This is a genomic window from Streptococcus parasalivarius, from assembly GCF_054785155.1.
The window spans coordinates 39,390-224,515 of sequence record NZ_BAABOB010000004.1 but is presented as its reverse complement, the minus strand read 5'-3'; the positions used below and the strand labels follow the sequence as shown (position 1 = coordinate 224,515).

The 185,126-nt window shown below is 39.1% G+C and carries 140 protein-coding genes, 6 pseudogenes and 1 riboswitch; of the genes and pseudogenes, 35 read left to right on the top strand and 111 right to left on the bottom strand.

The features are described from left to right. Positions 1–206: 206 nt before the first annotated feature. The 4 genes and pseudogenes from ACYVQ1_RS05425 to ACYVQ1_RS05410 form a co-directional block, all read right to left on the bottom strand. Positions 207–2,039, bottom strand: coding sequence for a GmrSD restriction endonuclease domain-containing protein (locus ACYVQ1_RS05425; protein WP_461250090.1), 1,833 nt, complete (start codon positions 2,037–2,039; stop codon positions 207–209). Between the two features lie 4 nt (positions 2,040–2,043). Next, positions 2,044–3,393 carry a DUF262 domain-containing protein gene (locus tag ACYVQ1_RS05420; protein WP_014634652.1) on the bottom strand — a complete coding sequence of 450 codons (1,350 nt, stop codon included), beginning with the start codon at positions 3,391–3,393 and terminating at the stop codon, positions 2,044–2,046. Positions 3,394–3,587: 194 nt separating this feature from the next. Continuing rightward, positions 3,588–4,032 (bottom strand): annotated as a pseudogene (locus tag ACYVQ1_RS05415) (NUDIX domain-containing protein). A 60-nt stretch (positions 4,033–4,092) separates the two neighbouring features. Further along, entirely contained in the window at positions 4,093–4,614 is a 522-nt protein-coding gene (locus tag ACYVQ1_RS05410; RefSeq protein ID WP_461250089.1) for an RDD family protein, read from the bottom strand. Positions 4,615–4,828: 214 nt separating this feature from the next. Here ACYVQ1_RS05410 and ACYVQ1_RS05405 point away from each other — a divergent pair, with 214 nt between their 5' ends. From ACYVQ1_RS05405 to ACYVQ1_RS05390, 4 genes are all read left to right on the top strand, one after another. Next, positions 4,829–5,740, top strand: a complete 912-nt coding sequence (locus ACYVQ1_RS05405; RefSeq protein ID WP_461250088.1) for a helix-turn-helix domain-containing protein — start codon at positions 4,829–4,831, stop codon at positions 5,738–5,740. 85 nt (positions 5,741–5,825) lie between these two features. Next, positions 5,826–6,662: an ABC transporter ATP-binding protein gene (locus ACYVQ1_RS05400; protein ID WP_461250087.1), complete on the top strand. Its 837-nt coding sequence runs from the start codon at positions 5,826–5,828 to the stop codon at positions 6,660–6,662. After that, the gene (locus ACYVQ1_RS05395; RefSeq protein WP_461250086.1) at positions 6,655–7,374 is read left to right on the top strand and encodes an ABC transporter permease; all 720 of its coding nucleotides are present in this window, start codon (positions 6,655–6,657) and stop codon (positions 7,372–7,374) included. Before ACYVQ1_RS05400 ends, ACYVQ1_RS05395 begins: the two co-directional genes overlap by 8 nt. A 155-nt stretch (positions 7,375–7,529) precedes the next feature. Further along, positions 7,530–8,438 (top strand): helix-turn-helix domain-containing protein, encoded by a 909-nt coding sequence (locus tag ACYVQ1_RS05390; RefSeq protein WP_156246834.1) that lies wholly within the window; start codon positions 7,530–7,532, stop codon positions 8,436–8,438. Positions 8,439–8,548: 110 nt separating this feature from the next. Here the strand turns inward: ACYVQ1_RS05390 and ACYVQ1_RS05385 are convergent, their stop codons facing one another. The 22 genes and pseudogenes from ACYVQ1_RS05385 to ACYVQ1_RS05280 form a co-directional block, all read right to left on the bottom strand. Then, positions 8,549–9,439: a hypothetical protein gene (locus ACYVQ1_RS05385; protein ID WP_156246835.1), complete on the bottom strand. Its 891-nt coding sequence runs from the start codon at positions 9,437–9,439 to the stop codon at positions 8,549–8,551. Then, positions 9,417–10,322 carry a hypothetical protein gene (locus ACYVQ1_RS05380; protein ID WP_179969459.1) on the bottom strand — a complete coding sequence of 302 codons (906 nt, stop codon included), beginning with the start codon at positions 10,320–10,322 and terminating at the stop codon, positions 9,417–9,419. The genes ACYVQ1_RS05385 and ACYVQ1_RS05380 overlap by 23 nt, the downstream gene beginning before the upstream one ends. 65 nt (positions 10,323–10,387) lie before the next feature. Further along, on the bottom strand, positions 10,388–11,677 hold the full coding sequence (locus ACYVQ1_RS05375; RefSeq protein ID WP_461250085.1) for a hypothetical protein: 1,290 nt from the start codon (positions 11,675–11,677) through the stop codon (positions 10,388–10,390). 627 nt (positions 11,678–12,304) lie between these two features. Further along, complete coding sequence (locus ACYVQ1_RS05370; RefSeq protein WP_461250093.1) at positions 12,305–12,766, bottom strand: GNAT family N-acetyltransferase; 462 nt, start codon at positions 12,764–12,766, stop codon at positions 12,305–12,307. 38 nt (positions 12,767–12,804) lie between these two features. Further along, a pseudogene (locus tag ACYVQ1_RS05365) lies at positions 12,805–12,984 on the bottom strand (ABC-2 family transporter protein); the annotation flags it as partial. A 206-nt stretch (positions 12,985–13,190) separates the two neighbouring features. Next, entirely contained in the window at positions 13,191–13,709 is a 519-nt protein-coding gene (locus ACYVQ1_RS05360; protein ID WP_461250084.1) for a DUF3592 domain-containing protein, read from the bottom strand. 359 nt (positions 13,710–14,068) lie between these two features. Further along, positions 14,069–14,224, bottom strand: a complete 156-nt coding sequence (locus ACYVQ1_RS05355) for a hypothetical protein (protein WP_461250083.1) — start codon at positions 14,222–14,224, stop codon at positions 14,069–14,071. A 572-nt stretch (positions 14,225–14,796) separates the two neighbouring features. Beyond that, on the bottom strand, positions 14,797–15,933 hold the full coding sequence (locus tag ACYVQ1_RS05350; RefSeq protein WP_461250082.1) for a GIY-YIG nuclease family protein: 1,137 nt from the start codon (positions 15,931–15,933) through the stop codon (positions 14,797–14,799). After that, complete coding sequence (locus tag ACYVQ1_RS05345; protein WP_461250081.1) at positions 15,923–17,878, bottom strand: DEAD/DEAH box helicase; 1,956 nt, start codon at positions 17,876–17,878, stop codon at positions 15,923–15,925. The genes ACYVQ1_RS05350 and ACYVQ1_RS05345 overlap by 11 nt, the downstream gene beginning before the upstream one ends. Further along, a complete protein-coding gene (locus tag ACYVQ1_RS05340) occupies positions 17,871–20,618 on the bottom strand; it encodes a class I SAM-dependent DNA methyltransferase (protein ID WP_461250080.1) in 2,748 nt (915 codons plus the stop codon). Before ACYVQ1_RS05340 ends, ACYVQ1_RS05345 begins: the two co-directional genes overlap by 8 nt. Positions 20,619–21,184: 566 nt before the next feature. Continuing rightward, positions 21,185–21,487, bottom strand: a pseudogene (locus ACYVQ1_RS05335) (transposase); the annotation flags it as partial. 136 nt (positions 21,488–21,623) lie between these two features. After that, on the bottom strand, positions 21,624–22,226 hold the full coding sequence (locus ACYVQ1_RS05330; protein WP_461250079.1) for a response regulator: 603 nt from the start codon (positions 22,224–22,226) through the stop codon (positions 21,624–21,626). Beyond that, positions 22,223–23,317 carry a histidine kinase gene (locus ACYVQ1_RS05325; protein WP_461250078.1) on the bottom strand — a complete coding sequence of 365 codons (1,095 nt, stop codon included), beginning with the start codon at positions 23,315–23,317 and terminating at the stop codon, positions 22,223–22,225. The genes ACYVQ1_RS05330 and ACYVQ1_RS05325 overlap by 4 nt, the downstream gene beginning before the upstream one ends. After that, the gene (locus ACYVQ1_RS05320) at positions 23,310–24,047 is read right to left on the bottom strand and encodes an ABC transporter permease (protein WP_461250077.1); all 738 of its coding nucleotides are present in this window, start codon (positions 24,045–24,047) and stop codon (positions 23,310–23,312) included. Before ACYVQ1_RS05320 ends, ACYVQ1_RS05325 begins: the two co-directional genes overlap by 8 nt. Beyond that, a complete protein-coding gene (locus tag ACYVQ1_RS05315) occupies positions 24,047–24,925 on the bottom strand; it encodes an ABC transporter ATP-binding protein (protein WP_461250076.1) in 879 nt (292 codons plus the stop codon). The genes ACYVQ1_RS05320 and ACYVQ1_RS05315 overlap by 1 nt, the downstream gene beginning before the upstream one ends. Beyond that, positions 24,918–25,097, bottom strand: a complete 180-nt coding sequence (locus tag ACYVQ1_RS05310; RefSeq protein WP_270334161.1) for a hypothetical protein — start codon at positions 25,095–25,097, stop codon at positions 24,918–24,920. The genes ACYVQ1_RS05315 and ACYVQ1_RS05310 overlap by 8 nt, the downstream gene beginning before the upstream one ends. Positions 25,098–25,107: 10 nt before the next feature. After that, entirely contained in the window at positions 25,108–25,317 is a 210-nt protein-coding gene (locus ACYVQ1_RS05305; RefSeq protein ID WP_004182317.1) for a hypothetical protein, read from the bottom strand. A 221-nt stretch (positions 25,318–25,538) separates the two neighbouring features. After that, positions 25,539–26,483 carry a 3-oxoacyl-[acyl-carrier-protein] synthase III C-terminal domain-containing protein gene (locus ACYVQ1_RS05300; protein WP_008534924.1) on the bottom strand — a complete coding sequence of 315 codons (945 nt, stop codon included), beginning with the start codon at positions 26,481–26,483 and terminating at the stop codon, positions 25,539–25,541. Positions 26,484–26,497: 14 nt separating this feature from the next. Further along, on the bottom strand, positions 26,498–27,760 hold the full coding sequence (locus tag ACYVQ1_RS05295; protein ID WP_461250075.1) for a F390 synthetase-related protein: 1,263 nt from the start codon (positions 27,758–27,760) through the stop codon (positions 26,498–26,500). Next, a complete protein-coding gene (locus ACYVQ1_RS05290) occupies positions 27,738–28,553 on the bottom strand; it encodes an MBL fold metallo-hydrolase (protein ID WP_461250074.1) in 816 nt (271 codons plus the stop codon). Before ACYVQ1_RS05290 ends, ACYVQ1_RS05295 begins: the two co-directional genes overlap by 23 nt. Further along, entirely contained in the window at positions 28,528–29,508 is a 981-nt protein-coding gene (locus ACYVQ1_RS05285; RefSeq protein WP_461250073.1) for an NAD-dependent epimerase/dehydratase family protein, read from the bottom strand. Before ACYVQ1_RS05285 ends, ACYVQ1_RS05290 begins: the two co-directional genes overlap by 26 nt. Next, a complete protein-coding gene (locus ACYVQ1_RS05280) occupies positions 29,505–30,719 on the bottom strand; it encodes a glycosyltransferase (RefSeq protein WP_461250092.1) in 1,215 nt (404 codons plus the stop codon). The genes ACYVQ1_RS05285 and ACYVQ1_RS05280 overlap by 4 nt, the downstream gene beginning before the upstream one ends. A 321-nt stretch (positions 30,720–31,040) precedes the next feature. On the opposite strand from ACYVQ1_RS05280, the gene ACYVQ1_RS05275 reads away from it, so the two are divergent. From ACYVQ1_RS05275 to ACYVQ1_RS05260, 4 genes are read left to right on the top strand one after another with little or no spacing between them, the layout of a single operon-like run. Then, the gene (locus ACYVQ1_RS05275) at positions 31,041–31,817 is read left to right on the top strand and encodes an SDR family NAD(P)-dependent oxidoreductase (protein ID WP_461250072.1); all 777 of its coding nucleotides are present in this window, start codon (positions 31,041–31,043) and stop codon (positions 31,815–31,817) included. Next, entirely contained in the window at positions 31,814–32,956 is a 1,143-nt protein-coding gene (locus ACYVQ1_RS05270; protein ID WP_417163802.1) for a glycosyltransferase, read from the top strand. The genes ACYVQ1_RS05275 and ACYVQ1_RS05270 overlap by 4 nt, the downstream gene beginning before the upstream one ends. After that, the gene (locus ACYVQ1_RS05265) at positions 32,949–33,605 is read left to right on the top strand and encodes a hypothetical protein (RefSeq protein WP_461250071.1); all 657 of its coding nucleotides are present in this window, start codon (positions 32,949–32,951) and stop codon (positions 33,603–33,605) included. The genes ACYVQ1_RS05270 and ACYVQ1_RS05265 overlap by 8 nt, the downstream gene beginning before the upstream one ends. After that, complete coding sequence (locus tag ACYVQ1_RS05260) at positions 33,565–34,848, top strand: glycosyltransferase (protein WP_461250070.1); 1,284 nt, start codon at positions 33,565–33,567, stop codon at positions 34,846–34,848. Before ACYVQ1_RS05265 ends, ACYVQ1_RS05260 begins: the two co-directional genes overlap by 41 nt. A 90-nt stretch (positions 34,849–34,938) precedes the next feature. Here ACYVQ1_RS05260 and ACYVQ1_RS05255 read toward each other — a convergent pair whose 3' ends face one another. From ACYVQ1_RS05255 to ACYVQ1_RS05230, 6 genes and pseudogenes are all read right to left on the bottom strand, one after another. Beyond that, positions 34,939–35,424: a hypothetical protein gene (locus tag ACYVQ1_RS05255; RefSeq protein WP_461250069.1), complete on the bottom strand. Its 486-nt coding sequence runs from the start codon at positions 35,422–35,424 to the stop codon at positions 34,939–34,941. 3 nt (positions 35,425–35,427) lie between these two features. Continuing rightward, a complete protein-coding gene (locus ACYVQ1_RS05250; RefSeq protein ID WP_461250068.1) occupies positions 35,428–36,783 on the bottom strand; it encodes a J domain-containing protein in 1,356 nt (451 codons plus the stop codon). 10 nt (positions 36,784–36,793) lie between these two features. After that, the gene (locus ACYVQ1_RS05245) at positions 36,794–38,563 is read right to left on the bottom strand and encodes an Hsp70 family protein (RefSeq protein WP_461250067.1); all 1,770 of its coding nucleotides are present in this window, start codon (positions 38,561–38,563) and stop codon (positions 36,794–36,796) included. Positions 38,564–38,919: 356 nt separating this feature from the next. Beyond that, on the bottom strand, positions 38,920–39,858 hold the full coding sequence (locus ACYVQ1_RS05240; RefSeq protein ID WP_461250066.1) for a bile acid:sodium symporter family protein: 939 nt from the start codon (positions 39,856–39,858) through the stop codon (positions 38,920–38,922). A 142-nt stretch (positions 39,859–40,000) separates the two neighbouring features. Beyond that, positions 40,001–40,451, bottom strand: a pseudogene (locus ACYVQ1_RS05235) (cytidine deaminase family protein). Positions 40,452–40,574: 123 nt separating this feature from the next. Continuing rightward, the gene (locus ACYVQ1_RS05230; RefSeq protein WP_224103626.1) at positions 40,575–40,778 is read right to left on the bottom strand and encodes an ATP-binding cassette domain-containing protein; all 204 of its coding nucleotides are present in this window, start codon (positions 40,776–40,778) and stop codon (positions 40,575–40,577) included. Positions 40,779–41,256: 478 nt separating this feature from the next. Between ACYVQ1_RS05230 and ACYVQ1_RS05225 the strand changes: the two genes are divergently transcribed. Next, entirely contained in the window at positions 41,257–41,787 is a 531-nt protein-coding gene (locus tag ACYVQ1_RS05225; RefSeq protein WP_224103625.1) for a hypothetical protein, read from the top strand. Positions 41,788–41,790: 3 nt separating this feature from the next. After that, complete coding sequence (locus tag ACYVQ1_RS05220; protein ID WP_461250065.1) at positions 41,791–42,351, top strand: hypothetical protein; 561 nt, start codon at positions 41,791–41,793, stop codon at positions 42,349–42,351. Positions 42,352–42,985: 634 nt separating this feature from the next. Here ACYVQ1_RS05220 and ACYVQ1_RS05215 read toward each other — a convergent pair. The 17 genes and pseudogenes from ACYVQ1_RS05215 to ACYVQ1_RS05135 all read right to left on the bottom strand — a co-directional run bounded on the left by ACYVQ1_RS05215 (position 42,986) and on the right by ACYVQ1_RS05135 (position 58,732). Then, on the bottom strand, positions 42,986–43,432 hold the full coding sequence (locus tag ACYVQ1_RS05215) for a GNAT family N-acetyltransferase (RefSeq protein ID WP_173940411.1): 447 nt from the start codon (positions 43,430–43,432) through the stop codon (positions 42,986–42,988). A gap of 14 nt (positions 43,433–43,446) precedes the next feature. Continuing rightward, positions 43,447–44,175, bottom strand: a pseudogene (locus ACYVQ1_RS05210) (helicase-related protein); the annotation flags it as partial. Positions 44,176–44,269: 94 nt separating this feature from the next. After that, positions 44,270–44,710, bottom strand: a complete 441-nt coding sequence (locus tag ACYVQ1_RS05205; protein WP_461250064.1) for an ASCH domain-containing protein — start codon at positions 44,708–44,710, stop codon at positions 44,270–44,272. A gap of 650 nt (positions 44,711–45,360) precedes the next feature. Next, a complete protein-coding gene (locus ACYVQ1_RS05200; RefSeq protein WP_023909775.1) occupies positions 45,361–46,590 on the bottom strand; it encodes an MFS transporter in 1,230 nt (409 codons plus the stop codon). After that, a complete protein-coding gene (locus ACYVQ1_RS05195; protein WP_180477054.1) occupies positions 46,568–48,901 on the bottom strand; it encodes a ThiF family adenylyltransferase in 2,334 nt (777 codons plus the stop codon). Before ACYVQ1_RS05195 ends, ACYVQ1_RS05200 begins: the two co-directional genes overlap by 23 nt. Before the next feature lie 373 nt (positions 48,902–49,274). After that, positions 49,275–50,150: an Rgg/GadR/MutR family transcriptional regulator gene (locus ACYVQ1_RS05190; protein ID WP_011681339.1), complete on the bottom strand. Its 876-nt coding sequence runs from the start codon at positions 50,148–50,150 to the stop codon at positions 49,275–49,277. Between the two features lie 128 nt (positions 50,151–50,278). Further along, positions 50,279–50,683, bottom strand: a complete 405-nt coding sequence (locus ACYVQ1_RS05185) for an NUDIX hydrolase (protein WP_070655990.1) — start codon at positions 50,681–50,683, stop codon at positions 50,279–50,281. Further along, positions 50,683–50,967: a CYTH domain-containing protein gene (locus tag ACYVQ1_RS05180; RefSeq protein WP_011681341.1), complete on the bottom strand. Its 285-nt coding sequence runs from the start codon at positions 50,965–50,967 to the stop codon at positions 50,683–50,685. The genes ACYVQ1_RS05185 and ACYVQ1_RS05180 overlap by 1 nt, the downstream gene beginning before the upstream one ends. A gap of 139 nt (positions 50,968–51,106) precedes the next feature. Next, the gene (locus ACYVQ1_RS05175) at positions 51,107–51,766 is read right to left on the bottom strand and encodes a DUF6572 domain-containing protein (RefSeq protein ID WP_011681342.1); all 660 of its coding nucleotides are present in this window, start codon (positions 51,764–51,766) and stop codon (positions 51,107–51,109) included. A gap of 74 nt (positions 51,767–51,840) precedes the next feature. After that, positions 51,841–52,041, bottom strand: a pseudogene (locus ACYVQ1_RS05170) (ATP-binding cassette domain-containing protein); the annotation flags it as partial. Between the two features lie 70 nt (positions 52,042–52,111). Further along, positions 52,112–52,789, bottom strand: coding sequence for a hypothetical protein (locus tag ACYVQ1_RS05165; protein WP_461250063.1), 678 nt, complete (start codon positions 52,787–52,789; stop codon positions 52,112–52,114). Positions 52,790–52,925: 136 nt separating this feature from the next. Next, positions 52,926–53,591, bottom strand: a complete 666-nt coding sequence (locus ACYVQ1_RS05160) for a hypothetical protein (RefSeq protein ID WP_049553606.1) — start codon at positions 53,589–53,591, stop codon at positions 52,926–52,928. A gap of 12 nt (positions 53,592–53,603) precedes the next feature. After that, complete coding sequence (locus ACYVQ1_RS05155) at positions 53,604–54,098, bottom strand: YkgJ family cysteine cluster protein (RefSeq protein WP_002885314.1); 495 nt, start codon at positions 54,096–54,098, stop codon at positions 53,604–53,606. An 84-nt stretch (positions 54,099–54,182) separates the two neighbouring features. Next, a complete protein-coding gene (locus ACYVQ1_RS05150) occupies positions 54,183–56,183 on the bottom strand; it encodes an ABC transporter permease (protein ID WP_461250062.1) in 2,001 nt (666 codons plus the stop codon). Position 56,184: 1 nt separating this feature from the next. Further along, positions 56,185–56,943: an ABC transporter ATP-binding protein gene (locus ACYVQ1_RS05145; protein ID WP_002885325.1), complete on the bottom strand. Its 759-nt coding sequence runs from the start codon at positions 56,941–56,943 to the stop codon at positions 56,185–56,187. Between the two features lie 144 nt (positions 56,944–57,087). Then, positions 57,088–58,062, bottom strand: coding sequence for a sensor histidine kinase (locus ACYVQ1_RS05140; RefSeq protein ID WP_461250061.1), 975 nt, complete (start codon positions 58,060–58,062; stop codon positions 57,088–57,090). Further along, complete coding sequence (locus ACYVQ1_RS05135) at positions 58,052–58,732, bottom strand: response regulator transcription factor (RefSeq protein WP_461250060.1); 681 nt, start codon at positions 58,730–58,732, stop codon at positions 58,052–58,054. Before ACYVQ1_RS05135 ends, ACYVQ1_RS05140 begins: the two co-directional genes overlap by 11 nt. Before the next feature lie 206 nt (positions 58,733–58,938). Further along, positions 58,939–59,034: riboswitch (purine riboswitch) on the top strand. Positions 59,035–59,182: 148 nt separating this feature from the next. On the opposite strand from ACYVQ1_RS05135, the gene ACYVQ1_RS05130 reads away from it, so the two are divergent. The 3 genes from ACYVQ1_RS05130 to ACYVQ1_RS05120 all read left to right on the top strand — a co-directional run bounded on the left by ACYVQ1_RS05130 (position 59,183) and on the right by ACYVQ1_RS05120 (position 62,509). Then, positions 59,183–59,764: a xanthine phosphoribosyltransferase gene (locus tag ACYVQ1_RS05130; RefSeq protein WP_461250059.1), complete on the top strand. Its 582-nt coding sequence runs from the start codon at positions 59,183–59,185 to the stop codon at positions 59,762–59,764. Next, positions 59,764–61,032, top strand: coding sequence for a nucleobase:cation symporter-2 family protein (locus ACYVQ1_RS05125; protein ID WP_461250058.1), 1,269 nt, complete (start codon positions 59,764–59,766; stop codon positions 61,030–61,032). The genes ACYVQ1_RS05130 and ACYVQ1_RS05125 overlap by 1 nt, the downstream gene beginning before the upstream one ends. 127 nt (positions 61,033–61,159) lie before the next feature. Continuing rightward, entirely contained in the window at positions 61,160–62,509 is a 1,350-nt protein-coding gene (locus ACYVQ1_RS05120; RefSeq protein ID WP_461250057.1) for an MATE family efflux transporter, read from the top strand. A gap of 902 nt (positions 62,510–63,411) precedes the next feature. Here ACYVQ1_RS05120 and msrB read toward each other — a convergent pair. The 3 genes from msrB to manA form a co-directional block, all read right to left on the bottom strand. Beyond that, a complete protein-coding gene (gene msrB / locus ACYVQ1_RS05115; protein ID WP_461250056.1) occupies positions 63,412–64,362 on the bottom strand; it encodes a peptide-methionine (R)-S-oxide reductase MsrB in 951 nt (316 codons plus the stop codon). Positions 64,363–64,489: 127 nt separating this feature from the next. Then, positions 64,490–65,818, bottom strand: a complete 1,329-nt coding sequence (gene brnQ / locus ACYVQ1_RS05110; RefSeq protein WP_461250055.1) for a branched-chain amino acid transport system II carrier protein — start codon at positions 65,816–65,818, stop codon at positions 64,490–64,492. Between the two features lie 216 nt (positions 65,819–66,034). Beyond that, the gene (manA, locus tag ACYVQ1_RS05105; protein WP_461250054.1) at positions 66,035–66,976 is read right to left on the bottom strand and encodes a mannose-6-phosphate isomerase, class I; all 942 of its coding nucleotides are present in this window, start codon (positions 66,974–66,976) and stop codon (positions 66,035–66,037) included. A gap of 372 nt (positions 66,977–67,348) precedes the next feature. Here manA and ACYVQ1_RS05100 point away from each other — a divergent pair, with 372 nt between their 5' ends. The 3 genes from ACYVQ1_RS05100 (at position 67,349) to ACYVQ1_RS05090 (ending at position 68,694) form a co-directional block, all read left to right on the top strand. Continuing rightward, positions 67,349–67,801: a DUF3290 family protein gene (locus ACYVQ1_RS05100; protein WP_021145095.1), complete on the top strand. Its 453-nt coding sequence runs from the start codon at positions 67,349–67,351 to the stop codon at positions 67,799–67,801. Continuing rightward, on the top strand, positions 67,798–68,430 hold the full coding sequence (locus ACYVQ1_RS05095) for a DUF421 domain-containing protein (RefSeq protein WP_461250053.1): 633 nt from the start codon (positions 67,798–67,800) through the stop codon (positions 68,428–68,430). Before ACYVQ1_RS05100 ends, ACYVQ1_RS05095 begins: the two co-directional genes overlap by 4 nt. A gap of 66 nt (positions 68,431–68,496) precedes the next feature. After that, positions 68,497–68,694 carry a CsbD family protein gene (locus ACYVQ1_RS05090; protein ID WP_461250052.1) on the top strand — a complete coding sequence of 66 codons (198 nt, stop codon included), beginning with the start codon at positions 68,497–68,499 and terminating at the stop codon, positions 68,692–68,694. Between the two features lie 71 nt (positions 68,695–68,765). Here ACYVQ1_RS05090 and ACYVQ1_RS05085 read toward each other — a convergent pair whose 3' ends face one another. The 3 genes from ACYVQ1_RS05085 to ACYVQ1_RS05075 all read right to left on the bottom strand — a co-directional run bounded on the left by ACYVQ1_RS05085 (position 68,766) and on the right by ACYVQ1_RS05075 (position 73,503). Continuing rightward, a complete protein-coding gene (locus tag ACYVQ1_RS05085; RefSeq protein WP_461250051.1) occupies positions 68,766–71,480 on the bottom strand; it encodes a carbohydrate-binding domain-containing protein in 2,715 nt (904 codons plus the stop codon). Positions 71,481–71,600: 120 nt separating this feature from the next. Further along, the gene (locus ACYVQ1_RS05080; protein WP_461250050.1) at positions 71,601–72,044 is read right to left on the bottom strand and encodes an ASCH domain-containing protein; all 444 of its coding nucleotides are present in this window, start codon (positions 72,042–72,044) and stop codon (positions 71,601–71,603) included. Between the two features lie 73 nt (positions 72,045–72,117). Further along, positions 72,118–73,503, bottom strand: a complete 1,386-nt coding sequence (locus ACYVQ1_RS05075) for an amino acid permease (RefSeq protein WP_037602195.1) — start codon at positions 73,501–73,503, stop codon at positions 72,118–72,120. A 325-nt stretch (positions 73,504–73,828) separates the two neighbouring features. Here ACYVQ1_RS05075 and ACYVQ1_RS05070 point away from each other — a divergent pair, with 325 nt between their 5' ends. Continuing rightward, positions 73,829–76,975 (top strand): KxYKxGKxW signal peptide domain-containing protein, encoded by a 3,147-nt coding sequence (locus ACYVQ1_RS05070; protein WP_461250049.1) that lies wholly within the window; start codon positions 73,829–73,831, stop codon positions 76,973–76,975. 333 nt (positions 76,976–77,308) lie between these two features. Next, complete coding sequence (locus tag ACYVQ1_RS05065) at positions 77,309–78,454, top strand: hypothetical protein (protein WP_461250048.1); 1,146 nt, start codon at positions 77,309–77,311, stop codon at positions 78,452–78,454. A 70-nt stretch (positions 78,455–78,524) separates the two neighbouring features. On the opposite strand, the gene ACYVQ1_RS05060 is transcribed toward ACYVQ1_RS05065, so the two are convergent. The 5 genes from ACYVQ1_RS05060 to ACYVQ1_RS05040 all read right to left on the bottom strand — a co-directional run bounded on the left by ACYVQ1_RS05060 (position 78,525) and on the right by ACYVQ1_RS05040 (position 82,636). Beyond that, positions 78,525–79,289, bottom strand: coding sequence for an amino acid ABC transporter ATP-binding protein (locus ACYVQ1_RS05060; RefSeq protein ID WP_002885262.1), 765 nt, complete (start codon positions 79,287–79,289; stop codon positions 78,525–78,527). 11 nt (positions 79,290–79,300) lie between these two features. Next, complete coding sequence (locus ACYVQ1_RS05055; protein ID WP_104021142.1) at positions 79,301–79,987, bottom strand: amino acid ABC transporter permease; 687 nt, start codon at positions 79,985–79,987, stop codon at positions 79,301–79,303. Positions 79,988–79,990: 3 nt separating this feature from the next. After that, positions 79,991–80,683 (bottom strand): amino acid ABC transporter permease, encoded by a 693-nt coding sequence (locus tag ACYVQ1_RS05050; protein WP_461250047.1) that lies wholly within the window; start codon positions 80,681–80,683, stop codon positions 79,991–79,993. Positions 80,684–80,752: 69 nt separating this feature from the next. Further along, on the bottom strand, positions 80,753–81,619 hold the full coding sequence (locus ACYVQ1_RS05045; RefSeq protein ID WP_461250046.1) for a transporter substrate-binding domain-containing protein: 867 nt from the start codon (positions 81,617–81,619) through the stop codon (positions 80,753–80,755). Positions 81,620–81,637: 18 nt separating this feature from the next. After that, positions 81,638–82,636 carry a uroporphyrinogen decarboxylase family protein gene (locus ACYVQ1_RS05040; RefSeq protein WP_461250045.1) on the bottom strand — a complete coding sequence of 333 codons (999 nt, stop codon included), beginning with the start codon at positions 82,634–82,636 and terminating at the stop codon, positions 81,638–81,640. A 382-nt stretch (positions 82,637–83,018) separates the two neighbouring features. On the opposite strand from ACYVQ1_RS05040, the gene ACYVQ1_RS05035 reads away from it, so the two are divergent. After that, a complete protein-coding gene (locus tag ACYVQ1_RS05035; protein WP_461250044.1) occupies positions 83,019–83,501 on the top strand; it encodes a glutathione peroxidase in 483 nt (160 codons plus the stop codon). Between the two features lie 105 nt (positions 83,502–83,606). On the opposite strand, the gene ACYVQ1_RS05030 is transcribed toward ACYVQ1_RS05035, so the two are convergent. The 10 genes from ACYVQ1_RS05030 to ACYVQ1_RS04985 all read right to left on the bottom strand — a co-directional run bounded on the left by ACYVQ1_RS05030 (position 83,607) and on the right by ACYVQ1_RS04985 (position 92,362). Beyond that, complete coding sequence (locus ACYVQ1_RS05030) at positions 83,607–83,867, bottom strand: SemiSWEET family transporter (RefSeq protein WP_002888017.1); 261 nt, start codon at positions 83,865–83,867, stop codon at positions 83,607–83,609. Positions 83,868–84,182: 315 nt separating this feature from the next. Further along, entirely contained in the window at positions 84,183–85,328 is a 1,146-nt protein-coding gene (locus ACYVQ1_RS05025; RefSeq protein WP_461250043.1) for an FtsX-like permease family protein, read from the bottom strand. A 3-nt stretch (positions 85,329–85,331) separates the two neighbouring features. Then, entirely contained in the window at positions 85,332–86,012 is a 681-nt protein-coding gene (locus ACYVQ1_RS05020; RefSeq protein WP_461250042.1) for an ABC transporter ATP-binding protein, read from the bottom strand. Next, complete coding sequence (locus ACYVQ1_RS05015; protein WP_461250041.1) at positions 86,009–86,584, bottom strand: TetR/AcrR family transcriptional regulator; 576 nt, start codon at positions 86,582–86,584, stop codon at positions 86,009–86,011. The genes ACYVQ1_RS05020 and ACYVQ1_RS05015 overlap by 4 nt, the downstream gene beginning before the upstream one ends. A 148-nt stretch (positions 86,585–86,732) precedes the next feature. Beyond that, positions 86,733–87,656: an aldo/keto reductase gene (locus tag ACYVQ1_RS05010; RefSeq protein ID WP_461250091.1), complete on the bottom strand. Its 924-nt coding sequence runs from the start codon at positions 87,654–87,656 to the stop codon at positions 86,733–86,735. 206 nt (positions 87,657–87,862) lie between these two features. Next, entirely contained in the window at positions 87,863–88,465 is a 603-nt protein-coding gene (locus tag ACYVQ1_RS05005; RefSeq protein ID WP_461250040.1) for a nitroreductase family protein, read from the bottom strand. 129 nt (positions 88,466–88,594) lie between these two features. Then, positions 88,595–89,455: a VOC family protein gene (locus ACYVQ1_RS05000; RefSeq protein WP_461250039.1), complete on the bottom strand. Its 861-nt coding sequence runs from the start codon at positions 89,453–89,455 to the stop codon at positions 88,595–88,597. Positions 89,456–89,588: 133 nt separating this feature from the next. Beyond that, the gene (locus tag ACYVQ1_RS04995; protein WP_461250038.1) at positions 89,589–90,038 is read right to left on the bottom strand and encodes an Rrf2 family transcriptional regulator; all 450 of its coding nucleotides are present in this window, start codon (positions 90,036–90,038) and stop codon (positions 89,589–89,591) included. Between the two features lie 181 nt (positions 90,039–90,219). Then, positions 90,220–91,083: an alpha/beta hydrolase gene (locus ACYVQ1_RS04990; RefSeq protein ID WP_461250037.1), complete on the bottom strand. Its 864-nt coding sequence runs from the start codon at positions 91,081–91,083 to the stop codon at positions 90,220–90,222. Further along, complete coding sequence (locus tag ACYVQ1_RS04985; protein WP_195435337.1) at positions 91,070–92,362, bottom strand: PTS sugar transporter subunit IIC; 1,293 nt, start codon at positions 92,360–92,362, stop codon at positions 91,070–91,072. The genes ACYVQ1_RS04990 and ACYVQ1_RS04985 overlap by 14 nt, the downstream gene beginning before the upstream one ends. Positions 92,363–92,610: 248 nt before the next feature. On the opposite strand from ACYVQ1_RS04985, the gene ACYVQ1_RS04980 reads away from it, so the two are divergent. Both ACYVQ1_RS04980 and ACYVQ1_RS04975 read left to right on the top strand, forming a co-directional pair. Continuing rightward, complete coding sequence (locus ACYVQ1_RS04980; RefSeq protein ID WP_021151675.1) at positions 92,611–93,531, top strand: ABC transporter ATP-binding protein; 921 nt, start codon at positions 92,611–92,613, stop codon at positions 93,529–93,531. A gap of 4 nt (positions 93,532–93,535) precedes the next feature. Next, positions 93,536–94,291: an ABC transporter permease gene (locus ACYVQ1_RS04975; RefSeq protein ID WP_461250036.1), complete on the top strand. Its 756-nt coding sequence runs from the start codon at positions 93,536–93,538 to the stop codon at positions 94,289–94,291. 477 nt (positions 94,292–94,768) lie between these two features. Here ACYVQ1_RS04975 and ACYVQ1_RS04970 read toward each other — a convergent pair whose 3' ends face one another. From ACYVQ1_RS04970 to ACYVQ1_RS04935, 8 genes are all read right to left on the bottom strand, one after another. Continuing rightward, positions 94,769–95,647: a sensor histidine kinase gene (locus tag ACYVQ1_RS04970; protein ID WP_461250035.1), complete on the bottom strand. Its 879-nt coding sequence runs from the start codon at positions 95,645–95,647 to the stop codon at positions 94,769–94,771. Then, on the bottom strand, positions 95,647–96,330 hold the full coding sequence (locus ACYVQ1_RS04965) for a response regulator transcription factor (protein ID WP_461250034.1): 684 nt from the start codon (positions 96,328–96,330) through the stop codon (positions 95,647–95,649). Before ACYVQ1_RS04965 ends, ACYVQ1_RS04970 begins: the two co-directional genes overlap by 1 nt. Before the next feature lie 163 nt (positions 96,331–96,493). Then, on the bottom strand, positions 96,494–97,126 hold the full coding sequence (locus ACYVQ1_RS04960) for a nitroreductase family protein (RefSeq protein WP_195401229.1): 633 nt from the start codon (positions 97,124–97,126) through the stop codon (positions 96,494–96,496). A 90-nt stretch (positions 97,127–97,216) separates the two neighbouring features. Beyond that, entirely contained in the window at positions 97,217–97,903 is a 687-nt protein-coding gene (locus tag ACYVQ1_RS04955; RefSeq protein WP_195435342.1) for a YoaK family protein, read from the bottom strand. 103 nt (positions 97,904–98,006) lie between these two features. Beyond that, a complete protein-coding gene (locus ACYVQ1_RS04950) occupies positions 98,007–98,849 on the bottom strand; it encodes an aldo/keto reductase (RefSeq protein WP_461250033.1) in 843 nt (280 codons plus the stop codon). A gap of 130 nt (positions 98,850–98,979) precedes the next feature. Next, on the bottom strand, positions 98,980–99,981 hold the full coding sequence (gene galE / locus ACYVQ1_RS04945) for a UDP-glucose 4-epimerase GalE (protein WP_461250032.1): 1,002 nt from the start codon (positions 99,979–99,981) through the stop codon (positions 98,980–98,982). A gap of 43 nt (positions 99,982–100,024) precedes the next feature. Then, entirely contained in the window at positions 100,025–101,506 is a 1,482-nt protein-coding gene (gene galT / locus ACYVQ1_RS04940) for a UDP-glucose--hexose-1-phosphate uridylyltransferase (protein ID WP_461250031.1), read from the bottom strand. A gap of 18 nt (positions 101,507–101,524) precedes the next feature. Beyond that, a complete protein-coding gene (locus tag ACYVQ1_RS04935) occupies positions 101,525–102,691 on the bottom strand; it encodes a galactokinase (protein WP_461250030.1) in 1,167 nt (388 codons plus the stop codon). 145 nt (positions 102,692–102,836) lie between these two features. Here ACYVQ1_RS04935 and ACYVQ1_RS04930 point away from each other — a divergent pair, with 145 nt between their 5' ends. Continuing rightward, a complete protein-coding gene (locus ACYVQ1_RS04930) occupies positions 102,837–103,862 on the top strand; it encodes a LacI family DNA-binding transcriptional regulator (RefSeq protein ID WP_461250029.1) in 1,026 nt (341 codons plus the stop codon). A 56-nt stretch (positions 103,863–103,918) separates the two neighbouring features. On the opposite strand, the gene dexB (ACYVQ1_RS04925) is transcribed toward ACYVQ1_RS04930, so the two are convergent. The 8 genes from dexB (ACYVQ1_RS04925) to ACYVQ1_RS04890 form a co-directional block, all read right to left on the bottom strand. Then, on the bottom strand, positions 103,919–105,529 hold the full coding sequence (gene dexB, locus ACYVQ1_RS04925; protein WP_461250028.1) for a glucan 1,6-alpha-glucosidase DexB: 1,611 nt from the start codon (positions 105,527–105,529) through the stop codon (positions 103,919–103,921). Positions 105,530–105,749: 220 nt separating this feature from the next. Continuing rightward, positions 105,750–107,213, bottom strand: coding sequence for a sucrose phosphorylase (gene gtfA, locus ACYVQ1_RS04920; protein WP_461250027.1), 1,464 nt, complete (start codon positions 107,211–107,213; stop codon positions 105,750–105,752). Beyond that, complete coding sequence (locus tag ACYVQ1_RS04915) at positions 107,206–108,141, bottom strand: carbohydrate kinase family protein (protein WP_118185397.1); 936 nt, start codon at positions 108,139–108,141, stop codon at positions 107,206–107,208. The genes gtfA and ACYVQ1_RS04915 overlap by 8 nt, the downstream gene beginning before the upstream one ends. 106 nt (positions 108,142–108,247) lie before the next feature. Then, positions 108,248–109,381, bottom strand: coding sequence for an ABC transporter ATP-binding protein (locus tag ACYVQ1_RS04910; RefSeq protein ID WP_002885360.1), 1,134 nt, complete (start codon positions 109,379–109,381; stop codon positions 108,248–108,250). An 81-nt stretch (positions 109,382–109,462) separates the two neighbouring features. Continuing rightward, positions 109,463–110,296, bottom strand: coding sequence for a carbohydrate ABC transporter permease (locus tag ACYVQ1_RS04905; protein WP_002885335.1), 834 nt, complete (start codon positions 110,294–110,296; stop codon positions 109,463–109,465). A gap of 16 nt (positions 110,297–110,312) precedes the next feature. Beyond that, positions 110,313–111,179, bottom strand: coding sequence for a carbohydrate ABC transporter permease (locus tag ACYVQ1_RS04900; protein ID WP_201710820.1), 867 nt, complete (start codon positions 111,177–111,179; stop codon positions 110,313–110,315). A gap of 16 nt (positions 111,180–111,195) precedes the next feature. Next, positions 111,196–112,446 (bottom strand): extracellular solute-binding protein, encoded by a 1,251-nt coding sequence (locus ACYVQ1_RS04895; RefSeq protein WP_461250026.1) that lies wholly within the window; start codon positions 112,444–112,446, stop codon positions 111,196–111,198. Between the two features lie 15 nt (positions 112,447–112,461). Beyond that, positions 112,462–114,627, bottom strand: coding sequence for an alpha-galactosidase (locus tag ACYVQ1_RS04890; protein ID WP_461250025.1), 2,166 nt, complete (start codon positions 114,625–114,627; stop codon positions 112,462–112,464). A gap of 105 nt (positions 114,628–114,732) precedes the next feature. On the opposite strand from ACYVQ1_RS04890, the gene ACYVQ1_RS04885 reads away from it, so the two are divergent. After that, a complete protein-coding gene (locus tag ACYVQ1_RS04885) occupies positions 114,733–115,557 on the top strand; it encodes an AraC family transcriptional regulator (RefSeq protein ID WP_461250024.1) in 825 nt (274 codons plus the stop codon). 178 nt (positions 115,558–115,735) lie between these two features. Here the strand turns inward: ACYVQ1_RS04885 and dexB (ACYVQ1_RS04880) are convergent, their stop codons facing one another. From dexB (ACYVQ1_RS04880) to ACYVQ1_RS04855, 6 genes are all read right to left on the bottom strand, one after another. Beyond that, a complete protein-coding gene (gene dexB, locus ACYVQ1_RS04880) occupies positions 115,736–117,346 on the bottom strand; it encodes a glucan 1,6-alpha-glucosidase DexB (protein WP_461250023.1) in 1,611 nt (536 codons plus the stop codon). 228 nt (positions 117,347–117,574) lie between these two features. Beyond that, a complete protein-coding gene (locus ACYVQ1_RS04875; RefSeq protein ID WP_461250022.1) occupies positions 117,575–118,879 on the bottom strand; it encodes a sensor histidine kinase in 1,305 nt (434 codons plus the stop codon). Then, on the bottom strand, positions 118,876–119,529 hold the full coding sequence (locus ACYVQ1_RS04870) for a response regulator transcription factor (protein ID WP_461250021.1): 654 nt from the start codon (positions 119,527–119,529) through the stop codon (positions 118,876–118,878). The genes ACYVQ1_RS04875 and ACYVQ1_RS04870 overlap by 4 nt, the downstream gene beginning before the upstream one ends. Before the next feature lie 71 nt (positions 119,530–119,600). Further along, positions 119,601–120,977, bottom strand: coding sequence for an ABC transporter permease (locus ACYVQ1_RS04865; protein WP_461250020.1), 1,377 nt, complete (start codon positions 120,975–120,977; stop codon positions 119,601–119,603). A gap of 13 nt (positions 120,978–120,990) precedes the next feature. Then, the gene (locus ACYVQ1_RS04860) at positions 120,991–121,623 is read right to left on the bottom strand and encodes an ABC transporter ATP-binding protein (protein ID WP_461250019.1); all 633 of its coding nucleotides are present in this window, start codon (positions 121,621–121,623) and stop codon (positions 120,991–120,993) included. Between the two features lie 15 nt (positions 121,624–121,638). Continuing rightward, positions 121,639–122,898 carry an ABC transporter permease gene (locus ACYVQ1_RS04855; RefSeq protein ID WP_461250018.1) on the bottom strand — a complete coding sequence of 420 codons (1,260 nt, stop codon included), beginning with the start codon at positions 122,896–122,898 and terminating at the stop codon, positions 121,639–121,641. Between the two features lie 306 nt (positions 122,899–123,204). Here ACYVQ1_RS04855 and ACYVQ1_RS04850 point away from each other — a divergent pair, with 306 nt between their 5' ends. Beyond that, entirely contained in the window at positions 123,205–124,689 is a 1,485-nt protein-coding gene (locus tag ACYVQ1_RS04850) for a DUF1846 domain-containing protein (protein ID WP_268687985.1), read from the top strand. Positions 124,690–124,910: 221 nt separating this feature from the next. Here the strand turns inward: ACYVQ1_RS04850 and ACYVQ1_RS04845 are convergent, their stop codons facing one another. From ACYVQ1_RS04845 to dhaK, 6 genes are all read right to left on the bottom strand, one after another. Next, a complete protein-coding gene (locus ACYVQ1_RS04845; RefSeq protein ID WP_417164718.1) occupies positions 124,911–125,255 on the bottom strand; it encodes a hypothetical protein in 345 nt (114 codons plus the stop codon). Between the two features lie 302 nt (positions 125,256–125,557). Further along, positions 125,558–126,649, bottom strand: coding sequence for a glycerol dehydrogenase (locus ACYVQ1_RS04840; RefSeq protein WP_417164717.1), 1,092 nt, complete (start codon positions 126,647–126,649; stop codon positions 125,558–125,560). Positions 126,650–126,792: 143 nt separating this feature from the next. Further along, complete coding sequence (locus tag ACYVQ1_RS04835) at positions 126,793–127,776, bottom strand: Gfo/Idh/MocA family protein (RefSeq protein ID WP_461250017.1); 984 nt, start codon at positions 127,774–127,776, stop codon at positions 126,793–126,795. 14 nt (positions 127,777–127,790) lie between these two features. Beyond that, complete coding sequence (dhaM, locus tag ACYVQ1_RS04830; RefSeq protein ID WP_013990335.1) at positions 127,791–128,165, bottom strand: dihydroxyacetone kinase phosphoryl donor subunit DhaM; 375 nt, start codon at positions 128,163–128,165, stop codon at positions 127,791–127,793. Positions 128,166–128,168: 3 nt separating this feature from the next. Continuing rightward, positions 128,169–128,744: a dihydroxyacetone kinase subunit DhaL gene (gene dhaL, locus ACYVQ1_RS04825; RefSeq protein ID WP_461250016.1), complete on the bottom strand. Its 576-nt coding sequence runs from the start codon at positions 128,742–128,744 to the stop codon at positions 128,169–128,171. 31 nt (positions 128,745–128,775) lie between these two features. Beyond that, the gene (dhaK, locus tag ACYVQ1_RS04820) at positions 128,776–129,765 is read right to left on the bottom strand and encodes a dihydroxyacetone kinase subunit DhaK (RefSeq protein WP_461250015.1); all 990 of its coding nucleotides are present in this window, start codon (positions 129,763–129,765) and stop codon (positions 128,776–128,778) included. A 326-nt stretch (positions 129,766–130,091) separates the two neighbouring features. On the opposite strand from dhaK, the gene ACYVQ1_RS04815 reads away from it, so the two are divergent. Beyond that, complete coding sequence (locus tag ACYVQ1_RS04815) at positions 130,092–131,357, top strand: threonine/serine exporter family protein (protein WP_002891300.1); 1,266 nt, start codon at positions 130,092–130,094, stop codon at positions 131,355–131,357. Between the two features lie 366 nt (positions 131,358–131,723). Beyond that, the gene (locus tag ACYVQ1_RS04810; protein WP_270334280.1) at positions 131,724–135,227 is read left to right on the top strand and encodes a KxYKxGKxW signal peptide domain-containing protein; all 3,504 of its coding nucleotides are present in this window, start codon (positions 131,724–131,726) and stop codon (positions 135,225–135,227) included. Positions 135,228–135,368: 141 nt separating this feature from the next. Here ACYVQ1_RS04810 and ACYVQ1_RS04805 read toward each other — a convergent pair whose 3' ends face one another. From ACYVQ1_RS04805 to ACYVQ1_RS04760, 10 genes are all read right to left on the bottom strand, one after another. After that, a complete protein-coding gene (locus ACYVQ1_RS04805; RefSeq protein WP_461250014.1) occupies positions 135,369–136,202 on the bottom strand; it encodes a metallophosphoesterase family protein in 834 nt (277 codons plus the stop codon). A 50-nt stretch (positions 136,203–136,252) separates the two neighbouring features. After that, on the bottom strand, positions 136,253–136,576 hold the full coding sequence (locus ACYVQ1_RS04800; RefSeq protein WP_461250013.1) for a hypothetical protein: 324 nt from the start codon (positions 136,574–136,576) through the stop codon (positions 136,253–136,255). A gap of 133 nt (positions 136,577–136,709) precedes the next feature. Further along, positions 136,710–138,725, bottom strand: coding sequence for a M13 family metallopeptidase (locus ACYVQ1_RS04795; protein WP_461250012.1), 2,016 nt, complete (start codon positions 138,723–138,725; stop codon positions 136,710–136,712). Positions 138,726–138,896: 171 nt separating this feature from the next. Further along, positions 138,897–139,226: a bacteriocin immunity protein gene (locus tag ACYVQ1_RS04790; protein WP_461250011.1), complete on the bottom strand. Its 330-nt coding sequence runs from the start codon at positions 139,224–139,226 to the stop codon at positions 138,897–138,899. A 213-nt stretch (positions 139,227–139,439) separates the two neighbouring features. Next, positions 139,440–140,027 carry a DUF1648 domain-containing protein gene (locus ACYVQ1_RS04785; protein ID WP_461250010.1) on the bottom strand — a complete coding sequence of 196 codons (588 nt, stop codon included), beginning with the start codon at positions 140,025–140,027 and terminating at the stop codon, positions 139,440–139,442. Beyond that, on the bottom strand, positions 140,017–140,292 hold the full coding sequence (locus ACYVQ1_RS04780; protein ID WP_038676390.1) for an autorepressor SdpR family transcription factor: 276 nt from the start codon (positions 140,290–140,292) through the stop codon (positions 140,017–140,019). Before ACYVQ1_RS04780 ends, ACYVQ1_RS04785 begins: the two co-directional genes overlap by 11 nt. After that, a complete protein-coding gene (locus tag ACYVQ1_RS04775) occupies positions 140,279–141,016 on the bottom strand; it encodes a YhfC family glutamic-type intramembrane protease (protein ID WP_461250009.1) in 738 nt (245 codons plus the stop codon). Before ACYVQ1_RS04775 ends, ACYVQ1_RS04780 begins: the two co-directional genes overlap by 14 nt. 230 nt (positions 141,017–141,246) lie before the next feature. Then, on the bottom strand, positions 141,247–146,037 hold the full coding sequence (locus ACYVQ1_RS04770) for a glycoside hydrolase family 70 protein (protein ID WP_461250008.1): 4,791 nt from the start codon (positions 146,035–146,037) through the stop codon (positions 141,247–141,249). Positions 146,038–146,925: 888 nt separating this feature from the next. Then, a complete protein-coding gene (locus tag ACYVQ1_RS04765; protein ID WP_461250007.1) occupies positions 146,926–148,911 on the bottom strand; it encodes a KxYKxGKxW signal peptide domain-containing protein in 1,986 nt (661 codons plus the stop codon). A gap of 481 nt (positions 148,912–149,392) precedes the next feature. Then, positions 149,393–154,282: a glycoside hydrolase family 70 protein gene (locus ACYVQ1_RS04760; RefSeq protein ID WP_461250006.1), complete on the bottom strand. Its 4,890-nt coding sequence runs from the start codon at positions 154,280–154,282 to the stop codon at positions 149,393–149,395. A gap of 1,014 nt (positions 154,283–155,296) precedes the next feature. Between ACYVQ1_RS04760 and ACYVQ1_RS04755 the strand changes: the two genes are divergently transcribed. The 3 genes from ACYVQ1_RS04755 to ACYVQ1_RS04745 all read left to right on the top strand — a co-directional run bounded on the left by ACYVQ1_RS04755 (position 155,297) and on the right by ACYVQ1_RS04745 (position 163,698). Beyond that, the gene (locus ACYVQ1_RS04755) at positions 155,297–157,948 is read left to right on the top strand and encodes a KxYKxGKxW signal peptide domain-containing protein (protein ID WP_461250005.1); all 2,652 of its coding nucleotides are present in this window, start codon (positions 155,297–155,299) and stop codon (positions 157,946–157,948) included. A gap of 57 nt (positions 157,949–158,005) precedes the next feature. After that, entirely contained in the window at positions 158,006–160,540 is a 2,535-nt protein-coding gene (locus ACYVQ1_RS04750) for a KxYKxGKxW signal peptide domain-containing protein (protein WP_461250004.1), read from the top strand. Positions 160,541–161,256: 716 nt separating this feature from the next. Further along, the gene (locus tag ACYVQ1_RS04745) at positions 161,257–163,698 is read left to right on the top strand and encodes a glucosyl transferase (protein ID WP_461250003.1); all 2,442 of its coding nucleotides are present in this window, start codon (positions 161,257–161,259) and stop codon (positions 163,696–163,698) included. Between the two features lie 255 nt (positions 163,699–163,953). Here the strand turns inward: ACYVQ1_RS04745 and pdxT are convergent, their stop codons facing one another. Together pdxT and pdxS are read right to left on the bottom strand one after the other, a co-directional pair. Continuing rightward, entirely contained in the window at positions 163,954–164,547 is a 594-nt protein-coding gene (pdxT, locus tag ACYVQ1_RS04740; protein WP_461250001.1) for a pyridoxal 5'-phosphate synthase glutaminase subunit PdxT, read from the bottom strand. Beyond that, entirely contained in the window at positions 164,548–165,420 is an 873-nt protein-coding gene (pdxS, locus tag ACYVQ1_RS04735) for a pyridoxal 5'-phosphate synthase lyase subunit PdxS (RefSeq protein ID WP_461250000.1), read from the bottom strand. A gap of 329 nt (positions 165,421–165,749) precedes the next feature. Between pdxS and ACYVQ1_RS04730 the strand changes: the two genes are divergently transcribed. The 6 genes from ACYVQ1_RS04730 to ACYVQ1_RS04705 all read left to right on the top strand — a co-directional run bounded on the left by ACYVQ1_RS04730 (position 165,750) and on the right by ACYVQ1_RS04705 (position 183,974). Further along, a complete protein-coding gene (locus ACYVQ1_RS04730) occupies positions 165,750–169,019 on the top strand; it encodes a KxYKxGKxW signal peptide domain-containing protein (protein WP_461249999.1) in 3,270 nt (1,089 codons plus the stop codon). 315 nt (positions 169,020–169,334) lie between these two features. After that, positions 169,335–172,142, top strand: a complete 2,808-nt coding sequence (locus tag ACYVQ1_RS04725) for a KxYKxGKxW signal peptide domain-containing protein (RefSeq protein ID WP_461249998.1) — start codon at positions 169,335–169,337, stop codon at positions 172,140–172,142. A gap of 282 nt (positions 172,143–172,424) precedes the next feature. Next, the gene (locus ACYVQ1_RS04720) at positions 172,425–174,686 is read left to right on the top strand and encodes a glucosyl transferase (RefSeq protein WP_461249997.1); all 2,262 of its coding nucleotides are present in this window, start codon (positions 172,425–172,427) and stop codon (positions 174,684–174,686) included. A gap of 261 nt (positions 174,687–174,947) precedes the next feature. Further along, the gene (locus tag ACYVQ1_RS04715) at positions 174,948–177,824 is read left to right on the top strand and encodes a glucosyl transferase (protein ID WP_461249996.1); all 2,877 of its coding nucleotides are present in this window, start codon (positions 174,948–174,950) and stop codon (positions 177,822–177,824) included. Between the two features lie 365 nt (positions 177,825–178,189). Further along, positions 178,190–181,063, top strand: a complete 2,874-nt coding sequence (locus ACYVQ1_RS04710) for an N-acetylmuramoyl-L-alanine amidase family protein (protein ID WP_461249995.1) — start codon at positions 178,190–178,192, stop codon at positions 181,061–181,063. Between the two features lie 385 nt (positions 181,064–181,448). Next, positions 181,449–183,974, top strand: a complete 2,526-nt coding sequence (locus ACYVQ1_RS04705) for an N-acetylmuramoyl-L-alanine amidase family protein (protein WP_461249994.1) — start codon at positions 181,449–181,451, stop codon at positions 183,972–183,974. 262 nt (positions 183,975–184,236) lie between these two features. Here the strand turns inward: ACYVQ1_RS04705 and ACYVQ1_RS04700 are convergent. Next, positions 184,237–185,126 (bottom strand): mucin-binding protein (locus ACYVQ1_RS04700; protein ID WP_461258409.1); only part of this gene is annotated, 890 nt, incomplete at its 5' end.

The following is a 185,126-nucleotide window of genomic DNA, read 5'->3' as shown; positions in this document are numbered from 1 at the left end:
CGGTTTTAGAAACTTCATCAACTTTAAGAAACGTGTCTTCATCATTTTGAACATAAAAAAAGAGAAGACCTATCAGGTCCTCTCTAGATGTTAGCTTTTCGTCACCCACTACAGTTGACAAACATACGAAAAACTGCAATTTCTACTTTACAGTTTTCTTCTTTCCTATAATTTTTAGCTTTTCACTATTTTGAAAAGATCAACACTTATTTGTACTTTTCTATCTCCGTTTCTAATAGACTGAGCATGCTTGCATTGTGCTCTTTGACACTGTTATTATCCCATTTTCGATCATATTTCTTGAGCAGGTCACTCATCGCCTTCAACTTGGGACTTTGCTCTATTATATTTGGAAAATGCTCAACCTTCTCAATTGGAAACCGATTCGAAAACTTTGAATTGGCTGAAACAGTGATGAGAGCAAGATTCCCCAACAGATCTCTATTTTCAACAGTCACTGAATTATCAGCGTTAATAGGGTGCTGAGGGAAGAAATGTTCGATAGAATTTCTGAACTGGAATTGGAAATTGCTAAATTCAGATGCTCTATCCCTCGCCAACAGATAATCCAAATAAGTAAAGACAATCCGATCGATACCAAATCCACTTCGATTTCGATAATCTGAAGATTCAATTTTTTGGCAGCAATACTTTTCTAAGGTAGGGATAAGGAGTTTGCCATCTTGCTCTTTATTCACATTCGTCAAGACTCTAGCAATCCAGTGCATGGTCTTAGGGGAAGTATAGGTCACGCGCAGGCAAGATTCTAGGAGTCGTAATTGTTGATTATCCGTTCCTTCTTCTTGATCCATTGAGTCTAAAGTAGATTTATAGGATGGTTTTCTCCCCTTTTTATCCTCATACATGACGAGCTTTTGTAAAGACCATTTCCCTTCGACCTTGTATTCACCGATATATTCTCTTTTAATAATATAACGATCAAATAGATACCGATACTTCAAAAGAGCATAGATAAACTCCAAGGCCTTTTCTTTACTAGCCCATCTGTCCTTTAATAAGTCAAGGAATCGCTTATCATCTAATCCACTATCACGATCCGTCTCAGTCATCTCCATGGCTTCATTGACCTGCAAAAGAAAATTTGGAAAGTTAATGATAGACTCAAACCGTTCATTTTCTTCTTCCCTATCATCAATTTGATTAGACACAGTAGGATCCGGCGCTTGCAAGATAGTTTTTAAGGTAAATTGAGTCTCATCACTGTTATTTTCTGCATTAAAAATGTCACGAAGATCTGAGAAGTCAGCCACCCTCAGCATATCCCAATTTGCACTAAATAGTTTTTCACGTATTTTTACTGGGAGAACCATCTGAAGATAGTTGTCCATTTGTGCACAAGCATCCCAAATCGTAGCTGCAATTAGTTTATCTTTTTTGTCCTCTTCACTGAATCCATTTTCAGACTTGATAGCACCCAAAATCTTTGCTTTCACAATTTCATGGAGCTCCAATTGCTCTCCACGAGTATTCATGATCTCAAAATAGTGATTCAAATCGATATTTTGAGGAACCTGGGTTCGGATGATTGTTACAGTAGAAAACTTATCTCTAAACCGTTTTTTATAATCATCATTAGCGTTTTTGCTCTGGAAATATTTCTTAATTATTTCATATCCTTCTACTAACTCTTCTGAATAAAGAGAAGGCTCTTTACTATCCATTACAGTTTCGATCTCACCTAGAGTGATGTTCGATTTTTCTCTAGCTTCAAATTTCAAAGGATTTCTTTCTACAGAAGGATGATCCAGATAACGAAGAAGCAAAAACAAAGTAGTTAAGCGTTGCTGGCCATCGATTACTTCGTAAACTCGAGGTTGGACTTGATTGACCACTAAACTGCCAAGGTAATATTTACTTGAATTAGTTTCGTCAAGATCATCAATATCCATTAGCAATTGCTCAATTTCATCTTTTCTCCATGCGTAATTTCGTTGATAGATTGGGATGACATAGTTGACATTTTCAAAAACATTGTCCACATTCAATTCATCTGGTTGAATATACTTTTCACTTCTCATTAGACTAGTCCTCCTCTCCAAATACTTTATCATAGAGTTTTTGATAGCGTTTTTTATTCACGTTGGAATTCTGGAAAGCTTCCTTTGAGATAATATCTAAAACAATGGTATCCAACCCTATCGGATCCTGCATTTCAGAAATCAAAGCAAAGAGATTCAATCCCTTATTGATACGATCTGATTGTCCTTGTGCGTACTTATTTACCGATTCTCTATAGACTGCTTTCATGATCAATCTTAGAGAATAAGCCCATCTATGTAGAAAAGACAATCTTGCAGGTGTCAATTCCTTCATACTGAATTTATCGACAAAGAAGATCAAAATATTTATGAAGAGATTATAAACATAGAGATCACCAGTTCCGTTTTTTATGACCTCTTCTTCATTAAATCTACTATCGACCAAGTTCACAATCTCTCTATAGAGGTTGGCATAATGCAAAGTGTATGAAAAGAATCTTTTTCCAGCAATCAAGGGTTGGGTTAACTGGAATTGATTCAAAGGAATTCCAGTTGTTAGCTCATACACTTTGTCAGCATTAAAACGTTCCACATAAAGATGAGAGGCTTTAGCATAAGTCGCAAAATGATGGGGATTCGAAGGTTTAATTCCCTTAAAAGTTTGAATATCTTTAGTAGAATAATGAAGGCCATTTTTGTTCTTATACCATCTCACTAAGGGGAAGAGATTGTCTGCAAAGAGATCCTCCAGTTCGCTTTGATTTTTATTTTCCCAAGCTTGTATGATCTCAATCTTATCACTTTCAGATTCATCATTCATTTCTCTCAAATGATAAGATTTCAACAAATCATGTGGAGAGAGAGCCTTCCCCCGAGAATTCTGGGAGTCAAAGAATTGAAAAGCTTCCTGCTCATCATTCGTGATAATCTTTACCAAAGAACAGTTATCAAGAAGATAATCAGCATACTTTTTAACTTCTTGTCCGTCAAACTCTCTTAGCTTTCGCTTGATGATTTGGAAATTATGCACGATCGCTTCTCTAGATAGTTCATTATATTCCTCATTCAGCAAGGATGAAAGATTAGCATATGATGCCTCTTGAAGTATCTCATACACCACAAATAAAAGAATAGAAAGAGTTGTTAAGCGCTGCTGGCCATCGACAATATTAAGTTTAGAAGATGCGTCATTTATGTTTTCTCTGTGGAGTACAACAGACCCCATTCGATATTCTGGAATTCTATTCTTAAACGCCTCATAAGTATCTGTGATCAGTCTAAGTGCTGATTGTGTTCCCCAACGATACGGTCTCTGATAATTAGGAATCGCTAACCTTTCTACCATCATTTCTCTAACACTGACAATGCGCAAATTTTCATTCAAGTTTGACATTGAACAACTCCTCTATCTACTTCAATTTCTTTAAATACGGTTTTATATCACTCATTATAACACTTTAAGAAGTCAACTCAAGATTGATGACGAATTTTTATTTTTTTATTTATGACAAAGAAAAACAGCCAACCATTGGGTTAACTGCTAAAAAAAGTTATCAAGTTAATTATTAAAAGAATCAGTATCCAAATTCACTTTAAATCGTACTTCCAGTCTTCTCCATCTTGGTAGTAGAAAAATTCAGACAGGTCTTCTTCAAGAAAGATACGAAGCATATCCTCCATATCTAGAGAGAGGTCTAGATTTGGCAATTCTTTCAGGTCCTCCCACCAGACTTCCCCCCTCTTCAGAGGATATTAATTCTCCGTCAAACTTTTCTGTCTTATAAAAGAGAACTACATAACGAATGCCGTCTTCTACCCAATCTTTCATTCCACAAATCCGGGGAGAAGCAATCCTTAAGCCAGTTTCTTCCTTCACTTCACGGATTACTGCTTCCGTAAATGATTCTCCCCCTTCGACATGACCACCAGGAAAGGTTATGCCTGGCCAGTCCTTTTTTTTACGATCAATAACAAGAACTCTATCGCCGTCTCTTACCATACAAAGATTTGTAAACTCAACAGTCTCATTCATACAAATACTTCCTAACTATGTTTGTCTTTTTCTTTAAGGATAGGATAAACAATCTCTACCCTATTCTTCTTTTAGTTGCACTTGCGTATGGGCTAGCAGGTCGCCAAGATGCCTCTTATCTTTTCTAAACATCGTCATTGCCAGTAAGGAAACTGCGAGGAGAGTCGCCGAAATAGAGAGGATAATGGACAATACTTCAAAATTACTATAGAAACCATGAATCGTGCCCATATGACCTATTTGCCAAGGTAAAAATTTAATGGTATTTCTGATCAAGCTAGCCTGAACTGTTTTTTTCTGGTAGACCAGTTCAAGTCCCGCTTTTATCTTCCCAAAACTCCCATTTTTTGCATAATCCAAGTATGTGAAAAGGAGCGTAATTGGCAAAACAGAGGTGAAAAATACAAGCCACTGAGACTGAATTTCTGTAAACTCAGGGACGCCATTGAAAAGAATAATGTATATAAGCGTAGAACCTAAAAACAGAAGAACTAAATAAGCTAGAATGAAAAGATAATCAAAGAGAAATTCAATCATTCTTTTTTTAAACGGAATAGGGTTTATTGCTAAAATTTTCATCATCGACTCCCCCTTTCTCATCTTCTATTATAACATTTTTAATATTCTAAATAATATTTGAGAGAAAAAATTGAAGGCTATTGAGCTCACAAAATGCGTTTGTTTCATAATTGTAAACACCTGTAGATTCTATTATACACTAGATTCAAAGTCTTTTGGACTTTATTTCGATTTTACGTTATATTAGTATTAAAAATCTGAATCATAGGGGTAATGTATGTCTCAGTATATTAAAATAGAGATTGGAAAAAGAATTCGTGAAGAACGTGAGCGACAAGGGTTAACACGTGAGCAAGTCTGTGACACTGAAGAAGAATTAACCGTCAAACAACTGATGCGGATTGAGCTTGGTCGTTCATTGCCAACTATTGTCAAACTGCAATACATCAGTGATCAACTAAATGTTTCCCTGAATTATTTGTTGGGAGAAACTAATTTAGACATTCCTGAAGACTATTATCAGGCTAAATATAAACTCATGAAGTCTCCTGTCTATGGCGATTCTGAACGTATCAAGAAAAAACTACAGGATATTGAAGAACTTTATGAAAAATATATTGACATACTACCAGAGGACGAGCTGCTAACCATTGATATCATTGAAAGAACCCTGAATTTTATATCTGAAGAGAAGAAAGAAGATCTTGTTGAGATTGTATTTGAAGACTATTTGAATCAGGTATTAAAAAAAGAAGACTACACCTTGAATGACCTTTTGTTGATAAAATATTATGCTGTACAATGTCAAGGTTCTTCATATGATAAAGCTACAATTGAGCATTTTCGAATGAAGTTAATAAAACAAAGATTGCAAGGTGATGAATTATCCAATGTGGAACTATTGGGGGCTTTATCAGCTATAGCTGGGATATATGTTATGCACCATGAATACGAACATATGAAGTCTCTCGTCGATAAGATGTATGAAATCATACATTCCATTATGCAACACTCATATCAGCCAGGTATAACAATGCTTGAAGCAAAGTACTATCTCTTCTATGAGAACAATAAAGATAAAGCAACAGAGCTCTATCATACAGCCACCGTACTAGCCGAAGCCTTCGGCGACCAAGTCTTCATCAAAAATCTTAAAATGGAAATGGAAAAAGATTTAAATACGAAATAACAAATCTAAGTGACATAAATGTCCTTTTGATTCGTTATTTTTTTGTTTATACTCATTCATATAATCAAGTAGGAGAAATCAAGATATGACAAACCTTATCGTAGCAAAACAGTTAAGCAAACAATTTCAAAAATATAAAGCAATAGAAAATCTAAACTTCACAGTTGAAGAAGGTGAAATTTTAGGTTTCCTAGGTCCATCAGGCTCTGGTAAAACGACAACAATCAATATCTTAACAGGTCAACTCACTCCTAGTCAGGGAGAAACCTATATCTTAGACAAACCATCCCTTCAGTTAAAAGAAGAGGATTTGTCAAAAATTGGTTTAATCACTGAAAATAGTGGCTTTTATGAAAAATTGACTCTATATGATAACCTTCTATTTTTCGCAAAACTCTACAATGTTTCACCAGATTATATTGACGATTTGATGAAGCGTGTCGGACTTTATGACCATCGTAAAACCTTGGCAGAAAAACTCTCTACAGGGATGAAACAACGGATGCTTCTAGTTAGGGCTATCATTAACAAGCCCAAAGTTCTCTTTCTTGATGAACCGACTTCTGGTTTAGATCCATCAACATCTCAAACCATTCACGCTCTCATCAAAGAGCTTAAAGAACATGGGACAACCATTTTTCTGACGACACATGACATGCACGAGGCTACCATTTTATGCGATAACATTGTACTTCTAAATAAAGGGAAGATTGTTGAAGAAGGAAAACCTGCTGAGCTTATTCAGAAATATAATACAAATAAAATGGTAAGAGTGACCTACTGTTCAGGTCAAGAGAAAGTGATTCCCTTCTCTGAATTAAATCATATTACTGCAACTCAAGATATTCAAACCATCCATTCATGTGAACCAACTTTAGAAGACATCTTCATCCAACTTACAGGAGGAAAACTTAATGTTTAACCAATTGAAATCTTTACTATGGCTTAGAAAACGAGTTATCAAATCTAACAAAACCATTATCCTACAAATCCTCCTTCCTTTAGGATTTGCCTTTCTATATAAACATATCAATGAGATTCAAGGTACTCTAACAAACTCAATGAAAGTCAATCTATTAGGCCTGTGTTTAGCTTTATCTTTGAGTTTATCAGTTGGAAATCCAATCAGTACTATTGTTTCCGAAGAAAAAGAAAAAAATATTTTAAGAACTTTGTTTTTAAGTGGTGTTAACAGTACGAACTATATCCTTTCAGTTTTATTTTACCCAGTGCTTATTAGCTTAGTTATGACAACTGCTATTCCAAAAATACTAGAACTGAATATTGAAACTCATTATGGTCCTTATCTTATCGTTTCATTTGCTACATCTTTAGTAATGATGCTTATCAATCTTTTCATTGGATTAATCAGCAAAACTCAAGTATCTGCCCAAGTGATTAGTCTTCCAGTAATAATGATTAGTATGTTTATTCCAATGCTTTCAGAAATCAGTAAAGATTTTGATAATGTCACAAAGTACAGTTATATGGGATTGTTCACGAAATCTATAGGGCACCTTGAAACCTTTAAGTGGCAGGACCAAGTAGCAAGCTCACTATCCCTGCTAGTCTGGTTACTCCTATTTACTACACTGATCATTCTACAATCTAAGAGATTACGAAAAATATCTTAATTCAAAACCATAACCATCTAAACTGAGTGTTAGATGGTTGTTTTGTTTATTCCCCTATTTGCTCTAACTAGAAACACAGACAAGTTCCTAGAGTCTTTTCATTCACATGATTTTAAGGTATATTATTATATAATTAAAACTCAAGGGGAATACAGATGTCTGATGATATTAAAATCGAGATTGGAAAAAGAATTCGTGAAGAACGTGAACGACAAGAATTAACTCGTGAACAAGTCTGTGATACTGAAGATGAATTAACCGTCAAACAATTGATGAGAATCGAGCTCGGTCGCTCATTGCCAACTATTGTCAAACTGCAGTATATCAGTGATAAACTAGGTGTTTCTCTCAACTATTTGCTAGGTGAAACAAAACTAGACATTCCTGAAGAGTATTATAGGTCTAAATATAAACTCATGAAATCCCCTGTCTATGGGGACACCGGACGTATCAAGAAGAAGCTAAAAGATATTGAGGACCTATATGATAACTATATTGATGTTCTTCCTGAGGAGGAACTTCTAGCCATTGATATTATTGAAAGAACGTTAAAGTTTATGATTATGGAAGAGGAGGATCCTATTGAAGAGGTATTTGAAGATTATTTCACTCAAGTTTTGAGGAAGGATAAATATTCTTTAAATGACCTCTTATTAATTAAATACTATGGATTTCGATGTCAAATTGGTGACTATGATAAAGAAATTGTTGAAAGTTTTCGATGCAAATTAATTAATCAAGAATTACAAGGGGAAGAGCTAGTTAATGTTGAACTACTTGGGGCATTGTCAACTATAGCTGGAATCTATGTGATGCATCATGATTATAGAAATATGAAAACTATTGTCGATAAAATGCATACTGTTATTGATAAGACACTACAACATGCTTACAAACCCGCCGTACTCATTTTTGAAGCAAAATACTATTTATATTATGAAAATGACATCAATAAAGCAAGAGATCTCTATAATACGGCAACTGTTCTGGCTGAAGCTTTTGGCGACCAAGTTTTCATCAAAAATCTAAAAATGGAAATGGAAAAAGATTTAAATACAAAATAGAAAATATATCAGCAACATCTTTAATATGATTCATTCTAAATGCAATAACTACCGAAGAAGCATCTGAAGTCAAATTCAGATGCTTCTTTTATTATTTCAATTTTTTTCTTTCAGCTGATATTATGCTTCTTCAGATACTTCTTCCCATACCATTCTTCTGCTGACTTGCCTTCCCAATCTCGGTATTCTTCAGGATATTTCCATTTGTAGTAGCCTTGCATCATATAGGGGAACATGAGATAGATTTCGAAGGCAACAATCACAAGAGTGATAAGATACCACATCCCTAAAAACTGTAGAAAAATAAATCCCTCAGATCTAAACTCTCCAAATCGTGGCATAAAAAGTTTCATAAGCATATAAAGTGCAACAAGTATCCCACCATATTTCATAACAGCTTTTACAATTTTACCAATAAAGTCATTTTTAACAGTGTCATTATTATTTTCTCCATACATTAATTGTCTTAATGAGAAGAGACGATTTCGAAACATGAGAAAGATGACTAAGAAAATAGAACCAATAAAAATTGTCATTCCCCAAAACTCTAAACTTCCATATGTAAGTGTCATGAAAAACAAATTAACTTCGACTAATAACCAGAGAAAGTATGTAACTAATAGATGAAATTGTGTTCTATAAATTAATATAAATTGTTTGTTAAACCCTTTTCCAAGTATAATTAGAAAAAACCACATGAACAAACAAAGCCAAAATACCCAAGGGGGAAAGAAATTTATTTTTGAAATAGGAAATGTGAATTCCGATTTATCAGGTTCATAAAAGAAATAACTATTTACAGCTAAGAATCCCCAATTAAGCCCTATCACAAAAATTAGTGTTAAAATGATTTGCCAAACATACGACTTCAAGGTTCCTCTATATTTTTCTTTTTTTAAAGCATCTTGATAGAGATCCTCAACATATTTTCCCGAGATCTCATCATCCAATAGATTTAAAGATTCTTCAAAACTGGCTTTAAAGATTGATTTCTTTTTCATTATTAGCTTTCAACAACTCCTTATGCTTCTTCAAGTACTTCTTCCCATACCATTCTTCTACTGACTTGCCTTCCCAGTCACGGTATTCTTCAGGGTATTTCCATTTGTAGTAACCTTCTAAAAAGAAAGGGAACTCCATGAAGATAACCATTGCCAATAATCCAATATCTATGATTATCCATGTCAAGAACATACCTAACAAAGTCAAACTTTGTGAAACTGCTATGCCCGAATGCGATAAGATTATTTTGATAATTACTGCAAGTCCTAGCACTCCTGAACCATAGGTAGCCATTAGGCTTGCTATCCTATCAAGTAGCGTTTCTCCAATCTTCTCGCCAAATAAACAAGTGGTTAAACTTTTTTTCTCCATACGGAGGAATATTAGGGCAATGATAAACAAGAAAATATAAATAAACCAGATTCCAACTGAGGTTAGGGTCGGGAGGGCTACAGTTATGGCCAAGAGATTGAATTCAAGACAGAACCAAAATAAAAAGGTCTCCATATGGAAGCGATATCTGTATGGACGAATAAATGGTTTACGAACAAATTTTCCAATAAGTACAAGTAATAGCCATATGAAACAGCAAATCAGAAATAATTCTGGGGTCAACAGTGACGGCTTGTGAACAGGCAAGGTTAAATCTTTGGAATCTGCAACATCCAAAGAAGAGGCAAATAAGGCACAGAGAAAATTACATCCGAATACAAATAAGACGCTGTAGAGAATACTTTTTATTCTAAAACCAATACTTGGCTTTCCATTGTTTAAGCCTTTGCCCAGTTTTTCGTAATAGTCTTTCTTTATATACTGAAGTAAAGCATCATCTAATAGATTTAAAGATTCTTCAAAACTGGCTTTAAAAATTGATTTTTTCATTTCTTAACCATCACCTCTCTCTTACTGTAATCAAGTCTGCTATTTGCGTCCCTCTCCGGTTTAAGCTACTTTTCTATTTTGACTTTTCCCTGTTCATAGCCTGAATACCAACTGCTTTCAGGACTAACATAATCTAGTGGTTCATTATCTGAACCGTCACCCACAAGAAGTAGGGTACCATTGTTGAACAGACAATTATATGTCTCTGAATCTTTAGTGAATTCATCATTTTGGGAGTCATAGTGATAGGTTTGCTCTCCCTCCACATCCTTTAGAGTAATCTGCTCACCGTCTATTTTTATCCAAAAATTTTTATCAATTGTAGCTGTTTTTGTTGATCGATTTTTAACGATGAGATAGTAAATACCATCATCTGATTTTTCCTCATCAATAGTGGTATTAATAATCCCCAGAAGCATTAGAGCTGGTATAATCAATAGCAACCATAACCATTTTTTCTTGTTCTTTTTAGGTGTCTCAAGTTCTAGACTTGGCAAATCGACAGTTAGAGGCTCGATTTTCTCTAACCCCTGTTCTAAATTTTTGGTAACTCCTTCACCTTTATTGCCCAACCACTGTCTTGCCATTCGTACAAAGTACAGGCGCTCATCTTCTTGTGCAATCTCTTCAAACAAGTTTTGGGATTGAGTCTTATTTCCTTTTATTAGCTCATTTAAGGCTTTAAAATACTGAAGTTCAAGTCGTTCAAAGGCTTGTGGAGCAGTTGCTTGATTAAAGAAATCATTTGGTTTCCTCTCCACAAGGATATCGTACATAGCAAGAAATTCCATCTGTTCGACTTCTTTTGCTTTCTCGTCTTTAAAGTTTAGATAATGGAGTGATTTTAAGAGGTCATCTTTGCTGATTATTTTTGCAGAAAGCAAGGATGCTTTCAGTGAAATAATCCATAGAAAATTAAGGTAAGTTTTCCTAATACCTGCAAATTGTAATTCCTCTGCTTGGCTGATGACCGATGGGAAGTCGCCAATCATGTAAGCATAGGTAATAGATGCAATCCTAGCATTGATCTGATTCTTTTTACGACGAGACTTACCATACCGTTGAATCGAATCATACCAGAAATCTAAACCAATAGTTTCATTAAGGGCTTTGTGAGTTTCCCTTACCAATAAGCTATTTAAGTAAATTTTTAATAGAAGAACTAGACCAACGACGCTCATTGAAGCAACCAACTGTATTGTGGAATTTTCTAAAAATAACCATCGAAGGAAAAATAAAAAAATAATAATTAACACGGTACTGATACGTAAAATAAGGGTATATTTTTTCCAGATCCTCTTATAATCCATCAACTTATCTCCTATACTCATTTTTGAAATAGATTTACTTTTCATTATATCTGATTATTTAGCATTCGCAAGTTCACCGATAATATGAAAAAGAAAACACCCAAACAGGTGAATGATTCAACAAAAATAACTAGCAGGGGGGTCTCTTTCTTCTCCAAGATTTTCAAATATTTGCTTTTCTTAAATTGCCCTGATAATGCTAACAGAATAAATAAGTACCACATCAAAAAACTTAGGAATAATAGTAAAAAACTACCTAAAATAAGATATAAGAACGATAGCCCTAAAGTTAGACAGAAAAAATCTAACTTTTTGGAATCAGTACAGTTTTTCAGGCACTTCCAATTAATCTCTACTTCGAATGGTTAAATCATAAAGAGCGAGACAGACCTTTTTAGTTTTCTCAGCTAGTGTAGAGTCTGTGTTTAACTGAGCTCCCAGATCTTCTCTGGACAAATTAGAATCTATCAGCACGATTGAACGAATGAGATAACTTTCAAAAAGTTCTTATATTTCTGCTTTAATTCCGTCTGACTGATTGTTTCTCTAGCATCCTTTATGACAGCATCAAAATCTCCTGACCTAGACTTTACGAGTGCCTTGCTCTACCAACTGAGCTAAATTGGCTAACACTTTTATAGTGTAGCACTCTCAATTTTTTGTCAGGAAGTTTTAAACGATTTTCTTTATCAAAATCTGACAAGGATTTTGGGGATCCCATAGTTGAGGAAAAATCTCTAATTTTTTAAAACCAAGACTGCGATAAAAGACATTTGTTCGATCATAATCTTTATTAGAGCCTTCTGCTACTGTTTTTACCTGTAGGTAGTCTACTTGTTTGCCTGCTTCTCTTTCTAAAGTCGCAAGCAATTGACTCCCAATTCCTCTACCTTGATAAGCTTTTTTTACGCCGAGACAATCAATCTCTGCACACTCTTCACTAGAATAGGACAAGCTTACAAATCCAGTCAACTCACTCTCCTGGTAGGCTGCCCAAACTTGCAATTCCTTGGCTCCTTCGATGTATGCTTGCGTGCTTTCAGGTATTCCAAACCATTCTGGCAAATCCTTTAAAACCTCAGCGACAACTGCCATTTTTTGATCTTCATCCTTGACTTCTTCGATTGTAAACATCATAAGTTCCTTTCTTGATTTTAGTTTTACTTTCCCTCTTACGATCCAGCACTTTCATAGGCATCCAATCCCCTGTCCCATAGTTTCAAGGAAATGAAAAAGAAGACAAGAGAAATCAAAATCAAACCACCGATGTTAAAGAGCCCATCCTTGCCCTGCAAGAAATAACTGGCAGGATAGTAAGCCGTAAAAGCAACTGGTACGATAAAGCCTAGAAGCTGCTCCTAAACATTCAAACACGATTTCTCATCTCCTAAAATCTGCCTTCTTTATCACAGCAGAAGGCATCAGTATGACTCTATTATAAAGCAGTTAAAAAAGGAAACCAAGTGTTATTCTCGCAAAAGAGAAAAGAGTTTTGATACTTGAAAAAACAAAAAAATCTGTCTAAAAAGACAGACTCAGATTGTATGATATAAAGCATTTATCGGACTGCCATAGTCAAACAAATAATCGTGATGAAAACAAGCATCAAAACCAATAGCCAATAAGTATATTTATAAACTTTCACAGCTCCACAAAAACGTTCGACATAGGATTCTTTGGGATTATCTGGATTGTACCAAACCGTCAGAGTTGATCCCAATGGAAAAAAATCCTTGGCGGTATATGGCACTGATGAATTGGTGTATAGAACAAGTCTTTTAGCCAACAAGTCTGGATTAGAGGTGGCTTTGGAACTCTTCCAAGGAAGTGAAACTGTCGTGACCCACTCATACTCCAGACTTCTTCTAAAAGCTTTACCATTGACGACATACTCTACAATCGGAGCAATGGCATCAGTATAGTATCTATAGCCAACTACGCTACCTTTTATGCTCTCTGTAGACCTCTTTTTACGATTAAGTTCTTTGAGATACAAATAGCGAAAAAGAAATATTGTAAATGACAAAACGGCGAAGCTTATGGGCCAAGCTAAAAATATAATCTGTAACTTAGACATGATTTTCCACCTCAAAGATAATTTTTACCATTTGATTCTCCCACATTAGTCTTTGTATTTTGCTCACTGGAATAAGCACAACTCACTCCATTTTACCATGTCTGGGCTTGGCTTGCTTGTGAATGTTTAGATAGATTATAAGCCACAAAAAAGCCACCATAGGGTGACTTAAAGATAGAAACTCTAAAAATATTGAAAATAATTCCTTTTTTGAGTGCGGTGAGTATAAGTCATAACTTTACACCATGGTAAAAATTCCTTTGAACAATTGCTTCAAGTAGTTGTAAGTTTTAAAACTTAGCTTTACTACCAAGCTATGGAAAAGATGAACGTCTTCATCTAAAAACCGATATAATATTTCAAAGTTCATTTATCACATCTAACAATAACTCTTTGTCATTCTTCATAATGGCTAACAATGCATCTTCGTCATCCTCCAGAATGGCCATGTATATCTTTCTTCGAGCTTCTAACTTTTCGATTTCTTTTTCAAGTCGCTTAATTTTTAATTTCATACAAAAAGAATTCCATAAGCCATGAAGAAAGAACATGAAAAATAAATATTTCGCAGAGACTTACGCCAAAGAGCTGATCTCTATCATGATTTTCATACAGAGTTTGGATACCTAAAAAGTGCAGTCACTACCATGGTAAAAACTCTCTCAAAGGTCATCATCACGCTAAAAAACAAGGGTGTAACAACAGTAATAGTAAAACATCTATCCATCAATGACTGTCTCAAATTTCTAAACATCACTGTAAGTCAATCACCTTTGATTGTGATAAAGAAATTGCTAACTGTAAGTTTATTTCAAATGAGCATGACATTAATATTTTCTTTTATGATTAAGAATGACTTGAACATTGAAGACCAAATGAACACTATAACAGCTTATTAAGGCTATTCGAACTGTTGAAACAGATGGCTTTTAATATAATTTCTCAATTTGTTTTAATAAGTCTTTGAACTATCAAACATCCTATCACGTTTATCTGGGTTACTTGTGAAAGTCTAAAATAATTTGACCAATTTAGAAAAATATAAAAAGCACTATATCCAATTTAGGAGTACAGTACATTTTCATATTTATTTTTGTAATCCAGCGATTACTTCATTGATTTTTAATTCAATATCATTTAATGGAACCATGTACCACTCAGTCGCTTTTTTGAAATTTCCATCCTGAAAGATAACTTGTTTGTCCTGGAATACATGATGCAGGGTTCGTTCAAGCAGCTGAGCGTTCACATTTTGCACTTTAGCAGAAAGCATAATTTTTACAGGTGCATTTAAATATGTTACATCATTTTTCGCATTAGCAATTCTACTTTCAACATTATTTCGAGTAAAACCAATCTTGTACAGATTATTCCACTTGCTAATGTCAGGATCCGTACTTAGTGACTTCAAAACGTAGATATAGCCAGTTGTATATTCTTCGCCAAAACTTTCAGCTAACGTTTCTTCGTCTACTGGTTCTGTCACCATCCGTCCATGACGTTCAGTCGAATAGAGAGACGAAGCCAAAGATTGTAACAACAGATTCTTATTCTCTGTTCCATTCTCATAAACAACATGCATTCTAGCATTTGTCTTCCCATTATCAGCGATAAAGGTATCCTTTGAAATGGAAACGATATACATCATTACACCATTTTGGATGTAGAATCTATTTTCATGAATGTCATACTGTTCAAACGGGATGATTTTTCGTCTGCCAGATGCGATATCTGCATGAACTTGATCGAATAAGCCCCTATACTTCTCAAAATGACTTGCATGTTTTCTCCGACCGATTTTATCTGCCGCATTCACAGTTCTTCGATAGCGAGAAACGTCCAACAAGTCTGAAAAATCATCAATCATATCATCTGAACCTAAGATATCATCTAAATTCAACTCGACATTATTTTCACCTGAATCATCAAGAAATTCTCCATCTAGTTCGAAGTCTTTCGCCAATAAGCCGAGAGTGTCATAGCTCTTAACCTTCTCAGCTCTTTCAGGTTTTCCTCGAAAGCCACTAAGACGAGCCCACAACGCACGTTCACTAGACCATTCAGATGTTTTTTCCGGCTCTCGTCCATTTTCATTCACAAAGTCTATAATCTCCTGAAATTTAGCAACTTCTGGATCTTGTTTTACAACTTTCTTTTTTTCAACTTGTTTTGTTAAATCATCAAAAGCGTCATCTTCAAAGATGCTGTCTAAACTATTCGCCATCTTCTTCCGCTGCCTCTCTTTCACGTTTTATCTCAGCAAGTCGTAGCAAAGCAAAGGCCAAGTATTTTTCACCATCATCTTTACTATTTCGATCAGGATTTCGACCATTTTCTGCACGGAACTTCTTAGCAGCTTGATAGGCAGCAACCAATTGTTCATCAGTAAAATCATACTTATTTGATGAAAGATAATCTTGGATAAAACGAAGCGTCGGTGCGTCGATATCGCGACTAATCACTTCATACGCACGCTGGAACGGATTCACTTGATCGATTAAATCAATATTCAATTCATCAATATTAATGAAGCGGTCGGCCATCTTGATAATTTCACGACTACCATCTTCTGAAGTTGTTGTTTGGCCAGCTGCGATATTAATATCAGCAACCATATGTTGGCGAACGGTTTCTAACTCCTCATTCGTCAAATCAGGATAACGTTCAATGATGACCCGTGGAATCAACGTTTTATTAATCATTTTTGCTTCCGCACCTGATACAATCGCGTTTTGAATATCTTGGCTCTGTAAAATACTAGATTTCAAATCTTCCATATCATTTTCGATGATCTTTTTCGTACGTTCCGTAGTATCAGCAGGTTTCAATCCTCTAATTGAAAGGTTACCTGGTTTGTCTGGCTTATCATCTTTTGGTTTAAACTTGTAGACTGGCGCCAACACTTGTTCCATTAGTAACGAAGCAGAAATGGCCTTCATGATACTGTTAACTGCGAATAATACTTCATCATCCTGTGCATCTGGCTGAGCAATAAGATTTGTAAACTGTGCATGTGTCTTATTGGGACTGTCACGAGTTACGCGACCGATGATCTGAATCACTTCAGTTAATGAATTACGATAACCGATTGTCAATGCGTATTCCGCAAACGGCCAATCGAATCCTTCTTTTGCCATTCCCAGTGCAATGATGATATCAAGCTTATCAAGGTCTCTAATGTCATCTGTAATACTTGCTAAATATGCTGAGACTTTTTCACGTCCATCTTCATTTACGAGGTCGGCTACTAATAATTCTATACCATCGGGACGTTCGATTTCATAAATGCCATCCTCGTTCTGTGTGATATTACCACCGTCCGTCAGTAAATCAAGTATTTCGTCAACTTCTGCGTACTTGTCTTTAGTCGATTCACCAGAGTTAACGTTAGGAATATGGATAATGGATTTCTTATTGACATCAATTACTTTATCCAACGCATCCGTATATTTTCCACGATAGAAACTATAACCCATTGCAAATGATTTCAGATATTTATATCCTTCCAGTTGCTCATAATAAGTGTATGTGACCTTATCAAATTTATCTTCATCAGCTGGTTCCAGAATCTGAACGGAGTCGCCACGGAAATATGAACCAGTCATTGCTAAGATGTGCGCATTGGAGTTTAACATGATGCTACGCAAGGCATTGCCTAACACAGAATTATCGTCGCGGCTGACATGATGGAACTCATCGATTGCTAAAAGCGTATTGTCAAACAGTGAATCATCCAACTCTTCAAAAGCAAATCGCAACGTAGCATGTGTAGCAATCAGGATATTATCACTAGGATCTGTCGAGTTCATGAATTTAACAAAATGTTGAACCTTCGATTTTTCGCCGCCGCCAATAGTTAAATTATTACTTGGTTTTACTTCCCAATCCCAATAAAAACCAAACTTCGATAATTCCGTATCTTTGAATGATTTACCGATTGAACGTTCAGGAACCGCAATAACCACTTTTTTAATTCCTTGATTGTGGAGTTTATCCAAACCAACAAACATCAGCGCACGTGATTTCCCCGAAGCTGGTGGGGATTTCACGAGTAAGTATTGCGACGCACGTTTCTCATAAACACGTTCTTGCATTTCACGCATACCGAGGTCGTTTGTTGTTTTCGATTGATTTTTATCAAAATTAATTTCAAATAAATTACTAGTCATTCGTTGTCATCTCCTGATAGAGTTTTAGTAGTGTTCCAAGTCGATCTTCGTCAGATTCAAACGGATGTTGCTGATAAGCTCTATCAACAATCCCATCCAGTTCCTCGTGCTTCTTGCGTAATGATTCTGGCATGGTATCTTTGTTATATAAATCCGCTAATGTACCGCCTTCGTATTCGCGTAAATCCAAAATTTCGGTCATTACCCTAGTCATTTCATTTTTTCGCTGTGTTGAAAGACTAGGAATAGGAAAGGTATTATAAACAACATTAGAAGAATATCGGTAATCCGTTTTAAGCCTTCCACCGACTGCTCTTACCCATGTCATATGAATTCTGGATTCAATTAACGCCAAAAGCCAAATCGGAGCCCCAAAAATGACATTTGCAGAGTCTGAAACAATAGTTTCTCCACCCACATATCCAAAAGGAATGTATTCACGATTGCTCGAAGAAACCCTAGGCGCGATAATACTTGATTTGATACCCGCTTTATCTGCATTTACTTGGTTTCCTTTTTGCTTAAACGCATAAGCGTAGTCGGCTGCCTCACGAGTGCTTTCCGCGTCACTCTCTAGCCTAAATTCTTTTACTTTTTGAATTCGCTCTTTAATTAGCGGAATATTTTTGTATTCATCATATTCTTCTTTCGTTGGTAACCAAATGGCATACCTAAGTTCATCATTTATATATTCTTTTGATCCTAAATATGGGCGAATTATTGTTTTTAATTCAGGGTATTCGTCTATTATTTCATGATAATCATCTTCCTCAACAATAAAGTTTCCACCATCTTTAGGCATACTTCCTAGGTCCATTTTGGGAATACTAGATATTGGACGGCTTTGCTTCTTCACAAAAACATTTTCTCCAGAAGTTAAATACGGACTAATATTGTCAACCATTCTCACCGTTCCGTCTTCAGAATAGATTTTCGGTGATACATTGAGTGTTGTCTTTTTATCTGACAACCCTACAATTTCTACGATTACTGCAGCCTGCCCTTTAGCTGAATTACTCCATTTAAAAGAAGGATAAGCAAAATCAATTCTTAATTGTTCAAGCAACAATGGCCACAACATCGATACTTGTTCACCTTGATTAATTGAATTGGTTGATACAAAAGCCATTCTTGAGACTGAATTCTTAATATATTCAGCCCCTAAATAGAACCACCCAGATATATAGTCCATATTCTTCCAACCTGAAACTTTTGTTTCAAATAGAAGTTTGTTATCTTCTTTCTGCTCTTTCTTCATTTTCTTTCCGCCAATATATGGGGGATTTCCCATAAGATAAACTTCGTCATCTGGTTTATGAGGTAGGACATCATTCCAGTTAATCCTTAGGGAATTAGCACATACTATATTCCCAGCATCTTTAAGCGGTAACAACTCAGCAATGGTACCTGGGATTGCTTCCTCAAGTTCTTTGTTCATTTGGTGCTCAGCAATCCATAAAGAAAGTCTTGCTACCTCATGCGCAAAGTCATCCAATTCAATTCCGTTAAAATTCCCGAGATGAATAACTGATAGTGGCATTGAATCATTATCTTGTAAATCACCCAATAACTGTAAAATTTTGATTTCAAGTCGACGGATTTCTTTATAAGCAATGATTAAGAAATTTCCGGATCCACTAGCTGGATCTAAAAATTTAATCTTGGAAATTCTTGTCAATAAAGAACCGAGTTCGTTAATGATTGATTTCCTATTATCGTTACGAGTTTTTTCTGTAATATCTTTCAACTCGTTTTCTTCACTCCGAATTTTTAACGCTTCAAAAGCGTCCATCAAATCATCTAAGAATAAAGGTTTGATGACTTTCATGATATTCGGCACACTTGTATAGTGCATACCAGCAACATGACGGTCTTCGGCTGATGCAACCGATTGAATCATTGCGCCAAGGATATCGGGATTGATTTCATTCCAATTCAATAGTTCCCCAGCCTCAATAAGCAGTTCTCTTGAAACTTTTGAAAAGTTCAAATCTACATGTGGTTCACCGAATAATTTTCCATTAACATATGGAAACTCGAGTAACCATTCATCTTTGCCGCTGCGGGCTAACTCATTAATATCCAAAATCGCAAATAGCTCTTTTATGACTTCATTAAAATTCGAACCATCCTCAAGTGTTCTTGTCTTTAGAACATTTGTGAAAGAACCCTTATTCATAATTCCTGTGTCCTCTGCGAATAACAAGAACAGCACGCGAATCAGGAACAGGTTAAATGCATGTTCATTAGCATCTGGATTATCTTTTGCCACCACATCATACAATTTTGCAAAACGTTCAGCTGCTTTACGGTCTGCTGGGTTTTCAGCTTGATAATCAGCCTTCTCAATTCCATTCCAAGCTAAGAAAAAGTCAGCATTTGCTGGCAGTTCTTCAATTGAAATGTTTAGCGTTTCATGTGTTTTCGTATCAATTGCAGCAATATCAGAATAATCGTTTACCAAGATGTATCGTGGTTTTGACTTTTGTTCTTTGATTGACTGAGCAATCGCATCAATAGCAATGACAACATCACCTTCAATTTCTTCATAGTGAAGTTTATTCTTAATTATAAATGGTCCACCTTTATCGAATTTTGATTTTGCACGTGTGATTGATGTTTTAGGAATATCATACAAAGCCAAAAATTGGGTGATAAAATCATCCCCGTTATTTTTCGAAAGTAATCTTTTTACACCATCTTCAATTTCAGTAATGCTTAAAACTTTATTTTTTGCCATTTATTTAACATCCTTCACGTTTATAACATATGAACTAATTATTTCATTGACATCAACATTCAAAGTCGACATAATTTTCAATAATGATTCCTTGGCCACTAACTTATTTTTTCCGAGTTATTCAATTACATTAGGTCCGACACCTGATATTTCGCAGAGTTGAGTTTTGCTCATATTCAAAGCAATCAATAACTTCCATAACTTGTTATAAGAAATTGACATACTTCACCTCTGTACAACTGTTGATTTTAATTATATCATTTATTAACTATCAAGATTACACTAAGCATGAAATATTTCCTCGAATGCAAATTTTTTTCAAAAAAAATCTTTAGCATAGTTCTACTAAAGGTGGGGTAATAAATATTAGATTCACTTTATTTAACCGAGATACTTAACTGACGTGACTATTTTTCAATCTTAATTCTGACGTTTTTCTTATAAAAACTTGCATAAACCTATAGACCTTAAGTAATATTTTTCGGATTAGACTATCATTATATTTTGGTGGTTTACGTCCTAAAATCATAGTAAACGGTAGTAGATCACCAATAATTAATTTCTGCATCATCCAGAGATAAGCCAAGAAACCAACGGTAAGCTGTATTTACTTCAATGTTCTTGATGGTTTGGCGCATAGAACGAATGCCATAAAAACATTGAATCAACGGAATCTTAACTAATAAAACAGGGTCTAGACTAGGGCGACCATTATCCGAGGAATAACTATCTTCGACAAGATCATAAATAAAAGAAAAATCAATTGTTTCCTCGACTTTTCTTAGAAAATGGTCTTTAGGTACAAGTTCATCAAGCGTATAGAATCCTACTTGTCGTCGATTGTATTCAGGATTTTCTTTGTGAAACATGTGGGCACCTCATCAAATACCTTTTCTTTTATTATACTCCTTCGAAGCAAGAAAAGACCTCATAAGTATAACTTCTGAGGTCTTTTCTTCAATCTGAAGCCACCATATGGTGACTTCATTCTTATAAACTCTCTCCTCACCCCAACCAGTCTTTTTCTTTGGCAATGCGGACGGCTTCTGTTCGATTGCCTGCATCGAGTTTGGTCAGGATGGCTGTCATGTAATTTCGTACGGTTCCATTTGAGAGAAAGAGGCTTTCTGCGATTTCTTGGTTGGTTGACCCTTGAGCCACCATGGCCAAGACTTCTTGTTCGCGTTGGCTGAGTGGATTATTGTCAAAGGCAACACCTTCAACTAGCTCTGGCGAGTACTCCTTTTGTCCTGCTAGGACGGTATGGATGGTCGCCATGAGGTCACTGATGGAACGTTCTTTGAGCACGTAGGCATCCACCTGGGCTGCGAGGGCTCGTTTGAAATAGCCTTTTCGTTTGAAGGTGGTCACAATAACAACCTTCGTTTCACTTTGATTGGCACGGATCCACTCAAGGACATCAAGTCCTGTCTTTATTGGCATTTCAATGTCTAAAATGGCTACGTCGACCTCTTCTTTTTCCAAGAGAGTAATGGCTTCTTGGCCATCACTGGCCGCATGGACCTCTTGGACATCATCCTCCAGCATGAGGAGTTGGCAGAGGGCATCCCTCAACATTGACTGGTCTTCGGCGACTAATATTTTCATGCTTTTCCTCCCTTTTTCAAATGCACACGAATGATTGTTGGATTCGACTGAGACAGGATTTCCAAATCTCCATCTACCAAACTGAGACGCTCTCTGATACTGTGTAGTTCTTGTCCAGTGACTTCCTTAAACCCACAACCATCATCCTCAAACTCTAAAACAATCCCATAATGACGGCTTAGACGAATCTGACAGCTATCAGCCTGACTATGTTTAATGACATTATTGGCCAGTTCACGAAGCACCATAGATAAGGTAGACTGGCTAACAGGTGACAGGCTGTCTAAGTCAAGGCTACTATCCACGGTCAAGACGATATCCGATAGGTCAAAGAGCCGCTCAAGTTCTAGCAACTCCTCGGCTACCGTTCGGTACTTGAGCTGATTGACAATCTCACGCACCTCGTACATGGAGTCACGGCTAATTTGGTTCAATTCTTCCAGATTCTTTCTAGCAGCATCATACTGCTCCTTGTCCATCTGTTTTAGAGCCAACTCGGTTTTGAGACTCATCATGGCAAAGGTGTGTCCTAAGGTATCGTGCAAATCACGACCAATACGATTGCGTTCATTTTCAGCGGACAGGATATTGATGGTACGATTCTTCTCCGCAAGGGCTTCTTCCATCTTTCTCTCCTGACGCATACGGTTTTGAAAATAGTACATTCCCAAAGAAAAGAGGGGAATAACCATAGACATGAGGTGGGTGCTCAAATCGTCTGTCAATAGGAAGGATGATGACGTCAAAATCAAGAGTGTCGCTAGAAAGGATAAGAATCGATAAGATGATATGCTATCCTCAAAGCGCCAAACGAGAAGATTGACGTTGAAAAAAACAAACCACATCATACCCCCCTGGAAGGTTATGGACATAAAGATAATGTAAGCTAGAGTGTAAAACCACAGAAAGGGAATCCACTTGATATAGGCTTTTTTCAAATACACCATAAGGAGATAAGCAATGGTAAACAGTCCTGTCAAAACTAGAGTCCAAACTGGAAAATAGCCACTAAAGACTCCCAATACTGGGAAGACTAGGAAAATCAGACTAACAAAATAAGCGAAATCATTTTTCTGGTAAGTTCTAAACATGGTCACTTTCTCTGTAAGATTTGATAAAAAGGGCTAAGCCTGTAGCTATTGTAGCATAGACCAAGATAAAAATGAGTGATTTCCATGAAAATTCCCCTTTTTTTGCGAAATTGACTACCAACTGATTAATATGATAGATGGGTGTCCACTCCGAAATGTGCTGAACCCATTTTGGAAACATGGTAACTGGCATCCAAGAACCACCGATAATAGCAAGTCCAAGAAAGACGATATTTCCGACGATAGCCATGATTTGTTGAGATTTAATTTGGGCTAGGAGTAAGCCAAAGGATAGGAAGACTAGGCTTGATAAGAGTAAGAGAGCACCTGAACCGAGCCAATGTGAGAATGGCATCTCAACATCACGCACAAAAGCTCCCACACAGAAAGTTACGATGATAGCAACCATAAAGTTCATAAGAACTCGGAAAATTTTAGAGAGGTAATAAGCCTGAATACTGATTTTTGAATGTTCGATATAGGTTAACCAATGCTCCGTTTGGTCCTCTCTAAGCATGTAGGGAAAGGTAAAGAAACCAAAGCTGGACATTGAGAATCCTGTCATGGTCAACATATAGGACAAGATAAAAGCTTTTTGTGACTCTGGATCAGGACTCATCTCCATACCTGAATACAAGAGGAAAAATCCGACGGGCATTCCGATAGACATGATAAAGACAGGCCAACTGCGCCATGTTTTTATCCATTCAATTTTAAGTAGTGCTTGCATTACTTGTCCTCCCTAGTGCTATCAAATAGGCTATCTAAAAGTGTCTTATTTTGAATTTCAATGTCAGAAATGCGACATCCTTGAGCTTGTAAACTGCTCCAAATACTTTCAATATCTTTAGTCATAAAGGTTACAACATCACGTTTTTCAGTTACTTCATAAATTGCTGCCAGTTTATCAAGACTTGGTGCAAAGCGACTTGGTAAAGTGACTTGTTTTTCCTTTTCCTCGCTACGCATGGCATGTGGCGTAGTATCTCTGATAAGTTTCCCCTGATGAAGGACCAAGATACGATCAGCTGTGTGTTCAACTTCTTCAATATAGTGGGACGAATAGAGGATAGTGACACCTGACTTTTTCAGATCATTGATGATTTCCCAAAAGCGTTGGCGTGTCGTAGTATCCATCCCTGCTGTCGGCTCATCTAAAAAGAGAATGTCAGGCTTGCCAATTAGACAGAGGACAAAGGCAAGAAGGCGTTTTTGTCCCCCTGAGAGTTTGTCCGCAAACTGCTGATACTGGTCATCTTTGAATTGTAAGAGTTCTTGAATCTCTTCTTTAGATAATCCATTTTCAGAAATATCTTGGAAAAAAGCAATCAGTTCCTTGACTTTTAATTGTGAGGGAATGGTATTTTCTTGGAGGAGAACCGCAATTTGATCTTGCGCTTTCCCCTTTTTGCCCTTAATAAAGACTTGACCGCTACTGGCTTTCTTATCACCAAGAATGCAGGACATCAAGGTCGTCTTACCCGCACCGTTGGGCCCAATTAAGGCAAGACAGTCTCCTTGACCCACCTTAAAGCTGATATGGTCTAAAATCGTTTTACCTTTGATTTTTTTGACAAGATTTGTAACTTGAAGGACTGCTTCACTCATGTTTGTGATTTCCTTTCTTTTGGTAGAAGGCTAAAAAGACATAACAAGCTGCAACAGACACGCCCATAACACTGTAGAGAATATCACTGCCGCCATTAAGTAGGACACAGATAAAGAGGATGGTCCAAATTGTCGCTAGGAGCATGATGCTCAGTATTTTCAATAGTTTCATGCTGGATCTCCTAGTTTTTCAATTCATTAATGACAAGGTCGATAAAACTTTTAGCCATAGTGATGAGAATGTAGGCTGAGATAGACAAGCCAATAATCATGCCAAGGTTTGAGAAGATAGCTTCAAAGTTGCCTTTTTCAAAGATATCAGTAAACATGCTAAGTCCAGCAAAGACAGTTCCGATAACAGCGTAGATAAGGTAAGATGTTTTGATTTTCATGAGATGACCTCTTTCGTTTTTTTATTATTTCTAAGTTATGACTAAAGTATATCTTTTTAGTCACTCTCTTTTTAGCACCAGATGTCATGACATGACATGACATTTGTCATGTGACGTAAAGGCAAGAAAAAAGAGCTGACCTTTACGTCAACTCTAACTTAAGTTATAAGCAAAAGGAAGTTCTTCCGTCATTTTGACACTACTCGTTTCTAGCCAAGAAATTATAATTTCAAGGCCAACATGTTAACCGTCATACCTGCTGCTGTTCCCAAAAGGTAGACGACATCTCCTTCTTTAACTAATCCATGATCTAATGAGTAAGCCAAGCCAAATGGAACAGATACAGAAACCATATTACCATAGTCGGTAACTATGTTAAGATATTGATCTTCAGCAATACCAAGTTTATCCATTACCAAAGATAAGGCACGACTAGCTTGATGGGGAATGATGTAGTCCACATCCGCAAGAGCCAAGTGAGTTTTCTCTTGGAATTCTTGGAACATATCAGGAAGCTTATGCGCTGATAAAAGGAGAATCTTCTTGCCCTTCATATCAAACATAAAGTCCGTTTTTGTCTTTTCTGAATATTTTTTAGGATGGTAAGAAGTCAAACCTCCACGGATTTCAGTATCATGAGCACCTTCTGACCAGGTATGTTGTAGACTTGCAATAACCCCTTTGTCTTGAGAACTTGCTTGGAAAATAAAGGCTGCTGCTCCATCACTAAAGAGTTCAAAACTTTCTTTTTGTTTCGGATTGAGACCCAGACTTCCGACCTCACTAGATACAATCAGGACACGATGGTATTCACCAGCTTCAATCAAGTAGGACATTGTTGATAAAGCTGAGATAAAACTTGTACAAGTCGTATTGATATCCATGGCTGGGATGGCAAGTCCTTTTGCCACACGCTCATGAATCAAGGCTGCAGTACAAGGAATAGGCTGCACACCAACTGCACTGGCTGAGACAAGACAATCAATGTCCTCAATTTTCAAATTGGCATTTTCAAGAGCTCGTTGGATAGCCACTTCGGCCAAATCCAACTGTGTTTCTTCATCTTCTACAACACGATAACGTGTTTGATTTTTGAATTGTACGGTTTGTTTTGGAAGACAAACTCCATAACCTGCGATTTCAACATGTCTTTTTACTTCTGTCATTGTCATTCATCCTTTCATAAACACTGAATACGTTTGAGTTTTCGACTGGTATCCCAATGATAATCGGAAAAATGGATTTCTGGAACCTTAAACTGCTTTTGCTGCGCCAAGAGTTGAAACTGAGCTGTGATAGCTTCTTCTACTTGCTCGTCTCGTTGGCTTAGACAGACTTCAACAATTTTCTCTGAATGTTGCTTGACTTGATAGTCTCCAACACTTTCCACAAAGAGAATACAACGCCTGATAAAATCAGGATAGATTGTCACCTGTCCTCCATCCTGACCTTCAAAGTAGAAGATATCATCGGAGCGACCTTCGACCTTGTCAATCCTTGTATAATGAGAACCACATGGACAAGGTTCTGGATTTTCAACCAAGATATCATTAAGTTTGTAGCGGTAAACAGGTTGACTGCTTCGTTTGAAATCCGTTATCACTGGATAAAATCGACGCTCGTCCAGATACTCTTTCTCAACAAAAATGATATCCTCATTGAGGTGAAGATTGCCTGCAGAGCAAGTACAGGCTAAAAAACCTTCCGTCGCTTGATAAACCTGGTCAATAATGGGTAGCTTAAAGGCACTCGAGATGCGAATTCTATCACTATCCTCTAAAATTTCTGCTACAGAGACAATTTTTTGCGGTGAGATAGACAAGTCTCCAGCCTTAAGACGCTTGCTCAACTCTATTAACATGGAAGCTGGTGCCACAACAATAGTCGGTTGATAATGATTAAGACGTTCAATATGTTCATCAGTATTTTTGAAAATATCGAAGTATTCTAATCGTATCACTGCCGTATTGATAGTCTGATAGAGTTCATTATCTGCTCTCAGGAAAAAGGCAATTCGGTGGCCAAAAAGATGACTCTTTGGCAACATCTTAGCTAAAATAGCTGCTGCCCACATGCTTCGCTCTTTCTCAGTCGTGATGAAGAGGCCACGATGTCCCGATGTTCCTGAAGATAAACCAACAGCTACTTCACCTTTAAGTTCCGTGAAGTCACGAGTCTTTTCACTCTCAATAGCCAAGGCTAGAGCTTCATCGCGATCGATGCCTTGAGTATTTAACTCGTTAAAATGCGTCATCATAAAGGTCTTATCCATATGGTCGAAGTCAGTAGGAACACCATTTTTGAAATAAGGAGACTCCCGTTTTAGAAAATCCATATAGTTAGATAATTGCTTTTTCTGATAAGCTTCTAAAGCTGCTCTCGTTTTGAAGTTGTGAAGCCATCTGGTTTGGATAAAGGTTTTAAGAAAGGTTATTTTTTTCATACAAGATACGCTCTATCCTTTCTACAGGGTCATGGCTAACTAGTACTTCCGTCCCATCATTTAGGATATCCTCCAGTAACTCAGTCCCCTTGATATAATCCGCCATGTTATCCTGAACCAAGGACGGAATGAGGTGCATTTGTTTCGTATAAGGTAGCAAATCGACACCCCAGCACAAGTCCGCTGCGATAAAAAGATTATAATCTGGAATATAGAGACAAGCCTGACCCTTGGCATGGCCATCAACAGAGGCTACCAAGATACTTCCATCTCCAAATAAATCACAGGTCGGACGATAAGGAAAAGTTGAGTTTTGCTGATCAGCCTTGATTACTTTTACCTGTTTCTCAAAAGACGCTGGCAAAAATTCCTTAAAAATCAAATCCTTCAACTTAGGCTTCTGATAAACCTCATAAACCTCCTGAGTCAGAAGGAAGCTCGCATTAGGAAAGAAGCCAGCCCCTCCCAAATGATCAGGATGCAGGTGGGAAAGCATAACATAAGTAATGTCATCAGGCCTAATCCCCTTCGCCTTCAACAAGTTTGAAATTTGATCCTTTTCTGTCATCTGCACCGGCGTTCCTAAACGATACAAGACATAGCGAAGCTGGGTCTTAATATCGTAGTGATAACCTGTATCATAAAGCAGATAGCCTTTATCTCTGTGTTTGATTAGAAAGACACCGGCTGGAAAGGTCATCTTTTTATTCTTGACTTTCTTGAACAAAAGACCAGTATAGCTAGTACAATATCCCGCAGGAAAATAATCAATGCTTTCGATAATCTTGGACATATTGTTCAATCCCTTCTGAAATCGTTATTTTAGGCCGATAGCCCAAGTCACGCTCTGCCTTGCTAATATCTAAAGTCTGACTATAGCGCAGCAAGTAATAGGTATAGCGTGTTAGGGCTGGCTCTCCCTTGAGCTTTAGTCTCTTATAAATACACTCCAAACTACTTGAAATAACAGACACAAGTGGAGCTGGAATTTTGCGATAGCGGATGGGATAGCCCAAACCTCTCAAGGTTTCTTCAATCAAGTCCCTAAGTGTTCTAGGTTCTCCATTAGTAATATTATAAACCTCTCCAGCTGCTTGAGGAGTTTCCAAAGCCAGACGAATAGCCAAAGCAACATTTTCCACACAGGTCATATCCATCAGTTGGCGACCATCACCAATCAAAGGAATACCGATCTTCTGACTAAGATTAAGAACACGTGGCAAAATGCTGGTGTCTCCAATCCCAAAAAGTCCTCGAGGTCGCAATATGACACTAGACACATCAGGATAATCTTTAAATAGTTTTTCTGATGCCAATTTACTTCGAATGTAATTGTTAAGCCTATTTTCCTGAGGGGCATCGCTTTCTTTGATATCCAGCTGGTCTCTAGGCGCTGCATAGATACTTGGAGACGACACATATACCAAGCGCTCGATTTTAGCCTTACGGCAAGCTTCAAGGACGTATTTAGTTCCTAAGACATTCGTTTGGTAAAAGTCTTCCCAAGGACCCCAGACTGTTGACAAAGCGCCGGCATGAACGACCATATCCATTTCCTGACAAGCCTTAGTCAAATCCTCTTGGTTTGTCAAATCTCCTTGAATAAAGGTCAAAGAGGCATTTACCAGAGACTGGCCAATTGCACGATTACGACCAAAAGCTCTGACTTGATAACCGTGCTTAACCAGTTCTTCCACGACATACTTGCCTAAAAAACCTGTAGCACCCGTTACTAAAACTTTCTTCATTGTTTTTTCTCCTTGTCTGCCAGCAGGCGAGCAATTTCACCCTCCACTACTTCTGTAGGGTGGTATGACTTGGCAGCATGACTTAAAGCCTCTAGCTCAGACCAATCTTTCTTAGCCAACAATGCCTCAAAAGCTTGCCCAATTGCCTTGTCATCCTCTCTTTTGGCAGTCAAAGCCACACCTGCCTCGAGTCCACGAATAGCATAGTCATACTGGTCATAATCGTGAGGAAGTATTAAGGATGGCTTTTTATTTATAATACATTGGAAAAAAATACCTGAACCACCGTGGTGAATGACATAATCCATCTGAGGAATGTATTCATTGTAGGGAAGATAAGAAACCACTGAAACATTATCCATTAATTTTTGGCATTGGAATTCTTGCCCTCCAAGACCTAAAGTTATAAAAAACTGGCACTCTGGATGAGACTTAGCTAACAGCTTCGTTTGGTAAATTAAATTGTCCTTTGCCCAATCCAATTGGGTTCCACAAGTCACAAAGACAATTTTACGATTTGCAAATGGCGACAAATCAAGAGGATAATCCTCACATCGCTCAACTGAACCTCCAGTAGGACCCACCCAGTGGTAATGTTCTGGGATCCCTTTCTTTATCTCCAACTCTTTCATTCCTATTCCTAAAATAGAATACGGTGAATAGATACTCTCTTGTCCCTTATGGTTGTACATTTTAAAACCATAACGCTTTAAACGATTTCGTAATAAAAAAGTGGCGGAATACTTCAAGAAACGAGTCAGTTTTCTGCCTAGCCATTGTTGAATCAATTGATTGCGATTCTTCGGACTTCCCATTCCTCCGAAGAAACAAGGAGGACCATCCGTCGTTTCAATAGCAAATTGTGTGGCCATTGTCGTTATCCACGGAATCCCCATTTGCTCTACAACAAGTCCACCCGACAAACTGACATAATCGGCAATGACTAAATCAGGTCGGCTTACTTTCCATTCCGATAGTAATTGATCGGAAACAAGATTAATAATATCAAGACTAGCTGATAGTTGACGATAAGCAGAAAAAAGGCCCAATTGCTCCTTATTATTAGCCACCCTTTCAAAGTCCATTTCATGACCTTCAAGAATAGTAACAACCTTAAAGCCTGCTGCCTCAGCTACTGCACGTTTCTGCTGTCCTGTGAATAAACGAATATCATAGCGAGGATCTTTTAATAAAGGCATTAGCAGATTCATGGTTGGATAAAGGTGCCCACTTAATAGAACGATGACCACGTCAATTTTTAGTTTTCACATAACACTAGCATAGCAAATTTTTTTTGAAAGAACTACTCAAAACCAAATACTATCTAAACTCATTTTCTCTGAATAGATACACTTCTTCAGTAAGATTTTTCATCCATTAATCAATCAAAGCTTGCCACAAATACTTTAACATAAAACATTTCAATATTTTTTAGCAAGAATCCCCTAACTTACCTCCATCATAACAAATATTCTTTCCAAAGGAATTGAGAGGTAGTTTTCTGTCTCAGTAAAATCTGATAAACTAGAGTTATGCAAACAACAGACTCATTTAGTAAGGCAATTATTTTGGGAGCTACAGGAGGAATTGGACGTCACCTAGCAACTGAACTGGCAAAACATCTTGATTTTCTGGTTCTAATAGGCCGAAATCCAGACAAATTAGTCCAACTGCAAAATGAATTAGCTGGAAGCAAGGCACAACTTTCAATTAAGGTTTTAAATCTGTGTGATAAGGAAGCACTGGAGAATTTTGGAAAGGCATTAGATGCTGACCTTCTGGTCAATTGTGCAGGACTAGCTAGCTTCTCCATAGGAAGTGATTTAGCCACAGAAAAGGAACAAGAGCTCTGGCAGGTAAACTACCATGCTCCAGTCCAGCTAATAAAATTGCTAGTGCAGAAAAATCGGAAAATCCGGCTAGTCCAACTTTCTTCACTGGCAGCTCTTTTTCCCCATCCCTATTTGGCCGCATACAGTGCCAGTAAGGCTGCTCTGCAAACTTACGTTCTAGCCCTCCATGAGGAACTAAAAAATGCAGATTCTCAGGTCCGAATTGCACTTTACCTTCTTGGACCAGTCCAAACAGGTATTTTTCCTCCTAAACTAGTAGAAGCATTGGGAGGCAGTCGCTTGCAGATGAAGCCTGAGAAAGTCGCTCAGCAGTTGATTCGATTCATAGAAAGGGGTACTTCCTATGCTGTTATCGGCCTTCGCTATCGCTTGCTAGTTTTGCTAGGTCGTCTGCTTCCCCAAAGATGGATTATTCGTCTCCTTGCAAGGTATTTACGAAAGGGACTTAATAGATGAAATTTATATTTATATTTTTAGGCCTTGCTTATCTTCTCTTATTTCTCATCCGTTGGTTGCTGTCCTTCATTTATTATAAAAAAGGCCAGTCTCATATTGCGGACTTCCCAGAAGAGCTTTTTACAGTGGTCCAACCCATCCTCTCTGGGGATCCTCGTTTAGCGAATGATTTGCGGGCTAATCTCCAGCAAACAGAATCAGTGGAGTTCTACTGGTTGATCGACCAGTCTGATACAGAAGCCCAGCGAGTAGCAGATCAGATTTGCCAAGATGAGTCATTTGCCCAACGCATTCGAATCTTTCTTATTGAAGACGTCCCTCAGGGGATTAATCCAAAGAGTTATAAGATTGAGCAAGTTGTAGAGGAGTTGACCCGGCCTTATCTAATTGTTTTGGACGATGATAGTGTGATTGATTTTTCTAAAATGGGTGAGCTGACTACCTATCTAGGTCAAGAGGTCATTCTGACAGGTATTCCCTATAACCAAGAAAGAAGTAATTTCTGGTCCAAGCTGGTTGCAGCATTCGTTAATGGCAATTCTTTTATTACCTATTTTACCATGGCAGAAGTTGAGGCAAATCACTCCATCAACGGGATGTTTTATATCCTACCGGTAGAACTTGCAAAAGATCAGGGGCTCTTCACAGCGATTAAGGACTATCTATGTGATGATTTAGCTGTGGCCGATTTTTTAAGGAGTAAAGGAGTATCCATTATCCAAACGCGGGTTACCTGTAATGTTCGAACCACTATAAAAAACGCTAAGCAATACCTGCTCCAGATGAAGCGGTGGCTTCTCTTTAGCTCTATCTATCTCAAAGAACACCTAGACTGGAAGGTCTTTTGCCTCATAGGTTTACCGAGTTTTCTACCTCTTCCAGGTTTGATCTTAAGTCTTATTTTAGGTTGGCCTTATCTTCTTCTAGCCTTAAGCTTACTGGTATTCAAGGCAGTTTGGATGCTCCTCTATCGACAAAGCATTCTAACCAATCGCTTACACTTGGATGAAGTCACCTACGAAGTGCTGAATGATTTCCTGCTTCCTTGGCTGTTTGTCTATGTTCTAATAACACCTCCTGTGATTAATTGGCGGGGGCGGAAGATTCGAGTGACGGATGGAAAGATTCGTTATGAGTAAGATGAAGTCCTATCTAGACCGTTTGTCTGCTTTGTCTCCTGATCAGACCATGCTAGACTCTGATCGCTTGGTTCTCTTTCTTAGTGGGAGCAGTGATATTACTTGTGCCGGGCTGACAGCTGGGCAACTAGACCTCCTCCATGCAATTTGTCCATCTGGCTATTCAGTGGTAGCCAGTAATTTTCCCTTCAATCAAGATTTTGAACATATAAAGTCTCCACAAGTATCCCTCTTGTCAGCTTCTGCATCCAATATCATCTACTATTGGCATACGATTTTGAACCTTCGTTTCCAAAAGTTGTTACAGGAGCACTTGTCTCCCTTGTTGGAAGCGCAGGAAGTAGTTCTTGTTTGTAAGAGTTCAGGTGTCAATATGCTGACCCAGTGGTTCAGAAGTTTAGGGAATCAGGTCACCCTTCCAAGATTGCGCGTGATAGCGCTTGGCCCGGTTTCCCATCTTCTCTTAAATCAAAAAGAACTAGAGCTACTGGTCATCAAAGGAAAGAAAGATCCTTATTCACGTATTCTGGATCGCCACTCAGCGGATATTCAAGTGGATACGGATCATTATAGCTATGAGTACAGAGAAGATGTGAAAGGAATCATCTATGACTGGATTAGAAAAAGTGATAAAAATCGATGTGATTAGCGTCCCCTTTAGTGGCCATTTGTTTCCAACCTTGACCCTGGTGAAACCCTTGCTGGAGGATCCGCGTTTTCAGATCCGTGTTATTACAGGTTTTCAGAAAAAGGCATTGGTTGAGCAGATTGGTTTTGACTGCCTTGCCTTGTTTCCTGATCGTCCGACGGTGATGGAAGATATAGCCAATACATCAAAGCAAGCAAATCTATTTATCATGTATCAACAATTAATGGCCAATAGCAGACTGGTCCCTGAAGTTTTCGACGAAATAAATCGAATTTGGGACTCTGAGGGGAGCCCTGACTTGGTTATTGCAGATTTTGTAGCAGCTCCTGCTGGTATGTTAGCAGATCATTTGGGAATCCCCTGGATTACGACCATTCCAAGTCCAGTAGCTATTGAGAGTCGCACGACCACTCCTGCTTATTTAGGAGGGTGGAAACCACATCAGGGAATCTTCTACAATTGGCGGGATGCACTGGGCAGGCAAGTTATCCGTCTGGCAAAGAAAGTTGGACTTTCGCTGGTCAAGAAGAATCTCGTTACCCTAGCGAATTTCAAATTGTACCGTGAAGACGGGACAGAAGCTATCTATTCTCCCTATTCAATCTTAGCTCTGGGCATGAATGAGTTGGAGTTTCGAGACGATTTTCCACCCCAGCTCAAATGGGTTGGTTATCGCTGTCTATCTTTTGATCGACTTCCTCAAGAACAGAAGCAGTATCTTACTAGCTCTAAAAAGCGTGTCTTCGTCACTTGCGGGACTCATTTAAAATGGGAAAAAGAGCGGATGGTGGAATTGACGAAGATTTTGAGCGAAAGACATCCTGACTATGTCTTTTACGTAACCTTAGGCGACTCTAGTGGTTTGGAGCATCCACCAAGGATCTTGTCGGAGAATCTTCTGATCTTTGATTACCTCCCTTATTCAGATGTTCTGGATCAAATGGACTTTGCCATTCATCATGCAGGTGCAGGAATCCTGATGGGCTGTATCGAGCAGGGCATTCCAAGTCTAATTTTGCCCCAGGACTATGACCAGTTTGACAATGCGGTTCGGGCTGAGTTATTCCAAATTGGTTTAGTCTCTCGTAAAAAGACAGAATCCGAAGTCTTGCGCTTATTTAATGAATTGGTTTCTCGAGAAGATTGGTCGCACCTAAAAGCTCTGGCTCAGAAAAACAAAGCCTATCAACCGACAGAAATACTTTATCAAGAGATTGAAAGACTCTTAAACATAGATAAATAATCTTATTAACAAAAACTTAGGTCCTCTCCTAAGTTTTTTTGTAAATTTTAGTCAGTATAAAAAGCCAACCCAAGGTCAGCTTTTTACAGTCTAATATCTCTCAGCAAGTTCATAATAAGTGCGGACAACACGTCCTTTGTAATGCACTCTGACTTTTCGTAGCCAAAGGGTATCACCTTTATCAAGTGTATTGAAATCACTTGAGCTGACGAAAAAATTACGCTTGGTCTCACCAACCTTAACCACTAGGAAATGATTAGCCCTTGTTCTTGGTGCTTTGGCAATTCTCTTTCCAATGATGACGCCAACAACCTTAGACCAATCCTCGCTATAATAACCCATCTTGGTTAAGACAAAGAGGAAAAATCTATCTGTTAATATCCAGATAATAGCGATAAGCCCAAGCAAAAAAACGATAAAGATTCCCGTCACCAAGCCTAGACTACCACTTTCACGCCCACTTTCAAACCAGAGATGTAAGCCTTTCTGATTTCCAAAATACAAGAGAGCTAGGAAAATACCTGTAAGGAGGAGAGCGAGGACTCTTTCACTATTTCTTAAAATAAAATCATTCATGTCCTACTCCTTCTCTACCGTAGTGTAGCTTCCATTTTCACTCTTGATAGCAATATCTGATGACATGGCAACTGATAAAGTAATTGGACCACGGACCTGGCCGTCACTATCTCTAAGTTCCCAATTGCTACCGTCAGTTGTTGTTGCAATCCCCTTGGTCTCTTGACCATTCTCATAAACCGGCAAAACATAAACTTCTGTCACACCTGGTAGTTCTTGACGCTGTCCTGTCGTGCTATCTTCAATCACAAAGGTTGAACTGGCCTGGTCGTAGACTACCTTTTTAGTGTCAGAAATGGGCTTGTCTGACTTTTTAGCCAAATCAGAAATAGCAGATGCTGCTTTATCTACCGTCCCCTGTGATACCAGTTCATTTCCTGTAAGCCCTGTAATGACTTGTATCTTCTTAGGTTGCGATTTCAGCATTTCTCGGGTGAAAAAGCCATTGGCGAGGAAAAAGATACCACAGACCATAATGAGAAAATAGACGACAATAATCTTTTGCCCTGTTCGGGTGGGCTCGGTCACTTCCGTCACTTGACGTATCGGACGTCCCTGCCAAACATCTTGCTTGTATTTCTTATCCAAGAGGTCACAAAGGTAGGCCTCCAACAATGTGAAATCAAACTCCTTGGCTAACGTTTCAAGCCCTTCCAAGGTCTCATATTTCAGGCCGCCTCTTTCGAGTATAGCTCCTATAGTCTTAGTCAAACGGTAGGCAAAATCCTGATCACCCAACCAACCCAAATCAGAGCACTGATTGATATAACCTTTGAGTTTAGAAATAGTCAGAGGATTGCAAAGAAAATACTCCTCAACAACTTGAAGAAAACTATCCTGATCTTTGATAGCTAAATCTTCTCTAAGAACAGAGTCCTCGCTAGTCCTTGAATAAGGCTCACTCTGATTGAACCTTTCATGAATATCAGATAAGACTAACTCATCCAGTTGCTTTTGCTCTTCTTCAGTATCTACCTGCTGAACCTCATATTCAGTCACTTGCTCGTCATTGACTTCTTCAGTCGCAGAAGCCGTAAGCTCAAGTTCTTCAATACTATCTTGATTTTGACTAGACTTGCTAGCATCTGCAACTTGTTTAAAGGAAGCTTCTAGCTGAGAGGCAGATACCAGACCAGCCACACTGCCATCAGCCTGTTTATGGCCTATGACGGCATTCATATCCTCATTTTCAGAATGCGATTTTTGCCAGGCAAGGGCCTCTTGATAAGCCTTTTGCAGGCGTTGGAAATTTTCAGGATCATCCTCTGGGTGGTAAACCTTACTCTGTTTGGCATAGGCTCTCTTGATGTCTTTTAGATTATTGGTTGGTTGAATGCCCAAAATCGACCAAAAATTCATGCGTCACCTCCTATCTCCAGAAATTAGGGTCATCAGACCTATCAAAGGGTTCACCAGTCTCCTCATGGTCAGCTTCTTCTTGACGGAAAATATCCAAATCATCTAGTGACATGATATTTTCAATGCTATCAAGATAAGCTTGGTAGCGTTTCACGATTTCTTTTCGCTTCTTGATATTGTTAATAGCCAACTGATAGCCTTTTTCAAAATCTTCCATTTGCCACAAAAAATGTAATTGCATCTTATAAGGCATTTCCATGACTAAACGATAGGCCCGCTCAGACTGCGTTTTAAAATCGGCCTCAAAGGACAATTGATCAGAGACAAGCTTAATATTTTCCAGATGCTCACTCTTATCGACCTCTTCGATTTTACTTTGACTACCGATACGATACGTTTTAGTCTCGCCTGTTGACCCCAGTTTAACCTCTATATAGAGCATGGAATTAATATCGTAAGTAAAGGTGGTCTCAAAAAATTCTGTCTTAGTCGCAGTTCCAGGAACATCGATAATAAACTCATCCAAAAAGAGATTTGCCTCAGGGTCGAGTGATTCTCCCTGATAAATCATAAAGCGACACTGTTTCTGTCCCCGACTGGCATAATAATATTTACTTGCAGAGGTCGGAAGGACAGACAGCTTATTAATGACCTTTGAAAAGATATTTTTATCAAAGTCAGAGTCATAGGCACTGATTCCCAATGAGAAAGGACAAATATCTGTAATCACCAAATCTTTGACCTTCTCCTGACGCTCTTTGACCGCCAAGTAAGTCCCCAAACCACGCGCAACCAACTCATCCATATCCTTCAGACGCTTAATAGGAAGATTGAGCAGATTCGTGATATAAGATTGAACCAAAGGCATCATGCTAGACCCACCGACCAAGATAAAAGCATCCAGCTCATGTGCCTTGTAACCACTATCACTCACCGCCCTACCAATAACTTTCTTAACACGGTCAAGAACCGGTTGAATGATGGTCTTAAGCTCTGCCTGATTGTATTGTTTCATGTAATATTGGTCATCATAGGTCAAGGATACCGCAGCCACTTTTTCCTTTTGCAGCTTGAGTTTACACCGTTCTGCGGACAAGAGGAGGCTAGATTTTTGCTTCCTATCTAATTTCTCCAAATCAATCCCTTGCGACTGACAAAAATCTTCAGCAATTGCCTTATCAAAGTCACTACCACCCAAAAAATTATCACCTGCAATGGAAACAATTGAAATTACATTGTCAAAACAATCAACCACAGAGACATCAAGCGTCCCACCTCCAAAGTCGAAGACAATGAAAGACTCGTCCTTACCAATCTTGTGACAAGCAATGGCCGCCGCAGAAGGTTCGTTAATCAAACGTTCCACCTTAATGCCCAAACGTTGTCCAATAGCCTTGGTAGCTGAACGTTGCTTTTCATTAAAATAAGCTGGCACACTAATGAGTACCTCATCTACCCTTTCACCTAAGTAGTTTTCAGCATCTGCCACCAACTGCTTAACCACTAGGGTTGACAAATCCGTTGCCGAAAAAGCTTCCCCATCGAGGTAAAACATTTCATTAGTCCCCATGGAACGTTTAAAGAGTTGGGCTGTGTTATCAGGATCAGTCACTAAGCGTTCCTTGGCAATTTTTCCAACCGTCAAGACATGGTCAGACACATGGACCACGCTGGGCGTCAAATATTCGCCAAAACCATTTGGAATCAGCTCAACCTCTCCCTCACGATAGGTAACCGCTAGACTATTAGTCGTTCCCAAATCAATACCAATTGTTGCCATAACATTCTCCTAAACTGCTTTTGTCTTTCTATTATAACATAGTCAAAAATGTCCTTTTCAAAAGGTTAATAAACTCTTTCAAATACGCCATGAACTAAGAGAGTCTGCAAAGAATGACATAACATTCTTTTTTAGGAAAGACGTGAGTATAACTGGTACTTTCCGCTGTGATTAAAACCCCTGAAACCTAAGTTCATCAGGGGTTGAGAAGTTTCGAGACCTTAGACTAGAGACTCGAAACTTAAGTATGGAACTTCTTTGATGTTTGCTGATGTCCGTCATCACCTAGGGAAAGTCTCAAAAAAGATTCTTTATCAAAAAATAAAAGCCAACCTAAGGTCAGCTTTTCATTTATCCTAATGACTATTTTTTGAATGGTTCTTCCACCATGATGAAAGGATAGAACCTGAGATATTGTGCCAAATACTAAAGATAGTTGATGGGATAGCAGCTTGTGGCACAAAATATTTCATGGCAAGCGTTGCCCCCAAACTTGAGTCTTGCATACCCACTTCGAAGGTAATGGCTTTTTGTTGAGGTTCTTCCAAACCAAGGAGTTTTGAAAATCCAAAACCAAGGGCATAACCACAAAGATTGTGGAGCATGACAACTGGAATGACAAGAGCTGTCGCTGCTGTGAAAATATTGGCATGGTTGGCAGAAACAACTGCCCCAACAATCAAGAGGATGGCAGCCTGTGAAATCAAAGGCATAATCTTAATGATGGCATTGATTTTCTTACCAAAAATAGAGTGGATAACCACACCCAAGATAATAGGAACAACAACGATACGCAAGGTACTAAGGAAAAGGTTTTGTGCAGGCACACTGACATAATGACCAGCCAAGAAGGACAAGAGCGTTGGAATCATGAGTGGTGCCAAAAGAGTTGAAAGGGTTTCGATAGAAACATCCAAGGCAACATCCCCACCTGAAAGAAAGGCCATGACACTAGATGAAGTTCCGCTCGGACAAGACCCAACTAGGATAACACCTGCTGCTGTCGCACCCTTAAGATGGAAAATCATACAGAGCAGCCAAGCCAAACCAGGCATGATGACATAGTGAGCAACAGTCCCTAGGATAACTGGGATTGGACGCTTAGCAATACGCTTGAAATCCTCAGTGGTCAAAGTAAGCCCCATACCAAAGAGAATCAAACCAAGCAAGTAGGCCGTATTGGGAATGACCCAACTACTTGTTGCTGGAAAGGCGTAATTAAAGACAGCCCAGAGAATAACAGCTACAGTAAACCATTTGCTGAGCCATTTACTAAAAGATACTAGTGATTCCATAATGAAACCTTCTTTCTATTTTCACGATATAGTATAGCACTTTCATTTTGAATTTCAAGGTGTGTTTGGAATTTTCTGAAATTTACTTCAAAAAATAAACCCTCGCAATTGAATTGCGAGAGTTTAGAGATTTCTATCACACTTAAGCCTTGCCTTCCGACTCCTCTTCAAATTTCTGAGCCCGTTCTTCTCCCCACCATAAAGGCAATAATTCACCCAGAGTGATGGTTTGACGTGTCTCGTAATCAACCATAAACTCTAAGTTACGATTATCGGGATGGAGCTCCATTAGGAATTCCCGGCAGGCTCCACAAGGCATACCAGACGGTCCACCATGAGGTGGCTGGTCACGAAAGGCGATAATACGCTTTACCTTGGTCTGACCAGTCTCTTGATACATATTGAAGAGGGCCCGCCCTTTCGGCACAAAGATGGAAAACACCACAAGTTCCTTCCATACAAAAGCCAGTGAAGATTTGTCCATCTTCAGCCTCCACCGCAGCCACGACATGCTTAGCATAGACAAAGTCTGAGACTTCCTGTGGCTGATACAAGGCTTGAGCCTGTTCATACATTTTTTGCCAAATATCCATTTTTTCTCCTTTAAACACGATCACTTTCTCTGCTTATAGTTTTCTTCAACCATGCGACTAGGGCTAGACTGGCTAATAGTGTCATTGAACATGTCAAGTTGAATTTTTAAGAGTGTCATCGTTTTATAAGTCTACAAACCCATTCAAATCTATTATTTCATCAAATTGTTGGATAATTCTATCGGTGTCTACATGTGTGATGTAAATAATTAATTTACTCGTTTGTAAAAGTCGATTCTCTATTTTTGATAACGTTTCAAGGTCAATACCAGAAGAAAATTCGTCTAAAAATAAGATATCCGTCTTCATCAATAAGGCTCTTGCCAAAGCAACTCTCTTGGCTTCTCCACCTAAAAGTTATATAGTATCATTTGAAAGCATTAACTCTAAAGACTCTCTATTAGCCCACTTAGATAATTCTACAAATTTCAATACCTGAAACAGATATTTTTACTGATATGGATGCCATTATTTTAGCTAGACATCCTGACTACAAAGATTTAACCCTCGATGAGCGTATCTTAAAGTATTATGGACAGGAAGATTTAGATAGTAAACGCAAAGAGCTTTTATAGAAGTTTATGGGAAAAATCAAGGAAAAGACAAGGGAGAAGCGCAACTAGCCTCCTTTATGGAGATTGTCTCAGCTTTTCTAACAGTAGGTGGGGTAGGCGCCTTATTTTACTATGTCTTTAAAGGGAAAAATAAGGATATTGGGAAGAACATTCATAAACTTGATACGGTTCTTTATGATGGGAACATTGACAAATTTCTAAAACATCCACTAAAGACAACTGCTTCCTCAGTGGCTAAAACTGTTAACAAAAAAGTCATTAAACCTGTAGTTAACAAAGTTCAAAAATTAAATAATAAATTTATCAAACCTGTGATACAGTCTGTAAAGAAGATATCCACAAAAGTTTGGAATGCTACTAAAACTTTTGTCACTAAAACAGTACCTATAACTATTAATAAAAAAATCATTAAACCTGTAGTTAACACAGCTAAGAAAATAAACAATAAATTTATCAAACCTGTGGTACAGTCTATCAAGAAAACGACCACAAAAGCTTGGAATGCCACTAAAACCTTTGTCACTAAAACAGTACCTAAAACTGTTAAAAAAGCAACTAAGAAAATTGCCACTGCCACAAAAAAAGTGGTTACAGCAGTTAAGAAAGTCATTCCTAAACCAGTCAAGAAGGCTGTCAAAAAAATTGTGAAACCTGTAAAAAAGGTTATCAAGCGAACCGTTCCGATTATCAAAAAAACTGTAAAAACAATAAAAAAAGCAATTACTCCAAAGAAAAAATCAATAAAGAAACGTAGGAGATAGTCTATGCATCACAAATCTATCATCAAGCTATTCATTGCCAGTTTGGGAATAATCATCATCCTTTTTTTAGGAGGGATGATTTACATCAATAATAACTTATCAACCTATTTTATTTATTATGTAAAGCATTTACCACACGCCAAAAATACTAATCCTGAAATGGTGATGATTTTGGATAATCTAGATTCAATAGATGACCCAAACATTAAAGGATTAAGGTATGATACAGATGGTAATAATTCAATTATAAATGGAGAAGGGACCATTCTAACTCAGGCTCCTGATAGCAATTCTATTCAGTATGCACTTATTCCTAAAGGAACTCCTCAAGAAAATTATCGAACTTATTATTTTAGTGATAATGGTAAATTTTATACTTACTATTATCAAAGACCTGACGAGGGAAAAGATATTTACGATGATAGTGAAGAAAGACAGAGGGAAGCCCAACACTATATTGAAGAAATAATTACTCCCATAGTGAATAAATTAGAGGATAAGCCTCGTGTTGATTTACAATGGTTTTTCAATAAAAAATATCAAGAACGTTTTTCGAGGGACTAATCTTTTATTACTCAACTGTCAACTTTAACCTTGTTAGGGAGATCATATAAACCTTGAAATGGTTTCCCCTCCTTACGATTTTTCTCATTTTGATCTTCTGTTGTCTGACCTTCTTTTGTCTCTTAGTCTCTCGTTCCATTTACACCTCCTTCTTCTGTTTTCTATCTGTATAATCAAAAGCAGAATGCCCAGTCCTAAGAAAAAGAAAAATAGATAACTTACAATAGGAGCCCAGACATAGGCTGGATCCATAGAAATTAGAGGAGGGTAATTCGTTGTCTTACGACGACTTAGCCAATTCAGTCCTACCAAGAGATGTAAGGGAAAAAGAGGACCATTTAAACCAATAAATATCCATGAAAAGTAACGCCATTTCTGAAGTTTATCACTTCTAAAACGAAAGGCAAGGCAATAGGTTGAGAAGATCAGAAAGAAAAGATTGATCCATAAGGGGAAAAGATAGTTTAAGTTTGGGAATGGATAACCAATGAAAGAGACGGCAAAAAATGAGAAATACATAGATACAAATAACACACTCGTATCCAAGAGTTGACCAATCTTTCGGTGTCTTTCCATCCAAAGATAAAAGCTCTTAGTCCAAGAAGACTTTTCTCTTGTCTTGTACTTCATTTGTCTACTCATCTTCATTTTCATCTACTCCTTTTAAAGTAAAACCTATTTTTTGATAGAAAGCAATGGCTCGCTTATTATCTTTCAATACCCATAAGAAAATTTCAGAAAAATAATCAAGAGCTGTTAAAGCCGCTTTCATTAACTTTTGTGCTATTCCTTTTCCGTAATAGTCTTTTAAAAAATATAAAGCAATAATTTCACCAGCTTGAATAGTCCCACCACGAAAGTTACCATAACTGATAAAAACAACTACCTTCAGGCCATCTATCGCAATCAATGTATTTTCTGGATACTTTTGACTAAAGAATCGACATCTTTCTAATGTCATTGTCTCCTGAAATTCTGCAAGCAAAAGGTCATCATAAGCCTCTCTCCACGTTTGCCAGTGAACGAGGGATTTACCTTCTATCTCTTCAGGAGTTTCCATTGATTTGATAATAATCGTCATTAGTTTTCTCATATTTAATCCAAAGCCTTGACTTCCAGCATCATATCACGGATCTGAGCTGCTAGTTCAAAGTCAAGCACTTCGACGGCTTCTTGCATTTGTTTTTCGAGTTTTTTGACGAGTTCTTTGCGTTCTTGTTTGTTGAGGCTATTGATGTCGACATCTTTGTCCTCTTCCTTAGCAACTACCTTGGTTACAGAGATTAGGTCACGGATTTCTTTCTTGATTGTCTGAGGTACAATACCATGTTCTTCATTATAAGCCATCTGGATTTTACGACGGCGAGCTGTTTCATCGATGGCACGTTGCATAGACTGGGTCATAGTGTCCGCATACATGATGACATGTCACTCGCTATTACGGGCAGCACGACCAATGGTCTGAATGAGTCCACGCTCATTACGAAGGAAGCCTTCTTTATCGGCATCGAGAATAGCAACTAGACTAACTTCTGGAACGTCAATTCCTTCACGAAGGAGGTTAATCCCAACCAAGACATCAAAGACTCCTAAACGCAGGTCACGGATAATCTCTGTTCGCTCTAAAGTCTTGATATCCGAGTGCATATATTTGACCTTGATTCCCATTTCTTTGAAATAGTCGGTCAAGTCTTCAGCCATTTTCTTGGTCAAGGTTGTAATAAAGGTGCGTTCATTCTTTTCAACACGGGCATTGATTTCACCCAAAAGGTCATCAATCTGTCCCATAGTTGGACGGACTTCAACTTCTGGATCCAAAAGCCCATCTCACGGAGCATCTCAATATCGTACTCTGGCGGAGGTGGGACGACGAAATCGAATTCTTACGAATTACCGATTTCTGTCCCACTCTCATGTTCTATAATGGATAAACCTTGAGAAATTCTTCTAAAACAACCTTGCTGTTAGGTGTAAAAGTCATTCCTGCCTCTCTCAGCCACTCGTCGAAACAGTCCTCATGAACCTGACGCCAATAGGCTAAGGATTTGTCACCTTCCCCTTCCTTGAAGGCATGGTCAGCTGACACTTGATGAAAAGGCTGAACAGAAACCTTTGTTATTTCGACAATGCAGACAGCCTGATCTTGGCTATCTAAAATGATATCAAAGGTCCCTTCTTGTGGAAGGGCTTCATCCGCTAGAGCGTAAAGATCGTAAGCTGAAGCAGTTGCCGTCTTTTCACCTTTTAAAACCAAGTCTGCCAAGAGATCAGCTTCCACTCCAAAAGCCCAGGCATCTATTTCATCTCCGATAGAGGGGTTGATTTTCTTGTATTGATTCCACATTTCTTGCGGTGTCATGAGTGCTCCTTTCAGCTAAATTTGCCTTTACAATTTAACTTTAACATAATTTCCATGTAATAATTTAGTGTCTCTGAAATCTCTTTTCTAGAAACGAAATCCTGTATAATTTCAGTTTGACCTGTACTGATATCTAAAACATCATAGTTGTCATTAACAAAAGCTTGTAACTTCATCTTATCAATAAAGTAATTGAAATCTCTATTAAACAGTCTTAACCAAACCGCTGTCTCTTCACCTTGATAGGCAGCTATCATCGGGGGGGGGGGGGGGGCTCTTGTCCTCTAAAATAACATTTTAAGACAAAAAGTAGATAATCAATCCTATCTAAATATTTAGTGTAGCGATAAGTATTAATCGTTGGCGCCTTGTGTTTAGGCTACAAAAAATGAAGGTTTAAATTAGAACGAACAAGCTCATAATCTTTTCTCCACTTTTCATAATCATTGTTATGAAAATCGGCAATCTGCTTTCTACCACAAATAATGTCGGCCGCAAGTCGAATCTTTCATCCTTCAATCATGATGGGAGATTTTAACATGATAAATTGCAAGAATAAGTGCAACAGCTAGAGCAAAGGCAGTCCAATCTTCTGGTAATATCTACTACTTGGAAATGGAGCCCAAATATCAAAATGGTAAGGAGTAAATCTATTCTTTCTCATTGGTCAATTTAAGTGTTAATAATAAAACTATAAAAGCGCAGATTGAGTATAAAAGCCAAGCTGATTGAATAGCAAACAAACTAAAAATAGTAAAAATGATATTTCCAATTGGCATAGCCAACATGAAAAGCAAAGATAACAATGCACCACTTCTTGCTAAAAGCTCGCTAGGAAGTGAAGACATCAAGAGACTATTTATTTTGGGATTAATTTTACCGCTCAAGTAAAATAAAAACGCTAGTCCAAACATAGATAAAACTTGGGGCCCACCAAGACTATTATTCAGAGATATAGCAAAAATGATAATTGAATCTAAAAATATTATTGAAATGAGACGTAATTTTGAAAAATAATCATGAGGACTTATGGTTCCTATAATACTAAAAAGTATCATTATAATCTGTAATATAAATACTGACTGACTAAATGTTAATCCAAAAAGAGGTACTTTTAAAAAAGATATATTATATATAGCTGAAAAACCACTACCTAAAGCATTAATAAGTAAAATAGATAGTAACATTAATGTGAAATTTGTCTTTTCAGACTTTTGAAAAACTTCTTTTAAACCTAAATAAGTTTCTTTAATTTTTAAAACAAATGATTTTTGATATATCTCCACATTAGTATGCAATAAAAACTTTTTGTATTTAATTAGTATAAATGACGATGCAAAGAACGATAAAGCATTAAAAACTGCGACAAGGCCAAAATTATCATTTGAAATTGTCAACACATATACGCCTAAGGCTTGACCAGAAAAATTACAAACATATGAAATAAATTGATTTACAGAATGTGCTTCTATTAGATTTTCTTGTTTAACTGTATGTTGAAAAATAGGGAGCTCTAGCCCACCTCTATAGTCACTAATAATATCTGAGACTATATTAATTAAACATATTATAGAAAATGCCAACCAAGTTGTAGTCTGAGTCAATAATCCAACTAATATGAACAAAATAGATTGAACGAATCCCAGTAAAATCAACCACCTCCTTTTTAATTTTGTCTCATCAGCCTTTATTCCTATATATAATGTAAAAAATACAGGAATTAAGACAATAATATTAGCAATACCTACAGCTAATTTGTTATTAGGCATAGTAGCAGCAAAAGATACAAAAACTAGATTATACATAGATGAACCCAATTTATTAAAAAATGCAGATATAGCTAAAGCTCTAAAAGATTTATTTTCCCTTAAAATATTCATCTTTCATTTCCTCCAAAAAATAATTATTTAAAAAATTATTTATTTCAGATACATAGGATTCTATTAAACTCTCAATTTCTATATTAAATTCGTTTTTTATTGAGTCAATAGTAAATGTTGAAATGGACGCTATAATAGAAATTATTTCTCCAAATGAATAATTAAGTTTTTTAGAATATTTATAAATACCTAAAGCAATAATATCTGAAAACACTGCATCATAAGCATAAAAATGCTTTGAATACAGCATGCTATAGTCAATGAAGTTGTACTGTGTGTATTCTAGTAATTCTGGAAGTAAACCAATTGAGTTAAAAAACTCTGACTTAATCTTCAAAATATCCTCTATAGAAGAATTTTTACTTAAATTCAAAACATTATAATCAATTTGACAAAATACATATTGGTAAAAAGATTTTCTAAAAAATACAGATAATTTTTCCTGACTATCGGCAACAAATAACTCACCTAATTTTGCAAAAATTTCCCAAAAGCTTTTAGGAATTTTATATAATTCATTTAAATGTAATCGTTCCTTAAACAGATCATAAGAATATGCATGCATCAGCTCATGGGATAATCTCATTACCCCCATAAAATTTTCTTGATATGTCATTATTATTTTCGATGTCTTTGTATATGGGTTATAGAGAGTAAAATTCTTATGAGTTTTACCTGCTCTTTTTTCACAATCGATAAATCCATTGTTACGATAATTTTCAACAAAATTGAAAAATTCTTTATCGTCTATAGCTCTTAAAATCATCTCGAAAGCATCAGTAGCTACTATCTTTTCCGATTCTAAAAATTCAAATTCCAAAAAATCATATTTATCAAGATTCTTAGTATTAATAGAAACTCTAAGATTTTTAGAAATCAACTCAATAAAGTCGAAGCCATATCGTGTTTTTAATTGCCGTGATATATTTTCTATAAATTTTTTTCTCTTATTTAAGAGACTGTTATATACATCTTTGAATTTAGGAGAGAAGACAAAATTTTTATAATCCAATAAAATATCATCGAATATAGGGATATTACGTCTAAACTTAGAGTAATTTACAATTGGAATCCCATTTTTCTTATAGTAATCAGCCTTTAATGTTTCTAGTTGCAAAATTTCCGATCTAAAGTGGTCTTCAATAGAATCTCCATAAATTCTATTAAAAAGAAAATCTAGATGGTTATTGAGATATTTATAATTTTGATTAGTAATATCTGTACAGAAAGTCAGATATGTATAGTAATTAAACTCGAAGACTTTTTTTATTATTTCTTCTTTATCGAAATCTGTTGTATGCTGTAAAATAAACTCTATCTTCAATATTTCTTGTTCTATATTCCTAAATATATATCTTTTTTCAAATTCATTAAGATTTAAATATCTCAAATTTTGAGTATAGATAGTGTTCAATCTAAAATTAAAAAATAATATGTCATCAACTTTAAGATAAAAACTTTTAATGAGGGTATTAAAGGCTAAAGATGCACTCATGAGCCCTTTTGCTATCGTTCCTGTATTATGGGATATAAACTGTGTTTTCAAGAGATAAGGTTGTTCATTAAAATAATTCAAAAAGACTTGTTGATTCTCTTTAGTCATATGATATACAATTAATTCTTCTTGAGAATATCCTGTCAAAAACAGAGTATAATTATATTTAGACATTTTAGAGATTAATAATTTTATTAAATTACCAGTTGAATCATCAGCACAACAAAATATAATATCTGGTTTTATATCATACAGATTCTTTTCAATATTATCAACCGAAAGATAATCATCGATCGTTTCTTTTATACTACTGATTTTTTCTCGAAGTGTCTTAGTTTTTAATTGTCCAACATCAGATATAGAATACCCTAGTTGTGCAGTAATATTTTTTAATTCAACACTATCGCCATCAATAACTACAATATTTTTAAAACCAAATTTATCTAATTCATAAACAAGAGGTGCCCCGACAGTTCCAAGACCAATTATTAATATTTTCTTATCAATTATAGATTTATACTGTAAATTAGGTTCAATATCGTTATGTAATGATAAAAATTGTATATTCCTAGATAATCGTTGATAATCATCCCATTCATCTTCATTAATTTCAAAAACAAGAGAATTTTCTTTCAGAAGGTTATATATATCAATGTTATTATATGAAAAATTTTTATCTAAATATTTCATTTCCTCCCACAGTTCTTTTATACAAGGAGAATGAATCACTTTCTCTCCCCCTTTACATGCAGGATACATAATTATATCTTTTTCTCTCTTGACAAAACCTCTTCCGGATTTTAGTATATATTTCATTTTAAATCTACTGAACACATATGCAAAAATTAAGAAAAAGTGGTAATAGCTATATACCACTTTTTCTTGTTCTTAGATTAACAAGCAATAAAGCAACCGCCATTACATACTTGTTCTTCTACTTCGATATCTTCGATAAACATATGCCTGTTCTCCTTTCGTTATGATATCCCAATTATAACTTATTTATGTCACAAAATTAAAAAATTGAAGATATGAAATTTTTTAATAAATTTATTTCATATCTTCAATTTTGCTGAATTGATAAATTTTATGTTAGTATAACAGTCAAACTATTGATTAGGAGGATACAGCATGAAAAAAGTAATAGCCATTTTTCTCTTTATACAAACTGTTGTGGTAATAGATATTATTATCTTTCCCCCTTTTGGTTAGTTCTTAGATATTGGGATAGTCTCTGTTCTAATATCTTAGAGAGACCTAATTGTTCTATTTCAGAAACTTTTAAAATATATTGCTCAACTTCTTCAAGATTAACACTATTTTCTATTAAGTAGGAGTATACTAGGACTAAAAAATTTAATAAAATTATTTCAAACGTATCAAATACATCAAGAATCATTCTTAACTGATTGACAAAAAAGTTGAAATGAGTTGTTAATCTCCGTTCTACTAACTCAGAAATTAAATTTAAATATGTATACTTTAAAGCCTTTCTAAAATCTAACAAGGGACTATAAATTTCTGAGCGTGATACCAGTTCTTTTCCTAAAAATAACAAATCTGTGTCAGATAGGAAAGGCATAGTATTCCCAAAAAGATGGATTTCATAAGCAGTCCAATCTTCAATATCAAATAAATAATTCGATAAAAATTTGCTATCATCTAGAGATAAAGTGAAATCTCTATCAATTAGATGAATAGCATTTTTTATCACCAAAGTATTTAATTTATCATATAACAATTGACTTTCTTTGTATTTGTCAAGTAGCTTAAGCAATGATTGTTTATCGTTTTCTGCTGATAGCTTCGAAATTTTATTCATAAGTAACTGATGTTGAGTAGGTTTATAATCTCTAAGAGCAAATCCAAATTCTGAAAATGTTAAATTAATACCTTCAATTACTTCTAACATCTTATCAGCAGAAAGCATAGTTTGGCCAGATTCAAATTTTGATAATTGAGAAACTGATAATTTATTTTTTGCAACATCCTTTTGTTTAACTTTTCTAGCAATTCTCAACTCTTTATAGAATTCACCTAATTTTAATAATTCATTAGAATCCATGTCATTATTCCTCCTTAGCAAACTCCATCTCACAAAATATTATTATCATTCCTAAAAAGTCTATTATTAGTGATCATACCATTTATTCATTGCTTTAATTACTTTCAATTTTTTTCGTTTCTAAATGACTATTTCATAATATCATATAAGTATGGTACTATACTTTCCCCGTCTAAATCAGCTAAATTTTTTATCCACTTATACTCCACATGTTCTTCTGGATCTAATTTAATATTGATATTTTCATTTTGAAGTAAGTTGGCACTATAGACAAGTCTTGTAAATATCTTATTATTATCTATATTACTATCTTCATGAATAATGTTTTCTAATGAAATAACTAGGCCAACTTCCTCTTGACACTCTCTGATTGCAGCTTGTCTAGGAAGCTCCCCATCTTCTACACTCCCACCTGGAATATCCCAATAAGAGGGATAATAATTTTTTTCTCCTCGTTTAATATCACTACGTTTTATTACAAGATATTTATTTTTAAACATTATCAAACTATGTGCTATTAATTTATTTTCCATTAATTTTCTTTCCTTTCTCTTGTTCTGTAATTGATACTTCTTAATAATCGTTTTTTCTTTCCATAATTAGACTTTTTATCTTTTAATTGTAAAGTGTCTATTACATCTATAGCATATGGTAGAGTATTTGTTGTAAACTCTATTTCAATTTCATAGTCAATTTGTCCGTTATAATAATTTTTATCCAAATAAATGATAATCCCTTTTATAATTATTGAATACCGTTCTGTAACTAATAATCCAATTTTCTCAAATAATAAGCCATTATATTTTTTTTGGAACATTATCAAATTGTTTGATTAGAAAGCTATTTTTTATGTGCATAGGAAGAAAATTTATTTTTTTGACATTTCGATACTTGAAACATACATAGAATTCCCACTCTGTTTTATTTTAAAAAGAAAGCGTCTTTCGCTCTCTTTATCACTCCGGCAATTCTAGCTTCAAACTCATATCCGTTGGTTGCAATACCTTCTGAACAGCAGCTAAAAAAGCTAAACCATTATCAGACGGAGAGTACTGGAATGTAATATGGATGACTTTTTTGTCAAAGCTATCGCCATATCGCTCCACATACTGCTTGCTTTCGAGGAAGTGAATATAATTGTTAATTTTTTCTTGCAGAATTTCAAGATGGACGGCTTCTATTTCTTCCTCCCAGTCGACTGAATCCACCAGAAGAAGCTCCAAATGATTATCAACTGTACCAATAGCGTCAAGTTCAGTTGGCTTAAGTTCTGAAGAGATGGCTTGGGTGACAATTTGTCTAAATTCCTCTGCTGTAAAAAGACAACGGCTATTTTCAGGATTTTTCAAAATAAAGGAAGGATGATCTTCGATGAAGAGCTTATCGGATTCATCTTGTGTATACTCTTTTTTAGATTTCCAAAAACCATATTGCGCATAATTCATCAACTCTTTACCAGTATGTTCTCCCGACATATAGCTGTCAGCAGCTTCTTTGGGAATTTCTCTAATCACTTCTGGGCAGGTAATATTAAAAGTTGGATAACGCAAGAAATACTTATCCCCATCTTGACAGATTTCCAACATGTCTTTTTGACTTACATAAATTGATTCCATTCTTATATCCTTTGTCTTCTACCAAATATCTTAGAATTCTCCCAAAATGTGTCCAAAATATTGACAGAATTCCACTTGCCTTCGATGAGGACTTGCCCACTACTGTGTTTTTTATCGCCAAGAATACAGGACATCAAGACAGTCTTACCCGCCCCATTAGGTCCAATCAAGGCGACACAATCCCCCTGGTTAATCTCAAAACTAATATCCTCTAAAATGGTCTTTCCCTTGATGCGTTTTCCAAGGGATGTGACTTGAATAACCGTTTCACTCATACCTGTGATTTCCTTTCTTTTGTATAGGAACCATGCTAATTGACAAAAGAGCTGATATCATTGGACTCCCTTAATACTCCACTTCCAACTCCGTACAGAGGAGACTTCCGCTCAGATGAAGTTTCGTTTCAACTTGCTCTAAATCAGATTCAAAACGATCCACCTTTACAGATGATAGGGGATGTGAGATTCCAGTGGTGTCCATGACACAACCATGAGGAAGTCGAATATGAACTTCACCAAACTTAGCATCAAGATGAACTGCTACCTGACTTGATGCAAAGCTGGCTTGACTCAAATCCAGCCACAGCTCACCGAAAGCCATATTCATATCAACCGTTTCGACTTCTTGAGAATAGATGCGATACCTATCCTCAGCCATATATGTCTTAACAGAAATATGTGGTCCTTCTTGGTCGTTCTTATTGACCTTATAGTCTTTAGTGAGACCTTTCTTTTGACTACGGCCATATAGCAACTCTAAAGCTAAACCTATTAGAAAGATACCGCTAAAGAGATTCCACTGTGCAAAATCGAGGTTTAACAAGTCATGGACATAGGGTGATAAGAAGGCCAAACCAAGAAAAATAAGGAGAGGTCGCCTATTCAAGATACCAAAACAAAAGAAGGCCACGAAGAAGACCAGATTATAGTTGACCATGATCCAAAAATCTGGAATAAAGGCACTAGCGATAAAACAAGCTGCTAGTAAAAGCAACAAGAAGGACCGAAGATTAAATCGTTCCATAAGAAAACTCCTTTCTAAAGAAATGATTGCAATTTTCCAATTATTTTCACTATCAGTATAGCACTATTTGTAAACGTATTCAATGTTATATTAAAAGGATTTGCAAGAAAAAAGAGCTTTCGCTCTTTCATCATTTTCAATGTTTGACAGTTACTTGTCCAAAGGATACTGAGCCTGTTAGAGAAACTGTAGTGCTTGATAACTCTCGCTCTCCTAGACTATCGTAGCCTTTCACTCCTGCTAGGCTTGTATGAAGCCCGTGTGTATCCACTTGCCAATCCTTGGGCACTCGAATGATAACCTGAGAAAAATTTGCCTGAACCACAATCTGAGGTCGGTCCGTCATAAACTGAGCCTGACGCAAATCCAAGGTCAAACGCCCGAAATCAGCATTGGCATAGACAGTTTCGAGGTTTTGAGAAGTCACCACTTGCACAGACTCTGAAAAAAGAGTCTTAGCAAAAATTTCTCTCTCATGTTCTTTAGACACCTTGTAAGAGAATTTTTTCTTATAACTTGGCTTGCTCAAACGGTCCACTGCAATCCCCAAGATAAGAATTCCTACAAAGAGTGTCCATTCCGAATAGTCCAATCTAAAGAGGTCATGGATATAGGTCGATAGAAAAGCCATCCCCAAGAAAAAGAGAAATTTCCCCTTAGATTGCCAGCTCAAAAGCACAAAAAGCAAGGCTAAAATCAACTTATAATTAAAAGCCAAATACAAATCTGGAATAAAAGCTGTTGCGATAAAATAGGCAGCAATGATAAGTAAGGTAATAACACCTGAATTAAAGCGTTTCATAACAAGTCCTCCCTAAATCCTGTCCTTGAGTTTTTCCACAAAAAGGTAGGCTGCTGGACAGAAAAGCGTATTTTTGATAGTCAGATGATTGATCTGATAGATTTTCTTACGATCCGTGTGAGGAAAGGCTGCACAAGCCTTAGGACGGACATCATAAATATCACAGAGATTATCAGGCCCTAAGAAGGGACAAGGCATAGACTTGAAGACCTTGTCGCCATCCTCATCTACCTGCAGGTACATCTCCTCGAAGGCAGGTAATTTCATGCGAAAATGCTTGGCAATGCGAGTAATGTCCTGCTCTGTGAAGTCGGGACCAAGCGTCTTACAACAATTAGCACACTGGGTACAATCAATTTCTTGAAAGACTTCATTGTGTACCTGCTGAACAATCTTATCTAAATTTTTAGGAGCCTTCTTCTTGAGTTGTGCTAGAAACTTTCGGTGCTCCCCTTGCTTTTGACGTGCCAATTCCTCATAACGTTTGACATCAATAGTCTGTGACATGTGTTTTCTCCGATAATTTATAATTCTGTCATCTATTATAGCATAAAAGAAATAGAGCCTAGCTTGAACTAGACTCTATGTAAGTTACATTGATACGATTCTACGATAAGAACGCGACGTTAGGACGAAAACCAAGATATAAGCTAGGAAGAAAACACCACAAACAATGATAGTGACCACTAACATAAGACTTGGGTTGAAAACTCCAATAATACGCACAATCAAACTGATCATATGATAGGCAAAGGCCAAGTGAGTAATGGCAAAAATCAAAGGAAGGAAGAAGACGGTAAGAACTTGTTTACGAATGGTTTTCTTGACTTGTTGATCATCCAACCCAATCTTTTGAAGAATAACAAAACGCTCACGATCCTCATAACCTTCAGAAATCTGTTTATAGTAAATCACGAGAACTGTTCCAAGCATGAAGATGATGGATAGGAAGATACCGATAAAGAAGGTTCCACCAACAAAGCCATTTAGCATCCCTTCTGTATCATATCGGCTATTTGCAGTGAGGTAAGACTCAGGGACACCTGTAGTTTGTCCAGCTAACTGTTGTGTTACTTTATCCGTCATTTGATCCAGCAAATCTGAATTTTTCTTGGCATCATGTGAAGGGTCTTTAACGTTAACACCAATATAGGTAGCTTGAGTGGTTGCTGTTCCTTCGATACTTTCTTGAAAATCACCCATATCAGGAACGACAAGGTAGTTATAATCAGAAACTATAATTGTAAAGATATTGGGTACTTTACCTTTAATAAAGTCATTAAGAGCATCCTGAATCTGGTAGGTTTGACCGTTTACAGACAAACTCTTTTGACCCTTTAATGTTTTATTTTTAGTAAATAAGCCAACTTGGTTTGAAGCCAAATTTAGGTTTTTACCTGTTAATTGTTTATAAGTTGCTTGTGAGAAGACAAGAAAAATTGATTTTGGCAGAACCTTTCTTTCATTCTCAGAAAAGATGGTTAACTTGTTTTTTTCTTGTTCTTTGATACCAAAGTAGAGGTAATTTACTTCCACTTTTCTATTTACCTGATTTCCCGACTGTGCTAAGAAATCACTCATAACCTTCTGTGTGTTTGTTAAATCCACATTAGTCCCTGTAACCGAGTAATCATGTGGAGCAGCACTCACCAAATAGTCTTTTTTCCCAGCATAGATACTTGCAGCCCCTACAAGCGTCACCAAAACCATACTTGAGAGGATGGCAATGGTCGCCAGCCCAACTGCATTTTTCTTCATCCGAAAGACAAGGTTGGAAATGGAAATCATATTATTGGGCTTGTAATAGTAGCTTTTCTTCTTTTTCAAGAGTTGCAGAACTACTGTTGTGCCGGCATTAAAGAGAAGATAAGTTCCTAGAATAACTAGTAAAACAGCCAAGAAAAAACTCATAATAGCCGTTACTGGATCCTTAACAGAGAGAGCAAGGTAGTAACCATACCCCATAGCCCCAAGCCCCAAAAAGGTCTGAATAACTAGGAAACGTCCCTTTTTTTCACCCTTAAGGCCATCTTTAGTTAATTGTAAAGGATTAAGCCGTAGCAATCGGAAACCATTTACCAAAACCAACAAACTAAAAATACAAGCAAAGATGACAAGAACAATAGGAATTGTCATTACCTGAAAGGTTGAAACTAAACCATTACTTTCACCGATAAGCCTTTGAAGAAAAGCATAGATGAGTTTATCGAATAGCGCTCCTACACCTATACCTAGAAGCAGAGTCACAAAACCTAAAATCACCGTTTCTTTTAACATCATACTAAAGAGGTGAGGCTTCTCTAAACCTAACACACTATAGAGACCAAGCTCCTTTGAACGGTTTTTCATGACAAAGCTGTTGGCATAAAGAACAATGATTCCTGAGGATAGGGCGACAATTCCAAGTCCCATCCCCAGAACCATCTTGATAGCATCTGCCCCAGTTAAGTTATCCAGATGCGGATTAAGCGTTAAAGATGTAAAAATATAGGTAATGGCAATAGCCAGAATAGTTGCCAAAGCAAAAGGATAATAAAGCTTACGATTTTTTATGAGATTGGACAAAGCCAGTCTATTGGTTAGACGAAACATATTAGTTCACCTCACTTGCCATTGCAGTTAGTGTATCGGAAATTTCTTGGAACATTTGATGTTCAGACTTATCCCCTTTGAAGATTTGATTATAAAGAATACCATCCTTGATAAACAAAACACGCTTCGCTCGACTGGCGGCCGCTGTCGAGTGAGTTACCATGAGAATGGTCTGACCGCTAGCATTAATAGCATCAAAGACATCCAAGAGCGCCGCTGAAGATTTGGAATCCAAGGCACCTGTTGGCTCATCTGCTAAAAGGATTTCTGGTTTAGTAATGATTGCACGCGCAACTGCAACCCTTTGCTTTTGGCCACCTGAAATTTCATAAGGATACTTCTCCAGTAAGGAATGAATTCCCAGTTGACGACTGATTGCATCTACTTGTGTCATCATTTGCTTAAGTGGACGACGAGAAAGAACCAAAGGTAGCAGGATATTATCTTTAACTGATAGGGTATCTAAAAGATTGAAATCTTGGAAAACAAACCCTAATCTTTCACGACGGAAGCTGGAAGCATCCTTGTTTTTGATGGTTGCTGTGTCCATACCATTCAGATAGACACGCCCTGCTGTTGGTTTATCAAGCATGGCAAGGATATTAAGCAAGGTTGATTTTCCTGACCCGGACTCACCCATGATTGCAACGTAGTCACCTTTATCAACCGTAAAATGGATATCTTTAAGGGCTTCAACCTGATTTCCTTTGAAACGTGTTTTATAGATTTTTTTAACATGTTGAACATCTAGTAATGTCATAATAAGCTCCTTTATTTAATAGATTTGGAAGAGATTTTAGGAACCTCTTACTTAACTTCTGATACCATTTTATAGAAAAAGCAAGGTCTCAACCATAACCCTTGCTTTCATTTCTAGCCTTATTTCTTACACTTTTGTAAGTTATTAATCAATAGCCAACTTCTGCTTTTGAAAATGAATGGAAACTGTGGTTCCTTGACCTACTTGAGAGCTAATACTAATATCATGTCCAAGCTGATCAGCAATTTTCTTTGAAAGATAGAGACCTAACCCAGACGACTGCTGAGTCAATCGGCCATTGTAACCTGAAAAACCACGCTCAAAGACACGTAAAATATCACTATCCTTGATACCAATCCCAGAATCTTTAAGATAAAGCCTATTATCTTTGAAGTAAATGTCAATACCGCCAGTCTTTGTGTACTTCAAACTGTTTGACAAGACCTGCTCTACGATAACCAAGAGCCATTTTTCATCTGTAACGACCTCAACATCCAAGTCGTGTAGATTAATAGTTAATCCTTTTTGAATAAAGAAAAGACTATGCTTTCGAATAACTTCTTTAACCAAGTTTTCTAATTCAACCTGTTTCAATTGCAAATCATCATGAAAGTTTTCCAAACGTAAATACTGCAAGACCAGATTGGTGTAGGCATCAATCTTGAAGACCTCTTGCTCCAAGAGAGCCCTCGTTTTACTATCTGTAACATCCCCTAACAATAATTGACTGGCTGCTATTGGCGTTTTGATTTGATGCACCCAAAGGGTATAGTAGTCCATCAAATCTGTATAGCGCTTGCGCTCCTCCTCAGTCTGAACCATTTGACTCTCCTTAGCATTTTCCAAGGCCTGAGCTAGATAAAACTCTAAAGGACTTGATGGTGTCATTTTCTCATAAAGATAAGCTAACTTATAAGACTGATAAGAGCTAACCAAGTCCCAAATAACTATGATGATAGCCACAAATGTCAGTAAGGTCAAGGCATAATGAAGAATATCTGCCACCTCTTCAAATAAAAAGGCAAACAAAAGCAAGATAATTCCGTTAAAGATAAACAATAAATAGAAAGGCAGACGAGACCTAATATGGTATTTGATAAATTGACGCTTACCCATCATGACGCAACCCGTAGCCGACACCTTTCTTGGTTTCTATAAAATCCTTCAAACCGACCGCCTCTAACTTCTTACGTAAACGTGCCACATTGACAGAGAGTGTATTATCATCAATAAAGAAGTCACTGTTCCATAGCTCCTTCATGAGGTCTTCCCGACTAACGATATTTCCAGCATGGTCGAAGAGAACTTGTAAAATCTGAAACTCGTTCTTGGTCAAAGAAACGACTTCTCCCTGATAAACCAGATCCATGGCCTTAAGGTTCAGAATCACACCCATATATTCCAAAAGACTCTGATCCTTTCCAAACTCATAAGATCGGCGCAAAAGCCCTTGAATTTTTGCCAAGAGAACATTTTGGTCAAAGGGTTTAGTCACAAAGTCGTCCCCACCCATATTGATTGCCATAACGATATCCATGGCCTGATCTCTGGAAGACAAGAACATAATAGGCACCTTGGAGACCTTCCGAATTTCCTGACACCAGTGATAACCGTTAAATAGAGGTAAACCAATATCCATAAGAACCAAGTGGGGTTCTTCTTTTACAAAAATAGATAATACTTCCATAAAATCTTCAACAATAACAACTTCGTAACCCCATTGTTCTAGTATTTTTTTGACTTGTTGACGGATAACCTCGTCGTCCTCCACTAATAAAATCTTATGCATAACTCAACCTCTTTCATTTCCCACTATTATAACAATAAATACCCCAAGAAACGACCATTCTCAGCAAATCTTACAATAATGTTAGATTGAATTTTCCAATTTTTAAAATAGTGCGTTTTCATAGGAAAAATCCTTTGAGTCTTCAAAGAAAATATAGTATTATAATAGAGTTGATGTTGGTTTATCACCAACCAACGACAGCTTCATCGAATAATGAGAACATTACTTATTTATGTCACGAATTGGCGTGACGTTTCTACAAGGTGCCGTAACACCTAACAATAAGTAAGTCATAAAGTCATCAAAAGATTTTACCGTCTTTTTATGATTTTAAAGGCTTGCTTGGCAGGCCTTTTTCTGTTATTCGATTGGTTTGATCTTTGCCAGATTCTCAATGGAATCTGAGAAAATCAAAATATACTTTAGTTTTATTTTTTTATAGGAGGTAATATGAAATTACTGGAAGACCGCATTCTCAAAGATGGGAATGTCCTTGGGGAGAACATCCTCAAAGTTGACTCTTTCCTTACTCACCAAGTGGACTTTGATCTCATGCGTGAGATTGGAAAGGTCTTTGCTGAAAAGTTCAAGGATGCAGGCATCACCAAGGTGGTGACTATCGAGGCATCTGGTATTGCTCCAGCCCTCTATGCTGCTGAGGCTTTGGATGTCCCTATGATCTTTGCTAAGAAGGCTAAAAATATCACCATGAATGAAGGAATCCTCACTGCTGAGGTCTACTCCTTCACTAAGCAGGTGACTAGTACTGTCTCTATCGCAAGCAAGTTCCTCACTCCAGAAGATAAGGTTCTCATCGTTGATGACTTCCTAGCTAACGGCCAAGCTGCCAAAGGCTTGATTCAAATCATCGAAGAAGCTGGCGCACACGTCGAAGCTGTCGGAATCGTTATCGAGAAATCCTTCCAAGATGGTCGTGCTCTTTTGGAAGAAGCCGGCTACCCAGTGGTTTCACTTGCTCGTTTGGATCGTTTTAAAAATGGTCAGGTTGTATTTAAGGAGGCAGACATCTAATGCAAAACAAAGAGAAACACTCGCAGGCGGCGGTCCTAGGACTGCAACACCTTCTTGCCATGTACTCGGGATCAATCCTGGTGCCAATCATGATTGCTGGTGCTTTGGGGTATTCAGCTCATGAATTAACCTACTTGATTTCCACCGACATTTTCATGTGTGGTGTAGCAACCTTCCTCCAACTTCAACTTAATAAATACTTCGGTATCGGTCTTCCAGTTGTTCTTGGGGTTGCCTTCCAGTCAGTAGCACCACTTATTATGATTGGTGAGAAACACGGTAGTGGTGCTATGTTTGGTGCCCTTATCGTTTCAGGGATTTATGTTATCCTCGTTTCTGGCGTCTTTTCAAAAGTGGCCAATCTCTTCCCTTCTATCGTTACGGGATCTGTCATCACTACTATTGGTTTGACCCTCATCCCTGTTGCTATCGGAAATATGGGAAATAATGCTGATAAGCCTACTGGTCAAAGCCTCTTCCTTGCAGCTATCACCATTCTCATCATCCTTTTGATTAATATTTTCACTAAAGGATTTATCAAATCTATCTCAATCTTGATTGGTTTGATTGTCGGTACTGCTATCGCAGCAAGCATGGGCTTGGTTGACTTCTCACCAGTGGCTGCGGCACCTATTGTCCACGTGCCAACACCATTCTACTTCGGAATGCCTAAGTTTGAGTTGTCATCAATCATCATGATGTGTATTATCGCTACAGTGTCTATGGTTGAATCAACTGGAGTTTACTTGGCCCTCTCTGATATTACCAAAGAACCACTCGATAGCGCTCGCCTTCGTAACGGTTACCGCGCTGAAGGTTTGGCTGTTCTCCTTGGTGGACTCTTCAACACCTTCCCATACACCGGTTTCTCTCAAAACGTTGGTCTTGTGAAGTTGTCAGGTATTAAGACTCGCTTGCCAATCTACTATGCAGCTGGTTTCCTTGTTCTTCTTGGACTCCTTCCTAAGTTTGGTGCCTTGGCTCAAATCATCCCAAGCCCAGTCCTTGGTGGCGCTATGCTTGTTATGTTCGGTTTTGTTTCTATCCAAGGGATGCAAATCTTGGCACGTGTTGATTTCGCCAACAACGAGCACAACTTCTTGATTGCTGCGGTATCAATCGCTGCAGGGGTTGGTCTTAACGGCAGCAACCTCTTCAACAGCCTACCAAATGCTTTCCAAATGTTCTTCTCAAACGGTATCGTCGTTGCAAGCTTGCTTGCCATCGTCCTCAATGCCATTTTGAACCATAACAAAAAAGAAAAATAACACAAGAACACCTGAGTCACTTGACTTAGGTGTTTTGTCATGCAATAAAACAGATTGAATCCAAGTCATATCTATAGTACAATGAAAATATAAATGTTTGAAAAATTAATTTAGAAAGGAAAACAGAATGCACGAAACATATTCTCTCCGTGAGCGATTCCTTGTTTTCTTCAAGATTTTTGTGCCCATACTGATTTATCAGTTTGCCAACTTCTCGGCAGCCTTTGTGGACACTACCATGACTGGTCAATACGATACCCTACACTTGGCGGGGGTAGCCATGGCAACGAGTTTATGGAGTCCTTTTTTCACCTTTTTAACAGGTATCGTCTCTGCCTTGGTTCCTATTATCGGACACCATCTAGGGGCAGGTCGCAAGGACCGAGTGGCTCCAGATTTTTACCAATTTCTCTATATGGCTTTAGGTCTATCACTGATCCTCTTTGCCCTCGCTTTTCTGGGGGCACCCTTAGTTCTGGGCCACTTAGGTTTGGAACCTGTGGTTAGAAAGGTGGCCCTTGGTTACCTACGCTTTTTGAGCCTTGGGATTATTCCCCTTCTGCTCTTTAGCGTGGTTCGCTCCTTCCTTGATGCGCTTGGACTCACGCGCCTTTCCATGTACCTCATGCTTTTGCTTCTACCACTAAATGGTTTCTTCAATTTCCTCCTCATCTATGGCATCGCTGGTCTACCAGAGCTGGGAGGAGCCGGAGCTGGTCTTGGAACTTCATTGGCTTACTGGGTCCTACTCCTTATTTCCATCGCAGTTATCAGAAAGCATAAGAAGGTTAAACCATACCACATCGAAAAGATTCAACCTCTTGATAAAAGGGCTCTGCTTGACGCACTGAAACTAGGTTTCCCCATTGGTGGTACGGTCTTTGCGGAGGTTGCCATCTTTTCAGGTGTTGGTCTAGTTATGGCCAAGTATCCATCCCTAGTCATTGCCAGTCATCAAGCAGCCATGAATTTCTCAAACCTCATGTATGCCTTTCCTCTCAGTGTTTCCAGTGCAATGGCTATCATTATTTCTTACGAATTTGGAGCTAAACGCATGGATGCGGTCAAGAGCTATAGCAAGCTAGGACGTCTAACTGCCTTAGGTTTTGCTGGTTTTACCTTGTTCTTTCTCTATTTCTTGCGCTATGATTTAGCTGAACTCTATGGACATGAACCTGAGTTTTTGAGAATGACGGCCGTTTTCATGACCTATAGCCTCTTCTTTCAAGTGGCGGATGTCTTTGCAGCTCCACTTCAAGGAATTCTGCGTGGCTATAAGGACACCAAGGTCCCTTTCTATCTCGGTGTCTTGTCATACTGGGGCATGACCTTCCCTGTTGGTTACCTTCTTGAAAAAGTTGCTGGACTGGGTCCATATAGTTACTGGATTGGCCTGATTGCCAGTCTTATCGTCAGTGGTCTTTGTTACCAATGGCGCTTAAATAAAATCGTCAAACGATACGAATCACAACAGTAACACACCTGAAGCAGTCTTTTCCGACTGCTTTTTCTATGTCCAAATCTCGATAATGCAGAAAAAAACTCCTGCATATTGAAAACAGATAAACTGTTATCAATACACAGAAAGCTTCTTTTGATGAGTGATTAATTAAATTCAGATTTTCCTGACCTATTACCAAACTGGATTCATTAATGAAAACATAGATGTTTAATATTGAAAAAAGTATCACAGAGACCAGCTGGATCAACTAGGGCAACATAAATCATGACTAAACCACATAGAGCTAGGAAATGATAAACATAAACTACTTTCTCCCCTGTTTTAGGAAGTAAAAGAAAAGACCAGAACCACAAGACACAAATGGCTATTAATATGATTAGTTTATTCATCCATTCCATAATAATCTCCGTCAAAAAGGTTTAGCACAATAACATAGTCCTTAGGACTATCTGAATGTTATCACAAAATCTAACAAGCGCTGTCATTACTTCTTAAGGAAATATCTTAGTATTCTCTTGCTAGTCTTGTTTTGGTAAGTTAAGACATATAAAATCATATTGGGAGGTTGGGAAGACTCATTATTATGTAAAGTACAATAATGTTTACAGACGCCAAAACCAGCAGACGCCAAAACCAGCAAAAGCCAAGGAGAAGGACACATTTACACTTGTCAGATTTCTCACTACTATAGTCTACTACTTTTTTGGTTTGATACGTAAAACAAATTCGATAAAATTGTAAAAAAATGTAATGAAAGGTCACTTTTTTGTCCTGAACGGTTAGGTAACATGTTATGTTAGCTTTAAAGGGCTTTCAATAAATTCTTTTACAGGCAAAAGAGACTGGTAACGTGGGGCACCAACCTCTTTATTTATGACATGATTCTACTAAAAAGATTTCTTAAAGCGAGTGACTAATCATTCCACTTGGTCAAGTAAGTAGGCATAGCCTTCTTTTGCCATATCGGCTTTAGGCACAAATCGTGTTGCGGCACCATTGATACAATAGCGTAGACCACCCTTATCGCTTGGACCATCTGGAAAGACATGCCCTAAATGGGAGTCCCCCGCACGACTACGGACCTCGATACGTTCCATATTGTGAGAATGATCTTCCTTGTAGTTGGCTACCTCAGGACTAATAGGGCGAGAGAAACTTGGCCAGCCACAGGCTGAATCAAACTTATCCTTGGATGAAAAGAGAGGTTCACCAGTCACTACATCAACATAAATCCCTGGTTCAAAATGATTCCAAAGCGGACTTGTAAAGGCCCGTTCCGTTCCATTTTCCTGGGTCACAGCATAGGCTTCTGAACTCAAACTTCCCTTAAGCTCCTCCTGACTTGGCTTGTGATAAGTACTTGAATCAATAATAGGATTAACGGCTTGATTAACATTAATATGGCAATAGCCATTAGGATTCTTCTTGAGATAATCTTGATGGTAATCCTCGGCAGGAATAAAGTGCTTCAGAGGCAACAATTCAACTGCCAAAGGCTGACCGTATTGCTCAGTCATTTCTTGGAAAACTTGCTCGATAATTGGCAAGTCATTTTCATCGGTATAGTAAACACCCGTACGGTACTGAGTTCCCATATCATTGCCTTGCTTATTTTTACTAAGGGGATTGATAATACGGAAGAAATGTAGCAAAATCTCTCGCAATGACACTTGGCTGGCATCATAAGTCACCTGAACAGTCTCAGCATGACCCGTCTGACCGATGAGCTCATAGCGAGTCGTCTCACTACGCCCATTAGCATAACCCGAAACCGCATCAAGCACACCTGACACACGAGAGAAATACTCCTCAACACCCCAGAAACAACCACCAGCAAGATAGATTATATGATTATTTAGATTTGACATTTTTAACACTCCCTTCAATAGATACTTGCATTTCCACGCCTTAAGTGTAACGCTTTTGAGAAGATTTCGCACTTATAGTGACTTGGAGACACAAAAAATCCCATCACATTGTGATAGGATGGGATTTTTATTCCATTTCGAAGCTTTCGCTCTTGATTTTATCTGGTAAAACGAGAGACAGGAGGATGAACAAGATGGCTGGTATCAACCATGGCAGTGATGCTCCTGATAATGGAAGGAAGTTAATGAGGGCATTGAGTCCCGCAAGTTTAAACTGGCTTCCAATTACACTAAGCAAGGCAATCAGCGTGACTACGGCAACTGTCATTTGCATACCAGGTTTTGACAGAGCCACGAACTTGTTGGCAATTACAATCATGACAATCGTAATCGTGATTGGGTAGAGAATCAAAAGCACTGGCACTGAGAAAGCAATGATATTGTTAAGTCCCAAGTTGGCAATCGCAAACCCAATCAAGGTAAAGATAATGGCGTAAGCCTTGTAAGATACTTTCGGAAATGCCTTATGGAAGAATTCCCCAGTCGCAACGATAAGTCCTGCGGTTGTTGTGAAGCAAGTCACTGTCACCATGATAGCTAGGAAAATCTGAGCTGCTGGTCCAAAGATGGCTTGTGTAGCTTGTGACAAGACACTTGCACCAATATTGGCATCTTTTGGTAATCCCGTCACTTGGAGTGGGAAATGATTCCCCAAAAAGGCTAATCCCAAATACAGAGCACCGAAGAGAATAGTCACTACGAAACCAACGACCCAAATCGTTGAGATATACTCTTTTTTAGACTTGAAGCCTAATTGGTTGAGTGTGACTACTGCTACTACACTGAAGGCCACAGAAGCCAAGGCATCCAAGGTGTTGTAGCCTTCCAAGAATCCTTTACCAAAAGCAGAAGCCTGATAGGCTTGACTTGCATCCTGAGGATTGTGACCACCATATTTAAATACTCCTGCCACGATAACGATAACAATCATGATGGCAAAGATAGGCGTCAATATACGTCCAATACTATCTAGAATTTTAGATGGATTCATGGCAATCCAAAGTGCTAGAACAAAGTAGATTACGGTAAAGACAAAGAGCCAAAGGCTAGTATGTCCACTTCCAATCAAAGGCGAGAAGCCAATTGAAAAGGCGGTGGCCGCCGTTCTAGGAATGGCAAAGAAAGGACCAATGGACAGATAAAGTACTGCTAAATAGACTAGGGCAAACTTAGGTGAGATTTTTTGAGAAATCTCGTGAATATATCCCTTCGGATTTAGAGTCCCAATAATAAGTGTTAGAATTGCAATTCCGACACCAGATAGGACAAAACCGGCAATGGCTGGCCAGAAATGACCTCCAGATTCAAAGCCTAGCTGAGGGGGGAAGGTTAGGTTGCCCGCTCCAAAGAACATACCAAACAACAATAAAGCTGTAAGGCTTCCCTTTTTTAACATAAGTTTCTCCAATCTAAAACAAACAAGACATAACCTCCCAAAAGGAAAGGGCTTGTTTATTAATATTTTTAGTCAACTTAACTAGTATGACATGGTTAATTTGAAAGTTCAAGCAATTGAAACTTATTTACAAAGGTTTTTAAAATTGCAAATTTTCTGTATCCTTGTACGAAAAAACTAGACAAGATTCTCATCTCGTCTAGTTTGATATTTTGATTATGGGTGACTGACAATTAATTCAAGCTCTCCCTTAATTTGCCATGTTTCAACATCGCTAGGAAGAATAAAGTGGCTGCCTTTTGCAATGTCATAATCTTGTCCATCTACTTTAAGGCTTCCTTGACCGTCAAGTACACTAAACAAACTGTAATCAGCAGTCTTTTCAAAATCAGCCTTACCTGAGATTTCCCATTTATAAACGGCGAAGAAATCACTTGCTACTAAGAGCGTTGATTTGAGGTCATCTACTTTTGTTGTGACTGGTCGACTGTTGGCTGGCTCACCGATATTAAGGACATCGATAGATTTTTCAAGATGGAGTTCACGCAGGTTACCCTGATCATCTTTACGATCAAAATCATAAACACGGTAGGTCGTATCACTAGATTGTTGCGTTTCAAGAACCATGATACCTGCACCAATAGCATGCATGGTACCACTTGGCACATAGAAGAAATCACCTGCTTTAACTGGAACCTTAGTCAAAAGATTTTCCCAATCCTTACTTTCAATTTGCTGACGCAGTTCTTCTTTTGATTTGGCATTGTGGCCATAAATAATTTCAGCGCCTGGCTCAGCAGCAATGATATACCAACACTCTGTTTTACCAAGCTCACCTTCATGTTCAAGTCCATAAGCATCATCTGGATGGACTTGCACACTGAGCCAATCATTGGCATCCAAAATCTTAGTCAAAAGTGGGAAGACAGGTTCCTTGCGATTGCCGAACAATTCACGGTGCTCTGCATAAAGAACATCTAAAGTTTGACCGGCATAACGACCATTCTTAATAGTAGAAACACCATTTGGGTGAGCAGAAATAGCCCAGTACTCTCCGACATGGTCACTTGGAATGTCGTAGCCAAAGACATCACGCAAATGCGTGCCACCCCAAATCTTCTCCTGCATGACAGATTGTAAAAATAATGGTTCAGACATAATTACTCCTTTTTCTAGGAACGAGAGGCCTTAACATTTTTTGGAATTCAAGAAAAGGTGTTGACTCTCTTAGAGATTAACAGTGAAGTCTTACATAAAATAACCAATCTCTTTAAGTTACCAGACTTCTGATTCTCGAAAAATTTAGGCAAGTTCTGATTGTTGATTACCTCAATTATAAGCATAATTTGTGAAAATATCAACAAAGTCCTTAAAGAAATCATAAGATTTTGGCTTAATGGCTGCAAGTCATTTCAATAGCAAATTTCCTTTAAGAATCCTACTCATTCCTTCATTTTTCGGATAGATTAATTGAATTTAAAGACTTTTTAATCTATAATGTTAGTGATACTATGAAAGGAAATCTTCTCAATGAAATTCTATTCCTACGACTATGTGCTAAGTCAGATTAGCCAACAAAACTGGGTTATGGTTGCCATTACTGCAGGACTTATTTTAGTGACCGGCGTATTTGCTTTTAAGGCCTTTAAAGAACGCCATGATACTAAGTTTCGTGAACTCTCTATTATTTCTATTTTAACCTTAGTTGCCGTGGTTCTAATTGCTATCAGTAATTTCCAAAGCAATCAATCAAACGATAACCAATTTAGAGCATCTCTTCACTTTATCGAGGTTGTCTCTAAAAATCTCGACGTTGATAAGAGCAAGGTTTATGTTAATACTTCTACCACTACAGATGGTGCTATTCTCAAAGTTGGAAACAAGTACTATCGTGCCATCTCAGGTTCAGAACCTGACAGCTACTTGCTAGAACAAATAAAACTTTACAAGTCTGATGTTGAACTCGTGGAGGTTAAAAAATGACATCTTTTTATCTTGCTGTTGCAATTAAACTAGCTTTGGGGCTTATTTCACTCGTCTTTGTTATCAACGTAACAGGTAAAGGAAACCTAGCACCTAGCTCAGCTGCTGACCAAGTACAGAACTTTGTTCTTGGTGGAATCATCGGTGGTACAATTTATAGTAGTACCGTTTCCATCCTTCAGTACATTGTTATCCTGATTATTTGGACTATTTTGATCTTACTTCTTAAATGGCTCATCACCAATATTCACTTTATCAAACATTTGATTGACGGTAAACCAACCGTCATCATCAAACAGGGTCAACTAGATCCTGAAGCTTGTCGCTCTATAGGACTTTCAGCTTCTGATGTCGCTTTAAAATTACGTTCTCAAGGAATTTTTCAACTCAAAGAGGTTAAACGTGCAGTTATTGAACAGAACGGCCAATTGATTGTGGTCCGTTCTGGCGATGAAAATCCAAAATATCCAATCATTACTGATGGGGTCATTCAAACAGAAATTCTTGATACTATTGGTAAAACGGAAGATTGGTTAAATGAAGAGCTTCAAAAATTAGGACATGAAAACGTTTCGGATATCTTTATAGCTGAATACGATAAAGGAAACATTAATGTCGTTACTTATTAAACAAATCACTTGCATTATGAACTAAGATTTTCTACAATGGTGTCATCATAAAAAGGAGGTACTATTATGGGTATCGAAGATAAATTGAATCAAGCTAAAGGTGCTCTTAAAGAGGGTGTTGGTAAACTTACTGGCGACAAAAAGACTGAAATTGAAGGTGCAGTTGAAAAAGTTGTAGCAAAAGCAAAAGACGGTATCGAAGATGTTAAAGAAGGCGTTGAAGGTGCTGTTGAAGGCCTTAAAAATGCTTTTTCTAAAAAATAATAATAAATAAACAGAAGCTCTTTTCCTTTTTTGAAGAGGGCTTCTGTTTTTCTTTATGTTCTTAACTAGAATTACTTACGAGAATGCTTGCTTCCTTTAAGTGCAAATGATGTTGTCATAAGTACAGCCCCTAATGCACCTAGTCCCAAGCTGCTCACATCACCAGTATTTGGTAGACTTGATTTACTTGTTTGATTGCTTTGAGCACTTTTATCAGACTGGTTAGCCTTAGAGCTTGTATGTTGTTTTTGAGCAAGATTAGTTTTTACAACTGAGCTAACATTTTCCTTTTGACTCAAGACTGACTGACCTTTTGATGCTTCAGAAGTTTGATTTTGAGTAGGAATCTTATTCAACTTCTCAGCAGTCTCTTGATTTTGTTGTTGGGTGCTACTTGTCTTATCTGTCCTTGCCTGTGCGGGATGTACTTCTGCTGACTGATTTGCAACTGCTACTTCAGACATCAATGATGTTACTTCAGGGTCTGAAGCATTAGTCCTTGATGAGCCTTGACCTGATGGGCTTGTGCTTCTTGCTGTCGTTGCCGGAGTAGTTGCATCTGACTTGTTAGCATTAGTTGCTACTGAATTGCTAGCAGTCGCAGAGGCTGAGGCATTCGCAGTTGGAGACATTGTGACACTAGCAGTCGTAGAAGTTGTGGTACTCACATTTGGAGACGTTGAGCTACTTGTTTGACTAGCAAAGTTTGGTGGGGTTGGACGACCTGTATTAGGCGTCTGACTTGTTGAACTTATACTACTTGTGCTTGTCGTATTTTCAGAACTTGTCGAAGCAGATTGGCCCCATGGTGTGTTAACGCTTCCGGTATTGGTAGAGCTTCCGCCATAGCTAGTCGGTCCACCGTAGCCTCCGAAGTTATCAGACATTGAGCTATTGCCAAAGCCACCACCTGGGAACCCACCTATTCCACCAACACCAGGACCGTTGTTTGTGCCTTCTTCAGTAGCTGTTGCAGTGGCACTTGAACCACTTGAGGTCGTGATGGTATAAGTTTCACCCGAAGTTAGGCTCTCAGTACTAAAGACCACATTTCCGAATGAAGACGTTGCCGTGGTTGTTGCAACAACATTTCCAGAGCTATCAGTGACTGTGATGGTATCCCCTGCACTTCCTGAGATGTTAGCCATAATGTAAGATTGGCTTGAACCTGTTGTAAAGGCTTGAGCCATTCCTTGGTTACCAATAGCCCATACAGTACCGCCAGAGATAATACCTGTTCCATCGTAGTCGATCGCGGCATTATCTGCACTCGTCTGAGCGACGTAGAGAGAACCACTTTTCACTGTCACATTGCCGTTACTGTCGATACCATCACCATCTGCCAAGATAGTTACCGTTGCACCGTCAATATTGATGCCCACTTCATTTTCCAAGTCAGAAGTCGAATTGGTTAAGCTTGAAGTATCAGCGCTGTCCTTGGTCGTCCACTCAGTGGCGTTAATACCATCATCACCAGCAGTGATATCAACGGTTCCACCTGTCAAATTGATATAACGCCCTTCAAGGCCTTCGTCACCTGCTACGACTGTTACTTTAGAATTGCCTTCGACAGTCAATTCATCCGTAACCGTAATACCTTTGTCAGTTGCATTAATGGTTACCGTTGAGTCGGTAATCGTCAAATCACCACTATTAACATCAGTTTCGTCTTCGACCTGAATACCGTCATCTGTCGCTGTGATGTTGACTGTGGCATTTTTAATAGTTACAGCTGTCGTCGCATTGATGCCGTCTTTAGCTTCAGAAGTCAAATCAAGCGTTACTGAATCAACAGTCACACTATCAGCCTTGATGGCATGCTTTTCAGTACTTGAAAGGGTCAGAGTACTTCCAGTACCACTTGTGATCGTCAAAGCCCCAGTCGCTTCAATTGCGTTATCAGAGGTTGATGAAATGGAACTATCTGAAAGAACATTCACTGTCAGCTCCGCAGAAGAATTTGAAGTGATTGATGAATTGGTTAAAGTCACACCATCCAAGTAGATAGTAACCGGATCAGTCACACTACCAGCTACGATGATTGTATAACTTGAACCATTACCGGAAAGTGTGTAGGTACCAGATTGGTTGATTGTAATTGTTGTTCCCTCAATCGTTACCGCTGTACTATCACTAGTCACAGCAGTTGTCCCATTGAAAGTAATTGTAGTTGTTGAACTATCTGAATCAGTACTGCTAGACTCAGTTGTTGTTTCAGTAGCTGCGTCTGAGGCACTGTTAGTTAAAACTGAAGCTGTTTCGGAAGCAGTGGTTTCAGTGGTGCTTGAGCTTGTATTAGTGCTAGTGTTTTCATCTGCATTGTTCGTTTCAGATGCTGACGTTTCACTAGTTGTGCTCTCAGCCGTTTCTGAAGAACTTGCTTCTGAAGTTGAGGATGTGCTTGAATGATTAGATGTTTCACTGCTTGTTGATGTAGCAATCGTGTCCTCTGTCGTACTTGTTGTACTTATTGTTGACGAATCAGTGTCTGAAGTTGAAGCCGCAGTTGAAGTACTTGTAGCCGATTCTGTGCTTGTTTCAGTAGTAGCTGATGTATTGTCGGTCTGTGTACTTTCTTCAATTAAATCCGCAGTGGTTTCGCCTGTCGTAACGGTTGAGAGTGTTGATTCGGTGTTTGCCTCGTCAGCTGAAACCTTGCTGTCATTTAGGACGACTGAGCTACCAAAAATTAAGCTAGCTACTAGGACTGACCCCGCTGTTTTCCATTTTGATGATTTCTTAATGGCATAACGTTCTTGTGTTTGTTTGCTATGTTTGTATGTCATATGTTTTACCTCTTACTTACTTTTGTGATGACTCTATTAAACACGAGAAAGCTAAGACAAGGCTTAAAGAAAAGTTAATCTTTCCTTAAAGTAAAAAAATCCCCAAGATATTGGGAACTTTCAATCTATAGGATAGACCACTCTAAATTCTTCCAAAACAACCAGACTTTCCTGACTAAAATGTAATCCAACCTCTTCCAACCAATTGCTAAAGAGATTCTCATGAAGTTCTTGCCAATAGGTTAGCCCACGGTCTCCTTCACCTTCCTTGTAGGCATGGTCTTTAGAAACCTCTTTAAATGGGATGACCTCAACTTTCGTCGTTTCAATAATACAAATAGCATTCTCCTTACTATCAAGAATGACGCTCAGTTCATTTTCCTTGGGCAATGGTTCATTCCCCACTGCATACAAGTCAAAAGCTGAACTGGTTGCTGTCTTTTGCCCCATCAATACGAGTTCTGCCAAATAATCTGCTTCCACGCCAAAGGCCCAGGCATCAATCTTATCTCCGATTGTCTGATTTAAAATCTTATAGGCCTGCCACATCTGGTCTGATTTCATCAATCTACTCCTGCTTTTACTTTCCTTCCATTATATCAAAAAACGCTAGATCATCAGACCTAACGTTTTCATCTTAATACTTAGAATGTTTGTAACCGTAAAAGGCATAGATAGCTGACCCAATTAGCACTGCCAAACCAAAGGCTAACCATGTCTGCCAACTGTACTGACTCATAAAGGAGAGGCAGACGATAATTGAGATAATGGGCAAGACAGGAACAAATGGAACCTTAAACTCATCCTTCTGTGGCAACCCCTTGTCCTTACGAAGAATAATGAGGGCAATAGCCAAGAGGACCAAGTAAGCCAAGGTCGCAATGTTAACCAAGGACGCCATATTGGCCAAAGAGAAGATACCTGCTGAGATAGCTGACAAAACGCCTGTCAAAAGCGTCGCATGATGTGGAACCTTATTAGTCTTTGAAACCTTTTGGAAGGTTTGAGGAAGGAAACCATCACGCGCCAGGCTATAAACCATACGGCTAAGGGCATAGGCCATTGAAATACATACCGTAATCAAGGTCATAATAGCAACCACAGAGACATAGTTGGCCGCCCAAGAAATACCGATATAGCGAAGGGCATAAGCCACAGCATCATCAACATTCAACTTGGTATAGTGAACCACTCCTGTCAAGACCAGCGAAACCACGGCATAAAGTGAAGCCACGATAATCAAGGCAAGAACGATACCTCGAGGAACGTTCTTTTGCGGCTCTTTAATCTCGTCTACTGTCATAGAGATAGACTCGAAACCAAGGAAACCAAAGAACATGAGGGAAGCACCCGCCATAATTCCTGTCTTTCCTCCATAAATTTGCCCAAAGCCAAATGGTGCAAAATCTGCCCAGTTGCTAGGATTCAAATGGAAGAGACCCACTAAGATAAAGACTGCTAAGGCTGAAAATTTGAGCACTACCAAGAGGGAGTTCAAACGTAAAGCCTGTTTAGAATTCATGAGAAGAAGAGCCGTCACCAAGACCAAGACCAAGACTGGCAAGAGGTCAATGTAAGTGCCTTGACTGGGATTGAAAGGTCCACTGATGGCTTGAGGCAACTTAAGACCAAAGCTAGCCAGTAGCCCCTTGAGGTAGGCACCCCAACCAGAGGCCACACTGGATACAGCATTCATAAAGACAATCATGGTCAACCAGCCACCCATCCAGGCAGGATACTCCCCCCAGACAGCATAGAGATAACCATAAACACCACCAGCCGATGGGTAACGTGAGGCAAACTCAGCAAAGAAAATAGCTGACATCCCAACACACACGGCTGAAATCAAGACCGAAATAATCAGGGCAGGACCAGCTAGAGTCGATGCCGCGGTACCAGTAATCGTAAAGATTCCTGTCCCAACCATGGCACCGATTCCCAGAAGGACTACATCTCTAAGGGTCAGATGTCGTTTCATCTCAGTCTGAGCGAGACCAACATCCTTTTTACGAAAAATACTCATTTTTATACTCCATTATTTGCGAAATACTCAACTATTATACCATATTTCTTGGCCTAAAAGGAGCTCTTTCTGTATTTTTATACTTTTATTGTTGAATGCTATGCCAAAAATGGGGACTCCCAGTGGTTGCTTTTTAATTTTACATACATCTCTATCAAAAGAAACTTGCTAAAGTGGCTCTTTAGCATTCATTTTTGTTTCTAAAATCCTTATCTCGAAAGAATTTTCAATTTTTAGAAAAAATATGAAAATCTTATAAATGCGTTTGATTCTTCTAATGAAAGATGTTAGAATGGGGTCATTAAAAAGGAAAAGGGGAACTTTTATGGAAAATAAAGTTCATTTTAAACTTCATAAAGTGAAAAAACAATGGGTTACCATTGCCGTATCTGGTTTGGCACTTGGTGCCTCATTGATTGGAGTTGGTGTCTCTGCCGACGAAGAAGCTGCGAATCAAGTCACCTCAGCAAGCACACCTGAGAGCGTTAGCCAAGATCCTGATCTTGTCGTCACAGAAACAACTATAGCTACGACAAAAGCTGATCAAGTCGCAACCAATAATGCAGCTGATACAACTGCTAATGTTACAACGGAAAAGCAGCCAGTCCTTAAAGAAGACCAAGCAAGTAGCACTTACAATTTGGCTAGTGGCGAAACGAGAACTGCTACTTCAACTTCAGAAGCAGCTATCACAGCCACTGACGTAAACAGTCAAACACCAGAAACTGTTGAAACATCTGTCGTTTCTGGCGGTCAATTCAAGAGCGATGCTGAGGGCAACTGGTACTACCTTAAAGACGGGAAAAATCTGACAGGTGCCCAAAACATTGACCATTTCGACCTTTATTTCCACGAGGATGGAAAGCAAGCCAAAGGTGAGATTATCACTGAAAATGGACAATCTTTCTACTATGACAAAGCCAATGGACGTAAGGTAACCAATACCTCTATCAACATCGATGGTCAAGCCTACAATGCTGATGCCCAAGGTCGTTTGACAGCAGTTCTCCCTGAAACGAACAAACGCAACCAGTTTATCGAAGATAATAACCACAACTGGTATTACCTCGGCAAAGATGGCAAACCCGTCACTGGTGCTCAGACCATTGATGGCTTTAACCTCTACTTCCACGAAGATGGTCGACAAGCTAAAAACGAAATCGTTACTATTAATGGTGATAGCTACTATTTCGATAAAGACAATGGTCGTCGTGTGACAGGTCGCCAATATCTTGATTATGCAAACCATAAATACTTTGGTTACTACTACTTCGATAAAGATGGCAAGATGGTAAAAGATGACTTTGTTACCGAGAATGGTAATCTTTACTACTTTGATGCTACTGGTAATCAACCTGATTCTCTCTTTGTCTCAGATAAATCGGGTAACTGGTACTACTTCGACAATTACAAGGCAACTAAAGGCTTCTCAGCCCCATTTGGTTTCCAAACCGAATTCCTAGACCGTAGCCAATCCGACTATAAGACAAGCGTTCAAAACCTAAACGGACAACAGTATTACTTTGATCCTAAGACTGGTATTATGGTAACCAATCGTTATGTTTCTGATGATAAAGGGAATTGGTATTACTTTGGTAAAGATGGTAAAGCGCTTCACGGTTTTCAAACGGTGGACGGCAACCTTCACTACTTCAATAATAGTGGACAACAAGTCAAAGGGGACTTCCTTTACTACGATAACGATATCTACTATCTAGATAAAGATAATGGAAATCCAGTAACTAACCAATTCGTTAATAGAGATAACTCTTGGTACTACTTCGGATCTGATGGTAAAGCCGTGTCTGGTTTCCAAACCATTAACGGTCAGAACCTTTATTTCCACGAATATGGTGTCCAAGCCAAGGGACAACTGGTTACCATTGACGGCAAAACCTACTACTTCGATCCAAATACAGGTGACAAGTGGGTTAATCGCTCACTTACCTTAAACGGTACGGTATATAACTTTGATAGCAATGGTGTGGCGACTCTTAAAACTGCTCAAACCTCAAATCGAAACCAATTTGTTCAAGGTAGCGATCAAGAATGGTACTACTATGATGCTAATGGTAAAAAGGTCACTGGTTTCCAAACCATTAACAAGGACCTCTACTACTTTAACGATAAGGGCCAACAAGTCCGAGGTGCTTTCTTTACCCTAGGTGATAACCAGTATTTCGCTAACAGCGAAACTGGTGCTGTTCTTCGCAACGCCTTTTATCATGATACATCCACTGACCATTACGGTGACTTCTCTGAAACTATCTACTACGCAGGAAGTGATGGTGCCTTCAAGACAGGTTGGTTTGAAGTTGATGGCAACCGTTACTATGGTAGCGACTATTCTGATAATGATGCCTTTAAAGGAGGTCTCTACACAGGAGTCGTCAACTCTCAGCTCTTTAGCCCAGATGGAAAACTCTTGACAAACGGTCTCTATCCTGAATTCAAGCGTACTGGTGAAAATGATTATGAACTTAAAGGCGTCTATATCACAGATGCTGATGGTAAAATCAAAGAAGGTCCTTATCAGTATGATGGCAAGATTCTTGGATCAAAATATAGTAGCGTTCGCCAATCACAATGGTCAACTTTTGACGAATGGGACATTCTTAACGGACACCTCTACCATTTCGACTCTACACCAATGACCTTCACAGCACCAAATGGTCAAAAAGTGACCACAAACGTTGCCATTGCAACAACTAACAAGGCCCTTACCTATCGTGGTGTAACCTTTAATTTTGATGCCAAGGGTATTGACGAGACAAAAGAAAAAGCCATCCACTTTGACCAATTGCAGACAGATCCTAGCGGCACAAGTTATCTCTATGAAAATGGCCAAAAGGTCACTGGCTTGAAGACCTTTGATGGCGTTAGTTACTATTTCTATGAAGATGGCCGTCAAGCCAAAGGTACAGAGGTTACAATCAACGGTAAAACTTACCAATTTGACCAATTGACTGGTATCATGACACGCAACGCCTTTTCAAAATCATACAATTATGAAGGTTCCCCACGCTATCCATACTACCCAACTCGCTACTATGGCAACGATGGAGCTGCGCTTACCGGTTGGCAAACCATCGACGGCAAAGACTACTACTTCCGAGCTAGTGGAAACCTTGAAACAGGACGTTTTGTCATAGGAGACAGAGCCTACAATGCTGATGACAATGGCGTAGTTGCTGACCGCAAGGGTGAACCTGCCTATCGCAATCGTATTGTCTACGATAAAGGTGACAACTATTACTACAATGACAAAGGTGAGAAAGTTACCGGCTTCCAAGAAGTTGACGGCAAAGTCCTTTACTTCGACGCTGATGGCAAACAAGTCCTTGGGCGCTTTGTCACAGTTGATAACTACACCTACTATTTCGATCCTAGAACAGGGGAAAGATACACGAACCGCTCTGTCCTCATCGACGGTAAACTCTATACCTTCGATAAAGATGGACATGTGGTGTGATAAGATAATATGAGATGAAACCGAGACATACGTCTCGGTTTTTTTGATACTAAAATTATAGGCTAGGAGGACTCTAGCATCCTTTCTTATTTATTAATGTTTTCTGATTATAATATTTTTATTAAATAAAAATATTACTTTTATGAATCTCTACAAAATCATAAGTAGACCTAATTTTTAAATATAATAGTACATTAATACTCGTAATATACTATTGTTATCATGTTTTTAAATTATTTTAAGTATCAAACAAAATATTTTCATTTGCGTTCTTTAATTTTTTTGACTTTTATAATAACCTCTGTTATAATCATGATATATCAAGGAGGATTAATGAATATGAATAAGAAATTATATGCCACTATTGGTCTTAGTGCTGCAATTTTAGCACTTGGGCTATCATCTACTGCGCTTGCAGATGAACAAGAAGTATCAGTAAGTCTTCCCGCTACAGAGGCTCTTGATAACACTTCTTTTGAAAACCTAGTTGTTGAAAACATCCCTGCTTCAGCCCTTGATGTCAATCTGGCTAACGAATCCGCAAGCACAGCTAATCCTGCAACTGAGGTTAACTCAGCGAGCACTGCTGTTCTTAGTGAGGAAGTAACTGCACCTAAACCAGCAATTGAAAATACAACTCCTGTAAATCTTGAAGAATCAAATTCAGTTGTAAACACACCAACAGTTGATGAACGCGTGTCAGAAGTTCGTATTCATCACATCCGTCGAACAACTGAAGCAAGTTACTCACAATTCAGCTCTCAAAAAGATGTGCTTTACGCAACGATTAAAACTCCTGCTTTCACTGAATACGACACAGCTGCTTTTGCGCCAGCAACGGTTACCGATGAAAACGGAAAAACATGGTATTTTGCTAAATACGACGACATGGTGCTTAACAATAAGAGTAATTACGGCGCACCTAAAAAAGGGATTGCTTCAAGTCCTATTATTGATGTTACCTACTTCTATGATGATGTTGATCTTGCGCCCACTGTCGAGCAACAAGCTCGTTTTGTCGATGATAAGGGACAGGAAATTGCTCCAATCCAAGTCAACATGGTTAGACGTGATATTGATTTAGCTTACTACGCCTATTTCCCTACTGCTCCTAAAACAATCCAGGCAAATGGTAAAACATATGAGCTACAATTAATTGATGACCAAGAAATTAAGTCACACAAAATTCGTATCTCAAATACTGTGACAATCACTTATGTTTACAAGGAAGTAAGTGAAGGAACAGCTGAAAAACCTGTAACACCAGTTACACCAGTTACACCAACAAGTGCTAAAAAACTTCGTCTTCCTAAAGGGAATAACGGTGTGAAAACACGTATCCCTGTTAACTACAAACACCAAACAAATTCTTCAAACCAAGGAACTACAAAATTACGTCTCCCTAAAGGGAATAATGGTGTTAAAACTCGTGTACCGGCTAAAAAGAACACTCCTATTCTTGCAGTAGACTACCTATAAGCAATAAAAAAACAAAGACTAACTAAACTCGTCTTTGTTTTTTTCATTCCTATTTAACTCAGTAGATTTTTTAAATCATATATTCCAAATCATAACTAGCATCAGAAAGAATACGTGCCAAAAATTGTTGTGTACGTTTTTCTTTTGGTCTGTAAAAAATGTCTTTTGGACTCCCCTCTTCAATGACATGCCCTCCATCCATGAAAACGACATGGTTAGCTACATCTCTTGCAAACCCCATTTCATGAGTCACAACTACCATTGTTGTTCCTTCATGAGCAAGTTGTTTCATGACATCCAGAACATCCCCAACTAGTTCTGGATCAAGGGCTGATGTTGGTTCATCTAATAAGATAACCTCCGGCTTAACTGCTATAGCCCTGGCTAAACCAATACGTTGTTGTTGTCCACCTGAAAGTTGTGATGGGTAGTAATCTTTAAAATCCAGAAGACCAACTTTTTTAAGTGCTTCTTCAGCAATCTGTTGCGCTTCACTTTTAGGAACTTTCCTAGCAATCACTAAACCTTCCAAGATATTCTCGATAGCAGTCTTGTTTGCAAATAAATTGTAGTGTTGGAATACAAAAGCTGTCTTCTTTCGGATATCTAAAATATCTTTCTTTGATAACTTATCCAAAGAGTAGTCCTTACCCGAAATTGTTAATTGACCTCCATCTGCTTTCTCCAAATGATTAAGGCAACGTAAGAAAGTTGTTTTTCCTGAACCTGATGGTCCCAAGATGACAACCACATCTCCCTGTTTCACTTGTAGATTAACATCAACAAGAACCTGACGATCTCCAAATGTTTTTGATATATGTTTAGCTTCTAGCATAGTGACTCCCTCTATGTAAATTGCAATTTTCTTTCTCCAAGGTTAAAGAGAACTTGAATGATACCACAAATGATTAAATATAAAATGAAGATGACAAAATAAGATTCAAAATATTGATATCCATATGCTGCTTCAACTCGTGCAATTGCGGTAATATCTTTTATCGTCATAACAAAGACAAGTGACGTTCCTTTCACAATATTGATAACTAAGTTACACAAATTGGGAAGAGCAGACTTAAGTGCCTGAGGAAAAACGATTCTCAGATAAGCTTGTCTTGTTGTTAAACCTATGGCTTGTGCAGCTTCTAGTTGACCTTTATCAACAGTTTGTAATGCTGATCGAATGATTTCCGATAAACTTCCTGTCGTCATCAAGCTATAGATAATAAAAGCATAGTAAAGCGGATTAACTTTGAAGACATCTATGTGACTCCCAATTCCCTTAAAAAATTGATTTAACAAACTAGGGAATAAACTATAAAAAAATAAAATTAACAGAATTGGAGGTGTTGCACGAATAAATGCAAGATAAACAATTGAAAAAGTCTTGACACCTCTCAACTTATAAATCTGCCCTAAAGCGAGAAATAAAGCAGGTAGAAAACTCAATAAAATTGCCACAACCATGATTCCCAGAGTTACCGGAACACCATATAAAGCCTTGATAAAGGTATCTATTATAAAAGTAATATTCATTATTTACCTCTCTTTTATACTCAATTGTTGTTCTGTTATCCTAGAAATCAACGATAGAATTAACGCTATTCCCCAATAAACAAGGGCAACAGCTGTATAAGTCTCCAAAGAATAATTTCCTAAATGGCGACTAATCAAAAGATTCCCTTTGCCCATAACATCAATAAAACCAATTGTATAAGCCAAAGCTGCATCGCGCATAAGATTAAGTATAGCTGTTGTAATATTTGGTAAAGCAACCTTAAATGCTTGAGGGGCAATAATTCTTACAAAGGTTTGTTCAGAAGTAAGCCCAATACTAAGCCCAGCTTCTAATTGTCCTTTAGGAATTGCTTGATAAGCCGCTTTAAACACTTCTGATATCATTGCTGAGAATAGGAGAACCATGGTCACAAGAACGAATATCAATTTGGACCAATTATTAATATCTAATCCCAACCACCAATTAAGAAATTCTGGAACTCCGTAAAATACCAAGAATAATAGCACAATAGGTGGGGTACAGCGTAAGATAAAAACATATCCCTTAGCTAAATTCTCCAAAGCTTTATCCTTGGAAAGGCTTGCCCAAGCAATTAATCCTCCTAATAACGACCCAAGTAAAGTCGTTAATATGATAACCAATAATGTCATTGGTAAGCCCTTTATGACTTCAGGTAATGCTCCAAAAACTTTTGAAATGTCATAATTGACCATATTTTCTCCTAACTAAACTCACTTCAGAAGCTTATCAAAACATCATACTTTTACGACGTTACAATTTACTTATTTGTCTACGTATGAGAAGACATCCTCACCAAAGTATTTTTTAGATAACTTTTCAAGTGTACCGTCTTCTTTTAGTTCCTTGATAGCCTTAGTATATTCTTTTGAAAACTCTTCGTTCTTACTATCTCGATGGAAGAGTGGATAGGTTGGAATTCCTTTATAAGGGAACCAAGTCAATTTATCTGCATATTGATGATACGCACCATCTTTATCAGTTACAGCCTTTTCAAAAGATAATTTAATATCAAAGTAAGCATCATAACGATTTTCCAAAACCCATGCATAGGCATCTGAAACTTGGAAAGATTCCGCAGATGTTAACTCGATTGGTTGATCTTTATGCTCATCGTTGTAGTCTTTGATAACATTCCACTGAGCATTTTGTGGTGAGATTGGCACCAAGCGACCATTTTGTTTTGCAAAATCAGAGATATTTTTATATTTATCTTTATCATCCTTACGAATGGTAAATCCAATAATACTTGCTCCAATTGGATCTTTAGGAATAATAAATTTTTTAGCACGTTCATCTGTGTACCACGCACCCTTAGTACCAATGTCATATTTACCTGACTCTAAACCAATCAAAAGATCATCATCACTTGTTCCAGTATATTCAAATTTGTACTGTGGAAGCTTTTTATCAATTGCCTTTAATACAGCTACCTCATAGCCATCAGAATTACCATCCTTATCAACAAAATCATAAGGAACATAGTTTTGAGTATGGGCAACTTTTAATGTTGTTACCTTTCCAGAATCTAATTTTGCTTTTTTATCTCCTGTTAAGCTACGTCCAATAACTGTAGCCCCAATAAGTGCTACAACAACAGCTCCACCAATAATCCATGTCTTTTTACTCATATTAATCTCTCCTTTTTCTTACAAAATTGCTGCTTCACGTACCCATTCAATACGCTCATGGTTAATATCACTTGGAATCGTGCAATCAGCACCAATGATTAACCCATGGGTTCCAGTATCAGCAATAATCTCCCTAACCTTTTCTTGAATAGCTTTTTTAGTTCCAGTATATAGAAGACCGTCTTTTCCATTTTCAAATCCTCCAAGAACTGTGCGACCTCTAAAAATGTTGAGACCTTTTGCCAAACTAATTCCTTCAGGACCGACCGCCCAATTAACTACCTGAGCAGGATAATCTTTAAAGAGTTCGATGTTATTACGGGCTCCTTCGTATCCGCAAATATGTAGAATATTATGTCCTTTAGCTCCATTAGCTGCTTCTAAAACCTTTAATTCACTTGGAGCAATAATTTCTTTATAAATTTCAGTGCTAACTCGCTCATCTTGAATACTTTGAACACTTAGGTAAATACCATCAGCACCTGCTTCTTCAATCACCCTCTGACTAAGACTCGCAATGTCTTCGCCAATAACATCTAAAACATGCTTCAAAACTTTTCGGTTTTCCACAATGTAATCTGCGATAAGATCATCGCCACCTGAAACTTTTCCAACTAACCATTTTAAATAAGTGACCGGAGCGAAGATATTGTAAATTGCAACAATATCTTCAGGAAAATCAGCAATCAGACTTTTAACAAGTTCGACTTGTGCAGAAATCCAAGGATGATTTGCACCTAAAGGTTCAATCGTTTGCAAATCACTAATTGTCTTAAAATCTTTAAAAGCAGGCTGTGGGTATGCAAAGAAACCATCACTCATCAATTTAACAAAATCAGGTTTGACTTCTGCAATAAATTTTTTATGACCAGCCTTATTCTTATCAATAATTCCTGGATTTTCAAAACCATGTAACCACTCGTCTTCAGTCGTAAAATGATGCCAAAATCCTACTGGAACACGATCGACACTTTCTCCACGAAATGCTTTCAAAACTAACTCTCTTTTTTCTGACATAAGAATCTCCTTTTCTTTTATCCTAAAATCAACAACTCAATGAATTCACCTAAAATACTATAATCTCTTATTATCATTGGTTGCTTCAAAACTGAATGACATTATCTTATCAGAGATTATCACATCCGAAAAATAAAGAAATGTTATCCCTAGCCATAAATAAAATTTATGATATAGTAATCTAAATTACGTTAAATCCTATTGTTACTTCTTTTAAGCATATATGCCTACATAGTATTATTACCATCAGCTATAAGTAATTCTTAACACCAAGATAGAGAATTACTATCACAAACATAATTTAGTCTCTAGTCTTCCTGGAGAATCACTTCTCTGACTAACTTTGCTATAATAGTCTCAAACAAATAAAAGGAGATTTTCTATGACATCCTTATACGATTTTACAGTTTCAGATCAAGCTGACCAACCCGTGTCTCTCCAGGACTATAAGGGCAAGGTCGTCTTAATCGTCAATACAGCAACAGGATATGGTTTGACGCCACAATATCAGGGCTTGCAGGAACTTTATGACAAATACAAAGACCAAGGTTTCGAGATTCTTGATTTTCCTTGTAATCAGTTTATGGGACAGGCACCTGGTAGTGCTGAAGAAATCAATAGCTTTTGCACCCTTAATTACCATACGACCTTCCCTCGTTTTGCCAAAATCAAGGTCAATGGTAAGGAAGCAGAGCCACTTTTTGATTGGCTTAAAAAAGAAAAATCCAGACCCCTTGGGGCTAGAATTGAATGGAACTTTGCTAAGTTTCTGATTAACCGTGAAGGTAAAGTCGTAGAACGCTTTTCTTCCAAAACTGATCCACTAAAAATGGAAGATGCTATCAAAGTTCTTCTTAATAACTAAAAATAAAACGAGAGTAAAACTAGAACGACAATCTCTGACTGTCGCTAGTTCTGCTCTCGTTTTCTGCGTTAAGAAAAATAGTATAGAAAGAAATTTCGCTTTATTTTAGAACAAAGCTGTCAATGCTGTAATCAATCCAAAGATGATACCTGGCGCATTTGCAGCAGCAAGGGGAAGGTCACGTTCTTTTTTAAAGAGACCATAGTAAACCCAAAGGCTACAGTTGATAGCCGCTACCAAAGGTTGGATAAAGTTTCCTTTATGACCAGACAAATTGTCCATGATTTGTGGTACGTAAGATACGTACATCATTACTGACATAAAGGTTGCTACCCAACCAAGGGTTTTCATTTGTTTATCTGACATTCGAGACTCCTCTTTTATAAAATTCTTTTGCCTTGAACCTGATGATAAGATTCTCAAGACATGTTTTAATGCACTAGAATTAAAACAGTGTCTATCTTACGCTTTTACAATAGAGAATTCAAGAATTTTGGGGCAATGTTAATAAGATGTAAACTATCACAAGATTGTGATTGGTCACAAGATTGTGATAGTGAATTTAGTCTCTTATGTAGCGTTTTCATAAGAAAAAAAAGACCTTTTTAAGAGGTCAATTTTTCATAATATTATCTTTTGATCCTTAGAATAATAGACTCTTTATGATTGATTATAACGAAATCATTCAGCTAAGAGTACTTCTTTGATGGTTTGTTTTTGGAGTTTTCTGTTGGATAGATAAAAGAGGCTTTCATAAACCACCCCAAAACCAATCAAAGTCCAAAAGCACACATTCCAGTCAAAGTTGTGCTCAATCTTTTCAGGTACCGTGTCTTTGATCACACCAATCAAGATTTCCATGATGCCATATTGATAAACCGTTCCAAGAATGAATCCTAGATAAGCCCAGAAACGATAGGGAGCGAGAATATGACTTTGGCATTCACGATCGGTGTAGCCAAAAGCCTTCATCAAGGCTAAGGTTTCGCGACTTTCTGAGACCACAATCCCCAATGACAAAAAGAGAATCGAGAAAGAAAGAATCAGGCCAATCATAATCATCATGGTTTGGATGATGTCATCTGTGTAGTCCCTTAGGCCAAAGGACAATTGAACCATGGCTGCAAAACACATGGAGCCAAAGACCACAAAAAACAAGATCGATTTTCTCCCCAAAATCAGCGACGAAGACAGCTCTTTTAGGAAGGATTTCTCTTTCTTAGGAGCCCTCTTTCTCCTTTTGACCTTAATCGGTGTTGGAGATTTTTTCAATAAGCGAAGGGCCGGCGTTTGTAGTTGTCTTCTAGCATAGCCAATCGCAAGGACCATAAAGAAGGTCGTTGGCAGCATCACCAAAGCGAACAAGAGCTGCCAGTGAAAATGAATGGTAATGTCTGGCAGAATCCCCTTCTCATTGCGAAAGTCATAAAAATGACCCATCATTAGAAAAGACGCGAAATAGCCAAGAAGTGCTCCAACTCCAAAACTGAGTCCAAAAGCCCAAAATCGTTTCGCCAACTGGCCATTGCTATAGCCTAAAGCCTTTAAAATCCCTAATTGTTCCTTGTGGTCATCGACAAATTGTTTGATATAAAAACACATGAGAAGGATCGATGTCAAGGACAAGACAACCCCACTGACCATGGCCACCATCCAAGATAGCGAAACCTGGGCATCATAATAGGTCGTAATCATCGGATTGGTTTTAGAAATCTCCAACGGCTCGATATCAAGGTAAAAATTCAAGAAAAGATTGGCTACAAAGACGGCACAAGTCCCAATAATACTGACGACAACTAATTTTCGAATATCTTTTACTGAAAACATGGCTTACCATCCAATCTCATAGGCAGTCTGAGGCTGATCGTTGATCACAACTTGGGTAATCTTGCCACTATTGACCCGAATGATTGTTCTGGCCATATCCGCAATATTTTGGTTATGAGTCACCATAATTAAGGTAAAGCCCAACTTTTCCTTCAACTTCCAGATATAGTCGAGAATCTTGCGCCCTGTTTCTTCATCCAAGGCCCCCGTTGGCTCATCTAAGAAAAGAATATCTGGCTTTTTGGCCAAGGCACGAGCAATGGACACTCTCTGCTGTTCTCCACCAGATAATTCACTTGGATACTTGTCCAGCTTATCGCCAAGCCCCAAATCCTCGATGATCTGCAAAAAATCATGATTGCTTGCCAGATCAGCTCCCATCTTAACATTCTGTCTGACCGTGAGATTCGGTAATAAATAATACTGCTGAAAAATAAAGGCAATCTTCTCACGTCTGAAAGCTGTCAATTGAGCATCCGTGAGTTGAGACAAATCCTGCCCTTGAATGAGGATATGCCCCTCGTCTAACTTTTCTAATCCTGATAATACGTTTAAGAGAGTGGACTTTCCTGATCCAGAAGGACCTAGGATAACCACATCATCTTGGTCTTGAATCTGGAGATCAATCCCTTTTAAAACCTTTGTTTGGCCGTAACTTTTGTGAACATTTTCTAGTTGAATCATTTCTTTCCTACCATTTCTTTGATGAGAGATTGACAAACTTCTGTCAATAAACCAATCACTTCTTCCATGCTGAACTGATAAATACCAGAAGCAACCATAGAGGCCATTCCGTGTGAGTAGATAAATAAATGCTGGTACAAGCGACTAGCCTCCTCTAACGTCAACGGATAGTCTGCGACAATCGATTCCAGAACCAATTGGTAGCTATGATCCTTCATGGGAAGAAAATCTTGAAAGCGACGAATCGGATCTTTGCTAGGATTTTGGAAAAGCAACTGAAAGAGTTGGGGCTCTTTTGAAGCGAACAGGATATAAGCAATCCCGACAGAACGGAAGGGCTTCTCATCTTCTAAAGCCTTTCGTATATACTCCACCACTACCATTTCCGCAGCACCTATAACCTCTGCTTGTAACTCAGCCATATTAGCAAATTGCCCAAAAATGACCCTTGGCGTGGCTCCCAGTTTCTCCGCTAATGCTCGAGCTGTCAAACTAGCCAGGCCCTCTTCTCTCACCAATTGTAAAGCTGTCCCAATCATAGTCTCTTTACTAAATTTAACCTTTGGTGGCATAAGACTCCTTTCGCGCAACAGTTGTTACGCAACATATGTTGCATAAAGAATACCATAACAAATTAAGACTTGTCAAGAAAAATTCGTAAAGTATAAAACAAAAGACCAGCCCACTAATACAAGTGAGGGTGGTCTACTAATAACTATTCTAAGGCAAATCATTTCCCGCCGCCAAGTAGATTTGGTACCATTCCTTGCGCGTTAGGCTGACTGTTGCTGCTTTCCCTGCTTCAAGGACATGCTGGGGTTTGGTCGTTCCGATGACTGCCTGCATCTTACCCGGATAGCGGAGGACCCAAGCAAGGGCGATGGCTGTCGGAGTGACCTGATATTTCTTTGCTAAGTCATTGAGGACATGATTGAGGGCCGCAAACTCTTCCTTGCCGACAAAATTCCCCTTGAAATAGCCATGCTGGAGGACAGACCAGGCTTGAATCACCGTATTGGTTAAGCGACAATATTCAAAGACACTACCATCTCGCACAGCTGCTTTTGGCCCTTCCATGTTGACATGAAAACCAGCTTCAAAGCTTGGTGTAAAGGCGGCACTCAACTGCAACTGGTTGACCTTGAGTGGTTGTTTGACAGCTGTTTTGAGCAATTCCATCATCATAGGATTTTGATTGGACACCCCAAAATGACGGACCTTGCCCGCTTGCTCCAAGTGATCAAAAGCTGCCGCCACTTCTTCCGGCTCCATGAGGGCAGCCGGTCGGTGAAGGAGGAGACTATCTAAGCGCTCGATCTGCAGACGCTCGAGGATGCCATCGACGGAGTCCAAAATATAGTCCTTAGAAAAATCAAAATAGGTAAAGCCGTCTTTGCGAATCCCACACTTGGACTGGATCCACATCTGATCCCGAAGATCTGGACGGCGCTTGAGAACCTTCCCCAGCAGGACCTCACACTGGCCATCGCCATAGATATCTGCCAGATCAAAAGTGTTAATCCCAATCGACAAGGTTGCCTCCACCAAGGCCTCCACCTCATCTTCACTCATCTGACTGATCCGCATCATCCCAAGGACAATCGTGGACAGACGCTCATTTTCAGCAAACTCAATATACTTCATCTCTGCCTCCTTTTCTGTATCTCTATTGTAGTGAAAAGGGTTGCAAACCACAAGTTTTAGCTTTCATTTACAATTTATCTACGAACTGGTCTTAAAATCGAAAAATAACAGGATTTCTCAACCCTGCTACTTTTTTGTCTTATCATTATGATTTTGTTCAGCCAGTAAGTAGCCTACTTGCAAGCCGACTGACTAAATTAAAGTGATTATTTGTCGCCAAAAACTTTGAAACGACCTTCTGTTTGGATGTCTTTATCTCCTGCTGGTGCAACGATTTGACCAAATGGTGCTTGAGCACGGAGCTTCCAGTTAGCTGGAATGTCATATTTTTCAGCTAATTGTGCATCAACAAGTGGGTTGTAGTGTTGTACATTCATGCCGATATTCTTCTCAGCCAAAGCCAACCATGTCGCATAAAGGGCGATTCCATGACCTTGCTCTGACCAAATTGGGAAGTTTTCAGCGTAAAGTGGGAATTGCTCTTGAAGGCCTTTCACTACATCTTGATCTTCGTAGAAGAGGATTGTTCCCTTAGCTTGAGCAAAACCTGCCAAACGTTCTTTTGTTGCCTCAAAAGCTTCTGCTGGCGTTACTTTTTCAAGCTCTGAATAAGCGATTTCATTCCAGAAAACATCTGACTCTTCATCCAGCAAGATCACCACACGTGATGTTTGTGAGTTAAAGGCTGTCGGTGTGTTAAGAACAGCTCCTTGAATGGTTTCAATCAATTCTTGGTTAGAGAGCCCAAGGTCTTTTCCTAATGCGTAGATAGAACGGCGTTTTGTTTGTAAGTCTGTAAAGTAGGTCATAGTTATTCCCTCTTTCTTTGTGATGAATGTTAATTGTTAAAATTGTTAAGTTTATTTGTAATAACTTTGATTACAATAACTATTATATAGATTCTTAATGTAATGTCAATAGTTACGACTAAAAAATCACTAATTATCAATATTTTTTCTCACTCGTGTCGAAATTCCATCTTTATCCTCAACTGTCACCTCATTAGAAGATAACCATTTGACCTCTGCTCCACGATTGTTAGCACGTTCTGCTATGCCAATCAAGTCGTCCTTGTTTGCCACTTCAACGACGTAGTAAGCAAGACCCGGCATATCTTTGCCTCGTTTGGACAAGTTTTTTCCGCCCCATTCGTTGACTGCTAGGTGATGGTGGTAATCACCTGAAGCAATCCAACTAGCACTTGGAATGGTAAACTTATCTACCAGCTCCAAAACATCCTGATAGAAAATCGTTGCTAGCTGACTATCTTTGACCGATAAATGAATATGCCCCATACGAGTATCCTTAGCTATCACAAATGGATCAACCTTGCGTCCCATCTCGTAAATTTCTTGAGCTGATAGTTCTTCTGTTACACCAACGATGCGACCATCCTCACGAATATCCCATTCAGCAACAGGCTTGTCTCTATAGAGCTCAATACCATTGCCTTCAAGGTCTTCCAAATAAAGGGCTTCACTATAACCGTGGTCAGCTGCACCGACAAATGGATAATCTAGCTCAGCAATATGTTTGAAAACATCTGCCAAATCTTCACGAGACGGCAACAAAATCGCCATATGGTAGAGACCATAACTTGACTTGACCGCTTGCTCATGAATGGTTTGAATCAAGTGGACCAAGGGCTTGTTTCCCGCTCCTAAAACAACTTCTGTTTCCGTTTGGCTTAGGATTTCAAGTCCAATAATCTGTGTATAAAAGGCTGTCTGACGTGCCAAGTCCTTCACATTGAGTACCGTCTCTGCGAGGTAAATCTTACTATTGTAGTCGTATGTCATATGTTTTTCTCCTTTGTTGTAATCATTTATATGACATTATTATACTCAGTTTCATTGTAATGTCAATCATTACAACATAGAGTTAAAAAGAAACCGAAAAACTTTCGATTTCTTATAGTTTAAAATCTAAAAATCAAGCTCCAGCTTCTTTCCAGTTGGCCTTAGCATCCTTTAAAATACCAGCCAAAGTTTTCTTTTCGAGTTCTTTTTCCATTGCCAGTTGAACGTCTTCTAGGCTCTGATCCAAAATCCCATGGATATTACGTCCTACTGGACACGCTGGATTAGGATTGTCATGAAAACTAAAGAGTTTGCCACTTGGACCGATGCTATCCACCGCACGATAAACCTGCAAAAGGTTAATCTCCTCTGGTGCTTTGGCTAATGTGGCTCCTCCACTTCCCCTTTGAACTGAAATCAAGTCTGCTTTCTTCAGTTGCGACAGGGTTTTGCGGATAATAACTGGATTAACCCCCACACTACCTGCCATTAAATCACTGGTTAGCTTAGTTTCATTTCCCTTATTTTGTGCTATAAGGGTCAAAATATGAACAGCAATGGTAAAGCGACTTGGAATTTGCATATCAAGAACCTCTCATTAATCTTTTTCTTTTCAATCAATTATAACAAAATCAACGTTGTAAAACAAGGAGTTACAACAAGATAAAGTGTTAGTCTTACACTAAAAAAATAGAGCCATCGTAGACTCTATTCTTTTGTATTTGATAATAACTAACTAGACTAATAATACATAGTATTCTAGCCTATTGAGGTTCTAGATTGGTCTTTTGCTTCTTACGAACACCTTGTCCTTCGATATGTTGTTTGATTAGTTCCACTACTTCATCATTGGTTGGTAAATCCGAGTGTTGGGCATCTTCACCTGTAACAGTGATTTCAGTATAACTTTTTGCCTGATTCTGATAGATATATTTCCCAGCGGACACACTAGCATCAGGAACCAGCTCGTCCGAATCATAGGTGATGGTTCCCGCTACCGAATAGACATGTAGCGTAGACGGAATATTCTCCTTAGCAGCTATAAAGTCTGCTAGCATGACCGATTTATTTTTAATATTGGTTTCAGTGAAATTATAGGGCGTTCCGATAGTCATCAAAGAATTTATCTTGACATCGTAGTCGCGAAGATAATTTTCGATAAATGCCGTATAAATTAAGCCTCCATTTGAATGTGCCAACCCTTTAAAATTATTGAAATTGTATTTATTCTGCAGAGCTTCAAATGCCTGATTCATCATCTTGGTTTGTTTCTTGATATTGTTATAGCCATCTTTGTTATTCTCAAATCCAATAACAATGACTGGCTCGTTATCCTTATCCTTGATTTTACCCTCAAAGGTGATACGCCCATTGTTCCAAACCTTAACCTTGAGGAGGCTATGCTTGACACCACGACGGTCTTGATTGAGCTTACGTACTAGGCCATCAAATCTATTTTCCGTAGCGGAGCTCCCCGGAATCATGATAATGGGAGACAATTTTGAATTATAGAAAGTCTCTATTTCCTTGACATTTTTCCTAGTCCAACTATAGGATGGGACGGCTAGCCCAATGAGAAAAAAAGAAACAAGGATAAAGACCAACTTAGTTTTTTTATTTAGTTTCAATGCTCTCTCCTTCCTCTTTTAGACCGTGTTGTACTTTATTAGACAGACGCACAAATGGAATAAAGATAACAATGTCGACTGCAAAACAGAGCAGACTAACAGCAAGAGCTCGTAAACTACCCCCAGTTCCGATAAAGGCGAAAAGAAGACTTGGTGTACCATCTGGAACCGGATAAACCGCAGCTGGCATAAGATGAATAGTCAAGGCCACCGCAGCAATGCCCATATTGATCATAGGTGCCAGTAGGAAAGGAACCAGATAAACTAAATTAAGCAAGACTGGTATCCCCACCATAAATGGAGCCCCATTGTTAAAGAGACTAGGAAAGACACTTAGAAGACTCACCTTCTTATCCTTATAACTGGTTGATGCTAAAAGCAGAGCCACCAAGAGGGCTAGCCCTGAGCCAATGCCAGCAACCAAGCCATAACTATGATAAAGATTTGTTAGTGTGTAAAGGTGGGGAAGCCCAGTCGTCGTATGATGGGAAACAGCATAGGTCAAATTTTCCAAGGCAAAACTATCATCGGCAATTGAATTTAGGGCAAAAGCCTGACTATTTCCAATCCAAGCAGAAAAAGTGTTCAAAAGTCCCATCATAAAGGTTGAGAACAGGTGATTATCAGTTACAGTAAAGGTAGAGGTAACCTGCCTAATCGTCAGAAAAACATTATCTTGCTCTCCAATCACAAAGAGAATGTTAAGTCCAATAGCTAAAATGAGTGACAAAAAAATGGGACGGACGGTCTTTGGTTGATAAATATAGTCCTTGTCCACAATCTGATCATCACTAGCTCTTGAAAAGCGAAAAATCTGGCCAACCAGATAGCCCACAAAGATAGCCAACATAATGTTGATTGAAGCCGGTAAATTGATGCGAGTCAAAACACCATCATTTAGCGGTGACAGCAACAGCTCCTGCGATCCTATAATTAAGCTAACCAAAAGGGAAGTCACACCAGCTGTACCAGTACTTCTACCATAGTGACCAGCTGTGTATTTTCCTGCAAAGTAAGTTGATAAGGGCCCGGCTAAGCCACCAAGAAAGTTGGAAAGATTAATGAGCACCTGCCCAGTTATCTTAAAGGCCGGTAACCAGTCAGAAACTGAAAACAATTGGTTAATATAACCAAGCTCCGAAAAGACAGATAGTGAAATCACCCGAATAATTCCTGAAAATAGGAAAAAGGGAAAGAGCGAAACCAAGGTTTTTTGCGTAATTTGGACGAAGCCTCGCTCACGAAACCAGAGAAACCTCTGGACTAAATAGTTTGTCATAAAAGACTCCTAGTAAAAGGCAAAATAAACTTTACATTCAACGTTTTTCTTCATTATAACACAAAGAGAGAGGCCTTACCTTAATCGTGGGTTAAAGCACACACTATCAGAATCTAGTCACCACCATTTTCATGATTTCTTGAAAAATTTAAGAAATATTTGAGAATTTCTTGATGTTTATTTAATGACTTTATACTACAATAAAGATGAAAAGAAAGCGGTATCAAATAAGCGAAAGGAGACTTATCATGAAAAAGGTACTTGAGGTCAGACATCTGACTAAACGTTACGGCCAACACCTAGCACTCGACAATGTAAACCTGACCTTAGAAAAGGGTGAGGTCTATGGCCTTATCGGAAGAAACGGGGCAGGTAAGACAACACTGATTAAAGTCATCACTAAACTCATCCGCCCTAGCCAAGGCAGTGTTTCCCTCTTCCACTCTACCTCCAAATCAGAGTGGACTCACGCACTGAAACGTGTTGGTTCTGTGATTGAAACACCAGTTGCCCTGAATCATCTCAATGCACGTCAAAACCTACGTTACTACTGCAAGATTCATCACGTTCCAAATCCTGACAAGGTCATTGATGAAATCCTTGATACAGTTGGACTTGGACACACTGGCAAGAAAAAATTTCGTAGTTTCTCACTGGGTATGAAGCAACGTCTAGGTATCGCTATTGCACTGATTGCAAAACCAGACCTACTTATTTTAGATGAACCGATTAATGGTCTCGACCCAGTTGCTATCAAAGAATTCCGCCAAATGATTAAAAAATTGAGCGAAGAGCAAGGTATGACAGTTCTCATCTCTAGCCATATCTTGTCTGAACTCTATCAAGTTTCAACCCGCTTTGGCATTATTGATCACGGTCACATCATCCGTGAAATCACTAAGGACGAATTCGAACATCTCAGCGAAGACTATATCGTTCTTAAAACTAACCAATTAGCCCTGGCTAGTCGCATTCTCCAAGACCAACTCCATCAACACTTCAAAGTGGTTAACAGCGACAATGAAATTCATATTTTTGACAAATCCCATGTTATAAAGGCAATTGTCAAAGAGCTGGTTAAACAAGAAGTTGACATCGATGAAATTTACTACAAACGTCAAGACTTAGAAAACTACTTCACACAACTAGTAGATTCAGAAAGGAGGTAGAGCCATGTTACACACTATTCACGCCGATTTCTATCGACTCTTCCGTTCTAAAGGATTTTGGATTTCTGAAATTCTCCTAGCCCTAAACATTATTTCTGGTGTCCTATTGGGAGTCACAGGGCATGTAGGCGTAGAAACTGGGGCAAAACAAGCCGTTAAAAGCGCCTCTTCGTGGACTGGTGTCGGATCACTGATTAATTACTCTAGTAGTATCTCCATAACAGTCCTCTTCACTTTAATTGTGGTCTCTATCATTTTGGGTGTTGATTTAGCACAAAAATTGTACAAGAATAATCTCACCTCTGGCATTTCACGGAGCGGGTTCTTCTTCGCCAAGGCAACCGTCATTGTAGCTATCACTTTAGGACAACTCCTCCTGTCTTACGGCCTTGCCTTTGTTCTAGGTACTCTTTGCCACGGTCTTGGAACTGTACCTGATCACTTTGTTAGAAACTTTGCCTTAACTTTCCTTCTCCAATTCTTGTGTAATCTAGCTTGGGTAAGTCTGACCACGGTTGCCCTCTACCTCACACATTCTATCGTGACAACCTTTGTGACTTACACCCTTGGTTTAGTAGCTTTAACCGTACCAGCAGCAATCTTCCCTAAAATAGAAATTTTGAAATACTTGTCACTCAACTTTAATTACAGCATGACTGCAGATAAAACTATCATTCAAAATACTGCAATCGTGGCAGTAGGATTCATCCTAGCATTCACAGCTTTGGGCTTGATTACCTTTGAAAAACAAGACTTATGAGAACAAAAATAACATCGTGCACGCGCGCGATGTTATTTTGATTCTGTGACTTCAAATCCGTTTCTCTCCGGAGGTGCGAAACAATTCATATTTTTGATGTAGAAGTGTTTGTTTACTTTGAAGATATCTATTTTATTTACGAGAGTTTGTATAAATTCATGGATTCTTTCAAAATCTAAAATATAAAAAAAGTCACCAACAAAAGTTGACGACAACTAAAAAAGAGGACCAATGTCAGTAAGGGTTCTTTACAGCCTGAAGCTGAAGGTAGCACCGCACCCGTACCAGAAGTTGGTACCTTTAAACGCTCTGTTACCAGTCATCCTACGATATCCTCTCAATATTTTTATTCTATCACTGAAAGCAAATAGAATCAAGAAAAGCAGTATGAATAATGTTACTTTCTATATTTTAAAAGAATTCTAGAATCAAAGATTTTTTGCTAAATCAAATCGGTGGTTGAGTTGTTTTCCGAAATTATTTTAACCTCACTGTTAAATAAAACCATTCATTCTCATAGGCCAAATGTAACTCACCCGATAAGACTTGGACTAAGTGTTCGGTGATATAAAGTCCTAGTCCAGAGGAATCTTCGGTGTCTGACAGGTTTTCAGAATAAAAGCGGGTCGTTAGTTGATCAAGATGCTGGATCGGCTGTTGTACCATATTACTAACTGACAAATAAATACCATCATCCTTTTTCTGCAATGTTAGTTGAGCTTGAGTCTTACCATGTTTTAGAACGTTACTGACAATATTCTGAAATAGCCGTTCAAAAATATCTGGATCCATTTCGCATTGGATATCAGGGGTTACTTGAATATTTAGTGTAATCCCTGTCTCTTGAAACATGTCATAGTAAGGCAGGATAGACTTAACCACAAGTTGAGAAAAGTCCACATCTTGAAATTGTGGTTGGATGGCCCCCTCTGTTAATCGTCGATATTCCAACAAGGCTTCCAAACGCTTTGAAACAGTCAGTAGATTTTTAGAAATCTTCTCCATAGCCATGTCATCTTCACTACTACTTCGAAGACTTTGCTGAGCATAGCCGCTCGCTACTGTCAGTGGTGTTCGTATATCATGGGCAATATTACTGATAGCCATGTCCATGGTTTTCTTTTCTTGGAGAGCGACAAGCTTAGTCTTTTCAATTTGGGTAAAAAGAGACTCAATCCGATTCGTTAGGGTAACCAATGATTTTGGCTGGTTTTTCAAAGTAATTCGTCGATGGCTTTCTTCAACTAGCTTTTCTTCAATCTGCTTTGAGAGAGATTTTACAGCCAAATAGTAACGAACTAGACAGGTAGTCGCTCCCAGAAGAAGTCCTATCAATACAATAAGCAGTCCTTCCATCAGTCTTCTCCTTTAAGTCGCACACCTAAGCCCCAAATAGTTTCGATATACTCCGTACCCGCATCCACTTGGGCTAGTTTCTTACGTAGATTACTCAACTGTGCATTCAATGTATTATCACATGACAAATAAGGGGCTTCCCAAACCGTCTCATAAAGGTCCTCTTTAGTAAAAATTTTCTTTGGATTTTGAAGGAGTGTGTGGAAAATTTGAAACTCTTTCTTACCCAAACGAATGACTTTTCCCTGACAGGAGACTTCAAAACTGTCTGGGTTTATCGTGATATTTTTGACTTGATAGATGTTATCAGGCTTACTACTTCCCTTGCTGTGTTCACGTAGTTGAACCGAGACACGCGCATAAACTTCTTCAAGATCAAAGGGCTTAACGATATAATCATTTGCACCATCAAGTAAGTACTGGCTAATCAAGTGCTTGTCACCCAAGGCTGTCAGCATAATGACAGGAATAGAGCTTCTTTGCCTGATAAACTTAAGCACTTCTTCGCCACCCTTACCCGGTAACATGATATCTAGGAGAACCAAATCAATCTCTTGACTTTGAAACAAAAGCTCTCCTTCGGTCCCAGAGTAAGCTTGGATAATATCATGTTCTTCAGAAAACAAGTTAAAAAGAATATTCTGGATATCCTCATTGTCTTCAATCTGTAAAATACGTGCCATGTCTTAATCCTCCAATGATACTACCAATTGTATACGCTCACTTTTTCTTTCATCTTAACAAAAAGCCAAATTAATGACAAGGCGCATTATGAGTTATTGATAGCATAAAAGGAAAAATAAAAACCGTAAGCCTCCACTTCCGAGACTTACGGTCAATTATTTATTAAGCAAAAGTCGTTACATCAGAGGCATCCAGACGAACAGACTCAAAGCCTTCTTCATTGGCTTTCCCAAGAGCAATGAGCAAAACTGGTACATGACGGTCTTCATCAAGTCCAAAGGCTTTGGCGAGACCTTCTTTTTTATAGCCACCAATGGCATTAGTATCGTAACCATAAGAACGAGCGACCAACATCAACTGCATAGCAGCAAGGCTAGCATCAATGTGGACAATTTCATTCATCATTTCTCGAGGAGCATTTTCATACATTGGTACAATGCTTGACAGTTGTTTTTCTTTGACTTCTTCAGGCATTTTTCCTTGAGCAACAGCCTTACCGTAGATATCTTCAGCTCTTTCTTGGCTCTTCAAATCGGCAAAAATAAGGACCATGGCTGAGGATGTTTCATTTTGCACACCATTGTAGCTGACGAAAGGTGTCAATTTTTCCTTGCCCTCTTCGCTATCAACGACGACAAAACGCCAAGGTTGCATGTTGACTGATGATGGTGCTGTAACAGTCTTATCTAGGATTTCCAACAGTTCTTCTCGCGGAATCTTAACAGATGGATCAAAATTACGAATGGAACGACGGTTATATACGATATCTGAAAAATCATTGCTCACTACAGGCATCTTATGTCTCCTTTTTTTGATTAAATGAAAATAATATAATCAAAATTATAACACAAGACAATTGTTATCAAAAATATTTGCTACAGACGACTAAAGATTAGTTTCCTTGAGTCCCAGACGTTTCACTTCAGATGAATAGTAAACCATAATCGTAATCAAGCTAATAGTGATTAGCCAGATTGACTTAAGGTGCACAAAATGCATCAGAACCGCTGAGACGATAGCACCAACGACAAAGCTTCCTACGATAAAGCTATAATTGACAGCCTGACGACGATATTCTCTCTGATCACCACTTCCCTGAATGGCATAATAGAGGGCCGTTAACATCCTTCGATAATTTCCTGATGTCATAAATATCACGAAGGGATGATTCTCAATCTGACTGCCAGTAAAAGTCTTCATCATGATACCTGCAGAAAAAGCGATAATCGGGAGCTCAATCAAGGCATTTGAAGGTAGAAAAGGCAGGATAGCTGTCATCACACAAAGTGGAAGAAGACCATAAACACGCCAGTAAGCATTCTTACGCTGGTCTTTAAACCACATGCCAAAAAGAAAGCCTAAAGAAAAGAATAGGATTGAAAAGCAACGCAACAAGTTATAGTACATACTACTGTTCTGCCAGTCAGCGACCAAGAGAAGGATATTCCCAGTCTGTGTAGCAACCAAACTATGATAGTACATATGACAAAAGACATCCAAAGCCCCTCCCGAGAAACTCAACAAATTAGCCATCAGACGCGTATTTTGAGGAAGAAGGTTCCGAGATTCCATAGCATAACTTCCCTTCTAATAGTAATTGATATGATAGTCTTATTATAGCAAATTCGGGCACACACATTATAAAAAACAACCCTCATGAGTTGCTTCTATCCTATTAAAAATTAACTGTATCAGGATCATCCTGAGTTTTAATCCCTTGAATCTTATCCAAGACTGCCATATCTTCCTCTGACAAATCAAAGTCAAAGATATCCAAGTTGGCTTCAATATTTTTTGGTGTCACTGACTTAGGTAGTGGCAAGAAACCTTTTTGAAGGCTCCAACGTAGGGCAACTTGAGCAACAGATTTTCCGTTACGTTCAGCCACTGCTTCAACGTCTTCATTTCCAAAAATGCTACCAGTACCTAGTGGACTGTAGGCTTCAAGAAGAATGTCACGCTCTTGGCAATAGGCAACCAAATCTTCTTGGGAACAACCTGGAGCCAAGAGAATTTGATTGACATGTGGCACAATTTCAGCCGTTTCAAGGAGAGCATCAAGGTGATGCTGCATAAAGTTAGACACACCGATAGCACGCACCTTACCATCTTTGTAGGCTTCTTCCATTGCCTTCCAAGCACCTGCATTGCCAACCTTCCAAGCATCATTCTCACGAAGAGCCTTTGGATTAGGCCAGTGGATGAGCAAAAGATCCAAATAATCCACACCTAGTCTTTCAAGAGACTCGTCGATAGAGGCCTTAGCCAATTCGTAATCGTGCTTGTCATTCCAGAGTTTAGTCGTTAGGAAAATATCCTCACGAGCCACATCACTATCAGCAATCGCCTTACCTACAGAGACCTCGTTACCGTAGATTTGTGCTGTATCGATATGTGTGTAACCCGCCTTAAGTGCGAAACTAACGCTATTGTAGGCTTCTTCCCCTTCTGGAATCTGCCAAGTCCCAAAACCAATTTTAGGAATCGTAACGCCATTTGAAAGTGTATATGTTTCCATCCTGTTCTCCTTTTCAAGTTGTAACAGAATTATCTTAAAAGATATCAGATAAAAATGCAAAGATTTGCTATGGCTATGGAAAAACTCCAAATGGTAGTTTATGACCAGATGGAGCTCCTATTCCTGATGATTAATCTCTATCGTCATAGCCTTTTGGATGGCTAGAATGCCATGCCCAGGCACTTTCGATGATTTTTTCGATATTGTCAAATTGTGGTTTCCAGCCAAGTACTGTACGAGCCTTTTCAGAGGATGCAATCAATGTATCTGGATCACCAGGACGACGATCAGCTTTCTCAGCTGGAATTTCTTTACCAGTAACCTTACGAGCTGCTTCAAGGATTTGGAGATTTGAGAATCCTGTTGAAGAGCCTAAGTTGAAGGCTGTTGACTCATTGCCCTTGCGGAGATATTCCACTGCCAAGAGGTGAGCATCCGCTAAGTCGAATGGATGCACATAGTCACGAACATTAGTACCATCTGGAGTATTGTAGTCGTCCCCAAAAATCATGATTTTCTCACGAACACCTTGAGCCACTTGGAGAATAATTGGCAAGAGGTGGGTTTCAGGACCATGATCTTCACCAATCGAACCATCAGGTTTGGCTCCCGCCACATTAAAGTAACGAAGAGGAACATACTTGATACCGTAGGCTTGGTCTGACCACTTCATGATGGTTTCCATCATAAGCTTGCTTTCACCATAAGGATTGATTGGGTTTTGTGGTGTGGTTTCAAGGATTGGAATTTCCTCAGGAATACCATAAGTCGCAGCTGTTGATGAGAAGACAATGTATTTGACACCACATTCGTTCATGACCTCAAGCAACTTCACCATACCAGCAGTGTTATTATCAAAATACTTAAGTGGCTTTTCCATAGACTCAGCCACAAGTGAGTAGGCCGCAAAATGAATAACCGCATCGACATCAGGATTTTCCTTAAAGACTTTACGCATAAAGTCCTGATCTGCCAAATCCCCCTCGTAGAATACAGCATTTGGATGGACAGCAGCACGGTGACCCGTCACCAAGTTATCCACGACAACGACTTTTTCTTGACCTTTTTCAACTAAGCGATCAACCATGTGAGAACCGATATAACCAGCCCCACCTAAAACTAAGATTGCCATAAAATTTACCTTTTTCTTATTTTTCTATTATTATAACATAATTCTAGTCTACAAGACCAACTTCATTAAGGAAGCGTTTAAAGGCTTGACGTCCAGCATTATCAGTCTTATAAACGCCTGCATCTTCCAATACACGGGCAAAGATATCTGCTACCGATTGACGAACGAGTGCTTCTGCGGTTTCAGCTGTCACCTCTGGATGGTTTTCTTTGAGTTGTTCTGCCCATTCTTGGTGAATAGGTGCAACAGCTTCACATTTGTCTAAAAGAAAGTCTTCAACTTCTTTTAATTCGCTCTTAAGTCGTGGAGGTAAAATGGCTAAGCCCATGACCTCAATCAAGCCAATATTTTCCTTCTTGATATGTTGCACATCAGCATGCGGATGATATACACCATCTGGATGTTCCTCTGAAGTTTGGTTGTCACGAAGCACAAGATCCAACTCATACTGTCCATCACGCTTACGCGCAATAGGAGTAATCGTATGATGCGGTGTGCCATCTGATTCAGCTAGAACTCCCACCTCTGGATCTGAGTAAGTACGCCATGCTGCTAAAATCTTAGAAGACAAAGCTAATAGCGACTCTTTTTGTCTACTCTTGATACGAATAACAGACATTGGCCAATTAACAATACCTGCTTCAACCTCAGGAAATCCTTCAAAGCTAAACATCTCTTCGACTTCAGCAATCTCCATAGGGAAAGTATGACGACCTCCTTGATAATGTTCATGTGTCAAAATTGAACCACCAACGATTGGAAGGTCAGCATTTGATCCTGCAAAATAACCTGGAAATTCCTCAACTATGGATAGAAGTCGTTCAAAAGTCAAGTCACTGATTTTCATAGGTTCATGTTGACCATAAAAGAAAATAGAGTGTTCATTAAAGTAAGCATAAGGCGAGTATTGGAAGCCCCACTCCTCGTCTTCCATTTGGAAACGAATAACACGGTGATTGCTACGGGCCGGGTGATTAATGCGACCCAAATAACCTTCATTTTCCATACAAAGCTGACACTTAGGATAATCGGAAGCTACCGCATTCTTAGCAGCTGCAATAGCCTTAGGATCTTTTTCAGGTTTCGAAAGGTTGATAGTGATTTCTAAATCACCATACTTTGTTGGAGCCTTATAAGCGATATTTTGAGCAATCGCCTTTACCTTAACATAATCATTGCGTTTACTGAGATCATAAAAATCAGCGATAGCTTGCTCTGGATTACATTTATATGTATCCCAGAAGTTACGATTTACAACACTAGGACTTGGTGTAATCAGGTCCATTAGTTGAGCTCCGATGATATCTTGCTCTTCATTAAGTTCACCTACGGAACCAGCTTTCACACCTGCTTGAAGCAATTGGTCTTTAAGATCAATCAATTCAGAACTATCTGTTTCAACTTCATTGACAGCTTCACCAACTAATGCGAAAACACGGTTTGTCAGATAAATACGATCTAATTCTTCATAGTCACTGTTAGCAATGACTGCTGTTACAAAAGCATCTACTAAATGTTTCATCATTTTGAAATCTCACTCTCATTAATCAAGTACTCGTGAACCGCCAGCTACTTCAGCGATATAGAAGCTTGGTGCATAACCAACGACTTCTTCATAACGTTGACCAACTGCTTTTTTGAAATCTTCAACTTTATCTTTATTTACAAGTGCGATGGCACATCCACCAAATCCCGCTCCTGTCATACGAGCTCCAAGAACACCTTCTTGTTCCCATGCTGTGTGTGCCAAAGTATCAAGTTCAAGACCTGTAACTTCGTAATCATGTTCCAATGACACATGAGAAGCATTCATAAGGCGTCCAAAGCCTTCCAAATCTCCTGCTTCAAGAGCTTTACGAGCTTGAAGTGTACGTTGATTTTCAAGAACTGCATGGCGAGCACGTTTGATACGGTTTTCGTCTTTAATCAAGTAGCTGTATGCATCAAATGTCCAGAGGTCCAATTCACCAAGAGTTTGGATATCCAATTTCTCTTGAAGTTCAGATACTGCTGTTTCACATTCGGCACGACGTTCATTGTATTTAGAATCAGCCAATTCACGACGTTTATTAGTGTTCATGATGACTACGACATTGTCTTTAAGGTCAAGGGGTACCAAGTCATACTCTAGAGTATTTGTATCCAAGTAAATTGCACGTTGATCAGCTCCCATACCAATAGCGAATTGGTCCATGATCCCAGAGTTAACACCGATAAAATCATTTTCAGTTTGCTTACCGATTTTAACCAAGTCAAGTCGTTCCAATTTAAGGTCATAAAGTTTTTCAGCAATAACACCAATCAATAATTCCAAAGATGATGATGATGACAAACCTGATCCATTTGGAATGTTACCATAGATGTAAATATCCATACCTGAATCAATCGTATGACCAGCCTCTTGCAAGAAATGAAGAACACCTTTTGGATAGTTTGTCCAGTTGTGCTCTTTTTCAAAACGAAGATTTTCAAGCGGTACTTCAATAATACCTTTATCCTCAAAGTTACCTGAGAAGAAACGCAAAACTTTGTCATCACGCTTGCGGGCTGCTCCGTAAGTACCTAGGGTAATAGCTGCTGGGAACACATGTCCACCGTTGTAGTCAGTGTGTTCACCAATCAAATTAATACGACCTGGTGAAAAGAAAGTATGATCTGCTTCGACTCCGAAAACTTCTTTAAATTTTTCTCTCAATTGTTCTGGTTTCATTTATGTTTCCTCGTTAAACTTATTTTTTATAGTTATAGTGTAACCCCTTGCAACTTTTATATCAATAATTTTACTAAAATTTTACTAAAACTAAGTAAAATGGATTAACCTATGCTATACTAGAGCTATCTAAAGGAGACTATATATGGCTACATTAAAAGACATTGCTTCATTGGCAAAGGTCTCAATCGCGACCGTTTCCCGTGTGTTAAATCAAGACGAATCCCTCTCTGTTACCGAAGAAACTAGACACCGTATCTTAACTGCTGCGGATGAGTTGGGATACACTAGACACCAAAAAAGCGGAAATTTTAAAAAAGAGAAACACCAGATTGCCATTATCCAATGGGTCAGTGAAGAAGACGAATTAGATGACATCTACTATTATAATATTCGACTTGGCATTGAAAAAAGGGCTCAGGAACTCGACTACGAGGTTCTACGATATTTTAACGATATCCCCTTTAACCTGGCTGAGGAAGTTATCGGTGTAATCTGTATCGGAAAATTCAGTAAATCTCAAATTTCTGATTTTGAAGCACTGGGCAGACCCCTTGTATTTGTGGATAGCGATACCTTAACCCAGGGACACCCTTGTATCACGACCGATTTTGAAAATGCTGTTCAGACTGCCCTCCAATATTTAAAAAACCAAGGGTGTCAATCAATCGGACTTTTAACAGGTGAGGAGAAGACAACCGACTTGCAAGAAATTATTCCTGATTCACGTCAGCGTGCCTATCGCAATTTTTGTATCGAAGAGGGAATTTACGATGCTAACCTCATATTAAAAGGAAACTTTAGTGCACTATCTGGTTATGAACTTATCAAAGCTAGACTAGAGACACAGGCGAAACTTCCAGATGCCTTTTTTGCCGCAAGTGATAGCCTAGCTATTGGAGCACTCAGAGCTTTTCAAGAAGCTAACCTCATTGTTCCAGATCAGATTCAAATCATTTCCTTTAACGACACAATCATGGCAAAACAGGTATTTCCACCCTTATCCTGTATCACTGTCTACACCGAAGAAATGGGGCGAACTGCCATGGATGTCCTCAATAAGCAAGTCTTGTCCCCACGGGAAATTCCAACTCTTACCATGTTGGGTACGAAATTAACCTTGAGGGGTAGTACGAAGGAAAAGACAATCCAACTTCCAACTAATCCATGATTACTCAATAGATTAAAAAGTGGTTGTCAACCTACGGTTGACAACCACTTTTCTTATTATTTCACCTTCACACAAATAGCATCCCAAGCTTGGAGTTTGCCTTGGTCTGTAATTGGCTCTAATTCGGTATTTGCAATGACAACTTCTGCCCTGTCGAAATCATAACAGAAGTCTTGTTCTTGATCAGATAGGTTGGCTACAACCAGATAACTGCTATCTTTAGTTTTACGAATGTAAGCAAAGACTTTGTCTGTTGTCTCCAAGAGTTCAAAGTCAGCATCAACCAACCAATCTTGAGTTTTACGAAGCTCTACGAGCTGCTGATATGTATAGAAAATCGATTCTGGATTTGCAAGGGCAGATTCAACATTTATGTCCTTATAGTTTGGATTAACAGGTAACCAAGTCTTATCCGATATGCTAAATCCAGCATTTTTAGACGTATCCCATTGCATTGGTGTTCGAGCATTGTCACGACCCACCTGACGGATTTGGTCCATGATAACTTCTAGTGACGCCCCTTTTTCGAGAGCTTCTTTGGCATAGTTGAGAGATTCAATATCATTCAATTCTTCCAAAGTTCTAAAAGGATAATTGGTCATGCCGATTTCTTCACCTTGATAAATGTAAGGTGTTCCTCTCATCAGATGAAGGAGGATAGCCAAGGCCTTGGCTGACTTCTCACGATAGACACCAGTATCCCCCCACATTGAGAGAATACGAGGCAGATCATGATTATTCCAAAAAAGTGAGTTCCACCCTTGTCCCAACTCTAACTCGGTTTGCCATTTATTAAAAATAGCCTTAAGTGCTGAAGCATCCAACTCCTTCTCATACTCCCATTTAGGGCTATCTGGCTTATGCTGAAGTCCAATATGTTCAAACTGGAAAACCATGGAAAGTTCTTGATTATCTGGATTTGAATACTGTTTAGCAATTTCAGGTGTTGCTCCCCAGGTTTCACCAACGGTTAGAAGGTCGTGCTTTCCAAAGCTCGCCTGGTTCATCTCCTTGATGTAATCATGAAGTTTTGGACCGTTTGTATCAATCAGTTGATCTGGGATCTTACCAATCATATCAATCACATCCATGCGGAAACCACCGATTCCCTTATCAATCCAGAAATTCATCATGTCATAAACTTTCTGGCGCAACTGTGGATTTTCCCAATTGAGGTCTGGCTGTTTCTTACTAAAGAAATGCAGATAATATTGACCTGAGGTCTCATCATATTCCCAAGCGGAGCCACTAAAGATAGACACTAACTCATTAGGTTTGTCTCGCCAGATGTAGAAATCTCGTTCAAGACTTTCTGGATTGTCACGCGCTTCGATGAACCATGCATGCTCATCAGACGTATGGTTAACCACCAAGTCCATAACAATTTGAATATCACGCTTCTTGGCTTCTGCCAAAAGTTCATCCATGTCACTCATGTCTCCAAAAATATCTGCAATTGCCTCATAGTTAGCGATATCATAGCCATTGTCATCCATTGGGCTATCATAGACAGGAGAAAGCCAAAGAGCTGTAATTCCGAGTTTTTGAAGATAATCTAATTTACTTGTAATCCCTTTGAGGTCACCAATGCCATCACCGTTGGAATCCATGAACGACTTGGGGTAAATTTGATAAATCGTAGCTTTATGCCACCAATATTTTTGCATACTTGCCTCCCTTTCGAAACCTATTCTTAGTTATTTTGTCTGCTTACTATCCAGATTAACTTTCTTGATTAAGCTAAGCATTTTTCATTGCTAGTTTTATTTTACGCTTCTTATCTATTTGTGCAAGCGTTTTCGTGTTTTATTTTGAAAAAGTTCTCCTGGAGATAGGGGAGAACTTTCATATATCTGTTATCAATTATCGATAACAAGGATAACATACTTATATTGTGAAAACTTTTTCCTGACCGTCTTCTGTGTAGGCCACATGCCCAGTTTTAGCTTTCAAGTCAATGGTTAAACTTGCACATTCAGCATCATTTTTCCAAGAGAGCACCAATTCGGTCGGACTTGGAGCTTGAGCAGTGAAATCTCCTTCGAAAGATGGGTGTTGATTTCGGAAGCGGATAAGGTTAACTAAACGTTGAACCACTTCAGTTTCTGCCGCTGCCGCGATTTCTTTTTCATCAAAATTATGACGGTTGATTTCACGACCATCACCTCGTGCTTCAACTGCTTCAATATCGTTCTTACCTGCAAGTAAACCAACGTAGTAGATTTGTGGAATACCTGGTGTGAAGACTTGTAGAGCGCGTGCAGCGAGATAAGTATCATCATCTTCATCAAAGAGAGAATAAATCGTTGAGCGAATTTGATGGACATCAAAGCCATCCTCATCCTTATGCTCATCCGATACGATAAGACTGAGGTTAGCACCACGATCCAATGCCAAGTCAACCAACTTACGGGCCTCTTTACTATCGATAAGTCCATCTAAGTCTGGTTTAACCGGAAGGCCATCATGGCAATCAAGCATCGTGAATTGACCATGTGGACGTGTTTGGAGATAATCAACAAGGAACTTAGATTCTTCATTACTAAGAGCCTCAAAAATACGGTACGGCAAGATAAAGTCATAAATCCAGCAACCATGCTCTGCCAATTTGTATTGAATAGAATAATGGGCGTGCACCTCCGGCAAGAGAGCAATATCGTAAGATTTCGCCACACCAAGAATCCAGTCAAGGAAATCATAGATATCAGGCTCTACAAAGAAACATGATGTTCCAAGTTTTTTCAAAACATAGCCGACAGCATCTAGTCGAATAATCTTAACCCCATTGTCATGGAAATGTTTGAAAATATCGACAAACAGTTGTTTTACTTGCTCTGAGTGTACATCCAAATCAATTTGTTCAGATGGGGTTGTTTTACCAAAAGTTGTCCAAACTTTTTCTACTTCACCAGTTTTTTCAATAATGAACTCTGAATACGGTACTTTGCGACGCAAGAACATTTGATCGATATCAGATTGAACTGGCACACCATCTTCCCAGATTTTTTCAAGCGTCAAGAAATAATCAGCATATTGTGAATCACGGCCATTCTTCAAGAAATCTTGGAAATATGGAGATTTTTGAGAAATGTGGTTAACCATGATATCAAGAAGAATATCGTAATCCTCTGCTAGATTTCTCACATCCTCCCAGTCGCCAAACTGTGGATCAATTTCAAAATAGGTTAGCGGTGCGAAACCACGGTCCCCTGAAGAAGGGTAGGGAGGCAAAATGTGGATTCCACCTTCAAAAAGATTAGGAAAGTAAGTATCTAGATTTGATTTGAGTGCTTTTAAATTTCCACCAAGTGAGTCTGGATAGGTAATGAGTTGTACCTTATTTTTAACCATTAAATGCTTCCTCCAATTTTTCCAATGTTGGCAATTCAACGACTGCTCCAACATACTGTAATTTATAGGCTGAAGTACGACTGCCGTCGTCCACAGCTTCTAGAATTGTTTTTCCTTTACAAAGCCCTGTGTAGAAGCCTGACCAGAAAGCATCTCCTGCACCTGTCGCATCAACAACTTTTGTAGCTTTGGTTTTTCTATGAACCGTTTGCTCTTTATTTGCAACAACTAAACCATCTTTGCCAAGTGTCATGACGACCAGTTTAGCACCCAAATCCAGGAATTTCTTAATTTGATTGTCAACAGTGTCTGGTCCAAAAATACGTTCGGCGTCATCTTCAGAAGGTTTGATAATATCTACATGTTTAATCAACTGCTTTATGTAGTCAATGCCGTCATGTCCTTCTTGCCAGAGGGCAGGATGATAGTTAGGGTCAAAGGAAATCAAGGTTCCTTCTGCTTTGGCTTGTTCAATCAAGTTCTCAATGGTTTGACGAGAGTGCTCTTGAGAAATTGGCCAAGATGAGAAATGAAGAATCTTGCTTTCAGAAGCCAGTTCTTTTAGTTCGTTAGTGTAATCCAGCTGGTAATCTGCACCACGATAAAAGATAGGAATCGGTGTCCCAGTAGTTTTATTGACCAAAACCATACTGGTAGAAGCCTTGTTTTCCTGAATAATGCCATCTGTTAGACCACGCTGTTTGATAGTCTCTTTCAAAAACTCGCCCATACGGTCTTTACCCACAGCAGCTACCAAAGCTGAGCGTCCACCTAAGGCTTTGACGTTCATGGCAATATTAGCAGGGGAGCCTCCAAAGAAAGGATGATAACTCCCTTCAAGATCAATCATGTCCACTAAAACCTCGCCCACTGTAAGCACATCAATTGCTTTTTCTCCCAAAGGTAAAGGCTTTTCTAAATCATACATACTTGTCTCCTTATATCAGTTTTCAAAGAAAATTGCCACCTGATAGTTTGCCTTGGACAATCGTCAAGACATTTTTGCTCTATCAGAGGACAATTTTCAAATAGTTTTAACGAATAGCTTTTTCAGTAGTCACATCGAAGAAGTGTCCTTTAGCAACATTGAATGTCAAGGTAACTTTTTCGCCTGGATTGTGGAAGTCACGGGCATCAACACGGGCTGCAAACTCATCGTGACCGATTTTGACGTAAAGCATAGTTTCAGCTCCGAGGAGTTCAGCGACATTTACTTCTGCTTCTACAGTAGCATTTGGATAAGCTTCACGAGCAACAAGTTCACTTGTAACATCCTCTGGACGGATACCAAAGATGACTTTCTTACCAAGGTAACCTTTGTCTTTTAAAATTTTAAGTTGACCAAGTGGTACTTCAAGCTCAACCCCACTATCACTCACAATCTTGTCGTCGTGAACAGTAACTTCAAAGAAGTTCATAGCAGGGCTACCGATGAAGCCAGCTACAAATTTATTGGCTGGAGTGTTATAAAGTTCTTGAGGTGTACCGATTTGTTCCACACGTCCAATTGTTCCTGAACCATCAGGATTTTTTGTTGAACTCATGATGACGATACGATCAGCCAAGGTCATAGCTTCAGTTTGGTCGTGAGTAACATAGATTGTTGTTGAACCGATACGTTGGTGGATTTTAGCGATTTCAGCACGCATTGACACACGAAGCTTAGCATCCAAGTTTGAGAGAGGTTCGTCCATGAGGAAGACTTTGGCGTCACGAACGATGGCACGTCCCATAGCTACACGTTGGCGTTGCCCACCTGAAAGGTCAGCTGGTTTACGTTCCAAAAATTCTTTCAGCCCAAGAATATCTGCTGCTTCACGAACACGTTTATCAATTTCTTCCTTGCTGTATTTACGTAATTTAAGACCAAACGCCATGTTATCGTAAACCGTCATATGAGGGTAAAGAGCGTAGTTTTGGAAAACCATAGCGATGTCACGATCTTTAGGTGATTTGTCGTTAACGACTTCTCCATCGATTTTCAATTGACCTTCAGTGATGTCTTCAAGTCCTGCTACCATGCGAAGTGTTGTTGATTTACCACACCCTGATGGTCCGACAAAGACGATGAACTCTTTATCTTTGATATTGAGGTTAAAATCTTCAACTGCATAATGTGTAGCATTTGGGTATTTTTTGTGAATGTGGTTAAGGTTTAATTCGACCATTGTTTTCTCCCTTTATCTGAGTGATTCTTTCTTTGATTGTTACCGTAATATTTTATTGAGTTTGGCTAGTGTCTAAATAGCTTATTTTACTGCACCGTTACTCATTCCTGAAATGATATTCTTTTGGAAAATGAGGTAAACGATTGTGATGGTAATGATTCCTACGATGTATGATGCGAAACTTGGTCCATAATCGTTGAAGTATTGCCCTTGATAGTTGTATTGGAAGAGTGGAAGCGTCCACATTTTTGAATCTTTGTTCAATACCAACAATGGAAGCATAAAGTCATTCCAGAACCAAAGGGCATTGATGATTAGGGTTGTCGCATGCATTGGTTTAAGCATTGGGAAGATGATTTGACGGTAGGTTGTGAACTTATCCGCACCATCAATTTCTGCTGCTTCATCTAAACTATCTGGCACACTAATTTTGATGTAACCTACATAAAGGAAGAGGGTTTGTGGAATAGCATATGTTAGATACAGAATTACCAAGCCGTACATATTAGCAAGACCAAGTTTACTCATCATGACTGTGATTGGGATCATGATAACTTGGAAAGGTACAAAGATTCCCAAAATCAACAGTGAATACATGATGTTGAAAGCTTTACGTTTTGACATGTTACGAGCAATTGAATAGGCTGCTGCTGGGATGAATATTGCTACCACAATAAGTGAGAGGATTGTAATAACTGCTGAATTCCAGAAGTAACCACCAATACCGTCCGCAATCAAACGCTGGTAGTTGCTTAGCGTAAATGGGTTAGGCAAGCTAAAGAAATGATTCATAATGTCCTTGGTAGTCTTAAAGGAACTAAAGACTGTTACCAAGAGTGGTACTAGAATGAGGATACCACCGACAACGAGGAGGGCGTATTTCCAAAAATTCGTTACTTTTTCTTCTTTTTTCATTTGTGATACTCCTCCATTAAATTTCAAATTTCTTAGATAGTTTGATTTGTAGGACTGATACGACGCCGATAATCAAGAAGAGGATAATGGCAATCGCATTGGCATAACCGTATTGGTTGCTCTTGAAGGCATAGTTATAAACTAAGAGTCCCAGAGATGTTGTGGCGTTGTTTGGTCCACCACCTGTAAGTGCAAAGATTTGGTCAAAGGCTGTTAACCCTGATTTAAGTGCTAGGATGAAGACCATTGAAACTGTAGGAAGTAAGTATGGTAACTCAATCTTCCAGAATGTTTGTTTAGCAGTAGCCCCGTCAATAGCTGCAGCTTCAAGAATATCATCTGGGATACTTTGAAGACCCGCAAGAAATAGGATGATTGGCATTGCCACCCCTTGCCAAAGGAGTACAAAGATTGTTGCAATGACTGCTCCAAAGCTAGTTCCGAGCAAGCTTTCTTGCAAGAAACCGATACCCAAAACTTTACCGATTGTTGGAAGACCATAGTTAAAGAACTGTTTGAAAATCAAGGAAACGGTCAAACCTGAAAGTACAGCTGGGAAGAAGAACCAAGCACGGAAGAAGGTTTGTCCCTTAATTTTTGAATTGAGCGCACGAGCCACAACCATTCCGATGAAGATTTCTCCAATAATCAAAGCCAAGGTTAAGATGATGGTAAAGATGATAGCTTGGAAGAATTTTCCATCGATCAAGAGGAGTTTGTAGTTATTGAGGCCGACAAACTTATAATTGTAAGTCAAACCAGTCCAGTTTGTGAGACTATAGAAGGCTCCTTGTACCATAGGGAAGTAAAAGAAGACAGCTTGTAAGATGATTGGTACGATGAGGAAGGTCCATCCCCAATATTTATTCAAAAATTTTCGCATTTTGTTATTACTCCTCCTAGTCAAGATCGGCCTTCATAGGGTTGAAGAAGGCATTGAGGTTATTTGCCATGTTATCGATATTTTGATCCATCAAGTAACTTGCACTCAAGTTAAAGAAATCTTCTTCAGAGTTCCAGTGTTGTCCCAACCAAACATAGTGTTTATCTGTGAAGGCTAGTTGTGAAATATTAGCAAGTGGTGACTTTGGATCCTGTTTCACCCCTTCTACAGAAACTGGTGAACCATCAACATCATAATACTTTTGCATTGCCTTAGCTGAGGTCATGTATTCGATGAATTTCTCAGTTTCCTTAGGATGTTTTGTTTTAGCTGATATTGAGAGGGCTAAGTCTCCTGCTCCCACTGTAGCCTCATGTCCTGCTTTATCTCCAGGAAAGGCGAACATACCAATTTCAAACTTAGGATCTTGTTGGTTAACTGCCGCTAAAGCCCATGATCCTTGAGGCATCATCAAGGCTTTACCATTGGCAAAGGAAACAACAGCATCGTTATAGGAAGCGCCACGCCAACCATTTTGTGCATTTTCAGCTAGAAGATCCATTTTCTTAGCATCTTCTTTTAGAATTGGGTCAGTCGCTTTAATAGCATTTGGTTTTGAGAAACGAAGGTAATCATTTGCTTTATCACCACTACCAGTTGTTGTAATCAATGACAATTGGTGGTATCCGTTAAGTGTCCAACCTTCTGTTCCTGCAACTGCAAATGGTGATGTACCACTATCCTTAATTTTCTTAGTAATCTCTTGGAATTCTTCGAAAGTTTTTGGTTCTTCAAGGCCAAGTTCTTTGAACTTAGTCTTGTTATAGTAGATACCAGAAACATTGGCATTCAATGGGACATTGTAAATTTTGCCATTTATAGCATACTTTTCAGCATAATTATTTTTGATTCTTTTCAAATAATCCTTACCAGTCATATCTTGGAAATAACCAGCTTTTGCCCATTCTTGGAAGTCCATATTCTGTGGGTAGATATGGATAATATCAGGCACATCTCCAGACAGGATACGTGTCTTCAAGACGATACCGGCTGATGGAACTGTTGTTAATTTGACATGGATATTTGGGTTTTCTTTTTCAAAATCCTTTACCATTTCTTGAAGAGTATCAGTCATTTCTGTCTTTTGGTTAAAGTATTCAATTGTTACTTTACCATCAGCTGACTGATCCTTCTTTTGACAGGCTGCAAGCCCCACAACAGCTAATGTTGCTAGCCCAGCCAGAGCAAGTTTTTTGTACCACTTCATTGCTTAGTCTCCTTATTAATCTTCTTTGACAAAATAAAATTGTTTACTGAGGAAGTCTCCCTGTGGAAGAACGACTGTGATTCCAGCATACATCAGTTCAGCACCAGAATAAACTTGGCCTGTTCCTTGTAAAATGTAGTCGGCATCTTGGTCGAGATTTTTTAGTTTGAGAGTCGTTTCAACCGTCTCAACTGTTGAAAGGACTCGGACATAGGTTGCTAGAACCTTATTTTCGTAGTTAAATTGGACAGCTGCTTCATTGCTTTCCGCTTCAGGATTAATGAGACGGTATTGCTGACCAAACTGAACCACTGGACGAATGTCCTTATAATGAGTGATTTGTGCAGCAATGCCATCTTTTTCTTCCTGAGTCAGGCTCGTCAAATCAAGTTCGTAGCCCAAATTACCCATCATAGCTACATCACCACGCGTTTCCAGAGGTGTCGTCCGTCCCATTTGGTGATTAGGGACAGCTGACACATGGGCTCCCATAGAAATGGTTGGGTAAAGATAGCTTGAACCATATTGAATTGGTAAACGTGCAATAGCATCAGTATTATCACTCGCCCAAACTTGCGGGAAGTAACGCATCATACCAAGGTCATTTCGACCCCCTCCACCAGAACATGATTCAAAGAGAATATTCTCATGCTTGCTTGTCAGGAATTCTACCAAGTCATATAGTCCCAACATGTATTGATGGCTCTGCATCTGGCTTTCAAGGTAGTTTGCTCCATTTCCGATGTTGGTCATGTTACGGTTATAATCCCATTTAACATAATCAATAGCATTATCTGTAAGAATCTTATCTAAGACATCTTTCAAGTAAGCCACCACATCTGGATTAGCTAAGTTAAGCACGAGTTGGTTACGTGAGTAAGTATGACCATAATTAGGCACTTGGATAGCCCAGTCTGGATGTTTATGATAAAGATCGCTATCCACCGAAATCATTTCAGGCTCAAACCAAAGACCAAACTTAAGCCCCTTGGCATGAACTTTTTCGATCAAGTCTTGAAGCGGTCCACCAAGTTTTTCTTCATTTACAAACCAATCTCCTAGAGCACGGTTGTCGTCAAAACGATTTCCAAACCAACCATCATCCAAGACAAAGAGTTCAACACCTACTTGTTTAGCATCTTCGGCTAACTCAAGAAGTTTTTCTTTCTCAAAATCAAAGTAGGTTGCCTCCCAGTTATTTAGAAGAATCGGACGTTCTTCATGGGCAAACTGCTTAGGAATGACGTAGTCTGTAACAAAGGCTTGACTTTCTTGACTAAGCCCAGTCAAACCTTGGTGAGAGTAAGTAATGAGAGCAACTGGTGTTTCAAAACTTTCGTTTGAAGCAAGTTCCCAGGCAAAGTTCTCATCCTCAATTCCGATAGCTACACGCACCTCATTGATTTGACTCTTTTGGACAAATGTTTGGAAATTACCGCTATACATGAGTTGGAAGCCCAAGGCTTCGCCTGCCCCCTCGCTCGCTTCGTGATCACAAAGAATTAAAGCTGGTGTCTGAGCATGACCTGAGGCACCACGGTTAGAAGCGACTTTAAAGATACCTTGTTCAACTCTTTGGCGACGAACCGTTTTCTCACGAGCGTAAGCACCTTGGAGAGTGACCACATCATAGTCACGGGCAGGTAGATCAGCCATAGTACTGAGTGCTCGATGGATTACCACGGCTTGTTCAGAACGGTTGATGACTTCGCTATAAGTTACAATTGTGTTGTTATCTTCAACTACTGTATAGTAGAGTTTCAATTCCAAGTTAGCGACTTTATCGACTAAGGTGAAAATCAGCGTTTCTGCTTTTTCCAAAGAATGGGGATATGGCAGTTTGCTTTCCAGTGACATTCCTTCGACCACTTCTGCTTTTGAAAATTCAAAACGTGTCACATCTGAGACCCCATGCTGGATTTTCAAAGACGGTTGACGAAAATCTCCCAAACCATGCAAGCCTACCACTTGACGTTGTGTATCATAACTATACGTTCTAACGTCTGGATTGAGCTGACCCGAGAATGCATGATCACGTTCATGGACTGCATTTGATCCATGGTAGCGATTTACCTTTCGACCTAAGTGTCTTAGCAAAAGATCCCCGTCATGTTCTTCAATAATGAGCGACAAATCTTTGCTGGTGATGTAATAATAATTTTTGTTAACAACAATGCTCATAGTGTTCTCCTTATTTACAGGTTTAATTATAAACAATGTATGCGCTTTCTAAAATGGAATTTTGTTGCTGGAATATGGTAAAATGTTAGGTAAGGAGGATAAACAATGCTTATTTTTTCAGAACTTGAAACAGGGACCTTAGATTTACGTCTTGATTTTTACGGCTATGAGGATTGTTTACCAGATCAGTTCTTTGGTCCTGCCATTCGAGAAAACTACGTTCTTCATTACATCACTGAAGGCATAGGCTTCCTTGAATACAAGGACCAAAAAATCCCCCTTCAAAAGGGAGATATTTTTCTACTTATACCCGGAGAAGTCACCTATTATTTTGCGGATAATCAGACTCCTTGGTCCTACTATTGGCTAGGGATAAGTGGTATCAAAGCCCAGGAATATTTTAACCTTTCAAGCATCCATGACACGGCTTATTTAAGGTCACCCCATACCAAAGCACTAGGCAACTTCATAGGGACTATTGTCAAAGATGCTGAACGGCTAGATGAAAGTAAGGCATCTCAACTGCACGTTATCAGCCAACTCTTTGAGCTCATGCATCAGTTGAATGCACTCTCACCTAACCTTGATCAAGAAACCATCTCACCCAGTCAAAAACTCTATCGTGAGGCCAAACATCTAATCGATATTGGTTACAACTCTCAAGACATTAGTATCCAATATATAGCTGATAAACTTGGTGTGCACCGCTCCTACTTATCCTCCATCTTCAAAGATTTTCATAAGATTTCCCCAAAAGAATACCTACTCGAGGTACGCATGAATCGAGCCAAGGAACTTTTGAAAACCACCGATCAACCTATAAAAATTATCGCCTATTCTGTAGGCTATCTGGACCCTTTGCATTTTTCAAAAGCCTTCAGACAGTATTATGATTGCTCGCCAAGTCAATGTCGGACCTTGAAACAATAATAATTATCTCGATATTTCTACATGAGTATTCTGTAATGATGAATATATAAGGATTTAAAATTACAAAAAAGCCTATTCTCCTAAAAAACACTATTCTGGCATAAAATTAAATACAAATAAACCTTTCAAATAGAAAATGCAGTTACCATTTCTTCGTGATAACTGCATTTTATTCTTTCTATTTCACCTTCACACAAAGGGCATCCCAGGCTTGGAGTTTGCCTTGGTCAGCGATTGGTTTCAGTTCGGTATTTGCGATGACGACTTCTGCGACTTCAAAATCATAATCAAAGTCTTGTTCTTGGTCTGATAGATTAACTGCAATTAGATAGCTGCTATCCTGAGTCTTACGGATATAGGCAAAGACCTTATCGGCAGTTTCCAAGAGTTCAAAGTCAGCATCAATCAACCAACCCTGTGTTTTGCGAAGCTCAACCAGTTTCTGATAAGTATAAAAAATCGAATCTGGATTGGCAAGAGCTGAGGCAACATTGATATCCTTATAGTTAGGGTTAACAGCTAGCCATGTTTTATCTGCTGAACTAAAACCTGCATTTTTAGATGCATCCCACTGCATTGGTGTTCGGGCATTATCACGTCCCACATGGCGAATCTGGTCCATAATCACTTCCAGTGCTGTCCCTTTTTCAAGGGCTTCTTTGGCATTGTTAAGCGATGCAATATCATTAACCTGATCTAGCGTTTGGAAAGGATAATTGGTCATACCGATTTCTTCGCCCTGATAAATGTAAGGTGTCCCACGCATAAGATGTAGGAGAATAGCCAAGGCCTTGGCTGACTTCTCACGATAGGCACCAGTATCTCCCCACATTGAGAGAACACGAGGTAAGTCGTGGTTGTTCCAGAACAGTGAGTTCCAGCCCTGTCCCAATTCCAACTCAGTCTGCCATTTGTTGAAAATCGCTTTGAGAGCTGGCACATCAAGTTCCTCTGCGTACTCCCATTGAGAGGCGTCAGGTTTATGTTGAAGGCTAATATGTTCAAACTGGAAGACCATAGAAAGCTCTTTATTGTCAGGATTCGAGTATTGTTTGGCAATCTCAGGTGTCGCTCCCCAAGTCTCACCAACCGTTAAGAAATTAGGATCAGTCAGGCTTGCTTGATGCATTTCCTTGAGGTAGTCGTGGAGTTTTGGACCATTATTGAAAATCTCTTGATCTGGAATCTTACCGATGATGTCAATCGCATCCATACGGAAACCACCAATTCCCTTGTCAATCCAGAAGTCCATCATGTCATAAATTTTCTGGCGGAGCTGTGGATTTTCCCAGTTAAGGTCTGGCTGTCTCTTACTAAAGATATGAAGGTAGTATTGACCTGAAGGTTCATCATATTCCCAAGCTGACCCACTGAAGATAGAAGTTAACTCATTTGGCTCATTGCGCCAGATGTAGAAATCACGTTCAGGACTTTCTGGATTGTCACGCGCTTCGATGAACCATGCATGTTCATCAGAGGTATGGTTAACCACCAAGTCCATGACAATTCGAATCTCACGCTTCTTAGCTTCCACCAAAAGCTCATCCATGTCATTCATATCCCCAAAAATGTCCGCAATAGCCTCGTAGTTAGTAATATCATAACCATTGTCATCCATCGGGCTATCATAAACAGGCGAGAGCCAAAGGGCTGTAATTCCGAGTTTTTGAAGATAATCTAGCTTACTAGTAATTCCCTTGAGGTCACCAATGCCATCACCGTTTTTGTCCATAAAAGATTTAGGGTAAATTTGATAAATTGTAGCCTTGTGCCACCAGTATTTTTGCATGATTCTACTCCTCGTTTTTATTATCATCGTGAGTCTGATAGTTCTATTTTACGTTTTTATCGGGGTTATGCAAGCGTTTTCTCTTTTATTTAAAACATTGCATGACCTATACTCCAGACTTCTTAAACTTTTGGTAATGTTGAGAAATAATAAAATTGAAATGTAAGGTTAGCCTTTACTAATCTTAACAATATAAAAAATGACAGTTAATGCCTTAACCGTCACTTTTTACTTTTTGGGCAAGACCATCACAAAGCGCCTTCCCGTGAGACTTTCTTCAAATCTATAGCTAAGTTCCTCATGCTCTAGAAGGTATTTGACCACAAAAAGGCCTAATCCTCCTTCTTTCTTAGACTGAGCTTTAGTTGAAGTATTTTCTTTAGATATAATCGTATTTTCAATGACAAAATCGGTTCCTTCATTTTCTAAACCTATTCGAATCACTCCACCCTTATCAGAATGCTTGACGGCATTACTGATGATATTTGAGAGAACCAATTTCAAAATAGGTAAATTCATGAAAATACTAGTTGTCGGAAGATAATTGTCAATTGATAGAAAGCGATTCTCAACCAACACTTGATTTTGAGTGAGTATGCGATTTACCACATCATCTAACTGAATCCACTCCTTATCACCACCTAATTCTTGAACAGAAGATAAAGACAGGATCTCTAGGACAATCTGGTTCATCTCATCGACAATGTCAAGAGAAACTGATAGGTAGCAGTCCCGATCCTTGTAGCGACCAATTTTATCTCGCATATTTTCTAGGATAATTTTCAAGCTAGCTAGAGGCGTCTTGAGCTCATGCGAAGCTCCTCGTAGAAATTCTACTTTCATCTGCTCCAACTTCAGATTCTCTTGTTTTTGCTGCTCTAAATTATCAATCACTTCTAAGAGATGGTGATAGAGGTCGTTGATCTGTCGCTTTAAAACACCAATCTCATCTTGTGAATGAATAGGGAGACTTGCTGTCCTATCCAGGCGCATCATCCGCTTGGTCATCTGCTTGATTTCAAGGATTGGAGCAGAAATCATGCGGGCATAGAGATAGGATGCGATCAGCGACAGAATAAAGGAAGCAAGGAGTGTATAGGGAAGAAAACCCAGACTGATGTCCCGCGCTTCCTTTTGCGAATCGACGGTCGCTAAGAATTGCAAGGTCAAGTCCTTCCCTTCCTTGGTCTGAATCTTTCGCTCTTCAATGACCAGGGAATTATTCTGGCTGTCAGGGTTCACGAGTAGGTCATCCTTGACCTCTATGGCATTTTGTTTTTCCTTGCCCTTGATCGAGACCTTGATATCATTGGTCTTGGAATAAAGGTCGATGACCGACTCAATGGTCCCTTCCTCCTGACCCTGGAAACTCTTGGCCAAGACTTGCGATTTCTTCAAAATCGTCTGACGTTGCGACTCGATATAGGTCGATGGAAAAATAAAGTAGACGGATGCGTGTAACAGGATAACTAAGCCACTAAAGAGGGCGAAGGTTATCAGAAAGATCTTTACAAAGATACTCCGTTTGGTCATGGTCTCTCCAATTTATAGCCGACATTGCGTACCGTTACGATACAGTCCAGTTCTAGTTTTTTTCGTAGTTCCTTGATATAGACGTCAATTACTCGGTCAAAAGGAATCTCCTCGGTTTCCTTCCAGACGGCATCGAGGATCTGAGAGCGGGTCCGAGCCTTGCCTTCATGCTGGAGCAAGTATTCCAAGATTTCCAACTCCTTAGCATTCATGGAAATGGCTTGCCCAGCGAGGCTGGCTGTATAACTCTCAAAATCCACCCGTGCCTCTCCATAGGTAAAGACCCTTGAAGGTTGAAGCTTTTTAAAAATAGCTTCGATGCGGACTTTCAAGAGGGACAAGGAGAAAGGTTTTTCCAGATAGCCATCTGCTAACTCTCCAAAAGCTGTCAACTTATACTCTTCGTCATGGAAGGCCGTTAGCATCAGGACTGGGACTGAGCTGGTCTTACGGATTTCCTTCAGTACTTCCAAGCCATTAAGGATGGGGAGCTGGATGTCCAACAAGACCAGATCCGGCGCTTCTCTCCAAAAGAGGTTCAGGGCCTCCTTCCCATCGCCTGCTTCGAAGATGTCATAGCCACATTCCATGAGATAGTCGCTCATCCCTTCTCGAATAAGGACTTCATCTTCTACGATTAGTATTTTCATGCATTATCCTTTTCATCTATATATAGTCGCTTTCTTTCATTATACCGTTTTTTATAGGTGCAGCAAACTTATCATTCAACATCAACTAAGAGGTCTTTGGGTTTCTTGTGAAGAAGCCAGCGAGAAGAAATCAAGGATACCAAACTTAAGATAAAGCCACCGACTAGAATGACTACCAAAAGTTGCTTAGGTTGGACTGTCATATGAATCTGAGTCAGAGTCTTACTGAAGCTCTCTGCCTCAGCCCCTCCACCAAGATTTGCAGCTAGAGATTCTTTTGTCATTTGCTTATTGATACCTTCCGTAACATTGGAAAGGACTGTTTTACCAACTTTTTCGGCAAAGAAACTCGCTAAACCATATGATAAAAGAAAGGCTGGTAAGGCAATCATCAGCAATTCCACTAAAAATTGACCCGCAACCTGTGTCTTTTTAAGTCCCAAGGCCAAAAAGATACCAACTTCTCTACGACGAGCATTTAACCATAAAATCAACAGAAGGGTTAACAATAAACTTGTAAAAATGAGACTTCCAATAAACATACGATTTGCCACACGATACATCCCAAGAATAGATTCCTGTAAAGCAGGGTAGTTTGATGAACTCTTAACAAGATCGTAGAGGGTCCAGTTAATGTCCAACTTTTGAATCTTTGCTATTAAGGAATCAAGATTTTGATCACCTTTAGCAAAGAAAGTGGCATCCTCATAAGTGGCAGTTTCTACGGTATTACCATAGAGTTTTGCAGCTGTGTCTAGATCAGTGATGAGGGTGTTTTCATACAACTCCTGAGCATAGGTAACGGCTGCTTGATTTTGACCAGAAAATAAACCTTTGATAGTCACTTCTACTGTTTCATCAGCCCTTTTTTCGTTATCAGCATCATAGAGATTAGATTTAAGCTTTACTTTATCTCCTACATTAAGACCATTCTTTTTAGCTAAACCTTCGTGCATCAAGATTTGATTATGGTCCTTATCTGTTAGATGTTCTCCTTCAACTAGTTTATAAGCACCTGAAACAAATTTATCTTCTTTTGATGAGTCATTGACTCCTGTCAACATCAAGGTAGACTTAAAATTTTTAGCACGTTCTGGCGACTGATTTTGTAGCGTTTGCTCTGTTTCGATAATCTCATAATCTAGTAAATCAGCAATACCATTGATCCGTTTAATCGTCGAAACAATCCCTTTAGTCTCGCTAATCTTTTTAATATCTTCTCCCTTAAGATTTCCAGCCCCTCGAGGAGTTCCAGGATTCGTGTTACGATTAATCTGCATTGAAAAACTATTGGTAATTGACCCTAGACTCTTGGAGGCTGCTTCTTGGGTTGCACTTCGCATAGCAAGTCCTAACAGACTAAGAGTACTCATCAAAAGAATAATGGTTAACAGTAATAGTGACTTTGACCATTTTCGTGTAATATATGCAAAAGCGTTTCGAAACATAAGAGTCCTCTCTTTATTTTTTCTTTTCTATGAGTTGTTGCTTCTTCAACTCTAAAACCACATCAGATGCCTGAGCAACTTCCTTACTGTGCGTGACAACTATGACACATTTTTGGCGATCTAAAGCCATTCTTTTAAGGATAGTAATAATATCCTTGGCAGTTTCCTCGTCTAGATTCCCTGTCGGTTCATCTGCTAAGATAATTGGGGCCTCTGAAACCAAAGCCCGTGCAATAGCTACACGTTGTTGTTGCCCACCTGAAAGTTGCAGGACATTTCGATTAATTTGCTTTTCATCTAATCCCAATTCAGAAAGTATCTTCTCATCGGCATTTTTATTTACAAGTCGTACATTTTCTAAAGGTGTAAGATAATCAATAAGATTGTAATTTTGAAAAACAAGCGCAACATGGTGTCTACGGTGATAACTGTAGCCTTTTTTCTTGATATTTTCTCCGTTAAACAAGACCTGCCCCTTCTTGGGATAATCAAGACCTGCCAAAAGGGAAAGTAAGGTCGATTTTCCCGCTCCAGATTGCCCAATAATACTATAAAACTTACCTTTCTCGAAACGATAATTCACCTTCGAGAGGATAGCTTCACTTTTATTTTGATAACTATACGCAACATCTTTGAGTTCTAACATAGTGTTCCTTTCTCCTTAACTCATATTAGATAAGATTTCTTTTGGTGTTTTGCGCCAAATGAGACCTGTTGTCACACCGAGCGATGATATTACCAAGACTAGAAGACAGAGATAAGATAGCCCTAAAGGTAGTCCCTGAGGAATTTGATCTAATAACTGAAGAGCCTGCTGCTGTCCTTGCTGTCCTAAAAATTCTTGCAAAAACAGTCGACTTAGTAGCCGTCCAATAGCAATGGCCGGTAGCAAAGACATAAGGGACACCAACAATATCTCAACAAGAAATTGAACAAAAATGCGTCCCTTGCTCTTCCCAATTGCTAAAAGAATACCTATCTCATGATTTCGCTCACGCGTCCATAGTGCCATTAAAAACGAGAGGATACCTGCTCCTGTAACAATTAAACTAATCATCATCGTTCTGACGATTCCTTGTAGCGCTTGAGACGATTCCTTCAAGGAGTCAAAAGCCTTACGGTCCTCGTCCAAACGTAGACGATACCAATCGATATCTAATTGTTCCACTTGTTTAATGACTTGGTCGATTCTATCTGGATTTTTAATACCAAAGGATAATTTTGTCACTAACTTATCAGTCAAATTAAGCAGTTGGCTAGCGTCCTCATAATGGAGGAAGACTTGATTTTCACTTAAATCTGAGGACATTCCAGTAAATGTCTCCTCCTTCTTGCCAGAAAAAATACCAACGATATCAAAGGTCATTTCCTTAGTTCCACCTTCAATCATCTGAAAATTTGACAAGGTCAGCTTGTCTCCGACGCTTAGCTTATTTTTCCTAGCAAGCGATTCATGAATCATAATTTGCCCTTTAGCAGATAAGTGCTTCCCTTTAAGGAGTTGAAAAGCACCACTCCGAAAATCAACACTTTGGCCTGTTTCCTTAGTGAAAGTCGCTCCCAAGGCTTGATTAGCCTCATTATCAAGGTCATCACGTTCCACCGTTTGTTTTCCTGTAACGACCTTCTTATCGATTAGTCGTACTGGGCTTATATATTGAGGTATCGTTGAAGTCACATCAGATAGATGACTAATCTTTTCCCCCTCTTTCCAGGAAAATGCACTACCTCTTTCTTTACTTACCAGAGCAAAACTTGCCCCACTTGACTTCCTGATTTGTGCTTTCATTCCTTCACCAACTTGCATAAGAGAGAAACAAAAATACAAGCAAGATAATATCAAAAACAAAATGAGAAAAAGGATAATATTCCGCGTTTTTTTGCGAAAAATATAAGCAACTGCCTGTTGTAAGAGAACCATCTTCCACCTCCATTTAAGACATTAGCCCTCAGCTACACCAAAGATAGGTGAGGGCGCTTTCATTTTCTTATCCTAATTATAGACGACAAATGTGAAACCTTTATGAAATTAAATATTCTAAAATGATTGTTGTCTAAAAATCTAACTGCTGAAATGCAGAATCTCAATTAAATAATAACTCTAAAGGATTATAAAAAAATTCGTTTCAGGATTGACTTTAAACTCTTTTTCTCCAACAAATCGACTTTCGCTAATAGCATTTACCTTCGGCATTTGATATAATTTTCCTCAGAGGTATTTTTATTTATGAAGAAACAAGCTTTTAGTTCTGAACAGTATTTGAATCTGCAACGCGACCATATTTTGGAGCGTATTAACCAGTTTGACGGCAAGCTCTACTTGGAGTTTGGTGGTAAGATGTTGGAAGATTTCCACGCTGCCCGCGTCCTTCCTGGTTATGAACCTGACAATAAAATCAAGCTCCTTCAAGAGCTTAAAGAGCAAGTCGAAGTGGTTATCGCCATCAATGCTAGCAATATCGAGCACTCTAAAGCTCGTGGTGACCTTGGTATTTCCTATGACCAAGAGGTCCTTCGTCTGATTGATAAATTCAACGAGCTCAATATCTATGTGGGTTCTGTTGTTATTACGCAGTATTCTGGTCAACCTGCGGCTGATGCTTTCCGTAACCAATTGGAAAAAAATGGCATCACGTCTTACATCCACTACCCTATCAAGGGCTATCCAACGGATATGAACCATATCATTTCTCCTGAAGGTATGGGAAAAAATGACTATATCAAGACTAGCCGTAACCTTATCGTCGTTACTGCTCCTGGTCCTGGTTCTGGTAAATTGGCGACATGTATGTCTAACATGTACCACGACCAAATCAATGGCATCAAATCAGGTTATGCAAAATTTGAAACCTTCCCAGTTTGGAATTTGCCACTTCATCACCCAGTCAACTTGGCCTATGAAGCTGCCACTGCGGACCTTGATGATGTCAATATGATTGACCCCTTCCACTTGGAAACTTATGGCAAAACTACGGTAAACTACAACCGTGACATCGAGATTTTCCCAGTCCTCAAACGTATGCTTGAGCGCATCCTTGGTGAGTCACCTTACGCTTCACCTACGGATATGGGTGTTAACATGGTTGGTTTTGCCATTACGGATGATGAGGCAGCCAAAGAAGCTTCTAAACAAGAGATTATCCGTCGCTACTATCAAACCGTCCTTGATTTCAAAAATGAACGTGTTCCTGAGACTGCTGTCAAGAAGATTGAGTTGCTCATGAATGATCTTGGTATTACTCCTGAAGATCGCCAAGTGGTTGTTGCAGCACGCGCTAAGGCTGAAGAAACAGGTGGTTCTGCTCTTGCCCTCGAATTGCCAAATGGTCAAATCGTCACTGGTAAGAATTCAGAACTCTTTGGTCCAACTGCAGCTGCTTTGATTAATGCTATCAAGACTTCTGCAGGTATTGATAAGGATACTAAACTTATCGAGCCTGAAGTGGTTAAACCTATCCAAGGTCTGAAAATTGACCATCTGGGTAGCCGTAATCCTCGTCTCCACTCCAACGAAATCCTTATCGCCTTAGCCATTACAGCTGCCAACAATGCGGATGCGGCGCGTGCCATGGAGGAACTTGGTAACCTCAAAGGTTCTGAAGCTCACTCAACAATCATTCTTACCGATGAAGACAAAAATGTTCTTCGTAAGCTCGGTATCAATGTGACCTTCGATCCTTACTATCAATACGACAAATTGTACCGTAAGTAATTCATGATTTAAAACAAGAAAGACCTCAGTTTTACCAACTGGGGTCTTTTCGAAATCACTTTAGCTGGAGAAAGAAAAAAGGGAAACTCTATCGAGTTCCCTTTTTGATAACCCACTTTTTCGTCTCGACCCGTTCCCAATGAAAAGGGAGTGGCCTAGCATTATTATGAAAAAGTGAGTTAAAGGTATCAAACAGAGGGCTAAGCCACTCCCGATTCTAATCAGCCTACGATTTCTAACTTGAGAAAAGGTAAGCTAAAAAGCAAAATTATAGTAGATAGGACAGCAACAAGTGGGAGATAACGACCTCCAAAAAGGTAGAGAAACAATGGAGCTAACGCTATGAAACGATTTAGAAAATTACTAGTAACCCGAACGGTTTGTCCGTCCTCCACAGTAATAGTATTAGACTTGTAACCCAATTTACCAATACTCAAACGAGCTTTTGCTGACGGCAGAGAAACAGTCACTGCTTCCACACCAGAAACTGTTCCAACAAGACTAGTGTCTACTCGAATGGGACTCTTTCTAGCCACCTTGCTCGCTTCAATTGTAATACTAGCCACTGGGCATCTCCTTTTCCTATCTTATTACTTACATTATACACCTTTCGAAACGCTTTCACAAGCTAATTGGCTATTAAATCAAGGTTTCTTGAAAATGTTTTATGTTTTCAAAAGTTCTTAAACCGCTTTGATTAACTTTGAAAATATTGAATTTTAAATAGTAAAAAGGGCCCAGTCCTATCCGATACAGAACTGAACCCTTTCCTATAACAATTTGTCTATCATGTAGGAATAAGTGCTTGAGGGGGATAGTATTCCTATACGGGAATGGAGGCACTTTCCTTACAAAAGACCTCATTTACTTAGTCCAATCCATTAACATAAGCATCTACTGCTACGATTGCTTGGGCAATATCAGAGGCTTTCACTTCAAATGGCATTTGATGGATAGTTTCTCCTTCAATAGTCGCTTGTTGACCAACCTTGAGAAGATCTTCGTAGCTTGCATTTTCAAGATGCATTTCTTTAAGAGTAGTTGGCATGCCAATTTTTTGATAGAAGCGAATGTATTTATCCAAAACTTCTTTTGGACGATTTTCTAAGAACAATTGCACAAGAGTTCCGTAGGCTACTTTTTCACCATGAGTCAAATGGTGAATATCGCCAGTGAGGGCTGTGAAACCGTTATGGATGGCATGGGCAGCAGCCAAACCACCACTTTCAAATCCAATACCACTAAGAAGGGTATTAGCTTCAATAATATTTTCCAGGGCAGGCGTTACCACTTCAGCTTCACAAGCGGCCATGGCTTGTAGACCATCTGCAAAAAGAATCTCTTCACAGCGTTCAGCAATGGCAACCCCTGCTAGAGTTTGGTGTTTACCTAGCATAGTTTTTCCGTTAGCTTGCATAACTGCTCGAGCTTCTACCCAAGTTGCTAAGCCATCTGCAATACCAGATGCTAACAAACGTTTTGGTGCTTGAGAGATCACTTTACTATCCACCAAAACCAACTCTGGGTTCTTAGAATAGAAGATATAGCGCTCAAAGGCACCCTCGTCAGTATAGATAACAGACAAAGCTGAAACTGGAGCATCTGTAGATGCGATAGTTGGGGCAATAACAACTGACGATTGTATAAGGTCTGCAATAGCTTTAGCACTATCGATAGTCTTACCACCACCGAGTCCAATAACTAAATCACAACCTTCTTCTTTGGCTAGGCTGACCACACGATTAATTTCATTATCCGATGCTTCTCCATTAAAGAAGACTGGTACAACTGTGAGTCCATTTTGAACAAGGTATTCTTCGAAACGTTTACCTACAATATCATAAACTACTGAGTCACATAGTAAAACAGGATGAGTTCCCAATTCTGAAATGGCTTTTGCATTTTCAAATAAGGCATTTTCACCTTGAATGTAACGTGACGGACTTGCAAAATTTCTCATGTCTTTCTCCTTTGACATAAATGTATTTATATAGAATCGGTTAAATGGACCTATTCCTATCTTATGCAGGGCTAAATCCTTTTAAGAGACTGTCTATCTTTTGTAGTCAGTACATTATACTGGTCTTGTTTATCATCTAATCGCTACTCTTCTTCTGGGTAGACCAAGCCCCAATCTTTGCGGAGTTGAGTCATGAGCTCCATGACATCTCGGCTGTAATTGAGGTAGGTATGATCATCCTCGCCTGCAACAGCTGCTTCCATGTCTAGGACCTCATACTGGAGGGCTTTGGCAGTTTCTCCTGACTCGATGACTTCTTGTGAGCCATCTTCCGTATAGGTGATGACCGCCTTTTGCCCACGTGGGTACTCGTAAAGTTCGATATAGCCCTTGTCATAAGCGATGGTGCCACGCTTAGGTTGTTTGGCATGAAGACTCAATGTCACCGTCGCCATTTCCCCTTCTGCATTGGTAAGAAGAATACCCGCTTGCTCATCAACGCCAGTCGGAGCTAATTTGACCTGTGAAACCATCTCTGTCGGTTGTGAGGTCATAAACCAACGCACGAAAGATAGGGCATAGACACCGATATCAAGTAGGGCACCACCAGCCAGATTACGGTTGAAAAAGCGGTTGGTCATGTCATATTCTTTATAAGAACCGAAGTTCATCTGAATAATCTTAAGGGGACCTAGCTTACCACTTTCCACGATTTCAGATAGTTTTCGATAGATAGGCATATGGAAAATGGTCATGGCTTCTGCCAGTTTGACATGATTTTCTTCGGCCAGTTGGATAGCTTCTGCCAATTCCTCACTATTTAAGGTGATAGATTTTTCACAGAGGACGTGTTTACCTGCTGCGAGTGCCTTGCGAAGAAAATTGATATGCGTATTGTGAGGCGTTGAAATGTAGATAATATCCACTTCAGGATCTTTAAACACTTCGTCAATCTCTTTATAAACCTTTTCAATGCCATATTTCTCAGCAAAGGCCACTCCCTTATCATAGGTACGATTGGCAACGGAATAGAGTTTACCACCTAGAGCTTCTAAAGCCTGTGCCAACTCATTGGCAATAACACCCGTCCCAAGACTAGCCCATTTATACTTAATTTGATTTGTCATAGTTTTCCTTTATTCTATTTTTGAATGGTTAATTCATTTATCTGTGATAAGATTTCAACTTCACTCGCTCCTGCCTGAAGCAAGGCTGATGCCGCATAGGCCCCCTCAATGAGAGGTACCTGCTGAATAAGGATTTCCTTGTCTGAAAATTCTTCAACCATCTCCAAATTCATGCGAGCACTGCCCAGATCATAAAAGGCCAAGAGACGGTTAGCAGGCTGACTATCCACAGCTACTTGCACATGGTCAAAACTAGATCCCAGTCCACCATCTTCAAGACCGCCTGTAGCCGTTAAAGGAATATCTGGTGCAACTTCACGAATCAGACTCACCAAACCTTTAGCGATATCAGCAGAGTGGGATACAATCACAATTCCAAGTTCTGGCATGTCCTATTCCTCCGCTTCTAGTAAGGCTTTGAAGAGTAAGCCAGATGAATACGAGCCTGGGTCAATGTGACCGATAGAACGCTCTCCTACATAAGAGGCACGTCCCTTGGTAGCCGCAACATCCTTGGTTGAAAGAACAGCTTTGTCAATGACATCATTGGTTAGTTGACCTTGTTTGACAGCTTCAACAACCGGATGCCAAACATCCACCATGGTTTTTTCGCCAACTTGTGCATGGCCTCGTTTTTTAATCATCTCGAGACCTGCCTCAAGCACTCCTGCCAAATCCTGTCCAGCTTGTTCAGCCTTCATCATCCCCATAAAGGCAGAGCCATAGAGCGGACCAGAAGCCCCACCAACCTTGCTAATCAAGGCCATTGAGACTGCCTTAAACACTTCTGCTGCACTTTGTGGTTCCGTGCTCTTAATAGCCTCAATGGCTGCCGCCATACCACGCGCCAAGTTAGCACCATGATCACCATCTCCAATAGGACCGTCTAATTCAGACAAGTGGTCTTTTTCTGCTTCAACTTTTTGGTCAAAGCCTTGCATCCATTTTACTGCAACTGTTTTATCCATAATATACCTAATTTCTAGTTCTCACGTCAGACTACCAAGCAATAGTCTTAACTGGACTCTCCAAAGCCTCAAGCCAAGCCTCATCTTCAATCTTCATGAGTGTCAATGACAGACCAGCCATGTCGATAGAAGTCATGTAGTTCCCTAGTTTTCTATAGGTCACTTCTAGCCCCGCATCTCCAAGAAGGCTTGCAACATCATTGGCAAAGACATACTGCTCCATGAGAGGTGTCGCACCCATACCATTGATGAGAAGGGCATAGCGTTCACCTGACTTAGCCTCAAAGGCTTCAAGGAGCTTCCCTGTCAATTCTTCAGCTAACTGTCGAGAAGCTTGCATAGACTCCTTGCGATATCCTGGTTCACCGTGGATACCAATACCATACTCTATTTCATCCTCTGCTAGGACAAAACCAGGTTTACCGACCTCAGGAACCGTCGCACCACTAAGGGCCAAACCAATGGTGTGGATATTAGGAACAATCTTGTCAGCCAAGTCTTTGATTTCAGCCAGAGACTTACCTTCGCGAGCCGCATGACCTAGGATCTTATGCACGAAAATGGTACCTGCAACCCCACGACGGCCTTGAGTATAGAGGCTATTTTCCACAGCAATATCGTCGTCCACAACGACACTGGCAACCTCGATACCTTCCATCTCAGCCAATTCTTGAGCCATCTCAAAATTCATGATGTCACCAGAATAATTTTTAACAACCATGAAGACACCAGCTCCTTGGTCCGCTTCCTTGATGGCTTCCAAAATTTGATCAGGCGTTGGTGACGTAAATACTGCACCTGCGATGGCTGCAGAAAGCATACCATCACCTACAAAACCAGCGTGTGCTGGCTCATGACCACTTCCACCACCAGAAATGAGACCAACTTGACCAGCAGCCTGCTCATTTCTTACAATGATGTCAAAGCCGTCAACACGATGCACCAAATCACTGTGAACATAAGCCAAACCATCTAGCATCTCTGTCACAACATTTTCAGGTTTATTGATAATTTTTTTCATGGAATTGTCTCCTTTTCAAAGGTATCATCTATTTGCACTTACATTTGTTCCCTTCTCTAATTGCTAAGACCCCTATAAATAAAGGAATTAAACGCTTTTTAAGAAAGGTAGCGTAAAATATGTAAACGCATACATTTTATAATTTAATTGTAGCATTTGCCTCTACCAATGGCAAGGCAAAAGGCAAGCCCTCCATTTTCCTGCCCCCCTATCATTAAGTAGGAGAAAAATCTCATAGAAAGTCCTATTTTAGTCGTCAAAGCTATTGAAAAACCACCATTCAAGCCTTATAATGGAATGACGAATTAAGCGATAAGGAGGTTCAAATGACCATCGATTTTCCAAGAGAAACAGAAATAGAAACCAAAAATGAAATGGATGCCGTCCTTCAGGCAGGCCGTGTCCTGATGGAGAGCGGTGCTGAGATTTACCGTATCGAGGACACCATGGGACACATGGCCAAGTCTCTTGGTATCAGAGACTTCTCCACTTATGTGGTCAATCGAGGAGTCATGATTTCTGGACTCAACCGCTCAGGTCTTAAAGAGTCTCGTGTCCTAGCTACCTCAGTCCCGTCTATCCATCTAGGTAAACTAGAGGAAGTAAACCGCCTGTCTCGTGAACTGGCAGAACAGCCAAATCAGCCTGTTTCTAGCATTTTCCAAAAGCTGAAAACCATTGAGCAGAAGACTTTCTATCGTCCTTTAGAGGATATTATAGCCTGTGTCATTGGTGCTGGGAGCTTCTCGCTAGCTCTAGGAAGTAGCTGGATTGATGGGACTGCTGCGGCTATATCGGGAGTTTTTGTAGGGATTGGCATGCAACTCTTTTCCCGTTTTATTCATACCAGTTTCTTGCAGATTATCCTTTCTAGTGCCATTGCCGCTTTATCAGCTAACATTCTCTATTATTTGGGTATCGGGCAACATCGTAGCGTGATTATTCTGGGCACCTTGATGATTTTGATTCCTGGGGCTTACTTTGTAAATGCCATTCGAGAATTCACCCAGAACAACTACTATAGCGGTCTAGCCCTGATGTTGTCAGGGGTCTCCACTTGTCTATCTATCTCTGTCGGTGTTCTTGCCATGATTTCCATCCTCCCCTTTGCGGAACAGTTATCAGGCATATTCTCAACACCGTCAACCTCATGGCTGGGGGTCTTGATTCAGACCTTCATGGCAGGACTTGGGACAGCAGCCTTCTCCGTGCTTTACCGAGTGCCTAAGAAATACTTCTTAGACCTTGGGACCCTAGGTGCCGGCTCATGGCTCCTCTACCTCTTGATTTGGAATAATACCCATCACGAGGTCCTCGCCATCCTCTTCCCAGCCCTATTAGTCACTATCACCTCACGCTTTTTGGCCCACTACCGTAGATGTCCAGCTACAGTCTTCCTAGCCTCAAGCATGTTCCCACTCATCCCTGGGATGAGCTTCTACCGTGCGGTCTACTTCCTCTTAATCGGAAATGCAGACCTAGGCCTCAGCTTCCTACGAGCTTGTTTCCTGGCCTCCTTTACCATCGCCATCGCCGTCAGTTTGACACAACAAATCCCTAGCCGCTATTTTGTACTAGGGAAGAAAAAATAAATTGTTGAAAGCCACTGGTTTTATATGCCAGTGGCTTTTTTGGTGGCGTTCTAAAATCAGTGGATAGCATATTATGAATATCAAAAATACCCTACTCAAGGATCTATCCGCTGCTAACTTAAAGCAAATACATCATTAACTCTCTTTAATGAAAGTTTATCATTCATATACTATCAGTTTTGTTTAGAGTAGAGTTGGAAAGAGTTTATACAAAAAATAAAAACGCTTACACAATTCTTTGATTTTATTAAAATGTGATGATAAACTTGATATGTAAGCAATAGAACTATAATATTAACTTAATTTTACTCATGAGTTAACCATATCCTTGCTAACATTGTTCAGTTTAATGAAAGGAGCATTATCATGGAAAAGAAAGTATACTTTAAACTTCACAAAGTAAAAAAGCAATGGGTAACCATTGCAGTAACTGGTCTAGCTCTAGGACTTAGTTTTGCAAACTTGGGCTATGTGTCCGCAGCTGAACAGACTCACCCCACCTCAGAACCAACTGTTGAAAACAGCATCCAAGAAAACGCAATTGATGTCGTAAGCTCGTCAACTAATGAAGTTATTACTAAACCAGAAGAAAACAAATCTTTCGACGCCCCCAATACAAGAGAAAACATCACTGAAGCTACTTCTACTGAATCTGACCTAAGTACCACTGAAGCAACTGTTCCAGAAACAAGTACTTCTGAAATTAACTCTCAACAAGCTTTTCGTTCGGAAGTCTCTACTGTTACTAGCAGTGAAGTCGTAAGCTCTGAAACATCACATTCTGAAACAAATACAGCCCATGAAGTAGAAGAAAGTCCTGTAATATCCGGCGGTCATTACACTAGCGATGATCAGGGCAGCTGGTACTATATTAAGGATGGGAAAGCACTTACTGGTATGCAAAATATTGATAATGTGAATGTCTACTTCGATGCCGATGGTAAGCAAGTCAAAGGAGACACCCGTCACGTTAATGGATCAACATATCACTTTGAGAAAGATAGTGGACAACTTACCCGTAATGCTTTTGCATCTGATAAGAATGGAAATTGGTACTATTTAGGCCACGATGGGAAAGCACTTACTGGTAGCCAAGTTATTGACAATATTCCACTCTACTTTTACCCTAATGGTGTTCAAGCTAAAGATGCCTTTGTCATCCTAGATGGAAATTCCTATTATTTTCAAAAAGATACTGGCCAATTGGTTCGTGACCGTTTTTGGTCGGATGACGACGGCAACTGGTACTATAGTGATAAAGAAGGGAAACTTCTAACAGGCGAACAGACTATAGATGGCTTCGACATGTATTTCTACCCAGACGGTGTTCAGGCCAAGGGTGAAATCGTTACAATAGGTATCGAACCCTATTACTTTGACAAGGATAGTGGTCATAAGGTTATAAATACCGACATCACTATTAATGGAAAAACTTACCACGCAGAAGCTAATGGACTTTTGATTGAAACTGAACAGAAACTTCCTCAACGTCCACTTGTTTCTGGTGGCCATTTCGAAGAGGATTCCTCAGGCAACTGGTATTATTACACCGCAACAGGAGAAAAACTAAGAGGATGGCAAAATGTAGATGGAGTAACTCTTTACTTTGATGAAGAAGGTCGTCAAGCGAAAAATGGCGAAAGAATCATAGACGGCTTCCATTACTATTTTAGTCACTATTCAGGTGCTGTAAAAACCAACTATTGGCATACTTGGTCTATTGAAATCAGAAGACAGGAACCATTTGCTAAAACGTATAACGTCTATTATGGTTCTGATGGTCGACGTTACTATGGATGGCATCGAGTTGGCGATCAACTTTATTATTTTGATTATAAGGGTCGAGTTGAAAATGATCTTACTATCTTCAAAGGACAAAACTACCTCTTTGATAATCATGGAAAATTGGTAAAAGATGCCTTTTATATTCAGTCATTACGTGTCTTTGTTGGAACTTTAAATACTAGCTATCGCTCCAATAAATTTGGCCAAGTACTAACCGGAGAACATCATATTAATGGTGATGACTACTATTTTTCAAATTCTGGTTCACCAGTCACTGGTATAGTCAATAAAGGAGGCAAGGACTATTACTATTTTGAAGGCAAACTTCTAAAAAACTATCTCGGACCTTTACTCGGACGTCAGGAACTGGATTATGATGCATACTACTCTGGCATCGTAGGTACAGATAAGGATGGGGTTTTACTTACTGGTGTTAGCACTGCAAATAATGGTAAACTCTATTATTTTGAAAATATCTATTTTGATAATAGCAATATCCCCAAAATGTTTACAGTTACAACACCTACTTGGAAAACGATTGATGATAAGCTATACCACTTAGAGCCTAGCATAAACAGAACTTACAAGAATGGTGGAAGAAGTTATACCCATACCGTCAGGGAAGAAGTAGACATTATTGACCACGGAGTACGAACAAAGACCGATAAGATTAAACGTATTATTCGTGATAATTATAGTAATCTATACTATCTTGATGAAAACAATGATTTCTACATCGGACATCTACTTCCAGAAAACACAGATTTAACTAAGATTGAAGAAACTGTAATTCAAAGTGATAATAAATTCTATGCTTTCAATAGAACAAGTTCGCTTTCCGAAACTTCCCCTCTCACAGTTTCCAAGACCTTAGTTTACAATAAAAAAGCCTACCTCATTGATGATAAAGGAGTAGCGACCGAAACTAAACTAACAAATCGTTTCGAACACGATGATGCATGGAATTGGTACTACTTTGATAACGAGGGAAAAGCTGTCACAGGACTCCATTCAATAGATAATGTCACTCTATACTTTGATAAAGAGGGCAAACAAGCTAAGGGAAGACTTGTCGAAATTGACGGTCAAACACATTATTTCGATAGAGACAGCGGAGCTATGTGGACTAACCGAACACTTGAACTTAATGGTATTCGTTATGTCATTGACCAAAATGGTTATGTAACTATGAATAAACCTGGACAATTTATTCAAGATAGAGATGGTGATTGGGCTTATATTAAAGAGAATGGACAGTTAGCCACTGGACTTCAAATTATTAATCATCAAAAATACTACTTTGATCCAACTGGAAAACAAGCCAAAGGAAAACGACTTCTGCTTGATGGAAAGTACTATTTCTTCGATAACGATACTGGTGCTATGTTCGTAAATAAATTCCATGAAACAGGCGATTACTTTTCTAAAAAATATACTTATTTTGGCGAGGATGGAAGCCAGATATTTGGTTGGGCAACTATTGACGGTAAACGTGTTTATTTTAAAGAAGATGGCTACCAAGTTCGAAATGATAGACACAAGATAGGTGATTTCGATTATTTCTTCAAAAAAGACGGTAGTATGCTTTCTGATGATATTGACGGCGACTACAAATACTATTATGCTGATAAGGACGGTCATCTACAGTTCGGATGGGTTACTCATAATAATGAAACCTACTATATTAGCCCACCATGGGGAGCTGAAAACCGAACATATCTAGAAAATATCAATGAAAAGACCTATCTTTTGGGCCCTAAAGGACGACTTCTAAGGAATACAGCTACAGACACCTCGACCTCTTGGAATGGTTTCTGTATCTCTGATGAGAATGGAGTTGTAAAAACAGGTGTCATTCGGTTAGAAGATAATAGGCTCTATTATTTCAATCCTAAAATTTATATGACTACTCCTTTTAGTGGCGAATGGGCAGAGTTTGATGGTAAACTTTATCATTTTGAAAAGCCGATATCAGTTAGTCCAGAGTCAAAAGGTTCTCCAATTACCACTAACACTACGCTTAAAAAAGATGGAAAAACCTATATTATTGACGAAAATGGCGTAGCTACAGAGAAAAAGGATTAATATCAAACTAACAACTGTAAGCATTTGAAAAATACCTCATTTTTGCCAAAATGTATTCAAAAACACCAGAAATCATTTTTTCTGGTGTTTTCTTTTTGTCTAAAACCTAGTAAAGCTACCGGCAAAATCTCTATCATCAATCTACTTCAAATCAAAATATTCCTTGACATCCTTAGCATAGCCATACTGTTGATTCAAAGTCTCTAACAAGTCTTTGTTATGACCTGGATAAGTGTCATTTCTTCGTAACTCTTGATAAAGCTCGATATAGGGCAACTGTTTATCTTTGGCTAACTGCAGCTCTGCTTCATAATCATAGGCAATCTTTCGAAATTGGAGATTAGTAAGACCATCTTCTTCGACATCTATAATAGCATACTGGGCCCTGTGATTTTGTAGAGGTGACCAATCAAAATAGGGCATCCCAATCGTACCAGGATTGAGAATTTGTTGCCCCATACTACCATAGCGAAGCAGTTGCTTATGCACATGACCGTAAATCGCCATATCTGTTTGATTATCTAGCAACTGATCAAAATGACTGGTATCATTAGCTGGACGTAACTCACCTCCGTAGTTCTTCTCCGGTAAGTGATGCGTCAAAGAAAAACGAATCCCATTGATTTTCTTCTTCACAACCAGAGGCAGAGAACGTATCCAATCAACATATTTAGAATCTAGTTCTTCCATCAAGTAATGGGTAAGTCGCAGGAGCTGAATTTCTTGAGGGTCCTCCAGACCATATTCCTCATCTAAAGCCTCCAAAACGCAATCATCCCAATTTCCTCGAACGGTGGCTGTTATCGGAATTGAAGACAGAAGCTCAAAGAGTTCATTTCTTCCTGGGCCAGGTAACAAAATATCCCCCATCAACCAATATTCTGTTGCACCCAACTCTTGTGCATCCTTAATAACTGCTTCAAGAGCTGTTGTATTCCCATGAATATCTGACAAAATTGCAATACGATGTTTCATCTATACTCCTTTACTGATGGTCCACTAGGTTGAAACCATTACAACATCAACTATTCTTCCTTGACTTCACCCTCATACAAACTTGCTACCAAGCGTTCAAAGGGCTCTATATACTCCCAGTACTCAAAAGGGAGATTTGAGATTCTACTTAGATCATTATCATCAAAATGATACACGAGATGGCGTAGTATTTGATTTTCAATATAATGAATATCTCTCAACTGCTCTAGGCTGATTGTATCTAGTTCTATGATGTAGTGACACAAATCATCAAGTGCTTTTACGTCAAATTTTTTCTCCTCGTGTAGGAAGTAGAGAAAGCTCTGATTCTCACCCCTTTTATTATCTTCTATCAGATTCCTTTTATGCTTCATTCTTGAATCCTTTCCTTAATAGCAACATTATAACACTAGAAAATGATTCCCCAAAGCGACAACATAAAAAGAGAATCTGGAATGTTTCCATTCCAAATTCTCTTCTTCTTGATTTCCAAAATAGCAAGACTTTTTACCACAAACTAATGCGTTTGCTTGGTGCTAGGTACATGTCGTCGCCTTGTTTGATTTGAGGGTAGGCCTCATAAAACTCAGGAAGGTTTTTAAGTTGTTGGTTAACACGCAACTCATTTGGTGCGTGGACGTCTTGCACCATGGTATATTTATTGTACTGTAGGCTGGCCTTTTGTTTCCAGATATTTGCGTAATTCTCAAAGTAATCCTTGAGGTTAGGTTTTGTCATATCTGTTTTGAGCACTTGGAGTGTGGATGAGAGACCACCAGCATCTGCGACATTCTCAGTGACTGTGAGTTTTCCATTTACCTTAGTCCCGTAAATTTCCAAACCATTCCACTGGTCTTCAAAGGCTTTGATCCTCTTGTCGAAAGCTTTACTATCTGCTTTTGTCCACCAGTTATGCATGTCGCCGTTCTCATCATAGTCGGCACCATTGGAGTCAAAGGCATGCGTAATTTCATGTCCAATCACGACACCGATACCACCATAGTTCTTTTCAGTACTTTGGTTCTTGTCATAAAATGGAGCTTGCAAAATGCCAGCTGGGAAGTTGATGCTATTGCTTTCTGGGTTGTAATAGGCATTGATATCAAAAGCAGAACCAGACCATTTATTCTTATCAATAGGCTCATCAAAATGGTCAATGGTATAACGTTTTCCGAACTGGGCAATGTCTTCTGACAACTCAAAGAAGGACTTGTTAGGGTCAAGATGTAATTCTTTGGTTCCAGGATCCACATCTTCCTGATAACCTACAAAAACCTTCATTTTATCCAACTTTTCGATGGCCTTGTTACGTGTTTCTTCCGTCAACCAATCATTCTGTTGGAGACGGCCACGATAGACATTTTTGATTTTATCAATCATGCCTGTCACATCAGTCTTGGCTTCCTCACCAAAGTATTTACGTCCATAATAGACACTCATGACATCGCTAAACAGATTGACACTCATCTCGTAAACCGTATCTTCCTTAGAAATTGGCTTCTGTGTGCCCATAATAGCCATGCTAATCGATTGAAAATTTAAGCGGTAATCTTCTGTTAGAGAATTTGACGCTGCCATAGCTTCTTGCACCAACATCCATGATTTTATTTTAGAAAAATTGTCCTGATTAACGACCTTACTATAATTCTCAAAATACTTGGTATTAGGGACATTGATGGTTTCTAAATCACGTCCCATAATGCCTTTGATGACATCATATAATTTGAAGGAACCTGAGTAGGCATTAATCTCTTCTGCAGTTTTAGGATGAACCAAATTCTTACTCTCAGACATCTCTTCATTACTGAGACTGTACTTAGCAATGATTTCGTCGAACTCCAGTGCTTCTTTGACAATGCGTTTACTATTTTTTTCACTATATCCAAGCATTTCCAAAGCTTTTTGCGTGGCTGTCTCGATTGGAGTCAAATATTGTTTTTTGCTCGACTCATCTTTATAAATAGACACATCTGGCAATAAGATGCTTGGAGGGCTCAATTGGATTTGTTTCTGGCTGGTATTCTCTGCGTTAGTTCCTACGTCATAACCAAATGGAATAGGAATCCCTTTATCAGTTAAGCTAGCAGATTTATTGGCCAAATCATTTAGATCCTTGATATCCTCAATTTCTTTTAGATAAGGTTTGAGAGGTTCTAGTCCATCTTTCTCACGCTGCTTGTAATCACTAGCAGCCTTGTAGAAAGTGATAAACTCAGACATCCCCGTAATGTCTGAAGATTCCTTTCCTTCCCCTAAATTTTTGATATCCTTCTTTAGCTTCCCTTTGACATCTTCATCTAATGTATAAAAACTATCAATGCTTGGAGAATCAACAGGAATTTTTGCTTTTAGGAGCCACTCCTTGTTGACAGCCTGATAAAAATTTGAGGCTACCGTAGCATTCTTGTCAATCGGCGTCTCTTGTGGGACAAAGGTTTTATAGGCCCAAAAACCACCTCCTGCAAGAGCCAAGGCCAAGGCTCCCGTTATGGAACTAAGAATAATTTTCTTACGCTTTTTCATAGATACTCCTTAGAAAATTAGATTAATATACTTGTATTATATCATTAGAACATTGATTTTAGCAAGATGTTTTTGGGAGACAAAAAGAAGTAATTAGTCGATTACTTCTCTGTATTTTCTTACACTGCTAAAATTAAATATTATGACACTCAAGATAAGTATTTTCAAAGATCATCTAAACAACATGACGAGTGATGATGACAATCCTCTTGCTAGATTAATGTTACGCTCTGATTTTTCTTGGAATTCTGTGAGCGTCTTACTCAAGTCACTCACTCCAGAACTCAGAGAAATCCCTTTAGAAAGATTGCGGACTGCTAGAGCCTGAATAGCTCTACATAATTCTGCAAGAAGTTCATCATTATCCTTCTTTCCAACTTCGATTTCATTTTTAAACGTTACGAGCAACTTTCTCTCTTTTTCAGTTGTTTCTGGATTTACAATCAGATTATAGATATTGTTTAAGATATCCGTAATTTGCGTGTTATTGCTTTTTGTCATCTAGATTACCTCCTATAACCTGTAGCAAGATTAGGTCGAGCAAGTGAATTAAATTGGTTATTTGTTTGTGTTGTCATGAGCAACGACCTCTTTTAATAGTTCGCTGTGACATCATTATACACATCTAGCATATCAAATTCAAGAACAAAAATATCCTTCTGCCATATATGGTCCAATCTATGACACAGACGGACAAAAAAAGTAATCAGACGATTACTTTCTTAAACTGCGAAAATTGGGTAACAAGATACTCAAGATTAGAACTACAAAAACACCTAAAATAATAATTGTAGTATAGGGGTTAAAGCATAGGCTGATTAACAAGGTAAGACTCATTGCAACCATTAGGTAACCTAACTTTCTCGCTACTGAGTTACTGCTCTCACTGTGATTTTTAGTAGCTAGACCAATACTTTTAGGAAGATAATTTCCGATTACTAGAAAAATGAGTGCCACTAACCAAATGACAGTCAATCGAACTTGGACATGTCCGCCCATGGCAACAGTCAATACGAGACCTTGAATGATAACTGCAGAAATCGGAATAAGCCATAACATAAACTCTTTTAAGAATGAAATGGTTATTTGTTTAAAATATGAAAATAAGAGATTATAAATGGCAAGAGCAATAAAAGGAAGGACAACTATTGCTAAATTGCGATTCATAAAACCATTGGCTTGCTCTTCGACATTAAAGTGGATAGCAATCTGATTTGGTAGTTGTTTGTAAAAGACTAGTCCGACAATAACCGGTGTGAGTATCACAATATTACCAATAACTCTTTGCATATTATTTTTCATCTTCTGTTCCTCCAAGTGACTGAATCCACGTTAAAATTTCTTCAAAAACGGTTAAGTTCAAACTATAGTAAATAAAATTCTTCTGCTTTTCTTCTTCAATAAGTCCTGCTTTTCTCAAGGTAGACAAATGATGAGAAACTGTTGCGGGAGCCAAGTCAAACTGTTGGCTGATTTCTCCAGCTGACTTGGGCCCAGACTTTAGATAGTCTAAAATTTCTCTCCTCACAGGGGCAGAGATGGCTTTTAAGGTTTCAGATAAGCCCATGAGTTTCCTCCTTTTTCCAAATTTGGCGTGTCACAAGTCCGACACCTAGCACATAAATAGCTAACATGACTTCAATTAATAAGATATTTCTGACTATCCCTTGTTGATAAGCACCTGCCAAAAAATCGATGGTAGCATGAAGTAATATCGCCCCTAAATAGAATGAAAGCTTATGCTTAGTGACTGCTAGAAAATCCCAAGCTGTAAGCAAGACTTGTAATACCAAAGCAACTAGTCTTTCAAAGAGAGACATGATCACAACAAAGCCAGTTAATTGGTTAACCTGACTCACAAGAAGTGAAGGTAACTGACTGACCTGACCTGAATGGACGGCCTGTAAAACAATAATGTTAATGAGTAAGCCCATCACTCCAAGCAAGATAAATTCACTAAGACCATGTCCAAAACCGTAGGCTACAATATCAGACGTCATCAACCTTCTTTTCTTTGCAAGGACCTTAAACACCACATAGCGTGTTGTTTCTTCGACAAGGCCAGCCATAAGTCCTCCATAAATAATGGTCAACCATTTAGAAGAGTGAGCAAGACCAGAAAGAGCCACAGCATTGATAGGTCCTTCAATCATCATGACAGGTAAGGCAAAACCAATCAGACCTACTAAAAAGAGCTTGATTGAAAATTGCCATTTTTTCTTCAGAATGATAAAACTTATGATGGCGATAACTAACATGGCAAGAATTGTCATAAAAAGGAGTGTTTCCATTTGATTTATCCTTTCCTTGAGACGGAGCATCAATACGACTTGAGTCAGAATATCTATTTCTATATTTTTCGAAATAGATTATACGCTTTTCCTAAAGCACTGTCAAGACTATTTCGAAGAAAATCGAAATAGGAGCACAAAAAAAGACCGTTTTCACGATCTTTCTTCTTGAGAATTTTCCCTCATTCTCGTCTGTGTGTTCTCCGGGCAGTCACCGGAGCTACTACTGCTTATCTTCCTGGGATATATTCGCCAGTGTTTGCATCGTAGTAACGGCGTTGGCCGTTGACTGTGACGTAGGCACCTTTAACTTGGCGACCTGATTGGTCAAAGTAAAGGTGTTGGCCATTGATGACTTGTTCCCCTGTCACGGCATAGCCATCAGCTCCGAAATAAGCCCAGACGTTAGGCTCGATTTGAGCGAAGCGGTTGGTTACAGGTTGGCCATCGTTTTCGTCATAGTACTTGTAACGACTGCCGACCTTAACGGCCTTGCCCTTGTACTGGATACCATTTTGGTCAAAGTAGTATTCCTTGCCATTGATAGTCCAATTGCCTTTAAGGGCTTGGCCTTCAGTATTGAAGTAAGACCATTGGTTTGGTGCAATTTCAGCAAAGCTGCTTGTTACAAGAGCTCCACTCTGGGCATCATAGTAATAAGTCTTACCATCTTCGACAACCGTTTTCCCCTTGACTTGGATACCATTTTCATCAAAGTACTTAAGGTAGCCATGATCAGCACGAACTTGGCCGATAGCCATTGAACCGTCGTGTTTGAAGTACATCCACTGGTTATCACCTACTTGGAGGTAGCGTCCGCTAGCGAGAATTCCTGTTTCTGGCTCATAGTAATACTTAATGCCATTTTCTACGATAATTTCACCCTTAGCTTGGCTACCATCTTCCTTGAAGTAATAGAGGTGACCATCAATGTATTGACGTCCAGTGACACGGTTCCCCTCTTTATCAAAGTAGTTCCAAGCCTTAGTCGCTGGATTGTAGACAAAGATGCTACGTCCGATTTCACCTGCTGGTGTGATGTAACGGGCCTTACCATTTTCAAAGATAATAGAATCAGCTCGGTTGCTGTAGGCCGTACCGACACTACCATCTTGGTTAAAGTAATAAGTCTTACCGTCAATGACACGTGAACCAGTCACAGTGTTACCATCAGCGTCAAAGTAATAACGTTTACCTGTGCTGCTATCAGTCGCAAAGACATTGCGTCCCATGTCACCAGTTTCTGCAACATAGTAATGCAATTTGCCATCATCTGTACGGACAATACGATCCTTGGCCTGAATACCAGTTTCACGGTCAAAGTAGAAATGGTGGCCACTCCAATGAAGGTTACCCACTACCATGGTTCCTTGAGTCGTAAAGGCACGCACCTGCTTACGCTTGTCGTCAAAATCAACAAAGGCATTCTTAACCATAGCACCGTCTAAACCGTAGTAGTAAGTATAACCGTTGTTAGCACGACGAAGGGCATTACGCAATTGGATACCATTGTCAAAGAAATAGTAATCCTTTTTATTGATGGTTTGAGCACCCTTGGTCATCTTACCGTCAGCACCGAAGTAATACCAGTTGCCGTTACCGTCTTGAACAAATTCATTCTTAACGGCTTGGTTATCACGAAGGAAGTAAACATCTTGTCCACGACGTTGGAAGACTTGAGTGCTTGTGATGGCACCTGTGTCACGAAGTGGTGTTGGCAAGAGTTGGCCGTTGGCTGAAGTATTAAAGTACTGGTTGGTCTTATCATCACGAAGGACAAAGTTGATTCCTCGTCCAAGGATGTTAGTTCCGTTGAAGTACTTGGCAGACCATTTGGTAATCTTTTCATTCGTAGGCAATTGCTTACCATTTGAGATTTGCACACGGTTGAAAATAGATGGGTACTTAGCTTTAAGCTCATCAAGGAAGGCACCACCGTACTTGCCTTGATAGTCTGTACCATCTGTGCGGGTATTTGCCACATAGGCTTGGTCCACAATTTGATAACCTTGTTGGTGATAACCGTAGCCGTTAACACGTGTGGCATTAACTACTTCTTTTCCTGGAAGGTTATAGATTTGGTCTGGCACCCAGTCAGCAATGGCTTGAATACCGTCTTTGTGCAGAGCTCGAAGGACGTTAAGGAGATCCTCAAGTGAGCCGTACTTGTTATTTTGACTCAAGGCCATATCATAACGGTCATCAAAGGCATAACCATTGTCAATTGTTGAATCAAGGAAGGTACCATCCTTACTTGAAACGTACTGTGGTGGAAGTCCAACAGACGTAACACCCCAAGCTTTGAGCAAGTCAGTGTGCTTAGCCAAGACACGGTTCATGTAGAGTTCTGGCTGATCGTCCGCAAAAGCTTGGAAGTTTGAGAAGGCTTCATACATGACTTGCGAATCAAGAGCTGCTGAAGACTTGTAAACTTGACCGTCGCTATTGGCACGGTTACTTGGCTGTGTACGTGCGTCTTGGTTAGCCTTAGCCCCGACTGGTACCCAGACACCGAGGTAACCTGATACTTGCACATTTTCCACACCAAAAATATCATTGGCATTGAAGGTCAAGTTTCCGTTTCGGTCTGTTCTCTTAAGAAGGTTTGAAGGGACATCAGAATCATTTAGATAGGTCTTGATACCATCTTTGGTTGTCAAAAGCAATGGACGGTAAAGCTGATTACGGTGGGCTCTACCCATGTTCATCGTTACAGTTTCATTGCTACCCAAACGGAAATCATAGTTGTTGGTCATGATGACACCCATCCCTTGCGTACGGGTTTCAGAAGTTCCCCAATCAGTTCTGTTATTGGCACCTTTACCATAACGAACTGATGTCAAGAGGCCGTCATTTCCGACTTTCTTCACTTCCATGTCTTGACCACCAGCTACATACTTGATACGGGCACGCAAGAGGGTGTCGATAGCATCAAAGTAAGGCGTCTTTTTAGCCATGTAGTGACCATCCTCACGGTAGAGGTCACCGTAATAAACACGTGTTACAGAGTCCTTATTGGTCAACATGAGGGCATAGACAGATGGCAAGTTGTAAGACGCATATGTCTTATGAGCCTTATCAATATCCTCATTGTAGATCTCGAAGGCTTTCTTGATTTCCTCACGGGTGAAATTGTAACCAAACAAATTTGGGTTAATACGATCACGGATGATACGTTGGATAATGGTTTGCGCTTCAGTATCGTGGGCACGGGTGAAAATATAGTTGGCCATGCGCTCACCGTTCTTATCGTTAGCACCACGTGGATTCAAACTACTGTTGATGAAGGCCGTCATGTCCCCAAGCTGCATACGTGTATTTTTATCACGCATCAAAAGGTTGGTAAGGGCATTACGAAGGGCATTATCAATCGGCAGTTGTGCCCCTTTAGTATCCTTGTTGTAGTATGGGTCGTTAGCAGACCAAGCTTCCAAGTATGATAAGTGCTTAATTGCATTAGCTTCAGACTTGTCAACACCATAGGCTGCTTTGAAGTAATCAGAAGCGATTTGGAGAAGGTCAGCATCCACATTGTCCAAGGCATCGACACGCAAACCGTCAAAGTTGGCTGTTGGGTCATTGGCCATGATGCTTCCGATATTCATCATGAAGTGAAGCCAGTTAAGTTGCTCCGCTTGAACAGCAGGGTTTGAGTTGTCAATATCGTTGGCAAGCAAGAACTCAAGACCACCGATAGAATTGTCCTTGAAATACTTACGTGTGCCAGTCTGGTTAGTCGGTGTGCGGTTAAGCAAACGATAATCAGAGTTAGCGTGGCTAGTACGGTTGCCAGTATCACCCTTACTGTTGTTAAAGAGCAACTGTCCACCTTGCAAGTGGTCATATGAACTATTTTCAGTGCTACTATTCCAACCTGGCTGAGTCTTGATAAACTGATTAATACTTGTACGCAACCAGTTGGTATTGCCTTCACGCGCGATACGTTCTTCAATCTTAGTCTGAACCGCTTTAGCAGCTAGATTTAGACTTTCCTGGCTAGAGTTGGTTGAAAATGATCCCGCACCAAGACCTTGATTTTGCATGTAGTTAAGGTAGTTAACCTGAGTTGATTTGTCAGGCCACCAAACCATCAAGAGTGGACGTTTGTCAGCCTCGGTTGAAGCTGTCCAAGTCTTACCATCCTTGAGAATGCTCTTTGGGCGGTACCACGCATCCGCTGTGATGAAGGTGTCCAGTTGGTCCAAAGATTTGTCATCGTTTTTGTAGAGCTGGTTTCCAGATGAAAAATCCACAGTCGCCTTGATAGGTTCTGTTGAAAATTCATCCTGTGACTTGGTCGCAAGAGCCCCTGTTTCAGCATCAAAGTAATAAGACTTACCGTCTTGCTCAAAGACGAAGTTCTTACGCACACTACCGTCACTATTGACATAGTATTGTTTACCGTTGATCCATTGGATACCAGTCGCTGTGTTGGTGTTGGCTTCTCGAGTTTCTGCCAAGGCACGACGACTACGTGTACGAGCTTCAGTATTTGCCGTATCAGTTGTTGCCGCACGGTCTGTAGTAGCTGTTGCAGTCGCATTATTTGTATCAGTTGTTGCCGCACGGTCTGTAGTAGCTGTTGCAGTCGCATTATTTGTATCTGTAGGTGTAGCACTCGTATCAGCTGCAGCTGCTTGCACATTTGTACTTGGTGCTGCTTGACCTGAGTTAGTATCAACTGTCGCTGTGTTTGCAGCAGGTGCCGCTGCCCTATCTGTGGCAGCTGTTGTCGTGCTAGTCGCATCTGCGACAGGAAGGGCCACGCTCGCAGTATTAGCATCAGCTGAGATAGTTGGTGCTACTGTAGTTGCTGCATCATTAGTTGTAGCAGGCGTTTCTTGAAGCAAATCCTGACTGCTATCACCCGACTGATTTGCAGGATTTTGCTCGTCGGCCTGAACCTGTTGATCCGCCAACAAAGTTCCACCAGCAACGGTGACCATTGAGAGTGCTGTCACCCCAATAGTCACCCAGTTCTTCTTCACTTTATGCATTTTAAAGCGTACTTTTTGTTCCATAATAGTTACCTTTTTCCCTTATATTATCTCTATCATAAGCTATTTGACAAGGGAATACAATTACACAACTGTAATATCCGTTTAATGTATCTAGCTTCGTTTTCTCAGAAAAGGTCCTTTAATAATTGGCCTAATATATGCCTATTGTGAATAAATGCACTAAGAATAAGATAAAAACAACTATAATCGTTAGGAGCTAGACTTTTGTAGACGGTAGAATCATCCTACAATATTAATTTATTTTTAAATAAAAAAACCTTCATTTCTAAGATGAAAGAGAAGGTTTGGTTACGGGGACTAGCAAAATCCTGCGAAAGTATGCGTGGTTTATGGGTTAGGAGGTTGCGATGCTTTCCATATTTAGTAGTCCACAAAACTCTTGATTGCTATTTTTTACTCATTTTCCATCTACTACCACCTAGTGAAAAAGGCACCTATGGTTTCAATAATGGCATAGAGTAATGGGTATTTTCGTTTTCTGAAGTCTGTTTTATAAAAGTAATAATTCGAAATGAAGATAAATAATATGACAGTAACACTCATAGCTAAGATAAGCATGATTTCTCTCCTTTAGAAAGTCAATTACACCTCGAGTTTAATGAAAATAGTTCCCCATAACTACCTCTAACTCTATTTTCTACATACAAATATAATACCCATTATAACACGGCTATGGCTTCTTCTTGTGAATATGAGAGGGACAAAATTATTAGGATTTAAGCATGAAAAAGCATCTGGGTGTACACTGACAGTTTCTCTAAAACAACTCAAAAACCAGCTAATGCTGGCTTTTTCGTCTATTTAATCATCTAGAGTTATGATAGGAAAATAATAATAATTTAGATAGGAAAAGGAAAAATTCGCTCTAGATTTTAAAGTACATATTAATTAACGACGCTGTCTCAATTCACCAGTTTTGGCATCGCAGAAGAGGCGTTTACCACCAACATAAACATAACGTCCTTTAACTTGACGACCTGAACCGTCAAAGTAAAGCTGTTTGCCATTGATAACCTGTTTTCCAGTCACTGCTTGACCTGCTGCGTTGAAGTAATACCAGCAACCACGTCCAGCTTCGACAAAGCGGTTTACCACTTGCTCACCAGTGTGGGCATCAAAGTAACATTTCTTACCTTGGACAGTGAGCAATTTACCTTTGACTTGAGCACCATTGCTACCAAAGTAGTAAACTTTATTGTTAATATTTTGAAGACCTGTCACTTTGTGACCATCTTGGTTAAGGTACGCCCATTGGTTAGCCGCAATTTGAATGAATTGGTTGATGACTGCTTGACCAGTGACGGCATCATAGTAACGTCCTTCAGCCCAGCCACCTTTTAGCTGGCTATGGTCTTTGTTGAAGTAATAGAGTTTACCATCAATCACTTTGGCACCTTGAACGAGGCAACCAAAAGCATCCGCATAATACCAGTTGTTGTTTTCAAAGATAAAGCGTGACACAGCCATTTCACCTGTTTGGGCAGAAATGTAGTATTGCTTGTTACCTTGTTGCATCATCTGACCTTTGATTTGACGGCCTTCAGAGTCAAAGCAGTATTCTTTACCATTGATGATACGTTTTCCTGTCACAACGTAACCATGTTCATCAAGGTAGTACCAAGCTTGGTTTTCTTTATTTTGAACAAAGGTATTTACAGCCATATTACCAGTATCAGGGATGAAGTAACGGATACGGCCATCTGAGAAGCGAATAAATTTGTCTTTAGCTTGGATACCTGTTTGTGTATCAAAGTAGAAGGTTGTGCTACCCATTTCAAGGAGACCAGTAGCCATGTGACCATAACAATCGAAATAGCGTACATCCTTACGATAACCTGCAAAATCATAGAAGCCGTTGATAGCTTTCACACCATTTTTATCATAGTAATAGGTGTAACCATCGCTACCTTTAACAAGTGAGTCACGAGCTTGAAGACCATTTTCAAGGAAGTAATAAGCCTTACCATCGATAACCTTTTCGCCTTTGACCTTTTGACCATATTGATCGTAATAATACCATTGATTTTCGCCTACACGGACAAATGAAGACTTGGCATTGTTCGAATCAACACTTGGTTTAGTCTCACCTGTGATGATTTGGTAACCTGAGTTATTTTGCTGGTTACCTTGTGAAATGATAGTGACATTAGCATTTGAACCATTCGAATGCCCTACTGATACGTTTGGAAACAGTTTATTAGAATTCGAAACGATAGTAACATTCGGCGTCGTTCCTGAAGCCGTGATGGTGATCGTCGTGTTTCGACCACCATTCCAATGAATGCCGTTTGAGTCAGACGAACTCGTCGTAATTGTCGCAAAACCGCTAGCTGACGATGATGATGACCATGATGATGACGACGAATAAGAATACCAAGCTGAACTTGATGAGCTTGAAGAACTTGACGCACTAGCACTTACTGATGCCGAGCTGCTACTTGATTGGTAAGCAGAGCCCGTTTGTGATGAATTAGAGTTTTGTGTTCCTACTACTTGTGAAGTTTGTGATGAACTAACTTGACCAGCTCCACCACCAACTACAGTCTGAGATGAGCCTCCTGTTGAAACAGATGACGAAGACTCGTAGCCTGTGCTCGTTTGACTGCCATAGTTAGATGGCACTGCTGACACATGAGTAGCACTTTCTGTTAAGGTTGGCGAATAGCTTTCATTAATCAATGATGCACTTGACTCAATGCCTGCATCTGTTTGTTCAAAACCATCTCCATTAGGAAGTGACACTTCATCTGCTTGTGCCGATTGGTCCGCTAAAAGAGCTCCACCCGCAAGTGCAACCATCGACAGCGTACTAACTCCAATAGTCACCCAGTTTTTCTTGACCTTGTGCAACTTAAATCCAACTTTCTTTTCCATAACATACACCTTTCAATATAACTTTATTTCTCTATTCTATGTTAAGGGATTTTGGAAACGAATACAATTACAGATGCATAACTCTAGTCTCATAAGACTAACCTTCTACCCATAATCCATTTGAAAAAACAAGCCTAAGATATATAGCTATAGCTTTTATATGTTAGAAAACGTTCCCAAAATAAGTTCAGATTTTGTTAAATTCACACAGAAATTCCGATGTTTAGCCGTTTTAGCTCTTCCTTCATTAAAGGACTGAGCATAATTTAAAGCTAAAGTAAGCAGTTTATTGAGGAATCTATTAATCAAACTCATTGTTTGCTTACAATCTGCTTCGCATATCATGAGATAGTAATAAAAGAAAAGCACTTGAAACAAAATGTTTCAAGTGCTTAAAAGTGGTGAGACTGGGAAGGTACCTACTGAATTTTAATCCAAAAGCATCTAGGATAGTCCCAAAATCACATTTTCTTCTGCCTACTTATCGTTTTCTGACCCAAGCTCCAGTATTGGCGTCATAGTAACGACGTTGGCCTTTAACCCAGACGTAACGGCCTTTGACCTGACGGCCAGAAGCGTCAAAGTAAAGGTGTTGACCGTTGATGACTTGTTCACCTGTTACAGCTTGTCCTGAGGCGTTAAAGTAATACCAAACACCGCGAGAAACTTGGATAAAGCGATTGGTTACGGCTTCACCACTATTGGCATCAAAGTAGTATTTCTTGCCTCTATATGTCAGAAGTTTCCCTTTAGCTTGGACACCGTTACCTTCAAAGTAGTAAAGTTTACCATTAATATGTTGAAGACCAACTACCTTTTGACCATTTTGGTTGAGATAAGCCCATTTGTTGGCACCAACTTGGACAAAGCGGTTGCTTACGGCCTGACCTGAGTCACCATCATAGTAACGGCCGTTGGCCCAGGCACCCTTGACTTGGCTATAATCATTGTTGAAATAGTAGTGATTACCATTGATGACCTGAGCACCTTTAACCAGTTTACCATTGCCATCGACATAGTACCACTTGTTGTTTTCCGTCACAAAGCGTGAGCGAGCAATTTCACCGCTATCGCCATCAAGGAAGTAACGTTGGTTATTGATAGTGATAAAGTGTCCCTTAACCTGACGTCCTTCATTGTCAAAGTAATACTGCTTACCGTTAATGGTTTGGAGTCCTGTCACGGCATAACCGTTGCTATCGAGGTAATACCAAGCCTTGTTCTCAGGATTTTGCGCAAATCGGTTGACTGCGAGATTTCCTGTATCTGGGATGAAGTAACGCGTGCGTCCGTCCGCAAAACGGATGAACTTGTCTTTGGCTTGAATACCAGTCTTTTCATCAAAATAGAAGGTTGTGCCATACATGTCGTGGAGGCCACGATACATTTGACCGTTGCCATCAAAGTAGCGAACGTCTTGGCGAGGACCCGCAAAGTCATAGAATCCGTTAAAGGCCTGAACTCCTTTAGGATCGTAGTAATAGACGTGACCATCACTGCCTTGGCGAAGGACATGACGTAGCTGGAGACCATTGTCTAGGAAGAAGTATTTCTTGCCATCAATGACCTGTTCACCTGTGACCATGTTGCCGTTCTTATCAAAGTAATACCACTGGTTGGCACCGACTTGAATGAAGGTATTCTTGGCAAGGTAGCCACTCGTTGAGAAGTATTGGACCTTATCTCCCACCCTACGGAAACCAGTTGATGTAATTTCAGTCATTTGTTTAGGAAGGAAGGTTTGACCTACTTTAAGACTGAAGTATTGGTTTGTAGCGTTATCTTGTAGGACATAGCGAGCTCCAGTACCTTGGATATTGCTTCCATTGAAATACTTGGCTGACCATTGCGTGATTTTCTCATTGGTAGTCAATTTACGACCGTTTGAAATCTGCACGCGCTCAAAGATTGCTGGGTATTTTGCCTTCAATTCATCAAGGAAGGCACCACCGTACTTACCTTGGAAGTCATTTCCAAAGGTACGTGTTTTAGCTGCGTAGAGGCTATTGTAGATTTCAGCATTTGGACGTGGTGTACCGTAGCTATTGGTACGAGAAGCTGTTACCACTTCTTTTCCAGGAAGATTGTAAATTTGGTCTGGAACCCAGTCAGCAATGGCTGAGATACCTTCTGCGTGAAGGGCACGAAGGGCATCCATGAGGTCTTTGAGCGAACCGTATTTGTTGTTCTTGCTCATGGCAATATCGTAACGGTCTTCGAAGGCATAGCCATTTTCAATGATAGAATCCAAGAAAGTGCCGTCCTGACTAGACACGTATTGTGGCGCAAATTCAAAGGAAGTGATTCCCCACTCTTTGAAGAGTTTGGCGTTTTGTGCAATAACATGGTTGGTGTATTGACTTGGTGTCTTAACGAAATCTTGGAAGTTTGAGAAGCCTTCATAGATGACTTGTGAGTCGAGAGCTGCTGAGGATTCAAAGACCTGCTCACCCTTCTTAGTCGTCGAAGCCTTGGTGCGGGCATCTTGGTTTTCTGAAGCACCTACTGGCACCCAAACCGCTAAATAGCCTGAAACTTCAACGGTTGAATGACCAGCAATATCGTCTGCCGTGAAGGTCAAGTTCCCTTGATTGTCCGTATAGCGAACCAATCCAGCTGGCACATCAGCATCCTTAAGGTAGGTCGCAAGGCCCGTAGATTTGCTGAGGAGCAATGGACGATAGGCTTGATTTTTGTGGGCAGCTCCCATATTAACCACCAGACAGTCATTGGCTCCCAACTTCATATCTGGACGGTTGGCTGTTAGGACTAGCATTCCTTGGTTACGTGTTTCAGCAGTACCAAGTTGATTAGCTTCTTCTGCACCCTTACCATAACGCACAGATGACATGATTTCATAGCCATTGAGCTTAGTGACCTTCATATCTTGACCACCTGCTACATATTTAATACGAGCACGGAGCAGGGCATCGATGGCATTATAGTATGGTGATTTTTCAGCCATGTATTGGCCATCGTCGGTAAAGAGATCACCGTAGTAAACACGAGTGATACTGTCCTTGTTGGTCAACATTGTGGCATAGGCTGCTGGGATATTGTACTGAGTGTACTTTTTATCAGCCTTGCGCATGTCCGCATTGTAGATTTCAAAGGCCTGTTTGAGCTCATCCATAGTAAAGGTGAAACCATCTGTCATTGGATTAATCTGCTTACTGATGATATTAGCCAAAACAGCTTGCACTTCACTATCATGGGCACGCACGAAAATGTAGTTGGCATCACGAGGCGTGTGTTTCTGCTCACTTGAACGGTTGTTAAGAGAGTTAGTAATGACACGCTCCAAGCTACCACGGTAATTGCTCTTACGCAAGAAAGTCGTCAAAAGCGTTTCACGTAGCGGATTGTCAATGGACAACTGAGCACCCTTGGTATCCTTGTTGTATTGATGGTCGTTGTAGGACCAAGCTTCAAGGATTGACAAGTGAGCAATAGCGTTGGCTTCATTATCAGCCACACGGTATTTTTCCTTGAAGTAATCAGAAGCAATCTGCAAGAGATCCGCATCCACATTGTCCACCGCATCGATACGGACACCATCAAAGTTGGCACTTGAATCATTGCCAAGGATAGAACCAATATTCATGATGTAGTGGAGCCAGTTTAGTTGCTCGGCCTGAACAGCTGGGTTAGAGTTGTCGATATCGTTAGCCAAGAGCAACTCGTAACCACCATTTGAACGGTCGATATGGTATTTGCGTGTCCCTGTTTGGTTAGTCGGTGTGCGGTTCATGAGACGGAAATCTGAATTGGCATGACTTGTCGTACTATTATTGAGGAAGGTCAGAGCGCCTCCTTGCAAGTGGTCCTTACCAACTAAGAGATTGTCCTCACTCTCAGAGTTCCAGCCAGGCTGTGTTTTGATGAAGTCTGACATCAACTGACGAAGCCAAGTGGTATTGCCCTCACGACCGATACGTTCCTCGATTTTAACTTGAATCAAGTCAGCAGCAGATGCTAAGTCGTAACTCATCATATCCGTCGTATAGGTCTTATCACTAAAGCCTTGTTGACTCATATAGTTGAGGTAGTTGACCTGTGTCACCTTGTCTGGCCACCAAGTCATCAAAAGTGGACGATAATCTTTCTCAGTTGAAGGTGTCCAATTTTTTCCATCCTTCAAGATCTGTTTTGGACGGTACCAACTATCAGCTGTCAAGAAATTGTCCAAGTGTTCGAAACTATTGCTTGATGTGTCATAGGCTTGGTTGTAAACCGCATTGATAGAGTTATTTGGAATGGCATCGGCACGATACAAAGGTTTACTTTGATCTACCATAGCCCCAGTCTCATCGAAATAATAAAGACGCCCATCAAGTTCAATGGCTGCGTTCTTTTTCACGACGCCATTTTCAACATAATACTGCTTGCCATCGATAGTCTTCAAGTTAGAAGCCACTGGTTTATAGTCAAGACTTGGCTGATTTGGTTGGACCGGCTTGTTAGGTTGAGACGGTTGACTTGGTTGAACAGGTTTGTTGGGTTGATTTGGCTGCGTTACAATGGTCACATTGGGTATTGTGCCATTTGGACTTGTCACCGTCACGTTTGGTTTAGGCGTGTTTGGCCCTGTGATAATGGTTACATTTGGTGTCGTACCGCTGGCCGTAATCGTGATGTTAGTATTGCGGTTGGCATTGATACGAATAGTGCTATCAGCAGCGCGTGTGGCGATTGATGGCGCTGCATTGGTCAATACTCTAGGAGTGGCTTGAGCACTTGTTTGCACACTTTCAGTCTCAATTCTTTGGCTGGTTTGAACCTCAGTCTTTTTCTGATTTTGACTGTTTGCATTAGCTGTTGCATGCGATGTTGCTACACGACGCCCACCACTGCGAGTGGCTTTGTGGCTAGGAGTAACTGAAGATTCCGATTGTCCTACCTGATTACTCGGCGTTTCTGACTGTGATCTTTCTTGAACAGTTGCCTGATCTTGTGAGGCCTGTCCAGCGGTCCGTGTTTCTTGGGTGCTAGCTTGAGTTTGTGAAGAAACTGCCACTTCCTGACTGGCAACTTGACTAGTTTGTGCTTGAGCAGTTGTCTCTTGGCTAACCGCACTTGCTACCACCTGAGAGCTTGTTTCGTGACTTACGCTGGCTGTTGCTACTGCTGACACACTTGCTTGGGCACTAGCTTGCTCAGTAACAGTTGTTGTCGTCACTAGACTGGCAGTACCATCCTCACTCAGTTGCTGCAGGCCATCACCATTTGGCGTACTTGTCTCATCGGCCTCTACTTTTCCTTGAGCTAGGAGACTTCCACCTGCCAAGGCAACCATTGAGAGGGTGGTCACCCCGATAGTCACCCAGCTTTTCTTAACCTTGTGTAGTTTAAAACGTACCTTATTTTCCATCTATATCAATCATCCTTTTTCTGTTGTTGTCTCTACTCTATGATATATTCAGACAAATTACAAATAGGAAAAAATCATCTTCTTTTCATAAATCTCTGCCACGCGCTCAGTTTTATTAACTTTGATTACTAAAAATGAGACCTCACACCGCATGTAAGGTCCTAAATAGAAAGTTTTCGATTTCCAAACACCTTCAAATGCTTATCCTTAAAGGCTTTTGAACATTAAAGTAAGCTTCAATTAACCTTAAGAGATAGCAAAACTATGAGAGAAGTAACCCCTAAAAAGATAATTCTGAAAAGAAAATTTTAGATAGAAAGACTACTTTTTTTCATTCGACTAAGACCATGTTTTGTCTATGAGGAGCCAAAAATTAAAAATATAAATGATTTACACAGGTGAATTCTTATTTGACTAACGAAACTAAATATAGAATCTTTTATGTCACTTCTTTAACATTTTTGATAATTCTATTAGTTTCTATTGTTTATTCTTAAAAAAGGATTATAATGAAACTAGGTGGACGTGTAAGCGTTTTAATTTTGCTTCAAAGGACACTTGGGGATTATCTAAAAGATAGGCATTAGTTGCCTAATGCCTAAATAAGAATCATAGTAGGATGACCATTCCTGAGTCACTTTGAACCATCAAACTAGGGCTCATTTCTAAAAATACAGCATCATTTCAAACTAGAGCTCTAGAGGGGACGCCTCATATTAGGAAGCTCTAGTTTTCTGTGTCTTAGAAACCCAAAATAAACGAGATTTTCCCTGCCTAGAAAGGAGGAAAATTCCGAACGGCTCTCGTTTTTCTAGAATCATTTCGTTAGGACTCATGTTTGCCTTGAACAGTCTCACAATACCGAAATTGAGGAGACTTGGAGAAATAAGGATTGTCATTAAGAAAATTGCCCCACATCGTTAGGGACTCTGCCCAATGCTCACTTTTCATAAACTCTTATGACAGCCCTTATTTTTTGATATGTAAAAAGTTTAAAATGAAAGGAGAATTACCATGGAAAAGAAAGTACATTTTAAACTTCACAAAGTTAAAAAACACTGGGTAACTATTGCAGTGACAGGACTTGCTTTGGGATTGTGTTTTGCAGGCCTTAACTACGCTTCAGCTGAAGAACAGCCTACCCCTGTTAATGAAGCGACTGTTGAAGCCATCATCAAAGAAGGTGCTATTGACGTCGAGGCTCCAGCAACTAGTGAAACCACAGCTAAACCTGCAGAAAACACACCTACTACTGCTTCGAGTGAAGCTGCCACAGTAACAGAAACACCAACAGCTAGCTCTGAAGTTGCTTCTGCAGAAACGGTTTCAGAGAAACCAAGCTCCGAAGTCACAAACACCTCTAGTTCAGAAGCAGCTAGTTCTGAAACTACACATTCTGAGGTAAGTGCAACGACTAGTGAGAGTGTTACACATGAAAATACGTCAACAACCACAATTGACAATAATACACCTAGTTCTCAATCATCCTCTGCTGCAAAGAATATCACAGGTGGTCAATGGTATAGCGATGATCAAGGCAATTGGCATTACAAAAAAGATGACAAGGATTTGACTGGTCCAAACCTAATTGATGGACAGCATGTCTATTTTGACAAGGATGGTAAACAAGTCAAAGGAAACTTTGCCCAAGATGGACATTATTATGATGGTGAACTTGGACACCTAAAAACTGAATCTTTTGTTACTACTGGCGATAACCACTGGTATTATGTAGATAAGACAGGTGAAAAAGTGACTGGTCTTCAAGAAATTGGAGACAAAACTTACCACTTCAATGACAAGGGGCTTCAAACAAAAGGACAAAGAGTGATTATTGATGGAAAAGGATATTATTTCCATCCTGAAAATGGCGAACTTTGGAATAATAAGATTGCGCTTTATCATAGTACTCGCTATGTTAACGGAACCAGCGACGATATTTATTTCTACTATGACGATGACGGTAATATCTACACTGGCCCTAAAACCATCGACGGTAAAGAGTACTACTTCCAACCAGCCATGGTCTATTATTCTAAATTCAAGAATCCCGATGGCACTGAAAGTTATTACAATGAACAGGGTCAAAAAGTCTATAATGGCTGGGGTAAAATCAGATACATGTATCTGAGAGGATACCTCTGGACACCTTCCGTTTATGCTGATGAAAATGGACATGTTGTTCATGGATTCAAGCGAATTAATGGACAACTCTACTATTTTGATGAATCTGGTTCGCTAAGAGATGATGTCCCTGGCAGCCCAAACCCACTGTTCCAAGTTGATGGAAACTGGTACTATGCTCAGTTTTCTAGTTACATTAACGGGGTAAGAGGTGCTATCCTCACTAACGCTTTAACTTTAATTTCTGTAGATGGTAAATACCCAGCATCAATCGCAGATGAAAATGGTAAATTGACTCCAGTTACAGCACAAAATAGTTATGTTACTGCTGGAGGTAATTGGTACTATGTTGATAAATCTAGTTATCCTTTAAAGGGGGAACAAGTTATAGATTATGTCAATGTCTATTTCCGTGATGACTATTCCAAAGTTAAAGGAGACTTTGCACCAAATGGCCATTATTATGATAAAGATACTGGTGCCCTCGTCACCAACCGCTATGTCGAAAAGGATGGCAAGTGGTACTATGTCAATGATAAGGGCGATAAATTAACCGGCGCTCAAACTGTCGATTTTGTGAATGTTTACTTCTATGACGATGGTATCCAAGTTAAAGGGGACTTTGCACCAAATGGCCATTATTATGATAAAGATACTGGTGCACTCGTTACCAACCGCTATGTCGAAAAGGATGGCAAGTGGTACTATGTCAATGATAAGGGAGATAAATTAGTTGGTCAGCAAACCGTAGACGGTGTAGAAGTCTATTTCAATGCAGACGGAGTCCAAGCCAAAGGTATTTTTGCCAATGCTGATCATTTCTATGACAAAGACACAGGTGCTGCTGTCCGTGACCAAATCGTCGAAGTCGATGGCAAACGCTATTATGTTGGTCCAGATGGTAGAAAAGTTTACTCAGGAACACATATTGTTCATGGTGAAGAAGTGAATCTTATCGTTGGAGATGGTCATCAGGCCTTCGGAGAATTCACAGGTCACGGAGATAGTGGAGACTATATCGGATTTGATGGTAAAAAGGTCACAAAAGCTGGTTTCGTCAGAACCAAAGATAATCACTGGTACTATCTAGACGGTAAGGGAGGCAAATTAGTCTCAGTTCAAATTATCGATGGCGAACTCTACTATTTTGGACTCCCTACTCGTAAATACTACTACGGAATGCAAAGTAGAGGTGAGCTCATCTATGCGCATTACAGTGATATTACCCCTTACAGAACCCACATTTACTATCTAAACGAATCAACCGGCGCTGCTCTTAAAAATCAGTACCATGAATGGGAAGGTAGTTGGTATTACTTTGGTCCAAACTGGTACGCCTTGACCGGTGAACAAACCATTGACAACGTCCCAGTCTACTTCCACAGTAATGGTAAACAAGCTAAAGGGGAACTAGTAACCGTCGATGGTAAAATCCACTACTACGATGCCAACTCAGGTGCCCGTTTGTCAAACATTACCATCACTATTAAGGGACAAACCTATCATTTTGATGCTGATGGAAATGGAACACTTATTAGTTAGTGTGGTTATAGAGACTCCTTCTCAATAATGACAGTTTAAAATGAAAGGAGAATTACCATGGAAAAGAAAGTACATTTTAAACTTCACAAAGTTAAAAAACACTGGGTAACTATTGCAGTGACAGGACTTGCTTTGGGATTGAGTTTCGCAGGTCTTAGCTATGCTTCATCTGAAGAACAGCCTACCCCTGTTAATGAAGCAACTGTTGAAGCTATCATCAAAGAAGGTGCTATTGACGTCGATGCTCCAGCAACTAGTGAAGCCACAGCTAAAGCTGTAGAAAACACACCTGCTACCGCTTCAAGCGAGGCTGCCACAGTATCAGAAACACCAACAGCTAGCTCTGAAGTGGCTTCAACAGAAACAGTCTCTGAAAAACCAAGCTCTGAAGTCACAAATACCTCTAGTTCAGAAGCAGCTAGTTCTGAAACTGCACATTCCGAGGTAAGTACAACGACTAGTGAGAGTGTTGCAACTGAGAATGTGTCATCTGTTGGTGATATCCCAAATGAAAATACCACGAGAGGAACTGACCGTTCTGCCTTTACTGAAAAAAGAAATGGATTTGTCACCGAACAAGAAGAACGCATCGAAACAGTTAACTATGTAGGTAGTCTTATTACCTTAAGACATCCTTATTACGTTACTTATTACTACGATAATAACGGTAATAAGCTTATGGGATGGCAAGATATTAATGGAGAACGCTATTATTTCAAAAAAGAGCGAGAACATCCTGGTTTCGAAACCATTGATGGAAAACTCTATTACTTTACAGATAGTGCACGTATGCTCCATGATGAATTTGTTGAAGAAAATGGTCAAACTTACTATCTAGGTAGCGATGGTGTGCGAGTTTCTGGCTTACAAGATATCAAAGGACAAACCTATTACTTTAATCCTGATAGAAACGACCAACTTAGCTACGGATTGAACGTGGTTGGTGACAAACTCTATCTTTTTGGAGATGCTGGCAAAGAAAATCCGGGGCAATTAATTAAAGACACTCATCTCAAGAATGGTGACTTCCAACTAAATATTGATGCTAGTGGCGTCGTAACATTAGCTAATAACCATCCAGCTTTTCTACAAGATAATGCTGGGCATTGGTATTATCTGAATACAGATGGAAAGCTAGTTACTGGACCACAAACTATTGACGGCTTAACCTATTACTTTGACTCAGATGGTAGACAGGTCAAGGGTGAACGCCGTAAGGTCAATGGTAAATCCTATTTTTACGATCCAGATAACGGCGCCCTTGTGACGAACCGCCTCGTCACCTTCAAAGCTGGACGATTTATTCCTGAGGAAAACTATGCTAAAGAAGTAAGATTTGACGAAGCTGTATATTCAAATTTTTTCAATAATGAACATCCTGAACTCGAACGGTATTATTTTGGTGCCGATGGCCTACCAGTCACAGGATGGCAAACCATCAATGGTAATAAGTACTTTTTCCAAGATGATGGAAATATGGTCGTGCACAGATTTTTCAATAACTATTACTTCTACAACGATGGAACTATTGCTAGAAATAGACGATTGAATATTCCTACACACTATATTATGAGAGAATTTCCAAATATCTATGAATTTGATAATGATGGGGTTGGTAAATTCATTTCTAGTGATTTGAAGGATCTTCGACCTAAGAGCGCTTATTTTGTCCAAGATAAAGATGGATACTGGCGTTACTATAATGAATATGGATTTCCTGCCATTGGTTCTGAAACTGTTGATGGCTATGACATGTATTTCCATTTAGGAACTCATCGCCAAGCTAAGGGAGAGTTCGTTGATATCGAGGGCAAGGTTTACTATTTTGATAAAGATAACGGTCGAAAGGTCAAAGATACAACTTTTGATTTCGATGGTAAGACCTATGTGGCAGACCAATCTGGTGTCCTCAGCATTAAAAGTCAATCAACTCAACGAAACCGCTATATCAGTGATTCCGAAGGTAACTGGTACTATGTCAATGACAAGGGTGACCTCCTCCTTGGTGCTCATACCATTGATAACGTCAACGTTTATTTCGACACCAATGGTGTTCAATGCAAAGGCCATTTTGCTCCTGATAATCACTATTACGATAAAGATAACGGTGCTTTAGTAACAGATAGATTGGTTGAGGATGGCGGTAAAGAGTTTTATGTTGATAAAGAAGGAAAGAAGTTTAACGGTACTAAATATTTGGACGGAATTCAGTACTACTTTAATTACGGTGAGAAAGTGAAAGGTGACTTCGGCTATTCAAGCTACAATAGACACTACTATGACAAAGAGACTGGTGCACTTGTAACCGGAAAATACTTCGAATACAAAAATAACTGGTATTATGCAAATAGTAAGGGAAATATTCTGACTGGAAAACAAGTCATAGATGGCAAACATGTCTACTTCTACGATGAGGATTATAAATACGGACAATATAAGAGCATACAAGCTAAAGATAAACTCGTCATTTTAAATGGTAAAACCTACTACTACCTTCCTGACTCTGGTATTCGTGCTGAAAATGTGACCTTGACAATCAATCACGTTACTTATTACTTCGATAATGACGGGGTTGGACATATCCTTCGATAGTCATTTACAAATGACTATGGTCAATTACCCAACACAAAAGGAAGTCGACCAACTGTCAACTTCCTTTTTCATATCATCAATCACTGTCATACAAACAGAACTCAATTATGAACAATTCTAAAACAATTACGATTATCTTGTAAAAAAACTTGTTTGTCATAAAAAAAGGACTATAATAAAGATAGGTGAATATGTAAGCGTTTTACTAAAAACATTGAAAGTGTACTACAAGGGATTAGGATTAGGAACTTGGCTTTAGACTTCTAACGTCAAAATAATTTTTTATGCATGAAAACTGGTCCTTAGGCACTTTGGCATGATAATCTAAGGCTCTTTTCATACACACATCTGTCTATAATACAAAACTAGAGCTTTAGAGAGAATGCTTCAAACTAAAAGCTCTAGTTTTTTGTATTTGAAGACAGATGCCATAGGCTGGATTCAAAAATAAAACGAAAGGAGAGAAATAAAAGTATTAGGATAAATAAATAAAATCACTTGTTTCTAAATATAAACTATACAGCTTAAGCATATTCTCCTTGCCACACATTTGACGTGCTCGCCTATAAAATCTTCTTATGGCTTTAACATGGGAGATTTAGATATGGGGCTCAGTCGTCTTAACAGATTTTCTCACTTTTAACATTCTTCTGACGGCCTAGCTCCTTTATATTACACACCTAAACATCGGTGTTCATTTTTGAAGGGAGTCTATTATGAATACTGAAATGAATTATCATTGGCAAATGTTAAAGAAACATGTTGTAGCACTTTCCTGCGCAACCGCTCTAGCTACTTTTACTTTAGTCGCACGACCTGCATTTGCGGATGAAGCGAAAACACCTGAAACTTCTATTCAACCAACTGAAATTCTTGCACCTGCACAAGAAACTGCAGTAACTAGTGTTGAGGTCAAAGTACCTACTACAAATCCTATCTCAACTAATGCTGAGCTACCTACTAGTACAAGTACGGTTCTAAGTGAAGCTCCTAGCAGTGAAGTCGCATCATCTGAATTAGCAAGCGAATCACCGGTAGAAATCACTTCTGAACAAGGAAATAGCAATCAAGATAATCAGGCAAATAAAGCTACACCTATTAAAGCGGCAACTTCAGAAGCCTCTACTACAAAAACTTTGGTGGAAAAAGTTAATGAACCTATTCCTGTTGAAGAAACAAAAACACCTACAAAAAACAGTGAACAACCTGTCCCAATCGATGAAAATGAAAAGCCAGTCACACCTTCTGTAACACTTGAAAATGCACCTCATGTTTCTGGTGGTCATTATTATAGTGATGATCAGGGAAACTGGTATTATAAGGATTCAAGCGGCAAAAACCTTGTCGGCTTAAACTATGTGGATAATGTTCCTGTTTACTTCAGCCAAGACGGTATTCAAATCAAAGGTGGTTTTGCAGAGGATGGCAGATACTATGACAAAGATTCTGGTGCTCTCGTAACCAAGACCTTTAAAGAACTCTTAACTTATATTGGTCGTGATGATATCAACAATCAAAACATCTATACTACTGATTGGTACTACCTTGATGCCGATGGAAGACCACTTAAAGGTCCTCAAAATCTTGGTGGAACAAAAATGTACTTCTTCCCTAATGGAGCACAAGTTAAGGGACGTTTCGCACCTGACGGACATTACTATGATAAGGACTCTGGTGCGCTCGTAACTAATAGCTTTGTTCATATCTACAACTGGAATTATCAAAATCAAGACGGAAAACGTGTGAATCACTTTGTCATCACTATTCCAAATAATTCAGTCGTTGGACCTAACGGTGAAAACCAATTTTTGGATATGAGTCATTACCCACTTTCTAGCAATGATTTGAATCGCGAAGATTTCTACTATTACGTAGATGACAAGGGGGATAAACTGACAGGACCTCAAACCCTAAACGGCATCCATGTCTACTTCGACCAAAATGGTAGACAACTTAGGGGTGAGTTTGAATTTGACGAAGATGGTACTGTTCATTATTACGATGCGAAAAACGGGGCACGCGCTGAAAATACCATTGTCAGAACCAACACTGGTGCCTTCAAATTCGATGCAAATGGTAATGGACGTTTGATGGGGCCTGGTGAAGAAATAGATACTCCCGTCACTCCTACAGTCACCCTAGACAAGGCACCACGAGTTTTTGGTGGTCACTATTATAGTGATAACGAGGGCAACTGGTACTACAAGGATACAAACGGTAAAAACCTCATTGGTCTCAACTTCGTCGACAACATTCCAGTCTACTTCGACAAGGATGGCAAACAAGTCAAAGGACGTTTTGCAGAGGATGGTCGCTATTTCGATAAAGACTCTGGTGCTCTTGTAACCAAACGCTATCTTGAAACCCAAGATGGTAACTGGGTTTACGTCAATGATAAAGGTGATAAACTCAAGGGAGAACAAACTATCGATGGTGTTAAAGTCTATTTTGATGATTTCACTGGTATACAAGTCAAGGGGCATTTTGCAGCAAATGGTAAATACTATGATAAAGATTCTGGTGCTCTCGTAACCAATGCTTTTAAAGAAATCTTAACTTACATTGGTCGTGATGACATTAACAATCAAAATATCTATACTACTGCCTGGTACTATCTTGATGCTGATGGGAAAGCATTAACAGGACCTCAAACCTTTGGAAATAGTCACTTTTACTTCCTTCCTAACGGAGCACAAGTCAAGGGACGCTTCGCCCCTGATGGACACTATTATGATAAAGATTCTGGTGCTCTCGTAACTAATAGCTTTGTTCATGTCTACAATTGGAATTACCGAAATCTCGATGGTGATCGTATCTTCTACTTCACTATTACCATTCCTGGAAATGATATCGTAGGTCAGGATGGACAGTATCCAAGAGAAAGTAAAGATTTAGATCGTGAAGATTTCTACTACTATGTTGATGCTAAAGGGGATAAACTGACAGGACCTCAAACCTTAAATGGCATCCATGTTTACTTCGACCAAAACGGTAGACAATTTAGAGGTGAATTCAAATTTGATGATGACGGCACTGTTCACTATTACGATGCTAAGAATGGAGAACGCGCTGAAAATACCATTGTTAGAACCAACACTGGGGCTTTCAAATTCGATGCTGACGGTAATGGACATTTGATGGGACCTGATGAAGTATAAGAATAGTATTCAAATAACAACTATTGATATCGAATAATTACTCTCATTTAGAAATCGCTAAAAAGGAAGTCGACCAACCGTCAACTTCCTTTTTCATATCACAAGTAAACTTTTTCTTCCACTTTAAGAAAACTTTAGGCTTTGCTTTATATACTATAACCATCCTAAAACTTTTCTTTTTCATAATCTCCTAAATCCAGGACTCACGTCCTGGATTTTTTTGTGTGGAAGATTAATCATGTGAAGAGTTTAGCATTATAGTTTGTCTTGTTTGGCCTGGGTTACCATCTCTAGAAAATAGGCATGGACTCTTGTGTCACCTGTTAATTCTGGATGAAATGAGGTGACAAGCATCTGTTTTTCTTTGGCTGCCACGATGGCTCCGTTGACCTGAGATAAAACTTCAACTGCTGGTCCAACGGTTTCAATGATTGGTCCACGAATAAAGATCATGGGAATCTCACCAATTCCCTTAAAGTCAGCATTTGTGACAAAACTGCCCAGCTGACGACCATAGGCATTACGTGCGACACTAATGTCCATACTTGCCAAATGTTTTGTTTGGTCGCCTACTATGGTTTTAGCCAACAAGTTTAGACCTGCACAGGTTCCAAATACAGGTAGCCCCGTATCAATTTTTTCCTTAATCGGCTCAAACAAGTCTAAATCATGCAAGAGTTTCCCCATGACTGTCGACTCACCACCTGGTAGAATGAGCCCATCTAAATCAACGTTGGCTTCCCAATCCTGTCGATTTCTGATTTGACCTGTTTCAACCTCAAGTGCTTTCAAGACCTGCTCATGTTCTGCAAAAGCACCTTGCAAAGCCAGTATTCCGATTTTTGTCATCTACTTTCCTCGCTCTGCCATTAAGATGTCAATTTCATCCTTGTTAATACCAACCATGGCTTCACCCAAATCTTCTGACACTTGCGCCAAAATGTCTGGACGATTATAGTTAGTCACTGCCTTGACGATTGCCTCCGCACGTTTTTTGGGATCTCCTGACTTGAAAATCCCTGAACCAACAAAGACACCCTCAGCACCCAACTGCATCATAAGCGCAGCATCCGCTGGCGTTGCCACACCACCTGCCGCAAAATTGACAACCGGTAACTTGCCATGTTCGTGGACATAACGGACCAAATCAATTGGCACCTGTATGTCTTTGGCAGTAATATAGAGTTCATCATCTCTGAGATTTTGAATGCGACGAATCTCTTGATTCATGAGTCGCAAATGGTGAACAGCTTGGACAATATCACCAGTACCTGGTTCACCTTTGGTACGAATCATAGATGCCCCTTCAGAGATACGGCGAAGGGCCTCACCAAGGTCCTTGGCTCCACAGACGAAAGGCACATCAAACTTGGTTTTATCCACATGAATAAGGTCATCAGCCGGTGTCAATACCTCGCTCTCATCAATATAATCAATCTCAATTGCCTGTAAAATCTGTGCTTCCACAAAATGACCGATACGCACCTTGGCCATAACTGGAATACTAACAGCGTCCTGAATTTCCTTAATCATCTTAGGATCACTCATACGTGACACACCACCCACCGCACGAATATCAGCCGGAATGCGTTCCAAGGCCATGACCGCAGCCGCTCCCGCCTCCTCAGCGATACGTGCCTGCTCAGGGTTTTGAACGTCCATGATGACGCCCCCCTTTAACATCTGTGCCAAATTTTTATTTAAGTCGTAACGATTTGTCATTGCAATCACCTCTCATGTTTTTATGCCCTTTATTTTACACAGGATGATTTTTGAAAAAAAGAGTCTTTTTCTCGAACTGTATGGGGACAATTACTCTTTCAACCATATCTATAGACGAAAAATAAATAAATTAGGAAAACTCTTTTATAGACTATAACTATCATAAATATGAGCATCTTTTTATAAGAGTATGGCGTTTTTGTATCCGTTTTCTATTGAAGTTATTAGAAAATAAGATTAAAATATAATTGTAAATTAATTTTTGGTGTTTATATCTCTTATCATTCAACGATATAGTATGCCAAGTCACCATAAAAAGGGGGAAATTTATGGAAAACAAAGTTCGTTTCAAACTTCATAAAGTTAAGAAACATTGGATTACAATCGCTGCCTCAAGTTTGGCTATCGGGGCTTCACTGATTGGCCTTGGTCAAGTCGGAGCCGATGAGGTCAAACCTGAAACGACCGCCGTTAACAGTCCTGAAAATGTCGTCTCTGACAGCAATCTTGAGACAAGTGCTAGCCTCATTACAAGAACCGAAGTAGTTCCAACAAGCACTACTGTTGAGAATACTTCTAGTGAGACAGTCTCAACTGACACTACATCTACTAATGCGGCTAGTCAGCCTGCAGAAGCAACTTCTACACAGCCTGCCAGTGAAACTGATAAGAAGGTTGAGGCAGCTCCAGTTAACGAGACAGCTACAACTGATAGGGGTGTTGAACCTGCCACCGACAAGCAAAATATAAATGAAAATAAGCCAGAGGTTACTGAAGTCAGTGAGCATCCATTATCAGGACAAGAAATCTCTATCACCCAAGGAAAATTCACATCCGACGATCTGGGCAATTGGTATTACACCAAGGACGGAAAAAATCTCACTGGATGGAACAATGTAGAAGATCGCGAATACTATTTCCAAGAAGATGGAAAACAGGTTAAAGGCCAGTTTGTTGAGGTAAATGGAAAGAACTATTATTTAGACGACCATACTGGTATGCTCCTAGTCAATTGCTACCTCGATAAAGATGGAAAACATTATCAAATTGATGAGAATGGGGTTGTGACAGAGAGAACTAAACTACCTACAAACATTACTGGTGGACATTTTGAAGCCAATGATAAGGGGGAATGGTCTTATATCACTTCACAAGGTGAAAAATTGACTGGCTTCCAATATGTGGACGGGGTTGAACTCTATTTTGACAAAGATGGGAAACAACTCAAAGGTCAAGAAATCACAGTTGAGGGAAAAACATATTACTTAGATCAAAACACTGGTGCCCTTCTCAAAAATTCTTACCGCAATTGGTCTGAAAAACAGATTATCTCACGGTATAAAACAAACTACATTTACCATACTAGTTACTTCAACCGAGATGGCATACGTGCCACAGGTCTCGTTAAAACAGCAGCTGGTTTCATTCACTATTTTGACGAGAATGGCGAACTGCTTAAGAATGTAGCGGTCAATGTAGGGGACACAACCTATGTCTTTGGTGAGAGAGGACGGCTAGCTCGAAAATCCTTTATTTGGGATAAAGTAGATCTCATCTTCCCTGAAAATGTTAATTTTTATTATGGTGATGAAAAGGGCCACGCTGTTAAAGGACTTCAAACCATTGATGGTTACCAACTTTACTTCGATAAAGATGGTCGTCAAGCAAAAGATAAAATTGTTCAAATTGATGGTAAAACCTATTACTTTGATAAAACCAATGGACGTATGGTTAAAAATCAATGGGCCTCAATCAATGTTGGTGGAATTAATCCTGCATCAAAGGATTACCGTTCATACTATCTCGGAAATGATGGCGCTGCTGTGACTGGTTGGCAAGATATTGATGGAAAACACTTGTACTTCACCGATACCGGTATCTATGCTTCTAATGGCATCTATTCAATCAATGGTAAAAACTATCTATTTGAAAAAGGACAATTAGTCAAAGATGCTTATGGCGTTGTTGATAAACCAGGAGCTAGAGTGAGATTAAAATATACCTACCGAACTAATGCAGATGGCGAAGTCCTAACAGGTAAACAAATCATCGATGGAACAGAGTATGTATTTGCTTCAGATGGTCGGGTTGTCGATGGGGTCATAGGTTATGACGACAAACTTTATCTAGTCAAAGATAGTAAAATAGAAAAAAACTACTTTGGAGCCTTCTTTTCTAAAAACGAAATTTTGGGTGGAACTAGTTTCTCTGGAATCTACGGAACTGATGAAAATGGTGTCCTCCTAATGGGCATCCAACGAGGCTCTGACGGTCAACTGCACTACTTCCAACCTGAGGTAAAAAGTGTTAATAAACCTACATGGAAAGAAATCGATGGCAAGCGCTATCGTCTAACAAAATCGTATCTAAAAGAAAGACATGCTGGTATGTATACCACTATTATCCTTACAGATACTACTTTGAAAGTCGATGATAAGACCTACACAATTGATAATGAGGGAGTTGTGACTGAGGTTACAGTCAAAAACCAATTTATTCGTGATGACAATTGGAACTGGTACTACTACGATTCAGATGGCAAGCTCCTAACTGGTCGTCAAACCATTGATGGTGTTCAGCTCTACTTTGATGCTAACGGTAAACAAGCCAAAGGTACTTTGGTTGACATCAATGGGGATACTTACTATTATGACAAAGATAGCGGGGCTTTGTGGACCAATCGTAGTCTAACTCTCAATGGAATGACCTACGAAATTGATGACCAAGGCCATGTGACATCGTCACTTCGAAATACCTTTGTTCAAGATAAAGATGGTGATTGGACCTACCTCAAAGATAAGGGCCAAGTAGCTACTGGATGGCAAACCATTGATGGTGTCCAACTCTACTTTGATGGTACTGGGAAACAAATCAAAGGTGAGCGTATCCTTATAGATGGGAAGTACTACTATTTCGATAAGAACAGTGGTGAGCTACTCCGTAATTCATTCCATTCCTTTAATTCATTTATTCACTACTTTGGCAATGATGGAGCACAGGTTTTTGGTTGGTACACACTAGATGGGCATCGTGTTTATTTTAAAGAAGATGGTCTTCAAGCAAAAGATGATTTAGTTTTAATTGATGGCAATTATTATTACTTCAATCGAAATGGGCAACTCCTTGTCGATGGTTCAGTCGAATCATTTGGTAAAATATATCTTGCAGATTCAGAAGGAAAACTATTAACCGGTTGGAGAGAAATTGATGGTAAGACCTATTACCTAGATCCAAGTAAGGGAAGCTACTACTCTAATAGAGTAGCATCTATAGATGGCAAGATATATATATTCGGTTCTTACGCAGAATTATTACGTAATGCAACTATGTACGGTTACGTTTCAGACGAAAATGGAATCGTTCGGACAGGATTCTACCGTACTGATAAAGGCTACCTCTGCTATCTTGAGCCAAGAGTAATCGAGTTTTACCAAGCAACTTGGAAGGAAATTAACGGTAAACTCTATCACTTTGAAAAATCAACCTCATTAGGGAAAGATTTGTACGGTTCTCCAATCACAACCAATGCAACGCTTGAAAAAGATGGCAAAACTTATATCATCGATGAAAATGGTGTAGCGACTGAGAAAGTGAATTAAAGGGGAAAGACAAAATATTTTTCCCACTTTAAGAAAACTTTAGGCTTTGCTTTATATACTATACCCATCCTAAAACTTTTCTTTTTCATAATCTCCTAAAATCCAGGGCACAAGTTCTGGATTTTTTTGCGCAAACATCAACTTCTCTCAAACATCACTACTGCAGTATTAATTGAAACTATAATTATGTATGCGTTTTCTATTGAGTTTGTTAGAAAATAGGGATAAAATATAATCGTAAATTAATTTTTGGCATTCATGATGTTTTTTATGTCACAGCATGAATTTACCAAGCCACCATACAAGGGGGAAATTATGGAAAACAAAGTTAGTTTCAAACTTCATAAAGTTAAGAAACATTGGATCACAATCACTGCCTCAAGTTTGGCTATAGGGGCTTCACTAATTGGACTAGGACAAGTCGGAGCCGATGAAGTTAAACCTGATACAACCGCTACTAACAGTCCTGAAAATGTCGTCTCTGACAGTAATCTTGAGACAAGTGCTAGCCTCATTACAAGAACCGAAGTAGCTTCGGCGAGCACGGCTGTTGAAAAAGCTTCTAGTGAAGCAGTATCTTCTGATACTGCACCTACTAATGTTGCTACTCAACCTACAGAAACGACTACTACACAGCCTGCTAACGAGACTGATAAAAAGGTTGAACACGCTCAATCTGGTGAGACAGCTACAACTGATAGAAGTGTTGAAACCTCATCTGAAACAAGCAACAACGCAATTACCACTCAGGAATTACCTTCTCAAGGTGGCAAGTTCACTTCTGATGAGCAAGGTAACTGGTATTACCTAGACAGTGAGGGCCACAAACTAACTGGTCCACAAACTATCGATAGCTTTAACCTCTACTTCCATGACAATGGTGTCCAAGCAAAAGGTGAAAAGATTACCATTGATGGCAAAGATTACTACTACAATAAAGATAATGGACGTAAGGTAACTGATACAAGCATTGAAGTAGACGGTAAAACTTATCTAGCAGATGCTGATGGCATCCTAACCGAAAAAACACAACTACCAACCCAGGTCGTGACTGGTGGCCATTTCCAATCTGATAACCAACAAGACTGGTATTACTACACTGCTAATGGTGAAAAATTGACTGGTTGGCAAAATGTTGATGGTGTCATCCTTTATTTTGATAAAGACGGCAAACAAATCAAAGGACAAAAACAAGAAATCGACGGCAAGCACTACTATTTTGCCTATCATAATGGTGCCTTAATGACTAATCAATGGTATGAACATATCATCTTTAATGATTATAGGACCAATCCAATGTATACGCACCTCTTTGAATATCTAGGAGAGGACGGTGCTCCCGTTACAGGTTGGCATACAATCGATAACAAACGCTACTACTTCCAATCAGACGGGCTGAGAGCTCAAAATGATGTCGTAACCATTGATGGGAAGAAATATTTGTTTGATTATGACGGGCAATTGGTTAAGAACACGTATGGCATCGTTGAGAGACCTTCTATGTTTTTCTCTAGTAAAACAACTTACCACACTGATTCCGACGGCGTCATTCAAACCGGTAGACATATAATTGATGGTAAGGAATACATTTTTACTGAAAATGGGGTTGTCCTAAACGGTATTATCACTTTTGAAAAAAATGATTATTTTGTCATTAATAGTGTAGTCCAAAAAAATAGCCTTAAAGCCTACTTTGCACCCGTTGTCTATCGAATCGAGGGCATCTTTAATGGAATCTATGGCACTGATGAAAACGGAATTGTCTTAAAAGGATTCCAACGAGGTATTGATGGTCAACTCCACTACTTCCAACCAGCAGTAAAAAGTGTCACTAAGCCTTCATGGGAGGAAATCAATGGGCAACGTTACCGATTAACAGATGGGGATTACGTTGAACCTACTGCTGGTATGCGTCCTACAATTATTGTCTCTAATACAACTTTGAAAGTTGATGACAAAGTCTATTCCTTTGATGACAAGGGAATCTCAACTGAAGTTACACCTAAAAATCAGTTTATTCGCGACGATTTTTGGAACTGGTACTACTACGACAAAGATGGTAAACTCCTAACAGGTCGTCAAACCATTGATGGTATTCAGCTCTACTTTGATAAAAATGGTAAGCAAGCCAAAGGAACTTTGGTTGACATCGATGGGGATACCTACTACTTCGATAAAGATAGCGGAGCTTTATGGACCAATCGTACCATTGAACTTGGTGGCGTAACCTATACTATTGATGAAGAAGGACATGTCACATCATCTCTACGCAACACCTTTGTTCAGGACAAGGATGGCGATTGGACTTATCTCAAAGATAAGGGACAATTAGCTACTGGATGGCAAACCATTAATGGTGTCCAACTCTACTTTGATGGCAGTGGTAAGCAAATAAAAGGTAAGCGTATCCTTATAGATGGGAAGTACTACTATTTCGCTGAAAACAATGGTGAACTCCTCCGTAATGCATTCTATCCGTACAATTACTTTTCTAAGCTCTACTTTGGCAATGATGGAGCTCAAGTTTTTGGTTGGTACACACTAGACGGTCACCGTGTTTACTTTAAGGAAGATGGTCTTCAAGCTAAAGAAGAGTTACTTCTAATTGACGGAAATTATTATTACTTCAATCAAGATGGCCAACTTCTAGTTGATGGTTCAGCTAAATCATTTAGTATAATATATCTTGCAGATTCAGAAGGAAAACTATTAACCGGGTGGAGAGAAATTGACGGTAAGACCTATTACCTAGATCCAAGCAATCAATATCGCTATGTCAATACAACAGAAATCATAGATGGCAAGACCTATCTTTTCGGTTCTTATGCGGAATTATTGCGTAATGACACTAATTACTCATACGCTTCGGATGAAAATGGAATCGTTCGAACAGGATTCTACCGCACTGATGAAGGCTACCTCTGCTATCTTGAGCCTCAGGTAATCTCTTCCTACCAACCAACTTGGAAGGAAATTGACGGTAAGCTCTATCACTTCGAAAAATCAACTTCGTTAGGGAAACATCTTTACGGTTCTCCAATCACAACCAATGCAACCCTTGAAAAAGATGGCAAAACTTATATCATCGATGAAAATGGTGTAGCAACTGAAAAAGTGAATTAAAGTGGAAAACAAGATATTTCTCGCACTTTAAGAAAACTTTAGGAATTACTTTATATACTATAACCATCCTAAAACTTTTCTTTTTCATAATCTCCTAAAATCCAGGGCGCAGGTCCTGGATTTTTTTGTTTTTTAAGTTCCTATGACTGCAAAAATTGTGACATTTGACTTTCACTCACTTTACTATGTAATCGTTTTCTTATCTTTGTCTAAATTTCTTATATTTTCTTGAAACTCTCTAAAATAGCACTATAATAGAATTTAGGAAATGGAGGAAAAATTATGAAAGTACATTCTAATTTTACTGGACAAAAGTCCAAAAAACGTCTGATTGCATTCTCATGTACAACTGCTCTTGCTAGCTTTGCCTTTATCGCAAGGCCTGCATTTGCGGAGGAACCTAAAGTTGACAACTCATCAAACCTTGATACGACTGCTGCTACCACTGCCAATGTGGAAACCACAGCAGATCTTGTCGAAACTAAGGTTGTTGAAGCTCCTGCTACTACTGAAAATGTTGCTAGCACTGAAAGCACTACAAATGTTTCAGAACAAGCCACAACTTCTACAGCAAGCTCTGAAACTGCCAGTGAGACTGCTTCAACAACTGCAAGCGAAAGTCAAGCACCTGCAGAATCTGCTACAGGCCAAACACGCGAAACTGTAACTACAGACCGAGCTACCAATGAGACAGCAACAGCAACCGCAGATACCAATAGTGAAACCAATGTTACCGGTGGTCAGTACTATAGTGATGACCAAGGCAACTGGTATTATAGAGATGCTAGTGGTAAAAACCTCGTAGGCGAACAGACTATCGATGGTCAAAATGTTTATTTCCGCAGTAATGGGCAACAAGTTAAGGGACCTTTAATCGGTTGGAATAATAATCTATTTCGTTACTACGATGTTGATACTGGGCAACTATGGACTAATCGATACCTTGAATACAAAGGTAATTGGTACTATTTAGGTGAAAATGGCTATCCACTCACTGGTGAACAAACTATCAATGGCCAAGAAGTCTACTTCGATTATAAAGGTATTCAAGTCAAAGGTGACTTTAGCGGAGAGTCTTATAGTTATCCTCATATGACTTTCTATTACGATGCTGACTCTGGGGCTCGAGTAAGAAAAGAAGGTCTTGTCAATGATAAAGGAGGAAAAACTTACTACCTCAACAATGATGGCTCTAAGTTTACAGGAGTTCGTGAGATTGACGGAAACCTCTTTTATTTCAAAATATATGATGCTACTACCCCTGTTTATATTGGCTCTCTACAAAAAGGTATTAGTATCTCTCTTGAGGAGGGAAAAAATTCACCACGTGGTAATAGTTATGGTTATGGTAATCCTACTAAAATCACCCGTCGCTACTATTTTGACTCAATTACTGGTCAAGCAGTAAAAAATCGCTATATTAAAGAGTCTGACGGATGGTATTATTACGGAGAGGATGGTAATGCTATTCGTCCTCAAGATGGTGAAGTCAATATAGACGGTCAAATCGTTTACCTCTATGCTAATGGTCGTCAAGCTAAGGGAGAGCTTGTTCTCGACAATGGTGTTCTTCGCTACTATGATCCTAATTCTGGAGCACGCGTCTCTAACACCACTCTAACAGTTAATGGTATGACCTATCGATTTGATGAAAATAGCGTAGGTACGGATGCTCCTAACCCAAATGGTTATTATAGTGATGATAACGGAAATTGGTATTATAAAAACGCAAATGGAGACAACCTTACTGGAGCTCAAATTATCAATAGCCAAAAAGTATTCTTCCGCGACAATGGTCAACAGGTTAAAGGGGCCTATACCAATGCCCGTAATAACCTTGTTCACTACTTCGATCCAGATTCTGGAGAACTTGCGACCAATCGTTATATCGAATACAACAAATCTTGGTACTACGTTGATAAAAATGGCAATACTTTAAAGGGTGCTCATACTATTGATGGTCATGAAGTCATCTTCAGTCGCTATGAAGGAACACAAACCAAAGGGGCATTTGCACAAGATGGTGTATATATGCCTGAATACTTTTATGATAAAGATAATGGATATAAAGTAAACTATTCTGGCTTTGTAAAAAACTCATTTGGAGATACTTATTACCATGACGAAACTGGTAGACAAGTAATCGGCTTTAAAGAAATTGATGGCGAATTTTACTACTTCACTCCAGGTGGGGCAAGCAAATATATTCGAGTTGCTTCAATGGAAAAAAATACACTCCTCTATTATACAAGGGATAAAATTTACTATTTTGGTGAGTCTGGTAAAGCAGTTAAAAACCGCTTCGTCTTTACCAATGGAAATTGGTATTATTTCAATGGAGATGGTACAGCAGCAATTGGTGCTTCTGAAATTAATGGTAAAAAGCTTTACTTTAACTCTAGGGGGGAACAAATTAAAGGTGCTTTTACACCAGATGGTCACTACTACGATGAAATCTCTGGTGAGCTCGTCACTAACCTAACTCGTACCATCAAGGGCGTAACATATCACTTTGATGAAAATGGTAATTCGACTAAAGTTTAAGATATCTCTTACTTTAAGAAAACTTTAGGCTTTGCTTTTTATACTATAAGCATCCTAAAACTTTTCTTTTTCATAATCTCCTAAATCCAGGGCATAGGTCTTGGATTATTTTGTTTTAGAAAGGTCTTTAGCAACTAAAATCATCCCCTCTCACTCGCAATGCAATGTAATCGTTTTCTTATTTTTATCTAAATTTCTTATATTTTCTTGAAAGTCTCTAAAATAGCGCTATAATAGGACTTAGGAAATGGAGGAAAAAGTATGAAAGTACATTCTAATTTTACTGGACCTAAGTCCAAAAAACGTCTGATTGCATTCTCATGTGCAACTGCCCTTGCAGGTTTTGCCTTTATCGCAAGACCTGCTTTCGCTGAGGAAGCTAAAGCTGACAACGCATCTAACCTTGATGCAACTGCTGCAACATCTACCAATGTGGAAACCACAGCAGATCTTGTCGAAACTAAAGTTGTTGAAGCTCCTGCTACTACTGAAAATGTAGCTAGCACTGAAAGCACTACAAATGTCTCAGAACAAGCCACAACTTCTGTTGCAAGCTCTGAAACTGCCAGTGAGACTGCTTCAACAACTGCAAGCGAAAGTCAAGCACCTGCAGAATCAGCTACAGGCCAAACACGCGAAGCTGTAGCTACAGACCGAGCTGCCAATGAGACAGCTTCAGCTAGCGGAACTTCGAATGTTGAAACCAATGTCACTGGTGGTCAATACTATAGAGACGAATATGGCTACTGGCATTACAAAGATGCTAGTGGTAAAGACCTGACTGGACCTCAAACTGTTGATGGGGTTAAGGTATACTTTAGAGATAGTGGCGTTCAAGTTAAAGGGGAATTTGCTTGGGATGGTCACTATTATGACAAAGATTCTGGAGCTCTTGTTACCAATAATTTCGTTGAAAATTATGGACGAAGATATTACTTAGATGAAAATGGCAATAAAGCAATCGGTCCCAAAGAAATTAATGGAGCTTGGAATTATTTTGACGACTACGGTGAACAAGTTAGGAATAGATTTGCTTCTGATGGCCGTTATTACGACAAGGACGGAAAACAAGTTGATTTCGGGACAAACCGTTATTTTCAACTTGGTGATTATTGGTTTTACGCCGGTAAGGACGGTGCTATCTTAAAAGGTGAGCAAACTATTGATGGCGTTAAGGTTTACTTTTATCAAAGCGGCGTTCAAGTTAAAGGGTATTTTGTTAGAAATGATACTGACAATAAGGAACATTATTACGACAAAGATTCTGGTGCACTAGTCACTAATAACTATGTTATTGCCTACGATAACTATACCCACCAAAATGAACGCTACTATGTGGATGAGCAGGGTGTTCGCGTAGAAGGTTCTAGAACTATCGATGGTAAACAAGTTTACTTTAGATATGATGGAAGACAAGTCTTCGACAATTTTGGTGACGATGGCTACTTCTATGGGCAAGATGGTAACCGAGTCGACCTAGGCACAAACCGTTATGTTCAAATCAAAGGCAACTGGTACTACATCGGTAACGATGGAAAAATCTTGACAGGTGAACAAACTATTGATGGTGCTCATGTCTACTTTGGCTATAAAGGTATCCAAGTGAAAGGAGATTTTGACTACAACAAACAATTTCATGATAAAGACTCTGGAAATCTAGTTACTAATCGTTTCGTAACAGTTAAAGACAAAACCTACTTTATTGGAGCTGATAGTAAGGCTATCAAAGGGGCAACAGTCATCGACAACATTGAATACTTCTTTGATAAAGAAACTGGTGCTCAAGTTAAAGGAAATTTCGCAAGAAACGATAAATACTACGATGGGGTCACTGGTGCTCTCGTAACCAATAGCTATGTCCAAGTTGGTAAAGACTGGTACTATGTTGGAAATGACGGAAAGCCCCTCAAAGGCTCTCAAACCATTAATAATGTTCCTGTATACTTTGATCCTTATGGGGGTAAACAAGTAAAAGGAGAGTTTGGTGATAATGGTTACTATTACGACCAAAATTCTGGTGCCAAAGTAGATTTGGGAACAAGTCGCTATGTCCAAGTTAACGATAATTGGTACTACGTCAATGCTGAGGGTAAGATTCTCAAAGGCGAACAGACCATCGATGGGGTTCAAGTCCATTTTGATACTAAAACAGGGCAACAAATTAAAGGGGGCTTTACTGACAAAGATGGTAAATTAGTCATAAAAGAAAAATATTATCTATCTGGTACTCCTATGAGATATTATGATAAAGACTCCGGTGCTCTTGTAAAAAATCAATACTTCAACCATAATGGTAAATGGTACTATGCAGATGCAGAAGGTAATATCCTTAAAGGCTCACAAACCATCGATGGGGTACATGTTTACTTTGACTATAATGGTGTACAAGCTAAAGATACTGTTCTTGATGGTTACTACTACGATAAAGATACTGGCGCACGGAAAGAGCTCCCTCGTAATCAGTTTATTAAAATTGGTGACGATTTATACTATTTTAGCAGTAATGGACGAACTGGAAGTATAAGTATTAACGGTAAGGATTACTATGTTGAGCAAAACGGAAAGGTTCTTCGGGGTTCCTTTAACATATATCAAAGACCACCTTACTATGATGATGAAACTGGCGAAGCTGTAGAAAAAACTGGTTTTGTTAAATCTCGTAGTAGTTGGTTCTACCTAGAAAATGGTAAAAAAGTCGCAGGTTTTAAAAAAATTGATGGGAAACTTTACTATTTCTCTGCCAATCCAATGAACAAATACGAAACAAACGAACAAGTTCGTGGAAAGTTAGCTAGACCTAAGTTTTATATTTCTTTTCCTAGCAGAGCAGAAGACAACCCAACTTACTACTTCGACGCTGAAACAGGTGCTGCTGTAACCAACCAATTCGTCTATGCAGATGGACACTGGTACTACTTCGGTAACGATGGAAAGGCTCTTCTATTTGATCAAGTCATCAATGGTCAACACCTCTACTTTGATTATCAAGGTAAGCAAATTAAAGGCAATTTCGTTACAGACTACAAGGGGACTCGTTACTACGATGAAAACTCTGGGGAGCTCGTAACCAACCAAACACGTACCATCAATGGTGTGACTTATCACTTTGATGAAAATGGACGTGCAAATCAATTGTAAAATAAGTCCGAAAATCGACTAAAATTATTCTTATAAGACATCTATACTAAGGAAGTTGATTAATTTCAACTTCCTTTTAAAAATCCAAGAAAATAATTTTTGTCTACTTTAAGAAAACTTTAGGAATCGCTTTGTATACTATAACCATCCTAAAACTTTTCTTTTTCATAATCTCCTAAAATCCAGGGCTCAGGTCCTGGATTTTTTTGTATTTTTAAACTCTTGTGACTGCTAAAATTGTGACATTTACTTTATTAGTCACCTTTCAATGTAATCGTTTTCTTATTTTTGTCTAAATTTCTTATATTTCCTTGAAAGTCTCTAAAATAGCGCTATAATAGAACTTAGGAAATGGAGGAAAAATTATGAAAGTACATTCTAATTTTACCGGACAAAAGTCCACAAAACGTCTGATTGCATTCTCATGTGCAACTGCTCTTGCAAGTTTTGCCTTTATCGCAAGACCTGCCTTCGCTGAGGAAGCTAAAGCTGACAACACATCAAACCTTGATGCAACTACTGCTACCACAACCAATGTGGAAACCACAGCAGACCTCGTAGAAACTAAAGTTGTCGAAGCTCCTGCTACTACCGAAAAGGCAGCCAGCACTGAAAGCACTACAAATGTCTCAGAACAAGCCACAACTTCTGCTGCAAGCTCTGAAACTGCCAGTGAAACAGTTTCAATAACTGCAAGTGAAAGTCAATCACCTGCAGAATCAGCCTCAGGCCAAACACGCGAAGCTGTAACTACAGACCAAGCTGCCAATGAAGCTGCATCAGCTACCGAAACTTCGAACAAGGAAACAAACGTCACTGGTGGTTATTACTACAGCGATAAGTATGGTCTCTGGCATTATAAAGATGCTAGTGGTAAAGACCTGACTGGACCACAAACTGTTGATGGCGTTAAGGTCTACTTCAGTCTAGGCGGTGTTCAGGTTAAAGGAGGATTTGGCTGGGACGATCACTATTATGACAAAGATTCTGGTGCTCTTGTTACTAATAAATTCGTTGAAGAATATGGTAGAACCTATTACTTAGATGAAAATGGTAATAAGACAATTGGTTCCAAAGAAATTAATGGAGCGTGGTATTATTTTGATCTGGATGGTGAACAAGTTAAAGGTAGATTTGCTTATGATGACCGTTATTACGACGAAAACGGAAAACAAGTTGATTTCGGGACAAACCGCTATTTTGAATTAAACGGAAAATGGTACTATGCTGGAAATGATGGTGCTATTTTAAAGGGACCACAAACCATCGATGGCGTTAAGGTCTACTTCCATCAGAATGGTATTCAGGCTAAAGGGTATTTTGTTAAAGATGAGGAAGATAATAAATCTCGATACTACGATAAGGATACTGGTGCTCTAGCTACTAACCAATATATCATCGCCTACAACCCCTACAGACATAGAAATGAACGTTATTATGTTAACGACCAAGGAATTCGGTTAACTGGTCCTCAAACAATTGACGGTAAACAAGTCTACTTCGATACCTACGAGGGAAGCCAGGTTTTCGACAATTTTGCTGACGATGGCTACTTTTACGATCAAGACGGTAATCGTGTCAACCTTGGTATCAATCGTTATGTTCAGGTCAAAGGCAACTGGTACTATGTCGGTGAAGATGGAAAAATCTTGAGAGGTGAGCAAACTATTGACGGCGCTCACGTTTATTTTGAATATGAAGGTAAACAGGTTAAAGGAGATTTTGACTATAATAATCAATTTCACGATAAAGACTCTGGAAATTTAGTTACTAATCGTTTCGTTACCGTTAATGACAAGACCTACTTCATTGGAGGCGATAGCAAGGCCATCAAAGGAGCAACAGTCATTGACAACACTGAATACTTCTTTGACGAGAAAACTGGAGCCCAAGTTAAGGGAGATTTTGCTAGTAACGATAAATACTATGATGGAATCACTGGTGCTCTCGTAATCAATAGTTATGTCCAAGTCGACAAAGACTGGTATTATGTTGGAAATGACGGTAAACGGCTTAAAGGTTCTCAAACCATTAACAATGTTCCTGTATACTTTGACCCTTATGATGGTAAACAAGCCAAAGGTGTATTTGGCAATGATGGCTACTTCTACGACAAAGATTCTGGTGCTAAAATAGACCTTGGTACCAACCGCTACGTTTTCATCAACGAAAACTGGTACTACCTTAATGAAGAAGGAAAAATCCTTAAAGGCGATCAAACCATCGATGGGGTACAGGTTCACTTTGATCCATATTATGGCAATCAGATTAAAGGAGAATTTACCGATAGTAATGGGCATGCGGTTAAAGCAAACTCCTATACTAGCCCAGTTAAGTTCTACGATAAAGATTCCGGCGCTCTTGTAAAAAATCAATACTTCAACCATAATGGTAAATGGTACTATGCAGATGCAGAAGGTAATATCCTTAAAGGCGATCAAACCATCGATGGGGTACACGTTTACTTTGACTATAATGGTGTACAAGCTAAAGATACTGTTCTTGATGGTTACTACTACGATAAAGATACTGGCGCACGAAAAGAACTCCCTCGTGATCAGTTTATTAAGATTGGTGACGATTTATACTACCTTAGCAGTAATGGACGAACTGGGGAAATAAATATTGATGGGAAGGATTACTATATTGCTCGATATGGTAGAGTTCTTCGTGGTTCCTTTAACGTATACCAAGAGCCACCTTACTATGATGACGAAACTGGCGAAGCTGTGAAAAAAACTGGTTTTGTTAAATCTGATGGCCGTTGGTACTATTTAGAGGAAGACGGAAAAAAAGCAAAGGGCCTTAAAGAAATTGATGGTAAGCTTTATTTCTTCTCTAATAATCCAATGAACAAATACGAAACGCACGAACAAGTTCGTGGACAATTAGCTAGACCTTACTTTTATATTTCCTTCCCAAATAGAGCAGAAGACAATCCAACTTACTACTTCGAAGCCGAAACTGGGGCTGCGGTAACTAACCAATTCGTCTACGCAGATGGACACTGGTACTACTTCGGTAAGGATGGTAAGGCCCTCCTCTTTGATCAAGTCGTCAATGGTCAACACCTCTACTTTGATTATGAAGGTAAACAAGTGAAGGGTGATTTCGTTACAGACTACAAGGGAACTCGTTATTATGACGAAAACTCTGGTGAGCTTGTAACCAACCAAACACGTACCATCAATGGTGTGACTTATCACTTTGATGAAAATGGACGTACAAATCAATTGTAAGATAAGTCAGGAAATCGACTAAAATTATTCTTATAAGACATCTATACTAAGGAAGTTGATTAATTTCAACTTCCTTTTAAAAATCCAAGAAAATAATTTTTGTCTACTTTAAGCAAACTTTAGGATTTGATTTATATACTATAACTATCCTAAAACTTTTCTTTTTCATAATCTCCTAAATTCAGGGCTCAGGTCCTGGATTTTTTTGTTTTTTATGAATCTTGGATTTAGTAAGAACTGGCAACATCTCACTTAATATTCAAAGAAAAGCATACTTTTCTTTTTTGTCTACTCCTTTTCACATTATAAGAAAGCCTTTTCATTTTAATCTTGAAAAGGCTTTCTTATTGTCTTATAATATAAATTAAAAAGGGGGGGATTTGTTATGGAAACAAATAATAAGGTCAAACATCATTCATCTAAAAAGTATCTGATTGCGTTTTCATGTGCATCTGCTCTTGCTAGTTTTGCACTTATTGCCGGAGCTGCTTTTGCGGATGAAGTAACTGCTAGTGAAACACTCAAGAATGACACGACAGCAAGTGTTACTGCCAATCTTGAAACAACAGCAGATTTAGTTGAAACAAAGGGAATTGAGGCAACTGCTTCTGCTGAAAGTTCAACAGTTGCTCCAGAGTTAGCAAGTTCGGAAAACGCTAGAGAAAGGGCTTCAGCAACCACTAATGAGAGTCAAGCTCCTACTGAAACAGCCATCGTTGAAGCACACGCCGTTTCAACAAGAGACAGTGCTGCTAGTGAAACAGCTACGGCAACTCCTGTTATCAATGAGGACGTAAACGTTACAGGTGGTCAATATTACAGTGACCAAAACGGTAAATGGCATTACAGAGATGCCAATGGTAAGGACCTGACTGGACCACAAACCATCGATGGGGTTCAAGTCTATTTCGATAAAGAAAATGGCATACAAGCTAAAGGCGTTTTTGCTAAAGACCCTAATGATGCTAAAAAACTAAATTTCTATGATAAAGATTCTGGTGCTCTTCTCAAAAATCAATTTATCGTGGCCTACAGCAACGATACAAAACAATATGAACGTTATTATCTAGATGATAAAGGGAATCCCGTGTATGGTGAGTATCGAATTAATCGTCGATCATCCTACTTTGACGATAAATTTGGGACTCAAATCATTGATCGCTTTGCTCCTAATGGACACTTTTACGATCAGGATGGTGTTTTCGTCAATTTAGGTACCAACCGCTTTGTTGAAATCAAAGGAAAATGGTACTATCTCAATGATAGAGGACAAATTATAAAGGGCAGCCATATCATTAATGGGGCTCAGCTCTATTTCGATGAAAATGGTGTTCAAATAAAAGGGAATTTTGACAAGGATAACCGCTATTATGATGAACACACTGGTAAGCTAGTAAGCAACCGATTCGTAACAGTCAACGATAAGAGCTACTTCGTTGGCGCAAAAGGTGTAGCCATGAAGGGTGCTACTCGTATTGATGGTAAAGAGTACTACTTCGATAAAAAGACCGGTGCCCAAGTGAAAGGTGACTTCGGAGGTAATGGTAAATACTACGATGCCTCAACTGGTGCACTTGTAACCAACCGTTATGTCAATATAGATAAATATTGGTACTATGTGGATGCTGAGGGCAAACCATTAAAAGGTTCACAAACCATAAATAATGTCCCTGTCTACTTTGATTCTTATTATGGCCGACAAGTTAAAGGCGATTTTGGAGACGACGGTTACTACTATGATAAAGACTCTGGTGCGAGAATCACACTTGAAAAGAATCGTTTCCATAATATTAATAACCAGTGGTATTATGTCGGTTCAAATGGCAAAATCCTTAAAGGTGACCACGTCATCAATGGTGTTCAGGTACATTTTGATAGAATATTTGGAACACAAGCTAAAGATGGCTTTGTAGATAAAGATGGTATTAATGTTCTCTATGATAGCTTTGTTGTCTTTGGTATCCCAGTTAAGTATTATGACAAGAATACTGGTGAACTTGTTAAGGGGCGTTACTTTACAACTCGAGGTAAGTGGTTCTATGCAGATAAGCAAGGCAACATTCTAAAAGGTGCTCATACCATTGATGGTGTCCCTGTCTACTTTGACGACCACCTCGGAACACAATTCAAAAACGTAGTTAAAAATGGCCACTACTATGATAAGGATACCGGTGAACAGAAGGAAGTCCCACGGAACCAATTTGTTCGTGCTGATAATGGGCTCTTCTATTATGATAAAGATGGTAAACCACTTTCTGGTTCTCATACCATTAATGGTGTAACCTATTCGTTCTATGAAAATGGACAAGCCCGTCAAGGAACTTTTGGGCCTTCCGGTTCAGGACCTTTCTACGATGAGGTTACTGGAGCAGCAGTCAGAGAAAAAGGATTCCATCAAGTAGGTGGCGATTGGTACTATACTGATGAAAATGGTAATAAACTTCTCGGTCTTCAAGAAATCGATGGGAAACTCTATTATCTCGATAATACAGAGTCTACAAGCTTAGTTACTGGTTATCTCGCAAAAGATAAAGTGCTTAGTCCTGAGCAAAAAGAGTCTACTAGATATCCTCGGACATCTAGTAGTACTATCATCGAACCTAAACTCTATAGTTACTACTACTTCGACGCTGAAACAGGTGCTGCGGTAACTAACCAATTCGTTAATTGGAAGGGCAACTGGTACTACTTCGGTAACGATGGAAAGGCTCTACTCTTCGATCAAGTCATCAATGGTCAACACCTCTACTTTGATTATGAAGGTAAGCAAGTGAAGGGCAATTTCGTTACAGACTACAAGGGGACTCGTTACTATGATGAAAACTCTGGTGAGCTCGTAACCAACCAAACACGTACCATCAATGGTGTGACTTATTACTTTGATGAAAATGGACGTGCGAAGCAATTGTAAAGAATTCAGGAAATAGACTAAGTTTTTTCTCACAGATATCTATACTAAAGGAAGTTGATTAATTTCAACTTCCTTTTTAAGCATTTTCTTTAATCACATATCAAGAATAAAAGTACAAAATCAAGACTCCAATTTTGTACTTAGGTTAAAAAATAGATCAAAAAAGGTCCTCCCCCAACCTATAGGGAAGAACCTCTTTTTTTGAAGACTAATTTTTTATTTTAACTAACTATTTAGAAGAAGGGAAGGATCCTCTTTGTTATTAGTCTTCTTTCTTACGACGACGGTCCAAAAGACCTAGTCCAAGACCTGTAATCAAGGCTGACAAACCTGTCACTTCTGCAATATGTCCACTTTCTGTTCCTGTCTCTGGTAGAACTGCTTGTTCTTGAGGTTGAGCAACTTGTGGAGTTACTTCTTCAATAACAGTTGGACTTACAGGTTGTTCTGGTTTAACTGGTTGTTCTGGCTCCTCTGGTTTCTTAGGTGTTGGTACCTTAGGTTGTTCTGGAGGAGTTACAGGTTTATCAGGAGTAACCGGAACATAAATGATTGGTGTATCTTTACCTGGATCCTCTGGTGTTACAGGTGTTCCTGGTTGGATTGGTTGACCTGGTTTGGTTGGATCCTTTGGATCTGGAAGGTGTGGTTCATATCCTGGAACATCTGGCACAACCGGTTGACCTGGTTTCGTTGGATCTGTTGGATCGTTCGGATATTTAACACCTGGTGTTGATGGGAAGTTTGGATCGTTTGGTGTCACTGGTTTTGGAACCAAGTTTCCAAGTGGTTTGTAAGTAACTGTTTCTTCAAGGTTTTCTTGAGTAACAGCCTTAGAAGCAACACTTGCTTTATCAGCGTAGTAGCCTGTCAAACCTGGTGTTGGAACTGCAGAGTAGGCTGCCTTATCTGATGCCCATGGTGTCGCTGAAAGTTCTTTACCTGTGACTTTATCCAAGGTAAGGGTACGTGTCCATGTCGCCTTTTCAACGTGATCTGCTGGAGCAGCTACCTTACCGTCTGATACCACATACTTAACAGTAGATGTGACATCTTTCTTCCATTGATCTGTCGCTGGGTACTTAGGACTGTTTGGATCATTTGGATTGATTGGATCTGTTGGGTTATGTGGATCATTTGGTCCTACTGGTG

Excerpts from the sequence above, each read along its gene's own strand:
- ACYVQ1_RS05425 (WP_461250090.1), bottom strand. The coding sequence starts at position 2,039 with ATGAGAAGTGAAAAGTATATTCAACCAGATGAATTGAATGTGGACAAT.
- ACYVQ1_RS05420 (WP_014634652.1), bottom strand. The coding sequence starts at position 3,393 with ATGTCAAACTTGAATGAAAATTTGCGCATTGTCAGTGTTAGAGAAATG.
- ACYVQ1_RS05410 (WP_461250089.1), bottom strand. The coding sequence starts at position 4,614 with ATGATGAAAATTTTAGCAATAAACCCTATTCCGTTTAAAAAAAGAATG.
- ACYVQ1_RS05405 (WP_461250088.1), top strand. The coding sequence starts at position 4,829 with ATGTCTCAGTATATTAAAATAGAGATTGGAAAAAGAATTCGTGAAGAA.
- ACYVQ1_RS05400 (WP_461250087.1), top strand. The coding sequence starts at position 5,826 with ATGACAAACCTTATCGTAGCAAAACAGTTAAGCAAACAATTTCAAAAA.
- ACYVQ1_RS05395 (WP_461250086.1), top strand. The coding sequence starts at position 6,655 with ATGTTTAACCAATTGAAATCTTTACTATGGCTTAGAAAACGAGTTATC.
- ACYVQ1_RS05390 (WP_156246834.1), top strand. The coding sequence starts at position 7,530 with ATGTCTGATGATATTAAAATCGAGATTGGAAAAAGAATTCGTGAAGAA.
- ACYVQ1_RS05385 (WP_156246835.1), bottom strand. The coding sequence starts at position 9,439 with ATGAAAAAGAAATCAATCTTTAAAGCCAGTTTTGAAGAATCTTTAAAT.
- ACYVQ1_RS05380 (WP_179969459.1), bottom strand. The coding sequence starts at position 10,322 with ATGAAAAAATCAATTTTTAAAGCCAGTTTTGAAGAATCTTTAAATCTA.
- ACYVQ1_RS05375 (WP_461250085.1), bottom strand. The coding sequence starts at position 11,677 with ATGAAAAGTAAATCTATTTCAAAAATGAGTATAGGAGATAAGTTGATG.
- ACYVQ1_RS05370 (WP_461250093.1), bottom strand. The coding sequence starts at position 12,766 with ATGTTTACAATCGAAGAAGTCAAGGATGAAGATCAAAAAATGGCAGTT.
- ACYVQ1_RS05360 (WP_461250084.1), bottom strand. The coding sequence starts at position 13,709 with ATGTCTAAGTTACAGATTATATTTTTAGCTTGGCCCATAAGCTTCGCC.
- ACYVQ1_RS05355 (WP_461250083.1), bottom strand. The coding sequence starts at position 14,224 with ATGAAATTAAAAATTAAGCGACTTGAAAAAGAAATCGAAAAGTTAGAA.
- ACYVQ1_RS05350 (WP_461250082.1), bottom strand. The coding sequence starts at position 15,933 with ATGGCGAATAGTTTAGACAGCATCTTTGAAGATGACGCTTTTGATGAT.
- ACYVQ1_RS05345 (WP_461250081.1), bottom strand. The coding sequence starts at position 17,878 with ATGACTAGTAATTTATTTGAAATTAATTTTGATAAAAATCAATCGAAA.
- ACYVQ1_RS05340 (WP_461250080.1), bottom strand. The coding sequence starts at position 20,618 with ATGGCAAAAAATAAAGTTTTAAGCATTACTGAAATTGAAGATGGTGTA.
- ACYVQ1_RS05330 (WP_461250079.1), bottom strand. The coding sequence starts at position 22,226 with ATGAAAATATTAGTCGCCGAAGACCAGTCAATGTTGAGGGATGCCCTC.
- ACYVQ1_RS05325 (WP_461250078.1), bottom strand. The coding sequence starts at position 23,317 with ATGTTTAGAACTTACCAGAAAAATGATTTCGCTTATTTTGTTAGTCTG.
- ACYVQ1_RS05320 (WP_461250077.1), bottom strand. The coding sequence starts at position 24,047 with ATGCAAGCACTACTTAAAATTGAATGGATAAAAACATGGCGCAGTTGG.
- ACYVQ1_RS05315 (WP_461250076.1), bottom strand. The coding sequence starts at position 24,925 with ATGAGTGAAGCAGTCCTTCAAGTTACAAATCTTGTCAAAAAAATCAAA.
- ACYVQ1_RS05310 (WP_270334161.1), bottom strand. The coding sequence starts at position 25,097 with ATGAAACTATTGAAAATACTGAGCATCATGCTCCTAGCGACAATTTGG.
- ACYVQ1_RS05305 (WP_004182317.1), bottom strand. The coding sequence starts at position 25,317 with ATGAAAATCAAAACATCTTACCTTATCTACGCTGTTATCGGAACTGTC.
- ACYVQ1_RS05300 (WP_008534924.1), bottom strand. The coding sequence starts at position 26,483 with ATGACAGAAGTAAAAAGACATGTTGAAATCGCAGGTTATGGAGTTTGT.
- ACYVQ1_RS05295 (WP_461250075.1), bottom strand. The coding sequence starts at position 27,760 with ATGAAAAAAATAACCTTTCTTAAAACCTTTATCCAAACCAGATGGCTT.
- ACYVQ1_RS05290 (WP_461250074.1), bottom strand. The coding sequence starts at position 28,553 with ATGTCCAAGATTATCGAAAGCATTGATTATTTTCCTGCGGGATATTGT.
- ACYVQ1_RS05285 (WP_461250073.1), bottom strand. The coding sequence starts at position 29,508 with ATGAAGAAAGTTTTAGTAACGGGTGCTACAGGTTTTTTAGGCAAGTAT.
- ACYVQ1_RS05280 (WP_461250092.1), bottom strand. The coding sequence starts at position 30,719 with ATGAATCTGCTAATGCCTTTATTAAAAGATCCTCGCTATGATATTCGT.
- ACYVQ1_RS05275 (WP_461250072.1), top strand. The coding sequence starts at position 31,041 with ATGCAAACAACAGACTCATTTAGTAAGGCAATTATTTTGGGAGCTACA.
- ACYVQ1_RS05270 (WP_417163802.1), top strand. The coding sequence starts at position 31,814 with ATGAAATTTATATTTATATTTTTAGGCCTTGCTTATCTTCTCTTATTT.
- ACYVQ1_RS05265 (WP_461250071.1), top strand. The coding sequence starts at position 32,949 with ATGAGTAAGATGAAGTCCTATCTAGACCGTTTGTCTGCTTTGTCTCCT.
- ACYVQ1_RS05260 (WP_461250070.1), top strand. The coding sequence starts at position 33,565 with ATGACTGGATTAGAAAAAGTGATAAAAATCGATGTGATTAGCGTCCCC.
- ACYVQ1_RS05255 (WP_461250069.1), bottom strand. The coding sequence starts at position 35,424 with ATGAATGATTTTATTTTAAGAAATAGTGAAAGAGTCCTCGCTCTCCTC.
- ACYVQ1_RS05250 (WP_461250068.1), bottom strand. The coding sequence starts at position 36,783 with ATGAATTTTTGGTCGATTTTGGGCATTCAACCAACCAATAATCTAAAA.
- ACYVQ1_RS05245 (WP_461250067.1), bottom strand. The coding sequence starts at position 38,563 with ATGGCAACAATTGGTATTGATTTGGGAACGACTAATAGTCTAGCGGTT.
- ACYVQ1_RS05240 (WP_461250066.1), bottom strand. The coding sequence starts at position 39,858 with ATGGAATCACTAGTATCTTTTAGTAAATGGCTCAGCAAATGGTTTACT.
- ACYVQ1_RS05220 (WP_461250065.1), top strand. The coding sequence starts at position 41,791 with ATGCATCACAAATCTATCATCAAGCTATTCATTGCCAGTTTGGGAATA.
- ACYVQ1_RS05215 (WP_173940411.1), bottom strand. The coding sequence starts at position 43,432 with ATGACGATTATTATCAAATCAATGGAAACTCCTGAAGAGATAGAAGGT.
- ACYVQ1_RS05205 (WP_461250064.1), bottom strand. The coding sequence starts at position 44,710 with ATGACACCGCAAGAAATGTGGAATCAATACAAGAAAATCAACCCCTCT.
- ACYVQ1_RS05200 (WP_023909775.1), bottom strand. The coding sequence starts at position 46,590 with ATGAATATTTTAAGGGAAAATAAATCTTTTAGAGCTTTAGCTATATCT.
- ACYVQ1_RS05195 (WP_180477054.1), bottom strand. The coding sequence starts at position 48,901 with ATGAAATATATACTAAAATCCGGAAGAGGTTTTGTCAAGAGAGAAAAA.
- ACYVQ1_RS05190 (WP_011681339.1), bottom strand. The coding sequence starts at position 50,150 with ATGGATTCTAATGAATTATTAAAATTAGGTGAATTCTATAAAGAGTTG.
- ACYVQ1_RS05185 (WP_070655990.1), bottom strand. The coding sequence starts at position 50,683 with ATGGAAAATAAATTAATAGCACATAGTTTGATAATGTTTAAAAATAAA.
- ACYVQ1_RS05180 (WP_011681341.1), bottom strand. The coding sequence starts at position 50,967 with ATGTTCCAAAAAAAATATAATGGCTTATTATTTGAGAAAATTGGATTA.
- ACYVQ1_RS05175 (WP_011681342.1), bottom strand. The coding sequence starts at position 51,766 with ATGGAATCAATTTATGTAAGTCAAAAAGACATGTTGGAAATCTGTCAA.
- ACYVQ1_RS05165 (WP_461250063.1), bottom strand. The coding sequence starts at position 52,789 with ATGGAACGATTTAATCTTCGGTCCTTCTTGTTGCTTTTACTAGCAGCT.
- ACYVQ1_RS05160 (WP_049553606.1), bottom strand. The coding sequence starts at position 53,591 with ATGAAACGCTTTAATTCAGGTGTTATTACCTTACTTATCATTGCTGCC.
- ACYVQ1_RS05155 (WP_002885314.1), bottom strand. The coding sequence starts at position 54,098 with ATGTCACAGACTATTGATGTCAAACGTTATGAGGAATTGGCACGTCAA.
- ACYVQ1_RS05150 (WP_461250062.1), bottom strand. The coding sequence starts at position 56,183 with ATGTTTCGTCTAACCAATAGACTGGCTTTGTCCAATCTCATAAAAAAT.
- ACYVQ1_RS05145 (WP_002885325.1), bottom strand. The coding sequence starts at position 56,943 with ATGACATTACTAGATGTTCAACATGTTAAAAAAATCTATAAAACACGT.
- ACYVQ1_RS05140 (WP_461250061.1), bottom strand. The coding sequence starts at position 58,062 with ATGATGGGTAAGCGTCAATTTATCAAATACCATATTAGGTCTCGTCTG.
- ACYVQ1_RS05135 (WP_461250060.1), bottom strand. The coding sequence starts at position 58,732 with ATGCATAAGATTTTATTAGTGGAGGACGACGAGGTTATCCGTCAACAA.
- ACYVQ1_RS05130 (WP_461250059.1), top strand. The coding sequence starts at position 59,183 with ATGAAATTACTGGAAGACCGCATTCTCAAAGATGGGAATGTCCTTGGG.
- ACYVQ1_RS05125 (WP_461250058.1), top strand. The coding sequence starts at position 59,764 with ATGCAAAACAAAGAGAAACACTCGCAGGCGGCGGTCCTAGGACTGCAA.
- ACYVQ1_RS05120 (WP_461250057.1), top strand. The coding sequence starts at position 61,160 with ATGCACGAAACATATTCTCTCCGTGAGCGATTCCTTGTTTTCTTCAAG.
- msrB (WP_461250056.1), bottom strand. The coding sequence starts at position 64,362 with ATGTCAAATCTAAATAATCATATAATCTATCTTGCTGGTGGTTGTTTC.
- brnQ (WP_461250055.1), bottom strand. The coding sequence starts at position 65,818 with ATGTTAAAAAAGGGAAGCCTTACAGCTTTATTGTTGTTTGGTATGTTC.
- manA (WP_461250054.1), bottom strand. The coding sequence starts at position 66,976 with ATGTCTGAACCATTATTTTTACAATCTGTCATGCAGGAGAAGATTTGG.
- ACYVQ1_RS05100 (WP_021145095.1), top strand. The coding sequence starts at position 67,349 with ATGAAATTCTATTCCTACGACTATGTGCTAAGTCAGATTAGCCAACAA.
- ACYVQ1_RS05095 (WP_461250053.1), top strand. The coding sequence starts at position 67,798 with ATGACATCTTTTTATCTTGCTGTTGCAATTAAACTAGCTTTGGGGCTT.
- ACYVQ1_RS05090 (WP_461250052.1), top strand. The coding sequence starts at position 68,497 with ATGGGTATCGAAGATAAATTGAATCAAGCTAAAGGTGCTCTTAAAGAG.
- ACYVQ1_RS05085 (WP_461250051.1), bottom strand. The coding sequence starts at position 71,480 with ATGACATACAAACATAGCAAACAAACACAAGAACGTTATGCCATTAAG.
- ACYVQ1_RS05080 (WP_461250050.1), bottom strand. The coding sequence starts at position 72,044 with ATGAAATCAGACCAGATGTGGCAGGCCTATAAGATTTTAAATCAGACA.
- ACYVQ1_RS05075 (WP_037602195.1), bottom strand. The coding sequence starts at position 73,503 with ATGAGTATTTTTCGTAAAAAGGATGTTGGTCTCGCTCAGACTGAGATG.
- ACYVQ1_RS05070 (WP_461250049.1), top strand. The coding sequence starts at position 73,829 with ATGGAAAATAAAGTTCATTTTAAACTTCATAAAGTGAAAAAACAATGG.
- ACYVQ1_RS05065 (WP_461250048.1), top strand. The coding sequence starts at position 77,309 with ATGAATATGAATAAGAAATTATATGCCACTATTGGTCTTAGTGCTGCA.
- ACYVQ1_RS05060 (WP_002885262.1), bottom strand. The coding sequence starts at position 79,289 with ATGCTAGAAGCTAAACATATATCAAAAACATTTGGAGATCGTCAGGTT.
- ACYVQ1_RS05055 (WP_104021142.1), bottom strand. The coding sequence starts at position 79,987 with ATGAATATTACTTTTATAATAGATACCTTTATCAAGGCTTTATATGGT.
- ACYVQ1_RS05050 (WP_461250047.1), bottom strand. The coding sequence starts at position 80,683 with ATGGTCAATTATGACATTTCAAAAGTTTTTGGAGCATTACCTGAAGTC.
- ACYVQ1_RS05045 (WP_461250046.1), bottom strand. The coding sequence starts at position 81,619 with ATGAGTAAAAAGACATGGATTATTGGTGGAGCTGTTGTTGTAGCACTT.
- ACYVQ1_RS05040 (WP_461250045.1), bottom strand. The coding sequence starts at position 82,636 with ATGTCAGAAAAAAGAGAGTTAGTTTTGAAAGCATTTCGTGGAGAAAGT.
- ACYVQ1_RS05035 (WP_461250044.1), top strand. The coding sequence starts at position 83,019 with ATGACATCCTTATACGATTTTACAGTTTCAGATCAAGCTGACCAACCC.
- ACYVQ1_RS05030 (WP_002888017.1), bottom strand. The coding sequence starts at position 83,867 with ATGTCAGATAAACAAATGAAAACCCTTGGTTGGGTAGCAACCTTTATG.
- ACYVQ1_RS05025 (WP_461250043.1), bottom strand. The coding sequence starts at position 85,328 with ATGTTTTCAGTAAAAGATATTCGAAAATTAGTTGTCGTCAGTATTATT.
- ACYVQ1_RS05020 (WP_461250042.1), bottom strand. The coding sequence starts at position 86,012 with ATGATTCAACTAGAAAATGTTCACAAAAGTTACGGCCAAACAAAGGTT.
- ACYVQ1_RS05015 (WP_461250041.1), bottom strand. The coding sequence starts at position 86,584 with ATGCCACCAAAGGTTAAATTTAGTAAAGAGACTATGATTGGGACAGCT.
- ACYVQ1_RS05010 (WP_461250091.1), bottom strand. The coding sequence starts at position 87,656 with ATGAAGTATATTGAGTTTGCTGAAAATGAGCGTCTGTCCACGATTGTC.
- ACYVQ1_RS05005 (WP_461250040.1), bottom strand. The coding sequence starts at position 88,465 with ATGACCTACTTTACAGACTTACAAACAAAACGCCGTTCTATCTACGCA.
- ACYVQ1_RS05000 (WP_461250039.1), bottom strand. The coding sequence starts at position 89,455 with ATGACATACGACTACAATAGTAAGATTTACCTCGCAGAGACGGTACTC.
- ACYVQ1_RS04995 (WP_461250038.1), bottom strand. The coding sequence starts at position 90,038 with ATGCAAATTCCAAGTCGCTTTACCATTGCTGTTCATATTTTGACCCTT.
- ACYVQ1_RS04985 (WP_195435337.1), bottom strand. The coding sequence starts at position 92,362 with ATGACAAACTATTTAGTCCAGAGGTTTCTCTGGTTTCGTGAGCGAGGC.
- ACYVQ1_RS04980 (WP_021151675.1), top strand. The coding sequence starts at position 92,611 with ATGAAAAAGGTACTTGAGGTCAGACATCTGACTAAACGTTACGGCCAA.
- ACYVQ1_RS04975 (WP_461250036.1), top strand. The coding sequence starts at position 93,536 with ATGTTACACACTATTCACGCCGATTTCTATCGACTCTTCCGTTCTAAA.
- ACYVQ1_RS04970 (WP_461250035.1), bottom strand. The coding sequence starts at position 95,647 with ATGGAAGGACTGCTTATTGTATTGATAGGACTTCTTCTGGGAGCGACT.
- ACYVQ1_RS04965 (WP_461250034.1), bottom strand. The coding sequence starts at position 96,330 with ATGGCACGTATTTTACAGATTGAAGACAATGAGGATATCCAGAATATT.
- ACYVQ1_RS04960 (WP_195401229.1), bottom strand. The coding sequence starts at position 97,126 with ATGCCTGTAGTGAGCAATGATTTTTCAGATATCGTATATAACCGTCGT.
- ACYVQ1_RS04955 (WP_195435342.1), bottom strand. The coding sequence starts at position 97,903 with ATGGAATCTCGGAACCTTCTTCCTCAAAATACGCGTCTGATGGCTAAT.
- ACYVQ1_RS04950 (WP_461250033.1), bottom strand. The coding sequence starts at position 98,849 with ATGGAAACATATACACTTTCAAATGGCGTTACGATTCCTAAAATTGGT.
- galE (WP_461250032.1), bottom strand. The coding sequence starts at position 99,981 with ATGGCAATCTTAGTTTTAGGTGGGGCTGGTTATATCGGTTCTCACATG.
- galT (WP_461250031.1), bottom strand. The coding sequence starts at position 101,506 with ATGATGAAACATTTAGTAGATGCTTTTGTAACAGCAGTCATTGCTAAC.
- ACYVQ1_RS04935 (WP_461250030.1), bottom strand. The coding sequence starts at position 102,691 with ATGAAACCAGAACAATTGAGAGAAAAATTTAAAGAAGTTTTCGGAGTC.
- ACYVQ1_RS04930 (WP_461250029.1), top strand. The coding sequence starts at position 102,837 with ATGGCTACATTAAAAGACATTGCTTCATTGGCAAAGGTCTCAATCGCG.
- dexB (WP_461250028.1), bottom strand. The coding sequence starts at position 105,529 with ATGCAAAAATATTGGTGGCATAAAGCTACGATTTATCAAATTTACCCC.
- gtfA (WP_461250027.1), bottom strand. The coding sequence starts at position 107,213 with ATGGTTAAAAATAAGGTACAACTCATTACCTATCCAGACTCACTTGGT.
- ACYVQ1_RS04915 (WP_118185397.1), bottom strand. The coding sequence starts at position 108,141 with ATGTATGATTTAGAAAAGCCTTTACCTTTGGGAGAAAAAGCAATTGAT.
- ACYVQ1_RS04910 (WP_002885360.1), bottom strand. The coding sequence starts at position 109,381 with ATGGTCGAATTAAACCTTAACCACATTCACAAAAAATACCCAAATGCT.
- ACYVQ1_RS04905 (WP_002885335.1), bottom strand. The coding sequence starts at position 110,296 with ATGAAAAAAGAAGAAAAAGTAACGAATTTTTGGAAATACGCCCTCCTC.
- ACYVQ1_RS04900 (WP_201710820.1), bottom strand. The coding sequence starts at position 111,179 with ATGCGAAAATTTTTGAATAAATATTGGGGATGGACCTTCCTCATCGTA.
- ACYVQ1_RS04895 (WP_461250026.1), bottom strand. The coding sequence starts at position 112,446 with ATGAAGTGGTACAAAAAACTTGCTCTGGCTGGGCTAGCAACATTAGCT.
- ACYVQ1_RS04890 (WP_461250025.1), bottom strand. The coding sequence starts at position 114,627 with ATGAGCATTGTTGTTAACAAAAATTATTATTACATCACCAGCAAAGAT.
- ACYVQ1_RS04885 (WP_461250024.1), top strand. The coding sequence starts at position 114,733 with ATGCTTATTTTTTCAGAACTTGAAACAGGGACCTTAGATTTACGTCTT.
- dexB (WP_461250023.1), bottom strand. The coding sequence starts at position 117,346 with ATGCAAAAATACTGGTGGCACAAGGCTACAATTTATCAAATTTACCCT.
- ACYVQ1_RS04875 (WP_461250022.1), bottom strand. The coding sequence starts at position 118,879 with ATGACCAAACGGAGTATCTTTGTAAAGATCTTTCTGATAACCTTCGCC.
- ACYVQ1_RS04870 (WP_461250021.1), bottom strand. The coding sequence starts at position 119,529 with ATGAAAATACTAATCGTAGAAGATGAAGTCCTTATTCGAGAAGGGATG.
- ACYVQ1_RS04865 (WP_461250020.1), bottom strand. The coding sequence starts at position 120,977 with ATGTTTCGAAACGCTTTTGCATATATTACACGAAAATGGTCAAAGTCA.
- ACYVQ1_RS04860 (WP_461250019.1), bottom strand. The coding sequence starts at position 121,623 with ATGTTAGAACTCAAAGATGTTGCGTATAGTTATCAAAATAAAAGTGAA.
- ACYVQ1_RS04855 (WP_461250018.1), bottom strand. The coding sequence starts at position 122,898 with ATGGTTCTCTTACAACAGGCAGTTGCTTATATTTTTCGCAAAAAAACG.
- ACYVQ1_RS04850 (WP_268687985.1), top strand. The coding sequence starts at position 123,205 with ATGAAGAAACAAGCTTTTAGTTCTGAACAGTATTTGAATCTGCAACGC.
- ACYVQ1_RS04840 (WP_417164717.1), bottom strand. The coding sequence starts at position 126,649 with ATGAGAAATTTTGCAAGTCCGTCACGTTACATTCAAGGTGAAAATGCC.
- ACYVQ1_RS04835 (WP_461250017.1), bottom strand. The coding sequence starts at position 127,776 with ATGACAAATCAAATTAAGTATAAATGGGCTAGTCTTGGGACGGGTGTT.
- dhaM (WP_013990335.1), bottom strand. The coding sequence starts at position 128,165 with ATGCCAGAACTTGGAATTGTGATTGTATCCCACTCTGCTGATATCGCT.
- dhaL (WP_461250016.1), bottom strand. The coding sequence starts at position 128,744 with ATGGATAAAACAGTTGCAGTAAAATGGATGCAAGGCTTTGACCAAAAA.
- dhaK (WP_461250015.1), bottom strand. The coding sequence starts at position 129,765 with ATGAAAAAAATTATCAATAAACCTGAAAATGTTGTGACAGAGATGCTA.
- ACYVQ1_RS04815 (WP_002891300.1), top strand. The coding sequence starts at position 130,092 with ATGACCATCGATTTTCCAAGAGAAACAGAAATAGAAACCAAAAATGAA.
- ACYVQ1_RS04810 (WP_270334280.1), top strand. The coding sequence starts at position 131,724 with ATGGAAAAGAAAGTATACTTTAAACTTCACAAAGTAAAAAAGCAATGG.
- ACYVQ1_RS04805 (WP_461250014.1), bottom strand. The coding sequence starts at position 136,202 with ATGAAACATCGTATTGCAATTTTGTCAGATATTCATGGGAATACAACA.
- ACYVQ1_RS04800 (WP_461250013.1), bottom strand. The coding sequence starts at position 136,576 with ATGAAGCATAAAAGGAATCTGATAGAAGATAATAAAAGGGGTGAGAAT.
- ACYVQ1_RS04795 (WP_461250012.1), bottom strand. The coding sequence starts at position 138,725 with ATGAAAAAGCGTAAGAAAATTATTCTTAGTTCCATAACGGGAGCCTTG.
- ACYVQ1_RS04790 (WP_461250011.1), bottom strand. The coding sequence starts at position 139,226 with ATGACAAAAAGCAATAACACGCAAATTACGGATATCTTAAACAATATC.
- ACYVQ1_RS04785 (WP_461250010.1), bottom strand. The coding sequence starts at position 140,027 with ATGAAAAATAATATGCAAAGAGTTATTGGTAATATTGTGATACTCACA.
- ACYVQ1_RS04780 (WP_038676390.1), bottom strand. The coding sequence starts at position 140,292 with ATGGGCTTATCTGAAACCTTAAAAGCCATCTCTGCCCCTGTGAGGAGA.
- ACYVQ1_RS04775 (WP_461250009.1), bottom strand. The coding sequence starts at position 141,016 with ATGGAAACACTCCTTTTTATGACAATTCTTGCCATGTTAGTTATCGCC.
- ACYVQ1_RS04770 (WP_461250008.1), bottom strand. The coding sequence starts at position 146,037 with ATGGAACAAAAAGTACGCTTTAAAATGCATAAAGTGAAGAAGAACTGG.
- ACYVQ1_RS04765 (WP_461250007.1), bottom strand. The coding sequence starts at position 148,911 with ATGGAAAAGAAAGTTGGATTTAAGTTGCACAAGGTCAAGAAAAACTGG.
- ACYVQ1_RS04760 (WP_461250006.1), bottom strand. The coding sequence starts at position 154,282 with ATGGAAAATAAGGTACGTTTTAAACTACACAAGGTTAAGAAAAGCTGG.
- ACYVQ1_RS04755 (WP_461250005.1), top strand. The coding sequence starts at position 155,297 with ATGGAAAAGAAAGTACATTTTAAACTTCACAAAGTTAAAAAACACTGG.
- ACYVQ1_RS04750 (WP_461250004.1), top strand. The coding sequence starts at position 158,006 with ATGGAAAAGAAAGTACATTTTAAACTTCACAAAGTTAAAAAACACTGG.
- ACYVQ1_RS04745 (WP_461250003.1), top strand. The coding sequence starts at position 161,257 with ATGAATACTGAAATGAATTATCATTGGCAAATGTTAAAGAAACATGTT.
- pdxT (WP_461250001.1), bottom strand. The coding sequence starts at position 164,547 with ATGACAAAAATCGGAATACTGGCTTTGCAAGGTGCTTTTGCAGAACAT.
- pdxS (WP_461250000.1), bottom strand. The coding sequence starts at position 165,420 with ATGACAAATCGTTACGACTTAAATAAAAATTTGGCACAGATGTTAAAG.
- ACYVQ1_RS04730 (WP_461249999.1), top strand. The coding sequence starts at position 165,750 with ATGGAAAACAAAGTTCGTTTCAAACTTCATAAAGTTAAGAAACATTGG.
- ACYVQ1_RS04725 (WP_461249998.1), top strand. The coding sequence starts at position 169,335 with ATGGAAAACAAAGTTAGTTTCAAACTTCATAAAGTTAAGAAACATTGG.
- ACYVQ1_RS04720 (WP_461249997.1), top strand. The coding sequence starts at position 172,425 with ATGAAAGTACATTCTAATTTTACTGGACAAAAGTCCAAAAAACGTCTG.
- ACYVQ1_RS04715 (WP_461249996.1), top strand. The coding sequence starts at position 174,948 with ATGAAAGTACATTCTAATTTTACTGGACCTAAGTCCAAAAAACGTCTG.
- ACYVQ1_RS04710 (WP_461249995.1), top strand. The coding sequence starts at position 178,190 with ATGAAAGTACATTCTAATTTTACCGGACAAAAGTCCACAAAACGTCTG.
- ACYVQ1_RS04705 (WP_461249994.1), top strand. The coding sequence starts at position 181,449 with ATGGAAACAAATAATAAGGTCAAACATCATTCATCTAAAAAGTATCTG.